This window comes from Priestia sp. SIMBA_032, assembly GCF_046535215.1.
In the GTDB taxonomy this organism is placed as follows: Bacteria; Bacillota; Bacilli; order Bacillales; family Bacillaceae_H; genus Priestia; species Priestia aryabhattai.
Window position 1 is genome coordinate 346,029 of the sequence record NZ_JAWRXD010000004.1, and the last position, 182,228, is coordinate 528,256.

Annotated in this window: 205 protein-coding genes, 2 pseudogenes and 3 other annotated features (1 of these 210 only partly in view); of the genes and pseudogenes, 72 read left to right on the plus strand and 135 right to left on the minus strand. The window is 38.4% G+C overall.

The window, feature by feature from the left end; genetic code table 11:
* The 10 genes from SB717_RS16005 to SB717_RS16050 all read right to left on the minus strand — a co-directional run.
* A protein-coding gene (locus SB717_RS16005; RefSeq protein WP_074680344.1) for a bifunctional 4-hydroxy-2-oxoglutarate aldolase/2-dehydro-3-deoxy-phosphogluconate aldolase crosses the window boundary here: on the minus strand, positions 1-615 show its 5' portion. It extends 30 nt beyond the left edge of the window; 615 of the gene's 645 nt are visible here — the first part of the coding sequence; it begins with the start codon at positions 613-615; its stop codon lies beyond the left edge, outside the window.
* Positions 616-641: 26 nt separating this feature from the next.
* Positions 642-1,922, minus strand: a complete 1,281-nt coding sequence (locus SB717_RS16010; RefSeq protein WP_013083743.1) for an MFS transporter — start codon at positions 1,920-1,922, stop codon at positions 642-644.
* Positions 1,923-1,924: 2 nt separating this feature from the next.
* The gene (locus SB717_RS16015; RefSeq protein WP_074680342.1) at positions 1,925-2,884 is read right to left on the minus strand and encodes a sugar kinase; all 960 of its coding nucleotides are present in this window, start codon (positions 2,882-2,884) and stop codon (positions 1,925-1,927) included.
* A complete protein-coding gene (locus SB717_RS16020; protein WP_410904195.1) occupies positions 2,881-3,624 on the minus strand; it encodes a sugar phosphate isomerase/epimerase family protein in 744 nt (247 codons plus the stop codon). Before SB717_RS16020 ends, SB717_RS16015 begins: the two co-directional genes overlap by 4 nt.
* 157 nt (positions 3,625-3,781) lie before the next feature.
* On the minus strand, positions 3,782-4,510 hold the full coding sequence (locus tag SB717_RS16025; RefSeq protein ID WP_048019025.1) for a hypothetical protein: 729 nt from the start codon (positions 4,508-4,510) through the stop codon (positions 3,782-3,784).
* A gap of 132 nt (positions 4,511-4,642) precedes the next feature.
* Positions 4,643-6,103, minus strand: a complete 1,461-nt coding sequence (locus tag SB717_RS16030; protein WP_410904196.1) for a phytoene desaturase family protein — start codon at positions 6,101-6,103, stop codon at positions 4,643-4,645.
* Positions 6,100-7,230 (minus strand): glycosyltransferase family 2 protein, encoded by a 1,131-nt coding sequence (locus SB717_RS16035; protein ID WP_410904197.1) that lies wholly within the window; start codon positions 7,228-7,230, stop codon positions 6,100-6,102. Before SB717_RS16035 ends, SB717_RS16030 begins: the two co-directional genes overlap by 4 nt.
* Positions 7,206-7,916: a lysophospholipid acyltransferase family protein gene (locus tag SB717_RS16040; protein WP_182006218.1), complete on the minus strand. Its 711-nt coding sequence runs from the start codon at positions 7,914-7,916 to the stop codon at positions 7,206-7,208. Before SB717_RS16040 ends, SB717_RS16035 begins: the two co-directional genes overlap by 25 nt.
* Entirely contained in the window at positions 7,913-8,680 is a 768-nt protein-coding gene (locus tag SB717_RS16045; protein ID WP_410904198.1) for a carotenoid biosynthesis protein, read from the minus strand. Before SB717_RS16045 ends, SB717_RS16040 begins: the two co-directional genes overlap by 4 nt.
* A gap of 232 nt (positions 8,681-8,912) precedes the next feature.
* Entirely contained in the window at positions 8,913-9,374 is a 462-nt protein-coding gene (locus SB717_RS16050; RefSeq protein WP_045292665.1) for a hypothetical protein, read from the minus strand.
* 272 nt (positions 9,375-9,646) lie between these two features.
* Between SB717_RS16050 and SB717_RS16055 the strand changes: the two genes are divergently transcribed.
* Positions 9,647-10,285: a HoxN/HupN/NixA family nickel/cobalt transporter gene (locus SB717_RS16055; protein ID WP_410904199.1), complete on the plus strand. Its 639-nt coding sequence runs from the start codon at positions 9,647-9,649 to the stop codon at positions 10,283-10,285.
* 254 nt (positions 10,286-10,539) lie between these two features.
* Here the strand turns inward: SB717_RS16055 and SB717_RS16060 are convergent, their stop codons facing one another.
* The 8 genes from SB717_RS16060 to SB717_RS16095 all read right to left on the minus strand — a co-directional run bounded on the left by SB717_RS16060 (position 10,540) and on the right by SB717_RS16095 (position 16,691).
* Positions 10,540-11,349, minus strand: a complete 810-nt coding sequence (locus SB717_RS16060; RefSeq protein ID WP_074680330.1) for an urease accessory protein UreD — start codon at positions 11,347-11,349, stop codon at positions 10,540-10,542.
* Positions 11,346-11,960 carry an urease accessory protein UreG gene (gene ureG / locus SB717_RS16065; RefSeq protein WP_013057654.1) on the minus strand — a complete coding sequence of 205 codons (615 nt, stop codon included), beginning with the start codon at positions 11,958-11,960 and terminating at the stop codon, positions 11,346-11,348. Before ureG ends, SB717_RS16060 begins: the two co-directional genes overlap by 4 nt.
* Positions 11,961-11,998: 38 nt before the next feature.
* Complete coding sequence (locus tag SB717_RS16070) at positions 11,999-12,685, minus strand: urease accessory protein UreF (protein WP_410904200.1); 687 nt, start codon at positions 12,683-12,685, stop codon at positions 11,999-12,001.
* Positions 12,678-13,124 (minus strand): urease accessory protein UreE, encoded by a 447-nt coding sequence (gene ureE / locus SB717_RS16075; protein ID WP_074680326.1) that lies wholly within the window; start codon positions 13,122-13,124, stop codon positions 12,678-12,680. Before ureE ends, SB717_RS16070 begins: the two co-directional genes overlap by 8 nt.
* Before the next feature lie 10 nt (positions 13,125-13,134).
* Entirely contained in the window at positions 13,135-14,844 is a 1,710-nt protein-coding gene (gene ureC, locus SB717_RS16080) for an urease subunit alpha (protein ID WP_410904201.1), read from the minus strand.
* Between the two features lies 1 nt (position 14,845).
* The gene (locus SB717_RS16085; RefSeq protein WP_074680322.1) at positions 14,846-15,172 is read right to left on the minus strand and encodes an urease subunit beta; all 327 of its coding nucleotides are present in this window, start codon (positions 15,170-15,172) and stop codon (positions 14,846-14,848) included.
* A 14-nt stretch (positions 15,173-15,186) separates the two neighbouring features.
* Positions 15,187-15,489: an urease subunit gamma gene (locus SB717_RS16090; protein ID WP_074680320.1), complete on the minus strand. Its 303-nt coding sequence runs from the start codon at positions 15,487-15,489 to the stop codon at positions 15,187-15,189.
* A 152-nt stretch (positions 15,490-15,641) separates the two neighbouring features.
* Positions 15,642-16,691 carry an anthranilate phosphoribosyltransferase gene (locus tag SB717_RS16095; protein ID WP_074680318.1) on the minus strand — a complete coding sequence of 350 codons (1,050 nt, stop codon included), beginning with the start codon at positions 16,689-16,691 and terminating at the stop codon, positions 15,642-15,644.
* Positions 16,692-16,886: 195 nt separating this feature from the next.
* On the opposite strand from SB717_RS16095, the gene SB717_RS16100 reads away from it, so the two are divergent.
* The gene (locus SB717_RS16100; RefSeq protein WP_074680316.1) at positions 16,887-18,029 is read left to right on the plus strand and encodes a C40 family peptidase; all 1,143 of its coding nucleotides are present in this window, start codon (positions 16,887-16,889) and stop codon (positions 18,027-18,029) included.
* Positions 18,030-18,109: 80 nt separating this feature from the next.
* Here the strand turns inward: SB717_RS16100 and SB717_RS16105 are convergent, their stop codons facing one another.
* From SB717_RS16105 to SB717_RS16130, 6 genes are all read right to left on the minus strand, one after another.
* Complete coding sequence (locus tag SB717_RS16105) at positions 18,110-19,144, minus strand: 3D domain-containing protein (RefSeq protein ID WP_410904202.1); 1,035 nt, start codon at positions 19,142-19,144, stop codon at positions 18,110-18,112.
* Between the two features lie 315 nt (positions 19,145-19,459).
* Complete coding sequence (nfsA, locus tag SB717_RS16110) at positions 19,460-20,209, minus strand: oxygen-insensitive NADPH nitroreductase (RefSeq protein WP_074680313.1); 750 nt, start codon at positions 20,207-20,209, stop codon at positions 19,460-19,462.
* Positions 20,210-20,301: 92 nt separating this feature from the next.
* The gene (locus SB717_RS16115) at positions 20,302-21,435 is read right to left on the minus strand and encodes an MGDG synthase family glycosyltransferase (protein WP_410904203.1); all 1,134 of its coding nucleotides are present in this window, start codon (positions 21,433-21,435) and stop codon (positions 20,302-20,304) included.
* A complete protein-coding gene (locus tag SB717_RS16120; RefSeq protein ID WP_013083764.1) occupies positions 21,432-22,025 on the minus strand; it encodes a DedA family protein in 594 nt (197 codons plus the stop codon). The genes SB717_RS16115 and SB717_RS16120 overlap by 4 nt, the downstream gene beginning before the upstream one ends.
* Positions 22,026-22,040: 15 nt before the next feature.
* The gene (locus tag SB717_RS16125) at positions 22,041-22,751 is read right to left on the minus strand and encodes a polysaccharide deacetylase family protein (RefSeq protein ID WP_074680309.1); all 711 of its coding nucleotides are present in this window, start codon (positions 22,749-22,751) and stop codon (positions 22,041-22,043) included.
* A 289-nt stretch (positions 22,752-23,040) separates the two neighbouring features.
* Positions 23,041-23,643, minus strand: coding sequence for an alpha/beta hydrolase (locus SB717_RS16130; protein WP_098622648.1), 603 nt, complete (start codon positions 23,641-23,643; stop codon positions 23,041-23,043).
* Positions 23,644-24,465: 822 nt separating this feature from the next.
* Between SB717_RS16130 and SB717_RS16135 the strand changes: the two genes are divergently transcribed.
* Positions 24,466-26,256, plus strand: a complete 1,791-nt coding sequence (locus tag SB717_RS16135; protein WP_074680307.1) for a transglycosylase domain-containing protein — start codon at positions 24,466-24,468, stop codon at positions 26,254-26,256.
* A 35-nt stretch (positions 26,257-26,291) separates the two neighbouring features.
* On the opposite strand, the gene SB717_RS16140 is transcribed toward SB717_RS16135, so the two are convergent.
* The gene (locus tag SB717_RS16140) at positions 26,292-27,623 is read right to left on the minus strand and encodes a polysaccharide biosynthesis protein (protein WP_410904204.1); all 1,332 of its coding nucleotides are present in this window, start codon (positions 27,621-27,623) and stop codon (positions 26,292-26,294) included.
* A 294-nt stretch (positions 27,624-27,917) separates the two neighbouring features.
* On the minus strand, positions 27,918-28,835 hold the full coding sequence (locus tag SB717_RS16145; protein WP_098622650.1) for a DMT family transporter: 918 nt from the start codon (positions 28,833-28,835) through the stop codon (positions 27,918-27,920).
* 151 nt (positions 28,836-28,986) lie between these two features.
* Here SB717_RS16145 and SB717_RS16150 point away from each other — a divergent pair, with 151 nt between their 5' ends.
* The gene (locus SB717_RS16150) at positions 28,987-30,363 is read left to right on the plus strand and encodes an aminotransferase-like domain-containing protein (protein ID WP_410904205.1); all 1,377 of its coding nucleotides are present in this window, start codon (positions 28,987-28,989) and stop codon (positions 30,361-30,363) included.
* A 63-nt stretch (positions 30,364-30,426) separates the two neighbouring features.
* Here SB717_RS16150 and SB717_RS16155 read toward each other — a convergent pair whose 3' ends face one another.
* Positions 30,427-30,825, minus strand: coding sequence for a FixH family protein (locus SB717_RS16155; RefSeq protein ID WP_098622652.1), 399 nt, complete (start codon positions 30,823-30,825; stop codon positions 30,427-30,429).
* Positions 30,826-30,975: 150 nt separating this feature from the next.
* On the opposite strand from SB717_RS16155, the gene SB717_RS16160 reads away from it, so the two are divergent.
* Positions 30,976-31,554, plus strand: coding sequence for a hypothetical protein (locus tag SB717_RS16160; protein ID WP_410904206.1), 579 nt, complete (start codon positions 30,976-30,978; stop codon positions 31,552-31,554).
* Positions 31,555-31,651: 97 nt separating this feature from the next.
* The gene (locus SB717_RS16165) at positions 31,652-32,317 is read left to right on the plus strand and encodes a type 1 glutamine amidotransferase domain-containing protein (protein ID WP_410904207.1); all 666 of its coding nucleotides are present in this window, start codon (positions 31,652-31,654) and stop codon (positions 32,315-32,317) included.
* Positions 32,318-32,358: 41 nt separating this feature from the next.
* Here the strand turns inward: SB717_RS16165 and SB717_RS16170 are convergent, their stop codons facing one another.
* A complete protein-coding gene (locus SB717_RS16170; protein WP_410904208.1) occupies positions 32,359-34,086 on the minus strand; it encodes an ABC transporter ATP-binding protein in 1,728 nt (575 codons plus the stop codon).
* A gap of 219 nt (positions 34,087-34,305) precedes the next feature.
* Here SB717_RS16170 and SB717_RS16175 point away from each other — a divergent pair, with 219 nt between their 5' ends.
* Positions 34,306-34,494 carry a hypothetical protein gene (locus SB717_RS16175; protein ID WP_074680288.1) on the plus strand — a complete coding sequence of 63 codons (189 nt, stop codon included), beginning with the start codon at positions 34,306-34,308 and terminating at the stop codon, positions 34,492-34,494.
* Between the two features lie 31 nt (positions 34,495-34,525).
* Here SB717_RS16175 and SB717_RS16180 read toward each other — a convergent pair whose 3' ends face one another.
* Positions 34,526-35,587, minus strand: coding sequence for a copper resistance D family protein (locus SB717_RS16180; protein WP_410904209.1), 1,062 nt, complete (start codon positions 35,585-35,587; stop codon positions 34,526-34,528).
* A gap of 4 nt (positions 35,588-35,591) precedes the next feature.
* The gene (locus SB717_RS16185) at positions 35,592-36,152 is read right to left on the minus strand and encodes a copper resistance CopC family protein (protein WP_098622654.1); all 561 of its coding nucleotides are present in this window, start codon (positions 36,150-36,152) and stop codon (positions 35,592-35,594) included.
* A 288-nt stretch (positions 36,153-36,440) separates the two neighbouring features.
* Between SB717_RS16185 and SB717_RS16190 the strand changes: the two genes are divergently transcribed.
* Positions 36,441-36,710, plus strand: coding sequence for a CPCC family cysteine-rich protein (locus SB717_RS16190; protein WP_033579458.1), 270 nt, complete (start codon positions 36,441-36,443; stop codon positions 36,708-36,710).
* Positions 36,711-36,761: 51 nt separating this feature from the next.
* On the opposite strand, the gene SB717_RS16195 is transcribed toward SB717_RS16190, so the two are convergent.
* The 3 genes from SB717_RS16195 to SB717_RS16205 all read right to left on the minus strand — a co-directional run bounded on the left by SB717_RS16195 (position 36,762) and on the right by SB717_RS16205 (position 38,565).
* Entirely contained in the window at positions 36,762-37,463 is a 702-nt protein-coding gene (locus tag SB717_RS16195) for a poly-gamma-glutamate hydrolase family protein (protein ID WP_410904210.1), read from the minus strand.
* Between the two features lie 553 nt (positions 37,464-38,016).
* Positions 38,017-38,190 (minus strand): hypothetical protein, encoded by a 174-nt coding sequence (locus SB717_RS16200; RefSeq protein ID WP_176547922.1) that lies wholly within the window; start codon positions 38,188-38,190, stop codon positions 38,017-38,019.
* Positions 38,191-38,283: 93 nt separating this feature from the next.
* Positions 38,284-38,565 (minus strand): hypothetical protein, encoded by a 282-nt coding sequence (locus SB717_RS16205; RefSeq protein ID WP_013057684.1) that lies wholly within the window; start codon positions 38,563-38,565, stop codon positions 38,284-38,286.
* A 192-nt stretch (positions 38,566-38,757) separates the two neighbouring features.
* Here SB717_RS16205 and SB717_RS16210 point away from each other — a divergent pair, with 192 nt between their 5' ends.
* The gene (locus tag SB717_RS16210) at positions 38,758-39,210 is read left to right on the plus strand and encodes a Dps family protein (protein WP_410904211.1); all 453 of its coding nucleotides are present in this window, start codon (positions 38,758-38,760) and stop codon (positions 39,208-39,210) included.
* Positions 39,211-39,232: 22 nt separating this feature from the next.
* Here SB717_RS16210 and SB717_RS16215 read toward each other — a convergent pair whose 3' ends face one another.
* Complete coding sequence (locus tag SB717_RS16215; RefSeq protein ID WP_098622658.1) at positions 39,233-39,784, minus strand: hypothetical protein; 552 nt, start codon at positions 39,782-39,784, stop codon at positions 39,233-39,235.
* A 208-nt stretch (positions 39,785-39,992) separates the two neighbouring features.
* On the opposite strand from SB717_RS16215, the gene SB717_RS16220 reads away from it, so the two are divergent.
* Both SB717_RS16220 and SB717_RS16225 read left to right on the plus strand, forming a co-directional pair.
* Positions 39,993-40,625 carry a spore coat protein gene (locus tag SB717_RS16220; protein ID WP_410904213.1) on the plus strand — a complete coding sequence of 211 codons (633 nt, stop codon included), beginning with the start codon at positions 39,993-39,995 and terminating at the stop codon, positions 40,623-40,625.
* Positions 40,626-41,374: 749 nt separating this feature from the next.
* Positions 41,375-42,700 carry a hemolysin family protein gene (locus tag SB717_RS16225; RefSeq protein ID WP_016764700.1) on the plus strand — a complete coding sequence of 442 codons (1,326 nt, stop codon included), beginning with the start codon at positions 41,375-41,377 and terminating at the stop codon, positions 42,698-42,700.
* A 29-nt stretch (positions 42,701-42,729) separates the two neighbouring features.
* Here SB717_RS16225 and SB717_RS16230 read toward each other — a convergent pair whose 3' ends face one another.
* The 5 genes from SB717_RS16230 to SB717_RS16250 form a co-directional block, all read right to left on the minus strand.
* Positions 42,730-43,683: a sporulation protein gene (locus tag SB717_RS16230; RefSeq protein ID WP_047932250.1), complete on the minus strand. Its 954-nt coding sequence runs from the start codon at positions 43,681-43,683 to the stop codon at positions 42,730-42,732.
* Positions 43,684-43,740: 57 nt separating this feature from the next.
* Positions 43,741-44,145 (minus strand): hypothetical protein, encoded by a 405-nt coding sequence (locus SB717_RS16235; RefSeq protein WP_176547923.1) that lies wholly within the window; start codon positions 44,143-44,145, stop codon positions 43,741-43,743.
* Between the two features lie 243 nt (positions 44,146-44,388).
* Entirely contained in the window at positions 44,389-44,808 is a 420-nt protein-coding gene (locus SB717_RS16240) for a CBS domain-containing protein (RefSeq protein WP_013057690.1), read from the minus strand.
* Between the two features lie 339 nt (positions 44,809-45,147).
* Positions 45,148-46,119 carry an extracellular catalytic domain type 1 short-chain-length polyhydroxyalkanoate depolymerase gene (locus SB717_RS16245; RefSeq protein ID WP_045294887.1) on the minus strand — a complete coding sequence of 324 codons (972 nt, stop codon included), beginning with the start codon at positions 46,117-46,119 and terminating at the stop codon, positions 45,148-45,150.
* 366 nt (positions 46,120-46,485) lie between these two features.
* Entirely contained in the window at positions 46,486-46,644 is a 159-nt protein-coding gene (locus tag SB717_RS16250; protein ID WP_410904214.1) for a hypothetical protein, read from the minus strand.
* 127 nt (positions 46,645-46,771) lie between these two features.
* Here SB717_RS16250 and SB717_RS16255 point away from each other — a divergent pair, with 127 nt between their 5' ends.
* A complete protein-coding gene (locus tag SB717_RS16255) occupies positions 46,772-48,316 on the plus strand; it encodes an FAD-dependent oxidoreductase (protein WP_216144872.1) in 1,545 nt (514 codons plus the stop codon).
* Between the two features lie 42 nt (positions 48,317-48,358).
* Here the strand turns inward: SB717_RS16255 and SB717_RS16260 are convergent, their stop codons facing one another.
* The 11 genes from SB717_RS16260 to allC form a co-directional block, all read right to left on the minus strand.
* Entirely contained in the window at positions 48,359-48,604 is a 246-nt protein-coding gene (locus tag SB717_RS16260; protein ID WP_013057694.1) for a hypothetical protein, read from the minus strand.
* A 141-nt stretch (positions 48,605-48,745) separates the two neighbouring features.
* On the minus strand, positions 48,746-50,017 hold the full coding sequence (aroA, locus tag SB717_RS16265; RefSeq protein WP_335442689.1) for a 3-phosphoshikimate 1-carboxyvinyltransferase: 1,272 nt from the start codon (positions 50,015-50,017) through the stop codon (positions 48,746-48,748).
* Between the two features lie 15 nt (positions 50,018-50,032).
* The gene (locus SB717_RS16270) at positions 50,033-50,890 is read right to left on the minus strand and encodes a prephenate dehydrogenase (RefSeq protein ID WP_182004826.1); all 858 of its coding nucleotides are present in this window, start codon (positions 50,888-50,890) and stop codon (positions 50,033-50,035) included.
* Positions 50,891-50,910: 20 nt separating this feature from the next.
* Entirely contained in the window at positions 50,911-52,077 is a 1,167-nt protein-coding gene (gene aroC, locus SB717_RS16275) for a chorismate synthase (RefSeq protein ID WP_045294879.1), read from the minus strand.
* A gap of 49 nt (positions 52,078-52,126) precedes the next feature.
* Positions 52,127-52,327, minus strand: a binding site (T-box leader).
* Between the two features lie 6 nt (positions 52,328-52,333).
* Positions 52,334-53,407, minus strand: coding sequence for a bifunctional 3-deoxy-7-phosphoheptulonate synthase/chorismate mutase (locus SB717_RS16280; protein ID WP_013057698.1), 1,074 nt, complete (start codon positions 53,405-53,407; stop codon positions 52,334-52,336).
* 126 nt (positions 53,408-53,533) lie between these two features.
* Positions 53,534-53,739 (minus strand) — a binding site (T-box leader).
* A 70-nt stretch (positions 53,740-53,809) separates the two neighbouring features.
* Positions 53,810-54,015, minus strand: a binding site (T-box leader).
* A 190-nt stretch (positions 54,016-54,205) separates the two neighbouring features.
* Positions 54,206-54,664, minus strand: a complete 459-nt coding sequence (locus SB717_RS16285; RefSeq protein ID WP_410904215.1) for a GNAT family N-acetyltransferase — start codon at positions 54,662-54,664, stop codon at positions 54,206-54,208.
* Between the two features lie 59 nt (positions 54,665-54,723).
* Positions 54,724-55,254 (minus strand): chromate transporter, encoded by a 531-nt coding sequence (locus SB717_RS16290; RefSeq protein ID WP_045294875.1) that lies wholly within the window; start codon positions 55,252-55,254, stop codon positions 54,724-54,726.
* Positions 55,251-55,835 (minus strand): chromate transporter, encoded by a 585-nt coding sequence (locus SB717_RS16295; RefSeq protein ID WP_410904216.1) that lies wholly within the window; start codon positions 55,833-55,835, stop codon positions 55,251-55,253. Before SB717_RS16295 ends, SB717_RS16290 begins: the two co-directional genes overlap by 4 nt.
* A 24-nt stretch (positions 55,836-55,859) precedes the next feature.
* The gene (gene ggt, locus SB717_RS16300; protein ID WP_410904217.1) at positions 55,860-57,470 is read right to left on the minus strand and encodes a gamma-glutamyltransferase; all 1,611 of its coding nucleotides are present in this window, start codon (positions 57,468-57,470) and stop codon (positions 55,860-55,862) included.
* Between the two features lie 43 nt (positions 57,471-57,513).
* The gene (locus SB717_RS16305) at positions 57,514-58,764 is read right to left on the minus strand and encodes a pyridoxal-phosphate-dependent aminotransferase family protein (protein WP_410904218.1); all 1,251 of its coding nucleotides are present in this window, start codon (positions 58,762-58,764) and stop codon (positions 57,514-57,516) included.
* A gap of 12 nt (positions 58,765-58,776) precedes the next feature.
* Positions 58,777-60,018 (minus strand): allantoate deiminase, encoded by a 1,242-nt coding sequence (gene allC / locus SB717_RS16310; RefSeq protein ID WP_410904219.1) that lies wholly within the window; start codon positions 60,016-60,018, stop codon positions 58,777-58,779.
* Between the two features lie 306 nt (positions 60,019-60,324).
* Between allC and SB717_RS16315 the strand changes: the two genes are divergently transcribed.
* On the plus strand, positions 60,325-61,908 hold the full coding sequence (locus SB717_RS16315) for a PucR family transcriptional regulator (protein WP_074680243.1): 1,584 nt from the start codon (positions 60,325-60,327) through the stop codon (positions 61,906-61,908).
* A 64-nt stretch (positions 61,909-61,972) separates the two neighbouring features.
* Here the strand turns inward: SB717_RS16315 and SB717_RS16320 are convergent, their stop codons facing one another.
* A complete protein-coding gene (locus tag SB717_RS16320; protein WP_013057706.1) occupies positions 61,973-62,287 on the minus strand; it encodes an MTH1187 family thiamine-binding protein in 315 nt (104 codons plus the stop codon).
* A 124-nt stretch (positions 62,288-62,411) separates the two neighbouring features.
* Positions 62,412-63,587 carry a C40 family peptidase gene (locus tag SB717_RS16325; protein ID WP_410904220.1) on the minus strand — a complete coding sequence of 392 codons (1,176 nt, stop codon included), beginning with the start codon at positions 63,585-63,587 and terminating at the stop codon, positions 62,412-62,414.
* 452 nt (positions 63,588-64,039) lie between these two features.
* Between SB717_RS16325 and SB717_RS16330 the strand changes: the two are divergent.
* Positions 64,040-65,564 (plus strand): annotated as a pseudogene (locus SB717_RS16330) (catalase); the annotation flags it as partial.
* A gap of 218 nt (positions 65,565-65,782) precedes the next feature.
* Here the strand turns inward: SB717_RS16330 and SB717_RS16335 are convergent.
* Positions 65,783-66,184: a hypothetical protein gene (locus tag SB717_RS16335; RefSeq protein WP_013057709.1), complete on the minus strand. Its 402-nt coding sequence runs from the start codon at positions 66,182-66,184 to the stop codon at positions 65,783-65,785.
* Between the two features lie 305 nt (positions 66,185-66,489).
* The gene (locus SB717_RS16340; protein WP_029714612.1) at positions 66,490-67,827 is read right to left on the minus strand and encodes a sodium-dependent transporter; all 1,338 of its coding nucleotides are present in this window, start codon (positions 67,825-67,827) and stop codon (positions 66,490-66,492) included.
* A 172-nt stretch (positions 67,828-67,999) separates the two neighbouring features.
* On the opposite strand from SB717_RS16340, the gene SB717_RS16345 reads away from it, so the two are divergent.
* Entirely contained in the window at positions 68,000-68,452 is a 453-nt protein-coding gene (locus SB717_RS16345; RefSeq protein WP_013057711.1) for a hypothetical protein, read from the plus strand.
* Between the two features lie 42 nt (positions 68,453-68,494).
* Here the strand turns inward: SB717_RS16345 and SB717_RS16350 are convergent, their stop codons facing one another.
* A complete protein-coding gene (locus tag SB717_RS16350; protein WP_025751186.1) occupies positions 68,495-68,920 on the minus strand; it encodes a DUF6843 domain-containing protein in 426 nt (141 codons plus the stop codon).
* Between the two features lie 189 nt (positions 68,921-69,109).
* Here SB717_RS16350 and SB717_RS16355 point away from each other — a divergent pair, with 189 nt between their 5' ends.
* Positions 69,110-69,256 carry a hypothetical protein gene (locus SB717_RS16355; RefSeq protein ID WP_016764718.1) on the plus strand — a complete coding sequence of 49 codons (147 nt, stop codon included), beginning with the start codon at positions 69,110-69,112 and terminating at the stop codon, positions 69,254-69,256.
* Between the two features lie 18 nt (positions 69,257-69,274).
* Here SB717_RS16355 and SB717_RS16360 read toward each other — a convergent pair whose 3' ends face one another.
* The 9 genes from SB717_RS16360 to SB717_RS16400 all read right to left on the minus strand — a co-directional run bounded on the left by SB717_RS16360 (position 69,275) and on the right by SB717_RS16400 (position 77,221).
* Positions 69,275-69,691: a DUF350 domain-containing protein gene (locus SB717_RS16360; protein WP_074680233.1), complete on the minus strand. Its 417-nt coding sequence runs from the start codon at positions 69,689-69,691 to the stop codon at positions 69,275-69,277.
* 15 nt (positions 69,692-69,706) lie between these two features.
* The gene (locus SB717_RS16365; RefSeq protein WP_410904221.1) at positions 69,707-70,966 is read right to left on the minus strand and encodes a glutathionylspermidine synthase family protein; all 1,260 of its coding nucleotides are present in this window, start codon (positions 70,964-70,966) and stop codon (positions 69,707-69,709) included.
* The gene (locus SB717_RS16370; protein WP_029714615.1) at positions 70,966-71,286 is read right to left on the minus strand and encodes a hypothetical protein; all 321 of its coding nucleotides are present in this window, start codon (positions 71,284-71,286) and stop codon (positions 70,966-70,968) included. Before SB717_RS16370 ends, SB717_RS16365 begins: the two co-directional genes overlap by 1 nt.
* Positions 71,286-71,744: a hypothetical protein gene (locus tag SB717_RS16375; RefSeq protein ID WP_029714616.1), complete on the minus strand. Its 459-nt coding sequence runs from the start codon at positions 71,742-71,744 to the stop codon at positions 71,286-71,288. Before SB717_RS16375 ends, SB717_RS16370 begins: the two co-directional genes overlap by 1 nt.
* 115 nt (positions 71,745-71,859) lie before the next feature.
* Positions 71,860-72,321: a hypothetical protein gene (locus SB717_RS16380; RefSeq protein WP_013083806.1), complete on the minus strand. Its 462-nt coding sequence runs from the start codon at positions 72,319-72,321 to the stop codon at positions 71,860-71,862.
* Between the two features lie 459 nt (positions 72,322-72,780).
* Positions 72,781-73,668: a sulfite exporter TauE/SafE family protein gene (locus tag SB717_RS16385; RefSeq protein WP_029714617.1), complete on the minus strand. Its 888-nt coding sequence runs from the start codon at positions 73,666-73,668 to the stop codon at positions 72,781-72,783.
* Between the two features lie 249 nt (positions 73,669-73,917).
* Positions 73,918-75,012 carry an oxidoreductase gene (locus tag SB717_RS16390; protein WP_410904222.1) on the minus strand — a complete coding sequence of 365 codons (1,095 nt, stop codon included), beginning with the start codon at positions 75,010-75,012 and terminating at the stop codon, positions 73,918-73,920.
* Positions 75,013-75,102: 90 nt separating this feature from the next.
* On the minus strand, positions 75,103-75,657 hold the full coding sequence (lepB, locus tag SB717_RS16395; protein WP_029714619.1) for a signal peptidase I: 555 nt from the start codon (positions 75,655-75,657) through the stop codon (positions 75,103-75,105).
* 496 nt (positions 75,658-76,153) lie between these two features.
* On the minus strand, positions 76,154-77,221 hold the full coding sequence (locus SB717_RS16400) for an undecaprenyldiphospho-muramoylpentapeptide beta-N-acetylglucosaminyltransferase (RefSeq protein WP_029714620.1): 1,068 nt from the start codon (positions 77,219-77,221) through the stop codon (positions 76,154-76,156).
* Positions 77,222-77,398: 177 nt separating this feature from the next.
* On the opposite strand from SB717_RS16400, the gene SB717_RS16405 reads away from it, so the two are divergent.
* Positions 77,399-77,734, plus strand: coding sequence for a CHY zinc finger protein (locus SB717_RS16405; protein ID WP_029714621.1), 336 nt, complete (start codon positions 77,399-77,401; stop codon positions 77,732-77,734).
* A 19-nt stretch (positions 77,735-77,753) separates the two neighbouring features.
* Here the strand turns inward: SB717_RS16405 and SB717_RS16410 are convergent, their stop codons facing one another.
* Positions 77,754-78,068, minus strand: coding sequence for an ArsR/SmtB family transcription factor (locus tag SB717_RS16410; RefSeq protein ID WP_013083811.1), 315 nt, complete (start codon positions 78,066-78,068; stop codon positions 77,754-77,756).
* A 204-nt stretch (positions 78,069-78,272) separates the two neighbouring features.
* On the opposite strand from SB717_RS16410, the gene SB717_RS16415 reads away from it, so the two are divergent.
* The 4 genes from SB717_RS16415 to SB717_RS16430 all read left to right on the plus strand — a co-directional run bounded on the left by SB717_RS16415 (position 78,273) and on the right by SB717_RS16430 (position 80,650).
* On the plus strand, positions 78,273-78,557 hold the full coding sequence (locus SB717_RS16415; RefSeq protein WP_013057729.1) for a putative quinol monooxygenase: 285 nt from the start codon (positions 78,273-78,275) through the stop codon (positions 78,555-78,557).
* A 29-nt stretch (positions 78,558-78,586) separates the two neighbouring features.
* On the plus strand, positions 78,587-79,324 hold the full coding sequence (nfsA, locus tag SB717_RS16420; protein ID WP_074680224.1) for an oxygen-insensitive NADPH nitroreductase: 738 nt from the start codon (positions 78,587-78,589) through the stop codon (positions 79,322-79,324).
* 92 nt (positions 79,325-79,416) lie between these two features.
* Positions 79,417-79,854 (plus strand): hypothetical protein, encoded by a 438-nt coding sequence (locus tag SB717_RS16425; RefSeq protein WP_074680221.1) that lies wholly within the window; start codon positions 79,417-79,419, stop codon positions 79,852-79,854.
* A 115-nt stretch (positions 79,855-79,969) separates the two neighbouring features.
* Complete coding sequence (locus SB717_RS16430) at positions 79,970-80,650, plus strand: DUF4397 domain-containing protein (RefSeq protein WP_029714625.1); 681 nt, start codon at positions 79,970-79,972, stop codon at positions 80,648-80,650.
* A 35-nt stretch (positions 80,651-80,685) separates the two neighbouring features.
* Here SB717_RS16430 and SB717_RS16435 read toward each other — a convergent pair whose 3' ends face one another.
* Positions 80,686-81,219, minus strand: coding sequence for a GrpB family protein (locus tag SB717_RS16435; RefSeq protein WP_028412757.1), 534 nt, complete (start codon positions 81,217-81,219; stop codon positions 80,686-80,688).
* A gap of 570 nt (positions 81,220-81,789) precedes the next feature.
* Here SB717_RS16435 and SB717_RS16440 point away from each other — a divergent pair.
* On the plus strand, positions 81,790-83,310 hold the full coding sequence (locus SB717_RS16440; RefSeq protein ID WP_410904223.1) for an N-acetylmuramoyl-L-alanine amidase family protein: 1,521 nt from the start codon (positions 81,790-81,792) through the stop codon (positions 83,308-83,310).
* Between the two features lie 29 nt (positions 83,311-83,339).
* Here the strand turns inward: SB717_RS16440 and rpsN are convergent, their stop codons facing one another.
* Complete coding sequence (rpsN, locus tag SB717_RS16445) at positions 83,340-83,609, minus strand: 30S ribosomal protein S14 (protein WP_029714628.1); 270 nt, start codon at positions 83,607-83,609, stop codon at positions 83,340-83,342.
* A gap of 412 nt (positions 83,610-84,021) precedes the next feature.
* Between rpsN and SB717_RS16450 the strand changes: the two genes are divergently transcribed.
* From SB717_RS16450 to SB717_RS16460, 3 genes are all read left to right on the plus strand, one after another.
* Positions 84,022-84,297: an AbrB/MazE/SpoVT family DNA-binding domain-containing protein gene (locus SB717_RS16450; protein ID WP_013057736.1), complete on the plus strand. Its 276-nt coding sequence runs from the start codon at positions 84,022-84,024 to the stop codon at positions 84,295-84,297.
* Between the two features lie 120 nt (positions 84,298-84,417).
* Positions 84,418-84,879: a DinB family protein gene (locus SB717_RS16455; RefSeq protein WP_410904224.1), complete on the plus strand. Its 462-nt coding sequence runs from the start codon at positions 84,418-84,420 to the stop codon at positions 84,877-84,879.
* Between the two features lie 187 nt (positions 84,880-85,066).
* The gene (locus SB717_RS16460; RefSeq protein ID WP_410904226.1) at positions 85,067-85,834 is read left to right on the plus strand and encodes a class I SAM-dependent methyltransferase; all 768 of its coding nucleotides are present in this window, start codon (positions 85,067-85,069) and stop codon (positions 85,832-85,834) included.
* A gap of 15 nt (positions 85,835-85,849) precedes the next feature.
* Here SB717_RS16460 and SB717_RS16465 read toward each other — a convergent pair whose 3' ends face one another.
* Positions 85,850-86,530: an FHA domain-containing protein gene (locus SB717_RS16465; protein ID WP_029714631.1), complete on the minus strand. Its 681-nt coding sequence runs from the start codon at positions 86,528-86,530 to the stop codon at positions 85,850-85,852.
* Positions 86,531-86,848: 318 nt separating this feature from the next.
* On the opposite strand from SB717_RS16465, the gene SB717_RS16470 reads away from it, so the two are divergent.
* Positions 86,849-86,983, plus strand: a complete 135-nt coding sequence (locus SB717_RS16470; protein ID WP_013057740.1) for a hypothetical protein — start codon at positions 86,849-86,851, stop codon at positions 86,981-86,983.
* A gap of 58 nt (positions 86,984-87,041) precedes the next feature.
* On the opposite strand, the gene cobT is transcribed toward SB717_RS16470, so the two are convergent.
* A complete protein-coding gene (gene cobT / locus SB717_RS16475; protein ID WP_029714632.1) occupies positions 87,042-88,079 on the minus strand; it encodes a nicotinate-nucleotide--dimethylbenzimidazole phosphoribosyltransferase in 1,038 nt (345 codons plus the stop codon).
* Positions 88,080-88,241: 162 nt separating this feature from the next.
* Here cobT and SB717_RS16480 point away from each other — a divergent pair, with 162 nt between their 5' ends.
* Positions 88,242-89,108 carry a YitT family protein gene (locus SB717_RS16480; protein ID WP_410904227.1) on the plus strand — a complete coding sequence of 289 codons (867 nt, stop codon included), beginning with the start codon at positions 88,242-88,244 and terminating at the stop codon, positions 89,106-89,108.
* Positions 89,109-89,175: 67 nt separating this feature from the next.
* Positions 89,176-89,535: a hypothetical protein gene (locus SB717_RS16485; protein ID WP_074680212.1), complete on the plus strand. Its 360-nt coding sequence runs from the start codon at positions 89,176-89,178 to the stop codon at positions 89,533-89,535.
* A 325-nt stretch (positions 89,536-89,860) separates the two neighbouring features.
* Here the strand turns inward: SB717_RS16485 and SB717_RS16490 are convergent, their stop codons facing one another.
* Positions 89,861-90,307: a GNAT family N-acetyltransferase gene (locus SB717_RS16490; RefSeq protein ID WP_029714635.1), complete on the minus strand. Its 447-nt coding sequence runs from the start codon at positions 90,305-90,307 to the stop codon at positions 89,861-89,863.
* Between the two features lie 180 nt (positions 90,308-90,487).
* On the minus strand, positions 90,488-91,657 hold the full coding sequence (locus SB717_RS16495; RefSeq protein WP_029714636.1) for an MFS transporter: 1,170 nt from the start codon (positions 91,655-91,657) through the stop codon (positions 90,488-90,490).
* Positions 91,658-92,024: 367 nt separating this feature from the next.
* Between SB717_RS16495 and SB717_RS16500 the strand changes: the two genes are divergently transcribed.
* On the plus strand, positions 92,025-92,588 hold the full coding sequence (locus SB717_RS16500; protein ID WP_410904228.1) for a YitT family protein: 564 nt from the start codon (positions 92,025-92,027) through the stop codon (positions 92,586-92,588).
* A 29-nt stretch (positions 92,589-92,617) separates the two neighbouring features.
* On the opposite strand, the gene SB717_RS16505 is transcribed toward SB717_RS16500, so the two are convergent.
* Positions 92,618-93,502: a diacylglycerol/lipid kinase family protein gene (locus SB717_RS16505; protein WP_251460785.1), complete on the minus strand. Its 885-nt coding sequence runs from the start codon at positions 93,500-93,502 to the stop codon at positions 92,618-92,620.
* Positions 93,503-93,690: 188 nt separating this feature from the next.
* On the opposite strand from SB717_RS16505, the gene SB717_RS16510 reads away from it, so the two are divergent.
* Positions 93,691-94,155: a DUF4306 domain-containing protein gene (locus SB717_RS16510; RefSeq protein ID WP_235915087.1), complete on the plus strand. Its 465-nt coding sequence runs from the start codon at positions 93,691-93,693 to the stop codon at positions 94,153-94,155.
* Positions 94,156-94,216: 61 nt separating this feature from the next.
* On the opposite strand, the gene SB717_RS16515 is transcribed toward SB717_RS16510, so the two are convergent.
* The gene (locus SB717_RS16515; RefSeq protein WP_029714453.1) at positions 94,217-95,320 is read right to left on the minus strand and encodes a citrate synthase/methylcitrate synthase; all 1,104 of its coding nucleotides are present in this window, start codon (positions 95,318-95,320) and stop codon (positions 94,217-94,219) included.
* A 409-nt stretch (positions 95,321-95,729) separates the two neighbouring features.
* On the opposite strand from SB717_RS16515, the gene SB717_RS16520 reads away from it, so the two are divergent.
* Positions 95,730-96,644, plus strand: coding sequence for a LysR family transcriptional regulator (locus SB717_RS16520; RefSeq protein ID WP_013083830.1), 915 nt, complete (start codon positions 95,730-95,732; stop codon positions 96,642-96,644).
* Positions 96,645-96,966: 322 nt separating this feature from the next.
* On the opposite strand, the gene SB717_RS16525 is transcribed toward SB717_RS16520, so the two are convergent.
* From SB717_RS16525 to SB717_RS16535, 3 genes are all read right to left on the minus strand, one after another.
* Entirely contained in the window at positions 96,967-97,791 is an 825-nt protein-coding gene (locus tag SB717_RS16525; RefSeq protein ID WP_029714452.1) for an STAS domain-containing protein, read from the minus strand.
* On the minus strand, positions 97,778-98,443 hold the full coding sequence (locus SB717_RS16530; protein ID WP_410904229.1) for a cobalamin B12-binding domain-containing protein: 666 nt from the start codon (positions 98,441-98,443) through the stop codon (positions 97,778-97,780). Before SB717_RS16530 ends, SB717_RS16525 begins: the two co-directional genes overlap by 14 nt.
* A 353-nt stretch (positions 98,444-98,796) precedes the next feature.
* Entirely contained in the window at positions 98,797-99,060 is a 264-nt protein-coding gene (locus SB717_RS16535) for a hypothetical protein (RefSeq protein ID WP_410904230.1), read from the minus strand.
* A 152-nt stretch (positions 99,061-99,212) separates the two neighbouring features.
* On the opposite strand from SB717_RS16535, the gene ytvA reads away from it, so the two are divergent.
* Together ytvA and SB717_RS16545 are read left to right on the plus strand one after the other, a co-directional pair.
* Positions 99,213-99,995, plus strand: coding sequence for a YtvA family blue-light photoreceptor (ytvA, locus tag SB717_RS16540; protein ID WP_410904231.1), 783 nt, complete (start codon positions 99,213-99,215; stop codon positions 99,993-99,995).
* A gap of 224 nt (positions 99,996-100,219) precedes the next feature.
* Complete coding sequence (locus SB717_RS16545; protein WP_410904232.1) at positions 100,220-101,053, plus strand: STAS domain-containing protein; 834 nt, start codon at positions 100,220-100,222, stop codon at positions 101,051-101,053.
* Between the two features lie 36 nt (positions 101,054-101,089).
* Here the strand turns inward: SB717_RS16545 and SB717_RS16550 are convergent, their stop codons facing one another.
* The 3 genes from SB717_RS16550 to SB717_RS16560 all read right to left on the minus strand — a co-directional run bounded on the left by SB717_RS16550 (position 101,090) and on the right by SB717_RS16560 (position 103,087).
* On the minus strand, positions 101,090-101,566 hold the full coding sequence (locus tag SB717_RS16550) for a hypothetical protein (RefSeq protein WP_410904233.1): 477 nt from the start codon (positions 101,564-101,566) through the stop codon (positions 101,090-101,092).
* A gap of 136 nt (positions 101,567-101,702) precedes the next feature.
* Positions 101,703-102,179, minus strand: coding sequence for a hypothetical protein (locus SB717_RS16555; protein ID WP_014459392.1), 477 nt, complete (start codon positions 102,177-102,179; stop codon positions 101,703-101,705).
* Positions 102,180-102,322: 143 nt separating this feature from the next.
* Positions 102,323-103,087, minus strand: a complete 765-nt coding sequence (locus tag SB717_RS16560) for a GNAT family N-acetyltransferase (RefSeq protein WP_410904234.1) — start codon at positions 103,085-103,087, stop codon at positions 102,323-102,325.
* 198 nt (positions 103,088-103,285) lie between these two features.
* Here SB717_RS16560 and SB717_RS16565 point away from each other — a divergent pair, with 198 nt between their 5' ends.
* A complete protein-coding gene (locus tag SB717_RS16565) occupies positions 103,286-103,549 on the plus strand; it encodes a GlsB/YeaQ/YmgE family stress response membrane protein (protein WP_074680188.1) in 264 nt (87 codons plus the stop codon).
* A 158-nt stretch (positions 103,550-103,707) separates the two neighbouring features.
* Complete coding sequence (locus SB717_RS16570) at positions 103,708-103,893, plus strand: aspartyl-phosphate phosphatase Spo0E family protein (protein ID WP_014459390.1); 186 nt, start codon at positions 103,708-103,710, stop codon at positions 103,891-103,893.
* A gap of 43 nt (positions 103,894-103,936) precedes the next feature.
* On the opposite strand, the gene SB717_RS16575 is transcribed toward SB717_RS16570, so the two are convergent.
* The gene (locus SB717_RS16575) at positions 103,937-104,752 is read right to left on the minus strand and encodes an STAS domain-containing protein (RefSeq protein ID WP_074680185.1); all 816 of its coding nucleotides are present in this window, start codon (positions 104,750-104,752) and stop codon (positions 103,937-103,939) included.
* Between the two features lie 349 nt (positions 104,753-105,101).
* On the opposite strand from SB717_RS16575, the gene SB717_RS16580 reads away from it, so the two are divergent.
* Positions 105,102-105,371 carry a GlsB/YeaQ/YmgE family stress response membrane protein gene (locus tag SB717_RS16580; protein WP_013083843.1) on the plus strand — a complete coding sequence of 90 codons (270 nt, stop codon included), beginning with the start codon at positions 105,102-105,104 and terminating at the stop codon, positions 105,369-105,371.
* Between the two features lie 271 nt (positions 105,372-105,642).
* On the opposite strand, the gene SB717_RS16585 is transcribed toward SB717_RS16580, so the two are convergent.
* From SB717_RS16585 to SB717_RS16600, 4 genes are all read right to left on the minus strand, one after another.
* Positions 105,643-106,059, minus strand: coding sequence for a YhfM domain-containing protein (locus SB717_RS16585; RefSeq protein ID WP_410904235.1), 417 nt, complete (start codon positions 106,057-106,059; stop codon positions 105,643-105,645).
* Positions 106,060-106,220: 161 nt separating this feature from the next.
* Positions 106,221-106,385 (minus strand): hypothetical protein, encoded by a 165-nt coding sequence (locus SB717_RS16590; RefSeq protein ID WP_410904236.1) that lies wholly within the window; start codon positions 106,383-106,385, stop codon positions 106,221-106,223.
* 12 nt (positions 106,386-106,397) lie between these two features.
* Positions 106,398-106,979: an ATP-dependent Clp endopeptidase proteolytic subunit ClpP gene (gene clpP / locus SB717_RS16595; protein ID WP_029714441.1), complete on the minus strand. Its 582-nt coding sequence runs from the start codon at positions 106,977-106,979 to the stop codon at positions 106,398-106,400.
* Positions 106,980-107,406: 427 nt separating this feature from the next.
* The gene (locus tag SB717_RS16600; RefSeq protein ID WP_410904237.1) at positions 107,407-107,829 is read right to left on the minus strand and encodes a MerR family transcriptional regulator; all 423 of its coding nucleotides are present in this window, start codon (positions 107,827-107,829) and stop codon (positions 107,407-107,409) included.
* A gap of 254 nt (positions 107,830-108,083) precedes the next feature.
* On the opposite strand from SB717_RS16600, the gene SB717_RS16605 reads away from it, so the two are divergent.
* Positions 108,084-108,527 (plus strand): HIT family protein, encoded by a 444-nt coding sequence (locus SB717_RS16605; RefSeq protein WP_410904238.1) that lies wholly within the window; start codon positions 108,084-108,086, stop codon positions 108,525-108,527.
* A 31-nt stretch (positions 108,528-108,558) separates the two neighbouring features.
* Here SB717_RS16605 and aspA read toward each other — a convergent pair whose 3' ends face one another.
* Both aspA and SB717_RS16615 read right to left on the minus strand, forming a co-directional pair.
* Positions 108,559-109,989 (minus strand): aspartate ammonia-lyase, encoded by a 1,431-nt coding sequence (aspA, locus tag SB717_RS16610; RefSeq protein WP_055992128.1) that lies wholly within the window; start codon positions 109,987-109,989, stop codon positions 108,559-108,561.
* 20 nt (positions 109,990-110,009) lie between these two features.
* Positions 110,010-110,993 (minus strand): asparaginase, encoded by a 984-nt coding sequence (locus SB717_RS16615; RefSeq protein WP_029714437.1) that lies wholly within the window; start codon positions 110,991-110,993, stop codon positions 110,010-110,012.
* A gap of 267 nt (positions 110,994-111,260) precedes the next feature.
* Between SB717_RS16615 and SB717_RS16620 the strand changes: the two genes are divergently transcribed.
* The gene (locus SB717_RS16620) at positions 111,261-111,617 is read left to right on the plus strand and encodes a helix-turn-helix domain-containing protein (RefSeq protein ID WP_029714436.1); all 357 of its coding nucleotides are present in this window, start codon (positions 111,261-111,263) and stop codon (positions 111,615-111,617) included.
* Between the two features lie 23 nt (positions 111,618-111,640).
* Here SB717_RS16620 and SB717_RS16625 read toward each other — a convergent pair whose 3' ends face one another.
* The 3 genes from SB717_RS16625 to SB717_RS16635 form a co-directional block, all read right to left on the minus strand.
* Positions 111,641-112,033 (minus strand): hypothetical protein, encoded by a 393-nt coding sequence (locus SB717_RS16625; protein ID WP_144644546.1) that lies wholly within the window; start codon positions 112,031-112,033, stop codon positions 111,641-111,643.
* 146 nt (positions 112,034-112,179) lie between these two features.
* Positions 112,180-112,350, minus strand: a complete 171-nt coding sequence (locus SB717_RS16630) for a hypothetical protein (protein WP_013057775.1) — start codon at positions 112,348-112,350, stop codon at positions 112,180-112,182.
* Between the two features lie 286 nt (positions 112,351-112,636).
* Positions 112,637-114,127 carry an MFS transporter gene (locus SB717_RS16635; RefSeq protein WP_098622681.1) on the minus strand — a complete coding sequence of 497 codons (1,491 nt, stop codon included), beginning with the start codon at positions 114,125-114,127 and terminating at the stop codon, positions 112,637-112,639.
* Between the two features lie 295 nt (positions 114,128-114,422).
* Between SB717_RS16635 and SB717_RS16640 the strand changes: the two genes are divergently transcribed.
* The 4 genes from SB717_RS16640 to SB717_RS16655 all read left to right on the plus strand — a co-directional run bounded on the left by SB717_RS16640 (position 114,423) and on the right by SB717_RS16655 (position 116,395).
* A complete protein-coding gene (locus tag SB717_RS16640) occupies positions 114,423-114,737 on the plus strand; it encodes an ArsR/SmtB family transcription factor (RefSeq protein ID WP_013083854.1) in 315 nt (104 codons plus the stop codon).
* Positions 114,738-114,807: 70 nt separating this feature from the next.
* Complete coding sequence (locus SB717_RS16645; protein ID WP_074680171.1) at positions 114,808-115,236, plus strand: DMT family transporter; 429 nt, start codon at positions 114,808-114,810, stop codon at positions 115,234-115,236.
* 12 nt (positions 115,237-115,248) lie between these two features.
* Positions 115,249-115,701, plus strand: a complete 453-nt coding sequence (locus tag SB717_RS16650; protein ID WP_074680168.1) for a DMT family transporter — start codon at positions 115,249-115,251, stop codon at positions 115,699-115,701.
* Between the two features lie 238 nt (positions 115,702-115,939).
* Positions 115,940-116,395: a hypothetical protein gene (locus tag SB717_RS16655; RefSeq protein ID WP_014459377.1), complete on the plus strand. Its 456-nt coding sequence runs from the start codon at positions 115,940-115,942 to the stop codon at positions 116,393-116,395.
* Here SB717_RS16655 and SB717_RS16660 read toward each other — a convergent pair.
* Positions 116,366-116,449: a KxYKxGKxW signal peptide domain-containing protein gene (locus SB717_RS16660; protein ID WP_368485975.1), complete on the minus strand. Its 84-nt coding sequence runs from the start codon at positions 116,447-116,449 to the stop codon at positions 116,366-116,368. The two genes, SB717_RS16655 and SB717_RS16660, sit on opposite strands and share 30 nt — an antisense overlap.
* Positions 116,450-116,795: 346 nt before the next feature.
* Here SB717_RS16660 and aimA (SB717_RS16665) point away from each other — a divergent pair, with 346 nt between their 5' ends.
* A complete protein-coding gene (aimA, locus tag SB717_RS16665) occupies positions 116,796-118,418 on the plus strand; it encodes a glutamate/serine transporter AimA (RefSeq protein ID WP_074680166.1) in 1,623 nt (540 codons plus the stop codon).
* 30 nt (positions 118,419-118,448) lie between these two features.
* Here the strand turns inward: aimA (SB717_RS16665) and SB717_RS16670 are convergent, their stop codons facing one another.
* The 6 genes from SB717_RS16670 to SB717_RS16695 all read right to left on the minus strand — a co-directional run bounded on the left by SB717_RS16670 (position 118,449) and on the right by SB717_RS16695 (position 122,961).
* A complete protein-coding gene (locus SB717_RS16670) occupies positions 118,449-118,868 on the minus strand; it encodes an Rrf2 family transcriptional regulator (protein ID WP_029714430.1) in 420 nt (139 codons plus the stop codon).
* Positions 118,869-118,967: 99 nt separating this feature from the next.
* Positions 118,968-119,612, minus strand: coding sequence for a hypothetical protein (locus SB717_RS16675; protein WP_410904239.1), 645 nt, complete (start codon positions 119,610-119,612; stop codon positions 118,968-118,970).
* A gap of 221 nt (positions 119,613-119,833) precedes the next feature.
* Entirely contained in the window at positions 119,834-120,199 is a 366-nt protein-coding gene (locus SB717_RS16680; RefSeq protein WP_410904240.1) for a hypothetical protein, read from the minus strand.
* A complete protein-coding gene (locus SB717_RS16685; protein ID WP_013057785.1) occupies positions 120,196-120,501 on the minus strand; it encodes an antibiotic biosynthesis monooxygenase family protein in 306 nt (101 codons plus the stop codon). Before SB717_RS16685 ends, SB717_RS16680 begins: the two co-directional genes overlap by 4 nt.
* A gap of 164 nt (positions 120,502-120,665) precedes the next feature.
* A complete protein-coding gene (gene ystJ, locus SB717_RS16690; protein ID WP_410904241.1) occupies positions 120,666-121,898 on the minus strand; it encodes an NADP-dependent malic enzyme in 1,233 nt (410 codons plus the stop codon).
* A gap of 268 nt (positions 121,899-122,166) precedes the next feature.
* On the minus strand, positions 122,167-122,961 hold the full coding sequence (locus SB717_RS16695; RefSeq protein ID WP_410904242.1) for an AAC(3) family N-acetyltransferase: 795 nt from the start codon (positions 122,959-122,961) through the stop codon (positions 122,167-122,169).
* A 317-nt stretch (positions 122,962-123,278) separates the two neighbouring features.
* Here SB717_RS16695 and SB717_RS16700 point away from each other — a divergent pair, with 317 nt between their 5' ends.
* Together SB717_RS16700 and SB717_RS16705 are read left to right on the plus strand one after the other, a co-directional pair.
* Complete coding sequence (locus tag SB717_RS16700) at positions 123,279-124,283, plus strand: DUF3231 family protein (RefSeq protein ID WP_410904243.1); 1,005 nt, start codon at positions 123,279-123,281, stop codon at positions 124,281-124,283.
* A 236-nt stretch (positions 124,284-124,519) separates the two neighbouring features.
* Positions 124,520-125,050, plus strand: a complete 531-nt coding sequence (locus SB717_RS16705) for a GNAT family N-acetyltransferase (RefSeq protein ID WP_410904244.1) — start codon at positions 124,520-124,522, stop codon at positions 125,048-125,050.
* 41 nt (positions 125,051-125,091) lie between these two features.
* On the opposite strand, the gene SB717_RS16710 is transcribed toward SB717_RS16705, so the two are convergent.
* The gene (locus SB717_RS16710) at positions 125,092-125,841 is read right to left on the minus strand and encodes an SDR family NAD(P)-dependent oxidoreductase (RefSeq protein WP_410904245.1); all 750 of its coding nucleotides are present in this window, start codon (positions 125,839-125,841) and stop codon (positions 125,092-125,094) included.
* Between the two features lie 199 nt (positions 125,842-126,040).
* Here SB717_RS16710 and SB717_RS16715 point away from each other — a divergent pair, with 199 nt between their 5' ends.
* Positions 126,041-126,307, plus strand: a complete 267-nt coding sequence (locus SB717_RS16715; RefSeq protein ID WP_074680150.1) for a hypothetical protein — start codon at positions 126,041-126,043, stop codon at positions 126,305-126,307.
* Positions 126,308-126,356: 49 nt separating this feature from the next.
* Here SB717_RS16715 and cysI read toward each other — a convergent pair whose 3' ends face one another.
* Both cysI and SB717_RS16725 read right to left on the minus strand, forming a co-directional pair.
* The gene (cysI, locus tag SB717_RS16720; RefSeq protein WP_029714424.1) at positions 126,357-128,078 is read right to left on the minus strand and encodes an assimilatory sulfite reductase (NADPH) hemoprotein subunit; all 1,722 of its coding nucleotides are present in this window, start codon (positions 128,076-128,078) and stop codon (positions 126,357-126,359) included.
* 22 nt (positions 128,079-128,100) lie between these two features.
* Complete coding sequence (locus SB717_RS16725; RefSeq protein ID WP_029714423.1) at positions 128,101-129,909, minus strand: assimilatory sulfite reductase (NADPH) flavoprotein subunit; 1,809 nt, start codon at positions 129,907-129,909, stop codon at positions 128,101-128,103.
* Between the two features lie 618 nt (positions 129,910-130,527).
* On the opposite strand from SB717_RS16725, the gene SB717_RS16730 reads away from it, so the two are divergent.
* Positions 130,528-130,710, plus strand: a complete 183-nt coding sequence (locus tag SB717_RS16730; RefSeq protein ID WP_013057795.1) for a YolD-like family protein — start codon at positions 130,528-130,530, stop codon at positions 130,708-130,710.
* Positions 130,711-130,735: 25 nt separating this feature from the next.
* Positions 130,736-130,888, plus strand: coding sequence for a hypothetical protein (locus SB717_RS16735; RefSeq protein ID WP_013057796.1), 153 nt, complete (start codon positions 130,736-130,738; stop codon positions 130,886-130,888).
* Positions 130,889-130,922: 34 nt separating this feature from the next.
* Here SB717_RS16735 and SB717_RS16740 read toward each other — a convergent pair whose 3' ends face one another.
* Complete coding sequence (locus tag SB717_RS16740; protein ID WP_074680144.1) at positions 130,923-132,530, minus strand: MDR family MFS transporter; 1,608 nt, start codon at positions 132,528-132,530, stop codon at positions 130,923-130,925.
* Positions 132,531-132,552: 22 nt separating this feature from the next.
* The gene (locus SB717_RS16745) at positions 132,553-133,005 is read right to left on the minus strand and encodes a MarR family winged helix-turn-helix transcriptional regulator (RefSeq protein ID WP_029714388.1); all 453 of its coding nucleotides are present in this window, start codon (positions 133,003-133,005) and stop codon (positions 132,553-132,555) included.
* A 158-nt stretch (positions 133,006-133,163) separates the two neighbouring features.
* Between SB717_RS16745 and SB717_RS16750 the strand changes: the two genes are divergently transcribed.
* On the plus strand, positions 133,164-133,916 hold the full coding sequence (locus SB717_RS16750; RefSeq protein WP_410904246.1) for a MerR family transcriptional regulator: 753 nt from the start codon (positions 133,164-133,166) through the stop codon (positions 133,914-133,916).
* 61 nt (positions 133,917-133,977) lie between these two features.
* Here the strand turns inward: SB717_RS16750 and SB717_RS16755 are convergent, their stop codons facing one another.
* From SB717_RS16755 to SB717_RS16775, 5 genes are all read right to left on the minus strand, one after another.
* Positions 133,978-134,511, minus strand: a complete 534-nt coding sequence (locus SB717_RS16755) for a GNAT family N-acetyltransferase (RefSeq protein ID WP_074680137.1) — start codon at positions 134,509-134,511, stop codon at positions 133,978-133,980.
* 44 nt (positions 134,512-134,555) lie between these two features.
* Positions 134,556-134,927, minus strand: coding sequence for a hypothetical protein (locus SB717_RS16760; RefSeq protein ID WP_013083874.1), 372 nt, complete (start codon positions 134,925-134,927; stop codon positions 134,556-134,558).
* Between the two features lie 42 nt (positions 134,928-134,969).
* On the minus strand, positions 134,970-135,161 hold the full coding sequence (locus SB717_RS16765; protein ID WP_014459359.1) for a hypothetical protein: 192 nt from the start codon (positions 135,159-135,161) through the stop codon (positions 134,970-134,972).
* Positions 135,162-135,245: 84 nt separating this feature from the next.
* On the minus strand, positions 135,246-135,518 hold the full coding sequence (locus SB717_RS16770) for a hypothetical protein (RefSeq protein ID WP_074680132.1): 273 nt from the start codon (positions 135,516-135,518) through the stop codon (positions 135,246-135,248).
* Between the two features lie 206 nt (positions 135,519-135,724).
* A complete protein-coding gene (locus SB717_RS16775) occupies positions 135,725-136,441 on the minus strand; it encodes a CPBP family intramembrane glutamic endopeptidase (RefSeq protein WP_264135302.1) in 717 nt (238 codons plus the stop codon).
* Positions 136,442-136,660: 219 nt separating this feature from the next.
* Between SB717_RS16775 and SB717_RS16780 the strand changes: the two genes are divergently transcribed.
* On the plus strand, positions 136,661-137,848 hold the full coding sequence (locus SB717_RS16780; RefSeq protein WP_410904247.1) for a macrolide family glycosyltransferase: 1,188 nt from the start codon (positions 136,661-136,663) through the stop codon (positions 137,846-137,848).
* Positions 137,849-137,881: 33 nt separating this feature from the next.
* Here SB717_RS16780 and SB717_RS16785 read toward each other — a convergent pair whose 3' ends face one another.
* Positions 137,882-138,379 (minus strand): DUF6584 family protein, encoded by a 498-nt coding sequence (locus tag SB717_RS16785; protein ID WP_029714394.1) that lies wholly within the window; start codon positions 138,377-138,379, stop codon positions 137,882-137,884.
* Between the two features lie 243 nt (positions 138,380-138,622).
* Positions 138,623-138,940, minus strand: coding sequence for a hypothetical protein (locus tag SB717_RS16790; RefSeq protein ID WP_028414413.1), 318 nt, complete (start codon positions 138,938-138,940; stop codon positions 138,623-138,625).
* A gap of 208 nt (positions 138,941-139,148) precedes the next feature.
* Between SB717_RS16790 and SB717_RS16795 the strand changes: the two genes are divergently transcribed.
* Positions 139,149-139,268 (plus strand): DUF4023 domain-containing protein, encoded by a 120-nt coding sequence (locus tag SB717_RS16795; protein WP_013057809.1) that lies wholly within the window; start codon positions 139,149-139,151, stop codon positions 139,266-139,268.
* A 173-nt stretch (positions 139,269-139,441) separates the two neighbouring features.
* A pseudogene (locus tag SB717_RS16800) lies at positions 139,442-140,482 on the plus strand (alkene reductase); the annotation flags it as partial.
* 135 nt (positions 140,483-140,617) lie between these two features.
* Here SB717_RS16800 and SB717_RS16805 read toward each other — a convergent pair.
* The 4 genes from SB717_RS16805 to SB717_RS16820 form a co-directional block, all read right to left on the minus strand.
* Entirely contained in the window at positions 140,618-141,340 is a 723-nt protein-coding gene (locus SB717_RS16805; RefSeq protein WP_029714398.1) for a GDSL-type esterase/lipase family protein, read from the minus strand.
* Between the two features lie 245 nt (positions 141,341-141,585).
* Positions 141,586-144,624: an efflux RND transporter permease subunit gene (locus SB717_RS16810; protein ID WP_410904248.1), complete on the minus strand. Its 3,039-nt coding sequence runs from the start codon at positions 144,622-144,624 to the stop codon at positions 141,586-141,588.
* Between the two features lie 122 nt (positions 144,625-144,746).
* Positions 144,747-145,196 carry a DUF6188 family protein gene (locus SB717_RS16815; protein ID WP_410904249.1) on the minus strand — a complete coding sequence of 150 codons (450 nt, stop codon included), beginning with the start codon at positions 145,194-145,196 and terminating at the stop codon, positions 144,747-144,749.
* Between the two features lie 33 nt (positions 145,197-145,229).
* On the minus strand, positions 145,230-145,805 hold the full coding sequence (locus SB717_RS16820) for a TetR/AcrR family transcriptional regulator (RefSeq protein ID WP_410904250.1): 576 nt from the start codon (positions 145,803-145,805) through the stop codon (positions 145,230-145,232).
* Between the two features lie 260 nt (positions 145,806-146,065).
* On the opposite strand from SB717_RS16820, the gene SB717_RS16825 reads away from it, so the two are divergent.
* Complete coding sequence (locus SB717_RS16825; RefSeq protein ID WP_013083888.1) at positions 146,066-146,359, plus strand: DUF3817 domain-containing protein; 294 nt, start codon at positions 146,066-146,068, stop codon at positions 146,357-146,359.
* A gap of 47 nt (positions 146,360-146,406) precedes the next feature.
* On the opposite strand, the gene SB717_RS16830 is transcribed toward SB717_RS16825, so the two are convergent.
* Both SB717_RS16830 and hutI read right to left on the minus strand, forming a co-directional pair.
* On the minus strand, positions 146,407-146,781 hold the full coding sequence (locus SB717_RS16830; protein ID WP_410904251.1) for a DUF7674 family protein: 375 nt from the start codon (positions 146,779-146,781) through the stop codon (positions 146,407-146,409).
* 75 nt (positions 146,782-146,856) lie between these two features.
* Positions 146,857-148,134 (minus strand): imidazolonepropionase, encoded by a 1,278-nt coding sequence (hutI, locus tag SB717_RS16835; protein ID WP_025751119.1) that lies wholly within the window; start codon positions 148,132-148,134, stop codon positions 146,857-146,859.
* A gap of 413 nt (positions 148,135-148,547) precedes the next feature.
* Between hutI and SB717_RS16840 the strand changes: the two genes are divergently transcribed.
* Complete coding sequence (locus SB717_RS16840) at positions 148,548-148,811, plus strand: hypothetical protein (RefSeq protein WP_013057818.1); 264 nt, start codon at positions 148,548-148,550, stop codon at positions 148,809-148,811.
* 34 nt (positions 148,812-148,845) lie between these two features.
* Here the strand turns inward: SB717_RS16840 and SB717_RS16845 are convergent, their stop codons facing one another.
* From SB717_RS16845 to SB717_RS16855, 3 genes are all read right to left on the minus strand, one after another.
* Positions 148,846-149,673 carry an LCP family protein gene (locus tag SB717_RS16845; protein WP_410904252.1) on the minus strand — a complete coding sequence of 276 codons (828 nt, stop codon included), beginning with the start codon at positions 149,671-149,673 and terminating at the stop codon, positions 148,846-148,848.
* 133 nt (positions 149,674-149,806) lie between these two features.
* Positions 149,807-150,349 carry a GNAT family N-acetyltransferase gene (locus tag SB717_RS16850; protein ID WP_029714405.1) on the minus strand — a complete coding sequence of 181 codons (543 nt, stop codon included), beginning with the start codon at positions 150,347-150,349 and terminating at the stop codon, positions 149,807-149,809.
* A 102-nt stretch (positions 150,350-150,451) separates the two neighbouring features.
* Positions 150,452-150,865, minus strand: a complete 414-nt coding sequence (locus tag SB717_RS16855) for a hypothetical protein (RefSeq protein WP_016764790.1) — start codon at positions 150,863-150,865, stop codon at positions 150,452-150,454.
* Positions 150,866-151,046: 181 nt separating this feature from the next.
* Here SB717_RS16855 and SB717_RS16860 point away from each other — a divergent pair, with 181 nt between their 5' ends.
* On the plus strand, positions 151,047-151,826 hold the full coding sequence (locus tag SB717_RS16860; RefSeq protein WP_025751115.1) for an undecaprenyl-diphosphate phosphatase: 780 nt from the start codon (positions 151,047-151,049) through the stop codon (positions 151,824-151,826).
* Between the two features lies 1 nt (position 151,827).
* On the plus strand, positions 151,828-152,166 hold the full coding sequence (locus SB717_RS16865; RefSeq protein WP_025751114.1) for a hypothetical protein: 339 nt from the start codon (positions 151,828-151,830) through the stop codon (positions 152,164-152,166).
* A 29-nt stretch (positions 152,167-152,195) separates the two neighbouring features.
* Here SB717_RS16865 and qoxD read toward each other — a convergent pair whose 3' ends face one another.
* The 6 genes from qoxD to SB717_RS16895 form a co-directional block, all read right to left on the minus strand.
* On the minus strand, positions 152,196-152,504 hold the full coding sequence (gene qoxD, locus SB717_RS16870) for a cytochrome aa3 quinol oxidase subunit IV (protein ID WP_013057824.1): 309 nt from the start codon (positions 152,502-152,504) through the stop codon (positions 152,196-152,198).
* Between the two features lie 3 nt (positions 152,505-152,507).
* Positions 152,508-153,116 (minus strand): cytochrome aa3 quinol oxidase subunit III, encoded by a 609-nt coding sequence (qoxC, locus tag SB717_RS16875; RefSeq protein ID WP_192994219.1) that lies wholly within the window; start codon positions 153,114-153,116, stop codon positions 152,508-152,510.
* Positions 153,116-155,059: a cytochrome aa3 quinol oxidase subunit I gene (gene qoxB, locus SB717_RS16880; protein ID WP_410904253.1), complete on the minus strand. Its 1,944-nt coding sequence runs from the start codon at positions 155,057-155,059 to the stop codon at positions 153,116-153,118. Before qoxB ends, qoxC begins: the two co-directional genes overlap by 1 nt.
* A gap of 46 nt (positions 155,060-155,105) precedes the next feature.
* On the minus strand, positions 155,106-156,059 hold the full coding sequence (qoxA, locus tag SB717_RS16885) for a cytochrome aa3 quinol oxidase subunit II (RefSeq protein WP_013057827.1): 954 nt from the start codon (positions 156,057-156,059) through the stop codon (positions 155,106-155,108).
* Between the two features lie 566 nt (positions 156,060-156,625).
* Positions 156,626-157,204 carry a hypothetical protein gene (locus SB717_RS16890; protein ID WP_013057828.1) on the minus strand — a complete coding sequence of 193 codons (579 nt, stop codon included), beginning with the start codon at positions 157,202-157,204 and terminating at the stop codon, positions 156,626-156,628.
* Between the two features lie 307 nt (positions 157,205-157,511).
* Entirely contained in the window at positions 157,512-157,859 is a 348-nt protein-coding gene (locus SB717_RS16895; RefSeq protein WP_033580561.1) for a rhodanese-like domain-containing protein, read from the minus strand.
* Positions 157,860-158,242: 383 nt separating this feature from the next.
* Between SB717_RS16895 and SB717_RS16900 the strand changes: the two genes are divergently transcribed.
* Positions 158,243-158,707, plus strand: a complete 465-nt coding sequence (locus SB717_RS16900; RefSeq protein WP_410904254.1) for a hypothetical protein — start codon at positions 158,243-158,245, stop codon at positions 158,705-158,707.
* 57 nt (positions 158,708-158,764) lie between these two features.
* Here SB717_RS16900 and SB717_RS16905 read toward each other — a convergent pair whose 3' ends face one another.
* Positions 158,765-158,917, minus strand: coding sequence for a hypothetical protein (locus tag SB717_RS16905; RefSeq protein WP_410904255.1), 153 nt, complete (start codon positions 158,915-158,917; stop codon positions 158,765-158,767).
* 504 nt (positions 158,918-159,421) lie between these two features.
* Between SB717_RS16905 and SB717_RS16910 the strand changes: the two genes are divergently transcribed.
* The 6 genes from SB717_RS16910 to SB717_RS16935 all read left to right on the plus strand — a co-directional run bounded on the left by SB717_RS16910 (position 159,422) and on the right by SB717_RS16935 (position 164,910).
* Complete coding sequence (locus SB717_RS16910) at positions 159,422-159,853, plus strand: PAS domain-containing protein (protein WP_071273048.1); 432 nt, start codon at positions 159,422-159,424, stop codon at positions 159,851-159,853.
* Positions 159,854-160,154: 301 nt separating this feature from the next.
* Positions 160,155-160,514, plus strand: coding sequence for an ArsR/SmtB family transcription factor (locus SB717_RS16915; RefSeq protein ID WP_028414427.1), 360 nt, complete (start codon positions 160,155-160,157; stop codon positions 160,512-160,514).
* A 31-nt stretch (positions 160,515-160,545) separates the two neighbouring features.
* Positions 160,546-163,104: a heavy metal translocating P-type ATPase gene (locus tag SB717_RS16920; protein ID WP_410904256.1), complete on the plus strand. Its 2,559-nt coding sequence runs from the start codon at positions 160,546-160,548 to the stop codon at positions 163,102-163,104.
* A 58-nt stretch (positions 163,105-163,162) separates the two neighbouring features.
* Positions 163,163-163,783, plus strand: coding sequence for a class I SAM-dependent methyltransferase (locus SB717_RS16925; protein ID WP_029714417.1), 621 nt, complete (start codon positions 163,163-163,165; stop codon positions 163,781-163,783).
* A gap of 84 nt (positions 163,784-163,867) precedes the next feature.
* The gene (locus tag SB717_RS16930; RefSeq protein WP_251533595.1) at positions 163,868-164,374 is read left to right on the plus strand and encodes a PCYCGC domain-containing protein; all 507 of its coding nucleotides are present in this window, start codon (positions 163,868-163,870) and stop codon (positions 164,372-164,374) included.
* Positions 164,375-164,592: 218 nt separating this feature from the next.
* Positions 164,593-164,910: a DUF3243 domain-containing protein gene (locus tag SB717_RS16935; RefSeq protein WP_013083905.1), complete on the plus strand. Its 318-nt coding sequence runs from the start codon at positions 164,593-164,595 to the stop codon at positions 164,908-164,910.
* A gap of 47 nt (positions 164,911-164,957) precedes the next feature.
* On the opposite strand, the gene SB717_RS16940 is transcribed toward SB717_RS16935, so the two are convergent.
* The 4 genes from SB717_RS16940 to SB717_RS16955 all read right to left on the minus strand — a co-directional run bounded on the left by SB717_RS16940 (position 164,958) and on the right by SB717_RS16955 (position 169,795).
* On the minus strand, positions 164,958-165,803 hold the full coding sequence (locus SB717_RS16940; protein WP_410904257.1) for an N-acetylmuramoyl-L-alanine amidase: 846 nt from the start codon (positions 165,801-165,803) through the stop codon (positions 164,958-164,960).
* Between the two features lie 351 nt (positions 165,804-166,154).
* Positions 166,155-166,778 carry a LysE family translocator gene (locus SB717_RS16945; RefSeq protein ID WP_410904258.1) on the minus strand — a complete coding sequence of 208 codons (624 nt, stop codon included), beginning with the start codon at positions 166,776-166,778 and terminating at the stop codon, positions 166,155-166,157.
* A gap of 432 nt (positions 166,779-167,210) precedes the next feature.
* On the minus strand, positions 167,211-168,854 hold the full coding sequence (aimA, locus tag SB717_RS16950; protein WP_074680081.1) for a glutamate/serine transporter AimA: 1,644 nt from the start codon (positions 168,852-168,854) through the stop codon (positions 167,211-167,213).
* 383 nt (positions 168,855-169,237) lie between these two features.
* Positions 169,238-169,795: a thioredoxin family protein gene (locus SB717_RS16955; RefSeq protein ID WP_074680079.1), complete on the minus strand. Its 558-nt coding sequence runs from the start codon at positions 169,793-169,795 to the stop codon at positions 169,238-169,240.
* Positions 169,796-170,146: 351 nt separating this feature from the next.
* On the opposite strand from SB717_RS16955, the gene SB717_RS16960 reads away from it, so the two are divergent.
* The 3 genes from SB717_RS16960 to SB717_RS16970 all read left to right on the plus strand — a co-directional run bounded on the left by SB717_RS16960 (position 170,147) and on the right by SB717_RS16970 (position 172,483).
* Positions 170,147-170,278 (plus strand): hypothetical protein, encoded by a 132-nt coding sequence (locus SB717_RS16960; RefSeq protein ID WP_013057845.1) that lies wholly within the window; start codon positions 170,147-170,149, stop codon positions 170,276-170,278.
* A gap of 344 nt (positions 170,279-170,622) precedes the next feature.
* On the plus strand, positions 170,623-171,756 hold the full coding sequence (locus SB717_RS16965; protein WP_029714799.1) for a processed acidic surface protein: 1,134 nt from the start codon (positions 170,623-170,625) through the stop codon (positions 171,754-171,756).
* 1 nt (position 171,757) lies between these two features.
* Positions 171,758-172,483 carry a class D sortase gene (locus tag SB717_RS16970; protein WP_410904259.1) on the plus strand — a complete coding sequence of 242 codons (726 nt, stop codon included), beginning with the start codon at positions 171,758-171,760 and terminating at the stop codon, positions 172,481-172,483.
* A 28-nt stretch (positions 172,484-172,511) separates the two neighbouring features.
* Here the strand turns inward: SB717_RS16970 and SB717_RS16975 are convergent, their stop codons facing one another.
* On the minus strand, positions 172,512-173,303 hold the full coding sequence (locus tag SB717_RS16975; protein WP_074680071.1) for a sulfite exporter TauE/SafE family protein: 792 nt from the start codon (positions 173,301-173,303) through the stop codon (positions 172,512-172,514).
* Positions 173,304-173,615: 312 nt separating this feature from the next.
* Between SB717_RS16975 and SB717_RS16980 the strand changes: the two genes are divergently transcribed.
* Positions 173,616-174,185: a GNAT family N-acetyltransferase gene (locus SB717_RS16980; RefSeq protein ID WP_013083913.1), complete on the plus strand. Its 570-nt coding sequence runs from the start codon at positions 173,616-173,618 to the stop codon at positions 174,183-174,185.
* A gap of 190 nt (positions 174,186-174,375) precedes the next feature.
* Positions 174,376-174,591, plus strand: a complete 216-nt coding sequence (locus SB717_RS16985) for a hypothetical protein (protein WP_182005401.1) — start codon at positions 174,376-174,378, stop codon at positions 174,589-174,591.
* Here SB717_RS16985 and SB717_RS16990 read toward each other — a convergent pair.
* The gene (locus tag SB717_RS16990; protein ID WP_410904260.1) at positions 174,584-175,408 is read right to left on the minus strand and encodes a 5'-nucleotidase, lipoprotein e(P4) family; all 825 of its coding nucleotides are present in this window, start codon (positions 175,406-175,408) and stop codon (positions 174,584-174,586) included. The two genes, SB717_RS16985 and SB717_RS16990, sit on opposite strands and share 8 nt — an antisense overlap.
* A gap of 417 nt (positions 175,409-175,825) precedes the next feature.
* Here SB717_RS16990 and SB717_RS16995 point away from each other — a divergent pair, with 417 nt between their 5' ends.
* On the plus strand, positions 175,826-176,458 hold the full coding sequence (locus SB717_RS16995) for a YitT family protein (RefSeq protein WP_410904261.1): 633 nt from the start codon (positions 175,826-175,828) through the stop codon (positions 176,456-176,458).
* Positions 176,459-176,499: 41 nt separating this feature from the next.
* Here the strand turns inward: SB717_RS16995 and SB717_RS17000 are convergent, their stop codons facing one another.
* Entirely contained in the window at positions 176,500-177,498 is a 999-nt protein-coding gene (locus SB717_RS17000; protein WP_074680065.1) for an NADP-dependent oxidoreductase, read from the minus strand.
* A 128-nt stretch (positions 177,499-177,626) separates the two neighbouring features.
* On the opposite strand from SB717_RS17000, the gene SB717_RS17005 reads away from it, so the two are divergent.
* Complete coding sequence (locus SB717_RS17005; RefSeq protein ID WP_029714794.1) at positions 177,627-177,854, plus strand: hypothetical protein; 228 nt, start codon at positions 177,627-177,629, stop codon at positions 177,852-177,854.
* A gap of 242 nt (positions 177,855-178,096) precedes the next feature.
* The gene (locus SB717_RS17010) at positions 178,097-178,555 is read left to right on the plus strand and encodes a GyrI-like domain-containing protein (RefSeq protein WP_029714793.1); all 459 of its coding nucleotides are present in this window, start codon (positions 178,097-178,099) and stop codon (positions 178,553-178,555) included.
* A 28-nt stretch (positions 178,556-178,583) separates the two neighbouring features.
* Here the strand turns inward: SB717_RS17010 and SB717_RS17015 are convergent, their stop codons facing one another.
* Positions 178,584-179,057 (minus strand): hypothetical protein, encoded by a 474-nt coding sequence (locus SB717_RS17015; protein ID WP_029714792.1) that lies wholly within the window; start codon positions 179,055-179,057, stop codon positions 178,584-178,586.
* Between the two features lie 98 nt (positions 179,058-179,155).
* Positions 179,156-179,281 (minus strand): hypothetical protein, encoded by a 126-nt coding sequence (locus SB717_RS17020; protein ID WP_256972392.1) that lies wholly within the window; start codon positions 179,279-179,281, stop codon positions 179,156-179,158.
* 298 nt (positions 179,282-179,579) lie between these two features.
* Here SB717_RS17020 and SB717_RS17025 point away from each other — a divergent pair, with 298 nt between their 5' ends.
* Positions 179,580-180,464 (plus strand): YitT family protein, encoded by an 885-nt coding sequence (locus tag SB717_RS17025; protein ID WP_074680063.1) that lies wholly within the window; start codon positions 179,580-179,582, stop codon positions 180,462-180,464.
* A 38-nt stretch (positions 180,465-180,502) separates the two neighbouring features.
* On the opposite strand, the gene SB717_RS17030 is transcribed toward SB717_RS17025, so the two are convergent.
* Positions 180,503-181,261: a cytochrome c oxidase assembly protein gene (locus SB717_RS17030; protein ID WP_410904262.1), complete on the minus strand. Its 759-nt coding sequence runs from the start codon at positions 181,259-181,261 to the stop codon at positions 180,503-180,505.
* The gene (locus SB717_RS17035; RefSeq protein WP_074680057.1) at positions 181,254-181,736 is read right to left on the minus strand and encodes a DUF2243 domain-containing protein; all 483 of its coding nucleotides are present in this window, start codon (positions 181,734-181,736) and stop codon (positions 181,254-181,256) included. Before SB717_RS17035 ends, SB717_RS17030 begins: the two co-directional genes overlap by 8 nt.
* Between the last annotated feature and the right edge of the window lie 492 nt (positions 181,737-182,228).

The following is a 182,228-nucleotide window of genomic DNA, read 5'->3' on the forward strand; positions in this document are numbered from 1 at the left end:
TTCATGAGTAAAACGTTTCGCTTCCCTTGTTACTTGAAGTAAGTATTCAGGAGTTGGAAGCTGCTTTCCATCCACTAATGTGCTTCCTGCCCCAATAGCAGCTGCTCCAGCTTTAATATAAGCGCCCGCATTTTCAGCTGTAACGCCTCCTGTTGGCATTAATGGAATGTGAGGAAGCGGTCCTGCTATATTTTTAAAATAGGCGGGACCTACTACGCTTGCCGGGAAGACTTTAATCATATCTGCGCCGCATTCATAGGCTGTTAGTATTTCAGTAGGTGTAAAAGCGCCCGGAACGCTAATGATTCCGTATCTTTTAGCCGTTTTAATTGTTCGCTCGTTCACCGTAGGAGAAAAAATAAATGATGCTCCTGCCATAATTGCAATTCGAGCTGTTTCTTCGTCGAGAACAGTTCCTGCTCCAATAAACATTGAGTCGTCAAATTCATTTTTCAATTCTTTAATAACCTCTACAGCAGCAGGGTTTTCCATTGTGATTTCTAGGTTTGTTACTCCGCCCTCTTTTAACGCGTAGGCAAGCGGAATAATTCGCTCAGCGCTTGCTCCTCGAATGACCGCTACAATACCGCTACTTGTAATTTTCTCAATATGCATCTCAATTCTCCTTTTCTATCGTTACATTAAGCCGTTGTTTCAACTGGCTTTACACTTTGAACTTCTCTTGGCTTTTTCGTTGCGACAATAGTTAAAACTGCTGCAAGGAATAATGATCCGGCCATAAAGATATATGAAGCGCCAAATCCTCCTGTTGATCCATTTAAAAATCCTACAATATAAGAACCGGCAAATGAACCAAGTGCGCCCATGCTATTGATTAAAGCCATTGCTCCTCCGGCAACATTACGCGGTAAAATTTCAGGAATAATCGCAAAGAACGGTCCGTACGGAGCGTACATCGTTCCTCCGGCGATAACGAGTAAGGTAAAAGAAAGCCAGAAGTTGCTTGTGCCAACTAAATAAGATCCGTAAAAGGCAAGCGCTCCTACCAATAAGAACGGCCATACAAACGCGCTTCGTTTTAAAAACTTATCTGATAAATATGAAACCGTTAACATTAGTACGACTGCTAATACGTAAGGAACAGATGCTAACCAGCCGGTCTTTACTATACTCATGTTAGGCGCTGCTTTAATAATAGACGGCAGCCACATAACAAATCCATAGACGCCAATACTCCATAAAGCATATTGAATGCTCAATAAAATAACGGTACGATTTTTGAAAGCTTCTTTATAGCCTTTAACAGGTTTGATTCCTTCTTGTTCTTTTTGCAGCGCATCATGTAAATCTGCTTTTTCTTTTTTCGACAGCCAGCCAGCATCTTTTGGCTCATCGTTTACTAGTTTCCACCATAAAAATGCCCAAATAACAGCCGGAAAACCTTCTAAAATAAACATCCATCTCCAGCCAAACGATTCTAGCAAATACCCAGAAACAATCGACATCCAAAGAACGGTTGCCGGGTTTCCTAAAATTAAAAACGTGTTGGCTCTAGAACGTTCTGCTTTTGTAAACCAGTGGCTTAAAAACACTAGCATAGCAGGCATAACGGCACTTTCAACTACCCCTAAAGCAAATCGAATAACAAACAAAAACCCAACGTGGCTTACCATACCAGTAGCTGTAGCAAGTGCTCCCCATAAAATCAGAGACCAAAAAATCAGCTTTTTGGCACTTTTATTTTCAGCATAGTGAGCGCCTGGAATTTGGAAAAAGAAATAACCTAAGAAAAAGAGCGATCCTAATAAAGACGAAATACCTGGCGTAATATGAAGATCTTCTGCCAGCCCTGCCGCTGCTCCAAACCCATAGTTTGCACGGTCTAAATATGCAAGGCTATACGTAATAAATACGATAGGAATTAACCGAAGCCATCTTTTTTTTGCTAGCTGCTGTTTCATTATCACTTCACTCCTTGTTTTTGGAATTCCATATATTTTTGCAACTGCTGTTCAGTTGGATATCCGTCGTTATCTCCAGGGCTTTGTACAGCTAATGACCCAATAGCATTTGCTCTCATGACAGACTGAGTAAGAGAATTATTTTGAAGAAGTCCGCTTAACAGCCCTACTGCAAAGCCGTCTCCTGCACCGACTGTATCCACTATTTGTTTCACTTTAATTCCTTCAACCATTCCTTGCTCTCTTGCTGTCTTAAAGAAGGCTCCTTGTTCACCTAGTTTAATAACGACAAGCTCTACGCCTGCATCTAAATAGTAAGAAGCGATGTCTTCTGCATTTTTGTATCCGGTTAAAATTTTCCCTTCTTCAATACCCGGCAGAACGTAGTTTGCTTGTTTAGCAGCTTCGTTGATTATAAAAATCATTTCTTCCTTCGATGTCCAAAGAGTCGGTCGCAGGTTCGGGTCAAAGGAAACCGTTCTGCCAGCTGCTTTCATCGAGGTAAGCGCGTGTAGAGCAAATTCACGCATACTTGCTGACACAGCAAGCGGTATGCCTGTCATATGCATATGTTTTGCCGCTAAAAAATAGTTTTGATTAAAATCGCTTGGGTGCAAGTGACTGGCTGCTGAATTTTTTCGGAAGTAACAAACTTCCGGATCTCCCACTTCCACTTTAGATTTAATTTGAAAGCCTGTTGAATGTTCGCTATCTACTAGTACACAATCGGTGTTGACTGACTCCTCTTGTAGCCGTTTCATAATAAACGTACCGAAAGGATCGTTGCCGACTTTGCTCGCCCAGCCTGCGCGCAGACCGAGACGAGCGAGACCAATTGCTACATTTGTTTCGGCTCCGGCCAGCTCTTTTGTATAATGCTTAATCTCATGCAGCGGTCCTGGTTGTTCTGCCATGAACATCGCCATTGCTTCTCCGAAGGTAATAACGTCTAATGAATTCATTGAACTTCCTCCTGTTCTACTGCTTGCACCAATGAAATGAAGCCGGGAATTTGTTCCGGTTCATCGATTGGAAACTCTAAAGCTTTAAAAATCGAATGAGAAAACCCTTTCAAAATATCTTTCCACATTTCAGTTGAATCGTTTGATATAGAGTTTGTCACTAGCTTTCCGCAATTTTTTATTACGTGTTTAATATGAATGTAGCCTACAAATGACCTTAGCTTTTTGATTGCTTCCTGGGGTCGTTCCTGTACATAAAGCCAGTTACCAATATCAAACGTCATAGAGACAGGAACTTCGTAAGCGTTATCAAAAAATGCGTGTAGAGATGCTATGTTGCCTCCGTAACTGGTTTGATCGTTTTCCACAAATAGACACAAAGCTGGAAATGCCTGCAATAGCTCCTGCAAATCTCCTATAGGTGATTGTGGCTGATAAAAACCAAGAGAAACTTTTACCCACTGAGCGCCAAGTGATACGGCTTCTTCAAGAATAGCTTTTAATTCTTGTTTGTTTAACTCTCCATTTTCTTTCCACAGTTCAATTGGAGCCGAATATACTGTAAAAAGCGGATATTTTTTTAATTCTTCAGCAATAAGCTCAATCTCTTGATCTACTTTTTTCATTAACTCTCTTCGAATTTCCACTCCATGTACTTGCTGTTCATATATTCTCCCAATCATGGTGTGCTGAGAGCTTGTCGTTTCAAATGCATTTAAAGGAATAATGATACGATTCATAAATCGACCTACCTTTCTTAATTATACTAGCTAACCACTTACTAAACCGGTTTAGTAAATCGATTTATCTAAATTATAAGACTATTGAAAGCGCTTTTCAAGCTTTTTTTATAATTTATAAAAAAAGAAACAACACAGCGTTATGCCGTGTTGTTTCTTAATGATCCTCTGTGCTTTTTACTAAATTGCGATCTTGTTGATAAATATCATAGATTAAGAAACTAAAACCATAGTACAAGACCATGATTACAACTGACTTTGTCATGATAAATAAAGCGCCTAGCCCGATACCAACCAACAGCGTCTGGACACTCAAACGGTCACGCTGAAAAGCTAGCTGTGATAGGAAATAACCAATACCAATTAAAATAGCCAACACCCATGTATTTTGAATGGCTAATACATAGTGACTATATAAATAAAAGCTAGGAAAATAGACGGTGCTTTCTACAAAGCTGGAAATACCGCTGTATGCAAGCCACCACTTTTGCTCTCTTTCTGTTTTAGGAACGGTTGCCTCAATTGACGTGGGCATCTCCTGTTCCACAAAAACCGTTTCTCCATGATCTTTCATCCATTGAAGCATAATGGAAAGAATGATAAAGCCTGCAAAGATTAAAAGCAGCAAATATTCAATCCATGCTGGATACGGAGCCGTCCGGTGAATCGTATCTAGATATACTCCCTGCAAACCCAACATAGAAAATGGAACCGCATGGTATACCATCACCGCAATATAAAATAGTAAAATTAGCACATAAAAAAAGAACTGTTCTTTGTAGTAGCGAATTTTTTTGCCTTCTGAAGCAATTCGCTTAACAGTCACGCTCTCCAAGTACGGACGAATAATGCTTATGATAATAATAAGACACGTAAATACAATCATATAGTTATGTAATCACCTTTTCAACTTCATTATGTAACATTTTTTTCCATCCGTAAGAACAGGTGGTTAACAGCCTCTGCCCTTTCTTATAGTACCAAAAAACTAAACTTTTTGACAATCCTGATTTATCAATTAGGAAGAGGAAATAAGCGTAGCTACATTAATACCGCTAATTGTGACCATAGGAGATCCTCCTCCAGGGTGAGTCGTTCCTCCTACAAAATATAAGTTTTTAACATCTTTTGAGACGTTGCTTGGACGAAGAAAACTATCCATTTTCCGGTTTGAACTCACGCCATATAAAGCGCCTTTAAATGCACCAAACGTTTGTTCAATTTCATATGGAGTAACAATTCGTTCGTGTACAAGCAAAGGCTCGATATCTAAACCAAACTGAGAAAGCTTGCGATAGACAACTTCTCTGTAAGCTTTCATTTCTTCTTGATTCTCTTCTTTCACAGCAGGGGCATTCACTAAAATAAATAAATTATCACCCGGAGCTACCGTGTTATCGGTATATGAAGAATTACAAACGTAAACGGTAGGGTCGGTTGGAAGCGTTTTTTGTTGAAATAGCTCATAGAATTCCTGCTTGTAATCCTGGGAAAAGTACACTTGATGATGAATCAGCTGAGAAAAGCGCTTTTTAACTGCTGCCATAATTACATAGGCTGATATGGAAGGCTCAAATTCAGCTGCTTTTTTGTTTTTAAAATGAGGTCTATCCTGCTCTTTTACGAGTGCGGGATAGGCTTTTAGCAAGTCCCCGTTCACAATAACGATATCCGCGTCTATCTTTTCTTCTCCATTCACTTCCACTCCGACAGCCCGCTTATTTTTTACTACTATTTCAGTAACGCTGCAGTTTGTATACAGCTTTCCTCCAGCTTTTTGGAACACATGTCCCAGCCCTTTTGCAATTCTAGTATTTCCTCCTTTTACATAGTACACGCCATCATTCATTTCTAAGTGTCCAATCAGTGAAAACGTGGCGGGCGATGTATAAGGTGAAGATCCGATATAGGTTGCATATCGATTAAATGCATTTCGAATGTTTTCGTTTTGAAAAAAACGCTGATGAAACGTATCTACTGTTTCAAACGGCCTTACTTGCAGCAGTGCTTTTAATAGAGAAGGGTTTGTGTAATCTTTCCACGATGAAAATGTCCGGTAGAAAAATTGACTTTTTGCAATGTCGTATATTCTTTTTACTTCTTTTAAATAGGCAGGGTATTGCTTCGCAGCAAAGGGATCGAGACGTTCAAGCTGCTGAATCATTTTTCTTTCATCGATAGACATGGAAAATTGTGAGCCGTCAGTAAAAAAATTATTTGTATGATGCGTTAATTTGACAAGAGGCATATAGTCTTCTGCACGTTCGCCCGCTTGCTCAAATAACCACTGAAAAACTTCTGGCATTGTAATGGTATTAGGCCCGAAATCAAAAGAATATTCTCCTAGCTGCACAGGCATCATTTTTCCGCCTACGTGCTTGTTTTTTTCCACGATTGTGACATCGAACCCTTTTGTTTGAAGAAGAACGCCTGCAGCTAATCCGCCTAATCCTGCCCCGACAATTAGTACTTTTTTCATTGGTAATGCCTTCCTTTCCATTCATATCCCTGCTTTTTTCGTTCACGCTTCATAGAATGGTTCATGAGCAGCATCAGCACAATTGCCGACGCCGGCATTGTAAGAAACAAAAGCCCTTTTTGCTGAGCCGACCGGTCAATTAAAAACCGCTGAAAAAGCATAATGCAAAAAGGAAGAATCCAAAGTATGTTGCCTGTGAATATTCCTGCTATAAAAAAAGGAAGCGGTAGCACATAGTAACAGGCAAAAAAAACGCTCAGTATCCAAACTGCTTTAGCGGAGCGTCCCAAACCTACAAAGATGTTTTTAGCAAACCCATTCCATACTTCTTCTGTTGTTTCATACATATAACAGCTAACGTGAGACGTAATATTGGCCAAAATAACGCGCTGTTTCTTTTGCTTAAAAAGCTGGGCTAGATGTACATCTTCTACTAGTGAAGATTTAACAGCTTCATGTCCTCCTGCGATCTCATAAGCTTCTTTTTTTATAAACATAAAAGCACCGTGAGCAGCTGAAGCTTTGCTCATCTTGTTACGATTAGCTACGACAACCGGTAAATAACTAAAAACAACCACATGCTGAAGCGGAACGACCAATGCTTCTAACCACGTTTTTACGGGAAAACGAGGGAAACCTGTTAAAAGAACGGCTTTTGTCGCTTGTGCTGTGGCTAAAGTATGTTCTAGCGTGCGTTCTTTGAGCTGTACATCGGCATCTACAAATAATAAATAGTCTCCATTTGCAGCTTGCGACAGCTGGTGACAGGCATGAACTTTTCCGACCCAACCCTCTCTCAACGCTTTTCCTTCTATGATGGTAAACCTCGGATCGCCGTGAATTTCTTTCAACAGCTCTGTTCGTGTTTGATCTGTGGACTGATCGTCTAGTATGACACATTCTAGATTGCTATACGTTAATCCTTTAATAGAGGAAATGATTCTCTTTACATTTCGTTCTTCATTTCGCATTGGAATCAAAATAGAAATGAGAGGCTGAGGGGTTTTAAAATCCGGCTCGTATCTTTTTAATTTAGGCATTGCTTGAATATTTACAATGGTTAGAAGCAGCATAAAAATAAATAAAAGCATATAGTAAATCATTATTTCACCTTCGCTTTCCACCACGTTAACCACTCGCTAAGCGTCTTTCGGCCTTTTAATAAAGTCGTAAATTCCTCGTCGTTTTTTTGAATGATTTTTTGTTTTTGATGATCGAGCTGAGCAGTGACTGCACCGGCTAGCGTTTTGGTTATATCTTCTCTTGCATTGGCTGAGTCGTAAAAAACAGCTTGCCCTACCCAGATAAAAAGCTCCGGTCGCTGATCATGGCGGAACGTATAATAATATGTAATGGGAATAACTTCAACGTCAGGTTGCTTTTTTAGAAGAAAAGCAGGCCCTTCAGAAAAAGCTAACGGCCTTTTCTCAAGATGCTCTTCTTTACCTTGAGGAAAAACAAGCACCGTTTTTTTCTCTTCTAACAGCTTACTGGCAAACCTTAACGATTCCACTATATGCTTCGGAGACGCTGCATTTACTGAAAAAGCCCCGATTCGTTGAAAAAAAGGAAAATCCTTCATTCCTTGTTCAGACATCATAGCGTATAGGTCTGTTTTTAATACCGCGTTATTTAGATAAAATGTCACTAAACCGTCCCACCAGCTGGAATGATTAGCAATTAATAAAAATTTTTTATCTTTTGGGAGCTCTTCTATATGTAAATGAATACGATAAAACTGTTTTTTGAGCTGATATGTGACAAAGAATTGAAAAAAGCGCTCAAATATTGAGTTTTTCTTCGGATAAATCATAAGCGAGTCTCCTTTTTATACACAATATAAAGAATAAGAAAAGGAATCATCGTCAGCCATACCACAAGCCACAGGCCATTTACTAACGCTACAATTACAAACATCATGACGACTGCACTATACAAAAACACCATTCTTTTTTCCCACACCGGCTCTTCTTCTTTAGGAACCTTAGCTAAAAAGAAATATATGACCAGCTGAATGAAGAAAGACAGTAAAAACCATCCGGAGAAATTGGATAAAGGAATATTATAATAAAAGCTGTCCCCTTCCCATACCCAATATTGTTTAACAACATAGGCAACGGGATCAATAGCCAAATCCATAATAACAGCAAAAAGTGAACCAATGACTGCATAGGCAATTCCATGGACAATAAACGGCAGCTCCATACGCTTCATAATTCCGAGAGCTAATATTCTGCTTGTGATTACGACCATAAACCAAGCCGATCCAATGGTCAGAGGAACTCCTAAAATTTTGGCGCCAAAATCTTTTTCATAATCGTAGGATCCAAATAAAAATCCATATTTAACACCTAGACTTTCGACATAAATAGATGCGCCTGTCACAAATACCGCAACGACCAGTGCCCGCCTTATTCCATAGGCCTTAGCTAGATAAATAAGAGCAAGAAGACTGCTCAAGTGTAAAAAAACAGCATTTGCCCATTCTAACCATGAAGGCAGCAAATCAAAGGAAAGCAAAACGACTCCGCATACGTACCAAACAAGAAAAAAACGATAAATACCATTTGTAATCATCGATTCACCTTCTCTCCAACTTCTTTTTATTAAGTTGCTATTATATAAGCTTGTACACATTCTCTCCATTTTCAATGTGCTCTTTTCTACGAGTAGAACACACTTTCTTAAGATTATGTAAAAATAGCCACTGTTAGTACGTTCCCTAAATAAGAGACTTTATTACTTATTTATAAACAAAAATAAAATAAACGTCCATTAAAATCTACGGATGAATAGATTGAAATGACGTTTATTTTTTCTTATGTATATACACTTCTAATAGCTTTTTGGCAATGAGTCCAATGACCAGTCCCGGTACAACAGACAGCATAGGGAGCCAAATTGGGCCTATAAAAACACCGTTGATGGTTGTCACTGAGGAATACATAATGCCTACTGTAACAAAATAAGCACAGGAGACAAAAGGAATAAATGTAAATCTCGATGCGCCGTTTTCTGCTTCTTTAACAGCATCCCAAATTGCAAAAAAATATAAACATGGATAAAACATTAACCACTGCATGTTCATTACCTCTAGGGATTGTCTTGTTTCCCCTAAAAAGCTTAAGCGAATGCCTTCATTAAAATTTGCGCCCATATTAATGAGAAATTCAAGTACAATAAACAAAATTCCTTTTATATGTTTTTTGTTTAGTAATTGTCCAAAGCCCGGCAACGCAATGCTCCATAAAAGAGCTTCTAGTCTAGTCACGTTCTATCCTAACATTTTGACGTATAAAAGAACTCCACAGCATGATATCAATAGAAATTTTGTCCATAGTTATCAACCTCACAATAATTTACTTATAGTTTTTGTAAATGTAAATTTTTTATACTACATCTCCTTTAATATTTGTAACTTATTGTAAATTGATAAATAGTTTAGCTATTCGACTAGATATTTTTATTTAGAATTTTCTGTTTATTAAAACAAAAGCATGCGATATACTAGTTTTATACGTACGAAAGGATGAGAAAGCTGACATGGAAACAAGTTTTTTTTCAATTTTAATACTAGGGTTTTTTTTAGGAATCAAGCATGCTTTAGAACCAGATCATATTATTGCTGTATCAACCATTGCTTCAAAAAGTAAAAAGCTGTGGCGCTCTTCGCTTGCAGGAGTATACTGGGGGATCGGCCATACGCTTACGCTGTTTATTTTTGGCATGATTTTAATAGTGTTAAAAAGCAGTATCTCTGAACGCATGAGCATGTCACTTGAATTTTTAGTGGGCATTATGCTCGTTTATCTCGGTTTTACATCATTTCTGTCTTACAAAAAACAAGTGCATACGCATCACGAAAAAACGTCCTACTTAAAGTCATTAGGCATTGGCTTTGTTCATGGACTGGCCGGAAGCGCAGCGATGGTTGTAGTAACGATGAGCACCGTTATTCACGTATGGCAAGGTGCTCTGTACATTATCATTTTTGGAATCGGCACTTGTCTTGGCATGCTGTTATTTACAACGGTTATTGGGATTCCATTCGTTACAACTAAAAAGCAAGTCACGTTAAACCGCTGTTTGATGCAGGTAACAGGTGCTGTCAGCATTATATTTGGGCTCTATTATATGTATAATCTAGGTGTAAGCGACGGACTATTTAGTCTGTGGTTCTAGCAAAGAATGAAACATAATGAAAACAATTTAATCTAAAGACGAATAAGTAGGATAAATGATCTCGACTGCTTGTTCAAAAGCAGTTGATTTCTGTGCAAGACGCCGCTTTGTCCTCTAATCAACTGCTAGAAGAAGCTACATACAGGAAACCTACGTTCACCCTGCCAATAAAAAATCCGAACGAATTTGATTCTCTATCAAGAGTCCAGTTCGTTCGGATTTTTCTTTAACTACTATACTTTTTTGTAGGCACTTTAATACTTACGCAAAAGTGATACTTCAGCTTTTAATAACTCCTGCCGGAACAATCCGTATACTTTGATGACTATCTCTTCCACTTCTTGTGTACTAGCAGCTAGTATTCGAATAGCACATCCGGAAATTGGGAGTGCGGAACCTCCTGCTTTACAGCCTGCCTCTTCGCACAGCTGATGTACTTTCGCTATAAATGCGTCGTCGGCGTTTGGATGAACAATGATAATTGATCCAAAATGAGTATACCCTTCCATTTTCATCATGCCGCGCAAATGGTTTTCTGGATTTAAGTATAAATGATCATATACCTTCAGCTGCTTGTTTACATACAGTTTAAGCTTGGAACGCATAGAGGTATATTGAAACAGCTGCCCATCCGGCGACCACCCCGGGGTGATGCTGTCGCACATAAATAAAGCAGCGTTTTCCGCCATATGAACCGTTATTTCTTGGACAAATTCAGCATTTTCATACAAAATAAGCGGGTCTGGTATATATTCCATGATGGATTGTTCTTCAAGGGTTATATACGTTTCTTGTAAAACAGCTTCGTTCGGTGTTTTGTAAACCTTTGTCGCAGATTGAGTAGTAGCCGTTAGCTGAGCATTTTTCTCGACCGTTATCACCGTTTTATATTTGTCTCCGCTCACGTATCCTCCGCCTACGTGAAGCATATAAACAAAAGGTGATTCAGGAGTCATGTAAATAGGTCTGGCAACTTTGAAAGCCCCGTAATGATAAGTATCTTTAATAACGGTTCGCTCACTGTTTCTTTCTGCTCGAAGCTCTAAATAACCCGTGTAGCTCATGATTCAAGGCCGATTAAAAAGGCCTCTTTTTTGATCCATTCTATCACTTGGTCGAGCCCTTTATCTTCTTTTAAATTGGTGAAAACAAAAGGCTTGTGCCCTCTTGCTTGGATTGTATCTTTTTCCATTACTTCTAAACTGGCTCCTACGTACGGGGCTAAATCTGTTTTGTTGATAATGAATAAATCAGATTTAATCATTCCTTGACCGCCTTTACGCGGGATTTTTTCTCCTTGTGCTACATCGATGATATAAATCGAAAAATCAACGAGCTCTGGGCTAAACGTTGCGGCTAAATTATCTCCTCCGCTTTCTACAAAAATAAGTTCAACATCGGGGTGACGTTCCACCAACTCATCGATTGCAGCAAAGTTCATGGATGCATCTTCTCGAATAGCCGTATGAGGACATCCTCCTGTTTCTACTCCTACGATACGATTTTCCGGCAAAATACTGTTTTTCACTAGAAACTGTGCATCTTCTTTTGTATAAATATCGTTTGTAACGACTGCCATGCTTAGCTGTCCTTCTAGTGCACGCGTTAATCGTTCTACTAACATTGTTTTCCCTGCACCAACAGGTCCACCAATTCCAATTTTAATTGCATTCATTTTTACGCCTTCGTCGTTAGAAGGCTTTCCCTCCTTTTTTATGACATGAACAATCGAACATGCAACTGTTCATGCTGCATTTGAGCAATTTCTAACCCTGGTGTCACGGCACCAAATTCCTCTTGATCTGCTTGCAAAATATGCTGAAGCGCGTGCTGCAGCATCGGCTGAAAAAGAACGAGCGTTTTTTGCCCATCCGTTTGGCCGATTGGTATGCCGCGGACTGCATTTTGAATTAAAGAAGAGATGCTAGCGTATAAGTGACTTAAAATTGCCTCTTCTTTTGTAATATTTAACTGCAGGCTGGCTAATGCAAATACAACAGCAGGATGTCCGTATGCCTTTTTTGCTTTTACTTCACTCATATACTTTTCTAAATAAGAGCCTTGAAATAACTCTAAGCAAAGCTTTAACATGCGCTGGCCCACCCGTCTTGTCCCTTCTCTTGTTTCTTTTGACAAAGCAAGAGCGTATAGTTCATGATCAATTCTCATAATTTCGTTAAACTGGTCATGAGCAGCATACTCATAAGCCAGCCTGCATGCTAAACCGTCCGTATACGTCAACTGAACATCAAGGTATGTACGAAGCGCTTCTTGAAAGGTTGCTGTATTGTAAATTTGATTTCGCTGAATATACGTTTCAAAACCAAACGAATGCGAAAATGCACCCGATGGGAAATTTGAATCGCATAGCTGAATCAGCCAAAGCAATGAATTAGTCATGACTGTGTCCGATATGCTTAAAAGCTTGTTTTACTTTTCTTTTTTCACGCTTATAGGGAATATCGAGCTGCTGAAGCAGTTCTTCGACTAAATAATCGTACTGTACGAGCATGTCTCTACCTTCAAACTGCGCCGGCAAGTGGCGGTTCCCAAGCTGATGAGCAATTTCTCCCATCTGCTGAATATCAATCGGCTGAATGGTCAAAATATCGTCTGCCAGCACATGGACAACAATCATATTGCTTTCATCCATAAATAGCACATCACCATCAACTAACTCGCGATTTTCTTTTAGACGAATTCCTAGTTCTTTACCGTGATCTGTTACAACGCGCTGAACGCGCTTTACTAAGTGATCACTTTCGATATATACCTTTTCTATATGTGGAGCTCGTTTTTCTAATGTTGCTATATTTCCGATAATTTTTTCGATTACCATTTTTTTCACCTCAAAATAAAAAGTATCGCTGCGCCATAGGTACAACTTCTGCTGCTTCACATGTAATCATTTGCCCATCTACTTTTACTTCGTACGTTTGGGGATCAACTTCAATTTTAGGCATTTCCCCGTTTAACTTCATATCTGTTTTCTTTAATTGACGAATATCTTTTACCGGTTTAAGCAGCTTTTGTAATCCAAGTTTCTCTCCTACTCTTTTTTCGTAGGCTGCTTTTGACACAAACGTAAGAGACGTTTTAGCTCTTGCTTTTCCATAAGAAGCAAACATCGGACGGTATAAAACCGGCTGCGGGGTTGGAATTGAAGCGTTAGGATCTCCCATTAAGCTGTGTGCAATCAAACCGCCTTTTACAATCAAGTCAGGCTTTATCCCAAAAAACGCTGGCTCCCATAGGACTAAGTCAGCCATTTTTCCTGTTTCTACCGATCCTATGTATTCGGAAATTCCATGAGCGATAGCTGGATTAATTGTATATTTAGCTACATAGCGTTTGACACGTGCGTTATCGCCAGCTTCGCTATCACCATCAAGTTTTCCTCGCTGCTTTTTCATCTTATCAGCTGTTTGCCACGTTCGTGTAATCACTTCTCCTACACGTCCCATTGCTTGAGAATCTGAAGAAATCATACTGAATACACCTAAATCATGTAAAATATCTTCAGCTGCAATCGTTTCTTTGCGAATACGGGAATCAGCAAAAGCGATGTCTTCTGGTACAACGGGATCAAGATGATGACAGACCATGAGCATATCTAAATGTTCTTCAAGCGTGTTGACCGTATAGGGTCTTGTTGGATTAGTTGATGATGGAAGTACGTTTGGAAAGCTTGCCATTTCCATAATATCAGGTGCATGTCCGCCTCCAGCTCCTTCAGTATGATAAGTGTGAATGACGCGATCACCAATTGCTGCAATCGTATCTTCAACAAAACCGCCTTCATTTAAAGTATCTGTGTGAATCGCAATTTGAACATCGTACTCGTCTGCTACCTGCAGGCTTGTGTCGATGGCAGATGCCGTGGTTCCCCAGTCTTCATGAAGCTTTAACCCAATCGCTCCAGCTTCAATTTGCTCAATTAAAGGCTCTTTGGCACTGGCATTTCCTTTTCCTAAAAAGCCAATATTCATCGGAAATGCTTCAGCAGCTTCAAGCATTCGTTCAATATGCCACGCCCCGGGTGTACAAGTGGTAGCTTTTGTTCCTGTAGCGGGTCCGGTTCCTCCTCCGATCATTGTGGTCACGCCAGAGGCAAGAGCAGTTTCAATTTGCTGGGGACAAATGAAATGAATATGCGCATCAATACCGCCGGCGGTTACAATCTTCCCTTCAGCTGCAATTACTTCCGTACTCGCACCAATGACGATGTCTACTTCATCCATCAACAGGGGATTGCCCGCTTTTCCGATGGTTTGAATGAGTCCATCTTTTATTCCAATATCTGCTTTATATATGCCTGTATAATCAACGATAATGGCATTTGTCAACACTAAGTCCGCTGCTTCACTTCGCGTTGCAAGAGGATGCTGGCCCATTCCGTCACGAATCACTTTTCCTCCGCCAAACTTTACTTCATCTCCGTAGGTTGTGAAATCTTTTTCAATTTCAATAAATAGCTCTGTGTCTGCTAAACGAACAGCATCTCCAACCGTTGGTCCAAACATATCTGCATACTGACGTCGCGACATTTGAAAACTCATCTTATACATCTTCCTTTCCATTAGAAAGCGATTTGTTTGTTTTATTGTTCAGACCGTAAATTTCTCTTGTTCCGGAGAAAGCAACGAGATCAACTTCTTTTGCATCACCTGGCTCAAAGCGAACGGCTGTACCAGCGGGAATATTTAAATGATACCCAAGCGTAGCTTCGCGGGGGAATTCGAGTGCAGCATTTACTTCAAAAAAATGAAAGTGTGAGCCTACTTGAACAGGGCGGTCTCCTCTATTGATTACAGTCACGCTGATCGATTTTTTTCTGTTATTACATGTGATCGGTTCTTTTTTTAAGACGTATTCCCCTGGAATCATATCTTTCCCTCCTCTTAACGAATTGGATCATGAACAGTGACGAGCTTGGTTCCGTCTGGAAAGGTCGCTTCCACTTGAATATCATGAATCATTTCCGGAATACCTTCCATTACATCTTCCCGTTTTAAAATATTGGTGCCTTCTCTCATTAGCTGAGCTACCGTCTTGCCATCACGGGCTCCTTCCATAATTTCATATGTAATAATAGCTACTGCTTCAGGATAATTAAGCTTTAATCCTCTTGTTTGACGGCGTTTTGCCAAGTCGGCAGCTACGACAATCATTAATTTTTCTTGTTCTCGCGGCGTAAGTTTCAATGAAAGCTTCCTTTCTTCTAATCTATTTTTTAATTCACATCAAGTGTTATGTTTTCTAACATAAACATATGACTAATTATAATAAATTTTCTGACAAAAGACAAAGAATTTATCTCTTCCTGTAAAAAAAGATGAGCTTTTTTGCTCACCTTTTACTCTTCTGAAATCGCTTGTGTTTTCCATTTCTGCAGATGTTTCCAGCCCAAACCTTCAGCTAGCTGACGTTTTGCATAGTCTACTCCTTTTTCAATAGAAGCTTCATAGCCAAATAGATAATAGCGCAAGCCAGCGTTTAATACTACTTGATTATAGACGTAAGTCAGTTCGGAAGAAACTTCACCTTCCAAAATGCGCGTCACATATTCCGCTTGTTTTTCAACACTTATTTTCTTTTCAAAGTCTTCTTCTTCCACAAACAGTCCGTATTCTTTTGGATTGACAATAAACGACTCCATCTCTCCTTCTGAGATAGTAAAAACAAAGCTGCTTCTATGTACAGGTACATCTTCAGATCCTTCTATACCTTGCACCACGTATACATGTTTAAACGGGAGCGAAGCAAAAATGGGCACGATTTTGTTAATGGCCGTGCGGTGAAAAGCGCCCATCATTAAAGAAGAAGCATTTGATAAATTTAATAGTTTTTCAACCGTATTAATAAGTGTTCGTACGCCAATTTCATGACGAATTTTTTTGATGCGGCTAAGAGGATAAGAGATTGTTTCGGCATTGACAAAGCCAATTTTTAACGTTTCAAACACATGACCGATGTTTTCAATGGTTTGAGCTTGAGGGATCTGTAATGAATGAAGTACATCTTCAATCGTTGTTCCAAACTTTGGAGGAAGTGCTTCTGTACAGTGTAAAAAAGCTGGCACACCTCTTTCAGCTAATAAAATCGATACAGGAATGGTCGCAAAAAATGAATTTCTCCCTGCATAGGGGCTTGCAAAATCAATTGATTTATCTTTTAACGGCTGAGACAGCGGTATTTCTTTTGTTTTTTCACGAAAAGCATGAACGAACCCTAACAGTTCATCTGCATTTTCAGTTTTAATGCGTTCAGCGATAAAAAAAGCAGCGATCTGAGCATCCGTAGCTTGTCCAGAAGCGATTAAGCGAGCTGCTTCTTTTGCTTGTTCATACGTTAAGTCAGTTGATCCTCTTTTTCCGCGCGCTATTTCTTTGATAAATTGCTGCATATCGTACACTTCCTTTTTAACTGAATATTTGTACATTGTATCACATATTATCTTTGTTTCTTAGATTATCTTCTATCAGGTACATAAACTGCTGAAAAAATATGAAATTAAAGGAAAAGTACTAGTTCTTTTATAACCTAATATAGTATAATCTATCTGCTATACTACTATTTGGATATTTGGGGGACTTTACAAATGAAAAAAGAGAAACTACTTGTACCATTTATAGCAGCATCCGTTTTAGTAGGAGCATCGGTGACAACGCCTGTTTTTAGTCACTCTGCTTATGCTGCTTCTTCTGTCAGCGTTTATCAAAAAGACGTTAATTCGCTAGCAGATTATTACGCACCATTTTATAAAACAGTGGAAAAAAAGCTAAAAGAAATTGAAGGAATAAAAGATGACGAAAAAGCGTTAGCCGCATATGATCAGCTTGCAGATCAAATTGACCAGTTTCTAACAAAGACTGATAAAAATTACGCGATGAATCATCTTAATTCAGAAGCTGATCAGCTTCAAGGGTATTTATATGATAGCTTAATTGCTCTTTACAATTACATTGTGGATCTTGAAGACTATGCGTATGGAGATGTAAGTGACGCAGAATTTAATAAGATCTCTGCAAATTTTGAAAAAGAAATCAACGCATACAATACGCAATTTCAGCAAAAAGCGAAGAGCTATAAAACGAAGCGAAAAGTAACGTTTAACGCAAATATGAGTTATTTGCTTGATGAAGATATTCAACCTTCACCAACAGCTCCATCTACACCGGCTGATAGCAATGGCACCTACACGGTGAAAAAAGGAGACACGCTGACAGCAGTCGCTAAAAAGTACGGCATGACGGTAGCTGAATTAAAAAAATTAAACAATTTAAAAACAGATGCGCTAAAAGTCGGACAAGTGCTGAAAGTGAAAAGTACAAGCGCACCTTCGCCGGCTCCAGCACCTCAAACTTCTCTTAGTGCAAAACAGCAGCAAATTGTATCGTATGCCAAAACGCTAATTGGAAAGCCATATAAATATGGAGGCACGACACCAAAAGGTTTTGATGTATCAGGGTACACACAATATGTATATAAAAACGCGGGTTCAAATATTTCTATCCCCCGTACAGTAGCAGATCAGTATAAAAGCGGCACGGACGTAAAGCAAAACAGCCTGCAGGCTGGAGATTTAGTTTTCTTTAAAAACGGCAAATCCGTTTCAGTTGTAGGAATTTACCTAGATAAACAAGAATTCATTTATGTCAGCAGCAAAGGCGTTAAAACGCAATCACTTTCAACAGCGTACTGGAAAAACAGCTATGCGGGCGCAAAGCGTATTATAAAGTAAAAAGAGGTGCCTTATGGCACCTCTTTTGCTTTACTAGCTATGTATTTCTATACTAGACTAGCAATTTTATAAAAAACTTCTTAGTTCATAACCGTGATTTTAACAGATTTTCTTCCGAACTGTTGAGCATCACCTTCAGAAGGAACGAATACATCAATTCGATTGCCTTTAATTGCTCCACCTGTATCGGCAGCTACAGCTTCACCATAGCCTTCTACATAAACTTTCGAACCTAATGGAATAACGCTAGGGTCAACAGCGATTACTTTTTGATTTGGATTTGCTTTTAAATCCACTCCTGTAGCAGTTGTACCGCTACATCCAGCACAATTAGCCGTATAGGCAGTTGCTTCAACTGTCATTGACTTGCCGCTGGCTTGTTGTGACGATTCAGCAGGTTGTTGTTGTTGAGCTTGTTCAGCTTGAGCTTGCTGCTGCTCTTTTTGAGCTTGTTCAGCTTGAGCTTGCTGCTGCTCTTTTTGAGCCTGTTCAGCTTGAGCTTGCTGCTGTTCTTTTTGAGCCTGTTCAGCTTGAGCTTGCTGCTGTTCTTTTTGAGCTTGTTCAGCTTGAGCTTGCTGCTGTTCTTTTTGAGCTTGTTCAGCTTGAGCTTGCTGCTGCTCTTTTTGAGCTTGTTCAGCTTGAGCTTGCTGCTGTTCTTCTTGAGTTTGTTCAGCCGGCGCTTGAGTTTGCTGAGCTTCTGGAGCAGCCTGAGCTACTGAAGGGCTCGATTGCTGAGCTTGGCCGTTTGGAGACTGAATTTTTAATTGTTCGCCAGGATAAATTAAATCTGACGTCAGTCCGTTCCATTCTTTGATTTGATCTACTGTCACGCCATATTGCTGACTGATGGACCATAATGTGTTTCCTTGCTGAACTTTGTGCGTCATTTCTTTTATAGTAGCTACGTTTAATTCTTGATTTGGATAAATAATATTAGATGTTAAGTTATTTGCATCTTTTAGCTCGTCTACGCTCACGCTGTGCTTTTGAGCGACTTTCCATAACGTATCACCTTTTTCTACGTGGTACGTTCCACTTGTAGAAGCAGAAGCTGCACCTACAAATCCCGCTGAAAGGATGGCTGTTGTTCCTAGAGTAAATATAAATTTTTTCATTACGAATACCTCCTTATTTACTCAATGATTGAATGATATCATCCTCACATTTCACAGCCGTTACAGAGCCATGCTACTTTTATTACAAAACTTAACAAAACAGAACGTTTAATCGTAATATTTCTGATAATTTGGGTATATGATGAAACGTTTCTACTTTTTACTGCTTTTTATTGTTCTTTTTCCTAAAATAGCCGAATTTCTTTATCATTGCTGGCTATTCTCTTCTTTTTTCATTGACTATTTAACGGGTGAATTAAGCTTTTCCATAACAAAAAAACACTCACCACATGGGCAAGTGTTTTTATCACTTTTTTATTTCTTATTAAATCCTTGCTTTTCAACAAACTCTTTCATATACATACGTTTAGGATTGGAAAGCATGTCAGCCATTTGACCAGTCCATGTGTCTTGGCGTTTGCCATTTGTGCGTTCGTTGTAGTAAGCAGAAATTTCTTCGTTATACGTCGTTAATTCTTTTTTCGTCTGCTCATCGTTCGGTTCATATGTTTCTTCATGATACACATGTTTGAATGGTAAGCGCGGCTTTTTATCCGTAATACCCGCTGGATGTCCAACCGTTAGACCAAATAACGGGATTACATGATGAGGCAGTTTTAACAATTTGCTTACTTCTTCTAATTCATTACGCAAACCGCCAATGTAGCAAGCTCCAAGTCCCATCGATTCAGCAGCAAGGGTTGCATTTTGCGCAGCAAGGGCAACGTCAATAATAGCTACCATAAATTGCTCCGTACTTTCGAGCGCTGTCGATAAATCTTTTTTCTCCATTTCCGCAATGACATCATGGCGATGAAAGTCAGCGCAAAATACAAAGAAGTGTCCATTTGTTTCTACGTACGGCTGATTTCCTGCTAATTGAGCAAGCTTTCGCTTCATTTCTTTATCTTTTACTCCAATAATGGAGTACGCTTGAATATAGCTTGATGTGGAAGCTGCCTGTGCACTTTCTACAATCGTTTGAATTTGCTCTTCAGACAGTGGTTTGTCTTCATATTTGCGAATAGAACGATGATTTAAAATCGTTTCAATAACTGAGTTCATATTATAATCTCCTTTTACTTCATTTAACCTTCTACAGATGTTATCTCTACAGTTAGTTTATCGAATGTAAAAAGAAATAACCAATGTTCTGCTTAAAATTGATTTTGACTTGTCTCATATCGATACAGCTTAAAATGATCTGCAAGCACGCGGTCTACTTTTACTTCCAAGCTGTCTACATATTCGTCCATTCGTTTTATCAAACGATTTCGTTTTACATCATTTTCCAAAATGTTTTTAAGCTGCTGTTCAAAGGCTTCACCATCATTAAGCGGTATCAGCAGCTCTTTTTCTTTTAAATATTCAATGTTAATTTGCTCTTGACCGGGAAGAGACGAATGAATAAAAATAGGTAGTCTCTTATGAAGGGCTTCGCTAATTGTCACGCCCCCTGCTTTTGTGACAATGGCATCTGCTCCCTCATATAAATCATTCATTTTCTCTCTTGATTTTACATACGGGACAGCTTTAACTTTCGGATGGTTTAGTTTCCCTAGTTCTTGATACAACTTTTTGTTTTTTCCACACAGCACATAATACATATATGTACAGTTTTGCGGCAGCTGCTGAAGCATTTTGCGTACATTCCCAAGGCCGGAATTTCCTCCGGCAATCAGGATATGCTTCTGTGGCATGAGATGGTCAATCCGTCTTTTTAAAAACGCTTTATGAACGGGAATGCCCGTTACATAAATAGAAGACTCTTTTACACCGTGAACGTTTTGTAGAAATGCTTTCGTATCCTGATCAGGCACGCAGTGAAGCTCGATTCCATTTTTACCCCATACGTCGCTTACTAAGAAGTCGGTGTATACATTTATAATAGGAAGATCAATGATTCCTTTTTCTTTTAAGCCGCTTAATACACAGGAAGGAAAGCTGTGTGTGCAAACAATGACGTCCGGCTGCTCTGCATCAATTAATTTCTTCATATGATATTCGATAATCGGCCACTTTTTCACGACAAAATCATCCATCGTATGGTCGTTTTTTTTGTATACATGACCGTAATAAAATTTTTCAAACTGCTTTGGAAAAACAGAAATCCATTTCATGTATATCGATGAAATCATTTGTTCAAGCGGTTTGCTCCAATAGCTTAAACAATCAATTTTTTGACAAATAACGTGCGAAAAACGCTCCATGATGGCATCCATAACGGCGTCTGCTACTTGGTGATGACCAGATGGCATCTGAAAAAGCGGTAAGAATAAAACCTTCCTCATTGACCATCCCTCCTCTCAAGACGTTTTCGGTTTCTTGTTCTTTTTATAAGTAAATAAATGACAAAAAAAGCTACAGCGCCCATGATAATATACGAAATATGAATTCGATCTCCTACGTAGTAACCTAAAATCAGAAAAGAAAGGACCCACACTAGACTTCCTACTACCGATAACAATAAATAAAGTAAAAACGGATAGCGACTTATTCCCGCCATATATGGGCTAATCTGACGCAAGCCTGGAATATATAAACCAAATAAAATGGTCCATATCCCATATTTATGGTAGCTGCCGCTTGCCGCTTCAATTTTCTCTTTGGTTAACCCTACGTATTTTCCGTACTTATCAAAAAATGGGGTTCCCGCATACCTTCCTAGCCCGTAAGCAGTAAGCATTCCAGTTATAACACCTAAAAAAGCAAAAAGAGATGATTCGTATAAGTTCAGCTGATGTTTGGCAATAAACATGCCTAATAATATTAAAAATGATTCTTCAGGCGCTGGAATTCCAACAATCCCACAAAAAAGTACAAGTAAAATAACAATATAACCATAAGAATGTATATACTGAGAAATAATTGTTAAGTCCACTGCTCGCTCCTCTATTTACGATTGATTCATCAATTGCTGCATGGTTATACTTTTATACCCTTGCTGTTTTAAGTAAGGTAAAAATTCTTCTAACGCCGCAATCGTCATTTCAGGTGCTTTTTCATCTGCTCCCGGGGTATCTCCGTTATCGTGTAAAACAAAAATGGCTCCATCTTCTACTTTACGCATTAGTTTTTGAACTAATGCCGTTTTCGTTGTTTTTAGTGTCCAATCCTGAAAGATTCCTGTCCAGATCACGAGATGATATGGCTTGGTCATTAATAAACTGCTCATATTTAAATGTCCCCACGGCGGACGGTAAAAAAGCGGCTTTTGATTTGTTACTTTCTCTATAACCTGTGCACATTGATGAATTTGTCTTTTTAATTGCCAAGGTGTTTGCGTCCATGCACTCACATGACGATGATGATGTATAGCTACTTCATGTCCTTCATCAATCATCCTTTTTAAAATAGACGGGTGTTTTTCCCCTAGTTCTCCCACAATAAAAAAAGTAGCTTTCATTTCATGCAGTTTGAACAAGTCCAAAATTTTTGGTGTATAAACAGGATGAGGTCCATCATCAAATGTTATAGCTATTTTATGCTTTTTTGCCCCTTTTATTATGACTGATGAATGATATCGACGGTAAAGGGTTTGCGAAATAATGGTATATACACATATAACCATTAGAACGAAAAGTAAAACAATAAAAAAACGAGTCATATGCTTTTAACCATCCTTTTGAATTTAAATCCTGCATTTATTATAACGGTTTACTCAGACTTTGGTTTCATTTTTTTGTGATAGAAGCCAGGAATTTTAAAATAATTTGATACTTTACCTAAAAATAGCTGTTCTGCAAGGATATACCGGAAATAAAATGATATCATAAAATTTCCCTTCATTCAGTAAAAAAAGTACTTTTTACCATTTATATCTATCTTTTGTATGATAACTGTCATTATTTTTTAAAAATAAAAAACTTCCCGCACGAGTGCGGAAAGTTTTTAAATTAAAATTTTGACCGATACCATTTTTCAGCTGCTTCAATTTCTGTTCGTGTTAACTGATGTCCAAATGATTCCCAATGCACCTGTACGTCCGCTCCGGCTTCTTCTAAAAGCGCAGAAAGTTCTTCCGTTTCTGATGCTGGGCAAATAGGGTCGTTTGTACCTGCGCCTATAAAGATAGAGACGTCGGTCTTAGGTACTTCAATTCCTCTTCTTGGAACCATCGGATGAAGAAGAGCCGCCCCTTTTAAAGAATTCTCATAATGAAATAGCAAACTTCCTGCAATATTGGCGCCGTTTGAGTAGCCTACAGCTACGATGTTGCTTCGGTCGAATGAATACGTTTCAGCCGCTTCATCTAAAAATTGATGAAGTTCTTTTGTACGTTCAATTAAATCTTCTACATCAAATATTCCTTCTTGTAAACGTCTAAAGAAACGGGGCATTCCGTTTTCTAGTACATTTCCTCTTACAGATAATACGGAGCAAGAGGAATCAATCATATCTGCAACAGGGAGCAGATCTTGTTCTGTACCTCCTGTACCATGCAACAACAATAAAGTCGGTTTCGCCTCGTCCGTTCCTTTTTTAAAAATATGTTTCACGTATATCCACTCCTTTTAAATATCTCGAATTAAAGATAATTTTATTATAAGAACTTTCGAAGCATTTGTAAAGGAACTACTGTCAAAGAAATACCTGTATGTTTTGCCGGCAGTATCACATAATATTGAATAACTTCATATAGCCATTGCTCATATGCAGCTAGGCATTTAATTCGTTTGACTTACATCGGGTAAAGAAATATTCCACTTTTAGCTAAGTGCTCCCGTCAAAAGGTGGATAATGATTAAAACTCGCCCGTCCTCTTTCGTATAAAAAGTGCCCTAGTCTGATAAATTAGTTAATTTTTGCTTTATTTCGTTACTTTCAACAGATATCAGCATTTATACCCGAACGCACTAAATCGTATTTCGTATACGTGTTATAACAACTTTTTTCTATGAGAAACAGAACGTAAAGTACCAGCTTGTTTTTTCATAAAGGGGAACAAAGCCCCGAATGGTGCTTCATACGACTTTATTTGACAAACACAAATTTATGGGTAAACTAAGTTCAGATGATTGTATTTCACTTTGTTTCAGTTTAATAAAAAAACGAAGCATCTGCGAGTAAGCAAAAAATAACGGCGTAAAGAGCTATTTATGTCAATCATCTTATACCCTAAAAACTTACCTGCACTTGAATAATAGCCTTTATTAAACTTAGCGCGTCAGCTTGCGAACGTTAATACTTTATCACTCATCTGTCTGTTAAAAGATTGAATGGGTCAACAAACTTTAGCATTCTTTACATAACGACCTTGTAAAGACGAAGAATGTAGCTATGTGTGAACATGGAATTATTACTTAGTGGAGTGAACCAACATGAGGAAATTTATTTTAGCCTTTTTAGTCGTTGTTTTAATTGTAATGCTAGGAGTTACCTATGTATTGAAGCAATTTCAGCAAACGGCTGATTTATCTTACTCGAAACTGCAGTCGGTTCAAAGTACGGTGGTCTATGACAAAAATGACCGTAAGATTGACGAATTGTATAAAACCGTTCCCCGTCAAAATGTTTCGAGCAATGAAATTCCCGATTATGTAAAAATGGCGTTTGTTGCAACGGAAGACCGTCGCTTTTACAAGCATTTTGGGATTGATTTACAAGGTATTGGCCGCGCCCTTTTTAAGAACATTGTAACAATGAGTAAAGCTGAAGGCGCAAGTACCATTACACAGCAGTTAGCAAGAAATCTTTACTTATCTAGTGATAAGACCATTAAACGTAAAGTAGATGAAATGTTTCTATCACTAGGCTTAGAAAGACAATTTACAAAAGATCAAATTTTGGAATTATATTTAAATCAAATTTATTTCGGAAGCGGTGTATATGGTATTGGTGCAGCTTCTCAGATTTATTTTAATAAGCCTGTATCAGATTTAACCGTAGGCGAAGCTGCGCTTTTAGCAGGACTGCCAAAAGCGCCGAGTACATATTCACCAAGCAATAGTACAGAAAAAGCGACAGCCCGACGAAACGTTGTATTGAAGCTAATGCATGATCAAAACGTTATTAGCGATACTCAGTATCAGCAAGCGTTAAATGAACGTGTAGTCGAGCCTAGTATTCCGGTTAAAAAACCGAACTCAAATCAAGCATTTATTGATTATGTAATTAAAGAAGCTGCTCAACAATATGGCGTATCTGCTGATGACCTTTATAAGGGTGGTTATGCCATTTATACAGATTTAGATCCTAATTTACAGGAATCGATTAATAACTCTGTAGCAAATCATACGTTCCGAGATGATGCCATCAACAGCAAAGTAGAGGTTGGGATTTCAGCTGTCAACCCTAAAACAGGTGGGATTTCAGCGATGTATGGAGGACGCAGCTATGAGCGAAACGGCTTAAACCGTGCTACAAGCGGCTATCAGCTTGGTTCAGCTATTAAGCCTTTAGCCGTATATGGTCCAGCCTTAGAAACTGGAGATTATACACCAACTTCACTCTTAAGTGACGAACGACAAGACTTTGGCGGTGGATATAGCCCTAAAAACGCAGAAGGTGAATATCAAAAGCATGTGACAATGCGTGAAGCACTTACTCGTTCACTTAATGTTCCAGCTGTTTGGCTTTTAAAACAGATTGGTATTGATACAAGCGCAAAATTCATGGAAAAAGCTGGGCTTCCTCTTGAAGATGACGATAAGTCAAAATTAGGGCTTGCTCTTGGAGGAACGACCACAACGTTCTCTCCCCTTCAGTTAGCACAAGGATATACAACGTTTGCTAACAAAGGCGTCATGACTAAGCCGTACGCAATTCGAAAAATTGAGATGCGCGATGGTGAAGTAAAAAAGCCAGACATTCAGACAGAGCGAGTAATGAGTGAAGACAATGCGGATACAATGACATCCATGCTGCAAGATGTGATTGAAAAGAGCTATGGAACAGGTATTAACGCTCGTTCTTCACGAGATGCTGCAGGTAAAACTGGTACAACCAACGATGTCAAAGATGCTTGGTTTGTCGGGTATACCGATGATGCAGTCGTTTCTATCCACGCTGGCTTTGATAATGCTAATTCTACGCAAACAACGAAATATTTATCAGGCGGCGGCGGACAAGACCCTGCTACACTGTTTAGCTCAATTATGAATAACTGGTAACCAAAAAACCTCCAACTTCACTGTTGGAGGTTTTTTTAAGATAAATGCGTTTTATGCTTAAGTGAAAAAAAGGAAACGTTGATGACTTTGCAAATCGTTACATAATGCAGAACGGTCAAGACAACCACGCCACAGTTCATTCCGATAATAATTCCCTGCATGCCAATATTTGTTTGTGATCCTAAGAAAAACATCAGGGAAAAAGATACAATATGAGACCAAATCGTATGATAAAAAGCATCTTTTACATAGCCAAGTCCAATTAAATAAGCTTGAAGCGGGACGGCAAAGAAGTGAAAAAGAAAATACGGCCATAAAGCTTTTAGATAGTACACGGCCTCTGTAGAATGAAAAAACAAGTTAGTAAGAGGCTCAGCAAAGAAATACATCGCCACTATAGACGGAATCCCATATAAAAATGTCATGTGCATACTTTGAGTCAAAAGTCTTTGAAGCTGTTCTTCCTGATTTTTCGCATGAGCTTCAGATACAGCGGGTATGAGTGCTACTAAAAGAGAATGAGCAAAGAAAGCCGGAAAAAAGCCGATCGACATCGCTACTCCTGTTAGCATACCAAAATGCTGCGTTGCCCCGGTTAAAGTCATGCCCGACAAAACGAGCGCATGTTTGATTAAAAACGGCTGAACAGCATTACATACCGCATTAAATAAACGCAATCCCGTGGTCGGAAGTGAGACGCCTAACAGCTTTTTCCGAATCTCACTTGGAGAAAGCAGAGGTCTGTGCCCTCTTGATAAAACACTTAACTGAGTAACATACGTGATAAAAAAATAAAGCAAAATAACAGCTTCGGTTCCAATTAACGTACAAATCGCAATAAACAGCGACATTTTAACATCTGTGAAAGCAAACATTTGAAAAACAACAAATAAAATAGTTAGCTGAAAGGCTTTGCGGATAAAATTAGACACAGCAATAGTTGTCATATTATTTTTACCCGTAAAATATCCACGAAGCACCGCTGAAAATGAAACAACCGGAATGAAACATAGTACAACCCATTTTAAGTAAGGATGATAGTGACTAAAAAATGGAAAGGCTGCTAATACGGCCAGTGTAATAAAAAAGATTCCCAAACTCACAGCAGTAGCAAAAATGGTGGCATGCTTCATCATATGCTGATGTTCTTTACGATGATGTTCAGCAAGAAATTTAGAAATAGAAATAGGCAGTTCTAAGTTAGCTACGGTGGCAATAAGAAAAATGATGGGAAGAACGGTCATGTACATGCCCATGCCTTCCCTTCCTAATTCTCTAGCAAGTACCATATTTACAAGAAATTCAATTAACTCTCCCGCAAAGGCAGCACCTGCTAGAATAAACGTTCCTTTCAAAAAAGTGTTCATCTCGTTATCTCCTCTATTTCCCGTCCTTTTTCATCACTACCTCTTCTCTCTATGTATATGACAAGCTCGATACGAATTATTTGTCTAATTGTATTTTTCGGTGTACAAGTTCTTGTATAATGTTCAACCTATGTGAAAAAAAACCGTTATATACCTTTTTTACATAGGAAATTCATTCATTTCTTATCTTTTGGCTCTCGAAACTTACATAGAGAAAACAAGAGACCCAATGAGCCTGCTGATTGCTAACGGGAATAGAGCATGTTGTATTAATTTAACAAATTCACATATTAGTTAAGCATCCTTATTCATCGTTTCCTGTAGATACACTTCTTTTTTTGATACCGAGGCGTTTTTGCCTAGTATAACCGAAAAGACAACAATTATTGCTATAGCAAGAGTAAAAAGTGTAATTGATTCGCCTAGAAATAGAGCTGCAAACAGAATCATTAAAAATGGCTGTAAATATTGAACCTGGCTAACTCTGGCTATTCCCCCCATCGCCATCCCGCTGTACCAAGCAACGTATGCTAAAAATTGACTAACGACTGAGAGATAAATCAAACTAACCCACGCTTGTAAAGGCGCATGAAGCATTTCAGCTGTAATGCTTAGTCCCACTGGAATCACAAAAAATGGCGCACCGATGATAATGGCCCAAGCAATTACTTGCCAGCTGCCTAATTCTCTGGCTAACACCCCGCCCTCTGCGTAGCTTAGTCCAAGTATCAGTACCGCTGCTAATAGAGCTGCATCGGCAAACTGCAGTTGACCAAATCCGAGGTGAAGAGCATACACGATAACAGCTGCACAACCAATCATGCTTGATATCCAGAATTTTAAAGAAGGACGTTCACCTCCTCTAAACATCGCAAAACCGGCTGTGGCTAATGGTAAAAGAGCGAGTTCAACCGCTCCGTGAGAAACAGGCAATGATTTCATTGCCCAAGAAGTGAGCAGAGGAAACCCTAAAACTGCGCCTAAAGCAACGATTAGCAGACTTTTAAATTGGCGAAGAGAAGGAAATTTTTCTTTTCGTACAATCAATATCACAGCTACTAAAATAGCAGCTACAGCTGTTCTTCCTAAACCAGCGACTGTCGTTCCGAAATACTCGACTGCAATGCTTGTAGAAGGAAGGGTTAAGCTAAAACAGATAACGCCTACTACCCCTAACAATAAGCCCATTTTCTCTCTCGTTTCTTTTTGCATCTTACCCTACCCCTGTCTTTTTATTTTTTCAGAACTATGCCATTTTTCTAAAAATAGTTCTGATATAATTAAAAGGATAGCCCAGGACAACTGCTAAAATAAATCATTCTTTTACCTAACTGTACGGGTACAAATTAAAGGAGTAGGATCTATGAGTTTGAAATATCTGAAAATCATGGAAGAAATTAAGCTTGGCCTAGCAAATGGATTGCTTATTGCAGGTGGTAAACTCCCTTCTGTTCGCCGACTCTCTCAACATTTTTCGTGCAGCAAGAATACCGTTATTAAAGCGTACAGCGAATTAGAAAAAGAGCATTTAATTTATTCTGTTCCTAAAAGCGGCTACTACGTTGTGGCAGAATTTCAACATAGGACGCATGAAAATATAGTGATTGATTTCTTGTCTGCTGGTCCAGATAAAAACGTTATGCCTTATCTTGAATTTCAGCATTGTATAAACCAAGCGATTGAACACTACAAAGAAGAACTTTTTACATACTCTGATCAACAAGGCTCTTACTCATTACGGATACAGTTAGTGAAACACTTGCAGAACCTACAGGTGTTCACTCAAACTGAAAGGTTAGTTGTTGTATCCGGGTCTCAGCAAGCCCTTCACTTATTAGTTTCTATGCCATTTCCAAATGGAAAAAATAATATCTTGATTGAACAGCCCACTTATTTCGGTTTTATTGAGTCTCTTACCCTGCATCAAGCTACTACTTTTGGGATCGAGCTATCGATGGAAGGGATTGATCTTGATCGTTTGGAGTACATTTTTCGAAATAATGACATAAAATTTTTCTACATTATTCCGAGATTCCACAATCCTCTTGGGCATTGTTATACAAATTTTGAGAAGAAAAAAATCGTGGATCTGGCCGAAAAATACGATGTATACATAGTCGAGGATGACTTTTTGGGTGACCTTGATCCCGATGCAAAATCAGATCCTTTATTTTCTTTTAATCCTTCTGGACGAGTCATTTACATTAAAAGCTTTTCGAAAATCTTTCTTCCTGGGTTACGCATTGCTGCTGTCGTTCTTCCTTCGTTAATGAATAGCAACTTTTTACGATATAAATTCAGTTCAGATTTTAATAGTTCAGCGCTTTCTCAAGGTGCTCTTGAAATTTATTTAAAAAGCGGCATGTTTACTAGCCATCTTAAAAAGATAAAAGAGGTATACCATACCAAAATGCAAACTCTTGTAGAAGCTTGTGATTCACTTCTACCGGCTCATACACATTTTTCTAAACCAACTTCCGGATTCTATTTATCCATTAGTTTGCCTGAGCATGTGACAGCAAAACAGATCGTTCACATGCTAAACGAGCAGCACATATATGTTGATGATGCTTCTAGATTTTTTTTACCAGAATATAAACGAGACACTCTTCTCCGATTAAGCATCTCACAAGTAAATAAGAACACGATCAAACGAGGAATTGAACAGTTGGCTCAGTGCATTACTTTAATTGATGATAGACAAAATCATCCTATTCCAAGTAACCTTTCCCCCTTGTAGAATGGGAATTCAATGGAAATACTAAACGAAAAGAAGCCAAGGAATTAGCATCCTTGACTTCTTTTATTTAACCGTAACGGTTATAAGAGGCATGTTATGCGTCCCTTTTGCAGAAACATGTGATTGCACGGTATATGTGCCAGGCTCAGAGAAAGATGTTTGTATTTCATATACACCTTCTCCTACTTGTTTAGGCTTTAACATCTGCCCTTTCCCTTCATCATCTTTTTTCTCTATTTCAAATTCAATCATTTCAACATCATCATTTTTCACTTTTTCATCTCCATATGTAACTTCGGCTTTGTAGATACCGCTTTCATTTTTCTGTAACGCCTCTGGGCCTTGAAGATTTACGTCCAACGGTTTTGGCTGCTCAGCATTTGTGCTTTGAACAGGTTCCTGACCACAGGCCGTTAAAAGTAAACAAAGACTGATGATAAATATACTTATTCTTTTTTTCATGCATTCATCTCCTTTTTAAACCCTTTGTTTAACTATAACGCGTATTGCAAAGAAAAAAATGAATTTTTTTAAAAAAGAAGGATTTTTAAAGATTTTTTAAAGAAAAAAGTTCATACTGACACTAACTAGTTTTTTCCAAGGAGGAAGAAAATGAATTCAGCTAAATCTCCAGCTAGAAAATCATGGCTACAGACATTAATCAAAAATAAAAGTGAGCGTAAAAAAGTGATCTTTATTTTTACTATCTCTTTTTTACTAGTTGTAGCAGGGCTTATTTACATCCCTATTTATAAACATTCCCTTCCACTCGATTCTAAAATATATGAAGGGAATTTTAAAGAGCTTGGTTCAATCGCACGAATTGGTTTCTTTGCAGCTTTAGCCATTTATCCTATTTTTTTATTATTAAAATGGAAACCGTTATCGCACATAAAAAAAGGAAATTTTGAGTTAAAACCGCTTATCCAATTTTTAGCCAAGTACGTTCGTCAGTGGCACGTTCCCATTGCTCTTATATCAACGGCCTTGATTATTTTACATGGTTATATGGCTTTAATAAAAGGATTTCAAGCAAATTTTACGTACTTTTCAGGAATTATTACGATGGCTGTTCTAGCTTGTTTACTCGTGATGGGCGTGAAGCGTTATAAGCGTACAGATAAAAAGTGGCATCTTAAATTTGCTTTCTCTTTTTTGGTTTTGTTTATGATTCACGCTACCTTTTCATAACTTGCCATTGTTTAAAGTTTTTTTATATAGGGTACAGTTCACAATGAATACATGATATGTATCACTATACGTTTTACATCATTTAGGAGGTATAAAAATGGCAAGAGTGTTAGCTGTATTATCAAGCGGATACGAAGAGAAAGATTATCACACAGGTTGGTGGGCAGAAGAATTATTTGCTCCGCTGCAAAAGCTTGAGGACGCAGGGCACACCGTTGATTTAGCCTCACCTTTTGGAGGTAAGCCAGAAGTAGACGTTCGAAGTATTTCAGAAGACTATGATCCAGAAGGAACGTATAAGAAATTATATGAATCAGGAAGAGCGGATCAGACAATGAAACTTGAAGAAGTAGATGCTGAGAACTATGACGTTATCTTAGTAGTAGGCGGCCACGGCGCTATGTTTGACTTAGCAAAAAATGTGGACTTGCACGCACTTATGAACAAAGTGTACGACAACGGAGGTATTTTAGCAGCTGAGTGTCACGGACCTTCTGTTTTTGCTTTCTTAAAAGGATCCGATGATGAACTGTTAATTAAAGGACTGGACGTAACCGGTTATCCTGATGAAATTGAACCGGAAGAAGTACTTCCCTTTTTACCATACAGTTTAGAACAAGAACTTCGTGAAGTGGCTAACTACATCCCTGAGATGGATAAAAAAGCATATGCCGTTTGGGCAAATGATCAAATTGTCACAAGCCGAGATCCTTTTTCTTCTGAGTTAATGGGTGATGAATTAGTTAAAAAGCTAAATAAATAAACAAAAAAAGACTGCTCGAAAGCAGTCTTTTTTTGTTTGTGCTATAGGGATGTTTGAAACTGCTGCTCTACCAAACGCCGGTAAAAAGAATGAGAGGCTAACAGTTCTTTATGTGTTCCGCTTCCCGTAACCTGCCCTTCTTCTATTACAACAATTTGGTCCGCATTAATGACCGTAGATAGACGATGAGCAATGACGAGTGATGTGCGTTCTTTCATTACCGTTTCCAACGACTCTTGCACAAGCTTTTCTGATTCGGAGTCCAAGCTAGCTGTCGCTTCGTCTAGTAGTAAAAACTGGGGATTACGTAACAGCGCTCGGGCAATTGCAATACGCTGTCGCTGTCCTCCTGAGAGATTAATACCTCTTTCTCCAATCATTGTTTCATATTGATCTTCAAAGGACTGAATGAAATGATGAGCATTGGCTAACTTCGCTGCTTCTTCTATTTCTTCATCCGTCACGTGCCGCTCTAATCCGTAAATGAGATTTTCTCGAATTGTTCCTGCTAAAATCGGAGAATCCTGCTGAACGTAGCTAAACAAGTGACGCCACGAACGTAAGTTGACGTTTTGACTGTCTGTTCCATCCAAAAATATGTACCCCGATGAAGGCTCATAAAAGCGTTCGATAAGCGAAAAAACAGTAGATTTTCCAGCTCCGCTAGGTCCAACAAAAGCGGTAACTTCTCCTTTTTTAGCAGAAAATGAAACCTCCTGTAATACGGGTTTATCTTCATATTGAAAAGCAACATTATCGAACCTTAAGCTCCTTACCTGTTCAAGCACTTCTCCATTTTCATAGTTCTCTTCTTTCTCAGCTAATATATCAAAGATTCTTTCGGAAGCTCCTTTGGTTTGCTGAAAGCTCGTAACAAATCGGGTAAGTGAACCAATCGGAACCATAATTTGGAAAAGGTAAAGAACAAAAGCCACCAGCTCTCCTGCAGTGATAAATCCCTCACTCACCCGATATGCACCAAACCCGACGATGGCAATCATAACAGCGGTCATCACCGTGCTAATAATCGGGGTAATGATGGCTTCAATTTTAGCTCTCTTTACACCGAAGAGGTAGAGTGACTGAAACGATTGTAAGCCGGAATCAACTTCTTTTTTCTCTGAACCGGATACTTTAATCAAGCGGATTTCACTCAGCATTTGAGCCAAAAAAGCCGTAAGCTTGGACATTTTATCCTGCTGCTCACGTGAAATTTTATGTATTTTTCGTGCTAGCGGCATAACCAGTACAAACATAACGGGAATAACCGCTAATAAAATGAGCGTCATGGGTACATCAAGCGTAAATAAAATAACAATGGCAACGATAATAGATAAAATATTTTTAACAAAGTCAATCATTTCTGTTGACAATAAATTCATCACAATAGTTGTATCATTTGTAATGCGGCTTACCATTTCACCAGAACGATTTTGATCGTAAAATGAAACCGGAAGCTTGATGAGCTTGTTCCACACTTTATGTCTGAGTTCTTTTACAACACCTTGCCCTACTTGAGCAAGGAGGTAAAGAGATACTGCGCTTGTTACCATTTGAGCAGCAAATAAACCAAGGAGTCCTGCTATAAGCTGCGGTGAGACGCCTACTGCAATTTTCTCCATCACTTCTTTAATGACAAGAGGAATAGAAAGCGACGCTCCGGTATTAATTAAGGCCAGTATAAACGAAATGAGTAGCTTTCCTGTCGGAGGGTTCGTTAGCAACCATAATTTTTTAAATGAAAAATGAATTCCTTTTTGCGTATTCATCTTAGTTCCTTTCTACTTCTTTTAATAGGTGTTACACACATTTTAGGCAGACACCACGCACTTTACCTTCAAAGTTCTATCTTATTTTACACTACTTCCTTTCTCAACCTGAACTTCTAAGCTTTTACCTATTTTTCAAACTCGTCTATACGAAAATGACAAGCTGGTCATATACTATGGTACACTGAATTCTTTTACTAGATGAGAGGTTGAATAAGCATGTCTGTTTCTATTAAATCTATTTCTATTGGAACCATTTCTGGCGGTATTGTTATTTTTGGAAATGTAGGAAATATATCATCTTCAAGCGGCTCTACATCCGGATCTGGCTCTACTTCTAATTCTCAAATGCCGATGCCTCCTTCTCCGGGAAAAGGCCCGAGAGATAACACAGCTTTTAATGGCTAATAAAAAAACAGTGAGATATTTCTCACTGTTTTTAGACTTGAATACTTGTCATCATCGCAATATAAAAAGCAAAAACAAACAAACCCGCACTTAATACGCTAAGCCATACTGTCTTTTTGTAAAAACAAACAAGTAAATACACAAAAAACAGCAGTGCGACAAATAAGAATAGGATTCCTACAATCGTTACGTGAAACGTTAGAGGGAGCGTTACTTGTTTCCCATAGATAAACGGAAGAATCGATGAATCCATTGCCATATGACTTATATTAGTTGGCGGCGATTGCGTCACCATAATAGCTGTAAATAAAAAAATGATAAGCAAAATAATGCTTTCTGCTCGAATCCACATCACGGGCTTATATTCTGGATGTTTTATCGTTTTTTTCATAAGAAAACCATTGATGACCGCAAATGCAAGCAGCGGAATAATCGTAATATGCTTTAGTAAAAGAGACTGCCCGTAATCTGTAGCCCATGAATTTACATAGTTGGACAGACCCATGATAATGACCATCGAAATGAACCCACTTAATGAAAGAAGTACAAAACAAGCAATTGCAAAAGGAGTAAACCAGCTTAAGAAACTTTTCCAATTGGAGGTTTCTTTTGAAAAAGCGGCAACAATCAGAACCACCCCTCCCCACAGTCCAACTGCTAAAATATGAAGAGAATGAGAAAGCATGCCGCTAAGCACAGAAGCGGATGCTGCGTGACTTGCGTAGGCGATTCCTCCCACTAAGGCTAAAGTCAGTAATGTATACATATGAGGGTGGCTCTCTATTGAAACAGCAATCATACATAAAATAGCAATCAGCACAACAAAGATCCAGGCGTGTCCCGTTCTTGTTTCCAATAATACAAGACGAACTGTTTCACCTAACCCTCTTATTTTTGAAAAAGATAAAATAATCTCAAGCGAATTTCCAACCGAAAAAATAGCGACAGCCGCTGCACTTGCAAGTAGCCATCGCTTTGATAATAAAATTGTTGGCTTTTTTGTAAGAGGTACATATTGCAGTACGGCAAATCCTAATAATAAGGAAAGACCTACGTATGTGAACCACTCAAAAACAGGCAACAAAATACTCATCTTTTTAAGCCTTTTTCTTCCTGAAGATTAAGAGTAATGCTCCAACCACCACTACAATAGCAATAATCATGATAACAAAAAACGATGAAGAATCATTGTCCTCTGTTTTTTCATCATTTGCTACTGCACTTTTTTGGTGCTGTTCGGATTGCGTGGCTTCTGGCTTTTTTTCACTATCTTTTCCGGCTGCTTGAGTATTCTCTTCTTTCGCTTCATCTTTCACATCTACTTTAAAAGCAATCGAATCTTTCATTACATGACCATCTTCCCCTACAATTTCCCAATTTACTGCGTAAGATCCGTTTTCAAGAGGCTGATCAACAGAAGCTATTAAATCATGACCCTCTACTTTTTGCGACGCAAGTGAAATGTTTTGTCCATCTTTTGTAACGGTCACAGTACTGATTTTCTCGATGGGTGTTTCAAAGGTTAATTTAATTTCTTTTAGAGGAGCTGTAACAGTTGCACCATTTTCCGGTACGGTTGTTTGCACATGTGTATGAGCAAAACTAACTGTCGGGACAGCTAAAAAGCATGCTAAAAGTAAACCTATTATTTTTTTCATATTTATGACTCCCTATCTCTTTTTTCTTTTTTCATTCATCATATCCAAAAATGTTTTTATGTAGACGTTTCCGAACACGATCTATTTTCCTAGTAAGTGTACTCCTTTTTCACTCAATCTCACAAGAACTATCACCAATTCGTTATAAAATGTTCACAAATCATAGGAAAGATGCTGCTGTAATTTTTTTGAATATTCTTTCAGACTATCCTTGAATATAGTAAAATAGTTAAATAAGATGGCTGACTTTTTTCTAGCTTAAAATTCCATACAGAAAGGATAGAAACAATGAAAAAGTATACATGCCCTTGCTGTGGTTATCAATCGTTAGACAGTGATGGTGACTATGATATTTGTGAGATATGTTTTTGGGAAGACGATCCGTATCAAAAGCTGAATGCCAATGAACTAGGAGCCAACTCTATTTCTTTAATAGAAGCTCAGCAAAATTTTATAGTTTATGGAGCGTGTAATAAAGAAAGCTTACAGCACGTGAGAAAGCCTTCTGTTCAAGATGTAAAAGATTTCAACTGGAAACCTATTATAAGTCACGAGTAGCAAAACTAGTTTATAAAAAAAGAATGCTTGCGAAAGCATTCTTTTTTGGATTCAGTAAGAAGTGGAAACAAATGTAGAGAGCACATTTGTAAACTTATAAAAAGTTTGAGTTTTAGACGAAGCTCTTCCTTTTGAAGTGAATGAATGAAACATAGCACTTCGCAGCGGTTGGCTAATCTCTAATTGAATACTTTTGCCGGTACGATTTTTATTTGCAATGTTTTTAGGATTAATGCCTGCAATCTCATCGTGCCCTTTTGTAATCAGTTCCGCGGGAAATCCATTTTGATTTAATAATTGTGTTAATTTTTTTGCACGTTCCCGATCAATTCCCCCCACAAAAATATGTTTTTCATTCCCAGAATACCCGTGAAGAGATAAAACGTTATCATACTTGCTTACCATCTTACGCGCTGTGGGCTCATCAAAATGAGTGCTTGTGATGTGCAGGTCTCGCGAGCCTTTCGATTTTAACGATTCGAATAGGTAGAGAGCATTTTGTTTGCTAAGCTCTTGGGCAATTTCGCTTGTCCCTCCTTCAATTCCTCCACCGTGTGGAGCAAAGATAAGGACAGGACTTTTCGTTTCTTTGGTCGTCACTTTATAGCTAGCTGAAGACTCGTGCTGTGAGAGCTGCTTGAAATTTTGATATTTATCAGTTGATGCACTAGATGTGTCTTGAAAAGGTGAAATGAATAAAACGAATAGACAGATACATAAGGTAGAGAAACTTACTAAACGATAGCTTTTCAATTTGTACTCCTGCTTTCCATTGTGTAATAAGACCTAAAACATTAGAATTTTAAAAAATCCAAAAATAATATTTATAGTAGTCTTATTTACTTATCGTTACAGAATACAATTTATTAAATAGTTCTTAATGCCTATTTATGCTATTTAAAAAAACTTCAGCGCATATTCACTGAAGTTTTTTACTTTTTTTGTATTTATTTATTTAAAGCAAGCGCCAAACTAATTTTATCCAGCCAAAGAAGGCGATCCATAAAGGTATGCTCAAAGATGTTCCCCACGCTAAACCAATTAAGAAGTTTCCTCTTTCAATCATACAAACCACTCCTTATGAACATTGTAGGTGAACAAGTAGAATTCTATACCTTCACTATAACAGAAAGCGCTTTCATTTAATAGTGACTTACACGTTTTTAGTGCTATATTCATACAGAAAACCGGATTTTAAGTAGATAAAGGGCGATATATAAGAAAATGAATAATTACAAGATGTAAAAGTATAATAATCTACTAAAAAAAAGAAACCTTCTTTGAAGGCTTCTTTTCTAAGTGTTTTTTATTGTTCGCCGCTGCGCTGCAAGCGATTCTCAATAAATAGGCGCTCAACAAATTTATTTAGCTGGTCTTGATACAAACGGCGCTCGTCTAGCGTTTTTGCGTCTTGTATTTGCTGCTTAAAGCGTTTGATTTGCTGTCTTTGTTCAACCGTTACATGATGAGAAAGAAGCATAGGTCCCCCTCCATTTCACTAACGTTTGAATTAAGTAAACCAAGGTTTGCCAAAACAAACAACAAACCTGTTAGCTTCTCTTACATAATTTTTTTACTCAGCTTCTTTAGCCCCTACTAATGCTAAACCTGGACCGTACGGCGTTGTATGAACATCTAACATTAATTCATTTGTATAAGGCACAATAGAAGCTTCCATTGCTACTTGTACTCCGTCGACTTCATACATTTCATCATTTTCAAAAGGCTCTTCAAAAGCTAACCCAATATTAGGGATTTCACAGCTAATTCCTTTGAAATACAAGCGAATTCCTGTTATCTCCTGCTCTTCAAGTATATTGTTAATTAATTGTTTTGCTTCTGGTGTAATATGCATGACTACCCCTTCTTCCTTTCAATACTCTTGCTCTATCCTATCATATCTTTAGAGTTTTTAAAGAGAATAACTGCAATTCAAAAGCATCCTCATTATTATTTAATAATAATTATAAATAAGTATTGATTTTAATTTGATATTTGATATAATATAAACATAAGATAACAACAACTCATTAGGAGGCTATTAACTATGAATTTAGAAAAAGTATTGAACCAACAAATTGCCGATTTTAACGTATTATATACAAAGCTACATCGCTTTCACTGGTATGTAAAAGGGCCTCAATTTTTTACGCTTCATGAAAAATTTGAAGAATTCTATAATGAGACGGCGGACTATATAGATGAATATGCAGAACGATTACTAGCCATTGGAGGAAGCCCAATTGCTACGATGAAGCAATTTTTACAAGCAGCTACTCTTTCTGAAGATGGAAATGAGCAAACGAGTGAAGAAATGGTAGAAACCTTAATTAATGACTATACGCTACTTGTTAAAAACCTTAAAAACGCAGTTGAAAAATCTGAAGCAGCACATGATCACGTAACAGCTGACTTATTCATTGGAACAATTGGCAACCTTGAAAAACATATTTGGATGCTAAAAGCTGCTTTACCTGTAAAAACATCTGTAAATGCATAAAAAGAGCCTAACCGGCTCTTTTTTACGTTTGTTGATTTCCTTTTTTTTGTTTTTGCAGCCACATAAAAAAAGACATATCATCGTGAATGTCATTTTCTAGCACAGCCTTATACACATGGTCACTCGTATAGTAGCGATTATATCCGCTTTGCTGCTTGAAAAATAAAATACATTCCCGCTTCTTTTCAGTGAGAAGTGATTTTAATAATTCTTGTTTCTCAACTTTTCCCTTCACGATATTTTCTGGAAGCACGGAAATATCAACCTTCCACTCTTCACCCTTCTGAATCATATATACACTCCACTGATACTTATCTTTTTCATTAGCAAATATCATCTTATAAGGTTGAAAACGCTTTTTAAGCTGATACCCCATGTGAAAAATAGATTCTTCATCCATTTCATCATTTCCTACGTAAAAATTAATGATGCGATTTGTCATGACATTTAACTCAAAACTCTCCCCTGAGAGCGGGCAACCGTATTCTCTTAACAAATTAAATAAACGGTTGGATACCACCAGTTGATTTGCTTCATGTTTTAATTCACTTGAGTATGACAGCAGCTCATTCATGTTTTTTGATTCCCCTATCTATAGATCGTGAATTGTTATTGATATTCGCTTTTTTTTTATAAAACCCTTTCACTTTTATCCTTTAATTAACTAACTAGAGGTAAATTAAGTTATGTAGAGAAACATTTTATGAATAAATCAAGTTTGAGTATAAAACCTGGAGAAGTTTAAAGACTATAGTCGATACCGATTTTAAGGAGGACTTAGTATGAATAATCACGAACTTCCTACAAACATGCAAACTGGAGCTGTACCCCCTCAATTGAACCATGGAGGGCATGAACTATTTGACGTTCATGAAACACTTGCCGGCTCGATTAATGTAATGGATCAGTTTATGATATTTAGGCAATATGTAAAGGAACAAGAGCTGCTTGATATCATTGATCGGCAATATCATTTTATTTTAAATGAGTATAATTTAATCGTAGAAGCTTTTTCTACTGGTCAAAAGCCAGCCGGTTCTACACATGTATATAACATGAAGCAGTCTCATACCTTTATTTATGGCTTAAAGCCTTCGCAGCCTAAAAAGCCGAATCAGTCCGTTGAGGAAATTAATGAAAAAGGAATTTCAGGTCATATGCTGGGTCTAGTCAAGTCTCAAGCATCTCTTTTAACTATGACCGCTTTAGAAATAACAAATCCTGTTGTTCGCCGAATATTCGGAGACAGTGTTCCTAATTGGATTGAAATGGCTTATGAAATTTCTCTTTATCAAAATAAACATCATTATTATCAAGTGCCGCAGCTTGCAAAAGAAGATATGCAGCAAATGATCACAAGTTTTGCAAAGGCTGCTGCCTCTCCTCAGATGCCTAATAACCATAAGCTGCATTAATTATAAAGAGGCTGAAACAACCGTATTTTAGGTGAAGGGCAATCCGAACGAGTTTGATTCTTACTCAAACTCATTCGGATTTTTTTATTGGTATGGTGAATGTAGGTTCCATGTATGTAGCTGCTTCTAGCTGTTGATTGAAGGGCAAGACGAAGACTCCAGCGGGACAAGCGGAACAGGAGACCCCCCAGGAGAATAAGCGGCGAGGAGGCTCAGCGCCCGCCCGCGGAAAGCGAAGTCATTCACAGAAATCAACAGCGGTGGAACAAGCAATCTATACTCGATCATTTATCCAATTTGTTCCCCTTTAGATTCGATTGATATAGTTGTGTCTCCATCTTTTTTGCGCATATATTTCAGAAAATGACAAAAAACTATGCATTTTGAATTATTTTCTGAATATTTGTAGTATTTTGATTAATTATGTATTATAATACAGTTAACTAATAGAAAGGAGTGAGAGATGCATCATATATACTCGGATTACAGTTAAAGGAGGTGTCATAACACGCTCGCAATACGTTTGCTAAAAGTCAGTTGAACTGTAGAACCGATATGTGATAGACCATGATGGTAAAGTTAAGATTAATTCCCCTAAATGAACATGTAACATAATAAACTGCTTCTTTTTCTTTTCAAAGATAGAAGCAGTTTTTTTATGTGCGTTTTTCTTTTCCCGATTTAATACATGTTTTCTCCACTTTGGCTAACACTTAAGATATACATTTACATACAAGGTGGTGACTTTGATGATCGCCGTAAAATTACTATTAGTCGCAGTTTTAATTGCATTAACTGCTTTTTTTGTAGCGACAGAATTCGCTATTGTAAAAGTAAGAAGTTCAAAAATCAATCAGCTTCTAGAAGAAGGACATAAAAAAGCCGTCTCTGCCAAACACGTTATTACGCATCTAGATGAATATCTATCCGCTTGTCAGCTTGGTATCACCATCACGGCTCTCGGGCTTGGTTGGCTTGGTGAACCGACGCTAGATCGGTTGCTTCACCCTCTTTTTACTACCTTCCATACGAATGAGCCGCTTGCTGGTATTTTATCTTTTGTCATTGCATTTGTTGTTATTACTTTTTTACATGTTGTCTTGGGGGAATTAGCTCCTAAAACGTTTGCTATTCAAATGGCTGAACAAATTACGCTGAACTTTGCAAAACCGATTATCGTGTTTTACAAACTTATGTATCCGTTTATTAAAATATTAAACGGCTCAGCTCGCATGTTGACCAAGGTTTTTGGTATAACGATGATTTCAGAAAATGAAGCTGCTCATAGTGAAGAAGAGCTGCGTATTTTGTTATCTGAGAGCTTCGAAGGCGGTGAAATCAATCAATCCGAATATCGATATATGAGCAAAATCTTTGATTTTGATGATCGTTTAGCTAAAGAAGTAATGGTCCCTCGTACGGAAATTGTGAGTGCTTCCAAAGACGACGTCGTAGAGGTTTTTTTGCAAATCGCAAATGTCGAAAAATATACGCGCTATCCAATTGTTGAAGATGGGGATAAAGATAAAGTAATCGGTCTCGTTAATATCAAAGAAATTTATAATGATATTGTATTCAACGAAAAAGACGGCACCAATACGTTAGAGTCATACGTCAAGCCTATTTTTAAAGTAATTGAAACCGTACCCATTCATGACTTGCTTGTAAAGATGCAAAAAGAACGTATTCAAATGGCTATTCTTTTTGATGAATATGGCGGAACTGCCGGGCTTGTCACAGTAGAAGACATTATTGAAGAAATTGTGGGAGAAATTCGAGATGAGTTTGACACAGACGAAATTCCTTATGTACAAAAAATTAAAGACGATCATTATATTCTTGACGGAAAAATGCTCATTAGCCAAGTAAATGATTTACTCGGCACGGATATTAGCGACGAAGAAGTAGATACCATTGCTGGGTGGGTGTTAACCGAAAAGTTTGATGTGACCAAAAATGATATCATTCAGCATGAGCAATTTTACTTTAAAGTTCTGATTATAGAGGATTTTCACATTAAGTATATAGAAGTAAAAAAAAGAAAGAAGAAAGAAAAAAAGGATGATCATCATTAATCATCCTTTTTATTTATTCAAAATCCCTTTTACCAATCGTCTCCTTCATCAAAAAAATCTCCATCCAACAGATCCTCCCCAGCTTCTTCAATATCTTCTCCAATTTCACCAAGCGCCGAGTCTTCAAACATATCATCCATCAAATTCTCAATGAGCAGTCCGCCTAACATACCGGCTGCAAAACCCCCCATTGCTCCTCCTAACCCGCTCATACGTGGGTGGTGTGAATGCTGATCATAGTGAGGAGACTTATAATATTCATAGTCTCGAGGATTCTCCATCATCTCTTCCATCGCTTCTTCCAGCAAACGAGCGATAGTAGATGGCTGGCTTAGTTCATCATTTGTAAAAAAGAGTTCATTTTTTATTTCCCTCTCTCGGCCGAAAGAAGGCAAATCTAGCTCCAACAGCACGCGGATCCCTTCTCGTTCAATGGCTACCTCAAACTCAACCTCATTTACATATCCCTTTAAGAAGTCTGTAGGAAAAAATGAAAATTCTTGTTTGTATCCGTTAAATTTTCCTGAATGATGTTTTTCTCTAAATCCAAGTGCTTCAAAGCCCTCTACTAGCTGATATAAGCTTTTTGGAGCTTTAATGCGCACAGGGTCCCGGTCTGTTGAGTCAACTCCCCCTTCAATATCTAAGTGTGTCTTAAAGAAATAGCTAACGTTGCTCGCAGATATTGGAAGGTCCAAAGGTAAATGATATGTAAATGGAATTTCTTTTTTCTCGCCTTCATTAATTGTAAATGAAGAAGCTGCGCGCAGGCTTTCTACACGATGTGTATGCATTTGACCGCTTTTCAATTGAACTTCAAGCCAAAATTCAACATCAATTAAATTAATATGTTGCTGAACGTTTCCACCTTGGATGACAATAGCTCCTTCAATTACATGACCGAGCGTATAGGCCGTTTCATTTAATCGTAAATCCACTTTGGCAGCTCCAACTCCAATTTTAGCAAACATTTTTTTAAACATTTTTTTCCTCCTCCAAAATGCTCTTACTATATATACGAAGTATACCGTTTATAAGTTTCAACTTACAAAAAAAGAACTCAATTTCTTGAGTTCTTTCTGTTGCTTCAAAGCTCCGGTATTAAAAAACCCAGCCCCAGCAGCAGTTACGTCTTTTGCAGCAATGACGTTTTTTACAACCGCCGTGATGTCCGCCGTGATGACAGCCACAGTGGTTACCATCGTGATGCCCTCCATCATGGTTACCGCCGTGATGACAGCCACTGTGGTTACCATTGTGATGCCCTCCATCGTGGTTACCGCCGTGATGTCCGCCGTGGTTACCGCCATGATCGCCACCGTGACCCCCGCCATGATGACATTTTTTATGACCTGAACGATGATCATCATCATGTTTAGGACAATGATCGTTATGCTTATAATCGTTATGACAGCATTTTCCTTCGTGGCTACTTCTTGGATCATAACCAGAAGTTTTGTAATAATACTGATTAGAACACCAGCAACACTTGTTTTTGTTGTTGTAACTCACATAAACCATCCTTATCTATAAATAAGATTTATATAGGCAATTTAATACCTATATATAAATAGATTATGTAAACTAGTACAAGGAAGTGCATTGCTGTGGGCCATGACCTAAGCCTGTTTTTAGGAGTATGTACGGGGCAGATAAGACAAGAAAAAAAGCCATCTAGAGACGGCTTTTTATATTTGATTTTTCACTTTACTTGCGCTTTCTGCATAAAACTCTAGAATTTCTCTTCTTCTCACAATTCCAATGAATACGCCTTGATCATCCGTTACTGGCACAAAATTTTGGTCAATTGCCTTTGAAAGGATGTTTTGAACTTCATCATATATAGCAACTGGGTTATAATCTTGATAGCGGTCAATCTCTGTTAATTTAATATTTTCCGTATCTTGAAAGCGATAGTCTCCTAGGCTTTTTAACTTCCAAAGAAGATCTCCTTCAGTAAGAACGCCCACATATTTACCATCATCGTCAACCAGCGGAACTGTAGAATAGCGATGATACTCCATTTTTTCAAGAGCCTGTCTTAATGTGGATTGAATATTTAATGTTACAACATCACTTTTTGGTACTAAGAAAAATGCAATATTCATTTTTTAATCTCCTTTTCCTTACTCGCTCATCCTTCAATTTCTATTTATTTGTTCAGTTTTCGGCTTATTTTAATGTTTTAATCATACAAAATGCAGCTCGCAGTTATCTTACATTTACAACTATAAGCTGTCAATCCTAAGCTATGTAATTTTGGCTTCCTATTTCTTTATTACAGTACCCGTTTTCTAAATAATCAAATCCTAATTTTTAGAAAAAACCGTCTAGTTAAAAGGATTGCTCCTGCAGCTGCTTCTTTATACTAATAAGGGCCGGAAGAGCTGCTTTCAGCTCTTCTTCTCTGCGATAAGAACGCAACTGAACCTCATTATATGCTCTGTTTATACTTTTTGACTCATGAAAAAATCCCACATGATTCGGCTAGCATTGGGGCCTTTAGGATCCGTATAGCTGCCCGCTGAATTCCCTCCGGACCATGCATGCCCCATTCCATTGATAATATATTTATCAATAGCCAATTCTCCCTTACTGCTTTCGTAGCGATATGTTGTATAATCCCGTCCAAAGAGAATTTTTTCCTCTCGCGTTTTAACCGGGCTATTCTGAATCCATCCATCTATTTTTCCGTTATAAGCAAGATTATTCGTTGTAATCCACTGGTGAACCACTTGATCTGCATTAGCTACATTTACCGTCGAATCGGCGTTGCCATGAAATACAATGAGCGGCAGTGGCTTTGCCCGTTTTCCCATTTGCTGATAAGCAATTCTTCCTTGTTTAACGGGGGAAGGACCTTTACTGGCCATGACGGAATACGCATTAAATACGTTAAGAGCCGCCTGATATTCGATACCTGCTGACACGCCTATTCCAGCAAACAGTTCTGGATACGTTACCCCCATAACGATGCTCATGGCTCCTCCTGCTGACAGACCGGCAATAAACACTTTATTTTTCTGAATAAAGTGCATGTTTTGGACTTTTTTTACAATCCCTGCAATAATAGCTGGCTCGCCAAATCCTCTAATTTGATGAAGCGGTTCAAACCAGTTCCAGCACTTATTCATATTTGAGTTAGAAGACTGCTGTGGATATACGACAATAAATTCCTTTTCATCAGCGAGCTCATTCATTTGCGTGCCTATCGCAAAATCATCTGCATTTTGTGTACATCCATGCAGCATAACCATTAGTGGGTAAGATTTTAAAATATGATAGGATTTAGGTAAATAGACCTTGAATTTTTTTCCTTTATGAGTATATGTTTTAAATGATTCAGATGACGCTTCTTGTTGTTCACTTGAAGACACGAGCGTTGACGTATTTATAACATTAGGTAGTGAACCCAACATGGTACCCCTCCTCTTTTTGTCAACGTTTACATTTTTCTTCCCAATTACGTCCTGTATTACAATACTACATATTATTTCGTTTTTTTGCACGTTCTACATACTCTAAGAGTACAACTTGTTTTGGTTTTAAGCCGTTTTTTATATTCTTTAAAATTGGGATTTTTTTGCTATATATATACTTTATTACTATATATGAAAATTGTCACTATAATCATGAAAAAAGGACAAACATGCCGTTTGCCCTTTTATTTGGACCTTGATATTTAAATACCTTTTGCCGAATTAAGCATCTATACTTTTATTATATGATGCTCCCTATCATTTATATGAATTTATTGCTCTGCATGTTTAAATCTGTAACCTTTATTATTTCATGTTCTGCTTTTTATTCACCAATTCTATTGAAGCAAATGGCAAGGTGCAGATGCGGAAGCCACGTTGAAAAAGAAGAAACTTGAAGAGCAAATGTTCTGGTTTAACTTCTTCTTCGTTCGCGACAATCATACAAAGGCTGACTGTAATCACTCTTTTCCCCTCCTTTTGTTTAAATAGGTATAGTAAAGAGTTGCTATTAGAGTAGATTCCTTTATTTTGTATACATTTTTTAGAAAACTATGGTAAAAATAAGACTTATCATATGGAGGTGAATAAATTGGCAAATATCCCAAAGGATACTGAGCCCTACTGGCGCGATCATTTAAAGTTTCCAACATACCCATCTCTTTCAGAAAATCGAAAAGTTGATGTTGTAGTAGTAGGAGGCGGTATTAGCGGTATTACAACGGCTTATTTATTACAAAAAGAAGGACTGAACGTGGCGTTAATTGAAGCTGATAATATTTTAAATGGGACAACCGGCCACACAACAGCAAAGATTACAGCTCAGCATGATGTTATCTACGATGAGCTGCTTTCACACATTGGCGAAGAAAAAACGCTGCTGTATTATAAAGCAAACGAACAAGCCCTGCAGTTTATGAAAAACTTAATTCAAACGGAAAACATTGACTGTGATTTTTCAGTACAAGATGCTTACTTATACGGAGAAACGCTGGAGTTTGATCATCGAGTTCGCAAAGAATTTCGAGCCTATCAGCGATTACATATTCCATGTGAATTTGCAACAGAGCTTCCTTTTAGTTTTGATATTAGGGCAGCAGCTATTATGAAAGATCAAGCTCAGTTTCATCCGTTAAAATATCTGCTTCATTTAGTAAAAAAATTCACAGAAAGCGGCGGATTGATTTTTGAAAACACCGTAGCAACGGATGTAGAAGAAAGCACGTCGCCCACGGTCGTCACAAGAGACGGACATCGAATTTCTTGCAAATATGTAGTGGCATGTTCACACTTTCCCTTTTATGATGGAGCGGGCTTTTACTATACGCGCATGTATGCTAAACGTTCGTATGTGTTAGCAGCAAAAGTTGAACAAGCTTACCCTGGAGGCATGTATTTAAGTGCTGATCAGCCTACTCATTCACTGCGCTCAACAAAAGTTGACGGAGAAGAACTCATCTTAATTGGTGGAGAAGGCCACAAAGCTGGACAAGGAATTAATACTATGTTCCACTATGAGTCCCTTCAGAGGTTTGCTGAAGAAAATTTTACTGTTCAACATTTTCGTTACAAATGGTCTGCACAAGATTTATTTACGCTTGATAAAATTCCATATATCGGTCCCATTAAAGAAAGCAAGCCAAATATCTTTATTGCTACCGGATTTAAAAAATGGGGAATGACTCATAGCACCATTGCAGCACATATTATCCGGGATGCAATAACCGGAAAAGACAACCCATATGCAGAGTTGTATAATCCGTCTCGTTTTTATGCGGACCCTAGCCTTAAGCATTTTTTTCGTCAAAATCTTGATGTGGCTGAACACTTTATTACCGGTAAGTTTTCCATGCCTGAAAAAGGACTGGATCAGCTTCAAAATGATGAAGGGTCGGTCGTATATGTAAACAGCAAACGTACGGGGGCTTATAAAGATCCTCAAGGGAAGCTTCACTGCGTTGATACTACATGTACGCACTTAGGATGTGAAGTAAATTGGAACGCTGGTGACCGCACGTGGGACTGCCCTTGTCACGGTTCTCGTTTCTCTTACGACGGATCTGTGGTAGAAGGCCCTGCTAAAAAGCCGCTCACACCAGTGGATGTCAATTCAAGCGATAAAAAAAGCACGCCGTAGGGCATGCTTTTTTTATCATTATCAATGGATTCACATTTGAGTTTACTCTTTACATCCTTCTTTTCTAAAGTATCGATTATACACTAAAACCATTGCATAAATGACTAAAAAAGAAAACGTAAAGATAATTAACCTTCCAGATTCAGGGACATGATCAAGATAGTCTGTTTCAAAAAACATAACAAACATCAAAAACGGCAATAGAAACAAAAACCAAATAAAATCTCGATCCATAAACATTTTTATAAAAAATAAAATGGCCCCGATGTAGACAATCATCAAAAACATAATCATTCACCAAATTCTATTTAATACTAGAGGTGTTGTAATGATTATATCGGATTTCTCCGGCGAAATATAGAGTCATTGGTTTTAATTTTATAAATTCCTTACAACTTTCAAACTGCTATTTTAACATAATAAGGGAATTTACTGCTGTAAAGACTCTAGATGAGCAAAAAACTGCGGGTACGAAACGGATACCGCGTCACGATTTTCAATAATTGTTTCCCCTTCTGCAATACAAGAGGCAACAGCGAGCATCATACCGATACGGTGATCTCCGTGGCTGTTTACATTTGCCCCATGAAGTTTTGTACCTCCGTGAATAATCATTCCATCTTCTGTTGCTTCAATGTTAGCTCCCATTTTGGTTAACTCATTCACTACCGTATCAATACGGTTTGTTTCTTTGACTTTTAACTCTGCAGCATCTTTAATAACTGTAATCCCTTCTGCTTGTGTGGCAGCTAGTGCAATAATTGGTATTTCGTCAATTAGGCGTGGAATTAAGTCTCCTCCTACTTCCGTACCTTTTAAGTGAGAAGCTTCTACAACTAAATCTGCATAGGGTTCCGCTGTTTCTTTTGTTTCTTTGACTGTCTCGATCAAAGCGCCCATATTTGAAAGCACATCTAAAATACCCGTTCGAGTCGGATTCATCCCAACTTTTTGAATTTCAATGCGGCTGTTTGCAATAATAGCCCCGGCTACTAAAAAGAATGCAGCTGACGAAATATCACCAGGCACTTCTACATGCGTTCCTTTTAACGTTTGACCGCCTTCAATTGAAACGGTTAAGCCTTCTTCGTCCACTTTAACTCCAAACGCCTCTAGCATACGTTCTGTATGATCACGCGATTTCGCCGGTTCTGTTACAGAAGTTGTTCCTTCTGCCTGCAGTCCAGCAAGTAAAATAGCTGATTTTACTTGTGCGCTTGCAACAGGAGATGTATAGTGCATCCCTTTTGCTTTACCACCTCTAATAACAAGCGGCGTAAAATTAGCGTCTTCTCGGCCATCTAAATGAATATTCATATCACGCAGCGGACCGGTCACACGCTTCATGGGACGTTTGGCAATGGATTCGTCTCCAATTAACGTTGAATGAAAAGGTGTATTTGCTAAAATCCCCATCATGAGGCGAATCGTGGTGCCCGAATTTCCAACATCTAAAATATCAGATGGCTCTTTTAGCGCTTGTATACCTTTTCCTTTTACCACGACGCTTTGTTCATCAATCATTTGAATATCTACACCTAGTTTTTGAAAGCAGGAAATGGTGCTAAGGCAATCATCTCCTGGCAAAAATCCGTTAATCGTTGTTGTTCCTTCTGCAATTGAACCAAACATGACGGAACGGTGAGAAATAGATTTATCTCCTGGAATTTGAATCGTTCCTCGTAAAGCTTTTACTATCACAATCTTTCTCTCCTTTTATGCGTGAAGCGAATCACGAAATTCTTTGGCATCTGAAAAGTAATCAAATAATTCGTGACCGTCACCTTTTTCTACTAATAGTTTTACTTGTTCCATTTCTTTCATCCAGTCATCAAGCAATGTTAAAAGCATAGAACGGTTTTGTTTTAATATGTCTCTCCACATATGAGGATTGCTTGAAGCAATTCTCGTAATATCTCGAAAACCGCCTGCTGCCATTTCCGTGACAAGATGATTCTGTGCTGAATATCCTTTTACTTGTCTTACAAGACTGGTCGCAATCACATGAGGTAAATGACTGACAACTCCAGTGATTTGGTCATGAGTAGCTGCATCAAGCGGTACAAATTGTGCACCTGTAGGCTCTAGCAAATGCATAAGCGCATCTATTTTTTCTTTTTGCTCATTTTCAAACGGCGTTAAAATATAGCGCGCCGAACAAAATAAATCCGCTCGTGCATTGACTGCACCGCTCGTATGAGAACCAGCCATCGGATGTCCGCCAATAAATGAAATACGTTTCTTATTCAGCGCTTGGGCTGCTTTCATAATTTCACCTTTGGTACTTCCGACATCCGTTACGATAACCGTTTCTTTAAGCTTCCAAGTAGAAAGGTCGTGTATCCACGCTGTCGTGTACTCTACTGGAGTAGCAAGCACGATATAATCTGCTTGGGCTGCTTCTGTTTTTATATCTTCAGCTACATAATCAACGATACCTAGCTGGTTGGCTACTTGTACTTCATTTGTATTGATATCAGCTCCAACGACTGTGACGTGACGATGCTTCTTCATAGCTAGCGCTAATGATCCTCCAATAAGGCCGACGCCAATAAGTAATACACGTGTTTTCACCTTTCATTCTCCTCTATTCATTAAAATTGCTTTGCGTATTCTTCATGTTTTTTTACGTTTTCTTGAATTAACTGAATTCGATCTGCCCCAAATTGATCGATAATAGCAGATGCTAGTTCCCAAGCAATCACTGATTCTGCTACAACTGCTGCCGCCGGTACTGCACAGCTGTCTGAGCGTTCAATACTTGCAGCAAATGGCTCTTTTGTATCAATATCTACACTTTGCAGCGGCTTGTATAAGGTAGGAATAGGTTTCATGACGCCTCGCACAACAATCGGCATTCCTGTTGTCATGCCTCCTTCTAGACCTCCCGCGTTGTTCGTTTTACGCGTATAGCCGTTTTGTTCATCCCATAGAATTTCATCATGGACTTCACTTCCCGGTCTGCGAGCTGCTTCAAAGCCTACGCCGATTTCAACGCCTTTAAACGCGTTAATGCTCATAATAGCAGCAGCTAGCTTTGAATCTAACTTACGATCATAGTGCACGTAACTTCCCACTGCAGTAGGCATTCCTTCTACTACTACTTCCACTACGCCACCAATGCTGTCTCCATTTTCTTTTGCATCATCAATTGCTTTCATCATTTTCTGTCCCGCTTCTTCATCTAAGCAGCGAACAGGTGACGCTTCTGTTTTTTCCTGAAGTTCTGTCAGTGACTCATATGCCGTTTTTTCAGCTTTCACACCGCCGATTTCAAGCACGTGACACGCAATATTTACGCCTACAGCTTTTAGTACTTGTTTGGCAACTGCGCCTGTGGCTACTCGTACCGTCGTTTCACGAGCAGATGAACGTTCCAATACGTTTCGCATATCTCTGTGACCGTATTTAATCGCTCCATTTAAATCCGCATGACCTGGACGAGGTTTTGTAATTTGTCGCTTTACTTCAGCATCATGATCGACTGGATCAGCACCCATAATATTTCTCCAGTGAGTAAAATCTTTGTTTTCAACGACTAAAGCAATGGGTGAACCAAGCGTCTCACCGTGGCGAACCCCGCCTTTAATCTGAACTTGATCTTTTTCAATCTGCATGCGGCGTCCGCGCCCATGTCCCTTTTGTCTTCTTGCTAAATCTTCATTAATATGTTCGGCTGTTAATTCAAGCCCTGCCGGTACTCCTTCAATAATTGCTGTTAATTGAGGTCCGTGCGATTCTCCTGCTGTTAAATATCTCATATTATCGATTCCTTTCTGTTATAAAAAATAAAAAAACTCGCCCCTACGTCATAGGGACGAGTTTTTCTCGCGATACCACCCTAGTTGCAAACATTGCTTGCCACCTCGAATTGTTAACGATCCGCTGACCGCTCTGTAAAAGAGTACTCAAAGAGTGTAATTCGCTCACATTTGTGTACTGACTTTCACCAACCGTCAGCTCTCTGAGACAGGGAAATGTTTGCTACTAGTTTCTTATCACTGTATCACTATGAAATTAAGATAATTTTACTGCTGCACCTTTTAATTCTTCCATGAATTTGTGGAATTCAGGAATGTTCATTTGCTGTGCTGAATCTGATAGTGCTACTGCTGGGTCTGGATGAACTTCCGCCATTACAGCATCTGCGCCGATAGCAATCGCTGCTTTTGCACATGGTAATAGTAAGTCTTTGCGTCCTGTTGAATGCGTTACGTCTACTACAACTGGTAAATGCGTTTCTTTTTTCAAGATTGGAACAGCTGAGATATCTAATGTGTTGCGTGTTGCACGCTCGTATGTGCGGATACCGCGTTCACAAAGAATAATGTTTCCATTTCCGCGAGACATGATGTATTCAGCAGCGTTAATGAATTCTTCAATTGTTGCTGCTAATCCACGTTTTAAAAGAATTGGTTTGTCTACAGAACCTGCAGCTTTTAATAGCTCGAAGTTTTGCATGTTACGTGCACCAATTTGAATCACATCTACGTAGTCTAGAGCCGTTTCAATATCTTGAGGAGAAACAATTTCACTGATAATTGATAGGCCTAGCTCATCTCCTACTTGACGTAAGATTTTTAACCCTTCCACTCCAAGACCTTGGAAATCGTAAGGTGATGTACGTGGTTTGAACGCTCCGCCGCGCATTAATGTAATGCCTTGTTCTTTAAGCGCTAAGCCCACTTCTTTTACTTGTTCGTAGCTTTCTACTGCACATGGTCCCATTACAAATTCTAAGTTTCCAGGACCTACTTTTGTGCCGTTGATGTCAACGATTGTATCTTCAGATTTCTTTTTGCGAGATACAAGAAGTGCTTTACGGTGATCGTCTTCTTGAAGCTCTAAGCTTGCTTTGAAAATTTCTTTGAAAATATGCTGAATTGTTGAAGCTTCGAATGGTCCATTATGGTTAGCTAAGATTTGATCTAACGATTTACGTTCACGAACTGGATCAAAGCGATTCACACCTTGTGTCCCTTTTACTTTTCCGATTTCTTGTGCGATTTCACCGCGTTTATTTAATAATTCTAAAATTTCTAAATTTATTTCGTCGATTTGTCCTCGTAATTGTTCTAGTGATTTTGTCATTTTAAAAATCCTCCTTTGATTTTATAACCTTGAACGGATCTTCTCGATTAGTTTGTATTGAAAAACCCGTTTTACACCTACACAGCCGCTTATGCGGATATACAAAAAGTCCCTACTGATTGTATCAGTAGGGACGAATTGATCGCGGTACCACCCTAATTGCAAGCATTGCTTGCCTCTTCATTAAGATAACGGCTATTGCCGCTTTTGACTATCGCCAAAAGAAAGCTCCAAGAATGTAATTCGCAATCTCTTTTGTACTGATTCGCACCAACCATCAGCTCTCTGTTACAGGGAAGATTTTGCTACTATGCTCTTTTCATCGCTTGTAATGGATATAAAATTATAATGGACCGAAATACAAAAAGTCCCTACTCACCCTTAAGATTGTTCTTAAGAGTCAGTAGGGACGAAAGTTCGCGGTACCACCCTAGTTGCAAGCATTTCGCTTGCCTCTTCATTAAAATAACGGCTAGGCCGTCTTTTCCTGCTCGGAAAAGATGCTCAAGGAATGTACTTCGAAAAAATTTTTGTTCTGACTCGCAGCAACCGTCAGCTCTCTGTTACAGGGAAATTTTTTCTACTAGTGCTCCTATCAACGCTCAGTATTGACTATGTATGTGTACTTGGATAATCAGTTCCGATCGTTTGAAACTGTTTGTCGCTTCCAAGTTGTGTGTAATGTTGTGTGATGTTGATTTGTATTATGAATGGTTTTTTTATCTTCGTCAACACTTTTTTTTATTTTTTAAAAACTATGACTCCTTCAAACCCATCTCTATCAAGAGTTTTGCTGTTTTATTTTTTTTCAAACTTGTATTCCATTTCAGATCCATATTCAATAAATCCATGTTTTTGGTACAAGCTTTTTCCAGCGGAGGAAGCATTTAACCATATTCGGTTTACACCACTTTTTTGGCCGTACTGCATCAAATGCTTTAAAATAGCGGAAGAATAGCCGTGCTTTCGGTAATCAAAAGCTGTATACATGTTCATAACATATGCTTCTTTTCCTTGGAGGTTACCCGGTGAAGGCGGACGTATAAAAAAGACGATGCTTCCTGCCGATACAATTTCTCCATCCACTTTTAAAATAGCCGTATAGCTATTTGGATTATTTATATTTGCAGTAAAATATTCTTCTGTAGCTTTTTGAAACAGCTCCTCGTTCCCGTTTAATTCTCCCAGTTCTTTCATAAGCAAAATTCGCAAGTTAATCAGATCCTGAACGTTTTCTAACACCGCTTTTTCAACCATCGCTCTCCCTCTTTTCGTCTCTTTTACACAAAAAAACTCTCATCATTTGAGAGCTTCATTCACGCGAGAAAAACAGCTCCGTATACGAGTGCTCCGACAATAACGAACGCTGGATGCACACGTAATTTTTCTAATAAAAGAAAGCTGGCTGCTACTAAAAATAGAGTCTGCCATATACCTGAATCACCGTATGAATTCATAAAAAATTCATACGCCATCAAGCCTAGTAAAATGGCGATAACAGGACGAATGTAGTTCGTCATTTTTTTTACGTTTGGCGAATCTTTATACTTAAATAATATTCGAAGTAAAATAACTAAAAGTAAAACCGACGGAGCAATCGTTGCAAAAAGAGCAACCACCGAACCTAAAACCCCTGCCTGCTGATATCCGATAAACCCCGCCATTTTTGTTGCAATCGGACCCGGCAGCGCATTTCCAATTGCTAGCATTTCACTAAACTCTTTGACCGTAAGCCAATGGTAGCGATCTACGACTTCTTTTTGAATAAGCGGAATCGACGCAGGTCCGCCCCCATAGCCTAAAATATTTGAAACAAAAAACGCCATAAATAGCTGAATATAAATCATACCGATTCCCTCTTCTGCTTCTGCTCAGCACTTTCGTCTTTTTTTCCTTTTCGTTTTAGCGGAATCCAAGCTGCTGCCATAAGGACAATAATAATGACCGCTGGATGGATATGGGCAAATTCCATTAAGCCTAAGCTAATAATGAGTAAGATAATAGCTGGCGTCCATCCTAAACCAGACGTTGATTTTTTAAAAAAGTCCCACGTCATAACTGCGAGCATCACTCCTACTACAGGGACAACTGCTTTTGTCATGCCCATAACCCACGGCTGATCTTTAAATTGCGTTAACGTTGTTAACAGCAATACCATTAAAAAAACGGTTGGAATGACGGCTGCAAATAAAGCTGTCACGAGACCCAAAAAACCGCCGACTCGATAGCCGATGTATCCAGCGAGCTTTGTAGCAATAGGCCCAGGCAGCGTATTGGCAATTGCTAATAAATCGCCAAATTCATCGTCATCCATCCACTTGTACGTATCGACCACTTCTTTTTTAACAAGTGGAATAGCTGACGGTCCTCCTCCGTAGCCGAGCATACCTGAGCGAAAAAACGCTATAAAAATATCCAATTGTCGCATTTCTCGCGCTCCTTTCTCTGTGATCTAATAAGCAACGACGGCTCCGTCTGTTCGCGCTTCTGTACCGCCGTATAATACACCGGTTTGTTCATCTCTTAAAATAATCTGCCCTCTTCCAAACGTATGTCTGCTCGTAGCCACATGAATATCATGCCCTTTGCGTTCTAATGCTTCTACAATATGTGAAGGCATTTCTTTTTCCACAAGAACCTTTTTATGTTCAATCCACTGCCATCTTGGTGCATCTAAAGCTGCCTGAGGATTTAGATGAAAATCAATCATATTCATGATAACTTGCACATGTCCTTGAGGCTGCATAAATTTGCCCATTACACCGAATGAACCTACAGCACTTTTATTCTTTGTTAAAAATCCAGGAATAATGGTATGATAGGTTCGTTTTCCAGGCTCTAACCGGTTATGATGCTGTGGGTCTAACGAAAAATTATGCCCGCGGTTTTGCAGACATATGCCCGTATTAGGTACGACAAGTCCTGAGCCAAAATCCATGTAATTACTTTGAATGAATGATACCATGTTTCCTTCTCCATCGGCTGTCGCTAAATAGATCGTGCCGCTATGAGACGGCTGTCCGGCTTCGGGAATAAGCGCTTTTTCACCAATTAGCCCTCTGCGCTTGTTTGCATAAGAATCATTCAATAAGTCTTCAACTGCTACTGTCATTTTATCAGCATCTGTAATGAATTTTTGTCCATCTGCAAACGCTAGCTTCATAGCTTCAATTTGCTTGTGGTATGTATCGACAGAATCTTTGGCATCAAAAGAAAAACCTTTTAGCGTATTTAGAGCTAAAAGCGCAATAAGGCCTTGGCCGTTGGGCGGTATTTCCCACACATCGTATCCTCGATAAGAAGTTGAAATCGGCTTTACCCACTCTGCTTTAAAAGCTGCTAAATCCTCTTTTGCTAAAAATCCGCCGTGTTTTTTCGAAAAAGCTGCTATTTTATCAGCTAAGTTCCCTCTATAAAAAGATTCTCCATTCGTTTCGGCAATTTCAAGCAGCGTAGCAGCGTGGTCTGGTGATCGCCACATTTCCCCTACCTTAGGAGCAGATCCATTGTTGGTAAATGTCTCAAACCAGTGCTTATATTCGTCACCTTTTAACGCGTGTGTAAATCGTTCAAACGCTCGTTCCCAATTGTACCCTAAAATCGGGGAGATTGGGAACCCTTCTTGTGCATATGAAATAGCGGGCTGCAGCACTTCTTTTAACGATAGCCGGCCAAAGCGTTTTGACAGCTCCGCCCACGCGCTCGGGGCACCTGGGACCGTAACAGGAACAAAACCGCGAGCCGGCATCTCTTTTATCCCCATGGCATGCAGAGCTTCAATAGAGATAGAAGAAGGAGCAGGACCGCTCGCGTTGAGTCCATATAATTCTTCATTTATCCACACGAGAGCAAAAGCGTCTCCGCCAATTCCATTTGACGTAGGTTCTACCACCGTTAAACAAGCTGCGGAGGCAATAGCAGCATCTACTGCATTGCCTCCTTTTTTCAACATTTCAAGACCCGCCTGAGCGGCAAGAGGCTGACTGGTGGCTACCATTCCGTTTTTTCCAAACGTGCACGTACGCTGCGATGCATAGGGGTGTGTGAAAAAGTATTCGCTCATAGAAAATCTCCTCTTTTCTTTATATGATGAATAAAACGAATCTTTACAGACTAGACAACGCTACCTCTTCTTCGTAAACTTCTAATGCTGCTTGCAAAGCAGAACCTGCATTCACGCTTGCCCCGTTTCGAAGAAGCACTGCTTCAAGACCAGCCAATGTAAAGAGAACGTTGTCTTTCCGGCAGCTGTATCCCATTGTACCGATACGCCATATTTTTCCGTGCATCGGTCCGAAAGAACTTGCGATTTCAATTCCAAATTGTTCAAGAAGCGTCGAACGAACTGCTTCTCCGTCAATTCCAAGCGGAATTAAGACGCACGTAACGGTTGGAACTTTTGAATGCTCATCCCCGAATAACGATAATCCCATTGCTTTAATTCCGGCTACAAGTGCTTTTTCGTGGAGACGATGCCTTGCAAATCTTTCTTCTAACCCTTCTTCTAAAATAATACGCAGTCCTTCTCTTAAAGCATAGAGCATGGACGTTGCTTCTGTGTGATGATTTAGCCTGCGCTCACTCCAATAGTCTTGAAGCTGACTCAAATCAAAATAGTTGCTGATAATATTCGGACGCAGACGAACAGTTTGAGCATCTGCTTTTGTCGCAATTCCTTTTTCAACTTTTTTACGTTCCATGATAATTTTTTCAACACGATCATTGTACGTAATAGGTGCCATACCCGACGGAACAGATAAACACTTTTGTGTACCTGCAATCAATGCGTCAATGTTCCACTCGTCTACTTTTACATCCGTACCGCCGATAGTGGCTACTGCGTCGACGATAAACAAAACATCTTGGTCGCGACATGCAGCACCAATTTCTTTAAGAGGCTGCATTCTTCCTGTAGAGGTTTCACCATGAACTATTGCAACGATTTTTGGGTTTACTTTTTTTATTTCATGGATTACTGTCTCAGGGTCAAACACTTCCCCCCATTCGCATTCAATATTGTGTACCTCAGCTCCGTAGCGCTCGGCAATTTCCGTTAATAAATAGCCGAAGCGGCCGAAAATCGGGACGAATATTTTATCGCCTGGCTCAACTACACTTGCAAGAACTGCTTCAATCCCAGCTCTAGACGTTCCATCAACGGGAAAAGCCCATTTGTTTTTGGTTTGAAATAGTTCACGAAGCATTTCCATCGTTTCGTTCATAATGCGCGTAAATGCGGGGTCAAACTGACCTAAAATAGGTGTTCCTAATGCTCTTAATACGCGTGGATCTGCTTCTACGGGTCCGGGTGTCATAATCGTACGCGGCGGTGTATGAAGCTGTTTTGTGATAGTCATGTCAAATTCCTCCTAGTAGGCAAGTTTATATAATAGTTCTATTAAGACCTTTACTCCTTTTTCTAACTGTTCTCCTTTGGTGAATTCCTTTGGGGAATGGCTGATTCCATCTTGGCTCGGTACGAATAACAAACATGTGGGAACTCTTCGCCCGAATACCTGCGAGTCGTGTCCTGCACCACTTACTAATTCTCGGGAGGAGATATTCTTTTCCGAGGAAATAATTTTGGAAAGTTCAGATAATTGCTTGCTCATGGCGACGGGTTTTTCATCCATCCAGCAGTTGATATTTACTTCTAAGTCCCCTGCTGTTCGCTTTATAATTTCCTTCATTTTTCGTTCTGCTTCTTGTAAAACCTCATACTCATGATGTCTTATGTCGACTGTGAATTCTACATATCCTGGTATTACATTCGGTGCATTTGGAGAAAGTGTAATTTTGCCAACCGTTACGTATAAAGCGTTATGATATTTTTCGCTCAATTCAATAAATGTTTTAGCGAGTTTGCAACTTACATAAAATGCATCTTTTCTGATGTTCATCGGAGTTGTGCCCGCATGGTTACTTTCGCCTTTAACAGATACTGTAAATCGTTTCTGCCCGACGATACTAGAAACAATTCCGATATCGCAATGAGACATTTCAAGCTGCTTCCCTTGCTCGATATGTAGTTCAATAAAAGAAGCGATGTCCGTGCGGTATGGCTCGCTGTGGAGGCCTTCTCCGAAATTGAGCTGTTTCATTGCGTCATCTAGCTTAACCCCTTCTTTATTTATAACATGTTTTGCATCACTTTTGCTGTGTAATCCATTCACATTACCCGATCCCCAATACGTAAGAGGAAATCTGCTACCTTCTTCTTCACAAAGTGATACGACCTCTAAGGTTTTTGTAGGAGAGCCATAATGCGCATATAGGTACTGCAGAGCAATGATACCTGCCACAACTCCAAACGCCCCGTCATATTTTCCTCCGTTTATCACGGTGTCGATATGGGATCCTGTTAAAATAACTTGTTGTTCCGGACCCGTTCCTTGCAACCGTCCAAATAAATTTCCTACATCATCGTAATACGTTTTGAGCTGAAGTCCCCTCATTTTTTCTTCCAATGCCTTTTGAGCTGCATTCCACTGTTCTGTATATAAAAGCCTCGTGACACCTTCTTTTTCATCTAACCCAAACTGTGACAACCAGCTAATGTTTTCTTCGATTTGCTGACAAAGCTTAGATTTTCCCGTCATATCTGCAACCATTGCTATCCCTCCTGCTATCTTCATTTTAAGAAAATGACTGATTGTTTTCATTAACACTTTCTACAATGATTTAGTGTTTTTTTAGCTATTATCACTAAATACGAAAAGTCTTATATACGTCACTTTTTCTAACATAATATGTTATTTATTTTATCTTACAGGATACAATAAACTTCTTCATTAACAATTTATACATTTTTTTCTGAAAATTTTATTTATTTTAACCAAACTTTCTTATAAAATAAAAGATAGATAAAGATACGCGCAGGGAAATGTGAGAATTTTTAACAAAAGGAGTAATGAATAATGGAACTACAAACTCTTTTACGCATTCCAATTTATGAGAAAGCATCTGTAGTAGCCGGGCAAAAAGGAGTCACCCGCAAAGTACATAACGTCAATATGATGGACGCACCCGATATTTTATCTTTTTTAAAAGAAGGAGAATTTTTAATTACAACGGGTTATCACTTCAAAGAACATGAAGAAAGCTTAGCAAAACTTGTAGAAGGAATGGCTAAAAAGAAATGTGCAGGATTGGCTATAAAAACGAAGCGTTTTTTCGAACACGTGCCTGCTTCTATTTGTCAGCTAGCTGATGAACTTCACTTTCCGATCATTGATTTCCAAACGGACGAAACGTTAGGCGCGGTTATTAATGAATCTCTCAGCTTTATTTTAGATAAAAAAACAGCCGAGCTTCAGCAAGCGATGGTCACACATCAGCTATTTTCCTCCTACATCTTACAAGGAAAAGGCATTGAGAAAATTATGCAATCCATTCAAACGTTATGCAATGCTCACGTTGCCCTTTTTGATACCCATGGCCATGAACTCTTTTACACAAACAAACGCGAACCTTTTTCACTCCCGATGGAAGAAGCGGTAGCAGGCGCTAAGCAGCTTTTTTTACGAACGTCAAAATATACAACCTTTTCCTTTTTGCACACAAAAAAAACTGTTACGCTTTTTCCGATTGCTACTCATACAAGAAAGTACAGTTATTTACTTATTGAACGCCAAGTTTCTTTATCCGATTCAGCGCTCCTAACAATTGAGCAAGCGACAAACGTTTTATCCTTCGAAATGATGAGACAGCAGGCTTTGTATGAAGCTGAACGGCGACGAAAAAACGATTTTTTCAATCAGCTTGTTAACAATTATTATAAAACACCTGAGGATGCTTCCTTTCAAGCACAGATGATGGGCTTATCAGCAGGAAACAGCTATATTTGCGCCGTTGGGAAAATTCATTCTACATTCACGCCTTACAGCGATGATGATATGATCTATGAGCTCCTTCAATATGAGTTATCAGCAGGTCCTACAGAGGCCGTGTTGTTTTTCTATGACAATCTTTACATTCTTTTGTTTACACCTTATTCTCAACCTGTGATTATAGAGTGCTTGCATCACTTGCAGGAAGCTGTTTACCGTCACTACGATAAGCGAATGTCATTTGGAATTGGAAATCAAAGCCAATCCCTACTTACAATCGCTGACTCCTATAAAGAAGCTGTTGAAGCTCTTGAAACCATCCATTTTAAAGATCATTCCAAGCTTATTCAATTTTATCAGCCAAAACAGTTTAAAGAACTGCTGAGGTTGCTTCCAGCAAACGATTTACAGGATTACTATTCTCAAACATTAGAAGGTTTGCTGCAGTACGATAAGAAAGATCGCTCCATCTTACTTGACACGCTTGAAACATATCTAAATTCCAATTGTCAAATCTCAGAGACTGCTAAGCAGTTATTCGTTCATCGGAACACGGTGATCTATCGAATCGAAAAATGTGAAGAGTTACTAAAAAGACCTATTCACACGTCAGAGGAAACCCTTCGGCTGCGCGTAGCTTTTCAAATTTTTTCTCTTGTGCATGCCAATTAAGTATAACTACAATAAAAAACGCCTGAGTGGATACTCAAGCGTTTTTTATTGTAGTGCATATTATTTATTTCGCTTTTAATTTAGACTGTACTGATTGTAATTTCCCAGCCATCGTATGATTTTCTTTATCACGGCGATCATCAATTCGTAAATTTGTACATACGCGCTGAATACCATTTTCAAAAGGTACTTCATGCATCTCTTGAACAATTTTTAGCAGCGTGCTTAATTCCCCTTCAATCAATGTATTCATAGGGGTTAATTGATATGTAATTTCATCTTCATGCTTGGCCAGCACTTTTTGAATATCAGCTACGTACTGACTCACGCTTGGCGTTTCCGTACCTACCGGAATAATGGTTACATCTACAATAGCCATGTTATACACTCCTTTTGTTTATTCCCTAATTATCATACCAAACGAAACAAAAATTTCCTACTTTTACGTCTATGGTGCATAGAAAAAAGGAATAGTTATGCAACTACTCCTTTTTGTTACACTCTTATAGGTAACGCTTTGCTCCTAAGTAACGTTTTGACCAGTAAGAGTTGCTTAATGATGTGATTGTTACGCCTGTTGAAGAACCTGCATGCATGAATTGACCGTTTCCGATATAAATTCCAGCATGGCTAGCTCCTGGTTGGTACGTTTCAAAGAAAACGATATCGCCAGGCTGAGGTGAACTTACACGCGTACCAGTTTGATAGATGCTAGCAACTGTACGAGGAAGACTTACACCTACTGCATTGCGATATACATAGTTAAGATAACCACTGCAATCAAATCCTCCAGGCGCAGCTCCGCCCCAAACATAAGGTGTTCCCATAAAACGTTTACCGTATGAAATAACTTTTGAAGCTGAGCTTGAGCTTGTGCTGCTTCCTGTTGATGTTGAAGGTTTTGAGCTGCTAGAGCTGCTTGAGTTTAATTTATTCAGCGTATCCGGACCAGCTTCTCCGTCTACTAATAAACCATTTGCACGCTGAAATGATTTTACCGCACTTGTTGTAATAGAGCCAAAGTAGCCTGTTACACCAGCTGAGAAGTAACCTTTATTTTTTAGTTTTTGCTGAAGGCTGCTTACTGCTGAACCTTTCATACCTTGACGTAAAATAGTTGAGCTGCTAGAGCTAGAACCGCCAGTTGAAGCGCTAGAACCGCCAGTTTTTAATTTACTTAACGTAGCTGGACCCGCAATTCCGTCCACAGACAGTCCATTTGCACGTTGAAATGCCATTACTGCATTCTTTGTAATTGAACCAAAGTATTGAGTTGTAGTTCCTTTAAAATAACCTTTATTCTTTAGCTGTTGCTGTAAAGATTGTACGTTTGGTCCAGTTGAACCAACGCGCAGCAATGAACTTGAGCTAATTGATGAACTTGATGAGCTTCCGCTTCCTAGCAGCTTATTAAATGTAGATGGACCTGCAATACCATCTGCAGATAAACCATTTGCACGCTGAAACGATTTTACTGCGCTAGTCGTGATTGAACCGTAATAGTTTGTTGTTGTACCGTATGTAAAATAACCTTTGTTTTTTAATTTTTGCTGTAATTCTTTCACATCTGAATTACTTGTTCCTGGGTGCAGCGTAGCATCTCCTAAAGCAGCTTCACTAATTGTAGGGACTACTGTTAAAGATCCACATAACGCTAACGAATATATCAACTTTTTCATAAAAAAAGGTTCCTCCAATGCCATAATCTACTAATCTATAAGACGTTTACATTGTAACAACACATTATTACAAAATAACATCACTAATATTACATTTATGTTACAGGAAACGACAGTAGCACAGCTGTATGGTGTATATTGTCGTAGTTTCTTGTCGTTTAACACCTAATAAGTTCGACAAAAAAGCTAATATATTCCAATATTATTCCTTTTCCTACACTAATAATAGGTAAAAAATCACCCGTAACATTATCTTTATATTTCAAAAAAAACAATTTATTTTTTTATGAAATGTGAAACTTTTTTAAAATTTATTCGTTTAGCGGATTTGTTCCCCTCTTCAGTAAAACAGCTTTTCTTCTAAAAATTTATATTATTTCCATATTAATGAATAAAAAAGCGAGGGCTGAAAAAAATAGTCTTGTTATGTTTGAAACAAGGAGGATTATTTTATGAGCCATAAAGGCATTCATGGTACAAATGTTAGCGGATCAGGTGACTCGGAAGACAAACGCTATGCAAGCGGAGAAAACGAGCAGACGCTTACTACGCGTCAAGGTCACCCCATTCGTGATAACCAAAATTCTCGAACGGTAGGCAGCAGAGGACCTGCTACTCTTGAAAATTACCAGCTGATTGAAAAACTTTCGCATTTTGATCGTGAACGTATACCGGAACGTGTGGTTCATGCCCGAGGAACGGGAGCTCATGGGTATTTTGAGACGTACGGAAAGCTTGGTGACGAGCCCGTTGAAAAATACACCCGCGCAAAAGTTTTTTCAGGAGCAGGCAAACAGACGCCTGTTTTTGTCAGATTTTCTACCGTAACTCATGGAAAGGACTCTCCAGAAACTATGCGAGATCCAAGAGGGTTTGCTGTAAAATTCTATACAGAAGACGGAAACTGGGACTTAGTAGGAAATAACCTTAAAATATTTTTTATTCGCGACGCTATTAAATTCCCTGATTTGATTCACGCTTTTAAGCCCGATCCTGTGACAAACCGTCAAGATACCGAGCGTATTTTTGATTTTATTTCTCATACACCTGAGGCTATGCATATGATTACTTTTTTATTTTCACCTTGGGGAATACCTGCTAACTATCGGCAAATGCAAGGTTCCGGTGTTAATACATATAAGTGGGTAAACAAAGATGGCGATGCCTTTCTTGTTAAATACCATTGGGAACCAAAGCAAGGAATTAAAAATTTGACCCAAAAGCAAGCAGAAGAAATTCAAGCTAAAAATATCAGTCACGCTACTCAAGACTTGTATGAAGCGATCGAGAGCGGTAACTACCCTGAGTGGGAACTTTGTATGCAAGTCATGGAAGACGGAGAGCATCCCGAACTGGATTTCGATCCGCTTGATGACACGAAAATTTGGCCGGAAGACCAGTTTCCATTTCTTCCAGTAGGTAAAATGGTCCTAGATAAAAATCCAAGCAACGTATTTGCTGAAACGGAGCAAGTCGCATTTGGTACGGGTGTACTTGTAGACGGGCTAGATTTTTCTGATGATAAAATGCTGCAAGGGAGAACGTTTTCTTATTCCGACACGCAGCGTCACCGGGTGGGAACAAACTACTTGCAACTGCCTATTAATGCGCCAAAAAAGCATGTAGCAACAAATCAACGAGATGGTCAAATGGCCTATCACGTAGATGCTGCTCCAGGTCAGAACCCGCACGTGAATTATGAGCCTTCTTCTCTTGGAGGTCTTCAAGAAGCGCATGACCATCCAAAACCTCATCAGCCTTATGTTGAAGGAAATGTAAAAAAAGAAAAAATTGATCGTACAAATGACTTTAAGCAAGCTGGTGAACGCTATCGTTTACTAGAGGACTGGGAACGTGATGAGCTTATTCAAAATTTAGTAGACGGCTTAAAATGTTGTCATCATACCGTTCAAACAAAGATGATTGAGCTTTTAACTCAATGTGATTTTGACTATGGCAATCGAGTAGCAAATGGCATTGGTCTTCTGATGCATGATGATGGTTCCCTAGAAATTGAAATGGGAGCAGAAATGACTCCTACATATGGGAAATTGCCAAAAGAAGGCGGTTCACCGTTAGGAAGTAACAAAGCTGCTGATGCGGTAGAAGAAGCTAATGAAAAAGGACACGATGCTCATCCCTATTAACAAAAAAACATCCTGCAGCGACAGCAGGATGTTTTTTGGGTTAAACGCTTATGACCAAGTAACGGCAAACACGTGGTAGTCATTTTTTAACTGTGGCGCATCAATGGGTGTCCCGTGCTGATATCCTTGCTTCACTCTTTTAGGATGTAAGGGCTGAACCCATTCTTTCACTTGCTGTTTTGTACCATTTGCTAAAATATATACACAATCAGAAAATGCCCCGTCATTGTTTGGACTATCAACTTTTAGTACTTCCACTAACACATCTTGGACACACGTTTTTCTCTGAATACACATAAGCGTATGGTAGATAATATCAGCGGACACATCGTTATTTAAACGAAAGCCCACCTTTTTTTGTTCAAAAAAAGACGAGAATGAGACGATTGGTAATGTCTTTTTTTGTTCATACGCTTGAGATAAAATCTTGACAAGAACTTCTCCACTCAAGATGATCCCTCTTTCTAAAAAACGCTTCATCACAACATATGTGAGCATTGATTTATGCTCATAGGATAATATATTATCATAGTTTAATTCTGCGGTGTTAGTCTTTTTTGGGGTTTTTACACTGGGAATTATACCCGCCTATTTCTTGCGTTTCCCCGACGCTCTCGCTACTAGCAACAGAATTATTAATAAAATAAATACCCCTGCTCCTACAAACATATCGTACAAGAAATCAAGCATCATACTCCTCCTCTTCCTCCAAAAAAAACGCTGTTAAAACCAAGCGTTTTAACAGCGTTTTTTCGTTAGATAAAGCCTAGCATATTAATAAATACAATGATAATTAAAACAGGTGCGATATATCGAATAGCAAGAAGCCATAAAGAAAACCAGCGCTTCACATTCGTTGAACCATGCTTAAATTCTTCAATAAGCACATCTTTTTTCATTTTCCAAGGAACAAAGATGGCAATTAAAAGAGCACCTAGTGGCATAAGGATATTACTTACAAGAAAATCGAAAGCGTCAAAGATGCTTTTTCCAAAGATCGATACGTCACTTAACAAACCATACGATAGCGCTGAAGGTATTCCTACTACGAAGATTAGCAAGCCCGAAATCCAAGATAGCTTTATACGCTTATGCTGCTCTCCTTTGGCTAAAGAAGCTACAATAATTTCTAACATCGAAAACGCAGATGTCAAAGTGGCAAATAAAAACAGCGCCAAAAAGAAAGTTTGAAACACAATTCCGAACGGAAGCTGTTCAAAAATAGAAGGCAATACAATAAATAAAAGACCTGGTCCTTCCGTCGGCTTTACGCCCATTGAGAAGACCGCAGGGAAAATTGCCAGTCCTGCTAGTAAAGAAATCAAAATATTTAACGCTGAAATTGAAATAGCCGATTTTGGCAAGTTTTGCTGCTTAGATAGATACGAACTGTACGTAACCATAACTGAAACGCCTACGCTAAGTGAAAAGAATGCTTGTCCCATCGCAAACAAAATGGTTTGGGATGTAAGCTTTGAAAAATCTGGATACAAAAAGAAAGATACGCCTTCCATCGCCCCGTCTAATGTTAAAGAACGAATAATGATAATAATAAATAAAATAAAGAGAGCAGGCATTAAAATTTTGTTTGCTTTTTCAATACCATTTTGAATGCCTCTTGCGACTACAACAATTGTTAAAAGAAGAAAAACAAATTGAGAGATAACAGCACTTGTTGGATTAGCAATGGTCGAGTTAAATAAACTCCCGTAGTCCCTTACTCCATTCAGCTGACCCGTGACGCTTGCAAAAATATATTGTAAAATCCATCCTCCTACTACACTATAGAAAGATAATAAAATGAAGCATGTGATCACGCCTAAATACCCGATTCCTTTCCACAGAGAACCGGGAGCAACTGCATCATAAGCACGAATTGCTTCCTTTTGTGTATGTCTACCCAGTACAAATTCAGCAAGCAAAAGCGGCAAACCAATAATTGCTGTAAATAAGATAAACAGTAAAAAGAAGGCCCCTCCTCCGCTTGTTCCGGCTACATAAGGCAGTTTCCAAATGGCTCCGATTCCAATTGCGGAACCGGCAGATGCCAAGATAAAGCCGAGTTTTGATGTCCATTGTTCATTTTGACTCATTTTTTCTCACCATTTTTCTTTATTTATTCTGATTTGTCATACTATATCACACAACCCTTCTGTCGAAAAGGGTTTTTGTTGTTTTAACCCCCATCATGTGTTATGAATAGTATGTAGGTTTCAAGATTTATTTTCGTAACTAAAAAAAGTTTGACAGTTAGAGGTACAAAAAATGACAAATCAGCAAGTAATACAGCAACAATTTTTAGATAAGTTCCTTGACTTTATCTTAGTAAAATGTCCAAACTGCGAACTATGTGCGCGAGTTGTAAAACTGGATAAAAAATTGAGCGGGTCAACGCACTCATGCACGTGTCCTCACTGTGGTTATCTAGACGTAACCAATGCTGATAGCCAAGGACCGTTAGAACTTTCTGAAGCAGTAGATCCTTTTTTTCAGCTTCCGCTTTACTTAGAAACGATATGCCCTGAACGTCGACTTTGGGCTTATAACTTAGATCACCTTCAGTATATTGAATCTTATATTGAAGTTAAAACATGCGGGGCTTGTTTCGACGAGCTGTCGGTTGAACATTCATTGCCAGATTGGGTAATTCATAAGCAGAAAGAAGCATTAAACGAAATTCAACGTTTAAAAGACACCGTCTTTTGCACATTCAAATGAAGATAGAAAAGAAACGTTGCCAAAGAGGCAACGTTTCTTTTCTTACGAAGAACTTTCTTCGGTAAGTTTTCTTCGGTAGTCTCCGGCTTTGTCGAACTCTTTTGCGGTGCCAACGAAAAAGTAGGTTACCGTATGATTTTTGTTACCTTGAGTCGTTCCATGAATCATCTTCCCTTGCTTCAATTGCTTTCGCTCTCCATTTTTATTTACATAGAAATATTTATTTCTTGCCCAGCCGCCGCCGCTTAAAAGCGTTTTGGTTTTCCCGACTCCCTGGTCATTTACTTTAAATACAGTGTAGTCTCCTTCTGTCTTGCTGGGATTTCCGTTATCTTTATCATATTCGACCATAACCCATCCTTTGTACCCTTCTGGTATAAGGAAAATGCTTGGTTGAGACGTTTCATCTGGGCGTCCACATCCAGCTGCGATTACGATCAATAAACACAAAATGAGCCATCTTTTCACTTTTCCCAACTCCTTTCTTAATAAAAGACGTGCCTCTATACTGCTTTTAGTTTTTGTTGAAGGTAAGATTATATTCTTTTTGCACCCCTCAATTTTTCCCAGTTTACCCAATCAAATATGCTATATTTACGTATTGTTTGTCACACACTATTAGCAGGCGTTTACAATTTACATGGGAGGATAACAAAAATGAGCTATGTTTTTTTATTTATTTTGCTCTTTGTCATTCCGCTTTACACACAGCAAAAAATTGTTCGTGCCGACCGTGAAAATACACGTACATTATTACTAAGTGAACACGAGCAGTCTGGACATAAAAAAAGCGATTCCCCGTAAAACAGGAATCGCCTTCTTTTAATATGTTAAGCTTCCAGCTACAATAAGGCCAACGGCTATCGACGCTGCAAAAAGAGTTACTCCAACCGCTACATTTCCTTCTTCTACTTTTTTGGCTAGGCTCGTTTTAGGCGTCATAATAAATTCAATAACCCAATATGTCACTACTTGAGTAATGATACCTACTACTCCCCAAAGAGTTGCATCTACCAAATTTACGCTGTTGCTCCACACAGTAAAAATGACAATAGCAAGCCCAATTCCTTTTCCCCATAACTTCAAAGCGACTGCCACATTTCCTTTTTTTATGAGTTCACGGTCATTAAATTTTGTTGTTAATTCAAATACGATTACTCCGATAAATAATAGACCTAACCCTACCGCTACGTGAGATAAAAAACTCCCTATACTAGCCCAATCAATCCATTGTGTCATTTTTAGTTCCCCTTTTCATTTTAATCCAATCGGCAAATAATACGATTCGTTATCTGTAATTTGATTTCCAGCTCGTATTCCTACTGCGCTTGCTTTTCCATTTAATAAAAAGCACCCGTACATGATATGGGCCTCTACTGTTTGCCTTTGCGTCTTCATTGTTGCAGTTGGCAAAGGAATAAACTGTTGATACACAGCCGTGTATTCTTGATATGTCTTATGCTGGTCTTCATCTGTTTTGATTCCATCTTCATTATAAATTTCAACGGTATCTCCCTCACGACCAAACGATGGTTTCTTCACAAATGCTTGTTTTCTTTCAATAAATGGATCTTCTTCTAAATATGTTGGTAAAAAGTATGTTTCAATGATGTGATGCTCTTCTTTAGTGAAGAAAGGATGATGTTGTTCATGCAAAGCCCAAATGAGTGCTTGCACGGCTTTAGACTGCAGTAAAAATGCAGAAGGGGGATTGATTATGGCTACTTGTTTTTGCTGTGCTAATGTTAAAAGCATGTGTCCGACTTTTTCATGCGTACTCGGATCTTCATCTTCAATTAAATGTTCAAGCGGATAAGTTTGGCGATAGAGTACGTCTATTTTTTGTCCATATTGATCATATACGCCTGCTTCTATATGTTGACCTTCTTCAACTGTAGAGACAGGAATAATCCGAAGCTGCGATAACGGAACGTATGTAGCATCTACAGCGGCTAGCTTCATTAAATAAAGAGTGGTTAGCTTATCTTCTTCATGTGTATCATGAGAAGAAAAAACGACGTTTGGATAGTTCGTTCTATCGAGCTCGTTATAAGCTTCAAAAATGGCGTGTTTTAATGCTGAAGCAAGCTTTTTTTCTTCAAGCTTATTAGGATTTTGAACCTGGAAATGCCGACAGACTAACTCATTTACATGAAATAATTCTTTAATGAACGTAGGCGTATCCGCATTTAGTTCTAAAAGCTTGATTTGATCAGCCGTAACAGCAAAATCAAGGCGTGAAATAACACTTTCTGTTTCCATCGTTTTCAGTCGTAGGTACGGGAAACTGGCTTTTGGAAATCCTAAAGAAAGAAGCGTCTGATCATCTAATGAACGAAGTAAAGGTGCCGTTTTAAAAAATAGTTCCCCGATTTGATTTGCGGCTTCTTTAATGGAATGAATGATGTGAGAAGATTCCATATGTACATCATAAAGGGCATACTCTGTTCCATATAAGTCGTACCAAAAATCTTGAATTTCTTTATAAAACATTTCTCGCTTTTCTTTATGCATTACCCGCCAAAACCGCCTTTAGAGCCGCTCCCAATTCCAGATTTATACGAGCTGCTTGATTTAAATGATTTATAGGACGATGATGAGGTCAGCTGTTTTTTAGACCCGTAGTAGCGCCCTCCGTGATAATATGAACCGCTGTGCGAAGAAGAAGAATCTGAACAGTAGTACGTTTGCGTATCTTCATCCCATTTCCACTTGTCGCACGATTTATCTTTCGGTTTAGCCGGTCTTGCCTGATCAGTTGAACCACAGGCAACGAGCGATGTCATTAAAGCAGTGGTCAAAACCCCCGCCATCATTTTTTTTGTTTTGGACATTACGCCTTTCCCCTTTCATACGTTACGCCTGTTTTTGTTACATATAAACTGTACACGCTGCGATCTTCATCAATTTCCGCAGAGTCTCTTTCCCATTCCCATCCATTATAGTATGTATAAACTGTTCCGATATAGCTTAATACGTCCAAATGCGTATAAAATGAAGAGACAAATAAAATTGGATGTCCTCGAAGAGAATTTAATTCGCGGACTTCTAATGTAATCTCTCTGTGATCATCTTCTGCTTGCTCTTTCGGTCCATTTTCATGTTCTTTTACATAAATAATATGGATATCATCTTCGACTGCAGATGAAGTTTGTTTATACGTTACTCCTTCTTTAACAAAAAATTCGCATTCTCTTCTTGCTAAAATTTGTTCAAGTTCAATAGATTGATAGTGATAAATAGATACAAACGTATCATCAGGCTTTAGCAGTCGGTATTCTAACTTTCCCATTGTGCAACTCCTTTTGTGACTTTTTTGTGAACGTTCTTTAATAAATACGCACAGATTTTCAAAAAGTTTCAATTTTTCTCATATTAAAAGGCTTAGCTTTAAATAAGCTAAACCTTTATTTTTTTATCACATCTGTCACAACTTCATAACCGCCTGTGTATGGGTCGAATACATATTCAAGCATGCCGTTTCCACGATTGACTTTAAATAGATAACGGTATTTTTTGGGGCTGTCTTTTGCTGGATATACGTATTTTCCTTTTTGGAACTGACTTAGTAAGAGCTGTTCTCTTTGCGCAAGCATTTTTTTTGCTTCATTATAACCATACAGCGGGAGGTTTTTGGCATAGAGAACCGGTACGAATACAAGCACAACGACTGAAATCGTAATAAGCCCTTGTTTAAACCACCGCATAAATCTCTTTGGATTTCGCGAAAGCAACATCGTGATGACAATTACTATTAACAAAGGAACAATATATACTTGAACATACGGAATGTTTGCAAATACAGGTCGATTAATCAACAAGACAATTACTTCGATAGCTGCTACTAATACTAAAATAAAATAGACCACTTACTCTTCACACCTCGACGATTCAATGAATTTTATATGTGTTAGAAAGTATTCCCACTCATGAATGAACTCGTCTATTGTATCATAAGACGCAAAAAAAATATCTACGCTTCTCTATTTTACGGAATTCAGATACTAAAAGAGATTGATACATAACGAAATCACCCCAATATAAAGACGAACAAATGGGATAATGCACTAGTATGGATCCCTTGTTACGCCGGATTTCCGTACAAGGTTTCGCTTTCCGAGGGCGGCCGCTCCTGCACGGTCTCATCTGTTCCGCTTTTCACGCGGGAGTCCTCGCCTTGCCTTTCAACCAACAGCTAGAAGTCACTATATACATGAAACTGCCTTCACTTTAACCATAAAAAAATCTGAACACATTTGATTCTCCATCAAGAATCAAACACGTTCAGATTTTTCTTTAACTAAGCTATTTTTATTCCATCCTCTTTATTACGAAACTTCTACGTTTCGATTTTGATTATACTTTTTCCCTTGTAACAGTGAGTAAATGATCGCTGCTGCCCACACAATAAGTATGAATGCATATACAGCTATCTGAGTAGAGCTGCTTGATACCCAAGTGTTTAAGAGTGTTCGAGCATTTGTTAAGATGATAAACCCACCAACAAGTGAACCAAGCAAGTGAGCCGGGATAATACGAACAAACCATGCAGCAATCGGAGCCGCGATAATTCCGCCAATCATAAGGGCGCCTACCCAGAACCAGTTTACCTGCTCCCAGCCAAGAGAAATTAAAAAGCCAAGTGTAGCCGAGACGGCAATAGCAAATTCACTTGTATCCACGGTTCCAACGACTTTCCGTGCTGTTGTGCCTTTTTTAGCTAGCAATACAGGCGTTGCAATCGGCCCCCAGCCGCCGCCTCCTGTAGCATCAGCAAATCCAGCAATTAATCCTAGCGGAATGGACTGCTTCGTCGATAAAGGTTTGGGGCTCTTTTCTTCGTTTGTTTTAAACGTAAATAAAAAACGAAATAACACGTAAACTCCTAGGAGCAACAAGAATGTTGAAACGTAAGGCCTTACTGCATCTCCAGGTAAATTACTTAGAAAGCAGGCTCCTACAAAAGCTCCGATGGAACCTGGGATAATTAGTTTTAACACCATCGATTTATCTACGTTTCCAAATTTAATATGCGAAACACCAGAAGCTGCTGTTGTTACAACTTCTGCTAAGTGAACAGATGCGGAAGCCACAGCTGGTGCAATTCCAAACGTTAAAAGCAGCGTAGTTGATGTCACCCCGTATGCCATTCCCAGTGATCCATCAATTAACTGAGCTAAAAAGCCAATAAGTGCAAACGTAATTAATTTTTTCATGTTGTCCCTCCACTTTCCTCTTCTGTTAGAAAGCACAAAAAGGCCTCCAACAGTTGTTTGCTAGAAGCCTTCGGTATGTCCGATCAGCTGTCCGTTTTATGAATAAGTTGTTTATATTGTAATCCTAACTATTCCTAGAAGTCAACTGTGTTTTTAGTTTTTCTTTTAGTCTATGTATGCTGCTTGGTTATAGTATCAGTAAAATAAAATTCTTCTTGTTAAGTCAACAATATAAAAACGACCGCTCACTTAATAAGAGCGGTCATTTTTATGCATGTCTTGCCAGTGAGCTAGCACTTCAGGTGGCAAACTCACATCTTTATCTAATGACGTCCCATCCATAGAAGCGGGCTCATCGCTATTTATCACTTTTTCTACCCAATCTGGCTGTACGACTAATGCTTGTTCAATCGTAATTAAAGCCAGCCCTTGCTCAAAAGCTTTTGCTACTTCTGTTGCCGTAAGTCCTCCTGTACCCACAAGAGGGACCCGGTGATTGACGTGCTTAATAATCGAAGAAAGCAGTGAACGATTTTCTTCCCTTTTTGAGGTAGGTTCATGTAAAGCGCTGATATGTAAATAATCAATTTCTGTATAAACAAGACGATCAATCCACTCAAATGTATCTTCCACTTTATTTCCTAAATAACCTTTTTCTTTGGGCGCTAATGTATATCCCACAATAAATGGTTTGCCCGCATGTGCTGCTCGACGCGTCACTTCACGAATAACTTCAAGTGCAAAAGTGAAGCGGTTTTCTGCGCTTCCACCATAAGAATCACTTCGCTCATTGGCTTGCCTTGATATAAACTGCTGCAGTAAACATTCGTTTCCCCCGTCAATTTCTACTCCATCAAACCCAGCTTCCATAGCTCTGGTGGTAGCTTCGCCAAATGCTTGAACAATATAAGTTATATCGCGCTCGGTCATTTGAACAGGTTTTTTCCCTTTACGTTTATGAGGCTTTTCACTTGGGCTAATGGCTTGCCACTTATTTTCCATTTCTACGCACTTTCTGCCCCCGTGCGATAGTTGCAGAATCGCTTTAGCTCCTCTTCTATGAATCATTTGGGTTAGTTGATGAAGCTTTCGTATGACCTGATCACGATGAATTCCGATTTGACCATGTGCTACTTGGCCATTTTCTGTGATAAACGCGGGGCCGATAATTACTGTACTGACGCCTCCTACTCGTTTTTCGTAAAAAGACATATCAATATCGGATATTTCTCCGTTTTCCCGTGAAGCGTATGTGAGGATAGGTCCCATTGCTAATCGGTTTTTCATCTCAAGAGCATCAACAAATTTAAAATGTTTAAATAATTTTTCATAGGCAGTCTTCAATTAATTCACACCTTTTTTCCTTAGCTTACCCATCTAGAAGCCGAGTAGACATAGGCACAAAAAAAGAAATACCTTTGCGGGCATTTCCTTTTACGTTGTTTTTCTTATTTTCTTGACGGGGTAAAATACAAATTCGCTTTTTCCAACAATTCGTTTTTCATCAATGAGACCTAGACCGTTGCGGCTATCCATACTGTACAGACGGTTATCACCCATTACAAATACTTTGTTTTTAGGTATTTGAACAGATTCAAAATCTCCTGTTAGCTCCATATCCATGTTATTGGCAATTTGACGATTCGTTTTTAAGTAAGGTTCACTTACTTTTTTATCATCAATATAAAGCTGATCTTTTTTCATTTCGATTTTTTCACCTGGCAGACCGATTACTCTTTTTACATAATGCTTATTCTTAGCCTCATCTTTAATAATCACAATATCTCCGCGGCGAATATCATGGAGCGAATACGACAGTTTATTCACAAACAAACGCTCTCCGTTATGCAGCGTTGGGTTCATTGAAGCGCCTTCTACAATATACGGAGAAAATAAAAATGCGCGAATCATAAATACTAGAGCGATAGCGAAGATAATAGTTTTGAATATGCTGCGTAATTGATCGCTTTTTGTTTTTTCCGTAGTCAATATACTTTGTCTCCTTTGTACAGCTCACTTTTCTTATGTAAAAAAGCAAGAAACCTCTTACTTTAACACTTATTCTAACTTAACCATAGAAAGAACTGAAATCAAATGTTTTATGTTATGTAAAAAAAGAACCTCTAACAAATGTTAGAGGCTTACATTACGCAAGTTTCGTCTTTACACCTCTTATTATAACATTAATTATATAAAAAGAGACTACCTTTTATGTAAAAATTATGTTTTTTACACAAACTTAACTAAATCTTCACATTTAGAGGCGTTTCTCCATGTATAAAAAGTTGAGAGATACAATACTCTATAATCTCTCTTCGCCGCACGAGTCCAATAAAAATATTCTGATCATCTACAACCGGCACAAAATTTTGTTCAGACGCGCGTGACAGAATACTTTCCATTTTATCATGAATTATTTTACGGCCTGCTTCCTCCTCCTCTTTCAGAAAAAAGCGTTCTTATCTCCTCGATAAGAACGCTTTTTTTAGCTCATTTTCTCAATTTCATTTACAAGAATTGAAATGGCATCCGTTTTTGTTGCTTCACGCATTGTACGCTTCATCGTACTTGCCTGCTGCTGAAGCTCATTTACTTCACGCAAAAATAGTTCTTTTGTTAACTGCTCTTCTTCTACAACCATACAGTAGCCTTTTTTCTTAAAGGATTGTGCATTTAAAATTTGATCTCCGCGACTCTGTGCTTTTGATAAAGGAATAATCATCATCGGTTTATGAAGAGCTAAAAACTCAAAAATGGCATTTGATCCGCCGCGTGTAATCACATAATCAGTCGCCGCTAGAACATCTGGAAGCTGTTCATTTACATATTCTAACTGACGGTAGCCCGACTCTTTTTCAAGGCTTGTATCAATATTGCCTTTTCCGCACAGGTGTACAATTTGAAATTTCTTTTGCAGTTCAGGCAAAGATTCTCGAACAATTTCATTAATGCGGCGTGCTCCTAAACTTCCGCCCATAATCGTTAAAATTGGGCGCTTATCATAAAAGCGAAGCCAGCTTTCCCCGTTCGCTGCGCTTCCGCTAAATAGCTCTTTTCGAATAGGTGAACCAACAACCTGCACTTTTTCTTTTGGAAAGTAGTTTGCCGCTTCATCAAAAGAAGTAAAAATTTTAGTGGCAAATTTCTGCGCAATTTTATTTGCCAGTCCCGGTGTTAAATCACTTTCATGAATGAACACGGGAATGTTTAAAGATTTAGCAGCCATTACAACAGGAACTGTGACAAAACCGCCTTTTGAAAAAACAAGAGAAGGCTTTAACTTTTTTAGCACGCGACGTGCATCGCCAACCCCTTTTGCTACTCGAAATACATCTTTTACATTTTCCATATCTACGTAGCGACGCAGCTTCCCGCTTGAAATCGCATGATATGGAACGTTTAATTTTGTAATTAATTCTTTCTCAATACCATTGTGAGAACCGACATAATGGATATCCCATTTTTCACTGTCTAATTCTTTCATAATAGCAATGTTTGGTGTTACGTGTCCAGCTGTTCCGCCTCCGGTAAAAACGATAACTTGCTTACTCATTTTTTCTTCCTCTCTTTACTTCACTTAATCGATCTGTTTTGACATCAATTTTTATCTGATCTTTTTAGCATGCAATCTGACATGTAAAACGATGGTTTTATTATAGCATTTTTCTTTTTACATATGTATGATAAGGCGTATAAAAGCATGCTATACTTTTCATAAGGAGTGATGATAATGAACAAATCTGTACCTGCAGTGAAAGGTGACACAGTGGATTCCGAAACGCGCTGTACGCACTATCATACGGATAAAGATATTATCGCAATAAAATTTTATTGCTGTCATACATATTATCCATGCTATCAATGTCATAACGGACATGCCGATCACGACATTAAAAGGTGGCCAAAAGCTATGTTTAATGAAAAAGCTATTCTTTGCGGAGTATGTAAACATGAGCTATCAATTAATGAATACTTAGCCTGTAACTCGACTTGCCCTCACTGTCGTTCTTCTTTTAATCCCGGATGCAGCCTGCACGGACACATTTATTTTGAACAAAAAAGCTGAACAAAACATCGTTCAGCTTTTAAAATAATTGCTCATCTATATTTATAATGGAAGGAAGCAGACCTGGGAACAATTCCTCAAGTTCTTCTAAACGCAAGGAATAATAGTGCTGCGTACCTTCTATACGTAGTTTGATAATTCCAGCTTCGCGAAGTACTTTAATATGATGTGATAGCGTTGATTTTGATACATTTAATTTTTGATAATACGAACAGGTCTGCTCCTTTCTTGTCGCTAAACACTGTACAATTCGCAGCCGATTAGGATCACTCAACGCGTGTAAAATAGGCGTTAATTTAATTTCAGATTTCGGTGGTTGATAAGGTTTTCTCATGCTTAAAATATAACACAGCTTCTTTTGTGTATCAATGTTCGATAACTTTCGAACTAAATTCCTTGCACTGTTATTTAATCGGTGTTATAGTTTCATTGTTCGATGATATTCGAACTTATCTTCATTTGAATTATGCATTGAATGAAAGATCAAACACAAAGTAAATAATATAAAGCACCATCATTATTAAAGGAGGAATCATCCATGATTCATTTACAAGCTTCAATGAAAGTTAACCCAGCAAAAAGAGAAGAATTTTTAGAAAACGTACAAGAACTAATTAAGCATTCTTTACAAGAAGAAGGAAACAGCAACTATCAACTATTTGAAGATGCTTTTACACCTAACACATTTATGATGATTGAAGAGTGGAAAAGCGAAGAAGCAATTCAAGCACACAATAAATCAGCTCACTTCCAAAGTTTTGTAGCATTTGCTCAAACTGGCGTACTTGTAGCACCTTTAGATGTAAAAACATTACAAGGCTAAGAATAACTTCTTTGAAAGGATGACGCATCATGAATGAAGCAATTCGTACAATTCAAGATCATCGTTCTATCCGTCAGTATACAGACGAAGCAGTAAGCGACGAGCATTTAGATACGATTATTCAATCTGCTCAGTCAGCCGCTTCTTCTATTAATGGACAGCAAGTAACTATTATTAGCGTCCAAGATAAAGAAAAGAAGAAAAAGCTTTCAGAGCTTGCCGGCAACCAAGCGTGGATTGACCAAGCTCCTCTATTTTTAATCTTTTGTGCAGATTTTAATCGTGCTAAGATTGCTGCTGATCTTAACGATGCGCCTCTTGGCGTAACCGATGGACTTGAGTCAATTTTAGTGGGGGCAACCGATGCTGGAATTTCTTTAGAAGCCGCAACAGTTGCAGCAGAATCACTCGGTTTAGGTACAGTCCCAATCGGAGGAATTCGCAGAAAGCCGCTTGAAGTCATTGAACTGCTAAATTTACCGGAATACGTATTCCCAGTAAGCGGTCTTGTCGTTGGACATCCGGCAGATCAGTCTGCGAAAAAGCCTCGATTGCCACAGGCCGCTGTGCATCATCACGAAAGCTATAATCACGACTTAAAGCCATTGATTCAAGACTATGATGCTGAAATGGCGGAGTATATGAAAAAGAGAACAAACGGTGCTGATGACCGCAACTGGTCACAAACTGTATCAGCTATTTATAAAACCATTTATTATCCAGAAGTTCGAGCGATGCTTGAAAAACAAGGATTTAAATTCGAATAACCAAAAGCTGCGATGAAAATCGCAGCTTTTTTATCTACTTCAACACCGTGCTGAATAGACTAAAAGTAATACTCAATAAATGAGGTGTTGATATGGAGTTTATTTTAATTTGTAATTTTCTTTTAGGTGCAACTGCAGCGTTTTTATTGGTACCGGCTTTTACGAAAAAGCACACCCTTCACGTGACTTTACTTTCTTTCCTTTTCCTCCTTTCGATTGTCCCGACTTTTCTTCTCGCTAATCCACATATCGGCATTTTACCTTGGGCTATTCGAGACGGTCTTCTATTGTTCTCCGCTTTCCTCTTCTTTTATTTAACCTTCACGTTAAACAGATGGAAAACGCTCTTGTTTTTTCTTCTATTTTTACTGTCGATTGCTCCTCTTGCCTACATCGTATATGATGACTTCACGCATACGTATATAGATGCCAATATTGGGCTTGGCCTAGGCTTTTTATTGACATGGCTCTTAACAGCTCTGTACAATATTTTGGCTATTCTTCGGTTTTTTCGTCAGAAATCTCAGTAAATACGTCAAAAGTTAACAAACAAACGAATAGTTGGTTTTATTTAGTATACGCTAACAACTGCACAGTCCTTCTCTTTACATAAAGCTGTGTATACTAAAAAAGGAGTGATACTTGATGAAACGACTATTCGTAATGGTAGCAGTGATTGCCTTCTTGGCACTTAGCCGCATGTTAGTATTTGCCGCTGAAACACCTCCTGCTGCAGATGAGCGGCCAGCTCAAAATGCAGAAGTTCGTATCGTTCATGCTTCACCGGATGCTCCAGCTGTAGACATTTTTGTAGATGACAAAGCTTTAGTAGAAGGAGCAAAGTTTAAAGATGTCTCCAACTCCTTACCTTTGTCAGCTGGTTCTCATAAAGTAGAAGTATACGAAGCGAAGACAAAAGGAACAAAAGATTCCATCATCGAAGCTACCCTTGTTGTAGACGGCGGAAAATCGTATACAGTAGCCGCTGTAAATAAAGCAGAAAACCTTGAACTACAGGCTTTCACGAATAATAAGCAAGGAATGGATGGAAAAGCAAGCTTACGTGTTGCTCATTTATCTCCTGATGCTCCTGCGGTGAACGTAGGTCCTAAAGGTGCTGATCCTTTATTTAAAGACCTGTCTTTTAAAAGCATTTCAGGTTATCAAGTAGTAAATCCGGGTTCGTATGATCTATCTGTTTCCACAGCAGACGGAAAAGAAATACTAAGTCTTCCTGGAACAAATCTTCAAAGCGGTAAAAACTATACGGTTCTCGCAGTAAATACTGCTGACAAGCTTGAGACCATTGTTTTACAAGATAATTAATTAAAAAAACGTCATTTCAATTGAAATGACGTTTTTTATAGACTGCGCTGAATGAATTCTTCTTTTTTGTACTCATAGGTAGAAATATCGTTCCACAATCGTTTTGAAAGCTCGTATTTCATCCCTTCATATTTTTTTCTAGCACGTTCGCTCGAACGTAACTGCTCTCTGAAATTGATTCGTTCATTCCAGTAAGGTGATTCACTGACCGTTACGTACACATGACTTCTTCTAGCATCATGTGGAATGAGCTTACGGGCATTTTTGGCTGTCATAATTGGAGGGTAGTGTGCAGCTGGAACGCCTTCTTTTAATAAGACGAACATCTCTTTTTCCGCTACATATACGTGAGATTTATTTTTTAATATAGCGCGCACTTCATTTATGTCTTCTTCGCGTTTGACTCCGATTAAAATATCAACGATTGGTGAACCTGCCAATCCTGGAACGGACGTGCTTCCAATATGTTCGATGTCTACTGAAAAATCTTTTAGTGTATTAAGTAACGCTTCTTTTTCCATTTGATACAAAAGCGACCACTTTGTTTCATACTGAACAATCTTTCGCATATCGGTTTCCACCCTTTCACTTTTTTATACTGTACCATGTTTCAAAATAAAAAGAAAGAATTTTCTAACTATTTACTTTTGGTTTATGCTATGAGCTTTATATCGATACAGACAGACTTTATATTATTTTATATATTTTTGTTATTTTTATTCTAAATGTTTCATAATTGTGGATGTTTCCTCCTTCAAAAGATAGATACTCTTTTATTTTCTATCTCTCCTCTATCATATTCACATTCAGCTGCTTTATACTATTTTACATTTTTTCTAGTATAAAACATGTCCTCAAAACATCGGTGAACAAAGGACTAAAGACCTTTAACTGCCCTTAATATCCCTGAATTTCACCTTTGATATAATTATATTTTACATTAATGTAAAATTTTATAAGTAAAGATGGCAGATAGTTCAAATTCATTATACAATTGAATTTCGACATATAGTATGATGGATAATATCGGCATTATGAGATAATAGTAGGTTTCACTCAAAATTTTGGGCTATTTGCCGATATATGCTTTGTATACCAATTAACTTATGTTGAAATTTGTAATTTGCAAGGAGGAAAAAATGAATAAAAAACATGTCATGTACACAGCCGTTTCTTCTGTTCTCTTAAGCTCTTCATTGCTTTTGCATTCAATTGATGCAGATGCAGCTGAATCGGCCAAAGTAACTGCTACATCGTTAAATGTACGTGCAACGCCTAGTACAAGCGGTGCCGTCGTTGGAAAAATAACGAAGGGAAACACCGTTAATATAGTAGATGAAAGCAAGGGATGGGCTAAAATTACGTATAACGGTAAAGAAGCTTGGATTTCATCTCAATACATAAACAAAACGCAAACAACCAGTACGCCCACGGCAAATTCGACATCCAAGTCAGCTGTCGTTAACGCCAGCTCATTAAACGTTCGCTCTTCTGCAAGCACAAGCGCGTCCATCGTGACAAACTTACCGCGCAATTCAAAAGTAACGGTTTTAAAAGAAAGCGGATCTTGGTCTCAGATTAAAACGACATCAGGCCAAACGGGCTGGGTGGCGAGTCAGTATTTACAAGCAGGCTCCGGTTCTTCTGCGCCAGCTAAGGATTCTGGATCTACAACTTCAAAGTCAGCAGTTGTTAACGCCAGCTCATTAAACGTTCGTTCTTCTGCAAGCACAAGCGCATCGGTCGTGATAAACTTACCGCGCAATTCAAAAGTAACGGTTTTAAAAGAAAGCGGATCTTGGTCTCAGATTAAAACAGCATCAGGTCAAACGGGCTGGGTGGCGAGTCAGTATTTAAAAGCTGATTCTGGACAGTCCTCACAACCAGCCCAGTCGATTCAAATTACAAAAGCTTCAAATTTGCGCAGTCAGCCGAACTTAAGTGCGGGAATTATTCGTGTAGCAAAAGCAGGTGAAAGATTCAAAAAAGTAAATGAAACGAATGACTGGGTGCAAATTCAGTACTCAGGGAGTCAAACAGCATGGGTATCAAAAGGGCTAACAGCTGCGGCTGGTTCTATAACTTCAGCTAGTGTGTCTTCCCCATCTGCTGCTTTAAAAGATAAAATTATTGTGGTAGACGCTGGACACGGTGGATATGATCCTGGCACTTCAGGCAACTCATCGATTGAGAAAAATTTAGCGTTAACAACAGCAAAACTTGTGGCAAGCCGCCTAGCCAATTCTGGAGCAAATGTATTTATGACGCGTTCAAACGATACTTTTATTTCACTGAGCGGACGGGTGGACGTTAGTGAAGCAAAGCATGCAGATGCATTTATCAGCATTCACTATAACGCGTCTACGTCATCTTCTGCAAACGGCATCGCATCATTTTATTATAGTGAATCAAAAGATAAAGAATTAGCAAAATACATTCAAGAAAGTATGGCTGAAAATGCGCCTTCTATGAAGGATATGGGGGTTCGTTTTGGAGATTATTATGTTACTCGAGAAAACAACCAGCGTGCTGTACTTCTTGAATTAGGCTTTTTATCAAATGCTCACGATGAGCAAATTGTTTCTTCTAACGCGTATCAGCAGCAAATATCTACAGGTATTTACCAAGGAATTGCTCGATACTTTGCAGCTAATAAATAATAAAAGCCCTCATTATGAGGGCTTTTATACTACCAGCTTGCTTTTTTAACACCTGGAATTTGCCCTTTGTAGGCTAATTCTCTAAAAGCGATGCGTGACATTTCAAATTTTCTAAGGTAGCCTCTCGGACGACCGGTCACGCGGCAGCGATTATTTAAGCGCGTTGGCGAAGAATCTCTAGGCAAATTTTTTAACGCTTCGTAATCTCCTTTTTCCTTCAGCTCTTGACGCAATTGCGCATACTTCGCTACCATCTCTTGACGCTTTTGTTCTTTTACAACTTTTGATTTTTTAGCCAAACTCTTTGTCATCCTTTCGTTTTATTACTTTTTTATTTGAAATACGTAATCATTACGATTTAATTGTTTTGAGCAAGTTACTTCTTAAATTTAATCATATTTTCTTCATTCTTTCAACTTATTTGTTCCCACGCTTACATGTAACCTACCCTAGACTGCTGCATAAACATAAATAAAATTGTATGTCAAATGTAATTAATTCCTTCATCTCCTATATCATACAAAGAGCCCTAAATATTCCATATTGTAGGAGGATTTGTATTTACAGATAATATTTCAATAATATTACAGTTCATTTACATATTAATAACTTCGACAAATTTAGCGGTTATCTAGTATATAATCATCTTAGAAATTCCAAAAATAATATTTTGCGTACTCAATAAAATATAAAAGTAAAGGTGATTAAAAAATGAAATCGACTGGTATTGTAAGAAAAGTAGATGATTTAGGTCGTATCGTAATTCCTAAAGAGTTAAGACGTGTTCTTGAAATAGATGTAAAAGATCCTGTTGAAATTTTTGTCGAAACAGATCGAATTATTTTAAAGAAATATGAGCCGAACGGTGCTTGTGCGATTACTGGCGAAGTATCTTCTGACAACGTAACAATCGCAGATGGTAAATTAACTTTAAGCCGCGAAGGTATGGAGTTATTACTTGAAGAGTTAAAACAACGCAATTTCTAATACTAAGAAAAGCAGCTGCTTACATGCAGCTGTTTTTCTTTTTGTTAAAGTTTTTTCTTCGCTTTCTGATTTTCAAATGCTATACTCAGAAGCGAATACATAATAAAGGAGCCTTTTATCATGACAGTTGAACAAATGACTCATCACTTTTTAGCACATCGAAACGTAACTAATGAATTAATCAACAAAATTGAAGCAGGTCACTACGAATACAAGCCTGCCCCGACATCTATGTCAGCTTTTGACTTATCTACGCATATTTTAACATCCTTTTATGCATTTGCATCAGTGGTAAAATCCGGTGATTTATCTCCACTTGGTCAAAAAGCTGATTTTAGCGGTAAGTCATTATCAGACCTTGCAGCTGAATATACGAAAAAAACAGTAAACGTATTACGCTCACTTAGCGAAGATGATTTAAACAAGACAATTGACGCAACTGCAGCGTTTGGAAGAAAGCTTCCCGGAAGACAACTTTTACAAATGGCTATTGACCATGAAATTCATCATAAAGGAAATTTATACGTCTACGTACGTGAGATGGGTCATACAGATCTTCCTCTATTTGTTCAGTTCGGTTAATGGTTATAAAATAGTTCGGCTTGTAAGCGCCCAAGCTAGAAGTTTGGTGCGCTTTTTCTTTGGAGTTTTCGGCATAATAAGTAAGATATATGGTATAATTCTATCAATAACTTCATATCTACTATTCAAAGCTTGTTTCTTCTTATAAAACGATAGTCATCATCTTTTACAAAGGAGGAATCACTTCATGAGTCAAACTGTTAATCAACAAAAAATTGCTCAAGTGTATCATCTTCCGTTTGTTTCTTCATTTGGAGGAAGTGCTATGAACCTTCTTTCTCCTCAAGCTGGCGAACATATTTTAGATATTGGCTGTGGCACTGGCGAATTTATTTCGCAGCTCAATAAGCTTCATGTCCGTGCAACGGGCATCGATTGCTCTGAAAATATGATTGAACAGGCTCGTCATCAGTACCCAACTCTATCCTTTGAACAATTAAATGCCCTTAACCTTCCTTATTACGAACAATTTGACGCAGTTTTTTCCAATGCAACTTTACACGACATCCGTCCCCCTCACCTTGTCATTAAAAACATTTACAATGCTTTAAAACCAAATGGCCGATTTGTAGCAGAATTTTGGGGAAAAGGAAACATGGACGAAATTTTCACAGAAATCATTCGTCAATTTAAAACGTTTGATATCCCTTATAACGATGTAGATTTCCCGTGGTACTTTCCTTCTGTAGCTGAATATTCTTCGCTTTTGGAATCACAGAAGTTTCAAGTCACCACGGCTATACACTACAACCGTCCCTTCTTGTTAAAAGGGGAAAACGGCTTGCGTAATTGGCTGGAAACAAATGCAGCCCCTCTTTTTGCTCACGTGACGACAGAAACTAAAAATGTCCTCATTACGCGCTTAGAAAATCGAATGCAAGACAAACTATTTCAAAACGGATCTTGGCTAGCAGAAACTAAACATATACGTGTACATGCTGTAAAACGAGATTAAAAAATGGACGTGATTCTATTCACGTCCATTTTCGTTAAAGTGCAGCCAATATCCTTTTCCTCGAATCACTTCGATTTCTAAATACGTTCCTATTTTTTTGCGAACCCGGTAAATCAGTGCATTCAGCTCTTCTGCTGCTACTAGAATTTCTCCATTTGACTCTACTCGTTCAGGCCAAACGCTTTTTTTTAATGCTTCTTTTGAAACAAATTGATTGTTGTATTCTAGAAGATAGGCTAAGCACGCGTATTCTTTATCTGAAAGAATATACGTTTCCTCTTTTACTTTTACTTTCTGCAAAATTGGATCTAATGTGTAAAATGGCTTATTTATCTGTTTGAGCAAAGGGCCTAAATCGAGGGTGGCATCCATATCATCATTTCTAAATACTAAAGCTGCCTCCTCATTTGCTAAGGTAATGACATCCTGCTCGTTCAATAAACGAGAGGTTCCAGGCTGTAACGCTTCTCCGTTTACTTTTGTCCCGTGTTTACTAAACAAGTCTGTAATGAAAAATGCATTGCTTTCGTACGTTACTTCAAAATGCTTGCGTGAAATGTAAGCACTTTGAAAGGCCAGATAAGGCTCCCATTCTTCGCTGCTTCGTCCGATAATACAAGCTTTATCTTTTGGGATAGGCACGGAAGCTCCTTCATAAAAAGGAGCACCGTTTCGAATAATCAACATACCGTTCATTGTTTGCTCACACTCTTTTTTAAAATTTTCTGACTCTTATCATGTAATTATAACACTCACATTTATTGAGATTTCTTCCAACTTTGGATAACATCATAGTATAGTCAGTTATATAATAAAGGTTGTTGCCATGTAAGTAAACCTTTAGAGCAGTCCTTTTCTAACTGAAAAAATACGTATTCTTTGCCCTGCCGTAACGGGGATACAATTTTTTTGTAAAATAATTTGATTTTTAGTAACTTTGACATATGTTCTCTCTTTTTAAAGCGGAGTAAAATAGGAAAATACGTGAAATATTTACATAATGGAGGAAGACCAATGGGACGTTTGCCAAAAGATAGAGAAATTCAAGCGATTAAACGACGCGTTGCACTGGTATTGTTAATTATTGGATCATTTATTTTAACAGGTGCTAGCTTTAGCATATATTGGTTTATGATGTTAAAAATATAAGATTTTTTTATAAAATAAAGAAAAAAGACATGGTTTTGTTCCCATGTCTTTTTTAGGTTTATTCTTTCTCAGACACTCCGGCAGATTGAAACGTGGCCATATTGGCAATCATCAGTGAAGCTGATTGCAGCAGCGGAAATGTAACAGCAGCTCCACTTCCTTCACCTAACCGAAGATTGAGGTTCAGGAGCGGTTTCTTGCCAAGAAGCTTCATTGCACACGCATGACCTTGTTCAACGGATTCGTGACTAGCAAACATATAGTCTCTTGCTTGTGTATTGATTTCTGTCGCTAGAAGGGCTGCAACTGTACAAATAAAACCATCTACTAAAATAGGAATACGGTGAGCAGCTGCCGCCAGCATAGCACCTGTCATCCCGGCAATTTCAAGACCCCCTATTTTACTAATAATATCAATCGGATCCTGAGGGTTGATGTGCCTGTTTTTCAGCGCTTCTTCAATCACGTTCACTTTGTGGCGCAGTTGTTCGTCAGAAATTCCTGTGCCCATTCCTGCAAGCTTAGAGACTTTTTCTCCTGTTAATACAGCTAAAATAGCCGTGCTTGACGTAGTGTTTCCGATGCCCATTTCTCCTACAATCAAACATTTAATCCCTTTTGCAATAAGCTCTTCAGCTTCTTCATATCCGACTTGAACAGCCTGTTCTGCCTCACTTCGCGTCATCGCGTCTTCTTTATAAAAACTTGCTGTGCCCAGCTTCACTTTGCGTTGTACAAGGTCCTTATGGGAAAGGTCAGAAGCAATGCCGATGTCAATCAGTTTGAACTGGGCATCTATTTGCCCACTAAACACGTTAATAGCTGCTCCTCCCTGCAAAAAATTCAGCGCCATTTGTGCCGTTACGTCTTGCGGATAAGCTGAAACTCCTTCTTTTACAACTCCATGATCGCCTGCAAAAACGAGGACTCCTGGCGGCGTGACTGTCGGAAAAACTTCCCCGGTCATGGCCGCTAATTCAACTGCTATTTCTTCGAGTCTTCCAAGGCTTCCTATCGGTTTGGTTAATGTATCAATATAGCGTGCCGCTTTTTCGCCAGCGCTTGTTTGAAGCGGTGGAATATAAACGTTTATCATATGTACAGCTCCTTTATTTCAGCAAATGTCTACCGTTTAATTTAACAGGATTTTGTTTATTCTGGCTAGTCTTTTTTAAAGTAGATAATTGGATAGAGTTCCCAAGACTTAGTTATACTAGTAAGAGTTGCGTATAAGCAGTATTTTGAAAGGAAAGATTTTATGACAACGAAACAGCATAAAAAGGAAAAGGCAGGTCGGCTCATTTACCGCTACATTATGATGTTAATTGGAGCTTCCTTGGCTGCCGTTTCTATCGAATTATTTTTAGTCCCAAATTCCGTAATTGATGGCGGTATTATCGGTATTTCTCTAATTTTAGTTTACTTAACGAAATTGCCGTTCAGTCTTCTTATCATCATCTTTAATCTCCCTTTTTTATATAGTGGATACAAACAAATTGGTCGTAGCTTCTGCTTTTCATCTATGTTTGCAGTTGTTGCTTTATCTATTGTAGAATCTCAATTGCATCATGTTCCAGCTGTAACATCTGAGCCGCTTCTTGCTACTGTATTTGGCGGGCTCCTGTTAGGAGCAGGTGTAGGAATGGTCATTCGTCACGGCGGAGCATTAGATGGAACTGAGATTTTAGGTATTTTATTAACAAAAAAAATCCCGTTTTCTGTGGGCGAATTTGTGATGTTTTTAAATATCTTCATTTTCGCTTGGGCAGGGTTTGTGCTAGGTTGGGAACAGGCCATGTACTCGATCCTTACGTACTATATTGCTTCTAAAACAATCGATGCGATTATTCAAGGGCTTGATGAAACAAAAGCAGCTTTTATTGTTTCAAATCACTATGAAGAGCTATCGGACGCTATTACGCATCGTCTAGGCCGTGGCGTGACGAAGCTGTATGGTAAAGGCGGATTTGAAGGTACAGAAAAAGAAGTCATATACGTAGTTGTGACGCGTTTAGAAATTACCAAGCTTAAGACCATTATTTCCGAAATAGATCCGCATGCCTTTACAACCATTATGGATACCCAAGAAGCGCATGGCGGCAAATTCAAATCAGCCATTCACTAACTTATACATAAGCGTGGATTTCTCTGAGCATGCTAATAGCTGACTACCGGTAAAGGAGATCACCACTATGAAAGAACAAATGTCCAACTTATTTCACCAATTAAAACAGTCGGTTTCCGATGTATCTGATAAGTTATATGACAAAGTACATACGCTGCAATCATCACCAGGAGTGAGTGTGTTTGAACTGTATGAATGGATTAAAGAAAATCCAAGCACAAGCGTCCAAAAGCAAACGCTGCTCGGGATTTCGTACTCTTTTTATACACTTCACGCAGACGGCGTTTTTTTCTATATGGAAACGAAATATGATTATTTACTTTACATGACTATTTATAGTCCAACACGTCATTATTTCACCTATCATTCTTACAGAGATTCTTTATCAACAGTGACTCCCTTGACGTTTCCTATTACTAAACAATAAAAAGCTCCTCAATCGAGGAGCTTTTTTTATATGGTTATCTTCCTTTTCGGACTTTAAAGATAAACAGCGCAAGTAAAAAACCGCTCGTCGCAGTTACTATTTTCCACGCGTTTAAGATTGGATTTTTTTTCAAGGTCCTGCTCCTTCCTTGCGGCTATACTAAAAATAGGATGGCGGCCTTTCAAACAGCTAGTCCAACTTCCCCCTACTATTCATACGATCATCTAACATATAGCCCACCGACATTTTCATCAATTTCACTTTTCATACTATAACATATTTTTGCCATTTAGTAGAAGTCTTAAAAGTAAAAGCTGCACTTCTCTTAAAAAAAACGGTATTGAATCCCTGCATTTTCTTTACCGTTCATTTTTTGATAAAGGTTTTGAGCAACTTTATTTTCACTACTGCACTCAGCGGTCATACCTGCAAACTCATACTTTTGAGAATAGGCAAGGCAGATCTTAAACAAACGTTCACCAATTTTATTTCCTCTGTTTAAAGGAGATACGTACAAATCTTTTAAGACGCCTGTTTCTTTAAAATAATAGGTGCTCCACGATACGTACACCGTCGCAAAGCCTACTAGTTTCCCTTCCAATTCAGCAACAAACTGGATACCGTAGGAAGGATTATTCAATAGACGCTTAATATGTAAAGTTAAAGCTTTCCGGGAAGGGTCAGGCTGCTCACAGAATTTTACTATATATTCTTGCATTAACGTAGCCAGTCGCTCTCGATCAGTTTCAACCGCCTGTCGAATGACAACCATTTAATCACTCCTTTTAGCTCAACGCTCTTAACATAATTCGATAGCTATACTTTTTTTCCTTTCGTTTTCGTGAAAAGCTACCTATTTTTACAGAATAGGTATTTAAAGCAAACAACCTTATAGGGCTTATGGTTGAGGAGAGATGATGTTTTAAAAAAAGGTTGCAAACAGCAACCTTTCTTAGTTAGTAAGCGCATAATTTCGTAAGAAGAAACCTACACAGCCGCTGATTACAATCAGTCCTCCTGCCGTTAGAAACGCCGCCGTCACACTTAGCGAAGCAACAGCGCCAAGCAGCAGCACCGAAAGCCCAAACGTCACATATGAAACGCTCAGCGTAGCGGAAAGCACCTTAGGAAGCTTTTCTAAAGGAACGGCCGTTTGTGTAAGCGTGTAAGAACACGTAGCGCTTATTTGAAGGGCAATGCCAATAGTAAAACTAAGTAAAAGTGAAAGAAAAGGCACAGATATTACTCCGAACAATAATGTAAAGAAACCTGAAAAAAGACTGCCTAGTATTACGATATGATAAAGACTTCTCTCTTGCTCAACTGAAACCTTCAGCAAAACGAAACCTCCAAGAACCGTTCCAACAAAAAAACTGCTGTTAATATATCCCCACCAAGCTTCATTTTTACTTAATATCTCTTTCACAAACACGTAGACAATAGCTGATGCCCAAACGCCAGCAGCCATCCCTTCTAAAACTTCCATGACTAATAAAACCCGCAGGCGCGGATAGTGCCAAATTAGCTTCCATCCCTCTTTTAACCCTTGTTTTTGCTTCGTTTTAGAAGAATGAACGCTCATACGAATGGCCTGCATGAATAGGAGTGACAAACTAAACAACGAAAATGACAGCCATAAAAGGCCAGTAGCATCCCAGCTAATAATCAGAAAGCTTCCAAGCGGATAGGCTGCAATTTGAATCGTTTGATCCGTGACATTAAACATACTATTCCATTTTAACAGCTTCTCTTTATCTACTAAATGAGGAAGCATAGAGCTTTGAACCGGAGCTGCCCACCCATCGAAAAAAGCAATAAGCGCCACGCAGCACAGCATGCTGATAAGCGACATATGCCACAAGAAAAACATAGACAAAACAATGGTTTTTAACAACTGAGACACCACAAGAATACGCTTAGCTCTGTAGCGATCTATAAGAAAAGGCACAGTAAAACTGCTCAAAAACTTAGCAGCCGTAATGGTAAACGGAATGCACGAAAGCAGCACAGGAGAACTATTTTGAGCGTAAAGAATGCTGATTAACGCAACAATATATAATACATCTGCTAAATTGGCTTGGCTTTGACCAAACCATAAAAAAAGTACGGAACGATTTTTCACGACAATCCCTCTTTCTTTTTAGTATGACTGAAAAGAAAGAGAATCCTACACGTAATCAACCCCTTTATATAGCGGCTTGCTTTTATGGTCTTATTATAATCATATGCTTTTTACAGAACACAACTTTTTTATATATTAAAAAATTAAAAAATACAAACGGTTAAACAGTATCGTGAAAAATCAAGAAATTGTCGTGAAAACGAAGTTAGATTAACTATAGAATATCAGAGTTATAGAATCAATGCCTTTTACATAATTTTCTTTTTCTTCTTCTTTACTTCTAAATAACCTAAGCTTGCCATATACATAAATGGACGAGTACTCCTATTAAAATTTAACGTATAGGGTGAGGAATATTTTTTCGAGAGTGGTTTCGATTTGCTGTGGCAGCTTATTAATTGGACTAGGTCTAAACGGATTTATTGCTCCGTATCACTTACTAGACGGTGGACTTATAGGATTTGGGCTTATCGTATATTATGTGTTTGGAACTCCTATCGGAATGTCCATTTTCTTTTTGAACATACCTGTCTATTTATATGCTTTTTTTCGTCATCGCCAAAACTTTTTTTATGGAAGTATAGGTTTGTTTGTTTCTTTTTTTATGACAGAAGGGCTGTCTATTCTCGAAGGCACACTGGAGCTTCCTTTGCTCTTTAGCTCATTGCTTGGGGGCACACTCGTAGGAATGGGAATAGGTCTGATGCTTCGCTACGGCATCAGTTCGGACGGTCTGGATTTAATCGCCATTATTGTATCAAAAAAATGGAAAATCAATATAGGAATAACCATTTTCATCTTAGACAGTACGATTATGATAGTGGGCTTACATATTATCGGATTTACTGCTTTTTGCTATTCCATGCTTGTTATTACAATGAGCAGCATAATGATTATGCTCTTCACTTCTCCGCGATGGCTGTCTTCGTAAAAAAAACGCTTAAAGTTTCAGCGTTTTTTTTATTTGTTTCCTACTATCATATTTATGTGATTGTGGAGAACCGTAATCGTTGAAGGTGTTGTCGTTTCTTTTTCTCCATCACAATCTACCGTTTTTTCAGGAGTGGTTTCGATATGGACTTCTTTTGCACGAAAATGCATAAGGTTGCTTTCAGGGTCAAGCTGTTCCTCATCAGGGGTTGTTTGTAACCATGCCATAACCGGTTCGATTCCCATTTCTTTAATAACGAATACATCTAATAATCCGTCTTGAAATGAGCTGTTTCCTAGCATAGCGCGAGTTCCTCCTAAAAAAGGGCCGTTTCCAATCAACACCATAACTGCTTCTCCTTCATAGGAAGCTTTTTCGCTCGTCATTTTTAATTGAAAAGGCTCTGCTTGATTTAACGTTCTACCTACGCTCATGTAGTAAGAGAGCTTACCAAATTTCTCTTTATTTTCTTCTAAAATATTTTCAGATACATCAGCTACGAGGCCAATTCCCCAAAAGTTTAAAAAATAATCTTCGCCATGTTTTCCAACATCCACTGCCTCCGTCTGGTTTTCAATAATTTGCTCCACTGCTTTTAAAGGATTTTGGTTCATTCCAATTGCACGCGAAAAGTCGTTGCACGTTCCTCCAGGTAAAATAGCAAATACAGGACGTTGCTTCAGCGGAGCAAGAGCGTTGATCAGCTCATAAATCGTCCCGTCTCCTCCTGCTCCAACAATGACATCCGCTTCGCCTTCCAATTTTCTCACCAGCTCGGCACCATCTCCAGGTTGCTCTGTTTTATATAAAGTAACCGTCTCAAATGCTGTGTTTAACCTATCACATATAAAGTCAATTTCATTTACTAATTTTTTGTTTCCTGCGTTTGGATTCAAAATCACTGCTGCCTTCATCTTTCTCTCTCCTCTATTCATATCTTCCGTTTCACCTTTTTTCCCTTTCTTTTAAAAAAACAAACCTTTTCAAATATGAACGTTTTATGAAACCATTCCAATAGTGCTTTTTTTACTTTCAAAACCTGCTATAATAATTTTCGGACTTGTATTAACAAAAGATGGTTATTGAGAGGAGCTTTCTATACGTGTCAATAAAATGCATGACGCAGCTATTTGCAAGTTGTTTTGTTTTTTTACTTTCCTCAGTCGCTACTTGGTATAACGGCTCTTCGATGCTTGAAGGACCTTTATCAGCTAGTTTGACCGGAGGGCTAACAAAGTCCTCGGCGGTTCATCACTATTCTCACATCGATTATTTGTTATATACAATTAAATTCCACCCTCAGTTTCCAATTATGATGATGGTGAGCGGAATTTATTTGATTGTATTACTGTCTATTATTGGGTTCAAAAAGCGGTATGGATGGATTAGCTCCTGCTGTTTATGTATTACAGCTCTCTTATGCTACAGCAGCTATAAACTTTCACATACCCCTACCGAAGGTGAACATGCCATGCTTACCTCTAGCTTAGCTGCAGCAAGTTTATGCTTAGCAGTCGGATTATTCTATTTATTAAAGCGATTTTATTCTCAAAAAGAATATATTTAACCATATGAAAAAAACGTCGGTCCTACCGACGTTTTTTATGTGAAACCGGGTTTATTATTCTTTATTGATTTTGTTCAACTGGCGTATATCCTATATACGAAGACTGAGGTCGGTAAATACGATTATTTTCTGACTGCTCTACGACATGAGCTGTCCAACCAACTACACGGCTTGCTGTGAAGGTTGGAGTGAATAGTTCAGATGGAAGCTCAACCGCTTTCATCACAGCTGCAGCGAAATATTCTACATTCGTGTAAATGCCTCGACCCGGCTTGTATTCATTTAATAATTCAATGGTTTTATCTTCAATTTTAACAATTAAATCAAATAGTCCGTTGTCTCCTGAGATTTGTTTCGACACTTCTTTTAACGCTTCTGCTCTTGGGTCATGTGTACGATAAACGCGATGACCAAATCCCATGATTTTCTCTTTATTATCTAATTTTTTACGAACCCAAGGCTCAATATTCTCTTCACTTCCAATTTCATCAAACATGGTAATCACACCAGAAGGAGCTCCTCCGTGAAGCGGACCTTTCATTGCGCCAATTGCTCCGCAAATAGCTGAAACCATGTCAGATTCGGTAGATGAAATAACGCGTGATGAGAAGGTTGAGGCGTTCATCCCGTGTTCAATTGTCAAAACAAAATATGCGTTCAGCGCGGTAACCAAACTTTGATCTGGAATTTCTCCGTTAATCATGTATAAATAATTTGCTACATGATCCAAATGCTCGTTAGGTTCTACTACTTCTAAATCATTCATTTTACGATACCAATAGGCAATAATAGTAGGTGTTACCGCTGTAATCGCAAGCGCCTGCTCTTTTGTCGGAGGCCAGCTGTATGAAGGGTCTCCTAACGCTGAGATACATGTGCGAAGCGCGCTCATCACTTCTGTATCTTTTGGCAAACAGTCCATTAACGCAACAATATTAGCCGGAAGCGTACGATGAGTCACCATTTTTTGTTTAAATGCTTTTAACTCATCATGATTTGGCAGCGTGCCGTTCCAAATTAAATAAGAAACTTCTTCAAAAGAATAATTGATCGCCAAATCTTTTGCCCAATATCCGCGATAAATCAGCTGACCTTTCTCTCCATCAACATGCCCTACTTTTGTTTCAGCTGCAACGATTCCTTCTAGTCCTTTAACGTATGTCATCTCAACCACTCCCCCAATTATTTTTAACAAACCGGCCTTTTTTTCTATGTACGGCTCGTTTGCAGAATGAATAGACTCACCTTAGTGGTGCACTATACCATTTTATTCCTCTTTCTTAATTGTCAGAACAGTATACAAAATGAACATTTCAACACGTGTTATTTCTGCGCTCGCGGCTTTGTTTTACGGGAGAAAAAAATATTTTTCTAGGATTTTCTTCGAGGGTACTTTTTTGTTAACGCTTACAAATATGCGGGTTTCTAACGTATTTAGAGGAATTTGATGTGCTATTTTTAGATGAATCACTATTCACTTCCTTATGTAAGAGTTTACATTTATTTGAATCATAAGTAAAATAGATAAATAGAATAAATAGTATGAAAACTAAGAATACTAGTGAGGAGAATTTATGGATATTCGAGAACTGCAACATTTCATGGAAGTAGTTAATCAAAAAAGTTTCACAAAAGCAGCAGCTGCAATTCACTTGTCTCAGCCAGCATTAAGTAAAATTGTAAAAAAACTAGAAGAAGAACTTGGGGTAGATCTCTTTGATCGCTCTACTCGAAAGCTGACGTTAACCGATGCAGGACAGATTGTGTACGGACAAAGCCAAAAGCTGGTATCCACTCTTCACGAACTGCATGCTTTGTTAGATGATTTACGAAACCTACCTACAGGAGATATTAAAGTAGGAATTCCTCCTTTAGTAGGGACTGTTGTTTTCCCAATGATTGCAAAAAACTTTACATCAAAACATCCTCAGGTGAAATTAGAGCTTGTAGAGCTTGGCGCAAAGCGAATTGTCGAACTTGTAGAAAACGAACAAGTAGACCTCGGCATTATCGTGTTGCCTATTCAAAACCCTCTTTTTCACGTCTATCCGTTTATTGAAGAAGAGTTTAATTTATACATTCATCATGAGCATCCGCTGGCAGCCAAATCAATCGTTGCTTTGAGCGAGCTGAGAGAAGAGCCATTTGTCCTGTTCAGCAAAGATTTTTCTCTTCATGATCGCATTATTCACGAGTGCATTCAAGCGGGCTTTCATCCAAAAATAGCGTACGAAAGTTCTCAATGGGATTTAATTATTGAACTAGTCGCTTCTGAATTAGGTATTGCAATTTTACCAAAGTCCGTGTTTCCGAAGATCAATAATCCTTTTATTAAAAGCATTCCAATCGCCGCACCTACTCCAATGTGGGAGCTCGGCATCATTTTGAAAAAAGATCGCTATATGTCATATGCTACACGAGAACTTTTATCTTTCCTAGTAGACCAAGACATCATTTTGCCGTCTCATACGATGTCAGCAAACTCTTAACAAAAAAGCCTCTTCTTTCATTAGAAAGAGGCTTTTAGTCATCTTTGATATCTTCTTCAATCTTTTTTGTCATCCGATTGACTAAAAAAAGCAGCCACCTAGCAGCCCCGCTCATTGATTACAATTGGTCATCTTTAGATTGGATTCCTTTTTGGTACTGTGATGTAGAAATAAATCAATTATGAAATTCAAGATGACGGACTCAATTCTTCAAAACTCAATAAACCCTTCAAGTATGGGATTTAATAAATGTTTAATTGTAACAAAAGAAGTGTATACAGAAAGAGGAGAAGAAAGTTATTCTTTCTTCTCCTCCACTCTTTTAACTCACATTTTTATTCACAGCAATAATTTCACTCAGGTTATTCATATAAATAATTTGCTCACCAAACGTTCTATTTTTCAAAGCGGCCGTATGGTGCGGTTTCATGCCGATAATATAGCATGTGATACCCATGAGATAGAAGGACTGCATAAAGCCTGCAAAAGCTTGAATTCCTTCGGTCGTTAAGATATCTAATCCCCCAAAGTCAAATAAAAGCGTGGTGTAATTTCCTTCATGCGCAAAGTTTTGCAAAATGGACGTATTTTCAGCTACAAGAGCTGTATCTAAGTCTCCAAAAAGAGGTATAAGTCCCACTTTAGAGGATAATTTAATAAAAGAAGCAGACAATTGCTTAATTTTTTGTAATGATTTTTCAAGACGTTCCTTTTGTTCAAGCAGTTCGAAATCTGTATCTGCTAATCGTTTCCGGTGATCTTGAACAAGATTCGTTAGCTCTTGTATACGTTCATCTTGGCGAATACAAACTAAATGACCTATATCGCTATCCCATTGAATTAAGCATTCAAACAGTGAATAAGGCGAATCATTGGTTTGCATCACAAGTTCTACTTTCTGAATAGCTTGGCCTCGACTTTGGACAAGCGTTTGCTCATCATGAGGTTCGTCTACAGACAATTCTCTAGAATCTTTTTGGCGCAAGCTTAAAAACTTTCTCGCCTTTTCTTGACTAAATACGTCGACCAGATCTAAAAAATTAGCTGAAGGCTTAAATAAATGACCTGATTGTTGGGACCATTCCAAAATATTAAATTCAGTATCTACTAAAAAGTAAGGAATTGGAACATATTCAAGCATCGACATTAACTTCCACTCCTTTGTGATAACTGATTAACCAGTTATTTAGTTGGTGAAGATCCGGAATTAGGCGTGTATGCTCAGAACAATAAGAACGAAAATCGATTTGAGAAACTAAGCGCCCTCCTACCATTACAGTTGGCCTTGGTTCTAAATTGTTCAAAGTTTTGGTGTATTCAGCAAGCCGCTCAATATGATAAGGAATGCTGACAGATAATCCTACCATATGCGGCTTCCATTCCATAGCCATTTTCTCCGCGTATTCAAGAGGCAGATTAGCCCCTAAAAAGCGTGTATTCCAGCCATGTTCCTCAAACAATAAGGCCACCATCTTTAAACCAATAAAATGCTGTTCTTGTTCCAAGCATAGAAGCAGTGCCCTTGGAGCGGTGTCTGAAGCGTGTCCCTGAATTTTTTTATAAAAGCGATAGCGAGTTAGCACATAATCACATGTCGTGGTTGCGACGTGCTCATCGGCTACAGAAATGATATTTTCTTCCCACATATCTCCAGTTACTCGCATTGCGGTTGTAATTAAATTTTCATAAATATCTAGGCTGTTCTTTCCTTGGTGGATTTCTCCTAGCACAACTTCCCAAGCGCTGTCTTGATCACCAGCTAATAAATAGCCTACAAATTTTTGTACTTGAGATTTCATTGTTTCACCTCAGTAAACGTAAAGCTTTTAAGAAACTTGAATAAAAGCTTCTCGTCTCTCTTTTTCAAGATCGCCTAAAATGTATACCACTCTTAGACTAACACATGTTGCCAATAGCAACAACCTAAAAATAGAATAATAACTTTTCATTTTACTACACTCAGTAAAATATGACTAGTATTTCTCTAAATATTCTCCTTTCCTTTTTATTTACGAAAAAACACCTCGGCATTTTTTACCGAGGTGTTTTTTCCAGTTGTCATCATTTCGGCTAAAAGAATGTAAATTCGTCTGTTTCTCTTTTAAGTATCCTACTTATTTTCCACTTTCAATAGACTTTCAAACATATGTATTTATGACTCTTCTGCTCCAACCATAATGCTGATAAGATAGAGCGCTGTCATAACTGAACCGATTGTATTCCATATCAAATGAATATATTGGCTGGTTTCCATAAACAAGTATACGCTTAGCGACAGCAGCGCCATTCCGAATAAGAAAGACCATTTAAATAATGACAGTGGCCGGTTAAACTTTAGATGCAAACAAAAAATGAGAATGAAGCCTACTAGCGCCATCACAAAGAAACTAACGTTAAATAAATTGATGGTTATCATGTTTGTTCACACTCCCTTTACCCATGAAACTATTATAACATATTTTTCCTTATCCTCATTCCTTCTCTACCAATAAACGCGTCGAAAATTGTTTTTTAAACGTGTTTATGTCACAATATTTTTATAAAAATTCCAAGGAATGAGGGAATGCATTGACTACACCTGAAGCTCAAGATTCAAAATGGTCCATTTTAAATAAAGCCCTTCATAGTTCACAATCTGGTATTATCGTGACGGATCCTTCTTTACCTGATAATCCAATTATTTACCTCAACCAAGGGTTTTCCCTTATGACCGGCTATAAGGAAGATGAAGTATTAGGGGAAAATTGCCGTTTTCTACAAGGCCCTCTTACAAATCCGCACCACGTTGATGAAATTCGCAGCGCTATCAGCCGCAATCAGTCAGTCTCTGTTACACTTGTTAATTATCGAAAAGACGGCTCTTTCTTTCATAATCAGCTAACAATTGACCCGACATATATAGAAGAAGAAGATAAATACTACTTTATTGGTGTTCAAAAAGACGTAACCATAGAAATTACAGCCCAGGAACAGCTTCAGCAAGCTTTAGAAGAAGTGGAAAGACTATCTACTCCTATTGTGCCGATAGAGGAAGGAATCTCTGTTATTCCATTAATTGGAACGTTGAGCGAACGGCGTACAGAAATGCTATTTAATAGCTTCATCTCGCGTAACAAAAGCAGCAAAGATCGTTACTTAATCCTAGACGTCTCAGGGTTAGCGCGATTTAACGATTCATTCGGGCGTGATATTCTTAATATTTATAATTGGCTGAAGCTAATGGGAACTCAGCTCGTTTTAACGGGAATTTCTCCTAACATGGCCATACATATGAGCATTATAGAAGATGATATGTCCTTTATTTTAGTCTATCAAAGCATTAAAGACGCCTTACGGAAGCTAAAGCTATAAGCACAAGATGTGATTCCTTATGAAAAATAGTTAAGATGCATGAAAATGTTTATTTTTTGATAAATTGGGTTTGAGAGTATCCAGTTGGGGAAAACAAGGCGTATAGGAAAATAAATGCGCTTCATAATGGATTTATTTATAAGCATCCTCGCTCTATATTAGGGGATGCTTTTATGCCTTTATTTATAAATCAATTAGACTATACATATGTAAGGAGAATCTTCATGCATAGAAATCAGGACCTATATCATTTTTTTAAAGAACATTCTCTCCAATTAACTGAAGACTGGTACGATCAGCTCGACGATGAAAACGAGTTCTCCGTGTATTCAAGTGAAAATCCAGCAATTGTGAAAGAACTGAAGCAGCAAAATCAAGATTATTTTCAGCATTTATTTGACGTATTTATAAAGGATGAGGAATACTTTCTTTCCGATTTCCAACAGTGGTCGGTCGAACTTGCACGTGATCCAAAGCATTTAAGTACGCCTCTTCACTTTATCGTTCGAGAATATTTTAATTCACAAAAAATTGTCGTTAATTACTTAAAGAAGTTTATCTCTTTGCATTCAGGAGAGATAAGCGTGGATAAGATATTTATGTGGTACGACATTATTGTTAAAGCGTTTGATTTATCTATTTACATCTTTATTCAAGAATATCATAAAAATACGCAAGAACAGCTGAACGCTCAGAAAGAGTTAATTAATGAATTAAGTTCTCCTGTCATCATGCTTCAAAACAAAGTTGCCCTTCTGCCTCTTGTGGGTGACATTGGAACGGTCAAAAGTCAGTTTATCTTAGAAAACACGCTTCAGCAATGCTCGGAAAAAGGCGTTGAACATTTATGTATTGACCTGCTCGGTGTAGCTACGATTGACACGATGATGGCACAAGAGATTTTTAATTTGGTAAAAGCTCTTCGTTTAATTGGAGTGCAAACCATTTTATCTGGAATTCGACCGGAAATTTCTCAAACTGCGATTCGTTTAGGGCTTTCATTTGAACAAGTTAAAACTACTTCTTCTCTTGCACAGGCGCTTAATTCTATTATTTAAGCATATGACTCTCTATTACAGCATAGAGAGTCATATCTATGGCGTTTCAAATTTCACTGGGGTGTAATAGACACGCCCGATTAGCTTTTTCCCTTTGTTATCTTTCCAGTCCGCTACGAGTATATACCGATCACTGCGAGAGGTAGAATCTACTGTAATAGCGGATGTTTTTTTTATGTCCTTTTTTTCTACTACGTTTTCATAAATAGACTGATTGCGGATTTGTTTGTAATAAAGCGCATTAGGTTTTTTACCATCTATTTTAATGGACACTTGACCACCTTGAGCGACGGGAATACTATCTTTCATAACAATTTGTCTAAAATTTTTTCGTTCGCCAAAATCTGCTTCACATTCGGTCCAGCAAAAGAATAAAGGCTTGATAATGGCTTCTTTGCCTTCCGCTATTATTTTTATAGCGGGTGGATAAGGATCTTCAAGCGTTTCAGCTGTAGGAACCTGACATGCGGCTAATGAAAATAAACTAAATAGGGTAACCACCACTTTTTTCATACTATGTCCTCCCTTTTTGTAAACGTGGTGCACGTAAGTGAGTGGGTGCATAGTATAATCTTTCGCCTGCAACCAAAAGATTCCTTTTATAATCAACAAAAAACAGCCGCCTATTTGTTTAGACAGCTGTTTTGTTCTATTTACTTAGCATGCTTATTTCTTTTTTCATATCTTTTTCTACATATTCCATTAAATCAGATACGTAGGTTTGAAGCGGTTTTGTTGCGTCTTTATGATCATTCATCGTTAATTCATAAATGCTATCGATATTATCAATCATCAGTTCCATATCATCGATGACGCCCGTATGCTTATACATCGTTTTCATCGTAGGATCAAGGGAAGCTAATTCATTATATTCATAGTTTATCGTATTTGAAATATCATCGAGTTCATTGATAAATTGCTTTTTGGTTTTTTTTTCGGCCATAAGCTGATTATACTCTTTAAAAGCAGTTTGAAGGTTTTTCTGAGAGGCAGTCAATACTTTCAGCTGTTCTCTTCCTAAATAATAATCATAGATACTAGTAACAGTAAAATATCCCCCAAATGTGAGCGCGATTCCAACAACCAAACCTATCCAAAACGTGCTCGTTTTAAAAAAATGTTTCATAATGACTCCTTTTATCTGTGTTCTATGTACAACACTAGCTCATGCTGCTACTTTGTCCTAGGATACACCAAAAACGAAATGGAAGCTACACTTTTTTAAAAATTTGTCGAAATTTGTCTCTTTTTTTCGTGAACTGCAGCACATTATGTTTCATTCCTATTTCTCCATCTGTATACATCAAATTTGTTAACCGCTGTAAAACCAAGTTTCTCATAGGCTGGCTTTCCTGCACTTGTAGCATGCAAAATACACGTAGCCGCCTGTTTTTTTGCTTCAGTAAGAACTTTCTTCAAATATGCGGTGGCCAAGCCTTTTCTCCTCATGTGTCTAGCTGTAGTGATACAATACAAACCCGCTGTACCATCATAAAAAAAGAGAGACCCAGCTACAGCTGGCCGGTTGTGATAAAGGCCCAGATATAAGTGATATTGCTCAGTGTGCTGCATAAGCTCCCTAAACCTTTCAAGAAAGTCAGCTTGATATTCTTTTGGTTTTTGATAGCCGTCTATGTATACCGTTATCCATTCTTTCAATTCAGCTTCTGTGTGCACTCGCTTACATTGGAACCCTTCTACTCCTGTGTGTATGTATTCTATTTCTTGAATGTGCTGAATCATTCCGATCCATTTTTCATAAGGAACAAATCCATTTTTATGAAGAACTGGCCCAAGGTTATCATATGAAGATGGACCCACAATCCATAGAGGTTCCTCCCCTTCCGGAGAGCATACCTCTACCGCAGGATCAATATGACGGGTTCCTGCATATATACCCCGATTGTAAGGAGATGCAGAAATCCATTTAATTTCTGACGTATCCACCTTCACAGATTTCTTCGTATGCTGAAAATACATCCAGTGCTGAATCAAGTGCTGTTCGACTACATCGCTTGGGTTTTTTATTCTCACTTCATGTCTCCTTTCTCTTCTAAACTATGTTTCTTTTTCTATTATATACTAGTTAGTCTATTTTCTATGATTCTATCGCAGTTTTTAAATCCTTTTCCAAGTTTTTTAATTTTTTTTTGCTATTCTATGAATAGTTTTCTTTCAAGTGGGGTACTAACCTATATAAGCAATACATCATTAAAAAGGAGGATGATATTTATGTCATTTTTATGGGCACTTATTGTAGGTGGTATTATTGGGTGGCTTGCCGGATTGATTACGGGAAGAGACGTTCCGGGAGGTATTATTGGTAACATTATTGCCGGTTTTATCGGTTCTTGGTTAGGTTCAGCTATCTTTGGAAGCTTCGGACCAGTTGTAGGTGGATTTGCTATTATTCCTGCTATTATCGGATCAATTATTTTAGTATTAATCGTAAGTTTCATTATGAGAAAAATGCGTAGTAATCATAAACATGCCTAATAAATTATTATATTAGAAAAAGAACCTCTGTTGAAAAAGAGGTTCTTTTTTTATATGAAAAATTCTTAAAATTTACTATTTTTAATTTCATAATACTGAAAAATAAACCTATTAATGTTAATTTAACCATAATCACTATAGGAAAAAGAGGAATTAACATGCTGCTTTCAACCCACTCAAAAGACAAATCCATGTACCAAATACTAATAGAAGAAATTGAACAGACACGAACGTTAATGATTCAAACGGCTGTCCGTGAAGGAATGACAAGTCCTAACACACTTCAAATTAGTCAATCATTAGATGCTTTATTAAATAAGCTTCAAATTTTCTTCTACCAATAAAAGCCCGTGATATGGTTACATGCTCATGGGCTTTTGTATTGTGTTAGTCCGCTTGATTAACGTATTCCACTGCTTGGTGAAGGCTACTGAAAGTCGTAATGTCAGCCAAATCTAACCCTAAGTTCACCATTGTCTGAGCAATTTCAGCACGAATCCCGCTTAAAACCACTTGAATTCCTAATAATCTTAAAGCACTGATTACTTTAAAAATTTGGTCCGCTACCATTGTATCAATAATTGGAACCGCGTATAAATCAATAATCAACCAATTTAGCTTGTACTCACTGCCGTGCTGAAGGGCATTTTCCATTAGAATTTGAGCGCGATTTGTATCTAAATCGCCAACAAGAGGGATCACGCCAATTTCTTTCGTAATGCGTACCACAGGAATTGAAAGTTCATCAATTGCATAGCGAGCCGATTGGATTTTGTTTGCAAAGTCGGTCATATATGATTTACTAACCCAGTGTACGGCCTTATCTACTACTACGTTGAAACGAGAAATAACTTGATAGAAGGCATCAAACGTAAACGTTTCAGCTTTTGCTTCTTCTTTAATAATTTCCCCGATGATATTTCGGTAATAGCTAATTTCTTCTAATGCTACATCCAGTGGAAGCTGAAGGGCAACGAGTAAATTCGCTACTTCTCTTCCCCATTCCTCAAGCACTTCAAAATTTTTCGTATCATTTGTTGAGACAGAATCAGCATATATTTGAATTAAATGAACGCGCCACGGTTCTAACTGTTGTTGAACATCTTTTTCTTTATATTGTTTTTGTTTTGAGAACTCTTCTTTTTTTTCTAGAATTAAATTCGTAATGTGTTTAAGTTTTTTATCTAATAATAATGACTCCATATTGTTCTCCCGTTAAGAATTTGTTTATTTAAAATGATATCACAAATAGCGTTAAAAAAAGTAAAACTAAGGGAAAAAGCTTTTAAAAATGAACCGGATGTCCCCTTTTGGGAATAGAATAAGCTAAATTGAATCTAAAACATACATAAGCTGAACTTCTTTCCTTTATTTTATCGTTACTTTCACAGTGAATTCTCATACATAACTCTTCAATTTAGTGTTGGGCTATCTTAGCATATATGATAAATAGATGAAAAAATGTAAAGGGTTTGCAGCAAGCATGTCGCATGACAAAAGGTGTTTTAGGAAAGACTGAAAAAGAATTCCCTATAAAAAGGAGGTTAGGTATATGTCATTTATTTGGACGCTTATTGTTGGAGGACTTATTGGCTGGCTTGCTGGTGTGTTAACAGGACGAGATGTTCCAGGTGGAATTATCGGAAACATCATCGCTGGTTTCATTGGAGCATGGTTAGGCTCTCTAATTTTTGGAGATTTCGGTCCAGAGATCGGCGGATTCGCAATTGTTCCTGCTATTATTGGTGCTGTTATTTTAGTGTTAATTGTGAGTTTTGTTTTACGCAAAATGCGCGGAAATAATAATCATCGACATGCCTGAATAAAAAAGAGAAATCAGCGTCTTGATTTCTCTTTTTCCCTTACTTCTTATGGAAAAATGTTTTAACAACGGACTACCTATAAGTGTAATTCTTTGTTGCTACATTTAAAAAATTGCTTCTTGTCACCTCTCACATTGAATACTTCTACACCCTCATATCAAGCTCGTTAATAATAAGCAGCTCTGTATCATCAGGCACACCGGTGAAGACGGCTTCAATATGAACAAGTGCAGTTTTAGCTTTCATTGAATGCTGTTTTATAGCTACTTTTTATTTCGGCTCTACTAATTCAATAAATGACCTTGCTTGTTTGCCCTTTAACTGTGCATAGTGTGTATCTGTAGCTAATTCAACGGTTTCGTTTCCTAAGTTGACCCACATCCGATAAGATTGTACTTTTATATCCTTTTTTGTTTCCACTGGTTCAAAGTGAATAATGTAGTTAGGTTTTCGAACCATTTCAGCTTTTTCTTCTCTCCATGATACATATTTTAACCACTGCTGCACTTTTTGCACTTGGTTTTGGTCTTTCATTTTAACCGCATGGCCATATTGATTATCGGCTATGTATTTTTCGATTACGAGCTTTTGTTCAACAGTACCGCTTGAAGCACTGCTTTGCTGACATCCTGTTATCACCCAACAAATAGCAATGAGAACAACTAATCCAGACCATACTTTTTTCATTTACATCTACCTTTCTTTTTGTAATTGAAATGAGATGTTCTTGCTGAATGATGCTACCAGCTGCTCGTTTTTAAATCTCTTTTTGCATTCTCTTTTCTTCATATAAATCCCTGCTTCATTTGCTCAAAAAAACTGAATCCCCGAAAGGATCCAGTTTTTCGTTACGATTCGACATCTTCTATGACATGAACAGCGCGAATAGCGGCGTTTAATTTTGTATGTTGAACGCGTTCTTTTGCTTCCTGTATCGTCATTGCTTCTAGTTCTTGGTAATAAATCACGTTTCCCCATTCATATTCTACTGAATAACGATTTGACTTTTCCACACGTCATCCTCCTTATTGATGAACTAGAATTTGATCAATCAAGCCATATTCTTTTGCTTCATCCGCTGTAAAGAATGTATCTCGATCAGTGTCTTTTTTAATTGTTGAAAGCGATTGTCCTGTTCGTTCAGACAAAAGTTCATTTAGGTGATCTTTTAACCGCAAAATACGCTTCGCTCGAATTTCGATTTCAGCTGCTTGTCCTTTTACTCCTCCTAGCGGCTGATGAATCATCACTTCGCTATTGGGAAGAGCAAAACGTTTCCCTTCTTTCCCTCCAGCTAGTAAAAATGAACCCATAGATGCCGCTAGCCCTATACACAATGTGCTTACATCTGCACGTATAAGCTGCATCGTATCAAAAATAGCCATGCCCGCTGTAATGGACCCTCCTGGAGAATTAATATAAATGCTGATATCTTTTTCTGGGTTTTCTGCATCTAAAAATAGAAGCTGAGCGATAATGCTAGTAGCCACCTCATCCGTAACTTCACCTGTGAGCATAATCACTCGATCGAGCAACAGCCTTGAATAAATATCATAGGCACGCTCTCCTTTGCTTGTTTGTTCTACTACATATGGAGTTAAGTTCATGTGACCGCCTCTTTCCACTGAATTAATACGAGCAAATTTTTTTACTTTTGCACTAATTTCGTGATTTAAAAATGAGTCCCCTATCAAATCTTCATCCGTAAATTTAATCATTAGAGAATGTCTTTCTTGCTGTATATGCAAGCATTCATCACGGTAAGTCACAGCAACTGCAATCTCTGCCTGTGGATATAAAACGGTCTCTTCCGTGTAGAGCTCTATTAATAAAGGTTCATCGTCAATATGTTTTACTTCGATTTGCCCCTGTTTGTTTTCACAGTACCCATTTAAGTTTCTTGTTTTGAACAAACCTTTGGGCAGCTGAATATCAATCGTGATGTTTTTAACTTTTACTTGCGAATGTTCAAATGTAATACAAAGGTGGTTCATTCCTTCTTCTTTTTCCATCACTGACTTTGCCACGGCTAATTTAATCATGAGATGAATAATCCTTTAAAATCTGAGTAACAGACTCAATTACTTTTTGCCGTAGGTCTGCTGATAAATTCCGATTCATAGCTACAAACACATCTTCATTGACTTGATGCATTTCTTGATTTTGAATTTGTTTGCTTTGGTAAAGAGGGAGCTGCGCACCTATACTTTTCACTTCTTCCAGACTCATTGAACGCAGCGTTTCTTGGATAGAAGCTAGTGACTGCCCTGCTTTTGATAATGTTAAAACGGCTCGAAAGTAGTGAACATGCTGATCTGTATAAACGCGCTTATTTCCTACTAGCTCCAGCGGAGGAACAATTTCTATTTGCGTGTAATACCGCACTGTACGCAAGTTCAAGTCCGCACCTTCGTTATTTAATAATTCAGTAATTTGCTTGCCTGTATACGTGTTCAAACAATTCCTCCTTACTAGTTACAGTTAACTGTTACAATGTCATTATACTGTAAAAGTCTCGTTTTTACAATTAAAACCATGGGAAATTTTAGATAAAATAACTGAGCATATAAATAAAAAGAACGAACCAAAGAGCCCATGTCATATATCCGGGCTCTCTTTACTAAGCGAAAAAACAACTGTGTATATTCCAACCTATTCCTCCTGATACTTCTCGTGCTACACTTTAGTTATCTTAAAAAAGGAGAGAACATATGATGGGGAATCCACGTATAGATTGCTTAGGGTGTCGATTAGCAAATAACCAGGAGAAATCGCATGTGATATTTGAAGATTCGTTTGTGACATGCCTGCTAGATCACAAGCCGTTTAACGAAGGACATCTCTTAATTCTTCCTAAAGCACATATAGTGGAAATTGAGGAATTCGATACTGAACACATATTGGCCGTGATGAATGCAGCGAAGCTAATGACAAAAGCAGTGAAGACACTCTTTGTTCCAGGCGGAGTTACTCTCTCTCAAAACGAGGGAATGTTTAACGAGTTAACTCATTTTCACATGCACATCGTTCCCCGCTACCAAGAGGAGTGTTTCGGAGATTTTTATACGCAAATTCCCGAATATGCTGAAAAGGATGACGCCTTGGCAGCAACAGCTCAGAAAATGCGCCGCGTCATTCAGCAAATGTGTTTATAAAAAAACGGCTTCCCTATGGAAGCCGTTCTATTTACTGACGGTCAAACAATGAACTTCCTGCAATACCAGGGTTCGTCATTTCAAATGGATTTAAAATGAGATCTAATTCCTCTTCTGTTAACACATCGTATTGGAGGCAAAGCTCACGAATTGGTTTTCCTGTTAAAATCGCTTCACGCGCAATACGCGATACGACTTCATAGCCTAGGTGAGGGTTAACAGCTGTAATAATCCCTACGCTTTTTTCTACATATTCTTTCATGCGCGTTTCGTTTGCTTCAATTCCTGCTAAACAGTGATCTGTAAAGCTTCTGAAACCGTTGTTCATGATGCTGATTGATTGAAGCAAGTTAAATACAAGCACAGGTTCCATGACGTTAAGCTCCATCTGACCTGCTTCTGAAGCAAGAGAGATCGTTTGGTCATTTCCCATTACTTGAAACGCAATTTGATTGATTAATTCAGCCATAACCGGGTTTACTTTTCCGGGCATGATTGAAGAACCAGGCTGACGAGCAGGAAGGCTGATTTCTCCTAGACCTGCACGAGGTCCAGACGCCATTAAACGCAGGTCATTGGCGATTTTAGACATATTCGTCATACAAATTTTAAGCGCTGCAGATACTTCTGTATACGCATCTGTATTTTGAGTAGCGTCCACTAAATGCTCTGCATGTACAAGCGGCAGACCGCTGATATCGGCTAAGTGCTTGACTACATTTTCAATATAGCGAGGATCTGCATTTAAGCCCGTTCCAACAGCCGTCGCCCCCATATTTACTTCATGCAAGTGGTCACGCGTCGCGCTGATACGCTTAATGTCGCGCGCTAACACGCGGCTGTATGCTTCAAACTCTTGACCAAGACGAACGGGTACAGCATCTTGAAGATGCGTACGGCCCATTTTAATCACGTGATCAAATTCTTGCGCTTTTCGTTTAAACACATCATGCATATCGTTCATTGTAACAAGAAGTTTATTTAATAAGTTCAGCGTTGAAATATGGATAGCCGTTGGAAATACATCATTTGTTGACTGAGACATATTCACATGGCTGTTAGGACTTAATTTGCCATATTCACCTTTATTGTTCCCCATAATTTCAAGAGCACGGTTTGCGATAACTTCATTGGCATTCATATTCATTGATGTCCCCGCTCCGCCTTGAATAGGATCTACAATAAAGTATTCATGCCACTGACCTGCTAAAATTTCATCAGCTGCTTGCACAACCGCATTTCCAATACCTTCATACAAGCGCTTTGTATCCATATTCGCAAGTGCTGCCGCTTTTTTTACGATAGCAAGCGCTTTAATCATTTCTTCATGTACTTTATAACCCGTAATTGGAAAGTTTTCTACGGCACGTGCGGTTTGTACACCGTAGTATACGTCTGCTGGAATTTGTTTTTCTCCTAGAAAATCAGCTTCTGTACGATATCCTGCTGTTTCTTGTTTCATAGCTGTACCTGCTTTCTGTTTTAATTAATATCTTCTGCAATCGACGTTTCCATCATCTTTTTCACTTGGTGAGGGTCTTTCGTTTGTCCGAGCACCCACATTAATTTAGGAACAATGGCTTCTGTATTCATGTTTTTTGAGCGAACGACGCTGTCATGATTAATCATTCGGCCTACTTCATAAATGCCCATGTCTTCTCCTTCTTCAAGACACTGAGTCGTAATGACAACGGATACACCGTGGTTCGTTAACTCAACAAGCTTGGCTAAAATGTTACGAACTTGAAATGGAATTCCTCCACTTCCATAGCTTTCAACAACAACGCCTTGATATACATCTTTTAATCCATCAAAAAATTCAGGTTTAATGCCAGGAAACAGTTTGACAACTGCTACATCCGTACAAAGAGATGTATTAACCGTTAACTCTTCTTTACTAGAGCGAATGGATTTTGCATATTCCACCGTATTATCATGGATAGACGCCACGTATGGATAGTTAATGCTTTCAAATGCGTCATAACTTTTTGTACGAAGCTTAATTGCTCTTGTGCCTTGAATCACACGACCGTCAAAGACTACATAGACTCCGCCTGTTTCTTCACATGCAAAGCGAATCGCATCTGCAATATTGCGCTTCGCGTCCGTTTTACTAAAAGAAATAGGAATTTGAGATCCTGTAATCGCAATTGGTTTTTTAGAATGCTGAAGCATGTAAGAAAGAGCTGCCGATGTGTAGGCCATTGTATCCGTTCCGTGAGTAATAACAAAACCATCGTATTCATTATAATGCTCTTCAATCGCTTTTGCCATCTCTATCCAACATTCTGGCTGCATATTTGTACTATCAAGATTCATAAGAGATTTGCTGTCAATTTGACAGTGTTCATTTAAATCAGGTATGTAGCTTAGTAATTGATCTGGCTCCATTCCAGGAACAAGTCCATTTTCACCTTCAAGTGAAGCGACCGTTCCGCCAGTTGATAACAATAATAGTTTTTTCAAAACCGACATCCCCTTTGCTTAATTTCTGTAAAAAAACCTGACAATCTATCAAATAAATTATATTCATTTCGCGTACTTCACCTGTAATTATAGTAACCCGAATTCAATAAATCAAGAGAAAAATTATTCGTTTCGCGTACACTTTTCTCTACAGCAATGATATAATGAATAAAAATGTAAATTAGCTCACGGTTTGATTACAAAGATCTGCGCGCGAGCTGAATGCCTCGGTTTTTTACATACTACACCTACAAAGGAGCGTCATGAATGTTAAGCAGATTAGCTCAACTCAGGAAAGAAAAAAAATGGTCTCTTCAATATACAGCTGACCAGCTTGAAATTGCTAAAAGCACCTACGCAGGATACGAATCTGGCTATCGTCGTCCTTCTCTTGAAGCACTCGTTACAATCGCAGAACTATTTGATACATCAACAGACTACTTGCTAGGTAAGGAAAAGGAACCTCATTCTCCTTCAGATGCACCCATCGAATTAACATCGCCTCAAACTCATAGAATTACGGTCGACGGTGCGGAACTATCTCAAGAAGAAATTCAGCAGCTGACGGCCTTTATTCGTGCTAAAAGACAAATTGAAAAAGAAACTGCACCTTCTTCAATGTAAAGAAGATTAGAAGCAGGTTGCTTCTAATCTTCTAGCTGCATTTCTAAATAGCCTACTACTTCTTTTATTATTTCCTCTTCTGTTTCTTCCATCAGCTCTCCGGTTATCTTGCTGCCTGGGAGCTTCTTCGAAGAACGAATGCCCAAAAACGTGCGTACACAGTGCCAGATAGGAATAAAAAGACCATCTAAAAACTCATCTTTTTCTAAAATACCCACTTGAATAGTGGCGTGATAACCAGGGTGAAAAGGATTTCCCCCTTCACGTATCACATTTATAGAAAGCTGCACACCTTTCTTTTTAAAAGCTTCTTTATATTGTTCATATATGGATATGAGACGTTCTTGCATAGACCTTTCAACCGTATGTATATGTTGTTCTAACTGTGGCGTAAACTGTTTTGCTGTGTATTCCATCTATCTCCCTCCCCCTTCGTTTCCCTCTCTGTTATTTTAGCGACTTTCCTTTGATTGTATCGTAAGAAAAGCATTCGTCTGTCTAGCAAAAAAACCCGCTTTTTTATAGAAAAGCGGGGTCCATACATACCTTTATTAGCAATAGCCTACATTGCTTTATCTTGTTTAGAAGATGATTTTAATTTCTTATTTTTAGTTGGATCTGGCTCATTAGAAGACATGATGATGTTTCCTTCGCCGTTGCACACTTTGCACTTTATAAATCCAAATTTCTTACCGGCTCCTTGGCATTGTGGACAAACATATCGAATTGGCATAAACTGTACCTTCCTTTTTTCTAATTTATACCTGCGCCTTGAAAGCGCCTGTGGTTAGTTTATAGTTTCATTATAAATTGTACAATCCACCCTATCAAGACGTGCCAAATTGCACATCTTTAATGGCAAAAAATCCTTCCTTTCTAAAATTCACCTAAAAAATGAGTCAATAGGCAGGAGAATCTCTATTGTTTTTAAAAGGCAATACGTCAGAGGAAGTTTCTTATTGGATATAATTAGCGAATCCCCGCGCTAAAAATTTTACTCTTTTTCGTGAAGCTAAAGGTTAAACAACCGTTTTGTCTCGAATTTCTTTTGAAATAGTTACGTCTCTCCAAAGCTGTTCGTATTTATAGCCCGTTAAACTTTCACAAACCGCTTTCGCTTCAGGGGTAACGGCCGTCGCCCGGCCGCCCTTTTTTCTTCTTTCAATTTCAGCTAATAAAATTTTGTGATTTTTCGGACTTATTTTGAACCATATGGTTGCTATAATTCCCATGAGAATCAAAATAGCAGGTACAACCATGAACAGCTTTTGTAAGCCGGCTAACGTAGACGCTGACTGCTCGGCATTTGGTACATAGCCAATATTCTTTAAGGCAACACCAACAAGAAAAATTGCAAGCGCCTGAGACGATTTTCGAATAAATGACATCAGCCCTGCATACACGCCTTCTCTTCTTTTTGTCGTAATCATTTCATCTACATCTGATACAAACGGCAGTACATTCCATGGAATCATAATCGCTCCCGAATGACCGCTTCCTAAAAAAAATGCCGCTAAGTAAATAAGAACTAAAGAGCTATCTTTTGTTAGGAAACTGAATAAAATAATGCCCGTGCCCCAAATGACCATGCTGAAGTTATAGGTTAATTTATTTCCTAACTTAATGGCTATGTACGTAACAAGAGGAATGAATAGCACTTGTGTAATTTGCACAAAGCTCAGGGTATCTGCATAAATAGCTTCGCGCAGCATGTAATAGGCAATAAAATAAAAGAAAAGAGCATTAAATACATCCATTGCAATGTAAGATGCTAAATACATGGCAAGATACACGTTAAACGACTTGTTTTTAAAGGCACTTCCAAAACTGATAAACAGCTGCTTAAATTCTAGCCAAAATCCGTTTTTCTTTTTTCGTTCCACTACTTCTCCGCTATCCCATGTTCCTTTGTAAACAAAGATCCATGGAAGAGCAAAAAGAAGACCAAAGATAATGCCCATGATTAAATACCCTTGTCCACCTGGAAATGCATCAATGATTCGTTTCGGGAAAAAAGCACCTAAAAATGAAGCGCCTTGTGAAAAGACCATGCGTATTCCCGTCATTTTTGAACGAATACTATAATCTGTCGTCATCTCTGCTGCTAGCGTATTGTAAGGAACCATGACCATACCAAACGCCGTGTTAAATAAAAGATAGGCTAAGATGAAATAGGTGTATTTAAACATATGCGAGCCTTCAATAGGAATCCACAGCATACTGAACGTGATGGCAACTGGAATGATTCCAAAAAGAAAAAAGACTCTTCTTCGTCCTTTTTTTGTCTGAAGATGATCAGATATGTACCCAATGGTTGGATCTAACAAAGCATCCCACACTTTTCCAAGAGCTACAATCGTGCCTGCTTCTACAGGAGAAAGCCCGACTACATCCGTTAAAAACACCATAAACAATGTGCCGATAATAAAAAAGGATCCTCCCCCAAACAAATCCCCAAATCCATACGCTACCATATTACGAAAGCGCACTTGTTTTGTTTTCCCTTGCATATGCAGCCCTCCCCCTGAGTAAATAGACTAGCTTCTTTTGTTATTCACTTTTTTCTATTTTACTAAACTATCCCTTGAAAAATAAGGAATATGTCATCTGTTCTGCTCAAGAAAATAAGATGCTTTCTAATTATATAAGTAGAAAAATAACTGGGTAAAACGTTCTTCTTTATACCCTATTATAAGTAGACTTTTTGTTCACAGCTATTATAATTCAACCCATCGCTGATCATTTAGCTATAAAATGTAAACTTGAACATTTGACATCTGAGCTGTGACGAATAAAATAATAAGTATGAAACCTATTGATATCTTTAAAGCATTATCTAATGAAACTCGATTAAATATATTAGAGTGGTTAAAAGAACCTGAAAAGCATTTTAAAGACAAACAAGCACATTTGCCTAAGGAGGTCAGCAGCAGAGGCGGTGTTTGCGTGGGAGATATTCAGGAAAAAGCTCAGCTGTCTCAGTCCACAGTGTCCAGTTATCTTTCCATGATGCAAAAAGCAGGTTTGTTAGAGTCAATTCGGCACGGTCAATGGACATACTATCGCCGAAATGAAGAAACGCTTCAAGAGCTTTCTTCATTCTTACGAAAAAAACTTTAACGAGTTTTTTTCACTTATTATATCTATTTTTCTAGATATACAAATATAAAGAAATACTGGAGTGATAAATGTGAAGTTGTTGGTTTATTTAGTTGCGGTTTTAGGCGGCGCTGCTTTAAGTATGGAAGGCGCCATTGCCGGAGAACTTGGAAAAACAGTTGGAAAACTTGAAAGCAGTTATTATATTTTTATCATGGGAACGCTCATTTTAGGTCTGACCACCCTATTTGCTGGAAAAGGAAATTTACCTTACGTCTTAAAAGCGCCTAAGTGGAATTTAACCGGAGGTTTATTAGGTACGGTTTATTTAACGATTCTAGTGATTAGTATCCCCTTTATCGGAATTGGTGTTTCAATGGTTGCGGTTATTGTGGGCCAAATGATTACAAGTATGATCATTGAGCATTTTGGTTGGGTTGGCAGCAGCAAAATTAAAATTAACAAAGAACGCGTAATGGCTATAGTATGTATGGGAATTGCGCTTGTACTTATTTTCTAGGAGGGTTTTACAATGAGTTTATTAATGGTGATACTTACCTTAATAGGAGGATTAACGCTAAGCGCTCAGTCTTCTATTAACGGTACACTAAGTAAAAAAGCAGGTACGTTTGAAACAGCTTTTTTAACCTTTGCAACAGGTGCCATGATTTTAACGATTGTTGTTGTCTTCTTTGGACAAGGAAACATTCTTTCTGTTTTCGATGTCCCTAAATGGCAGCTTACCTGCGCTTTATTCGGAGCATCTTATTTATTTCTAACCGTTTTAGCTGTTCCTAAAATTGGCGTAACAGCAGCTAATATTTCAACTGTTATCGGTCAGTTATTTGCAAGTATGATTATCGACCATTTTGGCTGGTTTGGAAGCAAGGAAGTACCTTTTGATCTATCCCGCTGGATTGGTGCAGCATTTATGTTATTAGCTCTTTATTTTATTTTTAAAGGCAATAAGAAAACAGCAGCATAAAATGATCATGAAAATAGCCAAGTGTCTATATAAAAGTGCACTTGGCTATTTTTTGTGCGTAACCCACATTTGAATTTTCAATCAATTATTTAGAACATATTTTATTTAAACTAAATTGATTTTTAATCAGATAAATTTCACAAAAAAATTGTGCATACCTTCATGCCTTTGTTCAAAAGATAAAGATGCAGATCTAGAAAATCGGCTACATAAACGAACAGGTAAGGTGGGTTTTTTCGTGGGAAAATTTTTATTTTTAGCAGCATTTGTCTTTTTTTGTTTTACGCTTTCCATTTCCGCAGAAGAAAATATACCAGAAGAAAATATAGAATCACACGTAAGTCAGCCTGTTGTAAAAGATTTTATTTATCAATCTCTTGAACCTTGGGTACATCAAGATATTACTTCTCATTATGAGAAGGTTTACGGTAAACAGCATAAAAAAGTAAAAGTTCGCCCGATTAAAAAAGATGATATTGGGATACAAATGGGTGAAATCCAGCCCGGTAAAGGCGGTAAGTTTACTCATATTGTGAGGGTGAAAATCTTAAACTTGAAAGTAAAACCTGAGGGAGAAGATGAATTCTTTGCAACGGATACGCTTATTTATAAAGTGAATATCAACGAACTTTCTGCTGAAAATGATGTAGAAAACGTTGTAAAATTACTCGAATATAAACATCAAGAAAGATAAAGGCCCAAAAAGCCAATTCTTACCCCTTTTGAAGGTATTTATTCCGCTATTCAAAAGGGGCTTTATTATGAAGCGTGTTTTCTCTTCACAACTTTAGGGAATGTAACTACCACTATCCCCTAATTTTTTCATATTGCTAGTGCATAAGATGCGAACTTGATAACTTTTTGTCGGTTTTTATCTATTTCTGTAGGGTTTCTTGTAGGATAAAAAAGAAAGTAAAGCGCTTTAATTGCTATGACAGAAAGGTTGAGGATAGCTGTCCTGCATAACTGGAAATCAATAGGTATTAAGAACTGCATGTAACGACGAAAGTTGACAGCAAAAGATTTCAGAATAATAATAATAAAGCAACAACGTTTAAATGAAAGACTTATTTTACATGAAAGGTGTTAGTCAGATGAACAATTTACATCGAAGAATGGGAACCTTCGCGTTAACCATGACGGGACTTGGGTCAATTATTGGTTCCGGCTGGTTATTCGGAGCGTGGCGAGCAGCTCAAATTGCAGGGCCGGCAGCTATTTTATCATGGGTCATTGGAATGGTCGTTATTTTATTTATTGCACTTTCTTACAGTGAATTAGGATCCATGTTTCCCGAAGCCGGCGGGATGGTCAAGTATACGCAGTACTCACACGGTTCGTTTATTGGTTTTATTGCTGCTTGGGCAAACTGGATTGCGATTGTATCCGTTATTCCAGTAGAAGCAGTAGCTTCTGTACAGTATATGAGTTCATGGCCTTGGAAGTGGGCACAGTGGACAAGCCACCTCGTAGAAAAAGGAACATTAACTGGCGAAGGGTTAGCTATCGCTACTGTGCTATTGGTTATTTACTTTTTACTGAATTATTGGACAGTTGGACTATTTTCCAAAGCCAACTCGTTAATTACTATTTTTAAAATTGTTATACCAGGACTTACAATCGGAGCACTTTTATTTGTAGGCTTTCACGGCGAGAACTTCACTTCTGGAAGCAGCATCGCACCAAACGGCTGGGCTAGCGTGCTAACAGCAGTTGCTACGTCTGGGATTGTATTTGCTTTTAACGGTTTTCAAAGCCCCATTAATATGGCGGGAGAAGCGAAAAATCCGGGCCGCTCTATTCCGATTGCGGTAGTAGGCTCAATTTTAGTCGCTACAGTCATTTATCTGCTTCTTCAAATTGCTTTTATCGGGGCTGTAAACCCTTCTGATATTGCGAAGGGATGGAGTCATTTAAACTTTAACTCTCCATTTGCAGATTTAGCCATTGCGCTCAACATTAACTGGCTTGTCATTGTCCTGTATGCAGATGCGTTTGTTTCACCATCTGGAACAGGTATTACGTATACAGCTACTACTGCTCGAATGATTTATGGTATGGAACAAAATAAATATTTGCCAAGTGTCCTAGGACGCCTTCATCCGATTTATGGTGTTCCGCGTCAAGCCATGTTTTTTAACTTAGCTGTTGCTCTTGTCTTTTTGTTTTTATTTCGGGGCTGGGGCGTGCTTGCTGAAATTATTTCAGTCGCTACGCTTATCTCTTACATTACAGGTCCTGTTACGGTTATGACGCTAAGACGAACTGGCAGCGATTTATATCGTCCCCTTCGTTTAAAAGGATTAAGCATCATTGCGCCGCTTGGTTTTATTTTTGCTTCTTTAACCTTATATTGGGCGCGCTGGCCGCTAACTGGACAAGTTTTGTTTATTATTTTAATCGGCCTTCCTATTTATTTTTATTATCAAGCAAAGGCTAAATGGAAAGGCTTTCGACAGAACTTCAAAGGCGGCGTATGGATGGTTGTATACTTACTTTGTATGATGACTATTTCCTGGCTTGGAAGCGAAAAGTTTGGCGGCCTTAATGTTATTAAATATGGATGGGATATGGGAATTATTGTTGTTGTTTCTCTTCTCTTCTACACATGGGCTTTAAAAAGCGGCTTCAAAACGGAGTATTTAGAGAATGGAAAAAAAGTAAATGACGACTTAAAAGCAGCAGTGAATGAAACAGCAGCTTCTAAAGAGTCATAAAAAAAGCACCTTGCATAAGCAAGGTGCTTTTTAGTGAGCAGTTCTAACTTTTTTCAGCACGTCTTCGATCGTAATTTGATCTAAATGCCTGATGACGCTTTGCTCACTCTCTGTAAAAATGTCGTCCATCACTGTTTGAATGTTTGATTTCACAATACAGTCAGCGTCAGGGTCGCCGCTGCACCAGTGAGGCTTCAACGTCCCTGTCGATATAACTCGGTAAATCACTCCAAGACTTATTTCAGCAGGGCTGCAGCCTAAAGTATAACCGCCCCCTAGCCCTTCTTTTGTCCGAACCAAGTTGTTTTTTCTGAGTGTACTCATTGTTTTCCGAACCCGTGCAGGATTGGTACAGATGTTATAAGCAATCAATTCACTGCTTGCTCGGTGATCTGGTAAATTTGCTAGGAACACTAAGCTGTGCACGGCAATGGTAAATTCACTGTTCATCTTCCATAAACCACCTTTTTTCTTTCTCTACTGCAACGTTAAGTGACACAGTTCAAAAAGTCAAGAGAGCAAGGAGGGAAAGAAGAACTGTAGCTTTATTTATTCACGGTCTTCTTTCTCTATACTTTCTACTTCGTTAGCTGAGTTGATTTCAAGGTATACCGTCTTTTCTTTCAAACTGCCTTTTTCTTCTTTTTCAAAATCTGTACTTTTTTGATACGTTTTTTTGCCGTTTGGAACTTTTACCGTTATATGTTTGTTACTTTCTTCTATAAAAATACCCACAACTTTACGTTCGTTTCCATCTTGTTCGTACACGCCATCTTTATCTGCTTTTGCTTTTGGAGTTAATTCAATACTAATTGCTTCTTGTTTAGCTGCGTCAATTTCAGCTTCTACTTCTTTGTTAATCATATCTTTTAGCTGTGAGCCTTCTACTTCCATCCTAGAGCTTTTTGGTACTTTAACGAGTTGATCATCGATATTCAGCGTCATTTCTTTTTCAGCGTCTTTTTTTAACGTACCGATCAAGTCAAAATCTTCATCTTTCCCCTTTTTAATGTTTGGGTCGCTCGAATACTGCTGTAGCTTTGTCAATTCTTGACGGTCTTCAATTGGTTTTTCCTCTGCTTTATGATTATCAGATTTTGTTTTGTTAGCTGGTTCCCCTGAACAAGCTGCTGCACTTCCAGTCATACACATAGCGATTAAAAACAGGATTCCTTTTGTTAGCTGTTTTTGCATATGTATTCTCCTTTTTCTTTTTTATTTCCACCTTTATATATATGTAAAACAAAAAAGTGAGACATAACTACATCACTCCAATCAACAGCTAGAAGCATCTACATACAGGAAACCTACGTTCACCCTACCAATGAAAAAATCCGAACGGGTTGAATTCTCTATCAAGAATCAAACCCGTTCGGATTTTCTTTCAACTAAAACACTTTTGTCCTAGTCTCTTTTTAAAGCTGCTGTTGCTTCAGTATATGATTCGCTTCTTCTAAGTAAGTCACATACGCCTGTACTTGTTTATCACCATAATTATCTAGTTCAAACAGCGCTTCTTGTATAAAATTAAAATTATCAATAATATGCTGTGTTTTCATGCCTCGGCTTGTAAGTAAATTGTTTAACCATAAGGCATAGTCCGTAAAAATTTGCAGGTTGTCTAACTTATATGCTGTCTCAAGATACTTCATATGATAATGATTATCTTCATGACATCTTTCTTTGCCGCGCTCTCCGAATTTTTCGAGCAAAGAAGGTTCTAACTCGTAGATTTTCTCCGTTACTCTTTCGACGATCTTATTAACGGGAAGTGAACTCATCGTGCCACCACTTTGTACTGAGAAACTTTTGGGATGACAGCTGCCAGTTCTTGATCAGGGTACTTTTTCTCTAAATCATGAATACGCTTGAAATCTTCGCTTCGTACCCAGCTTAAATAATTCTCTTTCGTATCAAATGTAAGCTGAACGGTGAGCTCCCCTGCTCGCTTATCGTTTTGAAGAAGTAGAAAGTCTACAAATCCTGGAGCCTCGTCAACTGATTTTGAACGATTTTTATAAATTCCAATCACTTCTTCAGCTTTTTCATCCGGTACATTAAATGTTGAAAATACGGTGTACATCTTTGTTCCTCCCTTTATGATACAAAACCTGGGTTCTTTTCTCTTTATTGTACATCATCCGGGAGATGAAATGGTGTTACGTTTAGATTTCACTGGGGTTACAGCAGGTCTTTAACATAAAAATCCCTTTGAAACAGCGTTTCAAAGGGATTTTTTATCCGTTATTAGTTTTGGATTTTTGTTAATTGTTCTGTATGTGTTTTTACACGTGCTGGATCAATTGTAATACGGGCAACACCTGAATCCATTGCCGCTTTTGCTACAGACTCTGCTACAGCTGGCGCTACGCGAGGATCAAATGGTCCAGGGATAACGTAATCTGTGTTTAGCTCTTCTTCTGTAATAAGGGCTGCAATTGCTTCAACAGCAGCTTTTTTCATTTCTTCGTTGATATGAGTAGCGCGAACGTCTAACGCACCGCGGAAAATTCCAGGGAATGCAAGAACGTTGTTTACTTGGTTAGGGAAGTCTGAACGACCTGTTCCAATAACAGCCGCTCCTGCTTCTTTTGCAGCGTCTGGCTTGATTTCTGGATTAGGATTTGCCATCGCAAAGATAATTGCATCTTCATTCATTGATTTAACCATCTCTTGAGATAATGCATCTGCTGCAGATACGCCGATAAATACATCCGCGCCTTTAATTACATCGCTTAGCGTACCGCTTTCTTTGTTTACATTTGTATAAGAAGCCACTTCAGCTTTTACTTTGTTCATACCTTGAGGGCGTCCTTCATAAATCGCACCTCTTGTATCACACATAATCATGTCACGTACGCCGTAAGAATAAAGAAGTTTTGTAATGGCAATGCCGGCAGCTCCTGCTCCGTTTAAGACGATTTTTAAGTCTTCCATTGATTTGTTTACAATTTTTAATGCATTTACAAGTCCTGCTACCGTTACGATTGCTGTACCATGCTGATCATCATGGAATACAGGAATATCTACTTCTTTTTTCAAGCGCTCTTCAATTTCAAAGCACTGTGGAGCTGCGATATCTTCTAAGTTAATGCCTCCGAATGTGTGAGCCATTAATTTTACAGTTTCAACAATTTTATCTGTATCTGTTGTATCAAGTGCAATTGGGAATGCGTCCACGCCTGCAAAGCTTTTAAATAAAATTGCCTTTCCTTCCATAACAGGAAGTGAAGCTGCAGGTCCGATGTTTCCAAGGCCAAGAACAGCAGTACCATTTGTCACAACGCCGACCATGTTTCCTTTCATTGTGTAATCATACACCGTTTCTGGATGTTCATGAATTTCTTTACAAGGTTCTGCTACTCCCGGAGAGTAAGCTAAGCTTAAATCTTGAGCGTTTTGAACTTCAACTTTTGATTTAACTTCTAACTTACCTTGTTTTTCTTGATGCATATGTAGTGCTTGATCACGTAGTGACATAATTGTATTCTCTCCTTTTTTCTATACATTTAAATTTTTTAATGAATTTATTTAACACTTGCTTTTTATCTCCATAATTGTAAGACAACCTGACCGAATAAATTCACAGACAAGTGCCATTATGAAACAAGAAACATAAAAAGTAAACTATCTTGCTTAAACGACGGCTGCGCTTTGTTAATATAAAGTCTAGAGGCGGCGGGACTCTTGTTTGTCTCACTTCAAGTTGTCTGATATACAGACAACTTAGAAAGCATACAAGCGCTCACTATAGCGCTTTCAAATACGTTTCAGCAAAATCGACGGCTTTAGGCATTGAAAAGAAGTATGCACATACTGAACCGATTTTTTCAGCTTTTATTCTTTTTGCTTCAATAAACGCTTCACCTATCTCTTCAAACAGCTCTTCTCGAAACTCTAATTCTTTATACGTCTTCCATACTCGCTTTCCTGAATCCATAACTGGAGACCCTTTTTGAATCACGTTTCGATATGGAATCCGATATTCTGCTAGATGAAAAGAAGTATTATTTCCAAACCCGACACCTAATAATAAAACAAAGGCATGTTTTTTGTAAAGCCTTTCAAGAGGAGAATTTTCGCCTAAACTAAATTCAAGAGGATGATCTCTTAAGATGTCTTCGCTGTCCTTTCCCCAAGCGACGAATGAATACATTGGATGGCTGCTTCTTCTTACGCCAGGATATGTTCGAAAAGTTTCCACGATTTGTCCCATCCCGCTTGTTGGTGTATGAGCTGGATCATATGCAGGCATCGTTTCCCGAATAGTTTCCCACCACTCTTTTGGCACAGACGGATTATTCCATTCTGATGGATCCGAAAGATCGACCGACTGTGACGGCATCACGATCGTTCCTTCCTCTGTCACTGTCTCCATTAAAGCTTGAACAACGGCTACTGAACCTCCGTTTACCCACCCTAATGAAGATAGCGAAGAATGAACCGTGATAGTCATCCCTTTTGTTATGCCTAACCTGCGTAAATCTTCTTTTAATGTATCTTTCGTTCTAGGATGATCTGTTGCTTGGACAATGTGCTTCATCGTAAGCTCCTTACTTATGGTGCTGCTAGAATTTATTGCTGAACTCTAGCAATATATGTAAAACTTATGTTTCCATAATAGTAAGAATAACACCAATTGTCAAATTATTTAAAGTAATATAAAAACTTAGTTTTATTCATATCAGTTATCATACAACTGACTTGTTGGTAAGGTTTATTTCCTTCAATTATCTTACTATAATAACTGCAACTGAGGTCTTTCAATAAATTAAAAAGAAGAATATTCCTATAAATAAAAGAAATACTAAGGAAGCTATACATATTTACCTATCACTATTTTCAGGAGGAATGTGTACAATGAGCACATCAAAACTTCCGCCGCTCACGTCCTCAGAGCTTGCTAACTTATGGATGACTTATCAGGAAAAAACGATGATTTTGAGGTTTTTAGAATATTTTCTGGAAGATAAACAGGATTACAAAGAACTTTTTGAGCTATATTACAGCCGATCTTTAAAAAGTGTAGCGCAAATTAAAGAAATATTTGAGAATGAAGGCGCTGTTATCCCAATTGGTTTTACGAAAGATGACGTGAATGTAGGAGTTCCTAAGCTATACGACCATATGTTCGAAGTCATGTATATACGCTTAATGTCTCAAATTGAAACAGGACTGTTTGCTTTGCATTCGACCATGTCTTACCGAGAAGATATCCGGAATTTCTTCGTAGAGGCAACAGCAGAAGCACAGGACATATACAATCAATCCACACAAGTATTGTTAGAAACGGGTGTCATCGCAAAACCCCCATACGTTTCTATGCCTAAGGAAATCCATTTTGTCCATGCGCAAAATTATATAGGCGGATTGAGCTGGTTTAGCGAAAAAAGATCGTTGAATACCATTGAAGTGTCACTTATTCAACATGCTGTTGATACAAATCTTGTAGGAATGCAGCTGATGATTGGTTTTGCTCAAGTGGCCAACAACAAAGAGGCACAGCAGCATTTTGTCAGGGGTATGAAGCTTTCGAAGAAAATTGAAACAGAACTAGGTGATATTTTACGCCATAGCTATATAGAACCTCCGGCTACTCATGCCGGAAAAGCGACGAATTCAACTGTTCCTCCTTTTTCAGACAAGCTGATGATGTACAATACGAGTCTTTTGAGTACGTTCGGTCTGGGGAGTAACGCTTTAGGAGGAGCCTTTAGTTTAAGAAGTGATTTGCCATTAAAGATGCTCCAGCTTGCAAAAGACATTTACAGTTTGGCAAAAGAAGGCGGTAAAGTCATGATTCAAAACGGATGGCTTGAAGAGCCTCCTCAAATTGAAGATCGTAATCAGTTAACTAAAAAATAGGTTCTTTCCTACAGGAAAGCTAGCTGCTCTACGTGCAGCTAGCTCTATTTGTTTTTGTAGTATACTGTTTTTAGTGCTAGTACGTAGCAACTGTTTGCGTTATTTAGAAGTTTTTCCTGTCTTTTTCTCAGTCGTTTAGCTTGTATTTCCACTTAATTTATAAGAGAAAAATAAAATAAAAGGTATTTTCTCTGAGCTGACGAAATCTTTCTATATAAAATAGAAAGGAGAAAAGTATGTTTCCTATTCTTCATACACCTCGCACTACACTGCGTGAAATAACAGAAGTCGATGCAGATACTATCTTTGACTGCTTCTCTCAGAAAGAAGTTATTAGATATTACGGGCAAGAAAAATTAACAACTTTCCAAGAAGCTTTGCATCTGATTGATATTTTTGCTGAGAATTACAGAAATCAAAAAGGTTTGCGCTGGGGAATTGAACGGCTCGATACGGGGGAATTAATGGGGACAGTCGGGTTTAATCAGTGGAACCAAAAGCATAAGCGGGCAGAAATTGGCTATGAGCTACACCCTAAGCACTGGGGGCACGGCTATGCTTCGGAAGCTGCTTCGGCTGTTATGGCTTATGGATTTGATACCCTTCAGCTAGTGCGAATTGGAGCTGTTGTGTTTCTTAAAAACAAGGCATCTCAGCACGTGCTTGAAAAACTCGGGTTTCAACAAGAAGGCGTGTTAAAAAACTATATGTGTCAAAACGGAAAAGCTCACGATACGTTTGTTTATAGCTCCCTGCCTCCTACATAGTAAAAAAAGGATTCTTTTCTTAAAAAGAATCCTTTTTTATTTTATTTAAATGCTGCATACCCATCATCAGCCATGATGACGCTGCCGTTTACAGCTCCCGCTTCTTCTAATGAAAGCAAATAAATCATATCTGCAATTTGTTTTGGTGTAGTGAGCTTTCTGCTCATCGTTTTCGCTTTCATTCCTTCAATCATACCGTTGTCTTTATAGCCTTGAATAATGGGCGTATCAACAAACCCTGGAGCAACGGCGACGACGCGAATACCATATTTAGCGAGATCTAGCGCAGCTGATTTTGTCATCATCACAACAGCTCCTTTTGTTGCGTGATAGGCATAGGTACCGGGTGAAGCTAAGAAGCTAAAAATAGATGCCGTATTGATAATGACGCCTTTAATACCTAACTCTCTCATTTTCCTGCCCGCTGCCATAATCCCATATGTAACGCCGTGCTGATTCACATTAATAATACGGTGATATTCTTCTAAGTCTTGATCTAAAACAGATGTGGGCCGTCCAATCCCTGCATTGTTAAACATCACATCAATTCCTCCAAATTTGTTCACCGTTTCCTCAATCAGTGCTTCCACTTCTTCAAACTTTGTGACGTCCGTTTGTACAAATAAAGCACTGCCTCCAGCTGCTTCAATTTGTTGAAGCGTCTCTTTTCCTTTTCCTTCATCATAATCAGCAATGACCACCGCGTCTCCTTTTTGCGCAAACTTTAAGGCAGTTTCTTTGCCAATTCCGCTTGCTCCCCCTGTAATAACCGCTACTCGTTTTTGCTGCATGTTTCTCCCTCCTTGATAAAAATTCCTTTCTTTTACATTATAGCATTCTTTTTTTCTACCAGCCGTTTCTATTCATCACCTCATTACTATGAAATTGGTTAAGTTAGGCATAGTCAAACGCCTTTTCCACTAAAAATCACCGTGTGTACAAGCAGTCTGTCATTTTTTACATTTACTATAGGGTAAGGAGGTGATGGCTATGCATGAACACACAGGTAATGTATCTATTCCGCGTCCTCCGGATGTGGTGACAATTCTGTGGGAGCGAAATCCTTTGGATAGACAAGCTCCTCGTACCATCGTAGAAGCAACGGTAATTGGCCGCGTAAATCCTTGCGGACGCTTGTTAGCTCAAGGTCAGCGCTACCGCACTGCAGCTCATTGTTTACTTGACAACGGCTTTGAACAAATTACTGCTGAAAGATTAGGGGTATTTGGAGTAGCTGTATTTGTTAGAGAATATTAAAATAGCAAAAGGGACTTTTCTGTAAGTTAGAAAAGTCCCTTTATACATATTACGCGTGGAAATTCGTGCCGTCTGTTACAGCTTCGATTACACCAGCGCGGATGACAAAGTCACCAAAGTGCTCGCCTTCTTCTCTTTCTTTTGCATAGCGAGGAAGTAAGACGCGCAGTTCATTTAAAATTTCTTCTTCACTGATATTTTCACGGTACATTTTGCTTAAGCGGCTGCCGTCAAATGCTGCTCCAAGATACATATTGTATTTGCCCGGTGCTTTACCGATAAAAGCAATTTCACCTAAAGCAGGACGTGCACAGCCGTTAGGACAGCCCGTCATACGAATAGTGATTTCTTTATCGCGAAGGCCGTTTTCATCTACAATTGCTTCGATTTTCTCAACAAGAACTGGAAGATAACGCTCAGCTTCTGCCATCGCAAGCCCACAAGTCGGAAGCGATACGCAAGCTAATGAACTGCGGCGAAGAGCCGAATAATGCTTGCCGTCAGTTAATCCATATTGTTCGATAAGGTCACTAATTTGCTTTTTATTTTGAGTGGATACGTTCGCGATAATTAAATTTTGATTGGCCGTTAAACGGAAATCACCGCTATGAACTTTTGCAATTTCACGAAGACCCGTCATAAGCTTATAGTCTTCAAAGTCAGCAATACGTCCACCTTGAACAAAAAGAGTAAAGTGCCATTTTCCTTTTACACCTTTTTCCCAGCCGTAGCGATCGCCGTTATGATCAAAGTGATAAGATTTTGCTTCGTCTAAGCTCCAGCCCAGACGATTTTCAAGCTCTTCTTTTACCGTTTCTAATCCAAGACGATCAACCGTGTATTTAAAACGCGCGTTTTTACGTACAGAGCGGTTTCCATAATCACGTTGAATCGTAATGATTTTTTCAGCTACTTCTAGAATTTGATCAGGTCGACAGAACCCAATCACTTTTGCAAGCTGAGGGTAAGTTGCTTTATCTCCGTGCGTCATACCCATACCGCCGCCGATTGCTACGTTAAACCCAACAAGTTTCTCGTCTTCTAAAATGGCAATAAAGCCAAGGTCTTGTGAATACACGTCAATATCGTTAGAAGGTGGAACAGCTACGCCAATTTTGAACTTTCTTGGCAAATAGAGCGGACCATACATTGGTTCCACTTCTTCTTCCACTTCCGGTGTGCTGATCACTTTCTCTTCATCTAGCCAAAGTTCGTGGTACGCTCTTGTACGAGGCAATAAATAATCACTTAATTTTTTTGACCATTCGAATACTTCAGCGTGTACTTCTGACTGATACGGATTCGGATTGCACATTACGTTACGGTTTACATCTCCGCAAGCTGCAATTGTATCTAATAACGAAGCATGAATTTCTTGAATCGTTTTCTTCATGTTCCACTTTAAAATGCCGTGCATTTGAAATGCCTGACGAGTCGTCAGCTTTAACGTTCCATTTCCGTATTTTTGTGCTAAATCATCCATCACCAGCCACTGTTCTGGTGTTGAAACACCGCCTGGCGTACGGACGCGAAGCATGAATTGGTAAGCTGGCTCTAGCTTTTGTTTTTGGCGTTCGTTACGAAGATCTCGGTCATCTTGCAAGTAGCTTCCGTGGAACTTCATCAAACGATTATCGTCTTCAGAAATACCTGAGCTGATGCGGTCGAGCATTGTTTCTCCTAATGTACCGCGCAAATAATTACTTTCATCTTTTATGCGCTCAACGTCACTTGGAGGACCTTCGGGCGCTTTTAAAATTTTGTTTACCATGTTGAAAATCTCCTTTCAATCCTCAGTATACATCACGCTGATAACGTTTTTGTTTCTTCATTTCAGCAAGGTAACCTTCCGCCTGTTCACGGCTCATCTTGCCTTCTGTTTCGATAATTTCAACTAGCGTGTTGTGCACGTCGCGTGCCATATTTGTTTTATCTCCGCACACATAAAAAGATGCGCCTTCTTCTAACCATTGGAATAATTCTTTACTATGTTCGAGCATACGGTTTTGTACGTATACTTTTTCTTCTGTATCGCGTGAAAACGCCACGTCCATTTTTGTCAGTACGCCATCTTTTAACCACTTTTGCCATTCTGTTTGGTAAAGGAAGTCTGTTACGAAGTGCTGATCTCCAAAGAACATCCATGACTTGCCTTTTGCCCCTGTTTCTTCACGCTCTTGCATAAATGAGCGGAACGGAGCCACACCTGTACCAGGTCCTACCATAATAATTGGCGTTTCTTGATCTTGAGGAAGCTTAAAGTTTTTATTGCTTTGAAGGTATACAGGAATCGTATCGCCTGGCTGCAAACGTTCTGAACACAGGACTGAACAAACACCTTTACGCTCGCGTCCATGCGCTTCGTAGCGTACCGCTCCGATTGTTAGATGAACTTCATCAGGGTTTGCTGATAAGCTGCTTGCAATCGAGTAAAGGCGCGCTGGCATTTTGCGTAAAATGGCTACAAACTCTTGTGCCGATACGTTCCATGGACCGAAGTCACGAACTAAGTCAATTACATCACGGCCTTGTGTGTATGCTTTTAATTCCTCGCGATTTTCTACAAGCGCTTTTAACTTATCGTTTCCAGTAAGCTCAGCTGCTTGCTTTAAAAGCGGCTTTGTTAAAACGGTAATTTCAAAATTAGAGATTAGTGCTTCTCTAAGAGGACGCGTTTCTCCTTCTTTATTAACCGTTACACTTTCACTTGCATCCCACTTGAATTCGTTAAGAAGAAGATCAACAAGCTCCGGGTCATTTTCAGGATAAATACCTAAACTGTCTCCTGGTTCATACGTCAAACCTGAACCTTCTAGAGATAGTTCTAAGTGTCGCGTTTCTTTATTGGATCCGCGGCCGTTTAAGTTTAAGTTCTCAAGCACTTCTGCTTTAAAAGGATTTGTTCTTGAATATGGTGAAGTCCCTGCAGGAGCTTCCGCTGGAACAGCTGCCGAAGCGCTGTGTCCTTTCGCTTCGCTTAATCCGTCAATAACACCTTTAAGCCATTTATTTGCGGGCTCTTCAAAATCTAAATCACAGTCAACGCGCGGATACAGTCTTTCACCGCCAAGTTCTGCTAAGCGCACATCAAATTCTTTTCCTGTTTGACAGAAAAATTCGTATGAGCTGTCTCCAAGCGATAAAACAGAGAAACGGAAGTTCTCAAGTTTTGGCGCTCGACGGCCGTGAAGAAATTCATGGAAAGATAGCGCATTATCAGGCGGCTCTCCTTCTCCATGTGTACTTACGACAATTAATAAATTTTCAAGTTTCTTTAAATTATTTGGTTTGAAATCATTCATAGAAGATACAGTTACATTAAAGCCTTTTGCTTCAAGCGTTTTGCCTGTATTTTCAGCAAGTCCTTGAGCGTTTCCTGTTTGTGATCCGTAAAGAATCGTTACGTCTTTTGAAACTGTCTGCTTCGTTTGAGCAGACGCTGCTGTAGAAACGTCTGGCGTTCCTTCGGCAGACGTAGATTGAGCTGCTGTTAAATAACCGCTCAACCACATTTTTTGTGCTTCTGTTAATGTCGGCAGAAGGCGATTAAGCAAATCTGCTTGTTCTTGATTAAAAGGGCTGTTTACTACCTTAAGTTGCAACACTGTCCACCTCACCAAAATATATAATTTAAATATGTATGCTTTTACGAATCATCTTCAACAACATGTAATACCTGTGTCTAATTAATCAATGATGTTTCCCTTCATACATTATTATTCCTATAGATTATATCAAATTTAATTATATAAATCATTAGAAAATTCTTATCAAATTCGTCTACCTGCATTTTATCGGAGAAGAATAAATTAGTAAAATACATATAATTGATAATTAGTATTAAGATCATTAATAATTGAAGTTGTGTTTACGTTTTTCATAAACGCAGTTACTTCTATATTTGCTCATTCTACATCCTTCACATGAATATGAATATTTTGTAATTTTTAGAGAAGTTTTGTAGAAACGGTTTTCTTTCTCATCAGAATGTTACATAATAAATGTAACATTAATCCTTTTAAAAAACACTATTAGGAAAAGACAGTATATTCTGAAATTTAGGACAGTTTATAGGTGGGCTAGCAACCTTTTATTCGATTTATTCATACACATTGAAGAATATAAAGGGAAGCTTGCAGTACATACAATTCCCTTTTGCTCATCTCAAATGAAAGGACTGGCTTTTAAATCAGGTAATCTTTTTTAAGGAGGCTTCTTGAATGTTTTTACGAGAATTAACGAAAAGTGGGACGATAACTGTTTCTTACTATAAAGATGGAACGTTGCAAACGTGCAAAGGCCGCGTGCACAACTTAAACCTCCATCAGCAAATTCTATCCGTAAAAGACGAAAATGAAGCCGTTGTTTCCCTTCAGCTTTCTGATATTAAATCCATTCATTAGTATGTAAAATTAAGGAGGAATTACCATGTGGAAAGATAATAAGCAAGCGCTTACAGATTTTGTGTCGGAAGATCGTTTTGAATTGAACTTATATTTAACGTATTTGCTTGATCAAATTTCGTATGACACGTCCAAACAATCCCCTTTTCTTCGCAAGCCTAATGAAACAACCAGTTAATATAGAAAAAAGCGCACAAATTTGTGCGCTTTTTTTAATGTGATGGCTCTACTTCAGCAATGCCTTCTTCTGGTTTTTCTTCGGCTTTTTTATTTGAAAGCTTGATCTGCCTTAAGAACAATGTACATACCGCTCCTAAAATAATAAAAGCTAAGCCCATGAAAAAGACGCTGTGCAATGCGCTCATTAGCGAGGTCTTCAAAATGGGTACAATGCTGTCTGAAAGCGCAGCTGGGATACTCTTTAGCGCCTCAGGACTAAACAGCATCTGCAGCACACTTTCAGGATTCGTATCAATCGCTTTTTTGAATCCGTCCGCAAAAGCGCTTGCTTGAGCAGGCAATGAGTTTAAATAGGGAACGAGTTTGTCAGTAAGAAGCGTACCTGATTTGGCGTTCATTACCGCTCCTAAAATGGTAATACCGAACGTTCCTCCAATTGAACGGAAAAATTGACTTGATGATGTCACCACACCCAGCTCTTCTTTTGAAAAGCTTTCTTGAAGAGCAAGTGTTAAAATTGGCATTACAAGACCCATTCCTAAACCGATTATGGCCATATAAGAAGTAGCAACAAGCTTGCTAGTGTGCAGGTCTAATGTTGTTAACAAGAAGAACCCTCCTGCCATAATGAGCATACCCGTAACGATTTGAGGCTTGATACCAACTTTATAAACAAGCTGACCTCCAATAATACTCGTTACAATCATTGAAATCATCATTGGTGTCATAATGGTACCTGATTCTGAGGCGCTTACTCCAACGATTCCTTGCATAAAGAACGGAACAAACGTAATGGCTCCGAACATACCAATGCTCATAAAAAAGCCAATGATATTTAAAAGCGTAAACGTTCGGTTTTTAAATAAATACATCGGAAGAATCGGTTCTTTAGCTTTCGTTTCCACAATAATAAAGCTTATGATCCCAGCAACAGCAAGTGTAAATAGACTAATAATTTGCCAAGAGTTCCAGTCGTAGTCTTTTCCTCCAAAGCTCAGGGCAAGAAGCAAACTTACTACTCCGATAACCATTGTGAACATACCGGCTACATCGAATTTCACAGGTCCCGTATGTTTCTTTCCTTGAAGTCCCAGTGCAATAAAAACGGTAGCGAGTATCCCTACCGGCAAGTTGATGTAAAACACCCATTTCCAGTTCAGTGAATCAACAATCCATCCGCCAATTTGCGGACCGATGACAGAAGCAAGACCGTAAATTCCTCCGAATACTCCTTGAAATTTTGCTCGTGCTTTTCCTGTAAATAAATCACCGATTACAATCATTGCCATCGGCATCATAACACCGCCGCCAATTCCTTGTAATGCACGGAATAAAATAAGCTCTGTCATGTTATTTGCCATTCCACATAGAGCAGAGGCAACCATAAAAATAATAAGTCCTGTCACATAAATTACTCTGCGTCCTACTAAATCAGCGAGCTTCCCTGCAATCGGAACAACCGTTGTCGACGTTAATAAATAGGCTGTTGTCAGCCATGTCATCATGCTCAATCCACCAAGATCTCCTACGATTCTTGGCATAGCTGTTCCGACAATGGTTCCATCAAGTGCAGAAAAGAACATCGCAATAATTAACCCAATTAATAAAAGCGTGCGCTTTGAATTTTTTTGATTTTCCATCGTGTGTCTCTCCTCTTTTTTGTTACTGCCGCTCATCTTTATAAGAAGCAGCTGATGTTGCAAGCTTTTTCGTAATAGAAGCCATCATAGAAAGCTCTTCTTCTGTTAAATGCAAAAGATAGCGGTCCATAATGGCTTTTCGACCATTCAGCACATCTTCAAGCTTGCGATGCCCAAATTCCGTTAAGGTAATATCAACGACTCGTCTGTCCTCTTTATTATGTTCTCTTACAACAAAATTGTGCTGTTCGAGACGATCCACTAAAAGAGTCACGGCGCTCGGTTTGACATCCATTAGCTCTGCAATTTGAGAAACCTTACTGCTCCCTACTTTCTTTAAATAAGAAAGAACAAATAATTGCGTAGGAGTCATCTCATGCTCATTTAGGCTCTCCATCATTTCGGGCTGCATTTTTTCAAATAGCACTTGAAGCGATGAACGAATCTCTCCAAGATACTGATTGCTTTTTGTCACATCTATTCCTCCAGGCTTGCTTATTTATTTCATGTCATAAATAGTTAATGCTAATTAAATATAAATGCATATAAACTAAAAGTCAATTATTTCTTTTTTAGTATTGACTCTTACGCTGCGTTATATTTTATAGTAGATTTCAGAAGGGAGATGAAAGGATGAACAGAAAAGTAAAAGAGGTTGCTGACTTAGTAGGAATCAGCGTCCGCACGCTCCATCACTATGACGAAATCGGGCTATTAAAACCTGATGCCGTTAGTGAATCCGGCTACCGGCTTTATTCACCGGCTAATCTCGATATGCTTCAGCAAATATTATTTTTTAAAGAACTTGGCTTCCCTTTAAAACAAATTCACGAGATTATCACAGATCCAACATTTAATCGTACAGAAGCACTAATACTGCAAAAAAACATGCTGATTGAAAAACGCAGTCGGCTCGATCAAATGATTGTAACCATTAATAAAACGATTCAATATGAAGAAGGAGCCATTGAAATGAACGATAAAGAGCGGTTTAAAGGACTGGATTTTTCGCATAACCCATACGAAGAAGAAGCACGGAAGCGCTGGGGAAACCAGCGGGTAGATGAAGCGAATGAAAAAGTACAAAGCTTCTCACAAGAAGAACAGCAGCACATGTCAAACGAATGGGAAAGTATCTACACTCACTTAGCTTCGCTTCGTGATCTGTCACCATCCTCTACAGAAGCTCAAAAAGCTATTGCGGCATGGTATCAATTTTTAAATGAGAACTTTGGAACGTATTCATTAGAAGCCTTTAAAGGTCTTGGAGAAATGTATGTGCAAGATGAGCGATTTACAACTAACATCGATCGCTACGGAAAAGGATTAGCGAAATTCATGAGCGAGGCGATGAGTGCATTTGCTGATGCTAAAAACAATGAATAAATCCGAACGATTCATCGTTCGGATTTTCATTCACTTAACATACTTTTGTCCCAGCCTCTTTTTATAAATGAAGCCCCATAAGCATTGTATTATAGTACACGCCATTTATATAGGTGTCTTTTTCTTTTAATCCTTCTATTTGAAACCCTAGCTGCTTGTATAAAGAAATAGCTCTTTGATTATCTTCTCGCGTCACAAGTTCGATTTTTTTTGTTTGTTTATTCATACGTGCCCATTCAATCAGCTCAATCATTAGCTGTCTTCCTAACCCTAGCCCGCTATAAGATTTCTCTACCACGATACCAAGAGTACCCACATGCTTATTACGCGGGTTTTGGGAAGAGGTGATGGATGCAATACTAATGATTTCTCCTTCTTTTTCAGCCACGACTATAAGAGAATTTTGCTTTTGTTTTACAGAAGCTAAAAACACTTCATACTCTGAAACTGGTCTAAGAAACTCCCCTTCTCCAAATGAAAGAAAATCACTTTCTCCTCCCACTCGATTGTAAAAAGCAATCATTTTCTCTGCATCTTTTGATTCTGCTTCTCGAATGGTGACGCCTATACCATTCTTTAATGTACGTAAACTCATATACCTATCTTCCTTTTAGTTATTCTTGTTTGCCTATATGGGTTTTAACGCTGTTTTTCTCTCCACTGACCTAACCACATGCGATTTCCTAAAGCCGTAAAATCATTTTCATCGGCGTAGCGTTCAATGACGGAAAGCGCGTTGTCCTCAAGCATTGGTGAATAGCTCATAATTTCTAAAATATGATGTGCAGCCCATAGGTCAATCCGATAAGTAGGATTCGTCAGCAGTGTTGAAAATTCAAACAGCATGCCTGGATAGTATAAATGAATGAGCTGCGCAATTTTTTTCATATCTTCTGCAGCTCGATTTCCTTTTTTTACAGATTTTTTATCTCGATAATCGATTTCATAATGAATTTTTGCGCTTTTTTGATAAAGATCAACTAGCGTTTCGTACGTACGATGTTTCTGCATTTCTCATCTTCCTTTGCTTCTAGATTTCCTCGTTTGAAGATGCTATAGTTCATTTTTAGGTTTCATATATTCAAATAAATGCAGCAAAAATATGATGCTTCCGCCAATACACATCACAAAACTTAACGTAGCAGGATACTGAATAAAGAAACCGACAACACCAAAAATCAGCATAGCAAGCGCTCCTATCATCATAAACAGATGATAAGCCGGTGTATTTTCTTCATTATTCATACATAACTCCTTTTCACTATTTTTTAAGTTATTAAAAAGATATGACACTTCTTTTGGACTATGATCTTTTATTTTGCTGCCGTTTTATTTCTTTAGCTTAGCACGAAGTAACGTGAGAAGGCCTCCTCCAAACATGACGCCACCCACAATTTGATACAGGTGTATGTAGCTTTTTACCGTTTCAAGATACAGATCTGTGTCTACATTCCCTTTACTTTCTAGCCATCTTTGGCCCATTGCCTGACCCGTTGCAACGCTTTTTAACAAAACGACCAGGCCTCCGAGCATGACAACGGCTGCGATCATAAGCTGTACCTTTTCTTTGTCCTCTAGCATTTTTTTGAATTCGTCTGCCATCTATCTCTCTCCCATCCTTACCTTGTTATGTATCTACTTGTTTGTAATCATGCTGTTTTTTGTCTATTATAACGCCTAACTTGGTCATTATAACACGGTTTTACCCTGCCTTTAGTCTTACTTTTCATAAATGAAGCCATTTTGGGTAATACTATTTTTGAAACACAGGCGTCTTTACCCAAATGAAAAAGCCGCTTAAGCGGCTTTTAAAAGAATACAGTTATACTCACTAATCCATTCCATAGCATATGTAAAATCATAGATGGGAAAATAGATTTTGTTCGATAATAAATAATGGCAAAAACAAGTCCCATTACAGTAGCTGTAATTGGGAAACCAATATGTAAAAGACCGAATACAAGAGCGGAAACGAAAATGCCTACAAGCACGTGATGACGTTTAGTTAAAAAACCACATAAAACACCCCGGTAAAGCAGCTCTTCTTTAATAGGCGTAATGACTGCTACACTTATAAAAAATATCCAGCTCGAAAGCAGCGTTTGATCAAAACTGCCTTGATTTAAATCTTTTTGCTGCTGATCTGCGCTTTCTAAACTTAAAAATGAGAGCATCACGTACTGCACCGCAGCTACAATCAAAAAGCCTACCAAAATATATACATACGTTTTTCTTTCTTTTAATACCGTGACGTTCCACATAGGTTTTAAAAATCTGCGCACCGGCCTGTACAGCACCGCAACCCCTAGAAAAAACGCCGCGTCTACGAGCAGAGCATATGGTCCTTCTAATAAAATCCCTGTCATATTTGAACCCGTAACTTCATCGTAAATAGCTACTCCAATTCCGGCTATGATCTGCAGTCCAAAGCCCAACACGATAAATAGAAGCAGCGTGAAGTAAGTAAACTCTTTTTTCTTTTTAGGCTTTAAAACTGGTTCTGAATTTGTTGATAACGTACTCAAAATAGCAACCTCCAAAAATGATTCTTTCTCTCTAGTGCTCTCAAAATTCTACCACAAACTCCGTTTGATTATGTTATTTTTTAGGAAAAAAGTTATATTTTTTCACATTTCATACACAAAGGCAGGGCTTCAAAAGATAAATGCGCTAACCAAATTAGTTGTCAACTTCCTTATATTTGATTACGCTTGAAGAAATCTTACCGAAAGTGAAGTGAAAAAATGGCAAACATATTAATGATCAACTTTCCCGCTGAAGGTCACGTAAATCCAACCCTTGGAATGGTAAAAGCTTTTTCAGACCGAGGTGATACGGTTCATTACGTTACGGCCGGGCGTTTCAAAGAGCGTCTTGAAAATGCCGGGGCTATCGTACACACTCAACCAGACTTATTAAGCGGTGTATCCATCAAGCCTGAAACTCCTCAAGGGATCAACGTTTTTTTAAACATCCACATCCAAACGTCTTTAGATACGCTGAAGCTTGTTCATACATTATCAAAAAAAATTGACTTTGACTTTGTGTTTTACGACAAGTTTGGAGCAGGCGAATTAGTGCGTGATTATTTGCGAATTCCTGGCATTGTCTCATCTGCTTCTTTTTTAATGCCGAAAGAACGCTTAGCAATGATGCCTCTGCATCCGGATTCAGGCGTTCCATTTAAACCTGACGAAAAAGCTCAGTACGGGCTCAGCTTGCTAAAAAATCAGTTTGGCGTAGAACCTAAAAATCTGCTTCAATTTATGAACAATAAAGGCGAATTAACGGTCGTATATACAAGTCGCTTTTTCCAGCCGCTTCATGAACATTTTGATGACTCGTGTTTATTTATTGGGCCAAGTTTTCCAAAGCGTCACAGCTCTCATGATTTTCCATTAGAAAAACTGAAAAACGAAAAAGTTCTTTATATTTCAATGGGAACGGTACTTCATGACGTAGAAGGCTTTTTCAACCTTTGCATCGACGCATTTAGTGATTTTGATGGAAAAGTTGTGATTGCAGCAGGAGACCGGGCCGATTTTAAAAGAATTAAAAAAGCGCCAGAGCATTTTATTATTTTGCCCTATGTTCCTCAGCTTGACGTGTTAAAAGAAGCGGACGCTTTTATCACTCACGGAGGCATGAACAGCGTAAACGAAGCTATTCATTTTAACGTACCGTTAGTCGTTTTACCTCATGGCAAAGATCAGCCGATCGTTGCTCAAAGGCTCGTGGAGCTAAACGCTGGTTATCGCTTAGCAAAAGAAACGGTAAATGCCTCTCTTTTAAGAAGTGCCGTTGACGAAGTTGTCCGCGACGATCGCTATAAAAAAGGAATTAAAGAAATCAACGCAAGTTTTCAAGAGGCATCTGGCCCGGCTGCAGCAGCCGAACAAATTGTCAATTACGTAGTGAAGCAACATTCCTAAAGAAAAGGTGCACATATGTGCACCTTTTCCTCATTAAAAAACCCATGTACAAACGGTATATACGCCAATGATTAGAAAACTGAGGACTGTAAGAAAAATCAACGCACATCCCGCTACAATAAGCTTATCCCCTATCGTTTCTTCCTCCGGCGGTTCAATCAATTTTTCTATGACCGTACGCTGAGTTTGTGAGAGCATTTCTTGAATACGTAAATCGTGAATTTGCTCTTTATCTCCTTTGAATTTTAATGCTCTTGCAATTATAGCTGGATTATCACCGCACTCCTTTTCAAAGAGCAGACAAGCGCGAGTCATTTCCACTGTTTTTTCTTTTTCTAAATACCAGTAGCGCCCTGCCATTTGAAGATCTTGAAGACGATAATAAATATCTCCGAGTTCTTTTCGCAAAGATAGCTCATTTGGATACGTAACGAGCAAACCGTGCAGGCGGTCTCTCACTTTTCCTAAGTTCCCTTGTTCAATGTCTCGCTGAATATTTTGCCTTGTTTTTTTTGAAACTACATCCCTCATGCGCCTCTCCTTTTTTATCTTTTATACTTATCTTACTAAGCGTACAATGAACGATAGTTAATTTTTGAAAAAGCCCGGTCATGAAGAAAGACCTCCTACTCATTTAAAAGAGAAAAAGCTGAAGAATAGAGGCATTTCTTAAGCTTTACATACGATACACCCTGCTTTTGCATCGTCTTGTATGTTCAAAAGTAGGAGATTTATAGTTTGCGAAAGCATGTTAACAAAACTATTCAAAAGCACTTATGAATACAAATCCATATGACTAAAATAATCAAAAATATGATGTAAATCTGTAATCTTTATGCTATGAGTGCTGTAAGCAACAATTATTTCAGCTAGCATGAGAACGAATAAAATGGCCAATAGTACCTTAACAAGCGGAAATTGTCGGAATTGAGGAGAAAAAAGCAGCTTACTGACTGTATACAAAAACAGCAGAATAAAGTAGATCATCATGGCATTTGTCGCCTGAAGGGGCACATTCCAGACAAATATGTACACGCTGAATGTCAAAATTAAAATAAACGACATTTCTTTCCCGCTAAAAAAATCACTCATTGCGTAACACCTTTTCTTGTTCATGAATGAATAAGAAATTATAAACTCACGAAACATTAACATTATTTTTACAACAGTATACACGATTTTCCTGTTGATTTCTATATACCGATATATATATGGAGCTGCTTTTAGCAGATTAGCGTCATGTTTTTGCATGGAATGGGTTATAGTAACAGGGAAAGCTCATAAAGGAGGTTTAGATAATATGGAAAACACAAATGAATTTGTGCAAAAGCTGAATGATAATCAAGAGAAGCAGCGTAAAAATAAGCAGGGTCAAGCTACTGGACATCCTGAGAAAAAACTTCCTAATAAACAGCATTAATGGTATAAAAGTTGGCTGTAAAGACAGCCGGCTTTTTTTGTGGGTATTTTTCGGAAGTCGAAATGTTTGAAGATAAAACAAATCCCCTGTTACAATAAACTGAACCTGCTGCACAAACGTTCGCAGCTATACTTTCCTCTTAAGGAGCTGAATATAAAATGAGTAAATTTGGAAAATTATTCCAACCAACAAATATTGAAGCATTTAATTTACACACTCGTACAGCAATGGCACCGATGACAAGATGCTTTGCAGATCCAGAGACGGGCGTAGTGGGTCAAGACGTTGTAGACTACTACCGCCGCCGCGCAAAGGATGGTATTGGCTTGATTATTAGTGAAGGAATTGTTATCAGCGAACGCGCTAAAGGAAATCCTGGCGTTCCAGGTCTCTATACCCAAGAACAAATTGATTCATGGAAACCTGTAACGAAAGCTGTTCATGAAGAAGGCGGCACGATTATCGCTCAAATTTGGCACGTTGGCCGCTTGAGTCATTCCGGGTTAATCAATGGGCATAAGCCTCAGGCCCCTTCCGCTATTGCAGCACAAGGCCAAGTGCCTCGTTTCCGCAAGCCCTACGAAGAGCCTGAAGAAATGTCAAAAGAAGATATTAAAGAAGTTGTAGGACAGTATGCTCAAGCCGCTAAAAATGCCATTGAAGCAGGATTTGATGGCGTTGAAATTCACGGTGCTCATGGCTATTTAATCGATCAGTTTAATTCAGACTGGTCTAATAAACGCACTGATGAATACGGAGGCGACCTTGCACAGCGATTAACGTTTATGAAAGAAGTGATTTCTTCTGTTATTGAGGCCATTGGAAAAGAGCGCGTTGTGATTCGCTTCTCTCCTCATAAGCTTGATAAACCAGACTATCGCTGGGATGATACTGAAAAAGCCATTCAAACGTATACAGAAGCATTTAAACAAACAGGAATCGAAATTATCCATCCGTCTATGCTGGATTTTTATGAAGATGTCCAAAACGGCCAAAATCTTTATGAAATTACGCGTAAGTACTGGGATGGACCGATTATCGGCGTGGGTGATTTAACGCCTGAATCAGCTGAAAAAGCGCTTCAAGCAGGCTGGATCGACGTAGCTGCTATTGGCCGCCCGCTAATTTCAAATCCTGATTATTTACAGCGCATCAAAAGCGGAGATTCTCTTGTAGAATACGATGCTAAAAAACATTTACCAGAGCTTATCTAAAAAAAGCTGAAACAAAAATATTTTAGCCCAAATGAAAAACGAACCGCTGATCATCATGTTTAATCAGTGGTTCGTTTTTTTGTTGTGGTGAATATAGTTTCATCTGTTTCGTTACGCTGCGTCTCAGCCTCTTTTTTATTCATTAACGTATGACTGAACTTCTTGTTTCCAAATAGCATAGCCTTGGCCTTTTAAATGAAGACCATCCACCGTGAAATTACTTTTCAACTGATTATGTGTAGATACTTTCGAATACAGGTCAATGTAAGAATCATTGTGTTTCTTAGCGAGGCGCTCTAAATAGTTATTTAACGCAATCACATCTTTATTGTCCACTGCGTCGCCGCATTTTTTATTGTTGACGGGCAGTACACTTTGAATATAGACTTTTGTATCCGGTGATTCTTTATGAATACGCTCAAGAATTTCAGTATAATTTGCTTTGGTTTTTTTTACAGATTTTTGCTCATTTAAATCGTTAATGCCAATCATTAAGAAAATCTTTTTTGGCTTAGCATCTGTAATACTTTTTAGGCGATGCAATACCCCTTCGGTTGTATCATCGGCTACGCCTCGATTGACAATCTGCTTATTATGAAAAAGTTCGCTCCATTCAGAGCGCTGGGTAATGCTATCACCGAGAAATACGATTGACTCTTTAGGAATACTTAATTGCTTGAACAAAGTTGTCCGTTCAATGTAATAAGGATTATCTCTATAGCTTTGCTTAGACGAATCCTTAGATGACAGCGGATTTTTCATCGCGCTGCTGCTTGTTGCATAAAAAGCAAAAACACCTATGAAAAGGACATTTAAAATAATGGAACTGATAAATACAACTTTCTTTGTTGAACTCACGAAAACGACACTCCTGTACTTTGTATGTTTTTTAGATAACTCTACCATGATATAGTAAAGCTTCCTGTTAACACTCTTTCCCTCCATACAAGACATTTAATCATTTTTTGTAAATAATGATTTTACATAAAAAAGAAGCGGCGCTCGAAAGCGACGCTTCTTTTTCTATAATATAAGGGGTTAAAACGTACTTTTATTATAACATATAGTCTATGGTCATATTTTCCTCTATTAGAAAATAGTTCTTATGTCGTTTCTTTTTCCAGCTGTTTTTCTCTTTTTACTTGTCTTGCGAAGAAGAGTTCGTATACAACTGGAATAATAATTAAGGTAAGAAGAGTAGATGACGTAAGCCCTCCAATTACCGTGATTGCTAAGCCTTTTGAAATCAGCGTTCCGCTTGACGTAGTAAGCGCCAGCGGAATTAATGCAGCAATAGTAGCAAATGCCGTCATTAAAATTGGACGCAAGCGCGTTTTCCCAGCTTCAATAAGGGATTCGCGGATCGTCATGCCTTTTTGTTCACGATTTTGGGTAATTCGATCTACAAGCACGATTGCGTTTGTTGTAACAATTCCAATCAGCATTAAGAATCCAATCATGACGCTGACAGACAGCGGTTCTTTTGCAATGACAAGACCAACTAACGAACCGATTGGCACAAAAATGAGTGACGATAAAATGATAAATGGAATACGCGCTTTTCCAAACGTAACGAGCATTGTTAAATACACAAGGCCGATTGCTGTTAAAATGGCTAGACCTAGAGATTGGAAGACTTCTACTGTCTCGTCGCTTCCGCCTCCTCCGTCCAAGCTCACATCTTTAGGCAAGTCTAGCTTTTTCACTCCATTTACAACATCTTTGGTCACAGCTTGCACATCATCGCCTTTGATGTCTGCTTCTACTCGCGCAAATACTTTGCCGTCGAGCTTTTGAATAGAAGTGAACGTATCAATTGTACGAACGTCAGCAATATCTTTTACTAACACAGGCCCTCTCTCTGTAAACACTTGCAGGTCTTTAATTTCTTTTACTGAGGCAAGGTCTTTATCGTACGAAAGCTGAACCGCTCGTTTTGTATTATCTAATTTTAAGTCTCCGACGGATACCGGTTTGGTTTGGTCGGAGATCGTACCAAGCAGCTGAAATCCAGATACTCCGTACTCTGCGGCTTTATCAGGATCTACTTCTACTACAAGCTGCTTTTGCTTATCTGAGAAGTTATTTGTTACATATTTAAGACGTTTGTCTTTGTTTAAGTGGTTTTCCACTTGCTTAGCTGCTTTTTGCAAATCATCTAAATTAGAAGAATATAAATCAACCGTTACGTTATTATTTGTAGGCGGCCCTCCTGTTGATGCTTCTTGCACATTAACCGTTGCTTTTGGTGATTCTTCTTTCGTGATGCTTTCCATTTTCTTTTGAACTTTATCAATAAACGTATCGACATTCACGCCTTCTTTTACATTCAAGAAATAACCAACTTGGTTCGGGCGTTTTACACCTGTTGAAAAGTCGCGTGATCCAACTTCCGTGGTCACATCTGAAATTTCATTTTGGTCTGCAAACATCTTTTCAATTTTTAAGGATACATCGTTTGTTTTTTCAAGGGACGTAGATGCCGGTAATTGAACGTTGGCTTGAAGCATTTTTTGTTCTTCATTTGGAATAAACGTAAAGCCAAGTGAAGGAACAAGCGCAAATGAGCCAAACAGTAAAATAAAGGATAAAATTAAAATTTTGATTTTATGATTAAGTGACCATGCAATCGCTTTTGCATACCCGCGCTGCAGCTTTCCTTCTTTTTCTTCAGGCGGTACTTTCTTAAATGCAAACTTTGCGAGAATCGGCACGATTGTAATCGCTACAAGAAGAGATGCTAACAGTGAAAAAACAACTGTTAAGGCAAACGGCAAGAAGAACTCTCCTGTAATTCCTCCTACAAAGCCGATTGGCAAGAATACGACAACCGTTGTAATCGTAGATGAGGTAATCGCTTTTAAAATCTCTTTTGTGGACGATTCGACAAGCTCATTGCTCATGCCTTCTTCTGAACGGCGAACGCGCCTGAAAATGTTTTCAATAACAACAATACTGTCATCCACTACGCGCCCAACGGCTACAGCCATTCCACCTAGTGTCATAATGTTAAGGGAAATATCAAGCTGGTTTAAGAAAATAGCTGATACTAACAGCGATAGTGGAATCGATATAATCGCAATGATCGTAGCACGGAAGTTACGCAAGAAAATCAGCACGGCGAGTGACGCAAATAATGCCCCGAGCAATCCTTCGCGTACTAATGTTTCAACAGACTTTTCAATGCCGTCAGCTGAGTCAAAGCCGATTGCGTAGTCTAACTGATTGTCATATTTTTTCAAAATTTTCATCGTTTCGCTCGCCACTTCAACCGTATTAGCATCTTGTTTTTTTGTGATGGCCATCGACAGTGCATCTTTGCCGTCATAGCGTGTATATTCGCCTTGGTCTGTTACGGCTTCGACTTTGGCAATATCGCCAAGCTTCACAGGCTTTGCTTCAGGATTCATTGTAGATTTCAGCTGGATTTTCTTTAATGCATCGATCGTCGCAACTTTTTCTTCTACTCGCACTGGAATTTGAAGCTCTTTTCCGTTTAATGTTCCTGCTGGGAATGAAACAGCTTTTTGATTAATTTGTTCTTTCATCTCATCAAGCGTTAAGCCAGCTTGAGCTGCTTTTTCTTTATCGACCGTAATTTGTAAAAGGTCCTCTTTCACGCCGCCAACTGAGACACAGTTAATACCTTGAATTTTATTCAATTCAGGAATTACTTCATCGTTTAATACTTTTTCAAGATTTGCATCATCTTTTGCAAACAGTGAAATGTTGAAGATCGGGAATGAACCAAATGAAAAACGGTTTACGTCTACATTTGATGAATCTGGTAAATCTAATTCTTTTATCGACGAGTTAATTTGCTGTTCAACTTTATCTAAATCCGTATTAAACGGGAATTCTAAATTAATAATACCGACGTTTTCGTACGATACGCTTTGTACGCTTTTAACGCCTTCAATTCCTTTCACTTGGTCTTCGATTTTCGACGTGACGCTTTCATTTACGTCATCAGGAGAAGCCCCGGGATACGTTGCTTCAATGGACAGCTGCGGAAATTCGATATTTGGCAGTAAATCAATTTTTAGTTTTGAAAATGAATATAGCCCCGCTAAAATAAGTAAAAATGAAACGATAAACACAGCTACCGCATTTTTCAAACTAAATCTCGTCAAAAAATTCATCTTTTTCCTCCGTTACGTAACTAAATTATTTGGGAAGCCTTCATTCTTTAATAGCTGCAGACCCGTTTTATTTTTTTAACAATTTTAGAGTACCCGCGGGTCAGTTTTTCGCAAAAAAAAACTCACTTCCTTTTATGTGCTGATGAACTCTCTATAAAAACTGAAATTTGATGGTCGCATGCTCCCCCTGGCAGCGAGATAAAGGAAAAGCCGTCTTGACCATATAAATCCCAACCTTCAAAAAAAGAGCTGTCGTGAAACATATCTAGCGCATACCCATTAGAAAATGTAATCCGAAGTATACCGATATCTTCATACCACTCTATAGAGATAATGTGCTGACCAAGCAGCAGTGCTTCGACTTGCTGACGCTGCTCGGCAGAATGTAGCGATTTCCAATCTGCTTGACCAAGCAAGATGCTGCGTTTGTTTTTTAGTCTCCATGGACATTCTGCCACAAGTCCGCCTTTACTAAATCCAAGAGAAAACGGCAGGGTATTGTCTGTGTTCACCTTAGTAACGGTTTGTTCTTGAAAGTATGAAAAATTAATTACTGTGCTGCTGTTATTCATCGTATCCCTCCATTATCAACCAGTACCGACGAGTCATTTTTGGGTTTCAAAATAGCAGCCTTCAATGTATAAGTTCACAATGAACTCCGCATAGTTCATGATATCTTCTTCTGTTATATCATCATCGGAAACGATATCCATCCTATACCCATTTAACATGCTGCAAAACGCTTTTGAGTGTAAAAAAGCGTTTTTTATTTTCTGCTCTTCAATTAATTTAGCAACAAGCCCATGATAATCCTCAAAAAATTGATGAAGGCGACCCATCATTTCTGGCATTTGGTGAGGGGCTTGCCAAAAAGAGTCCGGATATTTTTTAGTTTCGTAAAAAAAGAGCAGATGATGCTTCGCAATTGAATACAGCTTTTCGTGAAACGTTTGGCATTCATCCGTTCTTCGCTTTGCATGATACAAAAACTCATCAAACGAACGATTGTTCACAGCGATATAAAGCGACTCTTTAGACGAAAAGTACAAGTAAAGCGTTCCTTTAGATACACCTGCTAGTTTAGCAATATCAATCATTTTTGCTTCATAGTAGCCTTTGGATCCGAACACTTCAAAAGCAGCATCTAAAATTTTCTCTCTCTGCTGATTTCGGTTTGTCATGATAAAAAATCCTCTCATACGTTTTCGATACTATACATATAAAATAATTAAAATAACTTGTCAACACGTAGTGTGCTCTTTTATCCCTTGCATCACAAGAGTATGTCAGTTTTTTAAACAAAACACTTCTATAGAGCAAATTAAAGCGTTTTCGACTTTTTTGTGACAGATACAAATGATGCTTGTATATGAAGAGCTCGCTATGGTACATTTTTGTCATCGATACAGAAATTTATTCCGTCGTTACGGGAGGAGAAAACATGGTTCTTACATCACCAATCGGTCGCCTGCGCTTAGTAGGGATTTTAGAAGGAATTTCATTTTTACTGCTGCTTGGCATTGCTATGCCGCTAAAATATGCAGCAGGCATACCCGAAGCTGTATCAGTTGTAGGCGCAGCACACGGTGCACTTTTTGTGCTGTATGCTCTTGCAGTCGTTCATGTAAAATTCGCGCATAAATGGTCAATCGGCCGCTCTTTATTTGCATTTCTTATGTCGGTTATTCCGTTTGGTCCTTTCATTTTAGAGCGCCAGCTGAAAAAAGAACAGTAAAAGAAAAGAACGTCACGGACATCATGTTTCCATGACGTTCTTTTTCCTTACTGTTCCGCACTGTTTTCGCTAAAGTGGTCAATCGTTTTCCACCACTTCAGTGAGTGAGGTTTTAATAGCATTCCAATTTCTTCTGGACTAATTTGCTGATCTATAATCATTTCATGCATTGCTTGAAAGAGTCCCGTTGTAACAGCTTCTTTCACATCAGCTTCACCTTCTACATACAGCTGTTCAATCGCTTCAAACACATCCGGTTCACGCTGGAGCTGGCCGTTATATTCTAGAGAGATTAAATGACCCGCAACTCGGCTTAATTCATGCTCCAGCTCTTCTTTATTGTTGAGGTCCACTTCTTCGCTTGGCTCAAAAGATGGGCAAGCTTCTTTTAGTAATGGAATAACATTTTGTTTTGTAATCATATCTAAATTCCCTGCCTTTGCATGTGTGACAAATTCTCTATTCTCTACCCTTTTCTCTTTTTCTATAAACTTGTTTTACAAAACTTTTCCGTTTTCTACAACTACTTCTCCTTTTTTCACTACGCTATCAATATGATTTAAGCCATACTGGTACTGAAGGGTTCGATAACTAGAGACATTAAAAATCGCTAAGTCAGCCTGTTTTCCGGCTTCAATACTCCCAATCTTATCTCCTTGATTAATAGCATGGGCTGCGTTAATAGTTGTGGCTACAAGCACTTCTTCAGGACTCATGTTCATATTCATACATGCCAGGTTCATCACAAATTGCTGTGAAGTCGTTGGAGATGAACCTGGATTGCAGTCTGTAGAAAGAGTAACCGGAACTCCTAAATCGATCATTTTTCTAGCATCTGGCCATTTCATTCCAACAAATAAGGAATTCCCCGGTAATAGTGTGGCTACGATCCGTTTTTCAGCCAGTTTCTTTAATCCTTCATCAGAAGCATACAAAAGATAATCTGCTGATATCGCTCCTACCTCTGCTGCGAGCTCTGCTCCTCTGCAGTATTCAAAGGGGTCAGCATGTATTTTAGGAAGCATGCCATAGCTTTTCCCGGCTTCGAGTATTTCTTGGCATTGTTTGAATGAAAAAGCATTTGGAAGACATACAGCATCATTAAATGCTGCGAGCTTATAAGAAGAAATTTGAGGAATCATTTCGTGAATAAGTAAATTGACGTATTTCTGCGTATCTCTTTTATATGCAAAAGGTACGACGTGTGCTCCTAAGAAGGTGCTTATGACATCAACTGGGTGTGTATCATTCAGCATTTTAGCGATTTGCAGCTGCTTTAGTTCTGTTTCCAGTTCTAAGCCATATCCGCTTTTCACTTCTATAGTTGTGACTCCGTGAGCTAGAAAAGACGTAAGACGCTCATAGCTCTGCTGATAAATCCGGTACGCATACTCTTCCTGTGTTTGAACGACAGTGGAGTGAATACCTCCACCTTCTTCTAATAAATCCAAGTAAGAAGTTGGTCTTTCAAACCGCCTATAAAATTCTTCTTCACGCGAGCCAGCGTACACAGCGTGTGTATGGGGATCAATCAGACCAGGAGTTACAATTTTGTGAGAAGCATCAATAATCGTTGCGTCATTCCTGTCCCTTTCATATTTTTGTTCTAGCTCTTTTGTTGTACCTACGTTCACAATTTGATCTCCTTCTATCCAGACTGAGCCATTTTCAATCACCGTCAAGTTTCTCATTTCTTTTCCAGCTAAAGGACCTTTATTTTCTTTGGCCGTTACAACTTGCGAAGCATTTTTAATCCATAGCGCTTTTTTTGACATCGTTGAATTTCCCCCTTTTCTAGCGTGTACCATGTTTTGGGGTTCCCTGTTTACCGTAAACTCATTTAGATTCACCTACACATTTCGCACCTCTGCCTTCTTTCTTGTAGGTAGAAATTCGAAAAAGCATGTCCATGGTCTGAAAAGCGTGTTTTTAAGTCTTTGAAGCTAGATAACTTATATTTTTTTCAATTATATACGCTTTTAGACCCTTTTTTTCTCCGTTTTCTTACTTATTGACTCTTGTTTTATACAGATATATCCTTATATACTAAATCTTTTATCACATGTATTTTATAAACATCAGGGCGAGTTCCCCTCAACAGGATAAATAATAGATTTCTAGGAAGAGAACGTTTATAATATTCTTTGAAGTTTTACTTTTAGAAAGATTCACTAATGGAGGAAGAAATATGATTGTCAACTATAAAAACCAAGCAACCGGCCATCGCATGAATAACGGCTGGAATCTTTTCTATGCGTCAAACTTAACGATGTGGCGCAAAGATGAAAAGTATTTGCTTTTAGATGAAAACCAAGATGTAGTGATGATCTTTGGCTTTAAAAAAGACGAAATCATTCTAGATAAATTGCAAACGTGGGGCTATACATTTGGTGTCCATCCAGAGAAAAAACAAATTTCCTGCTTGCAGCGTCAAGAAGAAATTGGTGAATAAAAAGAGGGCTGAATTTTTTCAGCCCTCTTTTTTATTAAGGGGTTTGTTGAAACATAGCGCTCAGCTGCTTTTTTTCAGATGGTTTTACAACATAATACCATGTACCATCTACTATTTGTCCTTCTCCTTTTACCGTTACCGTTTCGAAATCAGGCCGTCCATTCTTAATGACGTTATACATCGTAAATGCATCGCTGACAACAATATTCGTTTGGATATGCTTTTTTGCGAGCGTGAGAAGACTTGGAATATTTTTCACCGTTGACATGTTCATTCCCTTATCTAATAGAGCTTCCACCACTTGACGTTGGCGATTGTTTCTTCCTAAATCACCTTTTGGGTCTTCATGTCTCATCCGTACATAGGCAAGAGCTTTTTCACCGTTCAACGCATTTTCTCCTTCAGGAAAGATAAATGAATCAAACACAAAAGGAAACGGGTTATTCACGTTCACGCCGCCAAGTTCATCGACTACATCTTTGAACCCCTCCATATTTACTTTCACATAATAGTCAACGTCAATATCTAAAAAATCCTCAACCGTGCGCACGGTTAAAGGAATGCCTCCGTATCGATAAGCATGGTTAATTTTCTCATCCGTCCCTTTTCCATCAATGTGCACGCGCGTATCTCTAGGGATCGGCATAACCTTTGCTTTATTATGGCTTTTATCTAAATTGACCACCATTAATACATCTGAGCGGCCCGTATCGCCTGGCCTTTCATCTACGCCCATAACGAGTACATTAAACGAATGAGGCTGCTCTTTAGCAGATGTTTGATGCTGATAGACAATTCCAAACCCAGCGGTTCCTAAAAGCAAAATACATGCCGCTAAGATGCCTACTTTGTATTTTTTCATTCATACGGCCTCCTTTACACATCACTTACTCTCTATATGCCTTAATGAATGAAAATTTATACCTTCTTGAGGAAATTTAAGCACACGTCAAAAAAGCCCGCTTGTTGGGAAGCTGGCTTTTCACTAGTAGATGTTAGCTTGATTTTTGATGCACATCACGCTGTACCCATTCACTTTCTAACATACTCATTTCAATTAAGCTCCAGTACTGTCCATCTACAAGCCGGACATCTCGAAGAAGGCCTTCACGTGTAAAGCCAATTCGTTCATAGGACTGAATCGCCCGCTCGTTAAAATCAAAGACGCCGAGCGAAATTCGATGAAGACCCAGTTCTTCAAAACCGAAAGCTAACACTTTTTCAAACATGTGCGAGCAAAGCCCTTTTCCTCTATACTTTTCACCAAGCAGCACTCGGCCAATTCTTCCTGTTTTATGATAATAATCAATATGAGCCAGAGAAATATGCCCAATAAGCTGTTCATTTTCATCTATGACGGAAAAAGCATAGGTAGAAGCACCATCTTCATTTGCATATCGAATGTAGTGTTTTAACTGTCTAGGAGTAAGCGGAAAAGAAAAGCTAGAGCCACTCCATTGCACCATAAATGACTCAGAGGGAATCCAATCCATTAGCTGTTTAAAGTCTTTTTTGGAGAACGGTCGTAGAGCTATCACATAATTCTCCCCCTTAATTATTTCTGACTTTTCTAAATATATTACATTTATCATAATAAACTGTCAACTATCTATGTAAAAAAAAGCCATCATTTCGATGACTTATAGCTGTAATGCTTTTCTGAGAAGAGTTAAATCATGAGTAAATTCAAAAAAATAGGTTCTATTTTCATTGTCAAATACCATCATGATTGGCTTTTGATTTGGCTCAAGAACAAATATAACTTCACTTGCCAGCGTGTTGACCGCACTATTTTCAATTTTTACGGCTGGATCAAGAGGTACTTTAACAAGATAGCCTTTTTTAGGAAGCGGACTTGCCTTTTTATATAAACCAGTAATGGACGCAATACTTTTTTCAGCTTCTTTTTGAACATTTGGAGGTTTGAGCGTTGAACGAACGACTCTGCCCGTTTCAATTTGAAATATCTCTACTTTTGGCTGTTCAGCACTTACTGCCTGCGGAAAAATAAAAGCAGCGAATACGACGCATACAGCCACCCATTTTCGTATCATTTTTAGCACCTCTTTCCGTAGTGGATGAGATGGAGATAAGAATGGTCGTCTCTTCTTATACTATGACCTATTTTTATGTATTTATTTCACTAAATGAATGCCTATACTTCCATGTTTTTGTCATGTTCTTAGAACTTCCTCTATACACTACTAATAAGGACACGCTGTATGAGGTGATAAGATGTCGTGGTTTGAAGCATTTATTTTGGGAATCATTCAAGGGCTTACAGAGTTTTTGCCGATAAGCAGCACGGGGCATTTGTATTTAGGGCGTCACTTATTTGGCTTAGACGATGCAGGATTGTATTTAGATACGATGCTGCATATGGGCACTCTGCTTGCTGTGTTTGTCTTTTATAAGCGTGAGCTATGGCATATTATTCGTCATCCCTTTAGCAAGCTTACAGGGCTTTTAGTGATAGGAACGATCCCTGCAGTTGCGATTGGTCTTTTGTTCAAAGACTATTTTGACAGTATTTCTAAATCTGGTTTAACGATTGGCTGGGAGTTTCTTGCGACAGGACTGCTGTTATGGTTTGGTGATTCCGTAAAAAATGGCTATAAAAAAATGGATCATATTTCATACGGAGATGCCTTTTTTATCGGCTCATTTCAAGCAGCTGCGATATTCCCTGCTGTATCCAGGTCAGGTTTAACCATGGTAGCTGCGTTAATGCGAAAATTAGACCGTGAAACAGCCGCTTACTTTTCATTTTTATTGTCGACTCCCGCCATTTGCGGAGCGGTGTTACTTCAGTTAAAAGATGTAGTCACAGGTGAAGTCGAGCAGCTTTCCGTTTTCTTTTTATTCGTCGCCACCCTTTCATCTGCTTTATTTGGTTATGTAGCGGTAAAATGGATGATCAATTATTTAAAGCATCATTCATTAAAAACGTTTGCGATTTACGTTTGGATATTAGGTGCAGTCGTGCTGGTTTGTCAGTTTACGGGGGTGTTTTAAGATGAAGATAAAAGTCCGGACGCTTTTTTTAGTATTGTTTTTTGCCGGCATTTTAGTCGTGACAAGCTACGTTGATAGCAATTCCCAGCAGTCGTTTGACAGCTTATCTCACCTTTCACTTGATGGAGGAGCTGTTGAAACCTCTGCAGATGAAGACGAGGCGGAACAATTAAACATGTCGGTCAAAGAAGTTCATGTTAAAACAGAAAAAAGAGGCGGATACCAAATTGAAGTGTACGAACAAGTAAATGTTTATAGAGATGATAAAGGAAAAGTAGTAAAAAAAGTTCCCACGGGAGAATATCAAACGTTGAAATATAAACTGAATGAAAAAAAATAAACCACTTACCGAAGTAAGTGGTTTTATTTTTAATGGTTAAAGTGAGCTGCAAGAATCCACAGTGTACCAACAACGATACAAAGTGCAATAAAGAAACTGTAAAGAATATTTGCAACCTGTACTTTACCATTTTCACTTTCAGTCATGTGCATGAACATTACTAACTGCATTGCTGCTTGTAATAACGCTAGGATCATGATAAGAGTCATCGTAATGCTTCTTGATAGATCAGCTAGCACTACTAAACCAAGCGCTGCGAATGTTAAGGCTAGTGAAAGGATAAGCCCAAATACATGACTAAGCGGAAAACCTGCTTTTTGGCCTTGTTTATTTTCCATGTCTTATCCCACCAATCCGTTCAAGTATACAAGCGTGAAGATGAAGATCCATACAACATCAAGGAAATGCCAGTATAAACCGATAATAAATACTTTACGAGCAGTAACAGGTGTTAATCCTCGTCTTACTAATTGAATGATAATGCTGATTGCCCAGAAGACACCGACTGTTACGTGAAGACCGTGTGTTCCAAGTAGTGTAAAGAATCCTGATAAGAAGGCGCTTGTTTGCATTGTTGCACCTTCGTGAACTGCGTACATATAAAACTCACGAATTTCGTAGAAAAGGAATCCTCCACCAAGGAGAAGCGTAATAACAAACCAGACTAAAAGTCCTTTTAAATCACTATTACGCATTTTAAATACTACAATCCCCATCGTGAAACTACTGAATAGTAGTAGCAGCGTTTCAATCATAAAATCTTTAACTACAAATAAGTCTTCTGCAGTAGGGCCACCCGCTGTGCGCGTATGATACGTTAAGTACGTTACGAACAGCGTAGAGAACAACGCGATCTCGGCGCCTAAGAAAATCCAGAATCCAAGGATATTCAGGCGACTTTGTTCTTCTTGGTATTCTAACGGCAATGATTTATCTAAATGTCCTGCCATTATTTGTCACCCCCTGTAATTCCTTCAACCTTCTTGATTTCATCTACTTTTACATAGAAGCCCGGATCATAATCAAATGAACGAATAAACATACAAGCAAAAATACCTGCTAAGCCGAAGATTGCCATTGGAATCCATTCAAATACTAAGCCAAATCCACCGATAAACCAGAAAATACCTGAGATAAACGGCACGCCAGAGTTGCTAGGTAAGTGAATTGGTTTTAAGTCTTCTGCTTTAATTTCTGTTTCATTATGTTTTTTCATGTGCCAGAATGCATCCATTTCTTTCACATGAGGAATTACTGCAAAGTTGTAAGCTTGAACTGGTGATTTAGTCCACCACTCAAGTGTACGACCATCCCAAGGATCGTTTGCAGTGTCGCGTTTGTTTTTCCATGCACTGTATAATAAGTTAACTACTAATACGAAGAAGCCAAGACCCATTAAGAATGCACCGATTGTTGAAACTAAGTTTAGTCCATTCCAGCCAAGGTTGTCTGCGTAAGTTTGCATACGACGAGTCATACCGTCTAAACCTAGGAAGAATTGTGGGAAGAAACATACGTTAAATCCAACAACAAAAATCCAGAATGAAATTTTTCCTAATTTTTCGTTCAGCGTGTGACCGAAAATTTTCGGATACCAGAAGTATAAACCTGCGAAACAGCCAAACACTGTACCAGAGATTAATACATAGTGGAAGTGAGCGATTAGGAAGTAACTGTTATGATATTGATAATCGGCTGATGCCATCGCAAGCATAACCCCTGTTACCCCACCGATTACGAAGTTTGGAATAAACGCTAATGACCAAAGCATCGCAGTCGTAAATTTGATACGGCCTTTATACATTGTAAAGAGCCAGTTAAAGATTTTAACTCCGGTTGGTACGGCAATTAACATCGTTGTGATTGAGAAGAACGAGTTAACTGACGGTGAGTTACCCATTGTAAAGAAGTGATGCACCCATACAAGGTAACTTAAGAACGCGATACCGACCATTGATACGACCATTGCTTTATAACCGAATAAGTTCTTGCGAGAATGTGTACTGATAACTTCTGAGAAGACACCGAATACCGGTAAAATAACGATATATACTTCAGGGTGACCCCAAATCCAGAATAAGTTAGCCCACATCATTGGAAGACCGCCGTTAGCCATTGTAAAGAAGGCTGTTCCGAATACACGGTCAAGTGTCATAAGTGCAAGCGCTACTGTTAATACAGGGAACGCGAAAATGATAATAATTGATGTGATGAAGATTGACCAAGTAAACATTGGCATTTTCATCATTGTCATGCCAGGGGCACGCATTTTTAAAATTGTTACAAAGAAGTTGATACCAGTCATTAATGTACCAGCACCAGCAATCTGTAGTGAAACGGCATAGAAGTTATTTCCGATACCCTCACTGAATTCTTTACCTGCAAGCGGGAAGTAACTTGTCCAACCTGCATCAGGAGCTCCTCCAATTACGAAAGAAAGGTTAAATAGCATTGCTCCCATAAAGAATGTCCAGAAACTAATTGCGTTTAAGAACGGATACGCTACGTCACGCGCACCAATTTGTAATGGAACGATTACGTTCATTAGTCCAATAATAAATGGCATTGCCATGAATAAGATCATGATAACACCGTGAGCCGTGAAGACTCCGTTGTAGTGATGTTCATCTAAAATGTTCATACCCGGGAATGCAAGCTGCATACGCATCATGATTCCATCGATTCCGCCGCGGAAAAGCATTAATACAGCTGAAAGGATGTACATGACACCGAGTCTTTTATGGTCAACTGTTGTTAACCATTCTGTCCATAACCATTTCCATTTCTTGAAATATGTTAAGACAAAAACGATACCGATGACCGTCATAGCGATTGCTGCGTCAGCAGCGTAAATCATAGGTTCGCCAGTGACGAAAAATTCATCTAGCTTCATTATGTCTTCCCCCAATCATTACGTTATTTAGTGTAATAAATGAATGTTATTCATGATTTGAGTGATCCATGTTTTCCATTTCTTCATTACTCGTTTTTTCGTCTTCTTTCATCTTGCTGTGATCATGTCCTGTACCACGTTCTAGCTCTTTTCCAGGAATGTATACATCTTTTGCATGGTCAATCCATTTTAAATGTGTACCGTTGTAAGTTTGACGACCAACAACGCCTGGGCTTAGGATTTGATCATATTTCTTTTCAGTCAATTTACCAGCTGTGCCTTTTACATCACTAACCCACTCTTTGAAGTCTTTGTCCGTTTGAGCTTGAACTTCGAACTGCATTTGAGTGAAATGTTCACCCGAGAAGTTAGCACTACGTCCCATATAAGAACCAGGCTTATCAGCTTCTAAGTATAATGGCATTGACATGTTGTTCATCGAATATTTCTGTCCGCCAAGTTCTGGTACCCAGAATGAGTTCATAGGTCCTTGAGCCGTTAACTCAAATTTCACTGGCGTATCTGCTGGAATGTTTACGTAGTTAACCGTCTCGATATTTTGTTCCGGATAACTGAAAATCCATTTCCAGTTTGCAGATGTAACGTGAATCACGATTGGATCTTTATCCTTTGATTCTGCCGGTACTTCTTCTGCAGAGTAGATCGCTTTAACAGTTGGCACTGCTAATAGAATTAAGATGATGATTGGGAACGCTGTCCAAATAACCTCCATCTTTAAGTTACCTTCTTGCTCAGGTGGCTCATAGTCCATGTTTTCAGGTTTTTCACGATATTTGACAAGAACAAATATAAAAATAGCAAATACGACAACAACCACGATCAACATCATCCACATAGACCAAATGATTAAATCAGATTGCGTTTTTGCAACAGGACCTTGCGGGTTCAATACAGCAAGTTTTGAACAACCGCTCAAAAATACTAGTGAAAGCGCAGATAGTAAACCTACTAGCTTCCAAAATCCTTTTTTTGGTTTCACTTAAAACTCTCCTTTCTAACAACACATGATGCGAAGCCTATATTGATGAACATTCAAAATGCGCTATCTTTCGCTAGATAACGACATTTTTATACAGACTCTCTTCCCCCTTATTTGTAGGCCACTACTATTGTAATACAAAATGACATTTTTTTCGTCCCTTTTGCTTTATTTTTTTATATTAAAAATATTCTAATATAGTGACTCTACCAATGGGGTTAGAGTGCTTCAACCTTGCGATATTCTATCACATAATTTGGTATGAATAAATGTAAATAAAAGGATTCAGCTCCCATTTCTTAACTATTTCTTTAGGAATAACCGCAAAATTAGCTTTGCATGTTTGCTTCAACATTGATATATCAATACACATCGACATAATTGAATATTTTGTGACAAATTTTCAAAGAAAATGTGACGTCCTGTATGAAACTTATTTTGCCCGTTAATTCCCCTTTATTTTGTAGCAAATATTTGATTTTTTTGCTTAAAATTCTTTCTTTCGAAAATATGAACAAAACGTGAATTTTTTTAAAAAGCTTTTTATTACAGAAAAAAGCTGCGTATTATTCACGCAGCTCTTGATCCATAAATTCTTTAACCGTGATATCATCCCCTGCTTTATCTAGCAGCGTTGTCGTTGCTGGAAACGGATGTTTAATATGACTCGGTATTTTTTCATACAGCACAAAATAATCACTTTTTGGAACCGCGGCATCAATTGTATATGTATCGTGCACCAAAGCCGCCTTTACTCGCTCAATTTGTTTACTTCTATTTGTCCCTGTAAACAGCGCATAGGTCCCTTTATTTGTATGGATATCATCATAATCCACTAAATTGCTCATTTTGGTACTGACTTCAATACGCAGGCGTTTGTTCCATCCTTGCTTCAATACGGCCATTCCTTCTTTATCACCAGGTATGGAGAATAAGGCTATGTATGTATTAGAGTGATCAACCCGTTTAAAATCTTGCAGCGTAATCCTTGCAGAACCATCAATACTTTCTTTATGCTCCCAATTTCGCAAATGCTGCTGCACACTTGCAGCATTGTTTTCAATCGGATATCGAATCATCTCATATGCAACAATTACAACCGCTATACAAATGAACAGAAATAGCAACCGCTTTATCTTTCGCACATCTATTCACCTTCCTTAGCTTACTCCCCTTTTATGTAATTGCCTAAATTATAACTTCCTATTAAACCTCTGTCTATGCACTAGGAGAACTACGTTGTTTTTTACCACAAAAGGGATTTTTCAAACCTTTTGCCATAAAAATACGCTAAAAGACTCAGTGGCTGTTGAACCAAAAGAAACCGATCTCCACTCCCCTTCTTAATCCTTAAAGTAAAAAAAGATACCCATTTTGAAATGAGTATCGCTTAGCTTATCTATCATAGCCTTCTATATCAAAGTCGTTTAAGGCTTATTTGTCGTTTTTTTATTATACACATCTTTCCGCACACATGTATCCTTTGACCTGATATCCATGTTTTTTTAGCTGCCGAATGCTTAAATTTCGGGAAATGCTGTCAGGAACAATTACGACCACTTCTTTATATGGAATTTCCTCATGCTGTCTCTCTAAATAAGGAAGCGGAATATGGATTGCTTTTTGACAGGGGTTTTGTTTCATTTCATGAAAATGACGAACATCTACATACGAAATCGTTGTAGAAGCACAGTCGACGGTCGTCACTTTCTTTATTCCTTGCACCGGCACATAGCGTTTATAAAAACTGTAACAAATTAATAAAAGTAAAATACCTATGCTCATATATAGTATCGCCATGTTTTCCTCCCAACTAATTTCTATACCCCTGTATGTATACTATATTTAAAAGAAAGAATCAACACAGAAGTACTCTATCTCATTTCTCTCTGTAAGAAAAATGGTCTTTTTACACTTTATTATGAAACCACAATAAAGTGACGAAATCAATCATTATTTATTTTGATTTTTCAAAAGATTTAAATACTAGTAAACAGATCGTTTTTTCTTATTATAATGAAGAAACGCAGAATTTTTATTTTCACTTCCTCTTTTCTCTCCTGTTAAAACTAAGGTTCGCTTATCAGTAATACATTAGAACCAATGTTGCACAAATGTCAGAAAAATGATTCTAAAAGTGAAGGATGCGAGATAGGATAGTATGAACACGTGAAGGGAGAGATATGATGTTTGATTTGTACTATGTTGTATTATTTACAGATCAAGGTGAGGTAGCAGGCACCTGCCCCATCTATATAAGTCCCGAAGAAGACGTTGAAAAAGAACTGGTAAAACATATCACTTTGCATAAACAAAGGCTGCAGTCAAAAAAAGAAAAAGTGTTTTATTTTGACCAGGATAAAGAGGATATGACAGATTTGTCAGGTCACTATGCGCACACCCTTGGATTTACTAACAACGACAGCCAAATTGCAAAATGGCTGGAAGAAGCACATGAAAAGCTGTGCCACACCGGGGAACTTTCTGTGGAGAACGGTTATTTTCAAAGCGCTTTTATGCAATATATTAATCAAAAAAACAATGTTTTAGAAAATTACTCGTACGAAGTTTGTGAGAAATCCGTAAAATTCATCTATCAAGAGAGAGACTATATTGTGATTGGCTCAGAAAAATACGAGTTAACTTAAAAATGCGATATACACAAAAAAGGAAAGCTTCGGAAACGAAAGCTTTCCTTTTTTAGATTAATCTCCATCAAGGTTTGCCCGACAATTGTTATGAGACAAAGAGGTACTTTGTGCTTCATGCTGCTTTTTCTCACCCTGCATTGTTATATCGTCTTTTTCCGTTCTTTCTTTAGCGGTGTGTTTAGTTTTATTTGCTTGGTTTAATGTCATGTTTATTCCCCTTTCTGCTAGGGATAGTGTATGAAAATAATTCAAACACCATAAGAGGAAATGATATGAAAAAGCCACTCTTAAATTGAGTGAGCTTCCTGCCTAAAACTGCTTTTTCTTTTATTGCTGAATCCGCATGAAAGGATATTCTCTATTTTAAATGTTCGTTTCTCGTGCCTTAGTAAGCACCAAGCTTTTACGCTCTGAGGATAAATTTTATACACAATAATAACTCGCTGTGTCAAACATCCTTTATCGTCCATATAAATAATTTCAACAGGTCGTTTTGAAGAATAGCTTTTTTGAAGTAGCTGCCGCATAGAATTCGCTCCTTTAATTTTTATTTTATCGAACGCATGTTCTTTATTCAAGTGTTTTAAACTGAATAATTCTGTAGCTTTTACAGCTTAAACTGGAGAAAAGAGTAGGGAAAATGATAAAAATCATACAAATATTAGGTAATTGTGATATGGTAAAAGAGATTACTTAAGTTGGGAGAGGTGCATGATGGAAAGTAACATACTTAAATGGATCCCCGTTCCTTACTTTCAGTTAAATCAAGAAGGTGAAATCCTTCATTTTTCTAGTCAAGCACATTCTTATTTTTCTTCAGTCTCCAGTCTGTGGAGCATTATTCATAAAGACGACCGGAAACAAGCAATGTGGATGCTGTCACAACACTCTTCATCTAACCCCATCATCAGGCATTTGCGTTTGAGAACGAGCGATGATACATTTATGAATTTTAAATGCACGATTCATTGGAAAAATAATGTAGGGCATTTAGTATGCACCGAAAAGAAAAATGTCAAGGATCCATTAGATGTTGTATTATCTGCTCAATCCTATTTAGAAAACTCGGACAAACGATTAAAAGAGTCAGACAAGGTATTAAATAATTCAGCAGATTTATTATTTAATCGATTAAAACGATAACCAAATGAACATAATTTGCGCTGTATTCGGTTATTTCTCTCATTTTTAAAAGTCATAAAGAAGCTGCCTATAAAGGTGGCTTTTTATTTTTGGAGCGCATTCCAAGCATTCTTCTTCCCCACGCACTATTTAGTGCAGAACACATACACTAATAGGCATACTTTTCATATTTATTTCTCCTATAAGTATGGTTAATTCAAAAATAAAATTCCGAATAATCAATAAATGTTTGAACATTTTTAAAAATTGGCATATATTATAAACAAACAATCATTTGAATGTTTGAATGAAGGAGGAAACTATGCCAAAAGACCGCTGTGATATTTATTGTTTTAACGAAGAAAAAGTGAATCGTATTAAGCCTTCTATCGATGTTGAAGCTGTTCAGGATATTTCTACGATGTTCAAAGCGTTGGGAGATGAAACGCGGCTGAAAATCGTATTGGCCCTTTATAAAGGTGAGGAATTATGTGTATGTGACGTAGCTAACATTGTAGGCTCTACGGTTGCTACTGCTTCTCATCACTTAAGACTGCTGCGAAATATAGGAATTGCCAATTATCGCAAAGAAGGAAAGTTAGCTTTTTATTCTTTAAGGGATGCACATATTAAACAAGTAATTGATATTATGTTTGCTAAAAAAGAGGATGTAACCATTTAAGTTTTTCTTACCGTATAGGGAGTGGGACACAATGAAACACGAAGATAAAAAACATCATCATCATACCGGAAGCTGCTGCAGCGGCCCTTCTTCATCAGAAATTGAGAATAGCCCCTGCTGCTCCTCTTCTTCAGAAGCCGCATCTACTGAAGAACCTTCTTCCTGTAGTACAAAGAGTCACGCACACAGTCACAGCTGCTGTTCAGATACGATTGCGTTAACGACTGATAAAAGCCAGCATTCTTGCTGCGGCGATCACGATATAGCAACCGGCAGTAACATAGAAGAAACGGCTGAATACCGCGTGTATGGAATGGATTGCCCTTCTTGTGCTGCTACGATTGAAAAAAGTTTAAAAACGTTAAGCGATATTCAACACGTAGCAATCAATTACAATACAGGAAAGCTTCAAGTGGCGGCAGCAAGTGAATCAGCTCTGTCACTCATTCCAAACTCAGTAGAAAGACTGGGCTTTAGTATTGAGCCTATTCAATCAAATAAGAAAATGAAAACGTATATGATTGAAGGAATGGACTGCGCGGCTTGTGCGAACACGATTGTGAATCATTTAAAAACGGTTCCTGCTGTCAAAGACGTACGCGTTAACTTTTCAACGGGAAAAGCACAAATTGAGCATGATAATGAAGCTGATGACATTATTAAAGAAGTATCTAAAGCTGGCTACACCGCTACTTTAGTGACCAGCAGCAGGCAGCCTGCTGAATCTCGGCATCATAAAGGCAAAAATGGTCCGATTATCTTTTCAGGTATTCTCATCGCACTAGGTTTTATCGGTTATCATACAGGAATTGCTTCTTATATGATAACTGTACTGTACGCTATTGCCATGATTGTTAGTGGATATAAGCCGGCTAAAAGTGCTTATTACGGCATCAAAAGCCGTTCTTTAGATATGAATGTTTTAATGACCGTTGCGGCACTTGGAGCAGCTGTTATTGGTGAATGGCTTGAAGGCGCTACGGTCGTTTGGCTATTTGCTTTAGGTGTAGCTCTGCAAACAAGGTCGATTGAACAAACAAGAAACTCGATACGAGGTTTGATGGATCTAGCTCCTTCTGAAGCATGGGTAAAGGAAAACGGCCAGCTGATTAAAAAAGCAGCGGAAGATATTTCAATCGGTACTACGATTGTCGTAAAGCCAGGAGATCGAATTCCGCTAGATGGTGAAATTACAAACGGCGAATCCAGTATCAACCAAGCTCCTATTACAGGTGAATCTATTCCCGTTGATAAAGTAATTGGTGATGCTGTTTATGCAGGCACCATTAACGAAAGCGGATCGTTAGAAATTAAAGTAACAAAGCTAGTCGAAGATACGACAATTTCTAAAATCATTCATTTAGTGGAAGAAGCACAGGAGAAAAAAGCGCCGACTCAAGCATTTGTTGATAAATTTGCAACCATTTACACACCTATTGTCTTTATTTTAGCTTTATTCATTATGGTCATCCCTCCCCTGTTTGATGGTGCATGGAGCGAGTGGTTTTACAAGGGACTTGAATTATTAGTTGTGGCTTGTCCATGCGCACTAGTCATTTCTACTCCTGTCGCCATTGTATCTGCGATTGGAAACGCAGCGAAAAATGGCGTACTCATTAAAGGCGGGACGTTTTTAGAAAAAGCAGGTGCAATCAATGCGATTGCTTTTGATAAAACAGGCACGCTGACTGAAGGAAAACCAGCCGTTTCAGAAGTTGTTTCCCTGGCTGCTGAAGAAAATCAGCTTTTAGCGATAACAAAAACTCTTGAAGACTATTCGAATCATCCCATCGCTCGGGCTATCGTGGATTATGTAGCGGAGAAAAAAGTCGTTTCCTTACAAGGATCAAATTTTAAAATTCTTACAGGAAAAGGCGTGCAAGCAACAATTAAAGACACGGTTTATTACGCCGGTAATACAAAATTATTCTCAGATTTAGGAACACCTCTATCCCAATGCTGGTCTCATATTGAAAAGCTTCAAAACGAAGGTAAAACGATTATTATTGTCGGAACAGCTAAAAGTGTTCTAGGCATTATTAGCGTAGCTGATACCATCAGACATACAACCGTATCTGCTTTAGAAAGCCTCAAACAAAACGGAATGCAGCAAATTGTGATGTTAACCGGTGATAACGAAGGAACAGCTAAAATGATTGCTTCTCAGTCTCGGATAGACCGCTATTTCGCCGACTTGCTGCCTGAAGACAAAGTAAAGGCCATACAGCAGCTTCAACATGAAGGATATCAAACGGCTATGGTTGGAGATGGGATTAATGATGCCCCTGCCCTTGCTACTGCTGATCTTGGCATTGCAATGGGCGGTGCTGGTACTGATACAGCCATGGAAACAGCTGATATTGTCCTGATGGCAGACAATTTAGAAAAGCTTCCTCATACAATGAAGCTAAGTCGCAAAGCGTTAGCTGTTATCAAACAAAACATTTGGTTTTCTATTATTGTTAAAGTCATTGCCTTAGCCTTTATCTTCCCAGGTTGGCTTACTCTGTGGATTGCCGTCTTAAGCGATACAGGAGCAGCGCTACTTGTTATTTTAAACAGCCTTCGCTTACTCAAAATGAAAAAATAAATGGAATCCATAAGCTTTCCAACAGGCGTTGGAAAGCTTATTTTCTAGGAGGGTTTACATGAATAACCGCTGGAATCAATTTATTTATAAATGTTGGGCTCCTTTTTATGATGTCTTTTTTAATAACGGGATGTTTTATCAAGCCAGAAAAAAAGTCTTTCAAGACGTCCACTTTTCATCTGAACAGCGCATTTTATTTGTAGGTGTTGGAACGGGTGCAGATTTAGCTTTTATTCCTCATGAAGTAAATGTAACAGCCATCGACTATTCAAGTGAAATGCTTCAAAAAGCAAAAGATAGATACAAAAACCCGTCTATAACTTTCCACCAAATGGACGCTCAGCAGCTAACATTCGACTCTTTTTCGTTTGATGTAGTTGTAGCAAGCTTAATTCTTAGCGTAGTACCTGATGCGGAGCAAGCTTTAAAAGAAATGACAAGAGTAGTAAAGCCGAAGGGAACTATCCTGATTTTTGATAAATTTGAAACTAAAAAGAAATCAGCGGCTTTTCCTAAAAAAATATTCCGCCCTTTCGTAAAATTACTAGGAACGGATATTGGCCTCTCTTTTGAACATGTGTTTGAAGCAAGCCGGGATCAGCTTATCTTGAAGGAGAATTCAAGCGTCATGTTGAAAGGTATGTATCGGAAAATTATTTTGCAGAAAGTTGATGAATGACTTCAAAGACGAATGATGCCTTTTTCACATGATGGATGTACATATTATTGTCTAGCTTTAATTGAAGAAAGGATGAACATTTTGATGATAAAATCAAAGGTCATAACAGTTGTCCTTGCAGCAAGCATGGTCTCCGGCTGCGGAAACGAAAGTAAAGAAAGTTCAGGCAGCAAACGTACAGAAGCAACACAACATGAAGAACATCAGCAGCACACATTAGGTGATAAACGAGAAGAAACAAAAAATAGTGAAACTCTTCCCTCTTTTCTAAGTGACAAGTCCGAAGACATGCAGCTTATTTATGCAGCCGCTGCTAAGCATCAAACCTTACTAGAAAACATTCCTTGCTACTGCGGATGTGGAGAAGAAGCTAATCATCAAAACAACTACGACTGTTTTATTTTTGAAAACAAAGGAAACGGCGCAGTGACGTGGGATGATCACGGAACAAAATGCGGCGTCTGTTTAGAAATAGCGGCTCAGGCTGTAGTAGACTACAGCAAAGGCAAAAGCATCGAAGACATTCGCCAAGAAATCGATGATAAATATAAGGAAGGCTATGCCCCGCCTACTCCTACGCCCGAAGTATGATGCTTCAGTATAAAAATCAGTAAAAGACTTTGATTTCTTTATTCAAAGTCTTTTTTGTCATTTTATTATTGGCTGATAAAATCTCGGTGGATCTCACCTTTTTAAGTCCTTGTAAAACGCCATAATATAAAAATAACACATTCGGACGTTTATTTACTGAATCCTCAGGGAATATGCTTTCTAACACCCAAATATAACCATGAGAGGAGAAAAAAACTATGAGTAATTCTGTAGAAACAAATCATTCAGCAAAAGTTGAAGGAGCAATTAATTCTATGAGCGAGGAGAAGAAAGAGGATATTCTCTCTAGCTTCGAAGGATTTAAAAGTTATCTAGGGGACAAGGTCTCAAAAGGCGAAAAGTTAGGGATGAACGAAGAGCAGCTTGCTAAAACAGCTCAGAAAGTAGCTGATTACCTTGCTAAGCATGAAGAGCCGCGCAATCGAGAGGAAAACCTGCTTCACGAACTGTGGAAGGTTGGAGACAAAGAACAGCAGCATCACCTTGCCCATATGCTTGTAAGATTAGTTCAATAAATAAAAAAGATGACACGCTGCCGTGTCATCTTTTTTATTTACAGATATTAAACAGCTGGAATGATAATTTGCTGACCAATTTGCAGTTTTGCAGGATCCACACCAGGATTTGCATCTTGCAGCTGCTGAACGGTCATGCTATATTTTTTCGCAATGCTGTAAAACGTATCTCCTGCTTGTACAGTATACGTAGTGACAGGAAGAACAATTTGCTGACCAATTTGCAGTTTTGTAGGATCTACGCTAGAGTTTGCATCTTGCAGCTGCTGAACGGTGATATTATACTTCTTTGCAATACTATAAAATGTGTCTCCAGATTGAATGGTATAGAATGTAACTCCATTAGAAGGTAAGTTTAAATACTTAGCAATTCCACGCGCGTGCGCTTCTCCCACTTCCCGAAGAAACGTAGCGTTTCTTAATTTTTCAGCGTCGGCTGTCGTATCGATAAACAAGTTTTCTGTTAAAACAGCTGGCATATTTGTTTCACGCAGAACAGCGTAATTAGCCGTTTTTAAACCGCGATCTGCAATCGTTCCAAATTTCCGCATGGTTGGTAAAATCTCCGTATGCAGCTCTTTTTGTAAAAGAAAAGATTGACTTCCCTCTTGTGATGGATACCGATACGTTTCAAATCCAGTACCTTCTCCAGCATTAATGTGCATCGAAACAAAAATATCCGCTCCCCATGCATTAGCCCGGTTCGCTCGGTCTGATAATGAAACAAACACATCGGTTGAACGAGTTACTTGAACATCTACTAAATAGTTATGCTCTAAATACGCCCGCGCGTGTAGTACAAGCTGCAGCGTAATATCTTTTTCACGCAAATTATTTCCTAAAGCGCCTGAATCTGTACCGCCGTGCCCTGCATCTAGCCATACTTTTTTCATGTGAACCTTTCCTTTCAAACATAATATGAAAGAAATTGGGATTAACACCGGCTTTGTCCGATGTTTTATCTTCCATTATATATATATATGTAAGTAGACAAGAAGGGTTCGTCCCTTTAAAGATTGGAGAAAAATTACTCAAAAAACTGAATTTTGCTAGGCACTGGTGTTTTAAAGCACAACATAAAGACGGATAAATGAGCTAGAAGCAACTACATACATGAAACCTGCTTTTACCATAGACATAAAAAATCCGAACGAATTGGATTTATCGTTCGGATCTCCCTTTAACTAACCTATGTCCACGCCTTTTAATAGAGATAAAAAGCAGGTTTACCATCTTATCTTCTGCTATTTCTCACTAAAAGCAATTTTTAAGCCAATAAGCGTAAAGATAGAGCCTTGCACGAGATTAAGCCGCTTAGACAGCGCTGGAGATTTCCGTAAAAACTCCCCTACTTTCCCTGCAAATAGACTAATTAACGTAAAAATAATCAGCGCTTGAACTAAAAATACAGCTCCATAAACAAGCATTTGCTGTGTCGCGTTTCCGGTTGAATGATTAACAAACTGAGGTAAAAGAGCAAGAAAAAAGAGCGAAACTTTTGGATTTAGCAGATTCATAATCACTCCTTTTTTATATAGCGCCTTGTACTCAACCGCTTCTTTGTTTTCAACAGCGAGAGCGGAATCTTTTGCTGTAAACGTCTTATAAGCCAGATATAATAAATAAGCTGCTCCAGCGTATTTTACAATAGCAAAAGCTAAAGCCGATTGATAGATAACAGCCGATAGACCCAATGTTGCTGCAGCTATATGACCAAGCAAGCCCGTACAAAGCCCTAATGAAGTCGAAATTCCTGCATATCTACCGTGTGATATGCTTTGTGCTAAAACAAATAAGTTATCAGGTCCAGGCATAACCGTAAGCAAAGCGGCTACGCCTAAAAAAGAAGTGATTGATACGATATCCATAAGTCGTTCTCCCCCTGCATGATTTTGCCAACCATTATAGCATTTTTTACTATCTAGTATTCAAAAAAATAAAATTTATCCACAAAAGAAGAGGCTGACACATAACTAAATCAATCTAACCTAAAAACAAACAAATTGGATACATAAGCTGGACTGCTTGTTACAACGCAGTTGATTTCCGTGCAAGGCTTCGCTTTCCGCGGGCGGCCAGTGAGCCTCCTCGTCGCTTGCGCTTATGCGGGGCCTCACCTATTCCGCTTTTCCCGCAGGAGTCTTCGCCTTGCCCTCCAATTAACTGCTAGAACCAACTATACAGATAAAATCTATATTCAACATAACAACAAAAAAACACGAACTACCAATCAAAAAATAATTAATAGTTCGCATTTAACTTCAACTGAAATACTTTTGTCCCAGTCTCATTTTTACTACTTATTTAATTTGTTTTTCTATAACTTGCTCTTTAGCTGAGGCAGTCTGTGCTTCCACTGCTTTCATTTCATTATTAACATCGATTGCTTCTTTTAAATACTCTGTTTTGTATCCACTTTTAAGTGCCCAAGCATAAAAGAAAAGTGCCACAATTGCAATAAGACCCATGTCCCAGCCGTATTTAATAATATTGAGTCCCCCGAACTTTTCACTTCCTATCCAGGAGATTGTCATCATACATAATAAGTAGACAATCATCCAAACGCCAGCTCGGAAGTTTTGACCAAAACCTTTCCATTTTGATTTTGCCTGGTAGTAAAAATAAATTGGCAGTCCTATTAAAATAATAAATAATACCTGTCCAGTTAACGGCCATCTTGCCCAGTAAAGAGTAAGTGAAGCAAAGATGAAGCCAAGAGGCGCTATTACGTTTAACCCTTTTATACGTAAAGGTCTATAAAGATCGGTCCCCGTTTTTCTTAACGTCATAGCCGTGATAGGACCAGTAAGATATGAAATTAACGTAGCTACAGAAATAATTTCGGCTAAAATTCCCCAGCCTCTAAATAAAAATAAAAAGATGAATGAGACAAATAGATTAAAAAACATGGCTTGACGAGGAACGCCGTAAAGCGGATGAACTCGTCCCAGTATATTCGGCAAGTATTTATTTTTTTCCATACCATAAATCATACGTGACGTGGTAGCTGTATACGTAATACCTGTTCCTGATGGCGATACAAAAGCATCGGCATATAACACAATAACAAGCCAGTTAATATTTAACGCAATCGCTAAATCAGCAAACGGCGAATTAAAGTTAAGATGACTCCATCCTTTTACGATTTCTGAAGGATTTACCGCTCCAATAAACGCAATTTGAAGCAATACATAGATCACGGTTGCAATTAAAATGGAGCCTACTACCGCAATTGGAATAGAGCGACCCGGATTTTTTGCTTCTCCCGCCATGTTAATAGGGCTTTGAAAACCGTTAAAAGCAAACACAATCCCAGACGTAGCAACTGCTGTCAAAACGCTTGCCCATCCATTTGGAGCAACGCCTCCTGCAGAAGAGAAGTTTCCGCCGTGAAATCCTGCGAATAAAAGAGCACCAATTGTAAGCCCTGGAATCACAATTTTAAAAACGGTAATAAGTGAATTAGCTTTCGAAAATAAGCCTACTGTCCAATAATTTAAAAGAAAATAAATAATTAATAGTCCTGTAGCAATAGCCAAGCCTTTTCCAGTAAGAATTCCGTTTTCTACTAAACTCCCTGTCCATTTTGCCCACTCCCACGGCCATGAACTCATGTACTGAACAGAGGCAACCGCTTCAACAGGAATAACCGATACGATTGCAATCCAGTTTGCCCAAGCCGCAATAAAACCAAGAAATGAGCCGTGCGAGTACTGCGTATACTTAACCATACCTCCGGCTTCTGGAAACATAGACCCTAGTTCACTGTAAGAAAGAGCTATAAATAAAATAACAACCATTCCAATAATCCAAGAAGCAATTGCTGCGGGACCTGCAATTTGAGCAGCTCTCCATGCCCCAAACAGCCATCCTGATCCAATAATAGATCCAAGTCCAACCATCATGAGAGAAAACGTTCCCATTTTTCTATGTAAGTTATTCATGTATCTAACACCTTTCTTCTATATATTCTGAGAAGTGCGTTATTAAGCGCTTTCATTAAATTTAAAAAAATAAAGTGCATGTTGAACTCTAAAAATTCTGCTTAAAAGTACTAACCAAAAGCTTTTACATTCATTCACGCGTCCCCTTTCTTCATTTATTATTTGTTATTATATCATCATCAAGTTAAAAAGTACGCGTTTTGAATAAAATATATTTTTATTTTTAGAATTTTTTGCGTTTTATCAATTAAAAGTGCGCGTTTTGAACACTAATATTCATAAAAGTAGCCTTTTCATTAAAGTGATATACAAACGATTTTGCTGCAATAACTAGAAAAAAAGCAAGATAAAATGAAGCGCTCATTTTACCTTGCTTTTTTAAATTATTTTACAACAGCTAACACGGTTTCTTTAAAGCTGTTATAAACATACGACCAAAGAGCCGGTTCTTCTTTATATCTTGTTCGTAACGCTGAAAAGACTTCTTTTTGTTTTTCTTCAAACGTAGGATCTTCTTTTGAAGGAAGTTCGGCGCGAAGCTCATCGACAATTTGCTGAACTTCAGGAGCACGAGGCCCCCATTTCCCCAGTAAATTCCCTTCATTATTAAAAATTAAAATAATTGGGATGGCACGGCCGCCGTTTGTTAAGTGACGATCAATTAATTCGGTGTCCGAATCGCGCAGTGCAACGCGCACATCGATACCGGCAGCTTCAGCTACTTTACGAATAATTGGGTTAATCATCATCGCATCTCCGCACCAATCTTCAGTAATCGCTAAGAAGTGAAGCTGATAAGCTTTTAGAGTGTCAGCCAGGCCATCTTGTGGAAGCTGAAATTGTTCATAAACAGCTAAACTTTCCTCTTTTAATGTACTCATGTCGTTCATGTATGTTTGAATTGATTTTCCTTCTTCAAAATACTGCTGTTCTGTTTTCATAAAGATCCCTCTTTCTTTTTTGTATACGAATAGATGAGATATACAATTTCGTTTTCCTCTTTTCTATACGCACTACTAGTATAGCTTTTAAGCACAATGAATCAAAATATAAAAGTCTGCATCCCCATTTTGATCATGTTTTTTTATCCTGCGACGGGACTCACAAAACTTCAATTTAAAAACAGCACACTGAGATGTTATAAAAAAAGAGAATCGGGTACATGTACACTATCAATGTAACAAATTTTAAATCTTTGTGAATATTTGAGAATGTTTATTGTGTAACCGTCATCTTTTTATTATGATAATGATATGTTAGCTACTTGACTATATATGGAGGATGAGGCAAATATGAATCAATCCCCGCATGAAAAGCGAAAAAAACGCAAACAGTTTGTAGAACGTTTAAGACTAAAAGGAATTAAAATAGAGCTGACAAAACCGCGCTCTCACTTTTCTTCACTATCCTTACTAAAATCATAACTCGTAGCCACCTTTTTCTAAAGCGGAACGGTATCGAATTTCAACTATCTATGCTAATGCTTACATATCATTTCAAAAAGAACAGCTTCTAAGTGCTGTTCTTTTTTGATGTTTTTTTATATTTCTGTCTCTGTCAAAAAAAGTATAAATCTTTTTCTTTATTTTCCCCTTCTTTCTATCTAGGGCTTTCCACTCCTTTTCATACGATATTCTCAAAATATATAGTTCTATAAATACCTTAAATTACCACTATATTCAAGGTATATATAATATAAGTATATATTGTAAATTTATAACTCTTACTATATAATCTTGTAGAAAACGTAAAAAAAAGGAGAAAATTGATGAAAAAACTGGGGACAATTTTATTATCATTTCTGCTGTTTGTTGGCGTACTTCCAACGTCTTCATTCGCAGCCGCGTCAACATTTGACGCAGATTTCAACAAGTATTTAAAATCGGTAAGCCAAACGCGAGGCTTTGAAGTAACCAAAGACGACGTTGAATATTCACTTTCACTGTATGACGATAGTCTTGAAAACTACGATACAATCGCAGATTTAGAAGATTTTTTAGGTGAACCGATTGCAGCTGACTTACATAACCTGCAAGATTTGTATGCAGATTTTGACTTAGACAAAACAAGCTTAAATGCGTTATTAAAAGAGAACGGCCAAAGCTTAGACGATTATGTGTACCTAGATGATTTATACGATGATGTCGGCTTCTATCTAGAGGGCGATGACTGGTATGAAGATGATGAGTCATATGACGAAGAAGACACTTCTTACGATGATGAATTAAGCGAAGAAGATTTAAGCGGCTTACTATCATTCATGCAGTCTGAATTAGGCTTAACTTCAGAAGAGTTAAATCGAATTGAAGCACATTTTACATCATTAGAAGATGAGCTTTCAAATGAAGCAACGCTTAACCGCTTAGATCAATTAGGCGAGCGCTTAGCGGCATTCGAAGATTTTGATACAGCAACAGAATTATCTGCTGATCAAATCGCTGAATTAATGTCTATTTATAAAGAAATGCTATCAATCTTCCATTTAGACGCTAAATTTTCACTTGTACAAGGCGGAAATGAAAGACCGCTTTCTCTTACTGATTTAATCAACTTAGAAGAATTAAAAAATGCAAGTCTAAAAATTTCTCTTTATACGACAGACGGTAAATTTTTAGCAGACATGGTGATCACAGGCGATATGTTCAATTCTGATATCATCACAGATACAGGAAAAGAAGTAGAAAAATCTGCTGAAGCTGTAGCAAAACCAGCTCAAGCACAAAAACCAGCAGTAGAAAAGAAACAAGAACCGGAGAAGCAACAAACGAATAGCGCTGTACAAAAAACCGTTAAAGGCGGAAAACTTCCGGAAACGGCTTCTAATTATGTAACAAATACATTAATTGGATTAGTGCTTGTAGCAGCTGGCTTTGTTCTTTTCCGCAAAGTGAGACGCGCATAAAATGGAACCAAGAAAAAAAAGAAGAACAATCAATCGTAAAAAGCGGTTGATTGTTCTTTCCCTTTTAGCCGCTGTCATCTGCTTTGGTCTTTGGTTTACAACAACAAACGCCTATAAATTTGCAAGAGGCTATTTGGCATTTAAAACAATGGATACAGAAGAACCAGCCGCAGCTTCAGTTTCTAAAAGCAAGGACTCATCAACAGCGGACTCTTCTGCTGAAGCTTCTTCTGTTGAAGCTAAAAAAACGGTACACTCCCGTACTGCTAGCCCGGAAAAAAAGCCGAAAGTGTCAAATGTGTCTTATCCGAAACAGCCAAAAATTGGTGATTTAATGGGAGAATTATATATTCCTAAATTAAACGCTAAGCTGCCGATTTATCACGGTACGAACGAAGATGAATTAGAAAAAGGCGTCGGTCATTTTGCAGGAAGCGTGCTGCCTGGTCAAAACGACAATTCTGTTCTATCAGGACATCGCGATACGGTTTTTCGTAAGCTTGGCGACGTGGGTGAAGGCGATTCGCTTGTGGTAAGTACAGCAGCAGGCACCTTCACATACAAAGTAAACAAAGTACGAATTGTTGATGCGGATGACCGGACCGTTATTGTGCCGAAACCTAGAGCCACTTTAAGCGTCAGCACCTGTTATCCATTTAACTACGTTGGTTCAGCACCTGAACGCTATATTTTAGTCGCTCACCTTGTTTCATCAACAACAAAATAAAAAAGCTGCCCTTAAAAAGGCAGCTTTTTTAATGAATAGATTTCATTAGTAAATCAAACCATATTTTTAACGAAGTCGCCGTAATAACGACCGCTAAGATAACTTGCAGCGACGCTACCTTCGTCTTTTGCCCGACAAAAGCGCCAATTGGAGCTGCTAGTAAGCTTGCTCCAATAATCATAAGCGCCGGAAGCAAAAGGACTTGATGCGTCATTACTTTACCAAATGTTGTCCCCATAGACGAAATAAACGTCACGGCTAATGAGCTTGCAATCGTTACGCGCACAGGAATTTTTAACACGGTAATCATAATAGGAACAAGTAAAAATGCGCCTCCTGCTCCAACAATCCCCCCGCAAATTCCAACTAAAAACGCCAGAGCTGCTGCCAAAGGTCTTGAAAACGTCACTTCGAATGAATCGGCCGCTGGATTATTTTTTTTGGGCATAAACATTAATCCTGCAGCAATTGTTGCCATCACGCCGTAAATGAAATTGATCATTCCTTCTGAAAACGAGTTTGATAGCGTTGAACCAATGAGACTACCAACTAAGACGCTGATACCCATATATAAAATTAACGGTTTATTCAAATAGCCGCCCTTTTTGTATGCAAGAGCTCCTGAAACGGAGGCAAACAGCGACTGTACGGCTCCTATACCAGCTACTTCGTGCGCGCTGAATATTCCCACTCCTACAAGAGGCGGGACAAATAGCAGCAGCGGGTACAAAACAACTGATCCTCCAATTCCAAGCATACCTGCTAAAAATGACCCGAAAAACCCGAGTGCAAATACCGTTATTAATAGTTGTACATCCATGTTTTTACCACCTGCTTTTATCAATCCAATGTCATGTTTGTTAGAAAGTATGTATACATACGACGTCTTATCTCTTCTTCCATTGTATCACTGTATATGCCTCTTTTCTGTAAAAATATTGATAAAAGTGCTTTCAATTATTAATTTTTTTAATCATTAAAATCCTATCGACTTTATGTGTTATTTACTTTTAGCCTAAACTTCCTCGTTCTCCTCCCTGTTACTTGTGGTAGAATAAAGAAAAACTAGATGTTAGAACTGCCTACACGCTACGCTTATCTCAGCAGGCCCATCATCACAGGAGGCTTTCGTATGTTTGAATACAAAATTGATGACGAAGTTAGTTTGCATTTGATTGAATCAACTGACGCTTTCCCCTTGCTTTCTCTTATTAACGAGTCAAGACCTTACCTAAAAGAATGGCTCCCATGGGTAGATAGCATGCAAAGCATTGCTGACTACGACGAACTCATCCCTGAATGGAGAGCTCAATACTATAATAACCAAGGGTTCCAGGCCATCATTCGCTACTACGGAGAAATAGCCGGGATGATTGGTTTTCACGGAATTAATTGGGGAAACAAAAGTACAAGTCTTGGCTATTGGATTGGCCATGATTTTCAAGGAAAAGGCATTATGACAAGAGCCGTACACGGATGCCTAAACTATGCATTTAATACGTTAAACCTTCATCGAGTCGAAATACGCTGCGGCGTTAATAATGAAAAAAGCAAAGCCATCCCTACACGCCTAGGTTTTACAGAAGAAGGCATTTGCAGAGAAGGTGAATATCTATATGATCACTACCACGACCTTGTGATTTATGGCATGTTAAAACACGAGTGGAAGCAAGCTCCTTATGCTCCTTGGCTTCTTTCTTAAAAGGCAGGATCATTTGGACAAGCTATCGTTTAAATAGGGTATAGTAAAAAGGTTAAAAAAGCTGGGACAACAATATGTGAGTTGAAGAGAAATCCGAACGAGGTTGATTCTTAATGAAGAATCAACCTCGTTCGGATTTTTTATTGTGATGGTGAACATAGGTTTCATTCAATGCAGGTGCTACCAGCTGTTGATTGGAGGGCAAGACGAAGACTCCTGCGGGAAAAGCGGAATAGATGAGACCCCGCAGGTGAGAAGCGACGAGGAGGCTCATCGGCCCCCCGCGGAAAGCGAAGTCTTGTACGGAAATCAACAGCGGTGTAACAAGCGGTTCAGCTCATGTATCCAATTTGTTCGCCTTTTGATTGGAGCGATTTCGTTATGTTTCAACCTATTTTTTAATTGAAATACTGAAGCTGTGCGCGGCGAAGCTTATCTTTTTGTTTGTCCGAAATTGAGTAGTCGTAGTTATAAATAGCTCCTTCCCAATCTCCATACATTGGATTTGGAAACACAATTAGCTTTTGACCAAAAGCTTCTTTTTGCTCTTCTACAAGTTTATTTCGATCAGTGATGGATTTTTTATCAAAGCCGCTAAAATCAGATAAGTTATCACCAAACAGCAGGACTACATTATGATTCGTCGCTACTTTTTGACGGCGCGTTTCTTTTCCTTCATCTTTTGGACCCGTTAATAGGACGTGATCTTTGGTTGCTTGAGGAATATGTAAATTCTTTAGGTTTTTAATTGTTGCCTCAAGCTGAGAAGTTGTACGACCTGAAACATAGTAAATATCTACGCCTTTTTGATCCGCATACGTCAAGAAATCGACAGCACCTGGCACTGCTTTCGCTTTTGCTGCTTGCACCCACTCATCCCACTTATAAGGAAATCCTTTACCAGTTTTGATGGCTGATGCTTGAAATGGACTATTATCAAGCACGGTTTCATCTAAATCCAAAATAATGGCAGGCTTTTTATCGGTACTTTTTGCAAGCGCCTCATCTAAACGAAGCTTTCCTGTATTATAGCCTTGATAATACAAAGCTTTCATTTCGCCGGATGTTTGGTACCAAGCGTCCGCCATGATTTGCTGATTAGCTAGGTTTTGAGCGGGTTCTTTTTTCTCAGCAGACACTTCTTTTTCCTGCTGAGGGGCACATGCTGTAAGTGAAAAAGCAAGTACAGCCACTCCTGTCAACGCTGATAATTTCTTATTCATTTCGCATCCACATCCATCTCTACATATTTTCATTCTAATAATGTTATATATTACCTTAAATACACAAAAAATCAATATAAAGACGAATGATATTTTAATTGTAAAGTTAAATAGTTCGTTTTAACTAATGTTTTCTCCCTTTTTTTAACCATTATCCAAATATTTGTTTATACATTTTCCAAAATCCGTTTTTCTCATTCTTTCTTTTCGATCTTTTTTTAGAAACATATTGGTTTATCACTTATTTGCTTTGAAGGAAGTTGATAAGTCTGAATTATCTAACTTTTTATCTTGTGTTAGATTCTCTCACAAAAGTGCTTTTTTTTGAAAAGATATATAGTAAAATAGATTTTGTGAATTAAAAGACGGTGTTTTCTATCGAAAGTATTGTATAAATATACAAAAGGGGATGGAGATATGAATCACGTAAAACAATGGGGATGGATTACCTTTGGCTGCTTATGCGTTGCCATCGGAATTCAATTTTTAACCGCTTCTAACCTCGTTATTGGCGGAACAGCAGGACTTGGCATCGTACTGCAGCATTTAACCGGTATTTCATTTGGGGTATTGTTCTTTATTATCAATTTACCATTTTATTTTATGGCTCTTACACAAATTGGACTGCAGTTTACGATAAAAAGCTTTATCAGCGTTAGCCTGATGTCAGTGATGTCCGATTTATTAGCTGCCAACTTTTCATTTACGCTTCCGCATCCGCTTGTAGCCGCGGTTTTGGGCGGCATTATCGTCGGCATTGGACTAATCTTTTTGTTTCGCCACGGCTCTTCTCTTGGCGGCATCAACATGCTATGTGTGTTTCTTGATAAGAGGTTTGGCATTAATCCAGGTAAAACAATGCTTTTGACAGATGTGCTGATTGTAGGCTCTGCAACAGTGGTATTCGGCGTAGTTCAAGTTCTTTATTCATTAATCGGTATCTTCATCATGACAGGACTGCTTGGACGCTATCACAAGCGCTCGCCAATCGAACGAACTGGTGAACATATCGAAGAAGAAGCCAAACAACAAACGGCTTCAACGATGTAAAAAAAAACCGTGCGGAAATAATCCCGCACGGTTTTTTACGCTTATTCTGCTACTTTTACAAGCTGTTTTCCTAAGTTTGCTCCTTCAAATAAACCAAGGAACGCTTCAGGTACATTTTCAAAACCTTCTACAACGTTTTCGCTGTACTTGATTTTTCCTTGCTGCACCCATTCGCCTAACTGCTTAATGCCTTCAGGGAATTTGTCAGCATAGTCGGCTACGATAAACCCTTTCATTAGCGCACTGTTAATTAATAAAGGTGTTTGAACACGTGGTCCAACATCTTGTTTTTCTAAGTTATACAGTGAAATTTGGCCGCAAAGCGGAATGCGCGCAAATTTATTTAATAAGCTAACAACTGCATCTGAAATCTCTCCGCCGACGTTTTCAAAGTAAACATCCACGCCATTAGGACACGCTTCTTTCAATGCTTCTTTTACATTTCCTTTTTTATAATTAATCACTTCATCAAATCCGAGCTCATCTTTTAAATAAGCAATTTTATCTTCAGAACCTGCGATGCCGACAACACGTGCGCCTTTAATTTTAGCGATTTGACCAACAACAGATCCAACAGCGCCTGCTGCACCGGAAACGACGACTGTTTCGCCTTCTTTTGGCTGACCGATTTCAAGCAGTCCAAAGTAAGCTGTGAGACCAGGCATACCAAGAACGCCGATAGCCGTTGTAATTGGCGCTAGCTCTGGATCAACTTTCTGTAAGTTTTTTGCTTCTGCCGCTGAATAGCGTTTCCATGGAAGCATACCCGTCACGATATCGCCTTGTTTAAAGCGATCTGATTTTGATTCCGTTACGCGTGCTACAATGCCGCCTGCAAGCGGTGCGTTTAGCTCAAATGGAGGAACATATGATTTTGTATCGTTCATGCGTCCTCTCATATACGGATCAACAGAAAGGTAAAGTGTTTGAACAAGTACCTCGCCTTCTTTTGCTGTAGGCATTTCAATTTTTTCATATTTAAACGTATCTTTTGTTGGCATTCCCTTTGGGCGTTCTGCTAATAAAATTTGTTCATTCATCGATATCGCTCCTTTTTAGTTCTCTGTTTTTTGTAAAATGTGCTAAACTTACCTTTGTTATTTTAAATTATATATTGTGCACAACGCAAAAAATATGATTGTGCAATAACACCGAAGGAGAAAAAGACATGGAGCTAATTCGCTGTAAAGAAGATGTTGTTAAAAAACTAAACGAGTTTGTTGAAGTAACTCCCCCCGTTATTTTGTTTAAAAAAGGAAATATGTATCCGATTAGAATGGATATCAACTACAACTGGATTGCCACGGACGAACAAGGTCATGAGCATATTGTCGCTTCAAACACAAAAAATGTGCAGGACGACTACTGGTTTAGCTACCATTTTGACTTATATTAAGGAGTTTCCCGTATTTACTCTTCGTAAACGTTATATAAATAAAGTGTTGCATTAGTAAAAACAGCGTACGAATTCCCGCGCTGTTTTTATGTAACAATTAAAGTATCTCAAGCATGCGTTTGAAGCTTTGCTCATGTTCCATTTTCTGCATCGATATCTACTTAAGATTATGTTACAATCACGGTAAAGTAATTTATGATTGATAGAATAAAAGCTAGAGCTTGAAAAATTCGAGGTGGATTATGCAAGGTAAAGTTGTATATAAAGAAGGATTTTCAGTGATAGGCATAGCAAAAAACGGAGAGTATCAAAAAGAGAATCTTTTGAAGCAAATACTTAAAGAAAAAGAAATGATTACTTCTTCAAAAGAACCTCATATGGTTACAGGCATTTGCATGGCTCCGAAAAGAGAAAATTATTTTTATATTGCAGGTACAGAAGTGGCTGATACGGCTTGTATTCCAAACGGTATGAGCGTTCATACGTTTCCTTCGTTTACATACCTGCAGTTTAAACACAGAGGTCCCATTACATCGCTTGGGTCGACGTATAACAGCATCTGGAATGAATGGCTGCCGAACTCTCCTTACAGCATGATTGAAGGTCCTGCTCTTGAAATTGTAAATACAGCTATACACAGCAATTTATATAGTGATACATATGAAATGGATATTTATATTCCCATAAAGCTGGGACAATAAAAAAGGTGAACGTACGTTCACCTTTTTCCTATTTTTGCAGCTGTTTATATAAATGATAAAGAGTAAAAACGCACTCTGGATGACGCTCTTTATGGTTAAAAAAGCCATGGGGAAACATGAGTGAAAGATTCCCTTTTTCAATTCCGGTCACATACTTGTTTTCCATAAGCGGATATTCTTTCACAATCCAGCGCGCTTCGTCAATAGTAGACGTAACCACTTCACCAAAGTATACGCCCATACACTCTTCAAATTCTTCTTTTGTCATTGAAAAATAGTCAAAGCGATTGCCGTCTTCTAAATCATAGTAAAGCAGCTCTAAGATTTTTAAACTTTCGTCTGTAAAATCAACAACAAATTCATCTACCGCTTTGCTTATTTCATGAATGTGATTCATGCACTGTTCGCGCACTTGATGATAGTAATAGCTAGCTTCAAACTGATGTTCACACGTTACTAGCGATTCTCCATATGATGCTGTTAGATCATGATGCTTGCTCATGCTGACACCTCCACGCTAAGCTTATGGAGCAAGTATAACATTAACCAAGCAGCTACCGAGCAGTTTCCATTAACAACCTATCCGTGGTAATATCAGGCTTACTTTTTGCTCATTATTCTGCCGTACACAAATCCTCCGCTAACAAGAAGAATACCGCTAATTAATACGCTGCTTAAAAAGATTTGCGAATGCATCAAGTGATTATACATCATCCACATGCTCATTTCGTCATCTCCTTTTGGCCTTTTTTAACTAGTATCCCCGATTTTCTTACCGCACATGCCGGCATTTTCATCATTTTTTATCAAACCTCTATATAGTGAAAATTGTGAAGCCAACTTTTTTTCATCGTTTTACTCCTTAAAAAGCTTGCTTATGACTCTAAAGCAGGCTTTTTTTATATAGTGAAACAAGTAATTAAGCCGTCTATCCCCACTAATTGTGCAGAGTAAGGTATAATTAAAGATAGTTTCACTTTTCTAAAGTGAGAAATACATATGAGACATCAAAGGAGAGATGCAAATGACAGAAATCGAAAAAACGAAAATTCAGCACCGAAAGCTGTCCAAGGGACAGGTATTTGGAAGGGCCATCGCCATTGCGATCGGTGCCCTGCTCATGGCCACAGGACTTGAAATTTTTCTCGTTCCGAACCACGTTGTCGACGGAGGAATTACCGGTATTTCCATCATGCTTTCGCATATTACTGGCGTAAATCTAGGAATCTTTCTTTTTGTACTCAATCTTCCGTTTGTATTTATCGGTTACAAGCAAATGGGGAAAACATTTGCCCTTTCCACTATTTTTGGCATACTGGTTGTATCCATCTTAACTTCTATGTTTCACCATGTCCCCGCGTTTACCGCAGACGTTCTTCTTGCTACCGTTTTTGGAGGAATTATTCTCGGAATTGGAATTGGACTCGTAATTCGCTACGGCGGAGCGCTTGACGGTACGGAGATACTTGCCATTTTAATCAGTAAAAAAATTCCGTTTTCCGTAGGAGAAATTGTGATGTTTTTCAACTTCTTCATTTTAGGAGCAGCGGGATTTGTGTTCACGTGGGACCGCGCCATGTATTCTATCCTTGCATACATCATTGCCGCTAAAGCCATCGATACGGTTGTAGAAGGATTGGAAGAGTCAAAATCAGCTTGGATTATTAGTGATCATTCTGATGACATTGGCGATGCGATTAATGCGCGTCTAGGTCGAGGCGTTACCTATTTGCACGGTGAAGGTGCTTATACGGGCGATGATAAAAAAGTGATTTTCTGCATCATTACGCGCCTTGAAGAATCAAAGCTAAAAACCATTGTTGAAGATTTTGATCCTACTGCCTTTTTAGCCGTTGCAGATATTACCGAAGTCCGCGGCGGACGCTTTAAAAAACGAAACATTCACTAAAAAAACGCGCAGAAAGTACGATACTTTCTGCGCGTTTTTTATATAAGAGATACTTTTTGAACCCTCTTAAACCATTCATAACAAAGAAGCACAATTAAACATAAGTCGATTAAATCGCCTCCGTAATACATCAGCATAGCCCCTTGCTGCGCCCCTGCCGCCGAGACGTGTATAGGCGGGTGAATGTACACATATTTTGATAAAATACCATGAGCGGCAAGAGCAATTATTAATACGGAAGCTCGGTGCGTAAAACTTTTCTGATGCGGCGAAGGATCGATTGAAATCATCGATACGGTGAATAAATAGCCGGCTAAAAACACGTGAATATGTACAGCCACATGCACGAAAAAAGAGTGATGCATCATGCCATACAGACTTGTTGTATAAAGAATCCAAAGTCCTCCTACGTTAAGCACAGAAGCTGTCACAGGACTGCTGATGAACCGAACAAACCGTCCTTTTAAAAGTTTTGACACTTTTCTGGCTGCATGAACCGGAAGCGTGCGAAGCAGCAGCGTAAGAGGTGCTCCTAACGCCATTAAAAGCGGAGCTAGCATACCTAAAAGCAAATGCCCCGTCATATGCGCGGTAAAGTCCATATGAGCACGGGCTGCGAGCGGTCCTGCTACAGAAGATATGGCGCATAAAATACCAAGTGTCCAGCTGGACGTCCTATATAATGACCATTTTGTATACGTTGCATTTGAAGACGCTACAGCCCACATGTATAAAAAAAAGGCAGCGGCAAAAGGCAGGGCTAATAAAAGCTGAGACAATACTTTATATTTAATCATGATGTGCACCTTGTTTACGTGTAAACCATGTTAAAATGATGCCAATAAACAGCATCAAACATGCAAGTACATTCCACGTAATGTCGTAAGGTGCAATCTTCACTCCGTACCGGATTTGATGAAGTCCCATAAGCTTATGCTGCACGGTCCCGTCATAAAGCTGAAACGCCCCCGCTCCAAGCAATACTCCCCCTATCCACCTTTTCACCCACCAGCCGCCTCGGCGCCTTAGATCTGCCACCATAAAAAGTGATGCAATTGTAGCGAACCAGCTGAATGCATGAAACAAACCGTCCGACACTAAACCGGCGGCCGTTGTGGACTTATCATAAAAATGATGCCAATGAAGCAGCTGATGAAACACTGCTTCATCAATAAAAGCAACTAACCCTACGCCAAACAAAAAGCCTGACCAGCTATTTCGAGCGCGGTGAACCACGCGTTGATTTGCAGTTGCTTCGTTTTTGTTTTCCATATATATACCTCCCTGCCAATTCTTTAAGTTTATATCGATTCTAATGAACGTATACCCTATTAAAGAGAAATGAATCTATAATATGGAAAAATAGGAGCTATATCCTAATATCGTTTTCACTATCTTTTCACCATAGAGGTATAGGATAGTATTTGCGAAGCCAATTAGCATATTTTTTCATAGTTTTACTCCCTTTCTAATGACCTGTTTCCCCAAAGCAGGTCTTTTTTATATCCCGCTTCTCTTTTCATCGTTTTTTCACCATAAAAGTATAGGATAGTACTTGCGAAGCCAATTAACATATTTTTTTCATAGTTTTACTCCTTTGTGAAGACCTGCTTCCCCAGAGCAGGTCTTTTTTTATATCCCGCTTCTCTTTTCATCATTTTTTCACCATAAAGGTATAAGATAGTACTTGCGAAGCCAATTAGCATATTTTTTCATAGTTTTACTCCCTTTCTAATGACCTGTTTCCCCAAAGCAGGTCTTTTT

Bases quoted from the DNA above. Each gene is read 5' to 3' on its own strand.
- SB717_RS16175 (WP_074680288.1), top strand. From the start codon at position 34,306: ATGTCTGTTTCTATTAAATCTATTTCTATTGGAACCATTTCTGGCGGT.
- clpP (WP_029714441.1), bottom strand. From the start codon at position 106,979: ATGAACTTAACTCCATATGTAGTAGAACAAACAAGCAAAGGAGAGCGT.
- SB717_RS16070 (WP_410904200.1), bottom strand. From the start codon at position 12,685: ATGACTAATTCATTGCTTTGGCTGATTCAGCTATGCGATTCAAATTTC.
- qoxD (WP_013057824.1), bottom strand. From the start codon at position 152,504: ATGGAAAATAAACAAGGCCAAAAAGCAGGTTTTCCGCTTAGTCATGTA.
- SB717_RS16630 (WP_013057775.1), bottom strand. From the start codon at position 112,350: ATGCCAATTCGATATGTTTGTCCACAATGCCAAGGAGCCGGTAAGAAA.
- SB717_RS16230 (WP_047932250.1), bottom strand. From the start codon at position 43,683: ATGTTTAAAAAAATGTTTGCTAAAATTGGAGTTGGAGCTGCCAAAGTG.
- SB717_RS16730 (WP_013057795.1), top strand. From the start codon at position 130,528: ATGTTTTTACGAGAATTAACGAAAAGTGGGACGATAACTGTTTCTTAC.
- SB717_RS16415 (WP_013057729.1), top strand. From the start codon at position 78,273: ATGATTCATTTACAAGCTTCAATGAAAGTTAACCCAGCAAAAAGAGAA.
- SB717_RS16260 (WP_013057694.1), bottom strand. From the start codon at position 48,604: ATGTTTTTGATGATTGTCTACATCGGGGCCATTTTATTTTTTATAAAA.
- SB717_RS16340 (WP_029714612.1), bottom strand. From the start codon at position 67,827: ATGAGTCAAAATGAACAATGGACATCAAAACTCGGCTTTATCTTGGCA.
- SB717_RS16825 (WP_013083888.1), top strand. From the start codon at position 146,066: ATGGTTCTTACATCACCAATCGGTCGCCTGCGCTTAGTAGGGATTTTA.
- SB717_RS16490 (WP_029714635.1), bottom strand. From the start codon at position 90,307: ATGGTTGTCATTCGACAGGCGGTTGAAACTGATCGAGAGCGACTGGCT.
- SB717_RS16055 (WP_410904199.1), top strand. From the start codon at position 9,647: ATGGAAACAAGTTTTTTTTCAATTTTAATACTAGGGTTTTTTTTAGGA.
- qoxC (WP_192994219.1), bottom strand. From the start codon at position 153,116: ATGGCAGGACATTTAGATAAATCATTGCCGTTAGAATACCAAGAAGAA.
- SB717_RS16795 (WP_013057809.1), top strand. From the start codon at position 139,149: ATGGAAAACACAAATGAATTTGTGCAAAAGCTGAATGATAATCAAGAG.
- SB717_RS16020 (WP_410904195.1), bottom strand. From the start codon at position 3,624: ATGAATCGTATCATTATTCCTTTAAATGCATTTGAAACGACAAGCTCT.
- SB717_RS16925 (WP_029714417.1), top strand. From the start codon at position 163,163: ATGAATAACCGCTGGAATCAATTTATTTATAAATGTTGGGCTCCTTTT.
- SB717_RS16450 (WP_013057736.1), top strand. From the start codon at position 84,022: ATGAAATCGACTGGTATTGTAAGAAAAGTAGATGATTTAGGTCGTATC.
- SB717_RS16460 (WP_410904226.1), top strand. From the start codon at position 85,067: ATGAGTCAAACTGTTAATCAACAAAAAATTGCTCAAGTGTATCATCTT.
- SB717_RS17015 (WP_029714792.1), bottom strand. From the start codon at position 179,057: ATGAGCAAGCATCATGATCTAACAGCATCATATGGAGAATCGCTAGTA.
- SB717_RS16025 (WP_048019025.1), bottom strand. From the start codon at position 4,510: ATGATTGTATTTACGTGTCTTATTATTATCATAAGCATTATTCGTCCG.
- SB717_RS16345 (WP_013057711.1), top strand. From the start codon at position 68,000: ATGACAAATCAGCAAGTAATACAGCAACAATTTTTAGATAAGTTCCTT.
- SB717_RS16585 (WP_410904235.1), bottom strand. From the start codon at position 106,059: ATGAAAAAAGTATGGTCTGGATTAGTTGTTCTCATTGCTATTTGTTGG.
- SB717_RS16280 (WP_013057698.1), bottom strand. From the start codon at position 53,407: ATGACAAAATCACTAGAACAATTACGAGGACAAATCGACGAAATAAAT.
- cysI (WP_029714424.1), bottom strand. From the start codon at position 128,078: ATGGTAAACAAAATTTTAAAAGCGCCCGAAGGTCCTCCAAGTGACGTT.
- aspA (WP_055992128.1), bottom strand. From the start codon at position 109,989: ATGAAACAAGAAACAGCAGGATATCGTACAGAAGCTGATTTTCTAGGA.
- SB717_RS16670 (WP_029714430.1), bottom strand. From the start codon at position 118,868: ATGAACAGTGAATTTACCATTGCCGTGCACAGCTTAGTGTTCCTAGCA.
- SB717_RS16940 (WP_410904257.1), bottom strand. From the start codon at position 165,803: ATGAAAAAAGTATGGCTAGATGCAGGGCACGGCGGTACAGATTCAGGC.
- SB717_RS16225 (WP_016764700.1), top strand. From the start codon at position 41,375: ATGATCGCCGTAAAATTACTATTAGTCGCAGTTTTAATTGCATTAACT.
- SB717_RS16095 (WP_074680318.1), bottom strand. From the start codon at position 16,691: ATGCAGCAATTTATCAAAGAAATAGCGCGCGGAAAAAGAGGATCAACT.
- SB717_RS16410 (WP_013083811.1), bottom strand. From the start codon at position 78,068: ATGAGAAAACCTTATCAACCACCGAAATCTGAAATTAAATTAACGCCT.
- SB717_RS16235 (WP_176547923.1), bottom strand. From the start codon at position 44,145: ATGATCCAAGAAGTAGCCACGAAGGAAAATGCTGTCATAACGATTATA.
- SB717_RS16570 (WP_014459390.1), top strand. From the start codon at position 103,708: ATGCTGCTTTCAACCCACTCAAAAGACAAATCCATGTACCAAATACTA.
- SB717_RS16860 (WP_025751115.1), top strand. From the start codon at position 151,047: ATGTCGTGGTTTGAAGCATTTATTTTGGGAATCATTCAAGGGCTTACA.
- SB717_RS16320 (WP_013057706.1), bottom strand. From the start codon at position 62,287: ATGGCTATTGTAGATGTAACCATTATTCCGGTAGGTACGGAAACGCCA.
- SB717_RS17010 (WP_029714793.1), top strand. From the start codon at position 178,097: ATGCAAGGTAAAGTTGTATATAAAGAAGGATTTTCAGTGATAGGCATA.
- SB717_RS16830 (WP_410904251.1), bottom strand. From the start codon at position 146,781: ATGATTACAAAACAAAATGTTATTCCATTACTAAAAGAAGCTTGCCCA.
- SB717_RS16485 (WP_074680212.1), top strand. From the start codon at position 89,176: ATGAAAGAACAAATGTCCAACTTATTTCACCAATTAAAACAGTCGGTT.
- SB717_RS16765 (WP_014459359.1), bottom strand. From the start codon at position 135,161: ATGAATAATGAAGAAAATACACCGGCTTATCATCTGTTTATGATGATA.
- ureG (WP_013057654.1), bottom strand. From the start codon at position 11,960: ATGAATGCAATTAAAATTGGAATTGGTGGACCTGTTGGTGCAGGGAAA.
- SB717_RS16160 (WP_410904206.1), top strand. From the start codon at position 30,976: ATGAATTCAGCTAAATCTCCAGCTAGAAAATCATGGCTACAGACATTA.
- SB717_RS16140 (WP_410904204.1), bottom strand. From the start codon at position 27,623: ATGAACACTTTTTTGAAAGGAACGTTTATTCTAGCAGGTGCTGCCTTT.
- SB717_RS16285 (WP_410904215.1), bottom strand. From the start codon at position 54,664: ATGGTTGAAAAAGCGGTGTTAGAAAACGTTCAGGATCTGATTAACTTG.
- SB717_RS16325 (WP_410904220.1), bottom strand. From the start codon at position 63,587: ATGAAAAAGTTGATATATTCGTTAGCGTTATGTGGATCTTTAACAGTA.
- SB717_RS16170 (WP_410904208.1), bottom strand. From the start codon at position 34,086: ATGAATACGCAAAAAGGAATTCATTTTTCATTTAAAAAATTATGGTTG.
- SB717_RS16385 (WP_029714617.1), bottom strand. From the start codon at position 73,668: ATGAAAAAATTAATTACGTTTGCACTTATTGGCTTTTTAGCTCAGTTA.
- SB717_RS16210 (WP_410904211.1), top strand. From the start codon at position 38,758: ATGAATTTAGAAAAAGTATTGAACCAACAAATTGCCGATTTTAACGTA.
- SB717_RS16865 (WP_025751114.1), top strand. From the start codon at position 151,828: ATGAAGATAAAAGTCCGGACGCTTTTTTTAGTATTGTTTTTTGCCGGC.
- SB717_RS16780 (WP_410904247.1), top strand. From the start codon at position 136,661: ATGGCAAACATATTAATGATCAACTTTCCCGCTGAAGGTCACGTAAAT.
- SB717_RS16945 (WP_410904258.1), bottom strand. From the start codon at position 166,778: ATGGATATCGTATCAATCACTTCTTTTTTAGGCGTAGCCGCTTTGCTT.
- ureE (WP_074680326.1), bottom strand. From the start codon at position 13,124: ATGGTAATCGAAAAAATTATCGGAAATATAGCAACATTAGAAAAACGA.
- SB717_RS16135 (WP_074680307.1), top strand. From the start codon at position 24,466: ATGAGGAAATTTATTTTAGCCTTTTTAGTCGTTGTTTTAATTGTAATG.
- SB717_RS16295 (WP_410904216.1), bottom strand. From the start codon at position 55,835: ATGCGACAATTGGATATTTTTATAGCGTTTTTTCGCTCAGGTATGCTC.
- SB717_RS16580 (WP_013083843.1), top strand. From the start codon at position 105,102: ATGTCATTTATTTGGACGCTTATTGTTGGAGGACTTATTGGCTGGCTT.
- SB717_RS16370 (WP_029714615.1), bottom strand. From the start codon at position 71,286: ATGTCCAAAACAAAAAAAATGATGGCGGGGGTTTTGACCACTGCTTTA.
- SB717_RS16975 (WP_074680071.1), bottom strand. From the start codon at position 173,303: ATGGATGTACAACTATTAATAACGGTATTTGCACTCGGGTTTTTCGGG.
- SB717_RS16525 (WP_029714452.1), bottom strand. From the start codon at position 97,791: ATGTCGATGCTTGAATATGTTCCAATTCCTTACTTTTTAGTAGATACT.
- SB717_RS16935 (WP_013083905.1), top strand. From the start codon at position 164,593: ATGAGTAATTCTGTAGAAACAAATCATTCAGCAAAAGTTGAAGGAGCA.
- SB717_RS16010 (WP_013083743.1), bottom strand. From the start codon at position 1,922: ATGAAACAGCAGCTAGCAAAAAAAAGATGGCTTCGGTTAATTCCTATC.
- SB717_RS16400 (WP_029714620.1), bottom strand. From the start codon at position 77,221: ATGAGTAAGCAAGTTATCGTTTTTACCGGAGGCGGAACAGCTGGACAC.
- aimA (WP_074680081.1), bottom strand. From the start codon at position 168,854: ATGAATAACTTACATAGAAAAATGGGAACGTTTTCTCTCATGATGGTT.
- SB717_RS17035 (WP_074680057.1), bottom strand. From the start codon at position 181,736: ATGGAAAACAAAAACGAAGCAACTGCAAATCAACGCGTGGTTCACCGC.
- SB717_RS16185 (WP_098622654.1), bottom strand. From the start codon at position 36,152: ATGAAAAAAATAATAGGTTTACTTTTAGCATGCTTTTTAGCTGTCCCG.
- SB717_RS16705 (WP_410904244.1), top strand. From the start codon at position 124,520: ATGTTTCCTATTCTTCATACACCTCGCACTACACTGCGTGAAATAACA.
- SB717_RS16150 (WP_410904205.1), top strand. From the start codon at position 28,987: ATGAGTTTGAAATATCTGAAAATCATGGAAGAAATTAAGCTTGGCCTA.
- SB717_RS16240 (WP_013057690.1), bottom strand. From the start codon at position 44,808: ATGAATATTGCATTTTTCTTAGTACCAAAAAGTGATGTTGTAACATTA.
- SB717_RS16290 (WP_045294875.1), bottom strand. From the start codon at position 55,254: ATGATTTATATTCAGCTATTTATGGCGTTTTTTGTTTCAAATATTTTA.
- SB717_RS16755 (WP_074680137.1), bottom strand. From the start codon at position 134,511: ATGAGTTTACGTACATTAAAGAATGGTATAGGCGTCACCATTCGAGAA.
- SB717_RS17000 (WP_074680065.1), bottom strand. From the start codon at position 177,498: ATGAATGAACAAATTTTATTAGCAGAACGCCCAAAGGGAATGCCAACA.
- qoxB (WP_410904253.1), bottom strand. From the start codon at position 155,059: ATGAAGCTAGATGAATTTTTCGTCACTGGCGAACCTATGATTTACGCT.
- SB717_RS16715 (WP_074680150.1), top strand. From the start codon at position 126,041: ATGCATGAACACACAGGTAATGTATCTATTCCGCGTCCTCCGGATGTG.
- SB717_RS16045 (WP_410904198.1), bottom strand. From the start codon at position 8,680: ATGATTACAAATGGTATTTATCGTTTTTTTCTTGTTTGGTACGTATGC.
- SB717_RS16855 (WP_016764790.1), bottom strand. From the start codon at position 150,865: ATGATACGAAAATGGGTGGCTGTATGCGTCGTATTCGCTGCTTTTATT.
- SB717_RS16535 (WP_410904230.1), bottom strand. From the start codon at position 99,060: ATGATAACCATCAATTTATTTAACGTTAGTTTCTTTGTGATGGCGCTA.
- SB717_RS16145 (WP_098622650.1), bottom strand. From the start codon at position 28,835: ATGCAAAAAGAAACGAGAGAGAAAATGGGCTTATTGTTAGGGGTAGTA.
- SB717_RS16555 (WP_014459392.1), bottom strand. From the start codon at position 102,179: ATGAAACATTTTTTTAAAACGAGCACGTTTTGGATAGGTTTGGTTGTT.
- SB717_RS16015 (WP_074680342.1), bottom strand. From the start codon at position 2,884: ATGAATTCATTAGACGTTATTACCTTCGGAGAAGCAATGGCGATGTTC.
- SB717_RS16315 (WP_074680243.1), top strand. From the start codon at position 60,325: ATGGAACTACAAACTCTTTTACGCATTCCAATTTATGAGAAAGCATCT.
- SB717_RS16735 (WP_013057796.1), top strand. From the start codon at position 130,736: ATGTGGAAAGATAATAAGCAAGCGCTTACAGATTTTGTGTCGGAAGAT.
- nfsA (WP_074680313.1), bottom strand. From the start codon at position 20,209: ATGAACTCAGTTATTGAAACGATTTTAAATCATCGTTCTATTCGCAAA.
- SB717_RS16920 (WP_410904256.1), top strand. From the start codon at position 160,546: ATGAAACACGAAGATAAAAAACATCATCATCATACCGGAAGCTGCTGC.
- SB717_RS16575 (WP_074680185.1), bottom strand. From the start codon at position 104,752: ATGGAGTCATTATTATTAGATAAAAAACTTAAACACATTACGAATTTA.
- SB717_RS16845 (WP_410904252.1), bottom strand. From the start codon at position 149,673: ATGAAAAAATACAAAGTAGGCATCTTAGCGGCATGTATTTTGCTTTTA.
- SB717_RS16785 (WP_029714394.1), bottom strand. From the start codon at position 138,379: ATGAGGGATGTAGTTTCAAAAAAAACAAGGCAAAATATTCAGCGAGAC.
- SB717_RS16030 (WP_410904196.1), bottom strand. From the start codon at position 6,103: ATGAAAAAAGTACTAATTGTCGGGGCAGGATTAGGCGGATTAGCTGCA.
- SB717_RS16905 (WP_410904255.1), bottom strand. From the start codon at position 158,917: ATGACATTAAACCAAGCAAATAAAACTAAACACACCGCTAAAGAAAGA.
- SB717_RS16470 (WP_013057740.1), top strand. From the start codon at position 86,849: ATGGGACGTTTGCCAAAAGATAGAGAAATTCAAGCGATTAAACGACGC.
- SB717_RS16930 (WP_251533595.1), top strand. From the start codon at position 163,868: ATGATAAAATCAAAGGTCATAACAGTTGTCCTTGCAGCAAGCATGGTC.
- SB717_RS16910 (WP_071273048.1), top strand. From the start codon at position 159,422: ATGATGGAAAGTAACATACTTAAATGGATCCCCGTTCCTTACTTTCAG.
- SB717_RS17005 (WP_029714794.1), top strand. From the start codon at position 177,627: ATGGAGCTAATTCGCTGTAAAGAAGATGTTGTTAAAAAACTAAACGAG.
- SB717_RS16060 (WP_074680330.1), bottom strand. From the start codon at position 11,349: ATGAGCTACACGGGTTATTTAGAGCTTCGAGCAGAAAGAAACAGTGAG.
- aimA (WP_074680166.1), top strand. From the start codon at position 116,796: ATGAACAATTTACATCGAAGAATGGGAACCTTCGCGTTAACCATGACG.
- cobT (WP_029714632.1), bottom strand. From the start codon at position 88,079: ATGATAAACGTTTATATTCCACCGCTTCAAACAAGCGCTGGCGAAAAA.
- SB717_RS16990 (WP_410904260.1), bottom strand. From the start codon at position 175,408: ATGAATAAGAAATTATCAGCGTTGACAGGAGTGGCTGTACTTGCTTTT.
- SB717_RS16750 (WP_410904246.1), top strand. From the start codon at position 133,164: ATGAACAGAAAAGTAAAAGAGGTTGCTGACTTAGTAGGAATCAGCGTC.
- SB717_RS16155 (WP_098622652.1), bottom strand. From the start codon at position 30,825: ATGAAAAAAAGAATAAGTATATTTATCATCAGTCTTTGTTTACTTTTA.
- SB717_RS16915 (WP_028414427.1), top strand. From the start codon at position 160,155: ATGCCAAAAGACCGCTGTGATATTTATTGTTTTAACGAAGAAAAAGTG.
- SB717_RS16550 (WP_410904233.1), bottom strand. From the start codon at position 101,566: ATGAAAAAAGTGGTGGTTACCCTATTTAGTTTATTTTCATTAGCCGCA.
- ggt (WP_410904217.1), bottom strand. From the start codon at position 57,470: ATGAGCGAATACTTTTTCACACACCCCTATGCATCGCAGCGTACGTGC.
- SB717_RS16220 (WP_410904213.1), top strand. From the start codon at position 39,993: ATGAATAATCACGAACTTCCTACAAACATGCAAACTGGAGCTGTACCC.
- SB717_RS16115 (WP_410904203.1), bottom strand. From the start codon at position 21,435: ATGAGGAAGGTTTTATTCTTACCGCTTTTTCAGATGCCATCTGGTCAT.
- SB717_RS17030 (WP_410904262.1), bottom strand. From the start codon at position 181,261: ATGATTAAATATAAAGTATTGTCTCAGCTTTTATTAGCCCTGCCTTTT.
- SB717_RS16700 (WP_410904243.1), top strand. From the start codon at position 123,279: ATGAGCACATCAAAACTTCCGCCGCTCACGTCCTCAGAGCTTGCTAAC.
- SB717_RS16190 (WP_033579458.1), top strand. From the start codon at position 36,441: ATGAAAAAGTATACATGCCCTTGCTGTGGTTATCAATCGTTAGACAGT.
- SB717_RS16970 (WP_410904259.1), top strand. From the start codon at position 171,758: ATGGAACCAAGAAAAAAAAGAAGAACAATCAATCGTAAAAAGCGGTTG.
- SB717_RS16355 (WP_016764718.1), top strand. From the start codon at position 69,110: ATGAGCTATGTTTTTTTATTTATTTTGCTCTTTGTCATTCCGCTTTAC.
- SB717_RS16365 (WP_410904221.1), bottom strand. From the start codon at position 70,966: ATGCATAAAGAAAAGCGAGAAATGTTTTATAAAGAAATTCAAGATTTT.
- SB717_RS16440 (WP_410904223.1), top strand. From the start codon at position 81,790: ATGAATAAAAAACATGTCATGTACACAGCCGTTTCTTCTGTTCTCTTA.
- SB717_RS16100 (WP_074680316.1), top strand. From the start codon at position 16,887: ATGAAAAAAGAGAAACTACTTGTACCATTTATAGCAGCATCCGTTTTA.
- SB717_RS16085 (WP_074680322.1), bottom strand. From the start codon at position 15,172: ATGATTCCAGGGGAATACGTCTTAAAAAAAGAACCGATCACATGTAAT.
- SB717_RS16200 (WP_176547922.1), bottom strand. From the start codon at position 38,190: ATGCTTCTTTCTCATCATGTAACGGTTGAACAAAGACAGCAAATCAAA.
- SB717_RS16995 (WP_410904261.1), top strand. From the start codon at position 175,826: ATGAATCACGTAAAACAATGGGGATGGATTACCTTTGGCTGCTTATGC.
- SB717_RS16105 (WP_410904202.1), bottom strand. From the start codon at position 19,144: ATGAAAAAATTTATATTTACTCTAGGAACAACAGCCATCCTTTCAGCG.
- SB717_RS16375 (WP_029714616.1), bottom strand. From the start codon at position 71,744: ATGGGAAAGTTAGAATACCGACTGCTAAAGCCTGATGATACGTTTGTA.
- SB717_RS16710 (WP_410904245.1), bottom strand. From the start codon at position 125,841: ATGCAGCAAAAACGAGTAGCGGTTATTACAGGGGGAGCAAGCGGAATT.
- hutI (WP_025751119.1), bottom strand. From the start codon at position 148,134: ATGTCAAAAAAAGCGCTATGGATTAAAAATGCTTCGCAAGTTGTAACG.
- SB717_RS16165 (WP_410904207.1), top strand. From the start codon at position 31,652: ATGGCAAGAGTGTTAGCTGTATTATCAAGCGGATACGAAGAGAAAGAT.
- SB717_RS16565 (WP_074680188.1), top strand. From the start codon at position 103,286: ATGTCATTTTTATGGGCACTTATTGTAGGTGGTATTATTGGGTGGCTT.
- SB717_RS16405 (WP_029714621.1), top strand. From the start codon at position 77,399: ATGAACAAATCTGTACCTGCAGTGAAAGGTGACACAGTGGATTCCGAA.
- SB717_RS16895 (WP_033580561.1), bottom strand. From the start codon at position 157,859: ATGGCGATACTATATATGAGCATAGGTATTTTACTTTTATTAATTTGT.
- SB717_RS16760 (WP_013083874.1), bottom strand. From the start codon at position 134,927: ATGCAGAAACATCGTACGTACGAAACGCTAGTTGATCTTTATCAAAAA.
- SB717_RS16360 (WP_074680233.1), bottom strand. From the start codon at position 69,691: ATGACACAATGGATTGATTGGGCTAGTATAGGGAGTTTTTTATCTCAC.
- SB717_RS16980 (WP_013083913.1), top strand. From the start codon at position 173,616: ATGTTTGAATACAAAATTGATGACGAAGTTAGTTTGCATTTGATTGAA.
- SB717_RS16635 (WP_098622681.1), bottom strand. From the start codon at position 114,127: ATGCAAGGGAAAACAAAACAAGTGCGCTTTCGTAATATGGTAGCGTAT.
- SB717_RS16515 (WP_029714453.1), bottom strand. From the start codon at position 95,320: ATGACATACGTTAAAGGACTAGAAGGAATCGTTGCAGCTGAAACAAAA.
- SB717_RS16520 (WP_013083830.1), top strand. From the start codon at position 95,730: ATGGATATTCGAGAACTGCAACATTTCATGGAAGTAGTTAATCAAAAA.
- SB717_RS16770 (WP_074680132.1), bottom strand. From the start codon at position 135,518: ATGGCAGACGAATTCAAAAAAATGCTAGAGGACAAAGAAAAGGTACAG.
- SB717_RS16695 (WP_410904242.1), bottom strand. From the start codon at position 122,961: ATGAAGCACATTGTCCAAGCAACAGATCATCCTAGAACGAAAGATACA.
- allC (WP_410904219.1), bottom strand. From the start codon at position 60,018: ATGGTTGCAGATATGACGGGAAAATCTAAGCTTTGTCAGCAAATCGAA.
- SB717_RS16625 (WP_144644546.1), bottom strand. From the start codon at position 112,033: ATGGAATACACAGCAAAACAGTTTACGCCACAGTTAGAACAACATATA.
- SB717_RS17025 (WP_074680063.1), top strand. From the start codon at position 179,580: ATGACAGAAATCGAAAAAACGAAAATTCAGCACCGAAAGCTGTCCAAG.
- SB717_RS16960 (WP_013057845.1), top strand. From the start codon at position 170,147: ATGAATCAATCCCCGCATGAAAAGCGAAAAAAACGCAAACAGTTTGTA.
- SB717_RS16305 (WP_410904218.1), bottom strand. From the start codon at position 58,764: ATGACTATCACAAAACAGCTTCATACACCGCCGCGTACGATTATGACA.
- ystJ (WP_410904241.1), bottom strand. From the start codon at position 121,898: ATGTCACTACGTGATCAAGCACTACATATGCATCAAGAAAAACAAGGT.
- SB717_RS16640 (WP_013083854.1), top strand. From the start codon at position 114,423: ATGAAACCTATTGATATCTTTAAAGCATTATCTAATGAAACTCGATTA.
- SB717_RS16530 (WP_410904229.1), bottom strand. From the start codon at position 98,443: ATGAAATCTCAAGTACAAAAATTTGTAGGCTATTTATTAGCTGGTGAT.
- SB717_RS16965 (WP_029714799.1), top strand. From the start codon at position 170,623: ATGAAAAAACTGGGGACAATTTTATTATCATTTCTGCTGTTTGTTGGC.
- ureC (WP_410904201.1), bottom strand. From the start codon at position 14,844: ATGAGTTTTCAAATGTCGCGACGTCAGTATGCAGATATGTTTGGACCA.
- SB717_RS16680 (WP_410904240.1), bottom strand. From the start codon at position 120,199: ATGAGTTCACTTCCCGTTAATAAGATCGTCGAAAGAGTAACGGAGAAA.
- SB717_RS16245 (WP_045294887.1), bottom strand. From the start codon at position 46,119: ATGTTGGGTTCACTACCTAATGTTATAAATACGTCAACGCTCGTGTCT.
- SB717_RS16040 (WP_182006218.1), bottom strand. From the start codon at position 7,916: ATGATTTATCCGAAGAAAAACTCAATATTTGAGCGCTTTTTTCAATTC.
- SB717_RS16425 (WP_074680221.1), top strand. From the start codon at position 79,417: ATGGAGTTTATTTTAATTTGTAATTTTCTTTTAGGTGCAACTGCAGCG.
- SB717_RS16815 (WP_410904249.1), bottom strand. From the start codon at position 145,196: ATGAATAACAGCAGCACAGTAATTAATTTTTCATACTTTCAAGAACAA.
- SB717_RS16740 (WP_074680144.1), bottom strand. From the start codon at position 132,530: ATGGAAAATCAAAAAAATTCAAAGCGCACGCTTTTATTAATTGGGTTA.
- SB717_RS16900 (WP_410904254.1), top strand. From the start codon at position 158,243: ATGATGTTTGATTTGTACTATGTTGTATTATTTACAGATCAAGGTGAG.
- SB717_RS16430 (WP_029714625.1), top strand. From the start codon at position 79,970: ATGAAACGACTATTCGTAATGGTAGCAGTGATTGCCTTCTTGGCACTT.
- SB717_RS16790 (WP_028414413.1), bottom strand. From the start codon at position 138,940: ATGAGTGATTTTTTTAGCGGGAAAGAAATGTCGTTTATTTTAATTTTG.
- SB717_RS16435 (WP_028412757.1), bottom strand. From the start codon at position 81,219: ATGCGAAAGATTGTTCAGTATGAAACAAAGTGGTCGCTTTTGTATCAA.
- SB717_RS16840 (WP_013057818.1), top strand. From the start codon at position 148,548: ATGATTGTCAACTATAAAAACCAAGCAACCGGCCATCGCATGAATAAC.
- SB717_RS16215 (WP_098622658.1), bottom strand. From the start codon at position 39,784: ATGAATGAGCTGCTGTCATACTCAAGTGAATTAAAACATGAAGCAAAT.
- SB717_RS16180 (WP_410904209.1), bottom strand. From the start codon at position 35,587: ATGAGTATTTTGTTGCCTGTTTTTGAGTGGTTCACATACGTAGGTCTT.
- SB717_RS16545 (WP_410904232.1), top strand. From the start codon at position 100,220: ATGCATAGAAATCAGGACCTATATCATTTTTTTAAAGAACATTCTCTC.
- SB717_RS16605 (WP_410904238.1), top strand. From the start codon at position 108,084: ATGATGGGGAATCCACGTATAGATTGCTTAGGGTGTCGATTAGCAAAT.
- SB717_RS16650 (WP_074680168.1), top strand. From the start codon at position 115,249: ATGAGTTTATTAATGGTGATACTTACCTTAATAGGAGGATTAACGCTA.
- SB717_RS16455 (WP_410904224.1), top strand. From the start codon at position 84,418: ATGACAGTTGAACAAATGACTCATCACTTTTTAGCACATCGAAACGTA.
- SB717_RS16810 (WP_410904248.1), bottom strand. From the start codon at position 144,624: ATGAATTTTTTGACGAGATTTAGTTTGAAAAATGCGGTAGCTGTGTTT.
- SB717_RS16465 (WP_029714631.1), bottom strand. From the start codon at position 86,530: ATGAACGGTATGTTGATTATTCGAAACGGTGCTCCTTTTTATGAAGGA.
- SB717_RS16480 (WP_410904227.1), top strand. From the start codon at position 88,242: ATGACAACGAAACAGCATAAAAAGGAAAAGGCAGGTCGGCTCATTTAC.
- SB717_RS16685 (WP_013057785.1), bottom strand. From the start codon at position 120,501: ATGTACACCGTATTTTCAACATTTAATGTACCGGATGAAAAAGCTGAA.
- aroC (WP_045294879.1), bottom strand. From the start codon at position 52,077: ATGAGATATTTAACAGCAGGAGAATCGCACGGACCTCAATTAACAGCA.
- SB717_RS16505 (WP_251460785.1), bottom strand. From the start codon at position 93,502: ATGAAGGCAGCAGTGATTTTGAATCCAAACGCAGGAAACAAAAAATTA.
- SB717_RS16125 (WP_074680309.1), bottom strand. From the start codon at position 22,751: ATGACTCGTTTTTTTATTGTTTTACTTTTCGTTCTAATGGTTATATGT.
- SB717_RS16205 (WP_013057684.1), bottom strand. From the start codon at position 38,565: ATGCATATTACACCAGAAGCAAAACAATTAATTAACAATATACTTGAA.
- SB717_RS16820 (WP_410904250.1), bottom strand. From the start codon at position 145,805: ATGACAAACCGAAATCAGCAGAGAGAGAAAATTTTAGATGCTGCTTTT.
- SB717_RS16955 (WP_074680079.1), bottom strand. From the start codon at position 169,795: ATGAAAACAGAACAGCAGTATTTTGAAGAAGGAAAATCAATTCAAACA.
- SB717_RS16675 (WP_410904239.1), bottom strand. From the start codon at position 119,612: ATGCAAAAACAGCTAACAAAAGGAATCCTGTTTTTAATCGCTATGTGT.
- SB717_RS17020 (WP_256972392.1), bottom strand. From the start codon at position 179,281: ATGAGCATGTGGATGATGTATAATCACTTGATGCATTCGCAAATCTTT.
- nfsA (WP_074680224.1), top strand. From the start codon at position 78,587: ATGAATGAAGCAATTCGTACAATTCAAGATCATCGTTCTATCCGTCAG.
- SB717_RS16620 (WP_029714436.1), top strand. From the start codon at position 111,261: ATGTTAAGCAGATTAGCTCAACTCAGGAAAGAAAAAAAATGGTCTCTT.